General features: G+C 34.0%; 186 protein-coding genes and 1 pseudogene (1 of these 187 only partly in view). 114 read left to right on the top strand and 73 right to left on the bottom strand.

Annotated elements, in window-relative coordinates; genetic code table 11:
* Together FJOH_RS17730 and FJOH_RS17725 are read left to right on the top strand one after the other, a co-directional pair.
* Positions 1 to 509, top strand: partial view of a DUF2157 domain-containing protein gene (locus FJOH_RS17730; RefSeq protein ID WP_012025409.1) — the 3' portion only. 493 nt of this gene lie to the left of the window's left edge; only the last 509 of its 1002 coding nucleotides appear in the window; the start codon falls outside the window, past its left edge; its stop codon occupies positions 507 to 509.
* Positions 506 to 1675 (top strand): hypothetical protein, encoded by a 1170-nt coding sequence (locus FJOH_RS17725; protein ID WP_012025408.1) that lies wholly within the window; start codon positions 506 to 508, stop codon positions 1673 to 1675. The genes FJOH_RS17730 and FJOH_RS17725 overlap by 4 nt, the downstream gene beginning before the upstream one ends.
* A gap of 105 nt (positions 1676 to 1780) precedes the next feature.
* Here FJOH_RS17725 and FJOH_RS17720 read toward each other — a convergent pair whose 3' ends face one another.
* Positions 1781 to 2323 carry an HD domain-containing protein gene (locus tag FJOH_RS17720; protein ID WP_012025407.1) on the bottom strand — a complete coding sequence of 181 codons (543 nt, stop codon included), beginning with the start codon at positions 2321 to 2323 and terminating at the stop codon, positions 1781 to 1783.
* A 19-nt stretch (positions 2324 to 2342) separates the two neighbouring features.
* A complete protein-coding gene (ytxJ, locus tag FJOH_RS17715; RefSeq protein ID WP_012025406.1) occupies positions 2343 to 2732 on the bottom strand; it encodes a bacillithiol system redox-active protein YtxJ in 390 nt (129 codons plus the stop codon).
* A gap of 205 nt (positions 2733 to 2937) precedes the next feature.
* Between ytxJ and clpB the strand changes: the two genes are divergently transcribed.
* The 7 genes from clpB to FJOH_RS17680 all read left to right on the top strand — a co-directional run bounded on the left by clpB (position 2938) and on the right by FJOH_RS17680 (position 10892).
* Positions 2938 to 5541: an ATP-dependent chaperone ClpB gene (gene clpB, locus FJOH_RS17710; RefSeq protein WP_012025405.1), complete on the top strand. Its 2604-nt coding sequence runs from the start codon at positions 2938 to 2940 to the stop codon at positions 5539 to 5541.
* A 164-nt stretch (positions 5542 to 5705) separates the two neighbouring features.
* Positions 5706 to 6197 (top strand): T9SS type A sorting domain-containing protein, encoded by a 492-nt coding sequence (locus FJOH_RS17705; RefSeq protein ID WP_012025404.1) that lies wholly within the window; start codon positions 5706 to 5708, stop codon positions 6195 to 6197.
* Positions 6198 to 6220: 23 nt separating this feature from the next.
* On the top strand, positions 6221 to 7258 hold the full coding sequence (locus FJOH_RS17700; protein WP_012025403.1) for a hypothetical protein: 1038 nt from the start codon (positions 6221 to 6223) through the stop codon (positions 7256 to 7258).
* A 356-nt stretch (positions 7259 to 7614) separates the two neighbouring features.
* Positions 7615 to 8499 carry a DUF808 domain-containing protein gene (locus FJOH_RS17695; RefSeq protein ID WP_012025402.1) on the top strand — a complete coding sequence of 295 codons (885 nt, stop codon included), beginning with the start codon at positions 7615 to 7617 and terminating at the stop codon, positions 8497 to 8499.
* Positions 8500 to 8843: 344 nt separating this feature from the next.
* Positions 8844 to 9254, top strand: coding sequence for a hypothetical protein (locus tag FJOH_RS17690; RefSeq protein WP_012025401.1), 411 nt, complete (start codon positions 8844 to 8846; stop codon positions 9252 to 9254).
* A gap of 169 nt (positions 9255 to 9423) precedes the next feature.
* Positions 9424 to 9840 (top strand): hypothetical protein, encoded by a 417-nt coding sequence (locus FJOH_RS17685; RefSeq protein ID WP_012025400.1) that lies wholly within the window; start codon positions 9424 to 9426, stop codon positions 9838 to 9840.
* Between the two features lie 161 nt (positions 9841 to 10001).
* Complete coding sequence (locus tag FJOH_RS17680) at positions 10002 to 10892, top strand: carbon-nitrogen hydrolase (RefSeq protein ID WP_012025399.1); 891 nt, start codon at positions 10002 to 10004, stop codon at positions 10890 to 10892.
* A gap of 373 nt (positions 10893 to 11265) precedes the next feature.
* Here FJOH_RS17680 and FJOH_RS17675 read toward each other — a convergent pair whose 3' ends face one another.
* Positions 11266 to 12528 carry an OmpA family protein gene (locus FJOH_RS17675; RefSeq protein WP_012025398.1) on the bottom strand — a complete coding sequence of 421 codons (1263 nt, stop codon included), beginning with the start codon at positions 12526 to 12528 and terminating at the stop codon, positions 11266 to 11268.
* Positions 12529 to 12727: 199 nt separating this feature from the next.
* Positions 12728 to 14248 carry a choice-of-anchor I family protein gene (locus FJOH_RS17670; protein ID WP_012025397.1) on the bottom strand — a complete coding sequence of 507 codons (1521 nt, stop codon included), beginning with the start codon at positions 14246 to 14248 and terminating at the stop codon, positions 12728 to 12730.
* A 185-nt stretch (positions 14249 to 14433) separates the two neighbouring features.
* On the opposite strand from FJOH_RS17670, the gene FJOH_RS17665 reads away from it, so the two are divergent.
* Positions 14434 to 15474 carry an agmatine deiminase family protein gene (locus FJOH_RS17665; RefSeq protein ID WP_012025396.1) on the top strand — a complete coding sequence of 347 codons (1041 nt, stop codon included), beginning with the start codon at positions 14434 to 14436 and terminating at the stop codon, positions 15472 to 15474.
* 214 nt (positions 15475 to 15688) lie between these two features.
* Positions 15689 to 16873, top strand: coding sequence for an endonuclease/exonuclease/phosphatase family protein (locus FJOH_RS17660; RefSeq protein WP_012025395.1), 1185 nt, complete (start codon positions 15689 to 15691; stop codon positions 16871 to 16873).
* A gap of 103 nt (positions 16874 to 16976) precedes the next feature.
* Here the strand turns inward: FJOH_RS17660 and fahA are convergent, their stop codons facing one another.
* Positions 16977 to 18260 (bottom strand): fumarylacetoacetase, encoded by a 1284-nt coding sequence (fahA, locus tag FJOH_RS17655; protein WP_012025394.1) that lies wholly within the window; start codon positions 18258 to 18260, stop codon positions 16977 to 16979.
* 109 nt (positions 18261 to 18369) lie between these two features.
* Between fahA and glyA the strand changes: the two genes are divergently transcribed.
* The 6 genes from glyA (at position 18370) to FJOH_RS17625 (ending at position 24285) form a co-directional block, all read left to right on the top strand.
* Positions 18370 to 19644: a serine hydroxymethyltransferase gene (glyA, locus tag FJOH_RS17650; RefSeq protein ID WP_012025393.1), complete on the top strand. Its 1275-nt coding sequence runs from the start codon at positions 18370 to 18372 to the stop codon at positions 19642 to 19644.
* Positions 19645 to 19792: 148 nt separating this feature from the next.
* Entirely contained in the window at positions 19793 to 20386 is a 594-nt protein-coding gene (gene miaE / locus FJOH_RS17645; protein WP_012025392.1) for a tRNA-(ms[2]io[6]A)-hydroxylase, read from the top strand.
* A 223-nt stretch (positions 20387 to 20609) separates the two neighbouring features.
* Positions 20610 to 21650, top strand: a complete 1041-nt coding sequence (locus tag FJOH_RS17640; RefSeq protein WP_012025391.1) for a GMP reductase — start codon at positions 20610 to 20612, stop codon at positions 21648 to 21650.
* A 1-nt stretch (position 21651) separates the two neighbouring features.
* Positions 21652 to 22149: a GNAT family N-acetyltransferase gene (locus tag FJOH_RS17635; RefSeq protein WP_012025390.1), complete on the top strand. Its 498-nt coding sequence runs from the start codon at positions 21652 to 21654 to the stop codon at positions 22147 to 22149.
* A gap of 114 nt (positions 22150 to 22263) precedes the next feature.
* A complete protein-coding gene (locus tag FJOH_RS17630) occupies positions 22264 to 22830 on the top strand; it encodes a TetR/AcrR family transcriptional regulator (RefSeq protein WP_012025389.1) in 567 nt (188 codons plus the stop codon).
* Between the two features lie 39 nt (positions 22831 to 22869).
* On the top strand, positions 22870 to 24285 hold the full coding sequence (locus FJOH_RS17625; protein WP_012025388.1) for an MFS transporter: 1416 nt from the start codon (positions 22870 to 22872) through the stop codon (positions 24283 to 24285).
* A 12-nt stretch (positions 24286 to 24297) separates the two neighbouring features.
* Here FJOH_RS17625 and FJOH_RS17620 read toward each other — a convergent pair whose 3' ends face one another.
* Complete coding sequence (locus tag FJOH_RS17620; RefSeq protein WP_012025387.1) at positions 24298 to 24876, bottom strand: pentapeptide repeat-containing protein; 579 nt, start codon at positions 24874 to 24876, stop codon at positions 24298 to 24300.
* 157 nt (positions 24877 to 25033) lie between these two features.
* Here FJOH_RS17620 and aspA point away from each other — a divergent pair, with 157 nt between their 5' ends.
* From aspA to FJOH_RS17585, 7 genes are all read left to right on the top strand, one after another.
* The gene (gene aspA, locus FJOH_RS17615) at positions 25034 to 26443 is read left to right on the top strand and encodes an aspartate ammonia-lyase (protein ID WP_012025386.1); all 1410 of its coding nucleotides are present in this window, start codon (positions 25034 to 25036) and stop codon (positions 26441 to 26443) included.
* A 150-nt stretch (positions 26444 to 26593) separates the two neighbouring features.
* Positions 26594 to 27868, top strand: coding sequence for a BamA/TamA family outer membrane protein (locus FJOH_RS17610; protein WP_123875773.1), 1275 nt, complete (start codon positions 26594 to 26596; stop codon positions 27866 to 27868).
* A gap of 112 nt (positions 27869 to 27980) precedes the next feature.
* Positions 27981 to 28601, top strand: a complete 621-nt coding sequence (locus FJOH_RS17605) for an outer membrane beta-barrel protein (protein ID WP_012025384.1) — start codon at positions 27981 to 27983, stop codon at positions 28599 to 28601.
* Positions 28602 to 28769: 168 nt separating this feature from the next.
* Positions 28770 to 29444 (top strand): response regulator transcription factor, encoded by a 675-nt coding sequence (locus tag FJOH_RS17600; protein ID WP_012025383.1) that lies wholly within the window; start codon positions 28770 to 28772, stop codon positions 29442 to 29444.
* Between the two features lies 1 nt (position 29445).
* Positions 29446 to 30849 carry a sensor histidine kinase gene (locus FJOH_RS17595; protein ID WP_012025382.1) on the top strand — a complete coding sequence of 468 codons (1404 nt, stop codon included), beginning with the start codon at positions 29446 to 29448 and terminating at the stop codon, positions 30847 to 30849.
* 77 nt (positions 30850 to 30926) lie between these two features.
* Positions 30927 to 31649, top strand: a complete 723-nt coding sequence (locus tag FJOH_RS17590) for an adenine nucleotide alpha hydrolase family protein (RefSeq protein WP_012025381.1) — start codon at positions 30927 to 30929, stop codon at positions 31647 to 31649.
* Between the two features lie 236 nt (positions 31650 to 31885).
* Positions 31886 to 32833, top strand: a complete 948-nt coding sequence (locus FJOH_RS17585) for a bestrophin family protein (protein ID WP_012025380.1) — start codon at positions 31886 to 31888, stop codon at positions 32831 to 32833.
* 83 nt (positions 32834 to 32916) lie between these two features.
* Here FJOH_RS17585 and FJOH_RS17580 read toward each other — a convergent pair whose 3' ends face one another.
* A complete protein-coding gene (locus FJOH_RS17580) occupies positions 32917 to 34338 on the bottom strand; it encodes an aminotransferase-like domain-containing protein (protein ID WP_012025379.1) in 1422 nt (473 codons plus the stop codon).
* Positions 34339 to 34434: 96 nt separating this feature from the next.
* Between FJOH_RS17580 and FJOH_RS17575 the strand changes: the two genes are divergently transcribed.
* Complete coding sequence (locus FJOH_RS17575; RefSeq protein ID WP_012025378.1) at positions 34435 to 35352, top strand: EamA family transporter; 918 nt, start codon at positions 34435 to 34437, stop codon at positions 35350 to 35352.
* A gap of 328 nt (positions 35353 to 35680) precedes the next feature.
* Positions 35681 to 37939, top strand: coding sequence for an acyl-CoA dehydrogenase family protein (locus FJOH_RS17570; protein WP_012025377.1), 2259 nt, complete (start codon positions 35681 to 35683; stop codon positions 37937 to 37939).
* Positions 37940 to 38005: 66 nt separating this feature from the next.
* On the opposite strand, the gene FJOH_RS17565 is transcribed toward FJOH_RS17570, so the two are convergent.
* On the bottom strand, positions 38006 to 38752 hold the full coding sequence (locus FJOH_RS17565; RefSeq protein WP_012025376.1) for an NUDIX hydrolase: 747 nt from the start codon (positions 38750 to 38752) through the stop codon (positions 38006 to 38008).
* Positions 38753 to 39061: 309 nt separating this feature from the next.
* Between FJOH_RS17565 and FJOH_RS17560 the strand changes: the two genes are divergently transcribed.
* Complete coding sequence (locus tag FJOH_RS17560; protein WP_012025375.1) at positions 39062 to 41506, top strand: glycoside hydrolase family 3 C-terminal domain-containing protein; 2445 nt, start codon at positions 39062 to 39064, stop codon at positions 41504 to 41506.
* A 151-nt stretch (positions 41507 to 41657) separates the two neighbouring features.
* On the opposite strand, the gene FJOH_RS17555 is transcribed toward FJOH_RS17560, so the two are convergent.
* Positions 41658 to 42002 carry a 5-carboxymethyl-2-hydroxymuconate Delta-isomerase gene (locus FJOH_RS17555; RefSeq protein ID WP_012025374.1) on the bottom strand — a complete coding sequence of 115 codons (345 nt, stop codon included), beginning with the start codon at positions 42000 to 42002 and terminating at the stop codon, positions 41658 to 41660.
* A 133-nt stretch (positions 42003 to 42135) separates the two neighbouring features.
* Here FJOH_RS17555 and FJOH_RS17550 point away from each other — a divergent pair, with 133 nt between their 5' ends.
* The 4 genes from FJOH_RS17550 (at position 42136) to FJOH_RS17540 (ending at position 47726) form a co-directional block, all read left to right on the top strand.
* Positions 42136 to 43779 (top strand): DUF6377 domain-containing protein, encoded by a 1644-nt coding sequence (locus FJOH_RS17550; protein ID WP_044047827.1) that lies wholly within the window; start codon positions 42136 to 42138, stop codon positions 43777 to 43779.
* Between the two features lie 208 nt (positions 43780 to 43987).
* Positions 43988 to 46204, top strand: coding sequence for a glycoside hydrolase family 3 C-terminal domain-containing protein (locus FJOH_RS17545; protein WP_012025372.1), 2217 nt, complete (start codon positions 43988 to 43990; stop codon positions 46202 to 46204).
* A gap of 188 nt (positions 46205 to 46392) precedes the next feature.
* The gene (locus FJOH_RS26655) at positions 46393 to 46539 is read left to right on the top strand and encodes a DUF1349 domain-containing protein (RefSeq protein ID WP_012025371.1); all 147 of its coding nucleotides are present in this window, start codon (positions 46393 to 46395) and stop codon (positions 46537 to 46539) included.
* A gap of 56 nt (positions 46540 to 46595) precedes the next feature.
* Positions 46596 to 47726, top strand: coding sequence for an acyltransferase family protein (locus FJOH_RS17540; RefSeq protein WP_012025370.1), 1131 nt, complete (start codon positions 46596 to 46598; stop codon positions 47724 to 47726).
* 194 nt (positions 47727 to 47920) lie between these two features.
* On the opposite strand, the gene tyrS is transcribed toward FJOH_RS17540, so the two are convergent.
* The 3 genes from tyrS to FJOH_RS17525 form a co-directional block, all read right to left on the bottom strand.
* Positions 47921 to 49123: a tyrosine--tRNA ligase gene (tyrS, locus tag FJOH_RS17535; protein WP_012025369.1), complete on the bottom strand. Its 1203-nt coding sequence runs from the start codon at positions 49121 to 49123 to the stop codon at positions 47921 to 47923.
* Between the two features lie 378 nt (positions 49124 to 49501).
* A complete protein-coding gene (locus FJOH_RS17530; protein WP_012025368.1) occupies positions 49502 to 50608 on the bottom strand; it encodes an NADH:flavin oxidoreductase in 1107 nt (368 codons plus the stop codon).
* Positions 50609 to 50614: 6 nt separating this feature from the next.
* Positions 50615 to 50917, bottom strand: a complete 303-nt coding sequence (locus FJOH_RS17525) for an ArsR/SmtB family transcription factor (protein WP_012025367.1) — start codon at positions 50915 to 50917, stop codon at positions 50615 to 50617.
* 172 nt (positions 50918 to 51089) lie between these two features.
* Here FJOH_RS17525 and FJOH_RS17520 point away from each other — a divergent pair, with 172 nt between their 5' ends.
* Together FJOH_RS17520 and FJOH_RS17515 are read left to right on the top strand one after the other, a co-directional pair.
* The gene (locus tag FJOH_RS17520) at positions 51090 to 51584 is read left to right on the top strand and encodes a TlpA family protein disulfide reductase (protein WP_012025366.1); all 495 of its coding nucleotides are present in this window, start codon (positions 51090 to 51092) and stop codon (positions 51582 to 51584) included.
* 77 nt (positions 51585 to 51661) lie between these two features.
* Complete coding sequence (locus FJOH_RS17515; protein WP_012025365.1) at positions 51662 to 52066, top strand: lysozyme inhibitor LprI family protein; 405 nt, start codon at positions 51662 to 51664, stop codon at positions 52064 to 52066.
* 164 nt (positions 52067 to 52230) lie between these two features.
* Here FJOH_RS17515 and FJOH_RS17510 read toward each other — a convergent pair whose 3' ends face one another.
* From FJOH_RS17510 to FJOH_RS17500, 3 genes are read right to left on the bottom strand one after another with little or no spacing between them, the layout of a single operon-like run.
* Positions 52231 to 52731 (bottom strand): hypothetical protein, encoded by a 501-nt coding sequence (locus FJOH_RS17510; RefSeq protein ID WP_012025364.1) that lies wholly within the window; start codon positions 52729 to 52731, stop codon positions 52231 to 52233.
* A gap of 58 nt (positions 52732 to 52789) precedes the next feature.
* Positions 52790 to 53656: a chromate resistance protein ChrB domain-containing protein gene (locus FJOH_RS17505; protein WP_012025363.1), complete on the bottom strand. Its 867-nt coding sequence runs from the start codon at positions 53654 to 53656 to the stop codon at positions 52790 to 52792.
* Between the two features lie 19 nt (positions 53657 to 53675).
* Positions 53676 to 54062: a hypothetical protein gene (locus FJOH_RS17500; RefSeq protein WP_012025362.1), complete on the bottom strand. Its 387-nt coding sequence runs from the start codon at positions 54060 to 54062 to the stop codon at positions 53676 to 53678.
* 209 nt (positions 54063 to 54271) lie between these two features.
* Between FJOH_RS17500 and galA the strand changes: the two genes are divergently transcribed.
* A complete protein-coding gene (galA, locus tag FJOH_RS17495) occupies positions 54272 to 57091 on the top strand; it encodes a beta-galactosidase GalA (protein WP_012025361.1) in 2820 nt (939 codons plus the stop codon).
* Between the two features lie 39 nt (positions 57092 to 57130).
* Here galA and FJOH_RS17490 read toward each other — a convergent pair whose 3' ends face one another.
* The 3 genes from FJOH_RS17490 to FJOH_RS17480 form a co-directional block, all read right to left on the bottom strand.
* On the bottom strand, positions 57131 to 58681 hold the full coding sequence (locus FJOH_RS17490) for a DHA2 family efflux MFS transporter permease subunit (protein ID WP_012025360.1): 1551 nt from the start codon (positions 58679 to 58681) through the stop codon (positions 57131 to 57133).
* Positions 58682 to 58746: 65 nt separating this feature from the next.
* Positions 58747 to 59199: a PaaI family thioesterase gene (locus tag FJOH_RS17485; RefSeq protein ID WP_044047824.1), complete on the bottom strand. Its 453-nt coding sequence runs from the start codon at positions 59197 to 59199 to the stop codon at positions 58747 to 58749.
* Between the two features lie 60 nt (positions 59200 to 59259).
* Positions 59260 to 59850 (bottom strand): TetR/AcrR family transcriptional regulator, encoded by a 591-nt coding sequence (locus FJOH_RS17480; RefSeq protein WP_012025358.1) that lies wholly within the window; start codon positions 59848 to 59850, stop codon positions 59260 to 59262.
* A 231-nt stretch (positions 59851 to 60081) separates the two neighbouring features.
* On the opposite strand from FJOH_RS17480, the gene FJOH_RS17475 reads away from it, so the two are divergent.
* The 3 genes from FJOH_RS17475 to FJOH_RS17465 all read left to right on the top strand — a co-directional run bounded on the left by FJOH_RS17475 (position 60082) and on the right by FJOH_RS17465 (position 61997).
* Positions 60082 to 60951 (top strand): helix-turn-helix domain-containing protein, encoded by an 870-nt coding sequence (locus tag FJOH_RS17475; protein WP_012025357.1) that lies wholly within the window; start codon positions 60082 to 60084, stop codon positions 60949 to 60951.
* A 192-nt stretch (positions 60952 to 61143) separates the two neighbouring features.
* Positions 61144 to 61560, top strand: coding sequence for a (R)-mandelonitrile lyase (locus FJOH_RS17470; protein WP_012025356.1), 417 nt, complete (start codon positions 61144 to 61146; stop codon positions 61558 to 61560).
* Positions 61561 to 61589: 29 nt separating this feature from the next.
* Complete coding sequence (locus FJOH_RS17465) at positions 61590 to 61997, top strand: cupin domain-containing protein (protein WP_012025355.1); 408 nt, start codon at positions 61590 to 61592, stop codon at positions 61995 to 61997.
* 245 nt (positions 61998 to 62242) lie between these two features.
* Here the strand turns inward: FJOH_RS17465 and FJOH_RS17460 are convergent, their stop codons facing one another.
* Positions 62243 to 62830: a DUF4142 domain-containing protein gene (locus FJOH_RS17460; protein WP_012025354.1), complete on the bottom strand. Its 588-nt coding sequence runs from the start codon at positions 62828 to 62830 to the stop codon at positions 62243 to 62245.
* Between the two features lie 180 nt (positions 62831 to 63010).
* On the opposite strand from FJOH_RS17460, the gene FJOH_RS17455 reads away from it, so the two are divergent.
* From FJOH_RS17455 to FJOH_RS26305, 5 genes are all read left to right on the top strand, one after another.
* A complete protein-coding gene (locus FJOH_RS17455) occupies positions 63011 to 63454 on the top strand; it encodes a hypothetical protein (protein WP_133085916.1) in 444 nt (147 codons plus the stop codon).
* A gap of 338 nt (positions 63455 to 63792) precedes the next feature.
* Complete coding sequence (locus FJOH_RS17450; protein ID WP_012025352.1) at positions 63793 to 64032, top strand: DUF7218 family protein; 240 nt, start codon at positions 63793 to 63795, stop codon at positions 64030 to 64032.
* Between the two features lie 133 nt (positions 64033 to 64165).
* The gene (locus tag FJOH_RS17445) at positions 64166 to 65248 is read left to right on the top strand and encodes a DNA topoisomerase IB (protein ID WP_012025351.1); all 1083 of its coding nucleotides are present in this window, start codon (positions 64166 to 64168) and stop codon (positions 65246 to 65248) included.
* A gap of 85 nt (positions 65249 to 65333) precedes the next feature.
* Positions 65334 to 65495, top strand: coding sequence for a DUF1328 family protein (locus tag FJOH_RS26650; protein WP_035644678.1), 162 nt, complete (start codon positions 65334 to 65336; stop codon positions 65493 to 65495).
* A gap of 87 nt (positions 65496 to 65582) precedes the next feature.
* Positions 65583 to 66230, top strand: a complete 648-nt coding sequence (locus FJOH_RS26305) for a DUF5661 family protein (protein WP_012025350.1) — start codon at positions 65583 to 65585, stop codon at positions 66228 to 66230.
* A 72-nt stretch (positions 66231 to 66302) separates the two neighbouring features.
* Here FJOH_RS26305 and FJOH_RS26845 read toward each other — a convergent pair whose 3' ends face one another.
* Positions 66303 to 66860, bottom strand: a complete 558-nt coding sequence (locus FJOH_RS26845) for a hypothetical protein (RefSeq protein WP_012025349.1) — start codon at positions 66858 to 66860, stop codon at positions 66303 to 66305.
* A gap of 186 nt (positions 66861 to 67046) precedes the next feature.
* Here FJOH_RS26845 and FJOH_RS17430 point away from each other — a divergent pair, with 186 nt between their 5' ends.
* The 3 genes from FJOH_RS17430 to FJOH_RS17420 all read left to right on the top strand — a co-directional run bounded on the left by FJOH_RS17430 (position 67047) and on the right by FJOH_RS17420 (position 69157).
* Positions 67047 to 67643 (top strand): YciE/YciF ferroxidase family protein, encoded by a 597-nt coding sequence (locus FJOH_RS17430; RefSeq protein ID WP_012025348.1) that lies wholly within the window; start codon positions 67047 to 67049, stop codon positions 67641 to 67643.
* A 75-nt stretch (positions 67644 to 67718) separates the two neighbouring features.
* A complete protein-coding gene (locus tag FJOH_RS17425; protein ID WP_012025347.1) occupies positions 67719 to 68450 on the top strand; it encodes a DNA-formamidopyrimidine glycosylase family protein in 732 nt (243 codons plus the stop codon).
* Positions 68447 to 69157: a DUF72 domain-containing protein gene (locus FJOH_RS17420; RefSeq protein ID WP_012025346.1), complete on the top strand. Its 711-nt coding sequence runs from the start codon at positions 68447 to 68449 to the stop codon at positions 69155 to 69157. Before FJOH_RS17425 ends, FJOH_RS17420 begins: the two co-directional genes overlap by 4 nt.
* Positions 69158 to 69290: 133 nt before the next feature.
* Here the strand turns inward: FJOH_RS17420 and FJOH_RS17415 are convergent, their stop codons facing one another.
* Positions 69291 to 69791: a pyridoxamine 5'-phosphate oxidase family protein gene (locus FJOH_RS17415; RefSeq protein ID WP_012025345.1), complete on the bottom strand. Its 501-nt coding sequence runs from the start codon at positions 69789 to 69791 to the stop codon at positions 69291 to 69293.
* 211 nt (positions 69792 to 70002) lie between these two features.
* Between FJOH_RS17415 and FJOH_RS17410 the strand changes: the two genes are divergently transcribed.
* Positions 70003 to 70431, top strand: coding sequence for a response regulator (locus tag FJOH_RS17410; RefSeq protein ID WP_044047822.1), 429 nt, complete (start codon positions 70003 to 70005; stop codon positions 70429 to 70431).
* Between the two features lie 59 nt (positions 70432 to 70490).
* Here FJOH_RS17410 and FJOH_RS17405 read toward each other — a convergent pair whose 3' ends face one another.
* Positions 70491 to 73697 (bottom strand): PAS domain-containing protein, encoded by a 3207-nt coding sequence (locus tag FJOH_RS17405; protein ID WP_012025343.1) that lies wholly within the window; start codon positions 73695 to 73697, stop codon positions 70491 to 70493.
* Positions 73698 to 73921: 224 nt separating this feature from the next.
* Between FJOH_RS17405 and FJOH_RS17400 the strand changes: the two genes are divergently transcribed.
* Complete coding sequence (locus FJOH_RS17400; protein WP_012025342.1) at positions 73922 to 74260, top strand: hypothetical protein; 339 nt, start codon at positions 73922 to 73924, stop codon at positions 74258 to 74260.
* Positions 74261 to 74575: 315 nt separating this feature from the next.
* Positions 74576 to 75370: a hypothetical protein gene (locus FJOH_RS17395; RefSeq protein WP_012025341.1), complete on the top strand. Its 795-nt coding sequence runs from the start codon at positions 74576 to 74578 to the stop codon at positions 75368 to 75370.
* A 329-nt stretch (positions 75371 to 75699) separates the two neighbouring features.
* Here the strand turns inward: FJOH_RS17395 and FJOH_RS17390 are convergent, their stop codons facing one another.
* Positions 75700 to 75960, bottom strand: coding sequence for a SemiSWEET family sugar transporter (locus tag FJOH_RS17390; protein WP_012025340.1), 261 nt, complete (start codon positions 75958 to 75960; stop codon positions 75700 to 75702).
* Between the two features lie 133 nt (positions 75961 to 76093).
* Positions 76094 to 76942, bottom strand: a complete 849-nt coding sequence (locus FJOH_RS17385) for an SDR family oxidoreductase (protein WP_012025339.1) — start codon at positions 76940 to 76942, stop codon at positions 76094 to 76096.
* A 365-nt stretch (positions 76943 to 77307) separates the two neighbouring features.
* On the opposite strand from FJOH_RS17385, the gene FJOH_RS17380 reads away from it, so the two are divergent.
* From FJOH_RS17380 to FJOH_RS17360, 5 genes are all read left to right on the top strand, one after another.
* Complete coding sequence (locus tag FJOH_RS17380; RefSeq protein ID WP_012025338.1) at positions 77308 to 78525, top strand: hybrid sensor histidine kinase/response regulator; 1218 nt, start codon at positions 77308 to 77310, stop codon at positions 78523 to 78525.
* Positions 78526 to 78540: 15 nt separating this feature from the next.
* Positions 78541 to 82110, top strand: coding sequence for a response regulator (locus tag FJOH_RS17375; protein WP_012025337.1), 3570 nt, complete (start codon positions 78541 to 78543; stop codon positions 82108 to 82110).
* Positions 82111 to 82246: 136 nt separating this feature from the next.
* Positions 82247 to 82612 carry a response regulator gene (locus FJOH_RS17370; protein ID WP_012025336.1) on the top strand — a complete coding sequence of 122 codons (366 nt, stop codon included), beginning with the start codon at positions 82247 to 82249 and terminating at the stop codon, positions 82610 to 82612.
* 6 nt (positions 82613 to 82618) lie between these two features.
* On the top strand, positions 82619 to 83428 hold the full coding sequence (locus FJOH_RS17365; protein ID WP_012025335.1) for a CheR family methyltransferase: 810 nt from the start codon (positions 82619 to 82621) through the stop codon (positions 83426 to 83428).
* Entirely contained in the window at positions 83410 to 83994 is a 585-nt protein-coding gene (locus FJOH_RS17360; protein ID WP_012025334.1) for a chemotaxis protein CheB, read from the top strand. Before FJOH_RS17365 ends, FJOH_RS17360 begins: the two co-directional genes overlap by 19 nt.
* Positions 83995 to 83996: 2 nt before the next feature.
* On the opposite strand, the gene FJOH_RS17355 is transcribed toward FJOH_RS17360, so the two are convergent.
* Together FJOH_RS17355 and FJOH_RS17350 are read right to left on the bottom strand one after the other, a co-directional pair.
* Positions 83997 to 84770 carry a porin family protein gene (locus FJOH_RS17355; protein WP_012025333.1) on the bottom strand — a complete coding sequence of 258 codons (774 nt, stop codon included), beginning with the start codon at positions 84768 to 84770 and terminating at the stop codon, positions 83997 to 83999.
* Positions 84771 to 84779: 9 nt separating this feature from the next.
* Entirely contained in the window at positions 84780 to 85901 is a 1122-nt protein-coding gene (locus tag FJOH_RS17350) for a hypothetical protein (RefSeq protein WP_012025332.1), read from the bottom strand.
* Between the two features lie 259 nt (positions 85902 to 86160).
* On the opposite strand from FJOH_RS17350, the gene FJOH_RS17345 reads away from it, so the two are divergent.
* The 7 genes and pseudogenes from FJOH_RS17345 to FJOH_RS17315 all read left to right on the top strand — a co-directional run bounded on the left by FJOH_RS17345 (position 86161) and on the right by FJOH_RS17315 (position 96552).
* A complete protein-coding gene (locus tag FJOH_RS17345) occupies positions 86161 to 86484 on the top strand; it encodes a DUF6660 family protein (RefSeq protein ID WP_012025331.1) in 324 nt (107 codons plus the stop codon).
* Between the two features lie 109 nt (positions 86485 to 86593).
* Positions 86594 to 90395, top strand: a pseudogene (locus tag FJOH_RS17340) (CusA/CzcA family heavy metal efflux RND transporter); the annotation flags it as partial.
* A 129-nt stretch (positions 90396 to 90524) separates the two neighbouring features.
* Positions 90525 to 91034, top strand: coding sequence for a TolC family protein (locus FJOH_RS27415; protein ID WP_394330588.1), 510 nt, complete (start codon positions 90525 to 90527; stop codon positions 91032 to 91034).
* 2 nt (positions 91035 to 91036) lie between these two features.
* On the top strand, positions 91037 to 92302 hold the full coding sequence (locus tag FJOH_RS17330) for an efflux RND transporter periplasmic adaptor subunit (protein WP_012025330.1): 1266 nt from the start codon (positions 91037 to 91039) through the stop codon (positions 92300 to 92302).
* Positions 92303 to 92542: 240 nt separating this feature from the next.
* Entirely contained in the window at positions 92543 to 94534 is a 1992-nt protein-coding gene (locus FJOH_RS17325; RefSeq protein WP_012025329.1) for a heavy metal translocating P-type ATPase, read from the top strand.
* A 99-nt stretch (positions 94535 to 94633) separates the two neighbouring features.
* Complete coding sequence (locus FJOH_RS17320) at positions 94634 to 95350, top strand: leucine-rich repeat domain-containing protein (RefSeq protein WP_012025328.1); 717 nt, start codon at positions 94634 to 94636, stop codon at positions 95348 to 95350.
* A gap of 125 nt (positions 95351 to 95475) precedes the next feature.
* A complete protein-coding gene (locus tag FJOH_RS17315) occupies positions 95476 to 96552 on the top strand; it encodes a BamA/TamA family outer membrane protein (protein WP_012025327.1) in 1077 nt (358 codons plus the stop codon).
* Between the two features lie 12 nt (positions 96553 to 96564).
* On the opposite strand, the gene FJOH_RS17310 is transcribed toward FJOH_RS17315, so the two are convergent.
* The 14 genes from FJOH_RS17310 to FJOH_RS17245 all read right to left on the bottom strand — a co-directional run bounded on the left by FJOH_RS17310 (position 96565) and on the right by FJOH_RS17245 (position 115548).
* Positions 96565 to 97215: a VOC family protein gene (locus FJOH_RS17310; RefSeq protein ID WP_012025326.1), complete on the bottom strand. Its 651-nt coding sequence runs from the start codon at positions 97213 to 97215 to the stop codon at positions 96565 to 96567.
* A gap of 661 nt (positions 97216 to 97876) precedes the next feature.
* Positions 97877 to 99019: a cytochrome-c peroxidase gene (locus FJOH_RS17305; protein WP_044047814.1), complete on the bottom strand. Its 1143-nt coding sequence runs from the start codon at positions 99017 to 99019 to the stop codon at positions 97877 to 97879.
* Between the two features lie 174 nt (positions 99020 to 99193).
* Entirely contained in the window at positions 99194 to 100672 is a 1479-nt protein-coding gene (locus FJOH_RS17300; protein ID WP_012025324.1) for a hypothetical protein, read from the bottom strand.
* A complete protein-coding gene (locus FJOH_RS17295; protein WP_235023024.1) occupies positions 100659 to 102119 on the bottom strand; it encodes a RagB/SusD family nutrient uptake outer membrane protein in 1461 nt (486 codons plus the stop codon). Before FJOH_RS17295 ends, FJOH_RS17300 begins: the two co-directional genes overlap by 14 nt.
* Positions 102120 to 102123: 4 nt before the next feature.
* A complete protein-coding gene (locus FJOH_RS17290) occupies positions 102124 to 105483 on the bottom strand; it encodes a SusC/RagA family TonB-linked outer membrane protein (RefSeq protein WP_012025322.1) in 3360 nt (1119 codons plus the stop codon).
* Positions 105484 to 105493: 10 nt separating this feature from the next.
* On the bottom strand, positions 105494 to 106597 hold the full coding sequence (locus tag FJOH_RS17285; RefSeq protein WP_012025321.1) for a FecR family protein: 1104 nt from the start codon (positions 106595 to 106597) through the stop codon (positions 105494 to 105496).
* A 67-nt stretch (positions 106598 to 106664) separates the two neighbouring features.
* Entirely contained in the window at positions 106665 to 107264 is a 600-nt protein-coding gene (locus FJOH_RS17280) for an RNA polymerase sigma-70 factor (protein WP_012025320.1), read from the bottom strand.
* 312 nt (positions 107265 to 107576) lie between these two features.
* A complete protein-coding gene (locus FJOH_RS17275) occupies positions 107577 to 108215 on the bottom strand; it encodes a hypothetical protein (RefSeq protein WP_012025319.1) in 639 nt (212 codons plus the stop codon).
* A gap of 165 nt (positions 108216 to 108380) precedes the next feature.
* Positions 108381 to 109730, bottom strand: a complete 1350-nt coding sequence (locus FJOH_RS17270) for a DUF3526 domain-containing protein (protein WP_012025318.1) — start codon at positions 109728 to 109730, stop codon at positions 108381 to 108383.
* A gap of 1 nt (position 109731) precedes the next feature.
* A complete protein-coding gene (locus tag FJOH_RS17265) occupies positions 109732 to 111183 on the bottom strand; it encodes an ABC transporter permease (RefSeq protein WP_012025317.1) in 1452 nt (483 codons plus the stop codon).
* Between the two features lie 192 nt (positions 111184 to 111375).
* The gene (locus tag FJOH_RS17260; protein ID WP_012025316.1) at positions 111376 to 113676 is read right to left on the bottom strand and encodes a TonB-dependent siderophore receptor; all 2301 of its coding nucleotides are present in this window, start codon (positions 113674 to 113676) and stop codon (positions 111376 to 111378) included.
* A gap of 1 nt (position 113677) precedes the next feature.
* The gene (locus FJOH_RS17255; RefSeq protein ID WP_012025315.1) at positions 113678 to 114373 is read right to left on the bottom strand and encodes an ABC transporter ATP-binding protein; all 696 of its coding nucleotides are present in this window, start codon (positions 114371 to 114373) and stop codon (positions 113678 to 113680) included.
* A 235-nt stretch (positions 114374 to 114608) separates the two neighbouring features.
* Positions 114609 to 114962, bottom strand: a complete 354-nt coding sequence (locus FJOH_RS17250) for a hypothetical protein (RefSeq protein ID WP_012025314.1) — start codon at positions 114960 to 114962, stop codon at positions 114609 to 114611.
* A 151-nt stretch (positions 114963 to 115113) separates the two neighbouring features.
* Complete coding sequence (locus FJOH_RS17245; protein WP_012025313.1) at positions 115114 to 115548, bottom strand: DUF1810 domain-containing protein; 435 nt, start codon at positions 115546 to 115548, stop codon at positions 115114 to 115116.
* A gap of 384 nt (positions 115549 to 115932) precedes the next feature.
* Between FJOH_RS17245 and FJOH_RS17240 the strand changes: the two genes are divergently transcribed.
* The gene (locus FJOH_RS17240) at positions 115933 to 116682 is read left to right on the top strand and encodes a 4-hydroxy-tetrahydrodipicolinate reductase (RefSeq protein WP_012025312.1); all 750 of its coding nucleotides are present in this window, start codon (positions 115933 to 115935) and stop codon (positions 116680 to 116682) included.
* 151 nt (positions 116683 to 116833) lie between these two features.
* Here the strand turns inward: FJOH_RS17240 and FJOH_RS17235 are convergent, their stop codons facing one another.
* From FJOH_RS17235 to FJOH_RS17220, 4 genes are all read right to left on the bottom strand, one after another.
* A complete protein-coding gene (locus FJOH_RS17235) occupies positions 116834 to 117580 on the bottom strand; it encodes a succinate dehydrogenase/fumarate reductase iron-sulfur subunit (protein WP_012025311.1) in 747 nt (248 codons plus the stop codon).
* A gap of 101 nt (positions 117581 to 117681) precedes the next feature.
* Positions 117682 to 119592, bottom strand: a complete 1911-nt coding sequence (locus tag FJOH_RS17230; protein WP_012025310.1) for a fumarate reductase/succinate dehydrogenase flavoprotein subunit — start codon at positions 119590 to 119592, stop codon at positions 117682 to 117684.
* 92 nt (positions 119593 to 119684) lie between these two features.
* Positions 119685 to 122603 (bottom strand): PQQ-dependent sugar dehydrogenase, encoded by a 2919-nt coding sequence (locus FJOH_RS17225; protein WP_012025309.1) that lies wholly within the window; start codon positions 122601 to 122603, stop codon positions 119685 to 119687.
* A gap of 178 nt (positions 122604 to 122781) precedes the next feature.
* The gene (locus FJOH_RS17220) at positions 122782 to 123153 is read right to left on the bottom strand and encodes a winged helix-turn-helix transcriptional regulator (RefSeq protein ID WP_012025308.1); all 372 of its coding nucleotides are present in this window, start codon (positions 123151 to 123153) and stop codon (positions 122782 to 122784) included.
* Between the two features lie 107 nt (positions 123154 to 123260).
* Between FJOH_RS17220 and FJOH_RS17215 the strand changes: the two genes are divergently transcribed.
* Positions 123261 to 123872: an FMN-dependent NADH-azoreductase gene (locus FJOH_RS17215; RefSeq protein ID WP_012025307.1), complete on the top strand. Its 612-nt coding sequence runs from the start codon at positions 123261 to 123263 to the stop codon at positions 123870 to 123872.
* 91 nt (positions 123873 to 123963) lie between these two features.
* Here FJOH_RS17215 and FJOH_RS17210 read toward each other — a convergent pair whose 3' ends face one another.
* Positions 123964 to 125244: an acetyl-CoA C-acetyltransferase gene (locus tag FJOH_RS17210; RefSeq protein ID WP_012025306.1), complete on the bottom strand. Its 1281-nt coding sequence runs from the start codon at positions 125242 to 125244 to the stop codon at positions 123964 to 123966.
* A 200-nt stretch (positions 125245 to 125444) separates the two neighbouring features.
* Between FJOH_RS17210 and FJOH_RS17205 the strand changes: the two genes are divergently transcribed.
* Positions 125445 to 127868, top strand: coding sequence for a TonB-dependent receptor (locus FJOH_RS17205; protein WP_012025305.1), 2424 nt, complete (start codon positions 125445 to 125447; stop codon positions 127866 to 127868).
* A 235-nt stretch (positions 127869 to 128103) separates the two neighbouring features.
* On the opposite strand, the gene FJOH_RS17200 is transcribed toward FJOH_RS17205, so the two are convergent.
* The 4 genes from FJOH_RS17200 to FJOH_RS17185 all read right to left on the bottom strand — a co-directional run bounded on the left by FJOH_RS17200 (position 128104) and on the right by FJOH_RS17185 (position 131723).
* Entirely contained in the window at positions 128104 to 129126 is a 1023-nt protein-coding gene (locus tag FJOH_RS17200; protein ID WP_012025304.1) for an LLM class flavin-dependent oxidoreductase, read from the bottom strand.
* A gap of 69 nt (positions 129127 to 129195) precedes the next feature.
* Positions 129196 to 129603 carry a DUF1634 domain-containing protein gene (locus FJOH_RS17195; protein WP_012025303.1) on the bottom strand — a complete coding sequence of 136 codons (408 nt, stop codon included), beginning with the start codon at positions 129601 to 129603 and terminating at the stop codon, positions 129196 to 129198.
* Positions 129590 to 130426, bottom strand: a complete 837-nt coding sequence (locus FJOH_RS17190) for a sulfite exporter TauE/SafE family protein (protein WP_012025302.1) — start codon at positions 130424 to 130426, stop codon at positions 129590 to 129592. The genes FJOH_RS17195 and FJOH_RS17190 overlap by 14 nt, the downstream gene beginning before the upstream one ends.
* A 304-nt stretch (positions 130427 to 130730) precedes the next feature.
* On the bottom strand, positions 130731 to 131723 hold the full coding sequence (locus FJOH_RS17185) for a helix-turn-helix domain-containing protein (RefSeq protein WP_012025301.1): 993 nt from the start codon (positions 131721 to 131723) through the stop codon (positions 130731 to 130733).
* Between the two features lie 136 nt (positions 131724 to 131859).
* On the opposite strand from FJOH_RS17185, the gene FJOH_RS17180 reads away from it, so the two are divergent.
* The 4 genes from FJOH_RS17180 to FJOH_RS17165 all read left to right on the top strand — a co-directional run bounded on the left by FJOH_RS17180 (position 131860) and on the right by FJOH_RS17165 (position 138057).
* Complete coding sequence (locus tag FJOH_RS17180; protein ID WP_012025300.1) at positions 131860 to 134205, top strand: TonB-dependent receptor plug domain-containing protein; 2346 nt, start codon at positions 131860 to 131862, stop codon at positions 134203 to 134205.
* Positions 134206 to 134230: 25 nt separating this feature from the next.
* Entirely contained in the window at positions 134231 to 135496 is a 1266-nt protein-coding gene (locus tag FJOH_RS17175; RefSeq protein WP_012025299.1) for a hypothetical protein, read from the top strand.
* Positions 135497 to 135666: 170 nt separating this feature from the next.
* Positions 135667 to 137583, top strand: coding sequence for a tetratricopeptide repeat protein (locus tag FJOH_RS17170; RefSeq protein WP_012025298.1), 1917 nt, complete (start codon positions 135667 to 135669; stop codon positions 137581 to 137583).
* A gap of 81 nt (positions 137584 to 137664) precedes the next feature.
* A complete protein-coding gene (locus FJOH_RS17165) occupies positions 137665 to 138057 on the top strand; it encodes a hypothetical protein (protein ID WP_012025297.1) in 393 nt (130 codons plus the stop codon).
* Between the two features lie 66 nt (positions 138058 to 138123).
* On the opposite strand, the gene FJOH_RS17160 is transcribed toward FJOH_RS17165, so the two are convergent.
* Both FJOH_RS17160 and FJOH_RS17155 read right to left on the bottom strand, forming a co-directional pair.
* On the bottom strand, positions 138124 to 138558 hold the full coding sequence (locus FJOH_RS17160; RefSeq protein ID WP_012025296.1) for a DoxX family membrane protein: 435 nt from the start codon (positions 138556 to 138558) through the stop codon (positions 138124 to 138126).
* A gap of 146 nt (positions 138559 to 138704) precedes the next feature.
* Positions 138705 to 139265 carry a GNAT family N-acetyltransferase gene (locus tag FJOH_RS17155; protein WP_012025295.1) on the bottom strand — a complete coding sequence of 187 codons (561 nt, stop codon included), beginning with the start codon at positions 139263 to 139265 and terminating at the stop codon, positions 138705 to 138707.
* 300 nt (positions 139266 to 139565) lie between these two features.
* Here FJOH_RS17155 and FJOH_RS17150 point away from each other — a divergent pair, with 300 nt between their 5' ends.
* From FJOH_RS17150 to ku, 6 genes are all read left to right on the top strand, one after another.
* Positions 139566 to 140579 (top strand): zinc-binding alcohol dehydrogenase family protein, encoded by a 1014-nt coding sequence (locus FJOH_RS17150; RefSeq protein WP_012025294.1) that lies wholly within the window; start codon positions 139566 to 139568, stop codon positions 140577 to 140579.
* A 149-nt stretch (positions 140580 to 140728) separates the two neighbouring features.
* Positions 140729 to 141115 carry a DoxX family protein gene (locus tag FJOH_RS17145; RefSeq protein ID WP_012025293.1) on the top strand — a complete coding sequence of 129 codons (387 nt, stop codon included), beginning with the start codon at positions 140729 to 140731 and terminating at the stop codon, positions 141113 to 141115.
* A 170-nt stretch (positions 141116 to 141285) separates the two neighbouring features.
* Positions 141286 to 142512 (top strand): PQQ-dependent sugar dehydrogenase, encoded by a 1227-nt coding sequence (locus FJOH_RS17140; RefSeq protein WP_012025292.1) that lies wholly within the window; start codon positions 141286 to 141288, stop codon positions 142510 to 142512.
* A gap of 159 nt (positions 142513 to 142671) precedes the next feature.
* On the top strand, positions 142672 to 143517 hold the full coding sequence (locus FJOH_RS17135) for a helix-turn-helix domain-containing protein (RefSeq protein WP_012025291.1): 846 nt from the start codon (positions 142672 to 142674) through the stop codon (positions 143515 to 143517).
* Between the two features lie 299 nt (positions 143518 to 143816).
* Complete coding sequence (locus tag FJOH_RS17130) at positions 143817 to 144311, top strand: hypothetical protein (protein ID WP_012025290.1); 495 nt, start codon at positions 143817 to 143819, stop codon at positions 144309 to 144311.
* 115 nt (positions 144312 to 144426) lie between these two features.
* Positions 144427 to 145206 (top strand): non-homologous end joining protein Ku, encoded by a 780-nt coding sequence (gene ku / locus FJOH_RS17125; protein WP_012025289.1) that lies wholly within the window; start codon positions 144427 to 144429, stop codon positions 145204 to 145206.
* Positions 145207 to 145215: 9 nt separating this feature from the next.
* On the opposite strand, the gene ligD is transcribed toward ku, so the two are convergent.
* The 4 genes from ligD to FJOH_RS17105 all read right to left on the bottom strand — a co-directional run bounded on the left by ligD (position 145216) and on the right by FJOH_RS17105 (position 149771).
* Positions 145216 to 147777, bottom strand: coding sequence for a DNA ligase D (gene ligD / locus FJOH_RS17120; protein WP_044047810.1), 2562 nt, complete (start codon positions 147775 to 147777; stop codon positions 145216 to 145218).
* Complete coding sequence (locus FJOH_RS17115; RefSeq protein ID WP_012025287.1) at positions 147764 to 148246, bottom strand: hypothetical protein; 483 nt, start codon at positions 148244 to 148246, stop codon at positions 147764 to 147766. Before FJOH_RS17115 ends, ligD begins: the two co-directional genes overlap by 14 nt.
* A gap of 114 nt (positions 148247 to 148360) precedes the next feature.
* Positions 148361 to 149251 carry a DMT family transporter gene (locus FJOH_RS17110; RefSeq protein ID WP_012025286.1) on the bottom strand — a complete coding sequence of 297 codons (891 nt, stop codon included), beginning with the start codon at positions 149249 to 149251 and terminating at the stop codon, positions 148361 to 148363.
* Positions 149244 to 149771, bottom strand: a complete 528-nt coding sequence (locus FJOH_RS17105) for a GNAT family N-acetyltransferase (RefSeq protein WP_012025285.1) — start codon at positions 149769 to 149771, stop codon at positions 149244 to 149246. Before FJOH_RS17105 ends, FJOH_RS17110 begins: the two co-directional genes overlap by 8 nt.
* 62 nt (positions 149772 to 149833) lie before the next feature.
* Between FJOH_RS17105 and FJOH_RS17100 the strand changes: the two genes are divergently transcribed.
* Entirely contained in the window at positions 149834 to 150697 is an 864-nt protein-coding gene (locus FJOH_RS17100) for a LysR family transcriptional regulator (protein WP_012025284.1), read from the top strand.
* A gap of 8 nt (positions 150698 to 150705) precedes the next feature.
* On the opposite strand, the gene FJOH_RS17095 is transcribed toward FJOH_RS17100, so the two are convergent.
* The 5 genes from FJOH_RS17095 to FJOH_RS17075 all read right to left on the bottom strand — a co-directional run bounded on the left by FJOH_RS17095 (position 150706) and on the right by FJOH_RS17075 (position 156085).
* Entirely contained in the window at positions 150706 to 151152 is a 447-nt protein-coding gene (locus FJOH_RS17095) for a GNAT family N-acetyltransferase (RefSeq protein WP_012025283.1), read from the bottom strand.
* Positions 151153 to 151314: 162 nt separating this feature from the next.
* Complete coding sequence (locus tag FJOH_RS17090) at positions 151315 to 152805, bottom strand: hypothetical protein (protein ID WP_012025282.1); 1491 nt, start codon at positions 152803 to 152805, stop codon at positions 151315 to 151317.
* 53 nt (positions 152806 to 152858) lie between these two features.
* Positions 152859 to 154658 carry a T9SS type A sorting domain-containing protein gene (locus tag FJOH_RS17085; protein WP_012025281.1) on the bottom strand — a complete coding sequence of 600 codons (1800 nt, stop codon included), beginning with the start codon at positions 154656 to 154658 and terminating at the stop codon, positions 152859 to 152861.
* A 464-nt stretch (positions 154659 to 155122) separates the two neighbouring features.
* The gene (locus tag FJOH_RS17080) at positions 155123 to 155449 is read right to left on the bottom strand and encodes a DMT family transporter (RefSeq protein WP_012025280.1); all 327 of its coding nucleotides are present in this window, start codon (positions 155447 to 155449) and stop codon (positions 155123 to 155125) included.
* Between the two features lie 72 nt (positions 155450 to 155521).
* Entirely contained in the window at positions 155522 to 156085 is a 564-nt protein-coding gene (locus FJOH_RS17075) for a Crp/Fnr family transcriptional regulator (protein ID WP_012025279.1), read from the bottom strand.
* 275 nt (positions 156086 to 156360) lie between these two features.
* Here FJOH_RS17075 and FJOH_RS17070 point away from each other — a divergent pair, with 275 nt between their 5' ends.
* A complete protein-coding gene (locus FJOH_RS17070; RefSeq protein WP_012025278.1) occupies positions 156361 to 157419 on the top strand; it encodes an NAD(P)-dependent alcohol dehydrogenase in 1059 nt (352 codons plus the stop codon).
* 102 nt (positions 157420 to 157521) lie between these two features.
* On the opposite strand, the gene FJOH_RS17065 is transcribed toward FJOH_RS17070, so the two are convergent.
* The 7 genes from FJOH_RS17065 to FJOH_RS17030 form a co-directional block, all read right to left on the bottom strand.
* Positions 157522 to 158328: an SDR family NAD(P)-dependent oxidoreductase gene (locus tag FJOH_RS17065; RefSeq protein ID WP_012025277.1), complete on the bottom strand. Its 807-nt coding sequence runs from the start codon at positions 158326 to 158328 to the stop codon at positions 157522 to 157524.
* A gap of 132 nt (positions 158329 to 158460) precedes the next feature.
* Positions 158461 to 159048, bottom strand: a complete 588-nt coding sequence (locus tag FJOH_RS17060; protein WP_012025276.1) for a TetR/AcrR family transcriptional regulator — start codon at positions 159046 to 159048, stop codon at positions 158461 to 158463.
* 142 nt (positions 159049 to 159190) lie between these two features.
* Positions 159191 to 160405 carry a hypothetical protein gene (locus tag FJOH_RS17055; protein ID WP_012025275.1) on the bottom strand — a complete coding sequence of 405 codons (1215 nt, stop codon included), beginning with the start codon at positions 160403 to 160405 and terminating at the stop codon, positions 159191 to 159193.
* A gap of 36 nt (positions 160406 to 160441) precedes the next feature.
* The gene (locus FJOH_RS17050; protein WP_012025274.1) at positions 160442 to 161341 is read right to left on the bottom strand and encodes a DUF4625 domain-containing protein; all 900 of its coding nucleotides are present in this window, start codon (positions 161339 to 161341) and stop codon (positions 160442 to 160444) included.
* Between the two features lie 29 nt (positions 161342 to 161370).
* Complete coding sequence (locus FJOH_RS17045; protein WP_012025273.1) at positions 161371 to 163563, bottom strand: TonB-dependent receptor; 2193 nt, start codon at positions 163561 to 163563, stop codon at positions 161371 to 161373.
* 9 nt (positions 163564 to 163572) lie between these two features.
* Positions 163573 to 164076 (bottom strand): DUF4625 domain-containing protein, encoded by a 504-nt coding sequence (locus FJOH_RS17040; RefSeq protein ID WP_012025272.1) that lies wholly within the window; start codon positions 164074 to 164076, stop codon positions 163573 to 163575.
* 899 nt (positions 164077 to 164975) lie between these two features.
* A complete protein-coding gene (locus FJOH_RS17030) occupies positions 164976 to 165566 on the bottom strand; it encodes a hypothetical protein (protein ID WP_012025270.1) in 591 nt (196 codons plus the stop codon).
* 264 nt (positions 165567 to 165830) lie between these two features.
* On the opposite strand from FJOH_RS17030, the gene FJOH_RS17025 reads away from it, so the two are divergent.
* From FJOH_RS17025 to FJOH_RS17015, 3 genes are read left to right on the top strand one after another with little or no spacing between them, the layout of a single operon-like run.
* On the top strand, positions 165831 to 167312 hold the full coding sequence (locus tag FJOH_RS17025) for a DUF1254 domain-containing protein (protein WP_012025269.1): 1482 nt from the start codon (positions 165831 to 165833) through the stop codon (positions 167310 to 167312).
* A gap of 22 nt (positions 167313 to 167334) precedes the next feature.
* On the top strand, positions 167335 to 169734 hold the full coding sequence (locus tag FJOH_RS17020; RefSeq protein ID WP_012025268.1) for an arylsulfatase: 2400 nt from the start codon (positions 167335 to 167337) through the stop codon (positions 169732 to 169734).
* 39 nt (positions 169735 to 169773) lie between these two features.
* Positions 169774 to 170016 (top strand): hypothetical protein, encoded by a 243-nt coding sequence (locus FJOH_RS17015; RefSeq protein ID WP_052295196.1) that lies wholly within the window; start codon positions 169774 to 169776, stop codon positions 170014 to 170016.
* A gap of 98 nt (positions 170017 to 170114) precedes the next feature.
* Here the strand turns inward: FJOH_RS17015 and FJOH_RS17010 are convergent, their stop codons facing one another.
* Entirely contained in the window at positions 170115 to 172574 is a 2460-nt protein-coding gene (locus FJOH_RS17010; RefSeq protein WP_012025266.1) for an AAA family ATPase, read from the bottom strand.
* A 7-nt stretch (positions 172575 to 172581) separates the two neighbouring features.
* Positions 172582 to 173634, bottom strand: a complete 1053-nt coding sequence (locus FJOH_RS17005; protein WP_012025265.1) for a PKD domain-containing protein — start codon at positions 173632 to 173634, stop codon at positions 172582 to 172584.
* A gap of 346 nt (positions 173635 to 173980) precedes the next feature.
* Here FJOH_RS17005 and FJOH_RS17000 point away from each other — a divergent pair, with 346 nt between their 5' ends.
* From FJOH_RS17000 to FJOH_RS16845, 32 genes are all read left to right on the top strand, one after another.
* On the top strand, positions 173981 to 174622 hold the full coding sequence (locus FJOH_RS17000; RefSeq protein WP_044047808.1) for a C40 family peptidase: 642 nt from the start codon (positions 173981 to 173983) through the stop codon (positions 174620 to 174622).
* On the top strand, positions 174606 to 175550 hold the full coding sequence (locus tag FJOH_RS16995) for a type VI secretion system baseplate subunit TssG (RefSeq protein WP_012025263.1): 945 nt from the start codon (positions 174606 to 174608) through the stop codon (positions 175548 to 175550). Before FJOH_RS17000 ends, FJOH_RS16995 begins: the two co-directional genes overlap by 17 nt.
* A 2-nt stretch (positions 175551 to 175552) precedes the next feature.
* Positions 175553 to 176524, top strand: coding sequence for a TssN family type VI secretion system protein (locus FJOH_RS16990; RefSeq protein ID WP_012025262.1), 972 nt, complete (start codon positions 175553 to 175555; stop codon positions 176522 to 176524).
* Between the two features lie 16 nt (positions 176525 to 176540).
* Positions 176541 to 177614 carry a LysM peptidoglycan-binding domain-containing protein gene (locus FJOH_RS16985; protein ID WP_012025261.1) on the top strand — a complete coding sequence of 358 codons (1074 nt, stop codon included), beginning with the start codon at positions 176541 to 176543 and terminating at the stop codon, positions 177612 to 177614.
* 52 nt (positions 177615 to 177666) lie between these two features.
* Positions 177667 to 178161: a DUF4280 domain-containing protein gene (locus tag FJOH_RS16980; RefSeq protein WP_012025260.1), complete on the top strand. Its 495-nt coding sequence runs from the start codon at positions 177667 to 177669 to the stop codon at positions 178159 to 178161.
* Between the two features lie 11 nt (positions 178162 to 178172).
* The gene (locus FJOH_RS16975; RefSeq protein WP_012025259.1) at positions 178173 to 180905 is read left to right on the top strand and encodes a hypothetical protein; all 2733 of its coding nucleotides are present in this window, start codon (positions 178173 to 178175) and stop codon (positions 180903 to 180905) included.
* Positions 180906 to 180910: 5 nt separating this feature from the next.
* Positions 180911 to 181651 (top strand): hypothetical protein, encoded by a 741-nt coding sequence (locus FJOH_RS16970; RefSeq protein WP_012025258.1) that lies wholly within the window; start codon positions 180911 to 180913, stop codon positions 181649 to 181651.
* Between the two features lie 11 nt (positions 181652 to 181662).
* On the top strand, positions 181663 to 182331 hold the full coding sequence (locus FJOH_RS16965) for a hypothetical protein (protein WP_012025257.1): 669 nt from the start codon (positions 181663 to 181665) through the stop codon (positions 182329 to 182331).
* Positions 182332 to 182452: 121 nt separating this feature from the next.
* Positions 182453 to 183607 (top strand): SH3 domain-containing protein, encoded by a 1155-nt coding sequence (locus tag FJOH_RS16960; protein WP_012025256.1) that lies wholly within the window; start codon positions 182453 to 182455, stop codon positions 183605 to 183607.
* 101 nt (positions 183608 to 183708) lie between these two features.
* Positions 183709 to 184689, top strand: coding sequence for a hypothetical protein (locus FJOH_RS16955; protein WP_012025255.1), 981 nt, complete (start codon positions 183709 to 183711; stop codon positions 184687 to 184689).
* 273 nt (positions 184690 to 184962) lie between these two features.
* Entirely contained in the window at positions 184963 to 186132 is a 1170-nt protein-coding gene (locus FJOH_RS16950) for a hypothetical protein (RefSeq protein WP_012025254.1), read from the top strand.
* Positions 186133 to 186157: 25 nt separating this feature from the next.
* A complete protein-coding gene (tssO, locus tag FJOH_RS16945; protein WP_012025253.1) occupies positions 186158 to 186670 on the top strand; it encodes a type VI secretion system TssO in 513 nt (170 codons plus the stop codon).
* A 54-nt stretch (positions 186671 to 186724) separates the two neighbouring features.
* Entirely contained in the window at positions 186725 to 187174 is a 450-nt protein-coding gene (locus FJOH_RS16940) for a hypothetical protein (protein ID WP_012025252.1), read from the top strand.
* 20 nt (positions 187175 to 187194) lie between these two features.
* Positions 187195 to 188565, top strand: a complete 1371-nt coding sequence (locus tag FJOH_RS16935; protein WP_012025251.1) for a DUF5458 family protein — start codon at positions 187195 to 187197, stop codon at positions 188563 to 188565.
* 100 nt (positions 188566 to 188665) lie between these two features.
* Complete coding sequence (locus FJOH_RS16930) at positions 188666 to 189193, top strand: hypothetical protein (RefSeq protein WP_012025250.1); 528 nt, start codon at positions 188666 to 188668, stop codon at positions 189191 to 189193.
* 58 nt (positions 189194 to 189251) lie between these two features.
* Positions 189252 to 189965: a hypothetical protein gene (locus FJOH_RS16925; RefSeq protein WP_012025249.1), complete on the top strand. Its 714-nt coding sequence runs from the start codon at positions 189252 to 189254 to the stop codon at positions 189963 to 189965.
* Positions 189966 to 189978: 13 nt separating this feature from the next.
* Entirely contained in the window at positions 189979 to 190410 is a 432-nt protein-coding gene (locus FJOH_RS16920; protein WP_012025248.1) for a GPW/gp25 family protein, read from the top strand.
* 181 nt (positions 190411 to 190591) lie between these two features.
* Positions 190592 to 190978 carry a type VI secretion system tube protein TssD gene (gene tssD, locus FJOH_RS16915; protein ID WP_012025247.1) on the top strand — a complete coding sequence of 129 codons (387 nt, stop codon included), beginning with the start codon at positions 190592 to 190594 and terminating at the stop codon, positions 190976 to 190978.
* Between the two features lie 150 nt (positions 190979 to 191128).
* Positions 191129 to 191524 (top strand): type VI secretion system tube protein TssD, encoded by a 396-nt coding sequence (gene tssD / locus FJOH_RS16910; RefSeq protein ID WP_012025246.1) that lies wholly within the window; start codon positions 191129 to 191131, stop codon positions 191522 to 191524.
* A 38-nt stretch (positions 191525 to 191562) separates the two neighbouring features.
* Positions 191563 to 193371, top strand: a complete 1809-nt coding sequence (locus FJOH_RS16905; protein ID WP_012025245.1) for a type VI secretion system Vgr family protein — start codon at positions 191563 to 191565, stop codon at positions 193369 to 193371.
* A gap of 3 nt (positions 193372 to 193374) precedes the next feature.
* Positions 193375 to 195021, top strand: a complete 1647-nt coding sequence (locus tag FJOH_RS16900) for a DUF3289 family protein (protein WP_012025244.1) — start codon at positions 193375 to 193377, stop codon at positions 195019 to 195021.
* 6 nt (positions 195022 to 195027) lie between these two features.
* Positions 195028 to 195525: a hypothetical protein gene (locus FJOH_RS16895; protein WP_012025243.1), complete on the top strand. Its 498-nt coding sequence runs from the start codon at positions 195028 to 195030 to the stop codon at positions 195523 to 195525.
* Positions 195526 to 195618: 93 nt separating this feature from the next.
* Positions 195619 to 197271 (top strand): hypothetical protein, encoded by a 1653-nt coding sequence (locus FJOH_RS16890; RefSeq protein WP_012025242.1) that lies wholly within the window; start codon positions 195619 to 195621, stop codon positions 197269 to 197271.
* Complete coding sequence (locus FJOH_RS16885) at positions 197268 to 197828, top strand: hypothetical protein (protein WP_012025241.1); 561 nt, start codon at positions 197268 to 197270, stop codon at positions 197826 to 197828. The genes FJOH_RS16890 and FJOH_RS16885 overlap by 4 nt, the downstream gene beginning before the upstream one ends.
* Positions 197829 to 197835: 7 nt before the next feature.
* Positions 197836 to 198324, top strand: coding sequence for a hypothetical protein (locus tag FJOH_RS16880; RefSeq protein WP_012025240.1), 489 nt, complete (start codon positions 197836 to 197838; stop codon positions 198322 to 198324).
* Between the two features lie 143 nt (positions 198325 to 198467).
* Positions 198468 to 198821: a carboxypeptidase-like regulatory domain-containing protein gene (locus FJOH_RS16875; protein ID WP_123875728.1), complete on the top strand. Its 354-nt coding sequence runs from the start codon at positions 198468 to 198470 to the stop codon at positions 198819 to 198821.
* The gene (locus FJOH_RS16870) at positions 198818 to 200653 is read left to right on the top strand and encodes a type VI secretion system baseplate subunit TssF (protein ID WP_012025239.1); all 1836 of its coding nucleotides are present in this window, start codon (positions 198818 to 198820) and stop codon (positions 200651 to 200653) included. Before FJOH_RS16875 ends, FJOH_RS16870 begins: the two co-directional genes overlap by 4 nt.
* A 408-nt stretch (positions 200654 to 201061) precedes the next feature.
* On the top strand, positions 201062 to 201619 hold the full coding sequence (locus FJOH_RS16865; protein WP_012025238.1) for an RNA polymerase sigma-70 factor: 558 nt from the start codon (positions 201062 to 201064) through the stop codon (positions 201617 to 201619).
* Positions 201620 to 201733: 114 nt separating this feature from the next.
* Positions 201734 to 202660, top strand: coding sequence for a FecR family protein (locus FJOH_RS16860; protein ID WP_012025237.1), 927 nt, complete (start codon positions 201734 to 201736; stop codon positions 202658 to 202660).
* Between the two features lie 81 nt (positions 202661 to 202741).
* The gene (locus tag FJOH_RS16855) at positions 202742 to 206128 is read left to right on the top strand and encodes a SusC/RagA family TonB-linked outer membrane protein (RefSeq protein ID WP_012025236.1); all 3387 of its coding nucleotides are present in this window, start codon (positions 202742 to 202744) and stop codon (positions 206126 to 206128) included.
* Between the two features lie 19 nt (positions 206129 to 206147).
* Complete coding sequence (locus FJOH_RS16850) at positions 206148 to 207683, top strand: RagB/SusD family nutrient uptake outer membrane protein (RefSeq protein WP_012025235.1); 1536 nt, start codon at positions 206148 to 206150, stop codon at positions 207681 to 207683.
* Positions 207684 to 207874: 191 nt separating this feature from the next.
* Complete coding sequence (locus FJOH_RS16845) at positions 207875 to 209698, top strand: alkaline phosphatase (protein ID WP_012025234.1); 1824 nt, start codon at positions 207875 to 207877, stop codon at positions 209696 to 209698.
* A 29-nt stretch (positions 209699 to 209727) separates the two neighbouring features.
* Here FJOH_RS16845 and FJOH_RS16840 read toward each other — a convergent pair whose 3' ends face one another.
* Positions 209728 to 210279 carry an ATP-binding protein gene (locus tag FJOH_RS16840; RefSeq protein ID WP_012025233.1) on the bottom strand — a complete coding sequence of 184 codons (552 nt, stop codon included), beginning with the start codon at positions 210277 to 210279 and terminating at the stop codon, positions 209728 to 209730.
* Between the two features lie 306 nt (positions 210280 to 210585).
* Between FJOH_RS16840 and FJOH_RS27450 the strand changes: the two genes are divergently transcribed.
* The 3 genes from FJOH_RS27450 (at position 210586) to FJOH_RS16825 (ending at position 227159) form a co-directional block, all read left to right on the top strand.
* A complete protein-coding gene (locus FJOH_RS27450) occupies positions 210586 to 217560 on the top strand; it encodes a leucine-rich repeat domain-containing protein (RefSeq protein ID WP_012025232.1) in 6975 nt (2324 codons plus the stop codon).
* A gap of 34 nt (positions 217561 to 217594) precedes the next feature.
* Positions 217595 to 225853, top strand: a complete 8259-nt coding sequence (locus FJOH_RS16830) for a T9SS type A sorting domain-containing protein (protein WP_123875729.1) — start codon at positions 217595 to 217597, stop codon at positions 225851 to 225853.
* 181 nt (positions 225854 to 226034) lie between these two features.
* Positions 226035 to 227159, top strand: coding sequence for a patatin-like phospholipase family protein (locus tag FJOH_RS16825; RefSeq protein WP_012025230.1), 1125 nt, complete (start codon positions 226035 to 226037; stop codon positions 227157 to 227159).
* A 101-nt stretch (positions 227160 to 227260) separates the two neighbouring features.
* Here the strand turns inward: FJOH_RS16825 and FJOH_RS16820 are convergent, their stop codons facing one another.
* The 3 genes from FJOH_RS16820 to FJOH_RS16810 form a co-directional block, all read right to left on the bottom strand.
* Entirely contained in the window at positions 227261 to 227998 is a 738-nt protein-coding gene (locus FJOH_RS16820) for an alpha/beta hydrolase (RefSeq protein WP_012025229.1), read from the bottom strand.
* Positions 227995 to 228828 carry a 4,5-DOPA-extradiol-dioxygenase gene (gene ygiD, locus FJOH_RS16815; protein WP_044048352.1) on the bottom strand — a complete coding sequence of 278 codons (834 nt, stop codon included), beginning with the start codon at positions 228826 to 228828 and terminating at the stop codon, positions 227995 to 227997. The genes FJOH_RS16820 and ygiD overlap by 4 nt, the downstream gene beginning before the upstream one ends.
* Positions 228829 to 228990: 162 nt before the next feature.
* Positions 228991 to 229821: a helix-turn-helix domain-containing protein gene (locus FJOH_RS16810; protein ID WP_012025227.1), complete on the bottom strand. Its 831-nt coding sequence runs from the start codon at positions 229819 to 229821 to the stop codon at positions 228991 to 228993.
* 223 nt (positions 229822 to 230044) lie between these two features.
* On the opposite strand from FJOH_RS16810, the gene FJOH_RS16805 reads away from it, so the two are divergent.
* Positions 230045 to 230650 (top strand): 5'-methylthioadenosine/S-adenosylhomocysteine nucleosidase family protein, encoded by a 606-nt coding sequence (locus FJOH_RS16805; RefSeq protein WP_012025226.1) that lies wholly within the window; start codon positions 230045 to 230047, stop codon positions 230648 to 230650.
* The last annotated feature ends 36 nt before the right edge of the window (positions 230651 to 230686 follow it).

Below are 230686 nucleotides of genomic sequence, written 5' to 3'. Positions count from 1 at the left end.
GTTTGGCTGCTTATGTTGGTTTTTCGGTAACACCGCAGGATATTTTTAATGGTAATAATGATTTTTATGCCAATGAAAGTTTAAGTTATTCAGCGATAATTCTTGGTATTTTATTAATATTATGGACAGTTTATAGTTTTAAAATTAAATTAAAAACACATTTTGCGTTAATTTATCTAACGTTTGCTTTACATATTATAAGTGTTGTTTCGATAAGTAATATGCTTCGTGAGGAAATAACCTGGCTGCTTTTCTCTTTAATTTTAGCCGGATCATCTTTTTATTTTTATAAAGTAAGTCATGAGCTAAAAGCAATTTCGCTTTATGTTTTCATGATTCTATACGCTTATATTGGTATTAATATTTTATTGTATAAAATTTTGCAGCATGCTGATAATATTCCTGACATATGGGTTTTATTTTTCATGTTATTACCTATGTATTTCATTGGTTCAATAGTATTGTTTATAATGTTGATTAAAAAATTCAATAAAGAAATAGTAAAATGATAAAATACGATAAAAATTTACTGAATAATTTATTTTTGACAGAAGAGGCTGATTCTCTTGAAAATGGAGGGTTTATAAGTAAAGATCAAAAGAAAATTATTAGAAATCAATTACCTTCTTTTAAAATTCAAAACAACATTTTAGTTCGTTTAGGATTTTTTGTGCTGGGATCATTTTTATATTCATCGATTTGTAGTTTAGTAACTGTAATTGGATTGTCTGGTGAAGAATTTTTTTTTAAAATTTGCTGCTTTCTTTTTGCAGGTGTTGGTATTGCCGGCGCAGAACTTATAACGAATCAAAAATTTTATAGACACGGCTTAGACGATGCTTTTATTTTGGGAACACTTTTGAGTATAGGAGGAGGTGTTTTTGTAATTACAGAAGATTTTGAAACAGTTCTAACTCCTGCTATTTTTGTAGCAATTGCTTCTTTTTTAACTTACAAAAGATACCTGCATTTATTATCTATGCTTGTGTTCTGTTTTGCTTGTTCTGCCGTTTTGTTTTTCGGAATGTTTGAAATTGGAAATATTGGAAAAACAATTTTGCCTTTTGTCGCAATGCTGACTTCGGGTGTGTTTTATTTTTTTACTAAAAGAAAAATTAATAATCTCAAAGAAGTTTACTATTATAATGGCTTATTATTAGCTAATAATTTCTGTTTGATTTTATTTTATCTTTCTTGTAATTATTTAGTTGTAAGAGAGCTTTCATCAGAACTTTTAGGAGTTGATGTGCAGCCAGGACATGATATTCCTTTTGCTTATTTCTTTTACGCTTTTACATTTATTGTTCCAATTGTATATTTGGTTCAGGCATTAAGAACGAAAAACAGAATTATGCTCTGGATTAGTTTTGCTGCAATCGCTTTTACTGTTTTTACAATCCGCTTTTATTATTCTGTTTTACCAATTGAAGCTGCATTAACTCTGGGCGGATTAGTAATGTTTGCAATTGCTTTTTTCTCAATCCAAAAATTAAAAAAGAAAGAATCTGGACTAACCTTTAAACCAGATCGAATCAATCATTCAAATGCTATTTTAAATGCTCAAACTTTAATTGTAGCTTCAACTTTAGGTATGAAACCAGGAATTAAAACCGAATCTCCAATGGATTTTGGAGGAGGAGGATTCAGTGGAGGCGGATCTGGAGAAAGCTTTTAATTAATTATTAATTGTGAATGGTTGATTGTGAATTTGAAAATGAAAACTTATAACAAAAAACGCTGAATTTATATTCAGCGTTTTTTGTTTTTTTAATGAAGAATCTTAATCGAGATATGCTTCGTATTCTTCTATTTTAGTTTGGAAACGATTTTCTAAATACGTGTTACCGCCTTTTAATTTTTCCAGAATAATTGCTGCTTCAGCTTTATAATTTCTCCTTTTTAAATTGTCCCAGGTTTTGGGAGGTTTTTGTAAATTGGTAATTCTGTCCGCTAATTTTATGGCCCAGACTTCTTTTCTCAGCTTTAAAATTCGGTCTAAACTATCCAGCATTTTTTCTTCTTTAGGTAAATTGCTGTTTTTTGTAAGAGCAGAAACGCCTTTGGCAATTTCCAATCCAAATTCAATTTCTAATTCCTCAAATGTGGTGTTGGTATCTTCTAAAGTGTCGTGTAATAAAGCAACCTGCACCGCAAAGTTTAAATCAAAATTATCAGTATGATTCGATGCAATCAGGATTTCCATCGCCACATTACTCAAATGAATAACATACGGAAGATTAGAATCAGTAATAGTCTGATTATTTTCTAAATGCTTTATAGTGGCAAAAATTATGGTTTTTTGGTAAGCTGTTTGAACATCCATTCAGTTAATTTTAGAATTATTAAACTTTACTTTTCAAAGCTTCGGCATCAATATCACTGTGCGAAACATTGTAAACAGCTTTTCCGTTTTTAATTAAAATTAACTGAGGTGATTCATGATAAACTCCAAATCTGCTGGCAATTTCATTTGAAATGTCTCTGTGAGCAATTAAATCCAGAAAATAAGCATCAACTACACCTTCCAGATCAAATTCTCTTTCAAATTGTTTTAATGCCATACGGCTGATACTGCATCTTGTACTGTGTTTAAAAATAACAACCGGTTTTTCATTAGAAATGGCTTCTATTTCCATTAACTGAAGAATATCAGTTAATTCTGTCCAGTTTACTTTACTTTTTGATGCTTCTGAGTTCTCTGAACTTCCGAAGATTGAATTTAAAAAACTCATATTTGGCGGTTTTTATGACTTTTTGACATTGAAAAATGATAAAAATCACGTTTTTAATGTCATTTTGTCTTTAGTTTTACTATGGAATATAATTTGTCTATTCGAGTACAAAGTTAGATTATTTGAGTCAAAAATGTATCTCAATAAATTGTAACTTTAATGTAATCGAATATTTCAAACAAAAAATCAATCAAATCGAAAAAATATGAATATAAACAAGTTTACTATTAAATCGCAGGAAGCCATACAGTTGTCTCAGCAATTAGCACAACGAAACGGCCAGCAGCAAATTGAAAATGAACACATTTTCAAAGCTATTTTTGAAGTTGATGAAAACGTTGCGCCATTCATTTTGAAGAAATTAAATGTAAATGTGCCTTTGTTTTTACAAATTTTAGACAGTACAATTCAGAGTTTTCCAAAAGTTTCCGGAGGCGATGTTATGCTTTCGAGAGATGCAAATAAAGCTTTGAACGAAGCAGAAATTATTGCACAAAAAATGAACGACGAATACGTTTCGATCGAGCATTTAATCTTGGCTATTTTTGATTCAAAAAGTAAAGTTTCTCAAATTTTAAAAGATCAGGGAGTTACAGGAAAAGGTCTGAAAGCAGCAATCGAAGAACTTCGTAAAGGAGAGAGAGTAACTTCTGCTTCTGCCGAAGAAACCTATAATTCATTAAATAAATACGCTAAAAATCTAAACGAATTAGCACGTACAGGAAAATTAGATCCGGTTATTGGCCGTGATGAAGAAATTCGTCGTGTATTACAAATTTTAACTCGTCGAACTAAAAACAACCCAATGCTTATTGGTGAACCCGGAGTTGGTAAAACCGCTATTGCCGAAGGTTTAGCACATAGAATTGTAGATGGAGATGTTCCTGAAAACCTGAAAGATAAAATCGTTTTCTCTTTAGATATGGGAGCTTTGATTGCCGGAGCAAAATATAAAGGAGAATTTGAAGAACGTTTAAAATCGGTTGTAAAAGAAGTTACAGCCGCAGAAGGTGATATCGTATTGTTTATTGATGAAATTCACACGCTTGTAGGTGCAGGTGGAGGAGAAGGCGCAATGGATGCGGCTAATATCCTGAAACCAGCTTTGGCGCGTGGAGAATTAAGAGCAATTGGTGCTACAACCTTAGACGAATATCAAAAGTATTTTGAAAAAGATAAAGCGCTTGAAAGACGTTTTCAAAAAGTATTAATCGATGAACCAGATACTGAAAGTGCTATTTCAATTTTACGTGGTATCAAAGAAAAATACGAAACGCATCATAAAGTTCAGATTAAAGACGAAGCAATTATTGCAGCTGTTGAACTTTCGCAAAGATATATTACCAATCGTTTTTTACCAGATAAAGCGATTGACTTAATGGACGAAGCTGCTTCTAAACTTCGTATGGAAATCAATTCAAAACCTGAGGAATTAGACGTTTTGGATCGTAAAATCATGCAGCTTGAAATTGAAATCGAAGCGATTAAACGTGAAAAAGAAGAAAGTAAGCTGAAAATTTTAGGTATGGAATTGGCCAACCTGAAAGAAGAGCGAAACGAGATCTATGCAAAATGGAAACAGGAAAAAGATATCGTTGACGGAATTCAGGCTGTAAAACACGAAATCGAAGACTTTAAATACGAAGCAGAACGCGCAGAACGTGATGGTGATTATGGAAAAGTAGCTGAAATTCGTTATGGTAAAATAAAAGAAGCACAAGAACGTCAGGAAAATTTGCAAAAGCAGTTATTGGAATTTCAATCTGGTAATTCTTTAATAAAAGAAGAAGTTACAAGAGAAGATATTGCAGAAGTTGTAGCAAAATGGACTGGAATTCCAGTAACAAAAATGCTTCAGACAGAGAGAGAAAAACTATTGCATCTTGAAGATGAATTACACAAACGTGTAGTTGGGCAGGAAGAAGCGATTGAAGCCGTGAGTGATGCCGTTCGCAGAAGCCGTGCCGGTTTGCAGGATATGAAAAAACCTGTTGGTTCATTCCTGTTTTTAGGAACAACCGGAGTTGGTAAAACGGAGCTTGCAAAAGCCTTAGCCGAATATCTTTTCGATGACGAAAATGCGATGACTCGTATCGATATGAGTGAATACCAGGAACGTCATAGTGTAAGCCGTTTGGTTGGTGCGCCTCCAGGATATGTAGGTTATGATGAAGGAGGTCAGTTAACAGAAGCTGTTCGTAGAAAACCTTATTCTGTTGTACTTTTAGACGAGATCGAAAAAGCACATCCGGATACTTTCAATATTTTATTGCAGGTTCTGGACGAAGGACGTTTAACAGACAATAAAGGACGTCTTGCCGATTTTAGAAATACGATTATTATTATGACTTCAAATATGGGAAGTAATATTATTCAGGAGAAATTTGAAAACCTAAAAGGAAGCGTTGAGGCAGCAACTGAAGCCGCTAAAAACGAAGTTTTAGGATTATTAAAGCAAACTGTTCGTCCTGAGTTTATCAACCGTATCGATGAGATTGTAATGTTTACACCGCTTACTGTAGAAAATATTTCAAGAATTGTAAGTTTACAGTTAAAGAGTGTTACTAAAATGCTGGCTCTGCAAGGTATTACAATGGATGCGACTCCAGAAGCGATTGCTTATCTGGCAGATAAAGGTTACGACCCTCATTTTGGAGCGAGACCTGTAAAACGTGTAGTTCAAAGAGAAGTCTTAAACCAATTGTCAAAAGAAATTCTGGCAGGGAATATTACAACAGATAGTATTATCTTATTAGATGCTTTTGATGGCAATTTGGTTTTTAGAAACCAGACTGAAGAAGCTAAATAATTAAAGAGATGCACAGAAGGTGCGTCGTCAATGATAAGAAAAACACTAGTAGAAATGCTGGTGTTTTTTGTTTATCAGATTATTATCTTATTTGTAAAATCTTTTTCATGTAAGAATTATTATATATTTGAATAATCAAATTAATCAACAGTTAAATCAATTATATGAAAGAAAACCAACAAACTTTTTTATTGTTTTTAATTACTTGTATTTTCTGCATAACAAATAGTTATTCGCAGGAAAGCTTAGTAGTTACAGGAGGAAATGCTTCTGGTGCTGGCGGTACGGCAAGTTATTCTATTGGACAAATAGCGTATACAGTTTTATCAGGATCGGATCAAAACGCTATTCAGGGTGTTCAACAGCCATATGAAATAACAACCTTAGGCAATAATGAATTTGCCGAAATTAAGCTTACAATGACAGCTTATCCAAATCCGGTTATTGACGAGCTTAGTTTAGTTGTTAATGACGATATACTAGATGATTTATCTTATGGTGTATTTGATATAAATGGAAAAACTGTATCACAGAATCTAAAAGTAACAACTTCAGAAACCAGAGTTTCAATGCAGGGACTAAATCAAGGGGTTTATTTTTTGGTCATAAATAAGAATTCAAAAAATATTAAAACTTTTAAAATAATAAAAAAATAACATTTTAAACCGCAGAAAAATATATGAAAAAAATTACTCTAGCATTATTATTAAGTTCTTTTACAGTTTTATTTGCACAGGCTCCGCAGAAGATGAGTTATCAATCTGTTATTCGTAAAGCAGACGGAACATTGGCAGCGAGTACATTAGTGAATATAAAAACCAGTATTTTATTAGGTTCAGCAACAGGAACGGCTTCTTATGTTGAAACACAAACTACCACCACAAATACTAATGGATTAGCAACAATAGAAATTGGAGGCGGAACACCTGCTTCTGGAACTTTTGCCAATATCAATTGGGGAGCAGGATCACATTTTATTAAAACCGAAATAGATCCAACAGGAGGGAGTAATTTTACTATAAGCGGCACAAGCCAGCTTTTAAGTGTACCTTATGCTTTATATGCAGGCTCTGCTCAAAAACAAGGTAAAACAAGTATTGTATTAACAGGTGATATTACAGATGCACAAGCTGTTACACAATTACAGAATGAGTTAGGACCAAATACAGAAAATATTTATGTTTTAGGGACGACAAACCTTACAAATCTGGATTTAAGTGCTGTAAAGAATGTAGTTAATTTATCTGTAATGGAAAATTTAAAATTAGCTGCAATAAATTTTAATAATCTTAGTGAAATATATAATGAGTTGAAGATAGAAAATAACGATAAATTAGCAGCATTGTTATTTCCTGCTTTAAAGGCGGTACATGGATTCGATACCTATGTTTCTAGAAATTTATCATTAGTGTCAATTTCCTGTCCTGTATTAACAAAATCAAAAAGCATCTATTTTCGAAGAAATCCTCTTTTAAGTTCTATAGATTTGCCTTTATTGGTTAAAGTTCATAATGGTGAAGCAAGTCTTAATTTTGATGAAAATGCACTTCCAAGTTCTCAGGTTAATTTAATTTTAAGCAGATTATTAAATATTTCTCCAGCTTCAGGAACTTATATTCAACTGCAGTATCAAAACCCTCCTGCACCGCCTACAGGACAAGGTCTTATCGATAAAACAACTTTAATAAACAGAGGTAACAGCGTTGCAACAGATTAAAGATTTGTTTTAGAATAAATATATCTAAAACACCAGCAGAAATGCTGGCGTTTTTTTGTTTATAACCGTGAATAATGAAACTTTTTTCAAAAGTCATATAAGTGAAATTTTTTGTTTAATTCTCAAATTTACAGTAACATAAAACAAATTATCATGAACAATATATTTAGAGGATTAATCGCCGGATATGGCGCAAAAAAGTTAGGCGGAGGGTGTTTTGGAACCATATTAGTTTTTATTATTATCTGGCTGTTATTAGGGCAGTGCAGTTAAAAATTAAATCCAATTTTAGTTAAAGAGATTCGCATAAAAAGTAGTAGATTCGCACAACTAAACATTAAACAAAGACAAATATAATGGCATCAGGTTTTTTCGTACTATTAGACGATATAGCAGCAATTATGGACGACGTTGCAGTAATGAGTAAAGTTGCGGCAAAAAAAACAGCAGGAATTTTAGGAGATGATTTGGCGGTAAATGCCGAAAAAGCTTCGGGATTTGCATCTTCAAGAGAACTCCCGGTTTTATGGGCAATCAGTAAAGGATCATTGCTTAATAAAATTATTATTCTGCCAATCGCATTTCTGCTAAGTGCCTTTTTACCAGTTGCAATAATTGTCATTTTAGTTTTAGGAGGATTATTTTTAGCATATGAAGGTGCCGAAAAAATATACGAATTTGTATTTCCTCACAACCATGAAGGATCTGAAGGAATAACCGAAGAAACTTTGACCGAAGAACAAATACTTGAAGCCGAAAAAGGTAAAATAAAATCAGCAATTATAACCGATTTTATATTATCTGTAGAAATCGTAATTATTGCTTTGGGTACGGTTATAGACCAGCCTATTACACAGCAGATTATTGTAACATCAATAATAGCCTTGATCGCTACTATAGGAGTGTATGGTATTGTAGCTCTTATTGTAAGAATGGATGAAGCAGGGTATAAGCTTATTAAGTTTAGTAAAGGAGAAAAAAGTATTTCAAAATTCATTGGAAATATCTTAGTAAAAGCACTTCCGTTGGTTATTAAAGGGTTGACTATAATAGGTACAATTGCATTACTATTAGTTGCTGGCGGTATCTTTGTACACTATATTCCGTATTTTCATCATTTAGCAGAAAAAATTAATATCCCTTCCATAATAAAGGAATTTGTAATTGGGTTAATATTAGGTTTCGTTGTTTTAGGATTTGTAAATTTGTTCAAAAAGATTTTTAAAAAGAAAATAGCATAAAATTCACGTCAAAATATACTTTAAAGAAAACATCAGTTAATAGCTGATGTTTTTTTTTGTTTTTAGGAGCAGATTGAATCATTTTCAAAAGAAGCTTTAGTCCCGCTCTTCGTTATATCTTTCCTGCTAAAGAAGCATGAAAAGGATATCACTTCGATCGGGGCTATTGAGAAAATTTTTATTTTTCATAAGAAATAATGGTATTTTTTAAATATTTTTTTATAAAATAAGCTATTGATTTATAGTTGTTTAATGATTAGTTGAAATTTTTTAACATTTTTTATAAGCAACCTTTGCAACCAAGCGAAGTCTTCATAGTAATTAACAATTAATTATTATTTTATATGAAAAGTTTTAGATTAAAATTATCTTTAGTAGTATTATTTTTATCAATTGGATTTATTTCTTGCAGTAGTGATGATGACAAAGTAGAATCGACAGTAAAAACAAAAACAGCATTTGTAACCGAGATTAAAGGTTCAGCAACTGGAAAAGTAAATGAAGAATTAAGTTATGATATAACTTTTGTTGTAGATAATGCTTGCGGAGAATTTGATAAAATTACAGAAACGACAATTGGCTCAGATAAAGGATTGCAAGTTGTAGCAAAATATCTATCAGATGTTTGCACACAACAAGTGCCAGATCCTAAAAAAACTGTTTATAAATTTAAGTCGAGTGCAAAAGGAACTTTCGAAATTAAATTCAGAAAATCAAAAACAGAATTCCTTACCCAAAAAGTAGTGATTGAATAATACCAAGCTTAGTTTATTTGTTTAGATTGACAGCCATTTTACAGCGATTTTAATCCATGTAAAATGGCTTTGTTTTTAGATTGATATAAATTATTTGCATTATTTGAAGCAACCTTTGTAATTTAGCACCATCTAGATAATATAGATAGAACAAATTAATCAATTTTATATGAGAATTTTTAGAATACAATCAGTTTTAGCAATGCTATTTTTAGCGGTTTCTTTTGTTGCTTGCAGCAGTGATGATAATAACGGAAATGAAACGCCTCAAACTATTTCAAGAGCTGTAAATGTTACTGCTATCTCGGGACCAGCTACAGGTAAGATTGGAGTTGATATTAATTATGATATATCTTTTATAGTAGATAATGCTTGCGGTCAATTTGATCGAATTAGCAATATTTCAATCGGTAAAGAGGAAGGGTTTCAAGTTGAAGCGAAATATCCAATCGGGACTTGCGCTAACGAAACACCAACTGCTTTACATACCGTTTATACCTTTTCACCACAGTCAAAAGGAACTTTTGAGATTAAATTCAAAAAATCGGAGACAGAATTTTTAGTTAAGACATTGGTTATTCAGTAATTTTTTAATAATAATATTATATAAAAAAACTGCAGTAAAAAATAGTAGTAGTAAGGTAAAATAAGAGGGCTTTTTTAAAGCTCTTTTTTTGATCATAGTTGAAACTGTAAACTTTGCCATTCCTTTAAAAAATACTATTTTTGCATTCTAAATTTTATGTCATGTCGAAAAGAAAGTATAAAATATCAGTTATTCAGTTAAACCTGAATGATGTAGCCGAAAACAATCTTAAAAAATGTATCAGCTGGGTAAGAGATGCTGCAAGCCAAGGAGCAGAGGTAATCTTACTTCCTGAATTATATAGCAGTCATTATTTCTGCCAAAGTGAAGATGTGGATAATTTTGCATTAGCAGAACCACTTTACAGTACTTCATTTATTGCTTTCAGCGAGTTGGCAAAAGAATTAGGAGTGGTAATTATTGTTCCTTTCTTCGAAAAAAGAATGGCAGGAATTTATCATAATAGTGCATACATTATCGATACAGATGGTACAGAAGCTGGTCTATACCGTAAAATGCACATTCCGGATGATCCGCATTTCTATGAAAAATTCTATTTTACCCCAGGTGACTTAGGTTTTCAGGCAATCGAAACTAAAAAAGGAACAATTGGAACATTAATATGCTGGGATCAATGGTATCCAGAAGCGGCACGTATTACTGCTTTAAAAGGTGCTGAGGTTTTATTTTATCCAACAGCAATTGGATGGCATCCAAAAGAAAAAGAGCAATATGGAGAAAACCAATACGGAGCATGGATGAATGTAATGAAAGGCCACGCCGTTGCAAATGGTGTTTTTGTTGCAGCAGCAAACAGAATTGGTCTTGAAAAATATATTGAAGGAACAGAAGGAATTCAATTTTGGGGAGCGTCATTTATTGCAGGACCTCAAGGAGAAATTTTAGCTCAGGCTTCTCATGATAAAGAAGAAATCTTGATTGCTGAGGTTGATTTAGATTTACAGGAAAATGTTCGTCAAAATTGGCCATTCTTTAGAGATAGAAGAATTGATGCTTTTGGTGATATTACAAAAAGAGCGATCGATAAATAATTCAGTTTATTTAAAATATAAAAAGGGTAAAATTGATATTTTGCCCTTTTTTTATAAGCTTCGAACAAGCGAATATTTATAACAAGAAATACACATTTGCATAAAGCTCCAGAGGTGCAAAATATTTATAGAATTTCAATAAGACAAATAAAAAAAGCTCCAGCGGAGCGACATATTTTTTACAATCTAATAGATATCACTCCGCTGGAGCTTTATATTGTAAAACATTATTCTTTGCTATAAATATTTTGCTCCTCCGGAGCTTTAATTAGATATTCATTAACTAGAAAGAAATCTATTGTCTGTTATATTATTAAACAAAAAGGCGGTTTCAAAATTATTGAAACCGCCTTTTTAAATATATAGACTAAGATTATTTTACTTGGAAAGTAACTCTTCTCACGATTTGACGTGCTTCTTTAGAGTTTTTGTTAACCGAAGTATCTTCTCCGTTAGCAATTACATTCAATCTTGAAGCATCGATTCCAGCGTTTACAGCTACTTTTTTCACTGCTTCAGCTCTTTTTCTTGATAATTCAGTATTGTAACTTGTTTTTCCAATTTCGTCAGCATAACCAATAATGTCAGCAGATTTTCCTGGATTATTTTTCAAATATTTCACTAAGAAATCAACACCAGATAAAGAAGCATTTGTAGGTTTAGATGAATTGAAATCAAAATAAACATTTACATAACCACCGTTAATTAACTCTTCAACTGTATTGTTTGTAGCAGTTCCGCTGCCTTTCTTTTCGTAAGTTTTATCTAAATAGCTTTCTAGCTCATCCGGCACACCATTTTGATTTGTATCAATAGATTGTCCTTTTGTATTAACAGCAACTCCTGCAATTGTATTAGGCTCTAAATCGTATAAATCAGCAACTCCGTCTTTGTCTGAATCGATAAGACCAGTTTCGATTAAGTCCACTCTTTTTTCCAATTCACCAATTCTGTCTTCTTCGCCAACCCAGTCAGCATGTTTTTCGTTTTTACCTAAGTAAAAAGTTAAACCAACAGAAGCGTTTAATAATACACCATCAAAAGAACCTGTAGTAGTATTACCCATACCGTCAAAATTCCAGTTTTGTCTTCCATTCACAATTCCTGTAAGGTCACCAGTCAAAGCAACTCTGTTACTAAGTTTGATTTGTCCTGTAATACCTGCGATTCCGTGAGCCATATAATCCTGCCCTCCAAATCCAGTTTCAGTACTAATTTGCGAAACCCCAAAACCACCATGTGCCAAAATACCAATTGTATTTGTCCAGGTTTCAAAATTTAAAGCACGTCCTACGTTAACAACCCCCTGAAAACTGGCTCTAACATAGCGGCTTTCAAAATCAGGTGTGTTTTTCTTTTCTTTAAACTGGTCGTAACCTACATCTAATTTTACCCCAAACTTAGGATTAAACATATATCTTACACCTAAATCACCGTGAAAGAAATTTAAAGATTCTGTAGTATAACCTGCAGTCATTGCACGGGTTGGTTTATTAACACCACCATTAAGTTCGATAGACCATTTATTGTATTCTGGTTGGTCAACACTTGGTTTTGCTGATGTGGTAGCCATATTTTGAGCACCTGCTGTAAGTGCTAATAGTAAAAGGGATACTGATGCTAATTTCTTTTTCATGATATCAAAATTTAATTGGGTTTTTATTTAAACTCCAGACAAAATTATGGCTCATGTTTAAGACAATGTTCTATATGCTCTTACATAATTCCCACTAATTAACGTATAATTCTGAAAATCTGTTAATTAAAATTGAATTTTTTATACAAAAAAAGGGTAAAATTTAAGTTTTACCCTTTTTGAATTTGCGAAATAATGGTTATTTCAAATCTGGCTGATATATTTTTACAGATCCGTCGCCTTCACTGCTTACTACTAATAAACTTCTTTTAGTTGGACTTTTTGAAGCCGGAATAAAAAGAATTCCTTCTGGGGCATCGCCTGTTTTTACTGTTTGTAAATATTGTGGAGAAACAGGATTTGTTACATCATAAACCATAAATGCATCAGATCTTTCAAGACCAACAAATAAAATGTTTTGATTTCCCATTTTAGCAACAACTACCGCTTCTGGTTCAGAACCCTTATCATCACTTCTCTTATCATCATAAGTTCCTAATTCGTTTGTTTTTTTATCAACATCGTTCTTACTGTCAAAAACAATTTTTCCTGTGTTTCCATTCCAGATAGAGAATGATCTTGCGCCAAAACTCACCATTTCGTCTAAATCACCATCGCCGTCAATATCTCCCATATCAGCAACAAGATTTAATCTTCCTAAATTCGCATCTAGTTTTAAAGTAGCAGCATCAGGAAAAACAGTTGCATCAAGTGTCATGTTTTTCATTCGCTTCACATCAGTATAAGCTGTATATTCTCTTGCATCACCTTCATTAGCTGTTACAAAATACGGAACATTATTTACAGAGAAATGACTGATAGCATCTGGCATATACAATCCTTTTACTTTCCAAGGATTAAATGCAATTTTATTATCGCTGTCGCTTACATCAATTGCATTTTCAGTAGTATTATAATCTTTTAATCCTAAAGGATAAATAGCAGTAATTGTTTTAGAAGTTAAATCAACTTTTGCAACGCCATTATTTTCCTGTAAAGTTACCCATGCAGTTTTAGAATCGTCAGAAATGGTAATATATTCTGGTTCGATATCTTGAGCAAAACTAGTTTTAGCAAATTTTGAAATTCTAAATCCGTCTTTTGCTAAAGCAGCAGCTTGGTTAGCAAACGAACTGAAATCTAAAGTTGTAACATTGTAAGTGCTAGTTTCAATAATAGAAATTGTTCCGTTTGGATCTTGAGAATAATCAGTATTTGGCTCACCTTCATTAGCGGTCATAATATATTTTCCATCTGGAGAAAAAGTAATCATATCTGGTAATGCACCAACAGTGACCTGTTTAATTAAGCTATAGTCAGATGTATTAAAAACAACCACTTTACCATTTGCCTGTTTATTTGTGATTGATTCTAAAGCAACTGCCAGTTTTCCGTCAAAAACAGAAACGCTATTTGCGGCACCTTCATAAATAGCTAAATCAATTTTTCCTATTCTAATCGGTTTTGCAGGATCTGAAATATCAATAACGTCAATTTGGTTTACACCGCTGTTATTTACTGTAAAAAGTCTTTTTGTTTTTTCGCAGTAAGCAGAAATTTCTGCAGCAGCTTCACCGCCAATTGTAATTGATCCAATTTCTTTAAAAGTTCCTGGATTTTCATTTACAACTGCTTCTGGTTCATTGTTAGAGTTTTCATCGTTATTACAGCTTGTCATAAATACAAGAGCTGCTAACAATTTGATAGTTACATTCTTCATTTTGTTGTGTTTTAGTTTTCGCCAAAAGTAATTCTCGGATTTGGGTGTAATATTAAGGCTGTATTATTTAATCTTTAACTTAAATTTTATAAGATATTATGGGTGAAATGTTATATCTTTTTAAGTAGCTGTTTTATAATCCTATCGAATGATTATCTTTGCACTTTCTAAATTAGAACGTATTTATGTCAACAAATAATAGAAGATTTCCAGCAGAATGGGAAAAACAGCAAGGAATTGTATTGTGTTTTCCGCATAATGGCAATGACTGGCCGGGAAAATACGAAGCTGTTCAATGGGCTTTTGTAGAATTTATTAAAAAAGTAGCCGCTTTTGAAACTGTTTTTTTGGTCGTAGCCGATGAAAAGCTGAAAGAAAAAGTTGCAGATATGCTTGAAAGAGCCCGCGTAAACCTTAAAAACGTTTCGTATATCATTCATAAAACCAACAGAAGCTGGATGCGCGACTCTGGGCCGATTATTGTAAAAAATGGTTCAAAAAGAGAAGCGTTAAATTTTAACTTCAACGGCTGGGCAAAATATAAAAACTATCAATTAGATAAATTTGTTCCGGGTAAAGTGGCTGATTTTATCGATGTGCCTTTAACTCAGGTAATGTATAAAGGTAAACCGGTAATTGTAGAAGGCGGTGCGATTGATGTAAACGGAAAAGGAACTTTACTGACTTCTGAAGAGTGTTTAATGCACCCAACAATTCAGGTACGTAATGCCGGTTTTACAAAAGAAGATTATGAAGCAGTTTTTAAAGAATATCTTGGAGTAACCAATGTAATTTGGTTAGGAGATGGAATTGAAGGTGATGATACGCACGGTCACATCGACGATTTATGCCGATTTGTAAATGAAGATACCATCGTAACGATTGTTGAAACAGATAAAAATGATTCAAATTATAAGCCTTTGCAGGATAATTTGAAACGTTTGCAGAATGCAAAATTAGAAAACGGAAAATCTCCGGTTATTGTAGCATTACCAATGCCAAAACGTGTCGATTTTGAAGATTTACGTTTACCGGCAAGTTATGCTAATTTCTTAATTTTAAATAATTGTGTTTTAGTACCAACATTTAATGACAGCAACGATCGCGCAGCTTTAAATATTTTAGCTGAATGTTTCCCAGATCGTGAAGTAATCGGAATAAGCTGTATTGATTTTATATGGGGATTTGGAACTTTACATTGTTTAAGTCAGCAGATTCCTGCATAAAAATAATAACTGCAAATTAGAAAAAATCACTTTTCTATTTTTTAATCTGTTATAAAATTATCAGATATACAGAGACTTTCTTATATCATTTGAGCTGTCACCAAAAGTGGCAGCTTTTTTTTGTTGTATATTTAACACATAGATTTGTCCTGTGTCCCGGCATCCTTCTTATATTCGTATGTTTAACAATGCAGAAATGCAGATTTAATTTTATATGAAGAAAATATTTTTTATCCTTTCCGTGCTTTCTTCCGGAGTTCTATTTTCGCAGTCTGAGGCACAGGAAAAAACTGAACTTACATTTGCTACCTATAATGTAAGTATGGAATCTGATAATTATTCTCCCAAAGGTGCAATGGGAAAATCGGAGCAAATATTGATTTATCAGCTTAATTCAGGGGTTAATGCTCAAATCAGAAATATTGCCCACATTATTCAGACCGTTAGGCCAGACGTTATTTTGCTAAACGAATTTGATTATATTAAAGACCCTGAACTTGGTGTAAAGGCGTTTATAAAAAATTATTTGAATGTGAGCCAAGGCGGGGCAGTGGCCATTGATTATCCTTACTACTATTATTCGACAGTGAATACTGGCCAGCCAAGTCCTTACGATTTGAACAATGATGGAAAGTTGAATAATTTTGGAAATGATGCATGGGGATTTGGTATGTACCCTGGACAATATGGGATGATGCTTTTGTCTAAATATCCTATTGATGTTAACGCGGTTCGTACTTTTCAACATTTTAAATGGAAAGATATGCCGGGAGCATTGCTTACCAAAAAAGCAGATGGATCAGATTGGTACAGTAAGAAAGCATGGAAAGAATTTCCATTATCTTCAAAATCGCACTGGGATGTTCCTGTAGAGGTTGGTAATAAAACAGTTCACGTTTTAGTTAGTCATCCAACTCCTCCTACTTTTGATGGTGAAGAAGATCGAAATGGAAAAAGAAATCATGATGAGATCCGATTTTGGAGAGATTATATTTCAGACAATTCGGCTTCGTATATTTATGATGATAAAGGGGTAAAAGGAGGTTTGTCTCCTGATTCTCGATTTGTTATAATGGGTGATCAAAACGCTTCACCAGTTGAAGGAAACGCTATTAGAGAAGGTATAAAGTCTTTAATAGACAGTCCGAAAATTAATAGTGACTTTACGCCAGCCAGTAAAGGTGGTGCTGCATATAGTCCAGAAAATCCTTTTGGAGTTAATCATACAGCCTTTTGGAGAATGCGAGCTGATTATGTATTGCCATCCAGACTTGGTTTTAAAGTTGTTAATAGCGGTGTATTTTGGCCTGCAAAAGGTGAACCAATGTCAGAATTAGTTGAAAAACGAGAATCAAGTTCAGATCATCGTTTGGTTTGGGTAAAGATGATCTTAGAATAAATAGCTTTTTTTCAATTTTTTCAAGATTAAATATAAAGCATAAAAAAACCTTGGCTTTCCAAGGTTTTTTTTATTTCTATATATCTTCAGATTGCTCTGCTCTTCATTGTCTTGTAAATGGAGGTAAAAGCTGGCTGGCAACTTCACCAAAACCAATTCTTACTTCGTTGTTTTCACAGAAACCACGAATAATAACAGTGTCATTATCTTCAATAAATTTACGTTCACTTCCGTCATTTAGTTTCAACGGATTTTTTCCTCCCCAAGTTAATTCCAGCATAGAACCAAAACTATCAGGAGTTGGACCAGAAATAGTTCCAGAACCCATCATGTCTCCAGAATTAACACGACATCCATTAGAAGTATGGTGCGTTAATTGCTGTGCCATTGACCAATACATGTATTTAAAGTTGGATTTTGAAATCACAGTTTCTTCCTGATTCTCTGGTTTTAAAGAAACTTCTAAATGAATATCAAAAGCTTTTTTTCCTTTTGTTTGTAAGTAGGGAAGCGGAGACGGATCTTGTTTTGGGCCTTTGGTTCTAAAAGGTTCTAAAGCATCCATAGTTACAATCCACGGAGAAATTGAAGTTGCAAAGTTTTTTGCTAAGAATGGCCCAAGAGGCACATATTCCCATTTTTGCATATCGCGCGCGCTCCAGTCATTTAGTAAAACCATACCAAAAATATAGTCTTCTGCTTCGTAAGTTGAGATGTTTTCTCCCATTACATTCACATCAGTAGTAATGAAAGCCGTTTCTAATTCGAAATCTACTAAACGCGAAGCTCCAAAAACAGGAGTATCATGACCCGCAGGTAATGTTTGTCCCATTGGCCTGTGAACCGGAATTCCAGATGGTACAATTGTAGAACTTCTTCCATGGTACCCAACCGGAATATGAAGCCAGTTTGGCAGTAAAGCATTTTCTGGGTCGCGGAACATTTTACCTACGTTTGTAGCATGTTCTCTGCTTGAATAAAAATCTGTATAATCACCAATTAAAACCGGAAGCTGCATTTCTACATCTTCAATCTTAAATATAACAATATCTCGGTGTTTTGTTGAATCTCTTAGTTGTGGATTAGTCTCGTCGAAAATATCAGCGATACGATTTCGCACCAAACGCCATGTTTTTTTTCCGTCAGAAATAAAATCATTCAGCGTGTCCTGCATAAACATATCATCGGTTAATTCTATTCCTTCAAAATAGTTTAATTGTTGTAAAGCCCCTAAATCTATGGCGTAATCGCCAATTCTAGTTCCCACTGTAACGACATTTTCTTTGGTAAGAAACACGCCGAAAGGAATATTTTGAATAGGGAAGTCACTATTTTCTGGTACTTCTAACCATGATTTTCTATTTGTATCGTTGGCGGTTATTGGCATGTTTGATGTTAATTATTTGTTGAAAAATTATATGTCAAATATATCATAATCTGCCAGTATCACAAACGTTTTTTTGTATTTTTGCAGGAAATTAACGAAAAACGAAAAAATGCAACGCGACGAACAAATTTTTGATCTTATCCAAGAGGAAAAAGATAGACAAATTCACGGATTAGAACTTATCGCTTCAGAAAATTTTGTAAGTGATGAGGTAATGGAAGCAGCTGGGTCTGTTTTAACTAACAAATATGCTGAGGGTTATCCTGGCAAAAGATACTACGGCGGTTGTGAAGTAGTTGACGTTATCGAGCAGATTGCTATCGACAGAGCAAAAGAATTATTTGGAGCTGAATATGCAAACGTACAGCCTCACTCAGGTTCTCAGGCAAACACTGCTGTTTACCACGCTTGTTTAAATCCTGGTGATACTATTTTAGGTTTTGACTTATCTCATGGTGGTCACTTAACGCACGGTTCGCCTGTAAACTTCTCAGGACGTTTATACCGTCCGGTTTTCTACGGTGTAGATGCTGAAACAGGACGTTTAGATTATGATAAAATTCAGGAAATTGCAACTAAAGAACAGCCAAAATTAATCATCGCAGGAGCTTCGGCTTATTCTCGTGATATGGATTTTGCTCGTTTCAGACAAATTGCAGACAGCGTAGGAGCGATCTTATTTGCTGATATTTCTCACCCGGCAGGGCTTATTGCAAAAGGATTATTAAGCGATCCAATTCCACATTGTCATATCGTTTCTACAACGACTCACAAAACATTAAGAGGACCACGTGGAGGTCTAATCTTAATGGGGAAAGATTTCCCAAATCCACAAGGGTTAACAACTCCAAAAGGAGAAATCAGAATGATGTCTTCATTATTAGACTTAGCTGTTTTCCCAGGAAACCAAGGTGGACCTTTAATGCATATTATCGCTGCTAAAGCGGTTGCTTTTGGTGAAGCTCTTAAAGATGAGTTCTTTACTTATGCAATGCAGTTGCAAAAAAATGCAAACGCAATGGCAGATGCTTTCGTAAAAAGAGGATACAACATTATCTCTGGCGGAACTGATAACCACATGATGCTTATCGATTTAAGAAATAAAAATATTTCTGGTAAAGAAGCTGAAAATGCATTAGTAAAAGCAGAAATTACAGTAAACAAAAACATGGTTCCTTTTGATGATAAATCACCATTTATCACTTCTGGAATTCGTGTTGGAACAGCTGCAATCACAACTCGTGGTTTAGTTGAAAAAGATATGGAAACTATCGTAGCACTTATCGATAAAGTATTAACAAATCATACAAATGAAGACGTTATCGAAGAAGTTGCTGAAGAAGTAAACGAATTAATGAGCGAAAGACCAATTTTTGCGTATTAAAAATTAGTCGTAAAGTCTTAAAGTCGAAGGTCAAAAGTCTAAAAATGGAATGTGAATTTCTATGTTTAGTTTTTGATCTTCGATTTTTCTTTTTAGGTTTTCTAATGACTTTATAACTTTTGACTTTCAAACCTTAAGACTTAAAAAAATGGGCGTATTAAGATTACAATTGCCAACAGACCCAAGATGGGTAAATATCGTTGAGAAAAACATCGAAGAGATTCTGACAGATCACGCTTGGTGCGAGCAGAAAGCAGCAACAAACGCAATTACAATTATTACCAATAATTCTGAACATCAGGATTTAGTAAAAGATTTATTGGCTTTAGCCAAAGAAGAAATTGATCATTTTGAACAGGTTCACAACATTATCATCAAAAGAGGATTAAAATTAGGACGTGAGCGTAAAGATGATTACGTAAATGAACTATACCAATACATGAAAAGAAGCGGAGACGGAAGCCGTGTTTCTGGTCTTGTTGAAAGATTATTATTCTCAGCAATGATTGAAGCAAGAAGCTGTGAACGTTTTAAAGTGCTTTCAGAAAATATTAAAGACGAAGAATTAGCTGTTTTCTATAGAGAATTAATGGAAAGTGAAGCAGGACATTATACCACTTTCATCACATACGCACGTAAATACGGAACCGGAATAGACGTTGAAAAACGCTGGAGAGAATGGTTAGCATTCGAAGAATCAATTATTACCAATTACGGAAAAGGAGAAACGATTCACGGGTAGTTTTTTTAGTTTTCAGTCTCAGTTTTCAGTCTCAGTTTTCAGTCTCAGTTTTCAGTCTCAGTTTTCAGTCTCACTTTTCAGTTTTCACGTTTGTCAGGCTGAGCGGAGTCGAAGCCCGCGCAAAGTAAATCAATTGTTCAAAAGTTCAAGTTTTTGTTAATCTAAAATCTAAAGTCTACAATCTAAAATTCCTTACATTTGAGAGTAACCAAAATCTTGAAATATGAGAATAGAAATGGACTTAAAACTGGGGTTTAAAGATGTAATGTTTAGGCCAAAAAGATCAACACTCAAAAGCAGGTCTGAAGTTTCTTTAGAACAAAATTTCAAGTTTTTGCACAGTACTGCAAGTTGGACAGGAATTCCAATTATGGCTGCCAATATGGATACAGTCGGAACCTTTGAAATGGCTCAGGTTTTGGCTAAAGAAAAATTGTTTACCGCTATTCACAAACATTACACTTTAGAACAATGGAACACATTTCTAAAGAACGTAACTCCGGATTTTTACGATTATATTGCCGTAAGTACAGGAACTGGAAAAGAAGATTTCGAAAAGATTGAAAAAATAATTACTGCAAACCCGTTGCTCAAATTTATCTGTATTGATGTTGCAAACGGCTATTCTGAACATTTTGTACAGTTTTTAAAGAAAACCCGAAAACAATATCCTGATAAAATAATCATTGCTGGAAATGTTGTGACAGGCGAAATGACTGAAGAACTATTATTAGCGGGTGCTGATATTGTAAAAGTCGGAATTGGACCAGGTTCTGTTTGTACAACTCGTGTAAAAACAGGTGTTGGTTATCCGCAGTTATCGGCTATTATCGAATGTGCGGATGCAGCGCACGGTTTAGGCGGCCATATTATCAGCGATGGCGGCTGCACAACACCGGGCGATGTTGCTAAAGCTTTTGGAGCAGGAGCCGATTTTGTAATGTTGGGAGGAATGCTCGCAGGACATACAGAAAGCGGTGGTGAACTAATAGAAGTAAAAGGCGAAAAATTCAAACAATTTTACGGAATGAGTTCAAAAACAGCAATGGATAAACATTCTGGCGGTGTTGCAGAATACAGGGCAAGTGAAGGAAAAACTGTGCAGGTTACGTTTAAAGGAGATGTGATTCATACTGTTTTAGATATATTAGGCGGAATAAGAAGTACTTGCACTTATGTTGGAGCTTCAAGATTAAAAGAATTGACTAAACGAACGACTTTCATCCGCGTAAGCGAACAGGAAAATCAAGTTTTTAAAAAATAATATGATTAAAATTACCGAAGCATTTGTAGAAGATATTGCTAAAATTCAAGAAATTGCACATATAACCTGGCCAATAACCTATGGCGAAATTTTGACCGCAGAACAATTAGATTATATGTTAGATCTAATTTATTCTGATGAAGCGCTTTCAAAACAAATTCAAAATAAAGAACAGTTGTTTTATTTGATTTCTGATTCTAATTCTGTAATTGGTTTTATCGGAATTGAACACAATTATAAAAAGGAAGCCATTACCAAAATTCATAAAATCTATCTTCTGCCGGAAACACAAGGAAAAGGTTACGGAAAAATAGTGTTTGAAGAAATTGCAAAAATGGCTTTAGAAAATAATTCAAACGAACTTTTATTAAACGTAAATCGTTTCAATACAGCTTTAAATTTCTATAAAAAACTAGGTTTCGAAATTAAAGAAACCGTTGATATAGAAATTGGAAACGGATATTTGATGGAAGATTATGTAATGGGGAAAAGTTTGTAACCGTTTCTTTATAAGATATATTACAAGTTTTAATTATCAATATTTTGATATTTTTTTATTTCAAAATAAATAGATAACTCTATCTATTTTTGTTTATCTTTGACAAAAAATAAAATGAAACAGAAAAGCAGTGTAAAAGAAAGAATACTCGATACAGCATCTCGTTTGTTTTATCATCAGGGATTCAATAGCACAGGAATTAATCAGATTATTGCAGAGGCAGATATTGCGATTGGTTCACTTTACAAGCACTATGAGTCAAAAAGTGATTTGTTGTACCATTACCTTGAACAGCAGGAAACAGAATATTTTGCCAATCTCAATGACTATTTAAAAGACGAGAAACAGCCGTTAAAAAAGCTTCTTAAATTAATAGATTATCGTATTAAACTTCAGGAAGAATCAAATTTTTCAGGATGCCATTTTATAAAAATAAATGCTGAAATAGGCAGAGAAGATAAAAAAATAGAACAGTTTGTTCTGGCGCATAAAGAGCGCCAGCGTGAGTACATTAATGTGTTAATTGATGAAATTAGTACAGAAAAAACACTTTTGATAGAAAAAAATGCACTGCAAAACAGTATTTTTTTGATGATAGAAGGAGCTGTAGTTTCGGCAGGTATAAATGGAAATACGAATGATTTAAAAGCCGTAAAAAAAAGTATAAATCAGTTTTTCTGATTTTTTTTAACCAAAAATAGATAGACTGTTCTATATATTATGAAAAATAAAAAATACATTTCGCTCCTTATATTGCTGCTGGCACATTTGCTCACTATTTTGGATATCTTTATTGTAAATGTTGCTATTCCATCAATTCAGCGCGGGCTTGGTTCAAGTAATGGAAAAATTCAGTTAGTTGTAGCCATGTACATGGTTGGATTTGCTTCTTTCCTTATAATTGGAGGTAAGACTGGAGATTATTTCGGCAGAAAGAAAATTTTTGTTTTAGGAATGCTCTTATTTATGATTAGCTCTGCGGGCTGTGGTTTTGCAGATTCGACTGACCATCTTATTATTTTGAGGTTTTTTCAGGGAATAAGTGCAGGATTGATGTCTCCTCAGGTTTTGTCTTATATACAAGTTCTTTTTACAGATTACAAAGAGCGCACCTACGCAATGAGCTGGTATGGAATTGCGATTGGTATTGGCACTATGCTGGGACAGTTTCTGGGTGGTTTTTTGGTAGAACTCAAACCATATTTAATTGATCAATCCTGGCGGTATATATTTCTTATTAATATTCCTATTTGTGCTTCGGGGATTTTTCTTGCCATTCGTTATCTTAATCCGTCCAGAGATTATTCTTCCCTGCAAATGGATTATTGGAGTGCTTTTATATTATGTATTGGACTCGCATTATTGGTCTTTTCCATGGCAGTTGGTTTAGAACAAAGCGGTTTGGTTAAAATTACCCTGCCAGTATCAATCGTATTTATTTGTGTTTTTATATTCAGGCAGATAAAAAGGAAATCAAATAAAAAAGAACCTTTATTAAACCTTGAACTTTTTAAGAACAGGAATTTCAATATGGCGGTTTCAGCATCAGCACTTTTTATGTTAATGCTTGATGCTTACTTTTTTGTGCTTGCTGTTTTTTTACAAGAAGGAATTCAGCTTTCTCCCATGCAGGCAGGATATTTTATTGTATTTCAAGGAAGCGGGTTTATTCTGGCATCATTTTTATCAGCCAGATTAGTACCGCGGTTTGGTAAAACTGTATTGATTTTTGGTGTACTGCTTCTTATTTCAGCCATCATTTTACAGCTTGTTCTTTTTTATTATCCAATAGTTGATTTTAGAGGATATGTAATAATGTTTCTGCATGGTGTTGGTGTAGCGCTGGTTTTACCTTCATTTGCTAATATAGCTTTAAAAAATCTGCCTCAAAATATGATTGGAAACGCATCAGGTGTTTATTCTACGGTACAGCAATTATTTGGTGCATTGGGCATTGCATTGACAGGAAGCGTATTCTACTATTTAGTAAAAGGAAATACAGATTTCAAGCATTTTTATAACGCTTTTTTCTATGGTACATTTATTCATTTGTTTTGCTTAATAAGCGTACTGCTGATTTTATTTTTGCTGCCAAAGTCAGTTCTTCCAAAAAAAGAAAAGAATAGTGAAAAATAATTACGGTAATGATTAACTGACGATTACATCGTGTTTAAATAGCAGTCCTTTAACCTCATTCAAAGAAAAAACAGCCTTTTTTAATTTCGTTTTAGAAGGATCAATAGTATAATTATAACTCGTTTTAAAATCGGCTTTGTTGGCGATGGCTTTATCAAATTCTGATCGGTATAAATCACAATTATAGAAAACGGCATTCGTAAGATCTGCCGCCATAAAATCAACGGCAATCAAACTGCAGTTCGTAAAACAAGTTCCTTTTAATTTTAAAGTATAAAACTTCGAAAAGTCTAAAATACAGTCATTAAATTCAATTTCAAATATCAATTTGTCGCACATTGCAAAATTCACTTCTTTAATTTCACATCGGTTAAATCTCGCAGTCCTAAAAGCTGTATAATTAATTTTTGCTTCATTAAAAATACAGTCATTAAAAACACAATCGATAAAAGTAACGGCTAAAAAAGTGCAGGCAGAAAAATTACAATTATTAAAAACACAGCATTCAAAATCTTTAAAATTAAGATCATCTTTGTCGTAAATAATCGTAGTGTATTCTTTATCAATAAAATATTCGCTTTCTTTTTTCAACTCTTTTCGATAATTATTTGAAGGTGAAAAGGTAATAATTTACCACAAAATATTCTTCTTAAAATGCAAATCATTTTCATTTCATTCACATTTTTAATCCACAAAATGCTGTAGCTTTACACTTATTTTTTAAGTTAAAACAGATCAATTTTATTATATGGAACCAACAAGAAAGGAACATGATTTTTTAGGAGAATTAGAAATTCCAAATCATTTATACTACGGAATCCAAACTTTTAGAGCGGTAGAAAATTTTAATATTACAGGAATTCCTATTTCAAAAGAGCCTTTATTTATCAAAGCTTTAGGATATGTAAAAAAAGCGGCAGCTTTAGCAAATAAAGACTGCGGCGCAATCGATTCGAAACTTGCAGAAGCCATTTGTTATGGAAGCGACCAGGTAATTTCGGGTAAATTTGATAAGGAATTTGTCAGTGATTTAATTCAGGGCGGAGCAGGAACTTCTGTAAACATGAATGCTAATGAAGTAATTGCCAATATCGGACTGGAATATTTAGGTCATAAAAAAGGCGAATATAATTTTCTGCATCCCAATAATCATGTAAACTGTTCGCAGTCTACAAATGATGCTTATCCATCGGCATTTAGAATTGCTTTATATCTTAAAATGGAAAGCTTCATTAAAACTTTAGCTGGTTTAGAAGTTGCTTTCGCTAAAAAAGGAGAGGAGTTTAAAGAAGTCCTGAAAATGGGAAGAACGCAGCTTCAGGACGCGGTGCCAATGACTTTAGGGCAAGAATTTAAAGCCTATGCGACAACAATTGGCGAAGATATTCAGCGTTTAAAAAATGCTCAGGAATTATTGTTGGAAATCAATATGGGAGCAACAGCCATTGGAACAAAAGTAAATGCTCCGGAAGGTTATCCGGAAATTTGTGTTTCTTATTTAGCCAAAGAAGTTGGAATTCCGTTAACACTATCACCAGATTTAATTGAAGCAACAGTTGATACAGGCGCTTATGTGCAGATTATGGGAACTTTAAAACGTTCTGCGGTTAAAATATCTAAAATCTGCAACGATTTACGATTACTAAGTTCAGGCCCAAGAACAGGTTTTAATGAAATCAATCTTCCGGCACGCCAGCCGGGATCGTCTATTATGCCTGGAAAAGTAAATCCGGTAATTCCAGAAGTAGTAAACCAGACTTGTTTTTATGTAATAGGTCAGGATTTAACAGTTACAATGGCAGCAGAAGCAGGACAATTGCAATTGAATGTAATGGAACCTGTAATTGCTTTTGCAATGTTTACTTCGCTGGATTATCTTTCAAATGCTATTCAGACTTTAATCGATAAATGTATTAACGGAATCACCGCAAATGTAGATCACTGCTACAATATGGTTATGAACAGTATTGGAATTGTAACACAGTTAAACCCAATTATTGGTTATGAAGAAAGCGCCAGTATCGCAGGTGAAGCTTTAAAAACAAACAAAAGTGTTCATCAAATAGCTGTTGTAGAAAGAAAACTTATTACACAGGAAAAATGGGATGAAATTTATTCTTTAGAAAATTTAATTCATCCAAAATTTATAACAAAATAATATTGTTATAAAAAATATAATAACAAGCCGTCGGTAAATCGACGGCTTTTTTTGTTTTATAGGTAAAAGTTATTGTGTAAAGTCTTGAAAATGAATTATATTAACAAGAGGTTTGAATTTGTCTTAATAAAAATTAAAATTTTTTGGAGAATGAAATTCTTAAAGAATATAAATTTTCAGCATAAATTTAAAACAGCAGTTCTGCTATCGATTACACCTTTATTTTTAACTGCACAAATTAAAACAAACCCGGAAGAAAGAGAAATATGTCCGCCCAAAACGATCTTTGAAGTCTTTAAAAAGAAAGATTCAGTTTTAGAAATCAAACCAGCAAAAAACAACTTTTTTCTCGTAATTCCTGCAATAGGATCACAGCCCGCAACCGGATTCTTTTTTGGTGCCGTAGCACAATATACATTTAAAGGAAAACAAGAATCAGATAAATATTCTGTAGCTAATCTTGGAATTATTTATACCTTAAAAAAGCAGTGGATGATTAATGTAAAAAATAATATCCTGCTTAAAAACAACCGAATATTTTTAAGCGGAGATTATAGACTTTATATTTTTTCACAACCCAATTATGGTTTAGGAACCGATATAATTCCGCCTCGTCGGGATCGTGATCCAGGTTTTAGTATTGATTCTCTGGCTCAGGCAATGGATTATAATTATTTCAAGTTTCACCAAACCGTTTCTTTTGAAGTTAGGAAGAATTTTTATGTTGGCGGCGGTATCAATATCGATTGGTATACAGATATAAAAGATAAAGAATTAGATATTGAAAACGGAAATTTAACCTATCATTACAATTACAGCCAAAAACACGGTTTTGATAATTTAGAATATTTTCTAACAGGTGTAAGTTTTAATCTCGTTTACGATTCTAGGGACAATCAGGTAAATTCTTCACGAGGCTGGTTTGCCAATATTAATTATAGATTTAATCCTGTATTGTTCGATAATCAAAAATACAGCAATATTTTATATGCAGAATATCGAAATTTTATTCCGGTTTCGCCAAAAAACGATCGATATATTCTCGGTATTTGGGCTTATGGCCAGTTTGTAACCAGAGGTGAAGTTCCGTATTTAAATTTGCCTGCCATTGGCTGGGATCAGCGGAGCAGGAGCGGTGAAGGTTACACGCAGGGATTATTTAGAGGAAACGGTCTCGTTTATCTTTCAACAGAATTTAGATTTCCTCTTATATGCAATCAAATGCTGAGCGGTACAGTTTTTACCAATTTTGTAACAGCCAGCAATGCAGATAATAATATCGGACTTTTTCATTCTATTCAGCCCGCAGCAGGTGTTGGACTGAGGTTGTTAATAGATAAAAAAACACGAACAAATCTTGTAGCTGATTACGCCTGGGGAAATAATTCTAAAGGATTTTATCTCAATGCAGGAGAAGTTTTTTAATTGTTTTGTTTGTTAACTATTTGATTTTGTGAAAATTATGATTGTAAAATGTTAAAAATTTAGAAGAAAAACCTTAAATTTGATAACCATTTAACTTTCAAACACAAAATTTATGAAAAAGTACAGTTTATTATTAGCTGTGTTTCTATCGGCGATAGGAATGCAGGCTCAGGATGCAAGGTCATTTTCTCTTAATTTGTATGGTGGTTATAACTTTTCAGATAAGTTGGATTATGACGGTTACTCAGCAACAATTGAAGACGGTTTTCAGTATGGAGCGGGATTTGAGTATTTCTTTACAACAAACAATTCAGTTGAGTTAAAGTATTTAAGGTCAGATGTGAAAATACCTTTTTATGGTCCGGCAGGAAATCAGATTAATGCAGGAAACGATAAAGGTGCCTTCAATTTTATTTTAGCAGATTTTACCCATTATTTTGATACAGGATCAAATTTGCTGCCTTATCTGGGTGCTGGTGCCGGTGTAGGTATTGTTGAAACACCTCAGGGCGGAAGCGGTACTTATTTTGCCTGGGATGTAAAGGGCGGAGTAAAAATAAAAACAGCTTCATCAGTTTCTGTAAATCTTAATGCCTACTTACAATCTATGTCGGCAGCGGTTGGAGAAAGCTATTATTGGACCTATTGGTATGGACCAGTCGCGGTCGATGATTATATTTCGACTTTTCAGTTTGGATTAGGTGCCGTTGTGAGTTTTAATTTTAAAAATTAACTCAAATTTTAAAAATTTCTTTTTCAAAATATAAAAAAGCATTCATCAAAAGTGAGTGCTTTTTTTATGCTTGTAAAAGTCATTGTTCATAATTAAATCATAATTTATAACTATTATGAATAATATTTTTGAACTCAATCCTTATTTTTGTTGTATATACAAGTTAATATGAAGTTACTAATAGTCGAAGACGAACCAAATCTTTTATCGATTTTACGTAAAGGTTTTGCCGAAAATAACAACGAAGTAAGTGTGGCTCTTGATGGTAAAACTGCCCTTGAGATGATTGACAATTATAACTTTGATGTTGTCGTTTTAGATGTTATGCTGCCGGATATTAACGGAATAGAGATTTGCAGAAGACTTCGCGCCAGTAAAAACTTTGTGCCTATTTTACTTTTAACGGCTTTAGGAACTTCAGAAAATATTGTAACAGGACTTAATTCCGGTGCCGATGATTATTTGGTAAAGCCTTTTAAATTTGGAGAACTTGATGCCCGCGTAAACGCCCTGCACAGAAGAGCACATCAGGAAACCGATAAAATTGACGTGATTACTATTGGCGATTTAGAAATAAACGGACGTGCTAAAACCGTTAAAAGAGATGGAGAATCTATTATTTTAACAGCAAAAGAGTTTAAACTCCTGTATTATTTAGGTAAAAATGCCGGAAGAATTGTTTCTCGCGATCAGATTTTAGATAATGTCTGGGACATTAATTTTGACATGAATACCAATGTTGTTGATGTTTATATTACCTATTTAAGAAAAAAAGTAGACAAGCCTTTTAAAACTAAACTAATTCATACCATGAAAGGTTTAGGTTACGTTATAAAGCCATAAAATGGATATTAGAAAAAAAATTACTTTTACTTATGTAGCACTTTCTACCTTTAGTACCTTGCTATTGAGTATTATAGTATTCGTTTTATTTAGAGAAAATAACCGTTATCATTTCTTGAAAAGACTGGAAGACCGCGCAAAAATTGTGGCTTCTATCCATTTTCAGCATGATCCCGAAAAAATCAAATATTACAGCAACTTAAAGAAAAACGGGCTTGAGGAACTTATTGAAGAAGAAGAATATGTTCTTAAAATAAACAGTGCCAATAGTTTCGATTATAATACTAAACTAAATCTTCCAAATAAGTTTTATTCTAATATCCTTGCAACCGGAGAAGATTATTTTGAAGTCAACAGCAAATATTATCTTGGACAGGTTTTTACAGAAAGAGACCAAAAATATATTGTAATTGTTGGCGCGCGCGACCGCAGAGGAAAAACTACAACCGTTTATATTGTCAAAATATTGCTTTTTGGCGGTATTGGTTTTATACTTCTGGCTTTCTTTTTAGGTCGTTTTCTGGCTAAAAGGGTTATAAATCCTGTAGCTAGAATAACAAAAGAAGTAAACAGAATCAGTGCTTCAAATCTTCATAACCGATTGCCGGCCGTTAAAAACTCTGATGAAATTTCAGATTTAACAGAAACCTTCAACGATATGCTTGACAGGCTTGAAACATCATTTGAAATTCAGGCCAATTTTATCAATAATGCTTCACACGAATTAAAAACGCCAATTACTACGATTATTGCCGAGGCAGAAATTATGCTTCTAAAAGAACGTGAAGTAGCAGAATATATAGAATCATTACAAAACATATACGGACAGGCTTCAAGATTAGGAAACCTCACTGAAAGTTTATTAAAATTGACTCAAACGGGGTACGATGGAAATAAACAGGTTTTGGACATTGCCAGAATCGATGAATTACTATTGGATGTAAAATCTGATTTAGATAAAATTTTCCCGGATAACCGTGTGAGTATTAAAATGAATTTTGCACCAAAAGATTCTAATTTACTTTTAATTCCCTGCAATAAACCGCTTTTAGAACTGGCGATTAATAATATTATAACCAACGGCGTTAAATATTCAGACAATAATGAAGTATTTGTAACGCTTTCGGCAAACCTGGATGCGATTAAAATTTCGATTAATGATATCGGGATCGGAATTCCGCCAGAAGATATTCCGCATTTGTATGAACCTTTCTTTAGAGGGAAAATTGCGGCAAAATATATAGGTTATGGTTTAGGTCTTCCATTGGCTTCAAAAATCATTCGCATGCACGACGGAGAAATACAAGTACAATCAGAACAAAATAAAGGTACGATTGTAACCATCATCTTTAAAAAAACAAATCCGAAAAAGAACAACATTAAAAATTCTAATGTTGAATCTTAGAAAAATCTAATTTAAGATTAAGACCCTTCTAATTTTCAGGCAGTTATTTTGTATGTATAAACTAAAAGATTATACATATGAAAAATTTCCTAATACCTACTACTTTAAAAGATGATACAATTTCTGCTGTAAAATCAGCAATTAGTCAGGCAAAAGAATCAGGCTGTGAAATTGTTCTAATGATGGTTTCTGAAACTCCGGATGCCTTTTCATCATCTAATTTTTTAAGAGAAATGAGAACCGGACTTACCAAAAGTCAGGAAGAAGTTCTGGAAACCTGCAGATATATGATTGATCATACTAAAAACTGCAAAATAAAAATCCATAATCAATACGGACTTTCGTCTCCCATTTTTAGAGGAATCATCGAGCATTTTGCTGTAAAATTGGTTATTCTGACCCATTCTTATAAACAGGAAACAAAGCGCATTCACCAATATTTAGTGCAATTAGCCGCAAATCAAAAATGCCCGATTCTGCATTTAGGAAACGAACAGTTCAAACAAGACTTCACAAAAGCACTTTATATCGAAAACAGCAGTGCTAATATTCATGTAAAAGATGTTCAGCAGTATTTAAATCAAAATTTCTCGTATGAAATTGTAAGCCAGACTTCCAAAATCGATGATAATTACGAAGAAGTTGCGCCTTATTTAACTGAAGCCATTTCGAAATACGAAATAGATTTACTGGTAGAAACCCGTAAAGGAGAAAAAATCAAATTTAAAAAAGTAAAAAAACACGACATTAATGAAAAACTGGGACTTCCCGTGCTTTCATTATATGAGGAGCTGGCTTAGTTTTTTTCATAATCATTTAATTGTATTAATATAAATCTAACGTGCCGCTAGGCACCCCAATATTGGTAGAAAAATAATTGATAATAAATTCAAAACGTGCCGTAGGTACGCAGGAAATAATAACATAGCGTACCTACGGCACGCCAATGAAATTTGAACTCATTTATTGTCTACCAACGTTATGTGCCTAACGGCACATGCAAACCGTAATATTAATTTAATTTAAAACCGAAAATATGTTATTAAGAAAAAGAATACCAATGAAGTACGTTCTCGGGAAAATTAAAGTAGAAATTGCTCTGGTACTGGCTTATACCGTACTATTTGAAATATTTCACCATTATTTTGTTACACTTCCCGTAGATATTCCAATTGCGATTCCAACCATGATTGGAACCATTATATCTCTATTATTAGCTTTTAAATCCAATCAGGCGTATGACCGCTGGTGGGAAGCCCGAATTGTGTGGGGAGCCGTTGTAAACGATTCGAGAACCTTAATCCGTCAGGTGCTGACGTTTTATAAAGACCCTGATTTTTCTGTTGAAGCAAGCGAATTCAAAGAAAACTTTGCTAAAAGACAAATCGCCTGGTGTTATAGTTTAGGAGAATCGCTTCGAAACCGAGACGCTATAAAACCGTTAAAAGGTTTAATGAGCGATGAAGAAATAAAATACATCAAGAACCATCAAAACGTTCCAAATGCTATTTTAATGCTTCATGCGCGCGATCTTAGAAATGCTAAAATCGAGAAGAAAATCAATATGTACCAGCAGGTTGAAATTGATAATACGCTATCGAGATTATGTGACGAAATGGGAAAATGCGAGAGAATTAAAAACACCATTTTTCCAACCACATACAGCATGTACATTAGGCTGACCTTGTGTTTGTTTATTTTATTACTGCCGTTTGGACTGACTAGTGTATTAAGCTGGTTTGCAATTCCGTTAATTACAGCAATTGGTGCGGCTTTCTTTTTGATCGAAAGAATGGCAATTCATTTACAGGATCCGTTCGAGAACAGACCAACAGATACGCCTGTAACGGCAATTGCCAATACAATTGAAAAAAATATCAAGCAAATGCTGAATGAATATCAAAGTGAATTTGATATCCTGAAAGAATTTGATCTAAACGACGAACCTAAGAAAGTCGAAAAAGACGCTTATTTCGTTTTATAACTTTTTAATTTTGGTCTCTTTAATTAATTGTTGGCCGGATGGTGAGTAGTTGCACTGTCCGGTTTTTTTATAAAACGTATTTTCTAAATACTTTTTGCCAGTCTTCCTAAAGTTCGAATAGACTCACGCAGTTCATTCGTCCACGGAAGTCCAAAACTCAAACGCATACAATTTGAGAATTGATCCTGAAAAGAAAAAATTCTTCCCGGTGCAATGCTTATATTATGTTTTAATGCCAAATGATAAAAAGCAGAAGTGTCGATTTTTTTATCCAGTTCAACCCAAAGGAAAAATCCGCCTTGAGGCTGGCTTACTTTTGTACCAGCCGGAAATGATTCTAAAACTGTATTGATGTAATTATTGCAGTTTCGGTTCAGGATTTGGCGAATTTTGCGAAGATGATTTTCATAACGTCCGTTTTTTAAAAAATCGCCTACCACTTCATGCGTAATAGTAGGAGAGGAGATCGTATGATATAATTTTGCTCTCAGAATTTCTTTTTTAAATTTTCCCGGAGAAACCCATCCAACACGATAACCCGGTGCCAGAGTTTTAGAAACCGAACTGCAGCAAAGTACAATACCACTTTCGTCATAGGTTTTACAGTTAGTCGGTCGGCTTGAGCCAAAATATAAATCGCCGTGAATATCATCTTCAATTAACGGAACATTATAGAAATCCATCAAGCGGACAATCTCTTTTTTGTGTTCATTCGGCATCATACTTCCAGACGGATTGCTGAAATTGCTCATCAAAACACAAGCTTTAACTTTGTTTGCCGAAAGTGTTTTTTTAACAGCTTCAAGTTCAATTCCCGTTGTCATATTAGTAGGAAGTTCCATTACATACAAACCTAAAGATCTGGCTAATTGCAGAATTCCAAAATATACCGGACTTTCGGTAATAATTGTGTCTCCCGGTTTTGTCAAAGCCAATAAACAATCTGAAATAGCCGAAATACAGCCTGGAGTTGTAATAATATCTTCTTCAGTCAAGGAACCTCCCCATGTAAAAGACCAGCGCGCAATCTCTTTTCTTAAATTACTGTTTCCCTGAATTTCCTCATAACTCGTGCCGCTGTTTGGTAATTGGCGCATTGCCTGAACCATTCCTTTATTCAGCTTTGCTATTGGTAACAGTTCATTTGAAGGAAAGCCAAGCGAAAGCATCGTTAAGTCTTTTTTGCGCATATCGCCGTAAACCAAATCTACTAAATCTTCGCGTTCAATATTTTCGACGCTTAAAATTGGTGTGCTGGCAGAAGGTTCTGAAATGATTCGTGCCGAAATATTACTCACATAATAACCAGACTGCGGGCGCGATTCAATCAGCGAACGGCTTTCGACTTCATAATAAGCCTTGCTTACTGTACTCATACTATAACCCGTTTCTGCACAGACTTCTCTTATCGACGGCAGTTTATCGCCAACATTTAAAAGACCTGATTTTATTTGTTTTTCAATCACGTCTGCAAACTGTAGATATAAGTAATTTGAGTTTCCCATAAAATTAAACTGTTATGGTGCAATTTACAAAAACTGTATCTGTATTGCTACTTTATTTTTTAGAAATTTGTCTCTTCAAAAAAACAAAAAACTGTCGTGAAAACCACTAAATATTACATCGCTGCAATTACTGCCTATACCACTTGGGGATTTTTTAGTTTGGTTTTAAGACCAATACACGAATATCCTGCGCTGGATATTTTGTTTTATCGCGTTTTCAGCTGTAGTATTTTAATGCTTTTAATTACCTTTTTGTTTAAAAGAAAGGCATTTCAGGAAACCATTGCAATTTTCAAATCCTTATCTGATTCTGAAAAGAAAAAAGCAGTTTTATTAAACATTGGAGGGAGTTTCTTTTTAATGGCGAACTGGTTCACCTTTATTTATGTAATGAATCATGTGAGTGTAAAAGCTACTTCTCTGGCTTATTTAGTGTGTCCAATTTTAACCACACTGCTGGCATTTTTTATCCTAAAAGAAAAACTGGCAAAAACACAATGGCTGGCTGTTGGTTTAAGCATTTTAGGATGTTTGTTATTGTCGTATGCCGATATTATGGATATGTTTTTCAGCATTATTATCGGTTTAACTTATGCATGTTATCTGGTAAGCCAGCGTGTTAACAAAGGTTTTGACAGATTCATTGTGCTGACATTTCATATTACTTTGGCAGCTATTTTATTATTCCCTTTTTATCCGGAATACAGCGGGCCGATTCCAACTGAATTTAAATTTTATTTCTGTATAGAAACCATCGCCATTGCATTTACAATTATTCCATTGTTCCTAAACTTGTACGCCCTTTCAGGAATCAACTCATCAACCGTTGGAATGTTGTTAAATGTAAATCCGATGATTGCTTTTTTATTAGCAAATTTTGTCTATCACGAAAAAATCAGTGCTTTGCAAATCAGTGCTTACGGCATTATTTTTATTGCAGTGTTAGTTTTTAATTCACATCATATTTTTGCTATAAAACAGAAATATATCCTGTCGTCTAAAGATTCTCACTAAGTTAATCTTGTATTTTTTATTGGTTTAAGGTATAAAATTACGAGAATCTTAACAGGAATATTAAACAGGAATGAGTATTTTTCATTCCTGTTTTTTTATGCAGTAAAATGAAATACAGACCGCAGATTGTACAGATTAAACGGATTATTTTCTTTATGTAGAAAGTCAGCCACGAATTACACAAATTTTCACGAATTCAAATTGATTTAAGAATCAGTATAAATGAAAATAAATTCGTGAAAATTTGTGTAATTCGTGGCTGTAAAAAAAACTTTTAATCTGTATAATCTGTGGCAAAAAATAAAAATAAAAACCGAATCTCTATTATATGAAACCAGCTAAACTTCAAGCCTTTACTCCGTTGTTTTATTTAGTGTGGTCTGACGATCTTTTGACTCAAAAAGAATTTTCGACACTAAAAGAATTTATAAACTCCTTAAATGTTTTATCACAAGAAGAAAAAGAGTATTTACTATCTAAAGTAGATATTTCAAATCCGCCTTCACGAAACGAACTCACACAATGGAAATTAGACATTGAAAAAAGTATTCAGGATAAATCTTCAATCAAATCAATTTTTGATATTGCAGAAGCACTTTCGGGAAGCGATTTAGATTTAACACCAATTGAATCAGATTTTATAAAACTTGAAAATGATCTTGGAATTTTAGGCGAAGAAGCGCTTCAGAACTTTAAAACAAAAGCCGATTCTTTTACCGCAAATTCACATACTACGAGCAATTTTGATATTCAGAAAATAACAGAATTTCTGGATGGGAAAGAAGCACCAATTATAAAAAAGGTAAAATCGGTTATTTCCCGACCAGAGTTTGCATATGAAACGTCTACAGATATTAATGTTTTCCGCCAGACGGTTTACAATTGGTGTAAAATCCTGGCCGATGAAAATCTGGGAAATATGGCGTATCCAAAAGAATACGGCGGCGGAGGCAATGTAGAAGATTATTTTGCAATTATGGAAACGCTAAGTTATCACGATTTAAGTTTAGTGATAAAATTTGGTGTTCAGTTTGGACTTTGGGGCATGAGCGTTCAGTCTCTTGGAACCGAAAAACATTATGCTAAATATTTAAAAGATATAGGTTCGTTAAAACTTCCGGGTTGTTTTGCAATGACCGAAACACATCACGGATCGAACGTAAAAGGTCTGGAAACTACTGCAACTTATAATCATAGCGATCAGACTTTTACCATTCATACACCAAACAAAAATGCTCAAAAAGAATACATCGGGAACGCCGCAGTTCACGGGCAGATGGCAACGGTTTTCGCTAAATTAGTTATCGACGATCATGATTATGGCGTAAATGCTTTTGTAGTGCCATTGCGTGATACAGACGGTAATACGGTAAAAGGAGTAACAATTGGTGACTGCGGTCATAAAATGGGATTAAATGGAGTAGACAATGGAACTATCAGCTTTGATAATGTTGTGATTCCAAAAGAAAATATGCTGGATCGTTTTGCTTCTGTAAACGATAAAGGAGAATTTGAAAGTCCAATTCCGAGTGATAACCGAAGATTTTTCACCATGTTAGGAACTTTGGTAGGAGGAAGAATCGGGATTCCGCGTTCAGCTTTGGCAGCAGCCAAATCCGGATTAACTATTGCCATTCGTTACAGTGACCAGCGCCGACAATTTGGTCCTGAAGGCGGATCTGAAGTTCCGATTTTAAATTACAGAATGCACCAGCGCAGATTATTACCGCATTTGGCAAAAACGTATGCTGTTCATTTTGCGCTTCAATACCTTACCAAAAGATTTTTGAATAAGAAAGAAGAGGAAATGCAGGAAATAGAAGCACTTGCTGCAGGAATGAAATCGTATTCAACCTGGAGTACAAGAGATATTTTGCAGGAATGCCGTGAAGCTTGCGGCGGAAAAGGTTATTTATCTGAAAACCGAATCGATGCACTTAAAAACGATACTGAAATTTACACCACTTTTGAAGGCGATAATACAGTTTTAATGCAGTTAGTAGCCAAAAACCGTCTATCTGAATTCAGAAAGTCTTTTGGCGAAATGGGATCTTTGGGAATCATTAATTATGTATATGAAAATGCCAAAACGGCCATTACAGAAAAAAATCCAATCGCAACCCGAAGAACAGATGACGAACATTTACTTGATAAGGAGTTTCATCTGCAGGCTTTTGTACATAGAGAAAAAACAATTCTGGCTTCGGCAGCAAGACGTATCAAGAAATTAGTCGACGGCGGATTAGAAGCCTACGATGCTTTTAATGTTGTACAGCATCAAATGATCGATGTGGCTCAGGCTTATCTCGAACGTATTGTTTTAGAACAGTTTCAGGAAGCCGTTAAAACAATCGAAGACGAAAATTCAAAACAAATATTGACAAAATTATATCAGTTATATGCGCTTTCGCAGATAGAAAAAAACAAAGCCTGGTATTTGGAAGACGGCTATATGGAAGCTGTAAAAACCAAGGCAGTTCGTAAAATTGTAAATCAGCTTTGCTGGGATATTCGTCCGGATGCCGTAGCGTTGGTAAATGCCTTTGATATTCCGGAAAGCTGTTTAGCAGCGCCAATTGCAGTTTAGATTTTAATCTGTGCTAAAGAAATCTTAAATAGCCCGTGGTTTCACCACGGGCTATTTTTGAAAAAATTACCAGTTTCCTTTCAAACCTTCTTTTAGAGCTTCATTATATTTCGTTAAATCAAAGCTGTATAAATCCGGGGCTTTGTGCGCACCGCCTTTACGCGATTCGTCTAGTTTAATAAGAATATCATAACGAAGAATTTTTCGATAAAAATTACCGCGATTCAGTTTTTTGCCCAAGATAGCTTCATACAATTTTTGAAGTTCCGGCATTGTGAATTTTTCCGGCAGTAAATTATAACCAATAGGATGATTATTGAGCTGTTCTCTAAGAGTAAGCAGTGCTTTATCAAAAATAGCTCTGTGATCCATCATAAATTCTGGCAGAGTCTCAATCAATTTCCATTCGACTGCATTTGAGTATTGGTCAATTCTTAATTTTACCTGCGAATGTTCTGCAAGGGCATAATAACCAATAGAAACAAAACGCTGTTTGTTCCAAATGCTGTCATCATAAGCCTCAAAAGCACTTTCAGATCTTTTTAAATTTCCAAAAGTGTAAAACTGCTGTAAATAGATATTTTCGGTTCCGGTTCTGTCTTTTAAAATTCGCATTGCGGCATCATCTACATTTTCATCTTTTTGTACATAACCGCCTGGAAGTCCCCATAAATTCTGATCCTTCATATTTACGGTAAGAACATGAAGTGCATTTTCGTAAAAACTAAAAATAACACAGTCAATAGAAAGTGACGGAATATATTTTTCCCAAGCTTCGGCAGACTGTTGTTCAAGTAATTTCTTTAGTTCCATTTATTTCTATTTGTTTTCAAATTTAATCTATTTAAGAATTTTAAAGCACTGCGAATCTCCAAAACTTTATTTTTTGCCAATAAAACCAGCATTTTTAAAGGTTTTTTGCTTCTGGGTATTTTTTAATGTATTTCATGTTACGCTGTGAATACAATAGTTTTTATGGTTTTTAATTGTGATAAATTAAAATTTAACCTGTTTTATTTGTTGAAACGAAAAAAAGTAATTAATATTGCTTCATAATGAAGCAATGAAAAAAGCTGCATATTAAAACTTTACTATTTTCTAAACCACATTTTAGTTTCCCTTATGAAAAAAACAATTATAAAAACAGCACGAGTATCACTTTTGACTGCTTTAGTGATTTCGAATTTATCATGGAACAGTGTTTCTGATGATGAAAATAATCCGCCTTTTCTAACAGTAAAAGGATTTACTTTTAGAGATTTAAATAAAAATGGAAAACTGGATATTTATGAAGATACCAGACTTTCGATTCACGAACGTGCTGTCGATTTGGTCAAAAAAATGACTGAGGAAGAAAAAGCTAATTTTTTAATGGGAACGGGAATGCCGGGTTTTGACGGAATAAAACCGGTAGTAGGAGCAATTGAAGGACGTGTTCCAGGGGCTGCAGGAGGAACTTACGAAATTAAACGTTTAGGAATTCCGGCCATTATTGTGGCTGACGGACCTGCGGGACTTAGAATAAAACCTATTCGTGAGAATGATAAAAATACGTATTACTGTACCGCTTTTCCTGTTGGAACTGCTTTAGCTTCAACATGGAACGAATCATTGATTGAAAAAGTAGGCAAAGCAATGGGAAATGAAGTAAAAGAATATGGAGTTGATGTATTGCTGGCGCCGGCTTTAAACATTCACAGAAATCCTTTGTGCGGCAGAAATTTTGAGTATTATTCTGAAGATCCGCTGGTTTCTGGCAAAATTGCTTCGGCGATGGTAAAAGGGATTCAGTTAAATGGAGTAGGAACTTCAATTAAACATTTTGCAGCTAATAATCAGGAAACCAACCGCCTTTCAATCAATGAACACATCAGCGAAAGAGCTATGCGTGAAATTTATTTAAAAGGTTTTGAGATTACTGTAAAAGAATCAAATCCATGGACGGTTATGTCTTCGTATAATTTGATTAACGGAACCTATACTTCGGCAAGAAAAGACCTTCTAACAGATATTCTTCGTAATGAATGGGGGTTTAAAGGGATCGTTATGACAGACTGGTTTGGAGGTTTTGCCGGAGCACAATCTATTATGGCAGGTTCAAGCAATGTTACAGAACAGCTGAGTGCCGGAAACGATTTATTAATGCCGGGAATCGAAGCACAAAAGAAAGCTATTATTGAAAACATCAATAATAAGAAATTATCTAAAGAAGTTGTAGACAAAAATGTAGAAAGAATTCTGGAATTGGTTTTAAGATCGCCAATTATGGAAAACTACAAATACTCAAACAAACCCAATTTAAAAGAAAACGCACAAATTACCAGACAGGCAGCATCTGAAGGAATGATTTTGCTGAAAAATGATAAAAATGTGCTTCCGTTTACGAACAAAAAAGGAAAAGCAGCCGTTTTTGGAGTTACATCATATGATTTTATTTCGGGAGGAACCGGAAGCGGCGACGTAAACGAAGCTTATACAATTTCTTTATTGGATGGTTTAAAAAATGCAGGTTACTCAATTGATGAAGAATTAAAAACAACTTACACACCATTTGTTGCAAAGGTAAAAGAGGCAGAAATGGAAAGCCGTAAAAAAGAAGGTTTTCTGGCTTTACCAAAAAGACTTCCTGAATTAAAATTGGAAAAACAAGAAATTGCAAAACACGCCGCATCATCAGAATTGGCAATTATAACTATTGGTAGAAATTCTGGAGAAGGAGGCGACCGCAAGGTTGATAACGATTTTAATCTTGCTCAGGATGAGGTAGAATTAATCAATAATGTTTCTGAAGCTTTTCATTCAAAAGGAAAAAAAGTAGTTGTAATTTTAAATATAGGCGGTGTTATAGAAACTGCAAGCTGGAAAGATAAAGCTGATGCCATTTTACTTTCATGGCAGCCAGGGCAGGAAGGAGGAAATTCAGTAGCTGATGTTTTTTCAGGAAAAGTAAATCCGTCTGGAAAATTAACTATGACTTTTCCAATGAAATATGAAGACACACCATCGGCAAAAAACTGGTTAGGAACTCCTGCAGACAATCCGGCAAATGTAACGTACGAAGAAGGTGTATATGTTGGATATCGTTATTACAATACCTTTAATGTAAAACCATCTTATGAATTTGGTTTTGGAAATTCATATACAACATTCAATTATTCTGATGTAAAATTAAGTTCACCAGTTTTTAATAATGCAATGACAGTTTCAGTTACAGTTAAAAATACCGGAAAAACTGCTGGGAAAGAAGTAGTGCAAGTATACTTGTCTGCACCTTCAAAATCTATCGATAAACCCAAAGAAGAATTAAAAGCTTTTGCAAAAACAAAGGAATTAAAACCAGGCGAAAGTGAAACTTTACAACTGGTATTGTCACCAAAAGATCTGGCTTCTTTTTTAGAAAATAAAAATGCATGGATTGCAGAAGCAGGAACTTATAAAGTTTTGGTTGGTGCTTCATCTTTAGACATTAAAAAAACGGCAGAATTTACAGTATCAAATGAAATTGTAGTCGAAAAAGTAAAAAAAGCTTTTGAACTCGACACTCCATTTAAAGAGTTAAAACAATAATAAATTAAGTAATTGGTTTTTGTAGCAAATTAATGTTTTAACTAAAAATTCCACTTGATATTCGAACAGAATAATTAAGTGGAATTGTCTTTTTTATATCATTTGTAATATGAAATAAGTTTGCTTATATCTTTTTTGAAAATAATCGGCTTTAAATCATTGTTTTATTGAAATAATTTAATTTTTCAAAATCCTGAATGTTGATGGAAATTACAGGAACCTGTGGAAGTAAAGAGTTCAGTTTTGTTACAATTACTTTAGATAAATTCCCTTTTTGATCGTCGTTTCGGCCTTCCATTATATAACTAAAAACGTGTATAAAATCATCCAGAGTATTTCCGTTGTTGTAATAGCTAAAAGGATTGATGCGTACTTTAATTTCAGATGCCGTAAATAATCCAGTTGATAAAGCTGCATCAAAAACTTCCTGCATTATATCATCTGCAGATTTTAACCGAATTACATTTTCTGAACAATCTATTATAAAGTGCGGCATAATTTTAAGTTTTAGGTTAAATTTTTATTGTAACAAAATTATGAAAAACGATACTTGTAATACGTGGTAGAAAAGATATTTTTCTATTTTACACTTTAGTATATTTGTGCGTTTCATTTATCTCTTTATTAGTTTGAAAAATCTATTCCTGTCATCTTTTATAGTTCTTATCTGCTTTCCGGTTTTTGCATTGGATAGTACTGATACTATTTTAACTAAGCTCAATTTTGCTTTAAAAAATAAAGAGCATTATGTAAGGCTGAAAGAAGAACGAATTTTGAATTTCAAAAAAATAAAATCTGATAATTTAACTCAGGAACAAGAATACAATTACAACAAAACGTTATATACAGAATATCAAAAATTCAATTCAGATTCGGCAATATTGTATGTAAAAAAGAATTTGAAGATTGCTGTACAGCTTCAAAATAAAGAACTGGAAGATCTGGCTAATCTGCAATTAGTTACCTTATATTCATCTTCAGGAAAATACCGCGAATCTGAAGCCATTTTGAAAAGCATCAACAAAAAAACACTTTCGGCACATTTACTGCCTACCTATTATATTTCTTATCGCGAGTTTTTTGAACATTATGCGGCAAACAGCTACAATGAGGAATACCGTCTGCAGATTATAAAATACAGAGATTCGCTGCTTAAAGTTTTAGATCCTAAAACATTAGATTATAAAATCAACAGAATCCAGCAGAACATTTTTCTTAGAAAATTTGGTAATACACAAAAGCAATTACTGGCATTATTAAAAAATACGCCAGAAGAGAATCCGCAGTATGCTATGATTACCTATTTGCTTGGTAAAATTAATGAAGCAAAAAACAATCTGGAACTTAGAAAGAAATATTATGCACTTTCAGCTGCATCAGATTTAAAAAATGCGAATAAAGATAATGCTTCGCTGCAGGAACTGGCTTTGGTTTTTTATGAAATTGGCGATGTAGATATGGCTTACAAGCTTACACAATCAGCCATTGAAGATGCCTTATATTGTAATGTACAATTCCGTACACTTTTAATGTCAGAAGTATATTCGATTATCAATACTGTTTATTTAGAGAAAGAAGCCAAGCGAAAAACTGAATTACAGTTATACTTAATCTGCATCAGCTTATTATCTGTCTTTTTAGTTGCCGCAGTAATTTATGTTTACAAACAAATGAAAAAGGTTTCTAAAATTCGTGCTGAATTGTATGAAACGACTCAAAAACTGGCCAAATTAAATAAAGAAATAACCGAGACAAACGAACAGCTGCAAGAAACCAATTCGCAGTTATCAGAATCTAATCATGTTAAAGAAGAATATATTGCGCATTTTTTCAGCCTTTGTTCTACTTATATAAACAAACTTGAGAATTACCGTATCATTTTAAATAAAAAAGCAACGGCTAAACAGTTTGATGAAATTTACAAAATGCTAAAATCGACTACTTTAGTTGATAACGAACTCGAAGAGCTTTACAAGAATTTTGATATTATATTTCTAAATCTATATCCAACGTTTGTAAAAGACTTTAATACACTTTTAATTCCCGAAGAACAGATTGTTTTAAAACAAGGAGAACTGCTGAACACGGAGCTTAGAATTTTCGCTTTAATCCGACTTGGAATTACAGACAGTGTTAAGATAGCAGCATTTCTTCGTTATTCTTTAAGCACAATTTACAATTACAGAACACGAGGCAGGAATAAAGCCGCAGTTTCGAGAAATGATTTCGAAGAAATGGTCATGAAAATTGGCTCAATGGCATTGAAATCCTAAAAAAACATTTTAAAAGCACTACTTTTTTTAGTGCTTTTTTTTATTTATTTAATTGTTAATCAATTGTTTAATTTTTTTAATCACTACTTTTTTGCGTTTAAAAATGTAACATGTACGATAACGTTTTAGTTTTACAATATTATTAAAAGGTACAACTGACCACTAGTATCTTTTTAGAAATTGAATGCTTAAATAAATTATAATAGTTATGTTTAAAAACGTTAAAACAATCGTTGTTTTAGTTTTATTGAGTTCATTCGGATTGAATGCACAAAATAAAGTTCCGGTTTATCTTGATGATAAGAAGCCAATTGATGAGCGTGTAGAAGATGCGCTTAAAAGAATGACAACCGAAGAGAAAATTGCCATGATCCATGCGCAGTCTAAATTTAGTTCACCTGGAGTGAAACGTCTTGGAATTCCTGAAAACTGGATGACCGACGGACCTCACGGAATTCGTACTGAAGTAAAATGGGATGAATGGGATCAGGCTGGATGGACAAATGACTCTTGTATCGCATTTCCGGCTTTAACAGCTCTTTCTTCAACATGGAACAAAGAACTATCTTCTTTATACGGAAAATCAATTGGAGAAGAAGCACGTTATCGTAACAAAAATGTACTATTAGGACCAGGAGTAAACATTTACAGAAGTCCATTAAACGGCCGTAATTTCGAATACATGGGAGAAGATCCGTTTTTGGCTGCAAAAATGGTTGTACCTTATATTAAAGGAGTACAGGCAAACGGTGTTGCTGCTTGTGTAAAACACTTTGCATTAAACAATCAGGAAACAAACCGTAATTCTGTAAACGTAATCGTTGACGATCGTGCATTATACGAAATTTATCTTCCGGCTTTTAAAGCTGCAGTTCAGGAAGGCGATGTTTGGTCGATTATGGGATCTTACAACAAATACAAAGGACAGCAATGCTGCCACAACGAATATTTGTTAAACGATATTCTTCGAGATGAATGGGGCTTTAAAGGTGTTGTAGTTTCAGACTGGGGAGGAGTAAATGATACCAAACAAGCTATTCACAATGGTCTTGATATGGAATTTGGTTCTTGGACGAATGGTCTTTCATGGGGAACAAGTAATGCTTATGATAACTATTACTTAGCAAAACCGTATTCGGAAATGATTAAAAAAGGTGAAGTAGGCACAAAAGAGTTAGACGAAAAAGTACGTCGTATTTTACGTTTATCTTTCTTGACTACGATGGATAGAAATCGTCCGTTTGGATCTTTTGGAACACAAGAACACGCTGATGCAGGCCGTAAAATTGCCGAAGAAGGAATTGTATTATTACAAAACAACAATAACATTCTGCCAATTAACCTTTCTAAAACTAAGAAAATTGCAGTAATTGGAGAAAATGCTATTAAAATGATGACAGTAGGAGGAGGAAGTTCTTCTCTTAAAGCTAGATACGAAATTACACCTCTTGAAGGTTTAAAGAAAAGAATTGGCAACCAGGCAGAAATCGTGTATGCACGAGGTTATGTGGGAGATCCAACAAGTAACTACAACGGAGTTGTTGCAAAAGTAAGCTTAGAAGAAAAACGTCCACAGGCTGAATTAACTGCCGAAGCTTTAAAAGCTGCTAAAGATGCAGATATCGTTCTTTTTATTGGAGGTTTGAACAAAAGTCCAAATCAGGATGACGAAGGACACGATCGTAAACAATTAGAATTGCCTTATGGTCAGGATAAATTAATCAGCGAATTAGCAAAAGTAAATAAAAACATTGTTTTTGTAAATATTTCAGGAAATGCAGTTGCAATGCCGTGGGTAAAAGAAGTTCCTGGAATTGTTCAGGGATGGTTTTTAGGAACTGAGGCTGGAAACGCTTTAGCAAATGTTTTAGTTGGAGACGTAAACCCTTCTGGAAAACTTTCTTTTACTTTCCCTGTAAAATTAGCTGATAACGGAGCTCATGCTTTAGGAGAATTTCCAGGCGGCGATGAGGTAAAATACAACGAAGGAATTTTTGTTGGATACCGCTGGGTTGATAAAAATAAAGTTAAACCATTGTTTCCTTTCGGACACGGATTAAGCTACACAACTTTTGCTTACGGAAAAGTAACAGCTGATAAAAAACAACTTTCAAGCAGTGATAAAATTACATTTTCTGTGAATGTGAAAAATACAGGAAGCAGAGAAGGATCTGAAGTTGTTCAGCTTTATATCAGCGATTTAAAATCTTCATTACCACGTCCGGTAAAAGAATTAAAAGGATTTGAAAAAGTTTCGCTAAAAGCGGGAGAAGAAAAAACAGTTACGTTTACTATCGATAAAACGGCTTTAAGTTTCTTTGATGATAAAAAACACGACTGGGTTGCAGAACCGGGAGCTTTTGAAGCAATTGTTGGAGCATCTTCAACAGATATAAAATCGAAAGTGGGCTTCTCACTTCAATAATTTCATTATTTCTAAATTGGTTGGTTAGTAAAAGCTGCAAGTGTAAAAATTTGCAGCTTTGCTTTTGATTTAATTTTACCATTAAGATGATTAAGAGAGCTTTATTTTCTAAATTGTTTTGAAGCTAAAACAAGATTTATTAAGTTCAGCTTAATTTTCTTAATATCTTTTATGACAAAAAATATATCATGACTAGAAATGCACCTTTACAAGATAATACACCTGTACAGGGTGGGTTAATGGCAGCATCGCCAGACGGAAAAGGTTTCGAAGCTAGATTCGAAAATTTCACTGTAAAAACATCTTCCGGACCAGCGAAGATCAGAATGGCTTAAAATCACCAGTAAAAACAATTATAACTAACTATTAACCATTAATAATTAACCATTTTATGAGTTCAGTTTCAGTTGACATTCAACCAAAAAATCACTATGAAATTTTAGATGGACTTCGAGGAGTTGCCGCTGTATTGGTTGTAATTTTCCACATTTTCGAAGCTTTTAATGAAGGAAGCCGTTTTAAACAAATTATGAATCACGGTTATCTTGCCGTAGACTTCTTTTTTCTTCTCTCCGGATTTGTTGTAGCATACGCCTATGATGACCGCTGGAGTAAGTTAACCCAATGGGAGTTTTACAAACGACGCTTAATCCGCTTACAGCCCATGGTAATTATGGGAATGATAATTGGAGCCATTTTTTATTATTTTCAAGAATCAAGTGTTTTTCCGCAAATAGCAACAATGCCCGTTTGGAAGTTATTATTAACAATGGTAATTGGTTTTACACTGCTTCCAATTCCGCCGTCAATGGAAATTAGAGGCTGGGGAGAAATGCATCCTTTAAATGGTCCGGCATGGTCACTTTTTTTTGAATATATTGCTAACATCTTGTACGCCCTAATTTTTCGCAAATTTTCAAATAAAGTACTATCAGTATTCGTATTGATATTTGCCGGACTTTTAATAAACTATACTGTATTTGGGCCAAAAGGAGATGTAATTGGCGGATGGTCGTTAAATCTGGAACAAATGAATGTGGGTTTCACTCGTTTATTATATCCATTTTTTGCTGGGGTTCTGCTTTCTCGTTTAGGAAAACTAATTCATATTAAAGGTGCTTTCTGGATTTGCAGTATTATGATTGTAGTTATATTCTGGATGCCAAGATTTGGTGATGAAAATACTTTATGGATGAACGGTTTATATGAATCTTTTAGTATTATTTTTTTATTCCCGTTAATTGTTGCCATTGGTGCAGGAGGCGAAATTAAAAATCCAATTTCACTTAAAATATGTAAAGCCTTAGGAGATATTTCATATCCTATTTACATAATACATTATCCATTAATTTATTGGTATATGGGCTGGGTTATTGAAAATAAAGTTCCATTAAAAGACGGTTATCTATTAGGAATCGGTGTTTTATTTGCCAGCATAACTATTGCCTATCTATGTTTAAAATTATATGATGAACCGGTTCGTAACTGGCTTCAGAATAAATTTCAAAAAAGAAGGAGTTAAGTTTAGGTTCAAAGGTTCAAAGGGAAAAACTTTGTCCCTCTGAACCTCACTAAAAATATTGAATTTCTTAATTTTGTTAGTTATGAAATTTCAAAAAAGGGATAGACTTAATTGTTTATCCCTTTTGTTTTTCGAAAAAAGACAATCAAAGAAACCTTTGTCTCTATGTCACTCTGTTTCTCTAAACCTAAAATCTAAACCAATTCATAGAAATTTCGTTTTCCAATTTTAATTTTGGTTTCCTTTTTCAACTCAATCAATTCGTACGGATTTGTAATTTTTAAATTATTTACTTGAACAGCACCGCTTTCGATCAGTCTTCTGTTTGCTGATTTTGTAATGTCATTTTTTATAAAAGCACAAAGATCAATTAAAGCCATTTGATCAGATTTATTTTCTAAAGAAGAAATCAAAACAGGAACAAACGATTTTTCCTCAAAGTTTTTGTTCTGAAACTGATTTACGAAAAAATCTTCTGCTTTATCTGCTTTTTTCTCATCATGGTATTGATTGATGATATTTTTTGCAATTATTTTTTTGATGTTCATTGGGTTTTCTTCTTTCAACCGATTTTTGATTTCCTGTTTTTCTTTTGTAGAAAAATCAGTTGTGAGTTCTAAGAATTCCAAAATAAGATCATCAGGAATTGACATTGTTTTGCCAAACATTTCATTAGGTTCATCTGTTAAACCAATGATATTATTGAGCGATTTGCTCATTTTTTCCTTTCCGTCCAATCCTCTTAATAAAGGCATGCACATTACAATTTGCGGAGATTTTTTAAAAGTTTCCTGCAATTGTCTTCCCATAGTGCAATTAAAAAGCTGGTCTGTACCGCCCATTTCAATATCGGCATTAATTTTAACCGAATCAAAACCCTGCAAAATTGGGTACACTAATTCATGCATGGCAATAGGTGTATTTTCAGTAAAACGTTTATTAAAATCATTTCGCTGCATGAGCTGCGCAACCGTTACGTTTGACATGATCTGAATTACTTCAGAAAAAGAAAGTGAATCCAGCCAGTCAGAATTAAAAACAATCTGCGCTTTCTCTACATCAATGATTTTTGATAATTGAGCAATATAAGTTTCGGCATTGTGCTGTACTTCTTGGACATTTAGAGGTTTTCTGCTTTTGTTTTTTCCGGTTGGATCGCCAATTCTGGCTGTAAAACTTCCCACCAAAATCACAATTTGGTGTCCTAAATCCTGAAATTGCTTTAATTTTTTTAATACAACGGCATGTCCTAAATGCAAATCAGGAGCAGTAGGATCAAAACCCAGTTTAATAATCAGTTTTCTGTTTTCTTTTTCAGCCTGATTTAATTTTTCTTCCAGACCATTTTCCGGTAAGAAGATTGCGGTGTTTTCTTTAAGTTTTTGAATTGTTTCCATTTTTTTGAAAATAAAAAAGCCCGGACAAAATGCCCGGGCTTTAAGGTTTATATAATTTATAATACTAATTTACAGTCGTGAATACGTTGAATTATATGCATAGCCTATCCGAGCAGATATTATTGCATAATAATAAGTGCTGAAAAAAGGAAGGCGTAATATGCTGTTCAAAAATTTCATGACTGCAAAGATAAATTTTTTAATTATAAATTTTAAAATTATTCTAAAAACCAATTCTCCTAAAGTTTTAAAAAAAACTTTGTTCCCCAAAATTTTTCTAAAAATATTGAATTTCAGTTTTGTTAGTTTTTGTATATTTAGTTCAAAAAGAAAGCCTTTGTTCCTTTGAACCTTTGTAACTCTTAACCTTTAAAAAACTTATTCTAAAACTAAAGCTCCTAAAGCTTCTTTACTGAAACCTTTTAACTGATCTGTTTTTCCTGCTTTAATTTTAGCAACCCAGTTAGGATCAGATAAAAGAGGTCTTCCTACGGCAACTAAATCAAAATCGCCTCTGTCGAAACGTCTGTTTAATTCATCTAAAGAAGTCGGCTCAGAACTTTCTCCGGCAAAAGCACCAAAGAAATCACCAGATAGACCAACAGAACCTACTGTAATAGTTGGCGCTCCGGTTACTTTTTTAGCCCATCCCGCAAAGTTTAAATCAGATCCTTCAAATTCAGGTTCCCAGAAACGACGCTGCGAAGCGTGAATAATATCAACTCCGGCATCAACAAGAGGAGTAAGCCAAGCTTCTAATTCCTGCGGATTTTTAGCCAGTTTATAATTGTAATCAGAAGGTTTAAATTGAGAAAAACGCATGATTACAGCAAAATCATTTCCTACTTGTTTTCTGATTTCTTTTATAACCTCAATAGCAAAACGATTACGTTCCGGCAGTGTTTTTCCGCCATAAATGTCTTCACGTAAATTCGTTTCGGCTCTAAAAAACTGATCAATTAAATAACCGTGCGCACCGTGAATTTCGATAGTATCAAAACCAAGTCTTTTAGCATCGGCAGCAGCTTTACCAAAAGCAAGAATCGTGTCTTCAATATCTTTTTCAGACATTGCAATTCCGTTTCTAAAATCAGGACGGTTTAATCCAGACGGACCTTCAAATGGAACAGGAGGAACCCAGCCGGAATGATGGTTGTCCATAATTCCCATATGCCAGATCTGCGGGCCCATTTTTCCGCCGGCGGCATGAACTTCGTCAATAACTTTTTTCCAGCCGTTTAAAGCTAGATCGCCATAAAAATGAGGAACATTTGCATCATTAGATGATGATTTTCTGTCGATAACAGTTCCTTCAGATAATATTAAACCAACTTCACCTTCAGCTCTTTTTTGGTAGTAAGCTGCTACATCATCAGTTGGAACTCCGTTTGGAGAAAATGAGCGCGTCATAGGCGCCATTACGATTCGGTTTTTTAAGTTTAACGTTTTTAGGTTAAACGGAGAAAACAGGTTGTTTGTGCTCATAGTAATTTACAAATTAGATTGAATTAATTTACTGAGTGCTTCAAAGGCACCTTCGTTACGTTTATAATAAGTCCATTGTCCAACACGTTTGGCTTCGATAAAACCGGCGCGTTGTAAAATAGACAAGTATTCAGATACTGTAGATTGTGTCAAACCTGCCTTAGCTTGAATTTGACCCACACATACTCCGTGTTCAAATCCGCCGTGTTCGAGCTGGCCGGGAAAGTTTATTTCGGGTTCCTTCAGCCATTCCAGCATTTGAAGTCTGGACTTGTTAGAGAGTGCCTTAAAAATTTCTATATTTTCCATGATGCAAATATATCGACTTTTCCCGATATATCAATTAAGCAAAATGTTTTTAGCATAATTTTATGACAGAGGAGAGAATCATGGAGCAAAAAGATGGAATATTTAATGAAGAAATTTATATTTGTGAACGTTATAATTTAATAATCCCCAAATAAATTAAACTTAATAAATTATGAAAAAAACATTACTTGTTTTAGGATTTTTATGTTGTGTAATTACCAGTTCAAAAGCGCAGGTAGTAGGTACTGACATTGGTGATATTGCGCCAGAAATTGATCTCCCTGATACAAAAGGAAACAACGAGGTGCTTTCGTCTTTAAGAGGTTCTTTGACTTTGATCGATTTTTGGGCTTCATGGTGCGGACCATGTATTAAAGAACAGCCTTTACTGCAAAAATTATATGCAGCTTATCCTGATAAATTTTCTATTTACAGCGTTTCTATGGATACTAAAAAGCCTTTGTGGTTAGCTGCAATTGCCAAAGGAAAATTACCGTGGATACAAGTAAGTGATTTAAAATACTGGAAGTCTCCGGTTGTAGGTGATTATATGCTTCAATCTGTTCCGTTGAATTTTTTAGTAGACAAAAACGGAATTATTATAGCTAAAAATATTCACGGAAAAGAGTTAGAAGATAAGGTTAATAGTCTGCTTGCAATACAATAAATTTATTTCAGATTTTTCTTAATTTTAATTTCGGGTGAAAAGAAAACTTTGTAAATTTCACATTTAAAAATTAAATCATGATGCAAAAATCAATCTTATTAGTGTTTGTTTTGGCTTCAATGTACTGTAATTCACAAACACTTGAAACGGTTTATAAAATGAAATCCGATTATCAAAAATGTTTGAATAAAGGTCAAAATATGCGTAACTGCGCCCTAGAGTATTACAATCAGTCAGATAGTCTGCTAAATGTGTCTTATAAAAATCTTAAGTCTAAGATAAGTTCAAAAGAACAATCTAAATTAAAGAAAGAACAATTAGAATGGCTCAAAAAACGAGATCAATTCTTTCAGAAAGTATATTCAGATACAAAAAAGGAAGGAAATTTTATTGAAGGAACACAAGACTTTGAAATGATCATTTATGATGAACAGGCAAAATTTGTGTTTGGAAGAGTAAAAGAACTTATAAATAAAGGGTAATTTTTGTTTCAGGTTTCAGGTATATCTTTGTAAAAGTTCAAACTTTGAAAAAGATTGATAGTTACAGAAAACTTGAAACCTGAAACAAAAAAATCTAATATATTAACAGCTTCCTCCCCAAAAGCTATCATATAGGTTTCTTCTAAAGTTTGAAAACATGATATTTAAAAAGCAATTCCGAATTGAAAACCAACTGTAAAAGAGGCAGGATGATCGTTGCCAAAACGAATAGGAAAAGGAATAGCGGCGAAGTAACTGCAATTATCGCTTTTTAGAATCGTTTTATTGATAACGGGAGTTATGCCGTATCTGCCGCTGCTTTCAAAAGCGGCTCTTCCTGCAAAAGTGTAACCGTTTCCAAGAGCAACTAAAACGCCGGGATGGAACAATAAATTAGTTACTTTATCACTGTTACCCTGAACTCTTATGTTAGGTACAACTTCAAAAGAAAAACCTATTTTCTGATTTTTCCAAATATTAATCCCCGTTGGAAAACCTACAGCATAATAATCCCTGAAATTTACGCTTGTTTGTTCACTATTAAAAGTGGCTATGGGATGAAGAATTCCAAAATATCCCGTGATTTTTGGATAAGTGGTTTGAGAAAACAAGTTGAAACTCAAACAAAATAAAGTGATTGCAAAAATGTGTCTGAATGAAATCATGATAGTCTGGTTAATTAAAAAACAAAACTATCAACAATGTCAATTTAGAAATAGAATGCTATTTACCTTTTGTATCTGAATTACTTTTCAGCGCATTTTTTCTATATGAAGAAGGGTTTTTTCCTGTTTGAAGCTTAAATATTCTGGTAAAATGACTTTGATCTGAAAAGCCTGTCATGTACGCAATTTCGGTTAAGGTATAATTTGAATTTTGAATTAGATTGATTGCTTTTTCAATTCGCAGTTTTCGCACATATTCGCCAAAATTTAAATCTTCAAAATATTTAGAAAACTCTCTTGATAAATAAGAAGGGTTTAACTCTAAATCACTTGAAATTTTCTTTAAATCAAAAGTAAACTGTGCATCAATTTGATCCTGAATTATGTTTTTTAATTCTTTAACCCATAAAGGTGTTTTTTGAGTTGTTTTCTTTTCGATTAAAAACTTCTTATATACTTCATGAAGTAAATTTTCGAACGGGCTGTTTTGCAGATGATTTTGCTTATACAAATGTTTTGCCCAGCTGTACAAAGCATCATAAAGTTTTAGTCCGGTTTCTAATAATTCGGTATCGTTTGTAATATTATACGAAAGTCCGGCAGAAATTGCCCAGAGCCCGGCAGCTTCTTTGGCAAGATCGTGGCGGTCCGTATCGGCGCCGCGAACAATTTTTGCCATAATTAAAACCGCCGGATCGGCAATTTGATATTTTTTTATAATGTAGTCAAAAGTACATTCTTCATTATAATGTGTAAATTCTACTTCCGGAATATCAAACGGAATTGCATCTAACTTTTTTGCTTTCTCTAGAACTTCATTAAAAGGAACGTAAATAAATTCTGCATCAGCGTCGACAAAGTTTTTGATAAGCCACGGACAGGCTATTCGATCAATTTTAGGTCTTTCGCGTGTGATCCATTTCATTTTTTATGAAAACTTAGAATTAATTGTTTTCTGCAGATGTAATTTTCTTTACGCCGCCAAAATTCGTTTTCATTATTTCTCTAATCTGAAACTGGGTTTTATTTCGGGTAACACTTTTCCATTCGTCAAAATCGTAGATGTGAATTTTATCAGCATACGGATTTGTTACAAAGAAAAGTCTTGATATAGAGAATTTATAATATTTTAATTCATGCGAAATGTGGCGGTCGGGTACGACAATAAGAATCGTATCCCAATCCAGAAAATTCTGGGGAACGTCCTCTCTTTCTGTTAATCCAAGAGATTCAAAAAAGGCCATTATCTTTTGATCATTATTCTTATCGATCTTTTCATCGATACGTTTAATGGTGCTAAGAAGCTTTTTTTCATCTTTAATAACACTCATATAATCTCTGTTTTTTAAATTTTTATATAAAATTACATCAAATCAAAATTATTTTGAAAAGTATAGCCAATAGAATGATTCTAAATTTTTTGAAGTCCGTTTTTAGAAGGGGTATAGGAAGTTATTGTGCAGTTTTTGATAAAATACTATTAAAACAAACCAGTTTAATACTCTATTTTTATCGTTCTAACTTACCTAACCCTGTTTTTATGAAAATTTTTTACGTAAAAAGAATTTTTCTGTGTATCCTATTTTTGGTTTCCGTTCTGGCTTTGGCCCAAAACAAATCAGAAAGGGAATTGATATTGATTGATAACGACTGGCGTTTTTCATTTGGTCATTTATATGATACAGAAAAAGATTTTAAACATGCAGAAGGCTATTTTTCATATTTAACCAAAACCGGATTTGGCGACGGCCCGGCGGCAAAAGATTTTGATGACCGCGCGTGGCGAAAATTAGATCTGCCTCACGATTGGGCTGTTGAACAAGAGTTTAGTGAAAGCGGCAGTTTCAGCCACGGATTTAAAACGTCTGGAAAAGGTTTTCCGGAGAAAAGCATTGGTTGGTACCGAAAAAAAATCACTATTCCTGAAACCGATAAGGGCAAAATTATTTCAATAAAATTTGATGGTGTTTTTAGAAATTCGAAAGTTTTTTTTAACGGCTATTATCTGGGAACAGAACAAAGCGGATACAATGGTTTTGAATATGATGTATCAGCTTATGTAAATTATGGAGGCGAAAATACGATTGTAGTTCGTGCCGATGCTTCGATGGAAGAAGGCTGGTTTTATGAAGGAGCCGGAATTTACAGACATGTTTATCTGCAGAAAACAAACCCAATTCATGTTGCCGCAAACGGAACTTATATAACCTCAGAAATTACAAATACTACTGCCGAAATAACTGCCGAAGTTTCTATTGAAAACAAAGGAAATTATAAAGGTTCTGTTGAAATTATTCAGACTGTTTTTGATGCTTCAAACCAACAGATTGCAGGTGTATCTGAAAATGTAAATGCTCCGGAATTTTATAAAACAGACAAGTATACTTCAAAATTACAAGTAAATAACCCGCTTTTGTGGGATATTGATTCTCCAAATCTGTATCGTTTAGTAACTCAGATTAAGCAAAACGAAAAAATAATCGACAATTATGAAACGTCTTTTGGAATCAGAACCATTAAGTTTGATTCGGAAAAAGGATTTTTTTTAAACGGAAAACCTGTAAAATTAAAAGGAACCAACAATCATCAGGATCATGCGGGAATTGGAACAGCGCTTCCAGATGAAATTCAGTATTACCGAATTAAAAAGTTAAAAGAAATGGGTTCGAATGCGTATCGCTGTTCGCATCATCCGCCAACACCAGAACTGCTGAAAGCTTGTGATGAACTTGGAATGCTGGTAATTAATGAAACACGTTTAATGGGAATTAACGACTATCATTTGAATGATTTAAAACGAATGATGGAGCGCGACCGAAACCATCCGAGTATTTTTTGCTGGTCGGTTGGAAATGAAGAATGGAATATTGAAGGCAATATTGTGGGCGAACGCGTGACGAATGTAATGCAGGATTTTGCAAAAAGCATCGATCCGACAAGACCTGTAACTGTTGGAATCAGCAGCGGATTTAAAAGCGGCATTTCGTCTGTAGTAGAAATCATGGGGTATAATTATCTTGGTAACGGCGATATTGATGCGCATAGAAATCAGTTTAAAAACCAACCCGGAATGGGAACTGAAGAAGGTTCGACTTTTGCAACACGCGGTATTTATTTTACAGATGATGCCAAACATTACCAAAGTGCTTATGATCGCAAACCGCGTCCCACTTTTTACAGTATTGAAGAAGGCTGGAAGTTTTATGCCGAAAGACCGTATCTGGCCGGAATGTTTATTTGGACAGGTTTTGATTATCGCGGAGAACCAACTCCGTATGGCTGGCCTTCGGTAACTTCATATTTCGGAATGATGGATGTATGCGGTTTCCCAAAAGACAATGTGTTTTATTTAAAATCGTGGTGGGGAACGCAGCCAGTTCTGCATATTATGCCGCACTGGAACTGGAGCGGCATGGAAGGAAAAGAAATGGATGTATGGGTGCATTCGAATTGCGATGAAGTACAACTTTTTCTAAATAAGAAAAGTCTCGGCAAGAAGAAAATGGAGCTAAACAGCCATTTAGAATGGAAAGTAAAATATATGCCCGGAACTCTGGAAGCCATTGGATACAAAAACGGCAAAAAAGTATTAACAGAAATCCAGAAAACGACCGAAAAGGCTCAAAACATAAAACTATCTATAGATAAAGAAAACATTCCAAATTCTAAAGTTTTGGTTGTAACGGCAGAAGTTACCGATAAAAACGGATTGCATATTCCAACTTCAAATGAGGAAATTACCTTTTCTATAAAAGGAGGAAAGATTTTAGGAGTAGGAAACGGCGACCCGGCTTCTTTAGAAAAAGACCAGTTTATCGATGCTGTTTCGTTAGTTCAAATAACGAATTTTCAGGAGCAAAAAGGATTGACGGCTGATTTGCCTCAGGAATTTCAAAATTATCCTGAAAATGATTGGAAAACAGCCTTTAGAGACCGTGATTATAAAAATCAGGCACCGTCTTATGTTTATAAAGGAGAATTTGACTTAAAAAATAATTCAGCTTTAAATAAGGTGAGCTTCTTTTATAAAAAAATAGGAGTGGAGGCAGTAGTTTTCATCAACGGAAATAAAATAAATCCAAGTTCAGAAGATTCTCAAAAATATATTTTAGACTCCAGTATTTTAAAAGAAGGAAAAAACACGATTCATATTGCAGCAACGCCTTTGCAAAAAATAAAAGACTGGGACGTGCTGAATATAGATCCCGGAATTATACAAGTTATAACACCCGCAGAATCCTGGAAAAGAAAACTTTTTAATGGTTATGCGCAAATCATAATTCAAAAAGAAGAAAGTGCAGATGAAGTTGTTTTATCGGCTTTCGCCAAAGGATTAAAAACAGGAATTTTGAAGAAATAGATAAAGCCCTGCAGATTTTTAAAATCTGCAGGAAAAAAATTAATGATCGGAAATTACCATGTTGGTTTTTGGCTTTTTCGATTTGTTCATTACAAATAAAAGAAGGGGCAGCGTTACAACAAAAAACAAACCAACAAGAAAAAAAGCGTCTCTGTAACTTAACAGCGAAGATTGTTTCATTACGATATTTTCCATCAGCTTTAAGGCTTTTGCTCTGGCTTCATTATAAGTAAAACCTCTATATTGAAAGTACTTTATGTAAGCATTTATGCGATCCATAGCGAGAGTATTACTTGGTGTCACCTCTGAAATCAATTCATTTCGATGTGCGGCAAATCGATGAGCCACATAAGTATTGATGATCGATACACCAAATGAACCGCCCAATTGTCTCATCATATTATTAAGCGCAGCACCTTGCCCAACATCTTTATCATCTAATGAAGAAACAGCCAGCATAGTAAGCGGTACGGTAAGCAGCGCCATTCCTAAAGCACGAAAAACAAGAGATGTAGCGACTTCGGCAGCGCTTGTGTTTAAAGTCATACCAGACATTCGCCAATTGAAATAGATAAATAACAGAAATCCAGCAGCAATAATAATAACCGGAGAAACGCCTTTTTGTAATAATGTACCGCAGATTTTTAAAGCCAGTAAAGCAAATAATGCACCCGGAAGCAAAAGTAATCCTGTTTGATACGGTGAAAAACTCAATAAACGCTGTGCCACAACCGGACTTATATAAATGGAAATAAACATTCCAAAACCGGTTACAAAAGTCAAAATTGCTGCAATGCTTAACGATTTGCTTTTAATCACCCGAAGGTTTACGACTGGTTTTTCTATTGTTAATTCCCAATAAATAAAGGCGAGTAAAGTTGTTACTGCAATAATCGTTAGTACAACAATATATTTGGTTTCGAACCAGTCTTCGACTTCGCCTCTTTCTAATACCGTTTGTAAAGCGCCCACTCCTATAGCGAGAAGCGCAATTCCGGTCCAGTCGACTTTGGTAATTTCTGGCTTTACAGTGGGTTCGCGTAAAAGGAAATAACAAGAAATCGTAACCAAAATTCCAATAGGAATATTAATTAAAAAAATCCACGGCCAGTCATAATTTTCAGTAATATAGCCGCCAAGTGTCGGCCCAATTGTAGGGCCGATAAAAATTCCGGCTCCAAACAAAGCTCCGGCTGTTGATTGTTTGTCTTTTGGAAAAAGTTCAAATACAACAACCTGTGAGATAGATAATAAAGCACCGCCGCCAATTCCCTGAAAAAATCTAAAAAAGACCAGCATCCAGATGTTAGACGAGTGGCCGCACATAAAAGAGCAGAATGTAAATAAAACAACAGAACCAATATAATAATTGCGTCTGCCCAGATTGGCGCTTAAAAAGCTCGTTATGGGAATAATAATAACATTTGCAATGGCATAAGCAGTAATTACCCACGAAGTATCTTCGAGAGTTGCACCCAGATTACCGCTCATGTGCGAAAGCGCCACATTTACGATAGAAATATCAATTAGTTCCATAATGGCAGCAAGAATGACTGTAATAATGAGCAGGTTACGGTTTAAAGGTGTCATAGAAATATTTTATACCAATTGGTATATTTTTGTTCAAAAAAAGAGGATGAGAAATCAGGTGCTTTTTAAGACAGCACCTTTTTTACCACATTTGTTTTAAATAAATTAGAAGTTGCTCTGGCAATTAATCGCGTTTCGTTGGCATTCCAAATTTCGCATTGTGCATTCACCATTTGTCTTCCTTTTTTAATGATTAATGTTTTCGCAAGAATAGTATCGCCAACATGTGCGGGAGCAAAATAATCAACAACAAGATTTATGGTGGTGTAAAAGGTCTCTTCATTTAGAGAAAACATCGTAGCGCCAATACAATCATCAGCAATTGCAGCAGTAACACCTCCATGCAGACTTTGAATTGGATTTGACATTTCTTCCCTAATCACATATTTAAAAGTTACGGTTCCTTCTTCGGCGGCTATTACAATAGGTCTCATCCAAAGCATAAAAGGGGAAGGAGAAGCAGTAAATTCTCGATTTATGTGATCCTGTAATACTTGTAATCTTGATTTTGTTTCCATTTAGTTTTAATATTAGATTTTATGATTATACCAATTGGTATATTTTTAAGTAAAAAAAAATTATACTAAGTCTTCGATGATTTTTGTGACAGAAAGCATAATATCGGCCAGAGTTGACAGGTTTCCGGTAATTTTAGCAATCATAACAGTTCCTTCAATCATAGCAATAATAGTTAAAGCCGTTTTTTCGGGATCGATAGAATGGGCTTTAAATTCTCCCAAAAGGATTCCTTGTTCAATAAAATAAACCAATTGCTCTTTCCAAGATAAAATAACTCGTTCTACTTTTTTCTTTAGAACTGGGTGTGTGTCATCAGCTTCTGTAGCGGTATTAATAATTGGGCATCCGCCTTGTGTAACTCTTAAATCATAGTAATCAGAATAAAGACGAGGATAAACCAATAGTTTGCCCTTAAAGGTTTTTTCTTTTTCAATTTCTCTTGCAAAAATATCATGCAGTTTTTTGACATTAAAACGAAAAGCCGCCAATGCTACTTCATCTTTATTGGCAAAATTACCGTAAATGCTTCCTTTGGTTAATCCGGTAGCCTCAGTAATATCGCTCATAGATGTACCGCTGTAGCCTTTCATATTAAAGATAGGAGCGGTTTTCTCGATTATAAATTGCTTGGTTCTTTGGGCTTTACTCATGATATATCAAAATAACGAAGCAAATATATACCGATTGGTATAATTAAAAAAAACTTTTAACGTATTTTTTTCTAACACTAGAATATTAACCGCAAAGAGTGCAGGAAAATAATACTTTGCGTCTTCACGCCTTTGCGAGATTATTTCGCCCAGCAAAAATAAATTTAGCCAAACCTTAGTGCGTTTTGTAATTGAAATAAAAATATTGTTTGATTTTCATAACTTTGCAGAATGAATAACCAAACAGAAACTCAGAGTTGCGATTTTTCTTCAGATTTAAAAATGAAGGGATTTAAAGTATATCCTATAAATGGGGATTTTAGTAAAGTTCCCGTTTACAGCCGAAGAGACTTTTATAAAATCTGCATCAACACCAGTAAAAGTATCATACAATATGCCGACCGTGGAATAGAAACCGACGGGACGATTCTTTTTTTTGGTAATCCTATAATTCCTTATTCATGGGAAACTGTTTCAGAGAATTACGAAGGTTATGCATGTGTTTTTACGGAAGAATTTTTGAAAGCAAAAGACCGATCAGAAACGCTTCACGAATCGCCTTTGTTTAAAATAGGAGGAACGCCAATTTTTTCTTTAAATGCTGAACAAAAGCTGTTTGTAGATTCTTTGTTTCAAAAAATGATCAAAGAATATGAAACCGATTATGTTTTTAAAGACGATTTAATGCGCAGTTATGTCAACCTGATTATTCATGAATCAATGAAAATGCAGCCTTCTGAAAATTTCTTTAAACATAAAAATGCTTCTTCAAGAATTACTTCTTTGTTTTTGGAATTATTAGAAAGACAATTTCCTATAGAAACCAAAAACGAACCTTTGGCTTTAAAAACGCCTCAGGATTATGCGCAAAGTCTTGCTGTGCATGTAAATCATTTAAATCGTTCAGTAAAAGAAGTTACGGGAAAACCAACAACGGCGCATATTACAGAGCGAATTATAAACGAAGCAAAAGCATTGTTGCAGCATACAGACTGGAGTATTTCGGATATAGGATATTCGCTTGGGTTTGAATATCCAAGTTATTTTAATAATTACTTTAAAAGACTTACCGGAACTGTTCCAAAATCGCTTCGAATGTAAAATTGTTTCAAATTCATAATTTTTTGTTTGAATATTGTTATTTCATGAAAGCATTCGCGTAGTACTTTTGCCTTGAAATTCAGTATTAATCATTTATCAGTTTTTAACAGACTAAATAAATACTTCATAAAGCGCATTCTAGCTTTCCTAAATTTAGTTTTCTGATTCTGATAAATTTCAAACAATAAATTTATGGAAGCATTAGACAATCTATATAATGGTGTCATTTTCCCTAAAGGAGATTTAGCACCTTCAGAATATTTTACAGGAAAAGCATGGGTTAAAATGTTAGTTCCCAATGATGAGGTTCTTAATACCGCTGTTGGAAACGTTGTTTTTGAGCCTGGAGCAAGAAACAACTGGCATACACATCCCGGCGGACAAATTTTAATCGTTACTCACGGAACAGGATATTATCAGGAAGCGGGAAAACCAATTCAGTTATTGCAGGCTGGAGATGTTGTAAACATTCAGCCCGAAATAAAACACTGGCACGGCGCATCGCCAGAAAGTGAATTTACACATATCGCCATCAGTACAAATACACAAACGGGAATTGTAGACTGGCTTGAGCCGGTAACTGATGAAGAATACAATAGTTTTAAATAAAATCAATCTCAAAAAATAAATTAAAAATTATGTCTAAGAATTATTCAGCCGTTATCGAAGAAGGAAAAGTCCCGAATACATATATGACGGGTGACGTTTCCTATAAAAAACAAAGCAGTGACATTCATCCGGAAAACACTGTAATTAAGGAAGTGACTTTTGAGCCTTGCTCAAGAAGTAATTGGCATAGTAACGCGAGTCTGCACATGCTGATTGCAAAAGAAGGAACGGGGTATTATCAGGAAAGAGGAAGCGCAGTCAGAATGCTTAAAAAAGATGAGGTAGTTACCATTTTGCCGGGAGTAGAACATTGGTACGGAGCAACTCCATTTGAAAAATTCTCTTATGTTGCCATTATCACAGAGATTGATAAAGGCCACGGAGTCTGGTTAGAAAAAGTAACCGATGGAGAATATTTTCTATTAAGCAGTCATTAATTTTAGAAGTTTAGAGAAACAAAGTGACAAAGTAGCAAAGGTTTAAAGAGACAAAGATTTAAAGCTTTTTTCTTTGTCTCTTTGAACCTTTGTTACTCACACAAAAAAAACAAAACCCCTTAAGCAATTCAACTCTTAAGGGGTTTTTTAGCAAAGTTTGAGTTCTAGACGATCCAATAATAGGATCATAGAATCTCAGAATCTTAGCGTCTTAAAAAAATAAATAATAACCAATTAAATTTATTTTACTTTTTGTCAAGGTTTTGTTTCAGCAATTTAGCATGTTCTAAATGTGAAGTTAAACCCGCAATATTGTTTGTTGCCCACAATTTTACATCTTCGTCATGAGCGTCTTTAGCCGCTTTTTGAAGTTTGTCAATTGCTTTTTGGTGGCCGTCGATCATCATATCGGCGAATTTTTTATCAAAATCCAAACCTGATTTCTCGTTTAGTTTTTTATATTCTTCCTGACCTTCTTCAGTTAGTGAAGTTGGCAGAGTAAAGTTTTTTGCTTTTGCTAAGGCACTTACTTCAGATGCCGATTTTGTATGCTCGTCAACCAGCATTTTTCCGAATTTTTTCACTTCTGCATTTGTTCCTTTTTGCTGCGCCAGTTTACCAATTTCGATTTCAGCTAAATTAATTTCGGCCTGATCTACTAAAAATTCAGAATCATCTTCTTTGCTGTCAATAGAGTCAAATTTGGCTTCATTAGCATCTTCTGCAACTTCTTTTGGGTCTTCTTGTTTCGTTTCGTTTTTGCAAGACTGCAAGAATATAATAATAAGTCCCGCTCCTAAAATTGCTTTACTGGCTAATAGTATCTTTTTCATGATTTAAATAGTTTAAATGTTATGATGTAAAATTATTCAGAACTTACAGGAATACCTTACAGGATTTTTAGAGATTGTTATATGATTTGGATGCAAAGAAATATTCGATCATGTTAACCTTATAAATATTATATATTTGTTTTTTTAAAGAGAAGAAATAATAATAATTTAAGACTTAGAATGTATATCGACTCAGAGTTTAGAAAAATATTAGGTATAAGAATAATAATGGGTTTGTTTTTATTTGTAATTACGCTGTCATATATTGTGTATAATGGTTTTTCAACTTCCGAAATAAATCCATTAACTGTAATGGCATATATGGTTTTGTTTTTTTTAGTTTATTGTTTTCCGGATTTGTTCAAGATTTTTAAACTGACTATTACAGAAGAAGGAATAGAAAAAACAATGGTAATTACAGGTGCAAAACAGTTTATCCCTTTTGATAATATACAATATATTAAAAAAGGGAAAGTTAAACTTAGAAACAAAACAGGAGATATATCAGATGGTTATTATTTTACTACATTAATATTAGAAAATAAAAAGAGTCTGGTAATTTCTCCAGATCATTTTGAAAATTATAAAATTTTGATAACTAATATTGAGGATAATTTTAAATAGCTGTCAGTGGCAGAATAAAAACAATTAAAAAAACAAAAATCCCATTCGTTTTGCGAATGGGATTTTTGTTTTTTTTAATGTGGTAATTGTCAATAATCTTTACAGAGCTGTCTGCGAAGATTTACTTTGTCTGTTTGCTATCGCTCGATTCTCCTTCGTCGAAATGACAAGATGGCGCATATTCAATAATTTAAAGTCTACAATCTAAAATCTGTAATCTAAGCTGTACAATCTTAATTATGAAAGTTATAAGCAAAATTGTATAACGGAAAAATCCTTCTTTTTAAGGAATTTTGAAATACCATACAAGATAAATCAATAACTAAAATTTTTAAGTCATGCCAGATCCAAGAATTAAAAACGAAGCCCAATACGAAGCTCTTGTTAAAAAAGGGTACAGTAAAGAAAAATCGGCACGTATTGCTAATACGCCGGATGCAGGAGAAAAAGGCGGTAAAGCTAAGCCTTATGAAGAATGGACAAAAGAAGAACTTTACGAGCAAGCCAAAAAAGTGGGGATTTCTGGACGTTCATATATGAACAAAAAAAGCCTGATAAAATCTTTAAGAACGAATTAAAATAAAATGCTTTTTGATAGTTATTGGGATTCGCAGATTCTCACAGATTGTGTGGGAAGAATAATGAGACAAGAAAAATCTTTTGAATCTGTGAATCCCAATAACAATTAGCAGCAAAAAAATAAAAACGACCATGAATACTGCCAGAACTCAAAAACTAATGAGCCAGCTTATTAAAACACCTCATTTGGTGCTGGAAAAGCTAGAATTAGTTTACGTAAACAATCAAAATTTGCCTATTGAAAGATGTCAGGGAGAAGATGGTTTTATTTATAAAAAAAACGGACGCTGTATTAAGCAGAAAAGCGAAATAAAGCGTTTTAACAGTTTGGTTTTACCGCCGGCCTGGGTAAATGTAAAAATCACCGATTTATCAAACGGGCATTTGCAAGCTGTAGGTTTAGATGTTAAAAACAGAAAACAGTACAGATATCATCCAAAATGGAACTTAATCCGTAATCAAACCAAGTTTTACAAAATCGCAGAATTCGGACAAAAGCTTCCCTCTATACGAAAACAAGTAGATATTGATTTAGAACAAAAAGAATGGTCGAAAGAAAAAGTAATTGCACTCGTGATCAGGTTAATGGAAGAAACCCACATCCGAATTGGAAATGAAAAGTACGCCAAAGACAATAAATCATACGGGCTTTCGACTTTGCGAAAAAGACACATCAATATCAATAAAAATTCCCTTCGTTTTGAATTCATCGGCAAAAAAGGAAAACAGCACACCATTACCACAAGAAACAAACAGTTGATTAAACTGGTAAGCCGATGCGAAGAAATTCCGGGCTGGGAAGTTTTTAAATATTACGATAAAAACGGCGAAAGAAGAGTTTTAGACAGTCACATGGTAAATGAATATCTGCACGCTATTTCGGGCGAATATTTTAGTGCCAAAGACTTTAGAACCTGGGCAGCCTCAATTATATTCTTTGAAAATTTGATGGAACTCGGTATTGCATCAGACGAAAAAGAAATCAAAAAAAATATTATTACAGCTTATGATGCCACTGCTGAGGCATTGGGAAACACCAGAAATGTCTGCAAAAATTATTACGTTCATCCGCTGCTGGTTTCGACATATGAAGATGGTTCGATTGAGCCGTATTTTGATAAAGTTAAAAAGAGCCGAAGCAATAAAAAATACTTCTCAAGAAGTGAAAGCGTATTTGCAGAATTAATTGAAAATTATCAGGTCAGTTTGTTGTAGTTTGAAAAAATAGAGTTAATGCATCTTCTTAAAAAGCATGAATTTGAGTAACAAACAAAATCGTTATTAACTAAAATCTATTATTATGTTACGTTGGACAGTCATATTTATTATTCTGGCAATTATTGCAGGAATATTTGGTTTTGGTGGTATTGCCGCCGGAGCCGCTAGTATAGCAAAAATTTTATTTTTCATATTCTTAGTGTTATTTATTATCTCGCTAATAAGCGGACGAAGAAGTGTGTAACACAAAGAATTCAGTAAAATAAGAACGAAATTAAAACGGCACATATATCTCGGTAAATGTGTCGTTTATCTTTTAAAATATAAAATTATGGGAACTAAAAGCGGTGCTTACCAAGATGTTTATATCAAAAGAGAAGATGAAATGGTAAGCTTGAAAAATGATGTAACAGATTTTTGCGAAAAATACATCAAACCTGTTCATCCTGAAAATTGGGACTGGTCGATACGAGATTTCGAAAATCCTGAAAACGACCCTACAACTGCCGAAGCCAGAGCTGTGGCAAATGTGGTTTACAAAGATTTGCTCGACAGCAAACATACACAAATCGATCTTTCGACGATGAATAATGTTGACGCCATAAAATCCTATTTGAATCCACAAAGCAAATATGCCGATTTTAATATGGAAGAATTTGCTTTTGCTTTAAAAGTAGAACTCGAACACGGCAAAATAAAAGACGTAAACGTAACCAACAACCATCCGTTTTTAACAGCAATGATTGCATTAGCACACATGACGGAAAGTTTGACCTATTACAAACGCCTGAAAGTAATGGAAGCCGAAGGTGAGATTTACGAGATCATGCGAAAAATAGAAAATTCAAAAACCGGAAAAGAGGAGTGGTACAAAGAATTGAGCAAAGCCGAAAAGGAATTAAGTGAAGCCAGAATTGGTTTAGTGGAACGTTTACAAAAAATGGATGATATTCCGGTGTTAGAAAAAATTGGCGATTAGGATTTTAAATCGCATAAAAAAGCCGTTAAGTTTCAATTCTTAACGGCTTTTTTATTTCAGTTTCCTGAAAAATTACAATCTTCTTTTGTCTTCTTCTGTGTAATCATCGTCTTCCTGAACATCATCTTCAACATAATCATTGTTTTCGTCTTCTTCGTCCTCTTCATCGTCAATGTCATCAAGATCATCTTCAGTTTCGTTAAAATCGTTTTCAAAAGTATCAGCCGGATTATCAAATTCGTCATTTTCTACTTCTTCATCAAGATCTTCTTCGATGTATTCTTCTTCATCTTCATCTTCATCTTCTTCATCAAGGTCATTTTCATCTTCTAAAACAACTTCATAGATAGTATCATTATTATCTTCAAGATCTCTGTCTTTATGGAAGTCATCATCTAAATCATCCAAATCGTCGTCGTAGAGCTCCGATCTCTCATCGGGATTAGGTTTGTTAGGGTTGTGCCCATTTCGTACCGTAAAACCACGCTCTGCATCTTCTGCGGGATTGTTTTGAGTTTCGCGAGTATTTAAATCGTAAAGTTCCTCATTCATTACCGTATTTCTTTCTTCGGTATTTGGACTTCCCGGATCTCTGGGAAAAGTGCTGTTTGTTTTATCTGTAGTATTCATGATGTTTTATTTTAAATAGTTATAGATACAAATCTAATTCTGAATGTTAAAGATTTTCTTATAGAATTGTCTGATGTAATTGTATAATTAACAGATGTTTAGAATGAAATTTAATTTGTAAATAGTATAACCCTGCAGATAATAACGGCACTAATTTTACAATATTAATTATTAAAAAATTATACCATGAAAACTACACAAAACAAGAAGGAAACCAAGTCAAAAAATACAACGACAAAGGAAACTGTAAAAAAAGGGGTTACAAAACCAAAATCTAACGCAGCCGCGGGCTTGTCAGAATTATTTGAAGACGGGCTAAAAGATATTTACTGGGCAGAGAAAGCGCTCACAAAAGCATTACCGGCAATGGCAAAAAATGCAACATCGCCAGAATTGATCGATGCAATCAATAATCACTTAACCGAAACTGAGGAACAAATAACTCGTTTAGAAAAAGTTTTTGATTTAATTGGAAAAAAAGCAACGGCTAAAAAATGCGATGCAATGGAAGGTTTAATCGAAGAAGGAAAAGGAATTCTGGAAGAAACAGAAATAGGAGTAGTTCGTGATGCCGGAATTATTGCGGCAAGCCAAAAAATAGAACACTACGAAATCGCAACGTATGGAACTTTAAGACAGTTTGCTGAAACACTTGGTTATACTGAAGCTGTTACTTTACTGGAACAAACACTGGATGAAGAAAAAGGAGCCGATAAATTATTGACAGAAGTTGCTGTAAACGCTGTAAATCTTGAAGCTGCAGAAGTAGAAATGGAAGAATAACAACCTTCTTACCACATCAAAAGTGCAGTTTAAAAGACTGCACTTTTTTTTCATTAAAAATTTAAAACGAAAGTTATGCCCGAAGGTCCGTCTATATTGATTTTAAAAGAAGAAGTACAGCAGTTTGCAGGTAAAAGGATAATTGAAGTTTCTGGAAACGCCAGTATTGATCTGGAACGTTTACAAGATAAAACGATCTTATCTTTTAAAACCTGGGGAAAGCATTTTTTAATTTGTTTCGATGATTTTACAATAAGAATTCATTTAATGATGTTTGGAACGTACAGAATCAACGAAAAAAAAGAAACTGCACCAAGGCTGCATTTGGGATTTTCTAACGGAGAAATCAACTTTTATACCTGTTCCATAAAAGTTTTAGAAGGTGCTGTAGATCAATATTACGATTGGAGCGAAGATGTTTTAAATGAAAACTGGAATCCCAAAAAAGCGAAAATAAGCCTTGATAAAATTCCAAATGAAAAAATATGCGATGCGATTTTAGATCAAAATATATTTTCGGGAGTAGGGAATATTATTAAAAACGAAGTTTTATACCGATGTTTTGTTCACCCGGAATCTTTGGTTGGAAAAATACCGCCAGAGAAGATCGACGAACTTATAGCCGAATGTTCGATTTACAGTTTTGAATTTTTGTATTGGAAAAAGAAATTTGAACTCAAAAAACACTGGCTTGCATATTCTCAAAAAGAATGTAAAAGATGCAGTTTACCGATGATAAAAAAACCGACAGGGAAGAAAAAACGCCGTAGTTTTTTCTGTACCAACTGCCAACAACTTCACTCATGAAAAATAAAATATTAATAGGATGTTCAAGCTATAATAATCGGTATTGGAAGGGAATTTTCTACCCTGACAATATGACAGCTAGTGGTATGTTTGAGTTTTATTACCAGCACTTTAACACGTATGAGTTCAATGGAAGCTTTTATAGGTTTCCAACGCTTAAAGTTTTTACAAACTGGTATAATAAATCGCCGGAAGAGTTCCTTTTTTCGGTAAAAGCGCCCAAAGAAATCACACATATTAAACAATTTTCAGACTGTGAAAATCTGATTTCAGAATTTTATAATGTCTGTAAAATGGGTTTAAAAGAAAAGCTCGCTTGTGTATTATTTCAGTTTCCGCCAAGCTATTATTTTACTTTGGAAAGATTACATCATATTATTAAAAATTTAGATTTAAAATTTCAAAATGTAATCGAATTTCGACATGAATCCTGGTGGAATGACACCGTTTGGGATGCTTTTTTAGAAAATAATATTACGTTTTGCAGTGTAAGCCACCCGCAGTTACCACAGACAATTTTTAAAAATTTTCCGCTGGTTTATATTCGTTTACACGGAACTCCAAAAATGTTTTACTCCAGCTATCCACTTCAAGAATTACTTCATATAAGAGATGAAACTCATTTAAAATCAGGATTTATATATTTTAATAATACTGCAAGTGAAGCAGGGATTTTAAATGCTTTAGAATTGAAAAATTTAATTTGAAGATAGATATTTAGCGGCAAAGTTTTTTAACCGCAAAGAGCGCAAAGGTTTACGTAAGGTTCGCAAAGATTAATTCTCTTTGTGACCTTTTATGTAAACCTTTGTGCTCTTTGCGGTTAAAGAATAAAAAAAACTACAGTTTCAAAGTTCCTTCAATCCCGTCATCCATTGTTTTACCAGTTACAAGGGCAGTGGCCATTTTTGCTATGGCAACCATTTTACCGTGTTTGTTGTTCCAGTAATAACCGTCTTCGGGTGTAACTGTGATAACACTTAAATTTGGATCGTCTTCTCCGCCTGGCATCCAGACTTTTACAATAGGATCGTATAATTCTTTGATGGTTTCTCTGTCGTACGAAATCGTTGCGGTTCCGTGCAGTGTAAGGAATTTATCGTGTGGTTCAGAAAAAAATATCTCAACCTGCGGATTTAAAGTAATCTCTGCATTCTGGCTGCTGTTGCGATCAGATAAAAACCAAAGACGTCCTAAATCATCAATTTTTTGAACCGACATTGGTCTTGATTGCAGTCTGTCGCTGTTGTAAGTACAAAACATGCAGGTTTTTATGTTTTCTGCCAAATCTTTGATTTTATTGACAGCAAATTCTTCAGTAAGGTCTTTATGATCTCCCATGGCTTTATTGTTTTAAAGTTTTTATAATTTTAATTGTGTTTATGGAAACACATAAAACAAAGTTGAGATTTTTATAACCGACTCAATTATAGAATTATATTTTAAAATTATCATATTTCAACAAGGTGTTTTTATGAGAATTTTTATACAAATTATTGATTTTTGTATAATTTACCCTATCTTTGGAGAAATAGACCTATCCCCAATATATATGAAAAACTTTACAATTTTTTATACTGATGATGATGAAGATGATTTAAACATCTTTACAGATGCTGTAGAGTCATTATCCAAAGATATTAACCTTAAGACTTACTCAGGCGGGGAAAAGCTTTTAGATGCCATTTATCATCCGCCTCCTGTGCCAAGTGTTATCTTTTTAGATTTAAATATGCCCGGAAAAAATGGTTTTGATGTTTTAAACGAGCTCAAAGGATCTGATAAAAGCGATATTCCGGTTATTATTTTTTCGACATCAAATGAGCCCGGAATCATTGATAAATGCCTCAAATTAGGAGCGAATTATTTTATTACAAAGCCCGTTTTGATGAAAGACATTGTAAAATCAATAGAACATTCTCTCAACATCAACTGGAAAGAATTTGTTCCGGACAGCAAGAATTTTGTATATAAATCGTAGTTACATTTTGATGTAGAAGAAACACCAAACTTATTTACTAAAATGAGTTTGGTGTTTTTTTATAGTTCCGGCAGAAAGATCTTAAAGGTTGCTCCCTGGCCTTTTTCACTGCGTGCTTTTATAACTCCTTTGTGGTTTTCGACAATCTTTTTTACAATTGCCAGTCCAATTCCGGTTCCAGAGAACTCACTTTCAGTATTTAATCTTTGAAAAACCTCAAAAATACGCTCTTTGTATTCGTCGTCAAAGCCAATTCCGTTGTCTGAAATCCTCAAACAAAAGTAAATATTGTTGGGATAATCCACTTTAAAATCCAGTTTGTGACCCACAACACGTCTTGCTTTAATCTGTATTTGAGGCGGTATTCCCTTGCGCGAAAATTTCAATGCATTTCCTATCAAATTATGCAGTAATTGCCTAAGCTGAAACGGCATAACAGTTCCTTCTCCAAGCGGATGAAGATCAATAACAGCTTTCTTTTCTTCAATGCGTTCAGAAAAATCCATTAAGACTTCTTCTACAATTTCGTCCAGATTCGTTTTTACAAAAATCCTTTCGGCAGAATTGGTTCTGGAATAAGTGAGAAGATCCTGAATAAGCGTCTGCATTCTCTTTGCCGAAACTTCAATGCGCTCTAAATAAGTTTTGGCTTTCGCCGAAATATTCTGGTCGTCTAGCTCAGCCAGACGGCTTGCAAAAGTCTGGATTTTTCGAAGCGGTTCCTGTAAATCATGACTCGAAATATAAGCAAAAGACTGAAGTTCAATATTCATATTTATCAAATCCCTGTTCTTAAGTTCCAGTTCCTGAGTACGATCATGAACTTGTTTAGCGAGCATATCTGTAAAATCTCTTTGGTTCTGAATATCAGTACTTGTACCTACCCACATTTGAATCTTTCCTTCAGCATTTCTTTGTGGAATGGCACGGCTCAATTGCCATCGGTATTCGCCATCATGACGGCGGAATCGGTTTTCGAATAAATACTCTTCTCCAGTTTTTACAGATTCCATCCATCGGTTTACATTTCCCTCGCGGTCTTCAGGATGAATAAACTGAAGCCAGCCGTTTTTTTCTACATCTTCTTTAGAAATTCCCGTAAAATCATACAGCGACTGATTGAAATAATCTATATTTCCCATAGCGTCGCTTGTCCATACAAACTGAGGCATTGAATCTGCAAGAACCCTGAATTTTTCCTCACTTTTCATTAAAATCTCATGTCTGTTTTTTTCGTCTGTTACGTCCATAACAGTTCCCAGCATTTTGACAGGATTTTGTAATTCATCAAAAAATATTTTACCATGTACGCGTATCCAGCAGGTGGTATTGTCTGGTTTAAGAACGCGGGCTTCATATTTGTAAATATTAGTTTTTAAAGCCTTTTGATAGGCTTTTTCTAATATAGGCAGATCTGCAATATAAAATCGGTCGAGAATCTGCTGACGTGAAATTTTTATATTCTTTTTTAAACCAAAAAGCTCCGGCAGGTTATCAGAATAAATTAATTGCTGGGTATTAACATTTAAATCCCATGTTACAATTTCGGCAATTTCTGATGCTAATCGGGCCCTTTCCTCGGCATCTTCAACTTTTTTTCGGGCTTCGACTTTTTCTGTAACATCATTTACAGTAATCATAATCGACGATATTTCGCCGTTTTTTTCAAAAAGAGGGGTATATTGATAATCGAGATAATACTTTTTTAATTTACCCTTTATATTCACGTATGCAATAGCTTCGCTTTCCCGAATTGTTTTACCTTCGTATAGTACTTCATCTAGTAATTCGGGAAACTTTTGATTTAATAGCTCCGGAAACACCTCCAGAGCGGGTTTGCCAATAACTTCGCTGGGCTTCTTCTGCCAAATCTCATCAAGCATTGCCGTATTGGCAAGTTCGATGATATAATCGTGGCCTTTAAAAATAGTCATGGCAATTGGCGACTGCATAACCAGATTTCGGAATGCTTTTTCGCTTTCACTCAAAAAATACTTTGCCTTAACAGAATCAGTCACTTCGTAACCCACTACAATTACGCCGGTCACTTCGTTGTTTTCTTCTCGCAAAGGATGAAAAACCAGATTGAAATAACAGTCTTCCTGCTTTCCATAACGGTTTAAAGTAACCAATAACTCATTTGTAAAATACGGGATTCCGTCTTCGTAAACCTGAGAGAGCAGGGGATGAACCGTTTCCTGAGCTTCGGGCACAGAGTCAAAAATTGATTTATGAAGCGTTTGTTCTTCGGTCTTATCAACTATTTGCAAGTATGTTTCATTAACCATTTCCACTACCAGATCAGCTCCTTTTAGAATGGCAATTCCAAGCGGCACCTGTTTTACGATGTTCTTAAAACGTTTTTCGCTTTCTTCAATCGTATTTCGTGCCATTACTTGCAGCGTAACGTCGTTTGCGCTGGCTACAATTCCATAAATAGTGCCGTCGGGTTCTTTCAGCGCTTCATAAACGACATTGATAAAAGTATCGACAACTTTGCCGTTTCGGGTTAGTTTTACCGGAAGTTCATTGGCTGTAAATCTTTCTCCTGTAAGGTAAACCTGCATTAGAATATCTTCTAAACCTCGGCCTGCAGCTTCAGGAAGCGATTTAAAAATAGGTTTGTTTAGGACTTCATGTTCTTCTCGTTCCCATATTTCGAGCATGGGTTCGTTTGCTATTTCTACAATAAAACTGCTTCCTTTAAAAATACACATCGCATTTGGCGCCTGCATAAGATTTTCTCTGTAGCGTTTATTGCTTTCTTCAAGGTTTTTGCGAATGTTTACTTTATCGGTAGTTTCGTTGCAAATCACGAGAACTCCGGCAATATTTCCACCTTCACTTTTTACGGGACTATAACTAAAAGTCCAGTAAACATCTTCCATTTTTCCGTTTCTGTAAATAGGCAGATACAGATCTTCATGCCAGGTAGCTTCGCCTTCGGTTAAAACCTGATTAATCAGCGGACCTATAAAATGCCATATTTCAGGCCAGTATTCGGCGCCTTTTTGTCCCAGTATATGCGGATGTTTCCCATCGTTGCCCAGACTTGGGCGGTAAGCATCATTATAAAAGCAAATATGTTCTGGTCCCCAAAATAAAAACATCGGGAACTTTGAGTTTAACAGAATTCCTAAAGTAGTACAAAGACTCTGCGGCCAGGTTTCTATGGCACCAACAGAAGTATTACTCCAGTCTTTGGCACGAGTTAACGCACCCATTTCGCCTCCTTTTGCAAGGAAATCGTAATTTTTATTAGTCATTAAAAATTTGTTTTTGTTCTAATTGAAACAATGAAATTTATGTAATAAATATAGTACTTTTTACTATATATCATAATGAAATTTAAAATTAATAAAAATTAATTTCGATACTCTTTTGCTTTTTTGAATGAGGCAACATTAAAATCTATTGAGTTAATTTTCATTGGTTTTATTGAAGAACTTTGAATTAAATAAGATTATTACTAATCTGAAATCTGAAAACCATGAAACGAGAGCAAAAACACGAAACCGACTATATACAGAAATATCAAGATGAGGGCTATACTAAAAATTATTTATTTGAAAATGGATGCCTGATTGATTCTGAAACAAAATATGCTTACCAGCCCGACGAAATTTACATTGTAGCCCACCACCGTTATGAAGGAATGAGCGACCCGGATGATATGTCCATCTTATATGTTATTGAAACTAAAGACCAGCAGCGAGGAACCCATTTATTAGGATACGGCCCAACCGCTGATTTAGAAGAAGCTGAATTTTTTAAAGATATCCCAAAAAAGAACTATTCGAAAAATTCGGATATCAATGAACTTACATAAAATAAAATAGATAAGTATTTTTATTTTGCTGAGGAGCAGTTGTTCCAGATTTATCTGGGGCAGCTGTTTTTTCATTTTATGGTCTAAGTTGCTGAGCTGCTAAGGCACTAAGTTTTTTGGTTTTTTAATCTTAATTCTGAGTTTTTTAGAATCTCAGAAACTCTGTGTAAAAATTATGAAATTTCTGATTGAAATTGTATAAGGATTTGACTTACAATTAACACGAAATTTGACTTATACAAAATGAGATATGAAAATACGAATTGTTTTTATACAGATAAGTATTGAAACGATTCTCTAAAGCAAAATAAAAAAATGAGAAAACTTTACTTAAATACTGGAGAATTTGATACCGTTTTTAACGATTTGAAGGACAGTTTCTGCGGAAAACTTACTGCAAAAAACAATGAATATAATTTAGAAATTAATTCAAAATGGACTAAAGGTTCTATAAAAGGAACTCGTTTTGATGATAAAGTATTGTTTATGCACTTTGATCTTGAATTTCATCAGGAAGTAAGTTTAAGTATTGAATCTATGAAAACAGCGCCGGTCTTTTTTGTTTACTGCGAAAATGGAACTGTAAGCCACAGTTTTGGAGCAAATGGTGAAAAGAAAGTATTGAGTAAAAACCAATCAGCTGTTTTAAGTAATTCTTCTGTAATAAACAGTGTATTGTATTTTGAAAGTTACAAACGCATTCAGTTTACATTGTTAGGCATGCCAACGCTTACTAACAGAGATTCTGATCTTGTTTCTCAGGTAAAACAGCGTTTTACCAACGATTCTGGAAATTATATTTATGTGGGAAAAGAGAATCCAAAAATCTCAGATAAAATTCAGGAATACAAGACTGTTCTGCAAAAAGGTATTGTGGGAACGCTTCTTAAAAAAAGCATTTTAAAAAATATTATAGAAATGGAAGTAGAGCAGCACAGTTTCAATTATTTAAAAACATTTGATCCTGTTGTAAATATTGCAAAAAGACAGATTAACGAAATCAAACGAATTTCGACCATGAATTTCTCTGAAATGGTTGCCGCTGCAAAACTTTTTAGAACAAAATATCATTTTTCATTTAAGCCATACAACCAAAAATTAGCTAGCTAAGAAGCATTATATATATTAACTACTATTACGAAAAAAACAGCTTTCCTAAAGAGCTGTTTTTTTATTTAAGATGCTTTTCTAAGGTTCTGAGATGCTAAGGTTCTAAGGTACTAAGATTTTTGGCTCTCTGATTTTACAGGTTAAACGGGTTTTTCACTGGTTTTTTATTTCTTGAAAAACCGCAGACTAAAATTATATTATTCAAATCTTAAAATAAGTTTTAAAGGAGCAAAACTTTGCGTGTCTGCGTCTTTGCGAGATTAAAAACATCCCGAAAAAAACTCAGTATCTTAGAACCTTAGCATCTTAGAACCTTTTTTAAAAAAAAGCTACTCTTTCTTATAAGTAATAATAAAATAAATCATAATAAGGTTAAGACATAAGGAAACACTGTTGGTAATTATTATGGGAAGATCCTCTTTGAGAATTCCGTAAATAATCCAGACAATGATACCGAAAGTCAGAATGCTGAAAGTTTTAAGGGAAATATCCTTGACTTTTTTAGTTTTCCAGACTTTAACAATTTGCGGAACCGTGGATAATGTAATGCAAGCTCCCGCAAATAGTCCTATGATGTCTATAAAATTCATTTTTTTGAGGTTCTAAGGTTATTAAGGTTCTAAGATGCTGATATTCTAGACCTTTGAGTTTTTTCTGCGGTTATTCGTTCATAAAACATTGTGTAAACCTGTTCAATCTGCTAAATCTGCGGGCAAAAAAAATCTAGCCCCCAACTAATTCACCACCGTTAATGTGAATAAACTGTCCGGTAATATAACTGCTGTCTTCGCAGGCCAGAAAAACATAAGCGGGCCCAACTTCAGACGGCTGTCCGGCTCTTTCCATCGGATTGTCTTTTCCAAAATCAGAAACCTTGTCGAAAGTTGCCACGATTAACGGTGTCCATATTGGCCCAGGTGCAACACCATTTACTCTGATTTTTCTTTTTGCAAGCATAGACGAAAGTGATCTTGTAAAACTAACAATTGCACCTTTTGTACTGGCATAATCTGCTAAGTGTTCACTGCCGCGATAAGCCGTAACAGAACTGGTATTGATAATTGTATCGCCTTCTTTTAAATGCGGAAGTGCGGCTTTGGTAATATAGAAATAGGGATAAATATTGGTTTCGAAAGTTTTATGCAGTTGTGCAGCGGTAATTTTTTCTAATTCATTCTGCGGAAATTGTATGGCTGCATTATTCACCAGAACATTTATGGTTTTAAAAGTCGAAACACATTTTTTGACTGCCTCTTTACAGAATTTTTCATCTTTAAGATCACCGCTTATAAGCAGGCATTGCTGTCCTTCTTTTTCAATCATTTCTTTGGTCAGCTTTGCGTCTTTATCTTCTTTTAAATACACAATTGCAATGTTAGCGCCTTCACGGGCAAAATGCACGGCCGCACTTCGGCCAATACCACTGTCTCCGCCAGTAATAAAAGCAGTTTTACCCAAAAGCTTGCCGCTTCCGGTATAATTTTCTCTAATAATTTCTGGTTCCGGATTCATTTTATGTTCGTTTCCCGGAAGTTCTTGTTTCTGTTCCGGGAATGTCTTAGGTTTTTTCATGGCATTGTAATTTTAAGATATTCTTCTAACTTAAAATTAGTGTGTCTTGTATGAAAATACAGACTGTAAGAAATATAATTTTGTCTCAAAAAGATGAAAATTGAATAAAAAAGAAGGAAAAGGATTATTTTTTAGTAATCGCAGTTAATTTTTTGGATTTGTATGAATGCCTGAATCACTGATTAAGTTGAAGTTAATTTATGACATGGGAATTATGTAACGAATTTGATTTTGAATAAAAGTGCATTGTTCTTTAAATTTATACATTTGAAAGTTTTGACTGCTTTTTGAATAGGATCAGATGTTCAAAATAATAAGTAGTAAATAATTTTTTAATTCATAAACGCTTTATCCCCCATAACGGCATGGTATTAATTGTAGATGATATCAAGGCAAATATTATTGCCTTAAAGAAAACATTAGAATTGCACGACATTGACGTAGATACTGCCGAATCTGGAGAAGAAGCGCTGAAAAAAATATTAAAAACAAACTACTGTCTTATTATTATGGACGTACAAATGCCGGGACTTGACGGCTTTGAAGTAGTTAAAATTCTCTCAGGTAATAAACGAACAAAAGATATTCCTGTAATTTTTCTTTCAGCTTTAAATATTGAAAAGAAATACATTTTTAAAGGATATGAAACCGGAGCCGTAGAATATATTACAAAACCGGTTGATACTGATTTGCTGATGCTTAAAGTAAAGACTTTCCTTAAAATTTACGAACAGCAGAACGAACTAAAACTTACCAAAGAACTTCTTTCTAAAGAAATCAAAATTAGAAAAGAAGCACAAGACAATCTCGAAATCAAAATCGCCGAAAGAACCAAAGAACTGGTTTTAAAAAACGAAGAATTAGAGATGAAAAACCACGAATTGCAGCAGTTTGCCTGGGTGGTGTCGCACGACTTAAACGAACCTATACGGAAAATCCAGATTTTTATTAAAATAATTAAAGAACTCTATCTCAAAGAAGATGATAAGGGTATTGATTATGTCAACCGAACAATAAAATCAGCAGAGAGAATGCAGACTTTAATTACAGATCTTCTGGCTTATTCTCGTTTATCTGCACAGGTTAAACCTGAAGTTACAGATTTAAATATCGTTTTGCAGGAAGTCCTTTCTGATTTTGATTATTTAATTGAAAGAAAAAATGCAACTGTAAAAACAACCGAACTTCCAACCATAGATAGTATTCCAAGCCAGCTAAGACAGGTGTTTCAGAATCTTATAGGAAATGCACTCAAATTCTCCGGAGCAAATGAACCTCCATTCATCGAAATAACTTCAGAATTAATTGTCGACAAATCGTTTGACAGCCCGACTTCTCCGGAAGGTAAATACTGCAGGATTATTGTAAAAGACAACGGAATTGGCTTTGATGAAATTTATCTCGACAGGATTTTTATCATTTTTCAAAGCTTAAACGACCGTCAGACTTATGAAGGAACCGGAATTGGTCTTGCAATTGCAAAAAAAATCATCGAAAAACACAACGGATTAATAACCGCAAGGAGTGAAGTAGGCAAAGGCGCGAGCTTTATAATTATTCTTCCTTTAAAATACGAAAAATAAAATAATCTAGAATATATGAATGGTAACTTTAAAAGAAATCTGCTTATAAGTTCATTGGTTTCGCTGTTTGTACTTACTATTAGCTCTGTAGCTTCATTTATTAGCATTAAAAGCCTATTAAACAGCAATTTTTGGGTCAATCATACTCAGGACGTAATTTATAACTTAAACGAAGGATCGTCTATTATCACAGAGGCACAAACCAGTATGAGAGGATATCTTCTTACGGGTGATGAACAGTTTGTAGATCGTTTTAACGATTCTGAAGCCAAATCAAATGCTTATTTTGAAAAGCTGGATGAACTTACATCTGATAATATCTCGCAGCAAAAACTGTTAGAACAACTGCGTTCTAAACGTTCAGGTTTCTTTAAATACCTAAACAATCAGATTGTTAAAAAGCGTTTAAGCAAAGAAACATTAATCTTTGACTTAAACGAAGGACGAAACATGATGAATGAAATCAAGGCGATTATTAAGAAAGTTGAAAATACAGAACAAAGACTTTTAGAAGAACGCAATGCCAATTCTGAGCGTTATGGAACGTATAGTTTGATTTTAATAGTAGTGGCTTTTTTCATCGCTTTTATTATTTCGATAGTATTCTTATTTCGTATTTTAAAAGATTACAACGAACGTTCGTTACTGCAGAGAGAACTGGAGAAAAAAGACATAGAAACTGCTCAGAGGATTGAAGCAATCAGTACAATCGCCAGTAATATTTCAAAAGGAAATTATGACATTCGTGTAGACGATACAAAAGCCGATGCACTTGGAAGTGTAGGAGAGTCGTTAAATTATATGGGAGTTTCTCTTAAAAACTCTTTCGATTTATTGTCTCAAAAAGAATGGCTTCAAACCGGAGTAGCAGAATTAAACAATGTAATGCTGGGAGAAAAAACGCTGCAAAAACTTTCTAAAGATGTTATTGAGTTTTTATGCCAGTATACCAACAGCAGTGCAGGTGTTTTGTATGTTTTAGAAGATAACGAATTGATATCTTCAGGAGGTTACAGCTATATACCGAGTAAAAATCGTGAAAGAATCCAGAAAGGCGAAGGCTTAATTGGTCAGGCTATTACTTCAGGAAAAATTCTGGAATTAAAAACCTTATCGCCCGATGATATTCAGATTAATTATGCTTTGGGACAAATTAAACCAACGCATGTTGTGGCACTTCCTTTAATAGATAACAAAATTGAAGGTGCAGTTGAACTGGCCAGTATTTATGGTTTTTCAGAACTTCATTTAGAGTTTTTAAAATCAGTTGGAAACAATATTGGAATTGCAATTCGTTCTACTCAAAACAGAAAACGAGTTCTTGAATTGTTAGAAGAAACCAAATCACAGTCAGAAGAACTTCAGGTACAGCACAGCGAACTGGAAGCAATTAATGCAGAATTAGAGGCGCAGACCGAAAAACTTCAGGCTTCTGAAGAAGAATTGCGTGTACAGCAGGAAGAACTGGAGCAGACTAATGAAGAGCTTTCGGAAAGAAGTGTTTTACTGGAAGAAAAAAACAATGAAATCCAAAAGAAATCAGAAGCTTTGGAATTAACAACTCGTTACAAATCAGAGTTTTTGGCCAATATGTCGCATGAATTAAGAACACCTCTGAACTCGATTTTACTTCTAAGCCGATTATTATCTGAAAATAATAATCAAAGCATGAACAATGAAGAAATCGAATTTGCTAAAGTAATTCAAAGTTCAGGAAACAGTTTATTAGGTTTAATTGATGAAATTCTGGATTTATCTAAAATCGAGGCTGGAAAAATGGAGCTTGAATTCCTTGATGTTACGACCAAAGAAATCACAGATACGCTTTGGAACTTATTTAATTTTGTAGCCAAAGAAAAAGGAATTGAGTTTGAAATTATTTCTAAAGATGCACCGCTTGTTATTAAAACAGATAAAATGCGTTTAGAACAAATTCTAAAAAACTTGATTTCAAACGCCATCAAATTTACCGAAAAAGGAAAAGTAAGCTTAGAAATAAAAATAGATACAGACGACGATAAAATTATTTGTTTTATTGTAAAAGACACCGGAATTGGAATTCCGCTAGAAAAACAGCCATTGGTTTTTGAAGCATTTCAACAGGCAGACGGTTCTACAAAACGCAAATACGGCGGTACTGGTCTAGGATTGTCAATAAGCAGGGAGCTGGCCAAACTGCTTAGAGGAGAAATTGTTTTACATAGTAAAGTAAACGAAGGAAGCTCGTTTACATTATGTCTGCCTGTTTATGGTTCGGCAATTCATAAAGTAAATGTAGAAAAAATACCGCCGACAGATTTTACAGAAATCGATTCAGAAACAGAGCCAGTCGTATCAAAAAAATACATAAGCCCTGTGATTCCTGATGAAATTGACGATGACAGAGAGTATATAAAACAAGGCGACAAAGTAATTTTGATTATTGAAGACGATATTAATTTTGCAAAATCACTATTGGCATTTACACGTCAAAAAGGATATAAAGGAATTGTAGCCGTACGTGGTGATTATGCCTTAAACTTTACTTTATTGTATAAACCGGTTGGAGTTTTACTTGATATTGAACTTCCGGTAAAAAGCGGCTGGGAGGTTCTGGAAGAACTTAAAAATCATGCAGAAACCAAACATATTCCGGTTCACATTATGTCATCACATAAACTAAAACAGGAAAGTTTATTAAAAGGAGCAGTAGATTTCTTAGACAAACCGGTAGCGTTCGATAAAATTCCAGATGTGTTTTTACGTATAGAACATATTATTAATAAAGAAGCCCAAAAGGTTTTAATTATCGAAGACAATCCAAAACATGCCAAAGCACTTGCTTATTTCTTAGAGACCTATAACATTAATTCAGAAATAAAAAGCGAAGTTGCCGATGGAATTCAGGCCTTAGGCAAAACCGAAGTAGACTGCGTGATTCTGGATATGGGAATTCCGGATAAACAAGCATATCAAATTCTGGACGGCGTGAAGAAAAATCCGGGCTTAGAGAAACTTCCCGTAATTGTATTTACAGGAAAAAGTCTGTCATTAAAAGAAGAAGTAAAAATTAAAAAATATGCTGATTCTATTATTGTAAAAACAGCACATTCTTATCAAAGAATGCTCGATGAAGTTTCATTGTTCCTGCATTTGGTAGAAGATAAAAAAGAAGGAGGAGACAAAAAAGACGGACATAAAAAGCTAAATTTACTTAACAATATCCTGCACGATAAAAAAGTACTGATTGTAGACGACGATGTTCGTAATATTTATTCGCTTACAAAAGCATTAGAAGTTTTCAAAATGACCATTATTACGGCATTTGACGGAAATGATGCAATAAAGGTTTTAAGCGAAAACCCAGATACCGATGTTGTTTTATTAGATATGATGATGCCGCACATGGACGGTTATGAAACAGCCGAAAAAATACGCGCTAATCCTAAGTTCTTAAATCTTCCGGTAATTGCCGTTACAGCAAAAGCAATGACAGGAGACAGAGAAAAATGTATAAAAGCAGGAGCTTCAGATTATATTACAAAACCGGTAGACGTAGATCAGCTATTATCATTATTGAGAGTTTGGCTGTATGATAGGGTTTAAAAGAAAAAAGTTTAGCCGCAGATTACCAGATTATAAGGATTCTGAAATTCGGCTATAGTAAAGAAAAGATAAATGCTGCAGATTTTAATAGATTAAAAATCCCTTTAATCTGCGGCACAAAAAATATAAAACAAATATGAGTAAAAAACGACTTTTAATTGTAGATGACGATTCCAGAAATATATTCGCATTAACGCATACTTTGCGCGTCAAATCATACGATTGTTTGTCTTGCACAAGTGCCGAAGAAGCTTTAAAACTGCTGAAATCTGATGAAGAGATCGACGCTGTTTTACTGGATATGATGATGCCCGAAATGGACGGTTACGATGCAATTCCGTTAATAAAAGCAATTCCGTCCAGAAAATCGGTATTTGTTATTGCAGTTACTGCCCAGGCTATGACAGGCGATAAAGAAAAGTGTTTAGAGGCTGGAGCCGATGATTACATCTCTAAACCAGTTGATGTTGATAAGTTACTGCTTATACTAAGCAAAATTTGATGAATTATGATTGAGGATATTGAGCTTGAAACACTTATCAATGAGGTTTATGAATATTATGGTTTTGATTTTAGCAGTTATTCGAGAGCATCGCTAAAAAGACGTGTCTACAGAGTATATCAGCTGGATGGATTTAATCATTTTCATGAATTTTTATCAAAAGTCCGTACAGACCCTGAGTATTATAAAAGAATGGTCGACGAAATAACGGTTAATGTTACCGAGATGTTTCGCGATCCGGCATTTTACAGCATACTCAGAAAAGAAATTTTACCGCTTTTAGGGACAAAACCATTTATCAGATTATGGCATGCCGGCTGTTCAACCGGAGAAGAAGTGTATTCTATGGCCATAATGCTCAAAGAAGCAGGTTTGCTGCATAAATCCTTAATTTATGCAACAGATATTAATGCAACCGTTTTAGATACAGCAAAAAAAGGAATTTTTCCGCTCAGAATGATGAAAGAGTATTCGCAGAACTATCGCGATGCAGGCGGGCAGGAAGATTTTTCGAGTTATTATACTGCCAATTACGGCATAGCCAAATTTAACGAAGAACTGTCGCAAAAAATGGTGTATTCACAGCACAATTTAGTTTCAGACACATCATTTAATGAGTTTGATATGATCTTGTGCCGAAATGTTTTAATTTATTTTGATAATGACCTTCAAAAAAGAGTCATTAATTTATTTGATGAAAGTTTAGCTGTTTTAGGGTTTCTGGCCTTAGGCACAAAAGAAACCATAAAATATTCTATTTCTCCAGGCAAATACAAACAGTTTGAAAAAGAGAAAATATGGAGGAAAATAAAATAATATCTAACTGCCGATTAACTATAATAGGAGGATCAGCAGGGAGCTTAAACGCCTTAATGCAGATTTTACCAGAATTAAAAAGATTGCATAATTTTGCCGTTGTCATAGTATTACACCGCAAAAGCACCGATGACCAGACTTTAGAAGAACTCATTACTTTAAAATCGAGCGTTCCGGTAAAAGCTGTTGAAGACAAAACCAATCTTAAACCAGGTTTTGTCTATGTAGCCCCATCCAACTATCATTTATTATTTGAAAAAGATGATACAATGTCTCTTGATATTTCAGAGAAAATAAATTACAGTCGTCCCAGTATAGATGTTTCTTTCGAGTCGGCAGCAGAAATATACGGAAATTCTCTGGTTGGAATTCTATTATCAGGATCAAACACAGACGGAACAGACGGTTTAAAAGCCATTCAGGCAGGAGGTGGTAAAATTGTAGTGCAGAATCCGCTTTCGGCAGATATGCCTTTCATGCCTAATAATGCTATTTTATTTACAAAGCCAGATTATGTTTTAAACAACAAGGAAATATTAGAACTGCTCAATTCAATCAATACCTAAAGTTATTTTTCAGGTTTCGGCCTTTCATCTTCAGGAGGAATAACTTTATATAATTCTGCATCTTGTTCAGCACGTCTCTGCGCTGCTTTTCCTTTTCCAATTGGTATTCCTGCAGTTAAGTACAAAGACCTGTTGTAAACATTTGGTCCGTCGCCTTTCATAACCGGAACCAATCCATAATAATATTGAATGGTAATATTTAATCCGTTGCCTACATTCATGTGATATCCCGTTCCAAAGGCAATTCCGGCATCAATAACCCTGATTTCATCTCTAATTTTTTTCTTGTAAACAACATCATTCTTATTAACTTCATTTTTAAACTCATCAAAAGCCGAAGCCAAAAGTCCCAGCTGAGGTCCTGTTTTAAGATAAATTCTATTTTTAAACTGATATTTAATTAAAATAGGCACATTAAAATATCGAATTTCTCTATTAACAGTTCCACCGGCAAAGGTGTTATCTAAGTTTACATCATCTAAAGAATAAACCGGAATATGGCGTGCACCCATTGGCGATTTTACGATTACCCCCGTATTTATCATCCAAGCCGGATTTTGCTTGGAACGAATGTCAAAATAAAAACCAAGATTAAAACCCGGATTCATACCAGAACTTTCCAAATCAGAAATATCAGAAAGATTGAGACCGCCCTCCAGACCAAATTCCAGAAATGGAGAATTCAGTTTATCACCAAAAATCAAAGAAATCAAAACCTGAGATTTTGCCTGATGTATCGAAAATACCGCGATAAGTAATATTAGACTTTTTTTCATAAACAGGATTTATAATCCAAAACGATATTGTATTCCTCCTAAAGCTTGTGTTCGAGTTCCTAGAAAACCAGCCTCGACCCTAAACATGATATGTTTATTGAGTTGGTATTGAGTACCTACAATAAAATTCCACATATCTTTTGGTCTTTTTTGAAGCGAATATTGAATCGATGACGAATCAGCAGTGCTCAAAGCCCCATCTAAAGTGGATAGAAAATTTCCGGCACTTTCCAGCGCACGATTTGCCGTATTATGTTTAGCCGCGTTAGCAGGATTTTTTTGTTCAGCAGGTGTTAGTCCGCTCCACCAGGTGTCGACTTTTTGCTGATTTTCAGAAACCTTATCTAATCCGTTGTCGACTTTTGCCTGCGCTGTAGATAAATCAATTATATCAGATAAATTAATATTTCCATTTGTATTTCCGGAAATATGAACCCTGAAACCGCCCACCCAAACCGCTATATTTTGGTCTGCTTTAGGAAGTTTAAATGTCTTTCCTAAACGAGGGCCAAATACATACGAAAAAGCAGGTTTATCTAAAGCACTTACATCTGTCCAGGCCATATTCATATCAAGTGCGAGCCACCCGCCGCCAATTCCTATGGTAGGTGTCATCCCAAAACCAAATGTCGTAGCGCTGAAACTTGCTTTTGTACTAAAATTGGCAATTTCAGTCCAATTATTATCAGCATCAGGAATATAAATTCCCGCATTGATTTTTGTTGAAGGATTTGATTTTCCAAAAATACCATAGATGTTTAAAAAAGGGAGCAGCCAAATATCCGGACGAATAGTTAGTGCTCCCGCTTCGACAGAAGATTTATCAAAGCGTACAATTTCGTCTAAATTATACATTGGGCCATTATTAAAACCCACTTGAAGATTACTGATGATAATTTCAGAATCCTGCCAGAAATAATTTAGGGAAAGCCCGGCAGAATATGGAAGTTTGTACCCTTTCTGGGCTACTTTTTCTCCCCAGATAGGAAGTGCATAAGGATAATCGGCAACTTTAAGACTGTCTTTTAACTCTTGGTTTTTTTGTCCTACGATTTTTTCAGTATAAACCTGACCGAAAAAAGAAATACTAGATAATAAAAAAAGGGCTGATATTAGTTTTTTGCATTTCATTGATTAGAGTATTAATTGATTAAAATAAAACTGCTTGAAATAAATATGGACTAATGTATTCTGAAAGGAATTTCGGCTTATCTTTTTGTCTTACTGGAGTATAAAATGATTGTATTAAGAGGGAATTATATGTTAATTAGTGTTAAAGTTAACTAAAAATTCCTTTGTTGAGAATTATTTTTTTAATAAAAATGATTTAGAATCAGTGTTTTACATATTTTTTTGAAAGCAAAAGAAATAATGTATTATTTTTACAGTCATGAAATGGATCACTATTTTATTGTCAATTTATTTGATGGCACTTTCAAATATGCCCTGCGCAGATATGGAAGTAAATAGTGCTATGCATAAAACGGCGCAGTTTGCTTCAGAAGACAATCATTCGCATGATAAAGACAATGATTTGTGTTCTCCGTTTTGTGCCTGTAACTGTTGCGGCGCACAGGTTTTAAGTTACCATTCTGCTGTAAGTTTTGAGTTTCCTAAAACTTACAATCAAATTTCAATAGTTTTACCAAGTTACAGTTCTGTTTTTATTTCCAATTTCTACGGAAGTATTTGGCAGCCCCCTCAAATAGCATAATGATTATGCCTGTCCGGTAAAGATCGGAAACGGGCGAGAGAGTTGTGGACTTTCCACACGTTTACAGACAATTTAATTTGTCTAATTTCTCACGTCATTATATATTCAAATGTTAGATAAAATCATTCAGTTTAGTATACGAAACAAATTCGTAATACTATTATTTACCCTTGTGCTTATTGCCTGGGGAAGCTATTCGCTTAAAAATTTACCGCTCGATGCCCTGCCGGATGTAACCAACAATCAGGTTCAGATTATTACCACAGCGCCAACACTGGCAAGTCAGGAAGTAGAGCAATTAATTACGTATCCATTAGAAAGAGCTGTAAAGACAGTTCCAGATGTAATAGAACTCCGCAGTATTTCCCGTTTCGGATTATCGGTTGTAACCGTTGTTTTTGAAGACGATGTCGATATTTACTGGGCCCGCGAACAAATATTCCAACGCTTAAAACAAGCTGAAGAAAACATTCCGGATTATGTAAACTCTCCAGAATTAGCACCAATTTCTACAGGATTGGGAGAAATTTACCAATACGATGTTTATGCCAAAAAAGGGTATGAAAACAAATACAGTGCTGTAGAGCTAAGAACGATTCAGGATTGGATTATTATTCCGCAATTACAGGGAATTAAAGGAGTTGCAGATGTAAGTACATGGGGCGGAAAACTCAAACAATTTGAAATCGCCGTAAACCCAAATATGCTGAATAGTCTGGGAGTTACTATTACCGAAATTTTTGATGCTTTAGAAAAAAACAATCAAAATACCGGAGGCGCTTATATCGAAAAAGATCAATATACCTATTTTATTCGAGGTGTCGGGATGGCAAAAGGTGTAAAAGACCTTGAAAATGTAGTAGTAAAAAACCGAAATGGTTCTCCGGTTTTGGTACGCAATGTAGCGCAGGTACGCGAAGGTGTGGCATTGCGTTATGGAGCATCAACCAAAGACGGAAAAGGAGAAATTGTGTCTGGTATGGTTTTAATGCTGAAAGGAGAAAACTCCAGCGCCGTTGTAAATCGTGTTCACGAAAAAATGGCACAAATAAACAAAAGCCTTCCCGAAGGAGTTGTTGCCGAAGCCTTTATTGATAGAGGAAAACTGGTTGATAATTCTATTAAAACCGTTGCCAAGAATTTATTAGAAGGGGCTTTAATCGTTATTTTCGTTCTGATTTTGTTTTTAGGAAACCTTCGTGCGGGATTAATTGTTGCTTCTGTAATTCCATTGGCAATGCTGTTTGCCGTTATTTTAATGAATGCCTTTGGCGTAAGCGGCAACCTAATGAGTCTTGGTGCGATAGATTTCGGAATTATAGTCGACGGAGCAGTAATTATTGTCGAAGCGACGATGCATCATCTGCAGAAATTCAAAAACAAAAAAGAATTAACGCAGGAAGAAATGGACGAAGAAGTTTACAATTCGGCTTCAAAAATAAGGAACAGTGCCGCTTTTGGAGAAATTATCATTCTTATTGTTTATCTGCCAATTCTGGCTTTAATTGGAACCGAAGGAAAGATGTTCAAGCCAATGGCTATGACAGTTGGTTTTGCCATTATTGGAGCATTTATTCTTTCGCTTACTTATATCCCAATGATGAGTGCTTTGTTTCTTTCTAAAAAGACAGAACACAAAGAAAACTTCAGTGACCGTATGATTGCATGGTTAGAAAGCCGTTATATGCCTTTGTTGAAAAAAGCTTTAGCGTTTAAAAAAGTTGTGCTTTCTGTTGCCATTGGGTTATTTGCTTTAGCTCTTATTGTTTTCCAAAATATGGGAGGCGAATTTATTCCGACAATCGAAGAAGGCGATTTGGCTATCAATGCTACCATTATGACGGGAAGTTCGCTTACGCAGATGGTAGAAACGACGACTAAATACGAACAGATTCTGAAAGCCAAATTCCCTGAAATTAAAACGATTGTCACCAAAATAGGAAGCGGTGAAATCCCAACTGATCCAATGCCAATTGAAAGCGGGGATTTAATTATTGTTCTAAAAGACAAAAAAGAATGGAAAGGCAAATACCATAATTGGGAAGAACTGGCAAATGCCATGAAAGAAGAAATGGAAGTAATTCCAGGAGCCAATATCGAAATCTCTCAGCCAATTCAGATGCGTTTTAATGAGTTAATGACAGGAAGCCGCTCTGATATTGCGATCAAGATTTTTGGTGATGATTTGGAAATTCTGGATGCTAAAGCGACTGAATTGATTTCGAAAATAAAAGGAATCGACGGAATTGGTGATTTAAAAGCCGATAAAGTAACGGGACTGCCGCAAATTACCATTAAATACGATTATGATAAAATTGCACTTTATGGTCTGAATATTTCTGATATCAACCAAATCATTCGTTCCTCTTTTGCCGGAGAAAGTGCCGGAAAGATTTATGACGAAAGTAAAAGATTTGATGTTGTGGTAAGAATGGACGAAAACAATCGTGCCGATATTACTGATGTGAGCAATTTGTTTATTCCGCTTCCAAGCGGACAGCAGGTTCCGCTTTCTCAGGTAGCTTCTGTTGAATACGAACAAGGACCTGTACAGGTTATCCGCGAAGACGGAAAACGAAGAATTACGGTTGGATTAAACGTGCGTGGGAGAGATATTAAAAGTGTTGTCGAAGAAATTCAGGCAAAACTGGATAAAAGCTTTAAACTTCCAGCAGGTTATTATGTGACGTACGGCGGACAATTTGAAAATTTGATTGAAGCCTCAAAAAGGCTTTCTGTAGCCTTGCCAATTGCTTTGGGACTTATTTTGGTTCTGCTGTATTTTACTTTCAAAAGTGTCAAACAAGCACTGCTGATTTTTAGTGCGATTCCGTTATCCGCCATTGGAGGTGTTTTTGCGCTATCCTTGCGAGGAATGCCGTTTAGTATTTCGGCAGGAATTGGTTTTATTGCCTTATTCGGAATTGCGGTTTTAAATGGAATTGTACTGATTTCGTATTTCAATCAATTAAAAACGGAAGGTATTTTAGATCCGTTTCAGAGAATCCTTATCGGAACCAAAACACGTCTGCGTCCTGTTTTAATGACCGCAGCCGTAGCTTCGTTAGGATTTCTGCCAATGGCATTATCTACAAGCGGCGGGGCAGAAGTACAAAAACCACTGGCAACCGTAGTAATCGGCGGATTAATCTCGGCAACACTATTAACCTTAATCGTTTTACCGACTTTGTATTTATTGTTGGAGCGTGGGTTTAACCGCAAAGAACGCAAAGATTTACGCGAAGAACGCTAAGAAAAATTTAAAGAAAATGAAAAATTTATTATACAGTTTAAGAAAGATAACCTTTGCGAACTCTGCGCATCCTTTGCGAACTTTGCGGTTAAATGAGTTGCTATTGGCAAATAAGGTTTTGTGGTTAAGTGCATTTCTATTAGCAAGTACAGCAACATTTGCACAGCAATCCATAAGTCTAGAAAAAGCAATAGAGCTAGCCAAATCAAACAACATCGATTTAAAAATTGCTGATAAAGAAATCGAACGACAAAACATTTTAAAGAAAACTGCTTTTCAGCCGGATCCATTGCAGGTGCAGTATCAGGGCGGACAGTTTAACAGCGTTGATTTTGATCATAATGTTTCGGTACAGCAGTTTTTTCCACTGGGAAATGTCACAAAAGCCAATAGGCAATTACAGGAAGAACTCGCTAAACTCGCCGAAAAACGAAAAGCATTATCGTCTTATGAATTGGAAAAAGCCGTGACTTTGGCTTATTATCAATATTTGTATGGAGTTTCAATTCAAAAATTAAACTCAGAACTAAATGAGATTTATACCAAATTTCTAAAGAACGCCGAACTTCGATTTAAAACCGGTGAAAGCGGAAATATTGAAGTGATAAGTGCAAAAGCTAAAGTAAAGGAAATTGAAACGCAGAAAGAACAACTAAATTACGATTTGGCGATTTACCAAAAACAGCTTCAGTTTTTTATTCAGACCGATGAAAACATCGTTCCAGATGAAACGACTTCACTGCAATATCCTTTTATAGAAAATAAGGATTCGAAAGCAGAAAGCTTAATGACCGATTTTTATCAGCAGCAAATTTCGGTTTACCAAAAAGAAGCCGGAACATTTAAAGCGAATCGTACACCAAAATTAGGTTTAGGTTATTTTGCACAAACTATTAATACCGAATCGCTGTTTCAGGGATTTACAGCAGGATTACAGATTCCATTATTTGGAGGCGTAAATACAGCAAAGGCGAAAGCGGCGGAAATCAGCATTTCGCAGTCACAACTCGCATTAGATAAAAATAAAATTATTCTGAATCTGCAAAAAGAGGAATTGCTAAACAACTTTCAAAAACAGCAGAAAAACCTAAATTATTATAAAAATGAAGGTTTACAATATGCCAATCAGATTATCGAAACGGCTCAAAAGAGTTATGCCAACGGCGATATGAGTTATTGGTCGTACATAAGCTTTTTAAATCAGGCCATTGATATAAAAAAACAATTTGCAGAAGCAACACACAGTTATAATCAAAGTGCTGTTGAACTTCAATTTCCAACTATCAAAAATAATTAATCATGAAAAATATATCTAGTTATTTAACCGCAAAGAGCGTAAAGATTTTATCGCAAAGCTTATTTTCTCTGCGTGCCTTGCTCCCGATGGCTATCGGGATTGCGATCTTTGCGGTTAACTTAATAAGCTGTAACCAAAAGAAAGCAGAAGAACCCCAGAAAGAAGAAAAAGAAACTACAGAAGTGGCTTTAAGCGAATCTCAATACAAAACTGTAGGAATTGAAACGGGCATTGTAGAAGACCGCAATCTTAATAAAGTGATCAAAGCAAATGGTTACACGACAGTTCCTCCGCAAAATTCAGCTGAGGTTTCGACTCTAATTGGCGGAACAGTGAAAGACATTTATGTATTGGAAGGAACATTCGTTAACAAAGGGAAAGTTTTGGCAACGATTCAAAATCTTGAAGTTATTGGCATGCAGGAAGATTACCAGTCGGCGGCTGCCAATGTAGAATATCTGCAATTAGAATACAACCGCCAGAAAACGCTGAGCGATGAAAATGTAAATCCAAGAAAGACTTTTCAGGAAGTAAAAGCCAAATTAGCAGCAGAAAGAGCCCGTGCGCAGGCAGCAAAAAACAAATTAGATGCTTTGCACGTCAACACAAAAGGAACAACATCGGTTGTGCCTATTGTTTCGCCTATTAGTGGTTTTGTCGGGAAAATCAATATTGCCAAAGGTGCTTTTGCAAACACAGGAGTTTCGCTTTTTGAAGTAACAGATAACAGCCAGATGCATTTAGATTTAAATGTGTACGAGAAAGATTTAGGTTCGATTTCTATTGGTCAGGTGATCGATTTTGTATTAACGAATCAGTCGAACAAATCGATTAAAGGAAAGATTTTCGGAATCAATAAATCATTTTCTAACGAAAGTAAAACCGTTGCTGTTCATGCGAAAATCGATCCTGCCGATGCCAAAGGCCTGATTCCTGGAATGTATGTTTCGGCAAATATTAATATTACAAACGCAACAGTCCCGGCATTGCCAAAAGACGCCGTTGTTCGAAACGCTGATAAATATTTTGTTTTTGTACAAGAAGAAAGCCATACAGAAGAAAAGCACGAGCATAAAGAAGGAGAAAAAGAAGAAGCTCACGAAAAAGAAATTCATTTTAAAGCCATTGAAGTCGTTCCTGGAACTACAGATTTAGGTTTTACAGAAGTTAAGTTCGTTGATAAGATTGACTCTCAGGCAAAAATTGTTACAAAAGGTGCTTTTTACCTGCTTTCGGCAATGAAAGGCGGAGGAGAGCACGAACATTGATTTTTTTAAGGTGCTGAGATTTTAAGATGCTGAGGTGCTGAGTTTTTTTAGAAATGACAAATAGAATATTTAATTTTCATTCTCAAAAAAACTTAGCAGCTTAGTGCCTTCGCGGTAAAATAAGCGAGATTAAAAACAAACTTTGCTTATAACATTTGCTGTAAATTGATTAAATTTAGAGCATTATTAAAATAAGTTTTCAGAATCTGAAACTTTAAACTTTAAAGATGAAACTTTCTCATGATACATCAAGATAAAGAAATAAAAAATACAAAAACAAAAGCCAAACCTTCCTGCTGCTGTTCGCATGACGAACCTGTACATTCAGATAATGACGGACATGATCACGATCATGAACATGGTGCAGAGGGAAGCTTGTTTAAAATGTTCCTGCCTTCTATTATATCTTTCATTTTATTACTAATCGGAATTGGTTTAGACAATTATTTTCCGCAGGATTGGTTTACGGGATACGTTAGAATCGGCTGGTATGCTATTGCGTATATTCCGGTTGGGCTTCCGGTTTTGAAAGAAGCTTACGAAAGCATTGTAAAAGGCGATGTTTTCTCAGAGTTTTTCCTAATGTGTATTGCCACAATAGGAGCATTTGCAATTGGCGAATATCCCGAAGGTGTTGCGGTTATGCTGTTTTATACTATAGGCGAAACCTTTCAGGGAATGGCGGTTAGCAAAGCAAAATCGAATATTAAAAGTTTACTGGACCAGCGTCCGGATGAGGTTAATATTGTAGAAAACAATATTGTTACAAAAGTTAAGGCAAAAGACGTTCAGATTGGAGCCGTTATTCAGCTTAAAGCAGGAGAAAAACTAGGTTTAGACGGCGAATTACTTTCAGATTCCGCTTCGTTTAATACAGCTGCTTTAACTGGAGAAAGCAAACCCGATACCAAAAAGAAAGGAGATACGGTTCTGGCCGGAATGATAAACGGAAATACAATTGCACAGGTAAAAGTAACAACCGCTTACAACGACAGTAAGCTGTCTAAAATTTTGGAGCTGGTACAAAATGCAACCACTAAAAAAGCACCTGCAGAGCTGTTTATCCGCAAATTTGCTAAAATCTATACACCAATTGTAGTATATCTTGCTATTGGAATTTGTTTACTGCCAATGCTTTTTGTTGATAATTATGTTTTTAGCAACTGGTTGTACAGAGCTTTGGTTTTCTTGGTAATTTCTTGTCCGTGTGCTTTGGTTATTAGTATTCCGCTGGGGTATTTTGGCGGAATAGGTGCTGCAAGTAAAAACGGAATTTTATTTAAAGGAAGTAATTTTCTGGACAGTATTTCGACCATTCAGAATGTGGTTATGGACAAAACCGGAACAATGACCGAAGGTGTTTTTAAAGTGCAGGAAGTCATTATAAAACCTGATTTTGATAAAGAGGAAATTCTGAAATTTGTTAATGCATTAGAAGGAAAAAGCACGCATCCCGTAGCAACGGCAATTCATAATCATGTTGGAATAATTGATTCATCAATTGAACTGAATAATGTAGAAGAAATTTCAGGACACGGTTTAAAAGCTGAAATAAACGGAAAAGAGCTTCATGTTGGAAACTTCAAACTTCTTGATAAATTTAATATTTCGTATGATGTTGATCCGTCTTCTGTAGTTTATACCACAATTGCCATAGCTTACGACAGAAAGTTTGCCGGCTATTTAACCATTGCCGATGAAATTAAAGCAGATGCACAAGAAACGGTTTCTAAACTAAAATCTTTAGGTGTTAAAGTTACGATGCTGAGCGGCGACAAAACCAATGTGGTTCAGTTTGTAGCCGATAAACTTAAAATTTCAAATGCTTTTGGAGATTTACTTCCAGAAGATAAAGTCAATAAAGTAAACGAAATTAAAGCCAAAAACGAAACAGTAGCTTTTGTGGGTGATGGTGTTAATGATGCCCCGGTAATTGCTTTAAGTACCGTAGGAATTGCAATGGGAGGTTTAGGAAGCGACGCTGCCATAGAAACCGCCGATGTTGTAATTCAGGACGATAAACCAAGTAAAATTGCAATGGCAATAGACATTGGAAAACAAACCAAAAAAATTGTCTGGCAGAATATTACTCTGGCTTTTGTTGTAAAAGCTTTTGTTTTAATCCTTGGCGCGGGCGGACTTGCCACAATGTGGGAAGCTGTTTTTGCCGATGTTGGTGTGGCGCTGTTAGCAATTTTAAATGCGGTTAGAATTCAAAGAATGAAGTTTTAATTTGATGAGTTTTGTCTTATTTTAATATAATTATAACTAATACTGGGCATTCTTCTTGTTTAATATAGAGTTATTTGTAGTAACATATTTTAATCAGTTATGAATTGGGATAATTATTTATTAGAAGAAAAAGCACCTTATGGAGAATATGCGCATCTAGGTGTGCTTGACGGATCAGTTTTTGGAATTTATGATCTATCAAAAGTTCCAAATGATACAATAGTTTTAGGGTTGTCAACACCGCTTAAAAAATTCAAAATTAACTACACAAACTTTTCTGCTTTAATTGGAAATGATAAAATAGAAGCTATTACTCTTGACTATCTTGATCAAGAACGCATTTCAGTTTTTTCAACACTCCCAAATTTAAAATATCTACAAATAAGTATTAATAAACAAGATGAAATTCCAGACTTATCTTCTCTTGAATCAATTGAAGTTTTGATACTTGCCAATATCAAAAAAATCCAAAATATAGACTTTTTAAAAAATATGAAGAATCTAAAAACACTTTATATTTATGAAATAAATAATCTATACGACTTAACTCCAATTTCAACTATAATAAGTTTAGAAGAACTTGTAATTGACCATGGAAAAATGAGTGGTACAGGAAAAAGTATTAAAAGTATTAGTCCATTAAAATCATTAACAAATTTAAAATACCTAAGATTAGCTGTCAAAATAGAAGATCAAAGTAGTGATTTAACTGTTTTATATGGATTAAAAAAATTACAAGAAGTTATGTTACTTCCTCGATATTTAAAAAATGATAGCTGGGAACTTTTAAAAGAGCAATTACCGTTAATAAAGTAGTTTCTAAATGAGTTACGTAAAGTATTAAAAAATGGTTTCATCTTATAATATGCAACCTGAGAGACGATGAATTAAAGTGTTGTTTTTGAGTGAAGTAGTAGTTTTGTTATTCAAAAAACAAGACTATGAAGAAAATGCTTTTATTTTCACTAATGCTTTTTTTATGGTATTCATGGGGATGGACTCAGGAAAAGCAGACTGACAGCACCAAATCATCTGTTGAAAAGACTAAAAACATTGATTTTAATGTAATGCCTTATCTTAATTACAATAGAACACTTGATTTTATGTTTGGAGCTATTCCGATGATGATGTACAAGTTTGATAAAACAGATACAATTTCACCTAAATCCTTATCTGGTTTGTCTGCTGTTTATACCACTAATAAATCCTATTTTATAGCCTCCTTTAATAAGCTGTATTTTAAAGAAGATCTTTGGCGGGCGCAGGTTTTTTTCGCAGTAGGTAATCAAAATGCCCAGTTTTATGTAGATGATATAGATGTTCCGGATTTTTACGACTACGGATCAAAAAAAACAATACTGGCTTTTACTTTACAGCATAAAATAATAAAGTCTTTCTATGCCGGCATTGGTTATTCGTACGCACATTACAGCACAAATTATGAAGATAATGTCAAACCGTCTTCTGTTACACATACAAACGGTCTGCAGTTAATAATGATGTACGATACAAGAGATGCCGTTTATTATCCCACAAAAGGTGATAAAATTAAACTGCGCTGGCTTACTTATCCGGAATGGTTTGGAAATACTGCCAGTGCAAACAAGATACTTTCAGAATATAATACCTATTTTCCTATGCGAAGCGGAAAAGATGTTCTGGCAGCTCGTTTTTCGGGTAAGTTTGGATTAGGAAATATTGTTTTCGAACAGCAGGTTACTATTGGCGGTAATGATATTAGAGGCTATTCTGAAGGCAAATATAGAGGAGACGGACTTATGGACCTGCAAGGTGAATACCGTTATAATTTTAATAAAAGAATGGGATTAGTCGGCTTTGCCGGAATAGCTACTATTTATGGCTCCGAGAATAAAGATTTTGATTGGAAATTATACCCTGGAGCCGGAGTTGGATATCGTTACAGAGCATTTAAAAATGAAAAATTTAATATAGGTCTGGACGGTGCTGTTGGAAAAGGAGACTGGGGAATTTATTTTCGCATAGGTGAAGCTTTTTAAGATTAATAGCTATTAAAATTTTAATTCAATTATATTTTCATTATTCTCTAACGTAATTATCGTAGGATTACTTTCTGAAGGAATTTGTGTTGGATACCAATTTCTAGTAGGCTGCACAAGTATCAATAAACCTTCGTGATCACCAATGGCTGAGAATTTTTCAGTATTGGTATTTTGAGAAAAGAAATGCAATCCATGTTCTTCGATTAATTGATTTCCCAGTTCCAGAGGATTTTCAGTAACAATTCCTATTTCGCTTATACTTAAAATAGATTCCGGTTTAAATTCTCCCAACTGTTCATTTTCGAGATCATGTCTGGCAATAAATTCCAGCAGATTGCCATTGTGGTCGTAAAAATAAAGAGAATGTGCGTTCCAGTTTTCAAAATGAGTAACTACACTTTTATCTTCCAGAACAATTAAATCGACTTTGTCTTTAGACCACTGAATGGCTTCTTCAAGCTGATTTTCGGGAATATTAAAAGCAAAATGGTAAATGGAATTAAACTGTGGATCTTCGACAAATTTTAGAATTGAACTTCCTGCCTGAAAAGTAATCCATTTTGTATCTTCTTCCAGAATAAAAAGACCTAATACATTTTGATAAAATGCTTTCGTTTTTTGTATATCGTTTGTTTTGATTTGAATCTGATCTATTTTCATAATGGTATTTTTTATTAAAAGAAAAAGCTTCTTTTGAGTGATAAACAAATTTAGAAAATGCCTGTGATATCAACGATACGACGCTATTTTATACATCAATGAAAGGATAGTAAATAAGTATTGGCTGAAGTTAAATTGCATCTTTTTAAATGTTTTAATAAAGTTACAAAAAACACAAACAGTCATTGTTGCAAGATTATCTAAAAAACTTTCATTTTAAAATTTTTGAATTTGTAATCGTTGAGTTTAAAAAAATCGCTTTTTCAAAAGCATAGCTCTATTTTTGTAAGCTTCGGAGAAGCGAAATATTTATAGCAAAGAATAAACGTTTACAATATAAAGCTCCAGAGGTGCGACATATATTTAGGTTGCAAAAAAAATATGTCGCACCTCCGGAGCTTTTTTTATTCGTCTTATTGTAATTCTATAAATATTTCACCCCGCTGGGTTTTACATATGAATTCAATTTTATTACTCGATTATATTTCACGATTTAAGAAAAGTTGAGAAAGAAGAAAAGTACTCAAGATTTAATAGCTGAAATGGATAATATTTATTTAGTTTTTACAATAAATATTTCTAAAATAAAAAAGCCCATTTCGTAAAGAAATGGGCTTTGAAAATTTGCAAATTTTAGGCAAATGCAAATCCATCAACTAACTTATTTGGGCATTTCTGGAACCATAATTCTTCTTGTCGGAGTGCTTAAAGTTTCGATAAAAGCTAATAGATCGCTGATTTCTTCTTTGCTCAAATCTAACTTTCTAAGCATTGGATCTGATTTTGGAATTAAAGAATCTCGGGCTGTTCCTAGATATTTTTTTTGAACAGGAGACGGATTTCCGAGATTGTACAATTCGACAACATCCAATAAAGTTGGAAAATGTCCGTGATGCATCCATGGTTTTGTATTTACGACTTCACGGAGTGTTGGCGTTCTAAATTTGCCGATATCTTTTACATCTTTCGTCACATTATAGCGTCCGAAATCTTCATTTTTTGTACCAAATAAAGTCTGTCCGTCATTATGAAACTCATTATCGCTGAAATAAGGCGTATTATGGCAGTTGATGCATTGCGCTTTGGTTCTGAACAAATGCATTCCTTTTACCTGCTGATCAGTATAAATATCTGATTTTCCGCTTACAAACTGGTCAAATTTACTTTTCGGACTATTAATAGATCTTTCGAAAGTAGCAATCGCATATTGAATTCTCTCTAAAGTTACTTTTTTATCTCCAAAAGCTGCTGTAAAAAGAGAATTGTAACCTTTAATTTTGGCAATTTTATCAACGGCAATCGTCAGTTTTTCGTTCATTTCTAAAGGATCAGAAACAGGAAATTGCGCTTGATCTTCTAAGCTCGAAGCTCGTCCGTCCCAAAATAGAGAGGTTGCGTATGCCGAATTTAAAATCGTCATAGAATTGCGTTTTCCAGTTTGGCGATCATGACCAAAAGAGCGTGTTAGATTATCTGTCCAGCCCAATTCTGGATTGTGGCAAGAAGCACACGCAATTTGTCCGCTTCGCGACAATCTCGGATCAAAAAACAAAATCTTGCCCAAACTTTCTTTTTCCTTCGAATACGGATTATATGCAGGATAAGGAACAGCAGGCAAAACGCCAATATCCTGAAATTTCGATTTATCTACACTTTCGTGTAATTCTGCAGCGGGCCATTTTGAAGGATCTCCGCCGGAATAAATTTTTCGTAATTCCTGTATGTCGATATAATCGGGCTGTTCAACGCTTTTATAAGCCGTCAAACTCACGAGGAATAGGAGAGGGAAGATTAGTTTTTTCAATTCTTTTGTTTTTTTGTTTTTTGTTTTTTTGTTTTTTGTTTTTTTTGATTGGTTTTTAAGTCTCAGTCTCAGATTATCTTAGACTTCAAAAGCTTTGTCAAAGTTTTAAACTTTGACAAAGCTTGAATAAAGATTCCAGACTGTTAACTGCGACTGTTAACTGCGACTAAATACTTAAAGCGTAACCTCCTTAGGACACGGAATACTCAAAGCAGCAGGTTTTGGATATGTTCTGTTGTTGAACATTCTGTATTGTGTCGAAACTGTTCCTCCAAAAAGTTCGTCATTTGTTAGTTTCAATTCAAATGAAATTTCATATAAACCATTGCTGATTTCTTTGTAAGTTCCTTCGCCGGAAATAGCAATGATATGTGACTTTGATGGAACTGAAGCCGTTGCGGCAGATCCAATGGTAATGTCCTGCGGAATTACGAGAACCGTTCCTTCAGTTTTGCTGTTTCCATTTGCAGGGAAAAACTCCAATGCCGAAGTAATGTTGAACCCTGGAGAAATGGACGCTGAGTTGCTTTCGTTAGAGAACCATCTCTTTAAACCAAAAGAGTTTACAGTGTTGGTTCCGCTGGCAACGTTAAAGCCAATTTTAAAAGCATCGTGGTAAATGTCATCATTTGGGTTTGTAGTTCCTCTATCACTGTATAATATGGCATTAGGATCGTCTTTAGTAACAATAACCGGGAAAGTTAGAGCATTGAAAGTCTGCCACGAACAAGCACCATTATTGTTAAACCAATGTTCACCATATGTTAGATAAAAGGCATTTGTTGGATCTGTAAATTTCGAAGCTGGATATGCCTGAATATCTCTTGGTATTTTTATTGGTTTTGTAATAGTTAAGCTGATATTTCCTGTAGCCGTATAATTTGGAATATTGATTAACGTTAATTTAGACTCGTATTGAGCATCATCGTTTTGAAGATCTTCTAAAAGAGTTAAATGATAGTTTACAGAAGTTCTGTTATCACCATAATCGTCATGTGTTAAAGAATATTCGAATCCGTTTTGGAACTTAAAAATAGAAGCATTTTCAATTTCTTCCGGGAAAAAACCATTAGGATAGTATACTTTAAAATCAATTGTTTCACCTATTTCGCCTTTTACATTGTACTTTGTTACAGGAAAAGTATAATTAGTAGCGATAGTTCCTAAATTGATATTGAAAGTATCGTTTGGATATGCAGAATTTAGATTTCCAATATGAATATCAGGATCGGAAACGGTTTCCAATTTTAGCTTAATATTTTGACTTGCAGCCCATCTTTTATCAAATGACACATAAATAGTATCAGTTAATTTACTGCCTTGAAAAGTAAGCTGATTTACAGGATTTACGCTGAAACTGTCGCTGGCACCATTTGTTTCGGCACTAAAATTGGCTGTAACAGTTCCCTTTAAGGCACGTGTTGTTAAAGCTACAGGAACTTTTAATGTTCTTATCGCTTTGTTGTCATAAGTTGACTGAGGAACTAGATTTCCGTTTACAGCCGGGTATTCTAAAGGTGTGTTATCACTTTTTACTAAAAAATTAAATCTTAAAAAAGGATCAATATCTGAACCTAATTTATAATCATCTTTTGAACATGAAATATATAACAGAGCTGTAAATAATATACTGAATATCTTAATACGAGTCATTTTGCTGCAAGTTTGGGTTAAGATTAGTGTTGTATGTTGGTATTGGCAGGACGTATTTTAAAGACGGATAAGTCAAACTGCAAACTGTGGCGATACAGCCGTCATTTCTTGAAACATCTTTATGATTTCTGGCAATATCAAAGAATAAGAAACCTTCAAAACATAATTCTTTTCTTCTTTCTAAAAAGATGTTTTCTTTTAAATTAGCTGTATTGGTTAATAATGATGCATTGGCGCGGGCGCGGATGATATTAATGTCTGCGATTGCCAAATCGGCTCTATTGGTTTCAAATGCAGCTTCGGCACGAATCAAGTACATTTCACTGAGTCTAAAAGCGACATAACCGGCATTATTCTGAAATTTTTTGGTAAAGTTGTAATCTCGGTAAGTCTGCACGCCACCTATAATTGTATAAAGTGATTTTGTTAAGAACAATTCTTTTCTTAAATCACTGCTTTCATATAGATTAATTAAATCATTTGAAACTGTATATTTTTGAAAGTTTATGTCTGAAGTATAGCCAAAAGTCTGAGCCATTGATGATGAAACATTTCCTTCTGTGTCTTTCGGAATAGAAAATTCAAGGAGGATTTCTGATACTGGAAGATCTGGTTTTTCCCATTCAGAAACTAAAGTTTCTTTGTTCATTAGTGCAGCACCTGAATTGGTAATTACATCATTTGCCATTTCATAAGCATTTATCCAGTCTCCTTTTTGAAGATAAACCCTTGCTAATAGTGCTTTTGTATTTTTTCTGTTAAAGAAAGAATAAGCGGGACCAGGAAGTAATGAATTGTCTGAGTAATTTTCAACAGCCGTTTTTAAATCATTAATAATTAAGTTATAAGTTTCTGCCAGGGTTTTTCTGGCCGGATATTGTATTCCTGATTTAATAGATTCTGTGTTATAAATTATTCCTAAATGCGATGCATCAGCCGTATATTTATAATCCTGACAGTAAACAAGAGATAAAAGAAAATGGGCATAAGCTCTTATGGTTAAAGCTTCTGCTTTTATCTGATTTTTTTCTGCATCAGTTGCATCTTTTAGGGCAGGCGTATATTCTAAAATTAGATTCGCCTGATTTATGATGTCATAATTAGTATCATAAAATGTTTTAAAATTACTGGACAGCGCTACATCGTCAAAAGAATAAAGCTGCTCAACATTTGCCGATGGCGAAATCTGGCCTTTTAGACCACCTGTTGCTGTTGGACCAAATTTTAAATTGCCTCCCTGTAAATCAGCATAAACAGCATAGCGTTCTGGTCTTACATTAGCTTCTACTTCAGTATAAAGTCCGGTAAGTGCCTGCAAAACCCCTGTTTTGTTTTGTAAAAGTTCGTCTACAGATGTTTGGGTTCCGGGTTCTTGCTCTAAAAAGTCACTACAGCTTTGTAATGAAAGTATTAGAAAAAATAGGGATAGGTATTTTGAATATTTCATTTTCTTAAAATTTAGCATTAACTCCCAGCGAGATTGTTCTTGCCTGCGGATAGATATAACTATACTCTCGTATTCCATTCATTCCTTTAGGACTTTTGTCTTTGTACCAATATGCCACATTTGTAGCATCTGCAAAAACAGAAACAGCATCCAGAAAAGTATTCTTTTTAAGAGGTACATTATAACTTAAATTAATATTACTGATTCTGATATAGGTAGCATCGTAAATATATTTGCTTAAGTTTGAGATTATTGGTGAAAGTGTAACGGCAGATTGTGAAACATTGTCGCCTGGATTTCTCCAATAATCGTAAGCATTTACAGAAAGATTTCGATTTGATGTTACATTATATTGATCGATAAGAACACTTGGTGCCATAAAGCTTCCGCCAATTTGATAATCTCCTCTAATAGATAAAGTAAGATTATTGTAGAAAGTAAAATTATTATAGAAACCTCCGTAAGCATCAGCCTGTTTGTCTCCAATAGGTTCCCAGTCTGCCACTGTAAATAACTCGTTGTACGTTTTAGCATCGTAAATCTGTCCATTTTTTTGTATAAGATCTCTTCCTGTTGCTGGATCTACACCAGCCCATTTAATGCCCCATAATGTTGTTGTACTGTAACCTACTTTTTGTGCCAATGCAATATTTGCTTCAGCATAATCACTACCTAAACCTTTTAAATAAGTTACTTTATTATTTATTGTGGCAATATTAAATGCCGTAGTCCATTTAAAAGCATCGCTTTTTATCCATTTTATTCTTGTAGTAAGTTCAAAACCTTTGTTGTACATGCTTGCTGCATTTAATTGTACAGAACTATACCCTGTTTCTGTAGGAATGTCTCTTGAAGCAATTAAATTACTTTTATCATCGTAGTAATATTCTAATGTCAATTCGACTCTCTTGAAAACATTAAAATCAAATCCTGCATTGAATTTTGTATTTTTTTCCCAGCTTAATCTGCCATTTGGCGCGGCTCCTGTAGTCGCTCCAATAGAACCATTATACCCGTTTTGGCTTATATTATAAATTCCTTTTGATCTGTAAGAACCAATTTTAGAATTTCCGGTTGATCCGTAACTTGCTTTCAGTTTCAAGAAATCAATCCAGGAATTTGTGCTTAAAAAGTTTTCATTACTAATAATCCATCCAGCACCTAAACCGCCATTATGAGCCACATCAGTATCATCTCCAAAAACAGAACTCTGATCACGACGGTAATTTGCTAATAAGAAATAACGTTTTTTGTAGTTGTAATTTATTTGAGAGAATAAAGAAACTCTTGAATTGTAGCTTATTTCATTTCTGTAACTCTGACCGTTTTTAGATTCATCTTCCGGTGTATCCGGATTGTCATCTCTTATGGCGTCTGTGACATTATTGATATGATTAGGTTCTAAAAATCCTACACCAGATTTATAATTAAAATCTGTTTTATCCTCTGCTAATTCAAAACCAACAACTCCATCAATTTCATTGCTTTCATTTAATTGTTTGTTGAATAAAGCTTGTCCCTGCCAGTTCCATTTAGTAGAATTTCTCTGGTTTATAAGACGTCGTCCCCAGGCCGGATATGTAATTCCGTCTAAAACAAAGGTACCATTGTACTGGCCGCTTTCATTTGCTGCAGAAAAATAACGATCCTGCTCTTTATCAGTATAATCCATACCAAATAGAGTAGAAAATTTGATATTTTTATTAAGTTTATAAGATAAATTCAAACTTCCTAAAAGACCAAAAGTCTGCGCTTCGTTTTTATTTTGCTCAATCGCTGCCAAAGGATTTCCTCTTGCAGAACCGCTTGCGCCCAAATCGGCATAAGAACCATCTGCATTGTAAACAGCAAGTGTTGGAAGATAAGCGAAACTATAAAAAATATTAGGCGCATCTTTTTGCACATAACTAGGATTAAGCATTAAATTAATATCCCATTTACCTGAGTTGTAACCTAAATTAATTCCGGCGTTTAATTGTTTTGTTTCGTTTCCTACCTGCGGTTCATCGATTTTTGTATAACTAACATTCGTGCGATATGAAAATTTAGAAGTAGATCCCGAAACATTAAAATTGTATTTATTATATACACCAGATCTGTTTAATATATTAAACCAATCCGTGTTTATTCCGTTATAAGAAACCGGAACATAACCCGCCGTGGTGTTTTTCATGAACTCATTTCGCAGTTCTGTATATTGTTCGCCGTTTAAATATTTAATTTGATTAACGGCAGAAGAAACTCCTAACTGATTAGAAAACCCAAATTGTGTTTTCCCTTTTTTTCCTTTTTTGGTTGTAATTAAAATTACACCATTTGCTCCATCGGCACCATAAATACCAACCGCCGCTGCATCTTTTAAAACAGAAATAGTTTCAATGTTTTCTGGGGCAATTTTCATTAACGGATTGGCCAGATTTTCGGCATAATCACCGTTTCCGTTAAAATTGGCACTGTCAATAGCATATTCTTCGCTCATTACAACACCATCAACAATAATAAGAGGCTGCGATGAAGTTCCAGTAATAGCACCACTTAAAGAAGATAAAGTACCTTGTCCGCGAATATTGATTTTAACCGGACCGCCAACACCCGAAGTATTTTCAACCATAACACCGGCAATCTGTCCTGTAATCATTTTATCAAAACTTTCAGAAGCCTGTTCAACCGCAATATCTTTTGCTTGCAAAGTCGAAATACTCCCTACAATTTCTTCTTTTAGTTTTGTAGTTCCATAAGAAGAAGTAATCACAACCGGATTCAGTTCGTCTGTAGTTTCCTGAAGAAAAAATACGAAATCCTTTTTGTTGTCTGCTTTTTGAGACTGAGGTTCCATTCCAAGAAATCCAACTTCAAGAACAAGATTTGGGATATTGTTTCCTTTTAACTGATAAACAAACTTTCCGTTAAAATCAGTAACAGCGCCCATTCCGGTTCCTTTTATGCGGATAGTTGCGCCCGGTAGAGGCTGTTTGTCTTTAGCATTATAAACCGTTCCGGTAATAAATCTTTCTGTTTCCTGAACATCAGAATTAGACAAGTCAGGAGCAGAGCTGGTTAATAAAACCTGCTTTTTCTGAATGTAAAATGAAATGTTTTTATCTTTTAAAAGCTGTTTTAAAGCCGTTTCAAGGGAGGCATTATTTACATCTAAATCCGCCAGCTGATCGGCATCGATTTTACGGGCGTTATAAATTATTCTAAAATCAGTTTGTTCCTCAATAGATTTGATAATTAGACTTATAGGTTTGTTTTTTACATGTAATGTTATGAGTTTATTCTGAGAAAATCCTTTAAATCCAGATATGAGAATAGCTAAGAAAAACAGAATTTTTCTTAAAACGGGTTGTATCGCAAATGTCATGTTTATTTATTTATCGAGGATTGGTGATCGTAATTGTTTTATGTTCAATTGAATAGTTAAAAGGAGTGTCGCGTTTTAGCAGGTCTAAAATGTTTTCGACACTAGATTCGCTTATATTTATTGTACCAGTAAAATTCTGTCTGGCCAAATCAGAATTTTGATTGATAATTTCAACGTCGTAGGTACGCTGAATAATTTTAGCGATTGTAGAAAATGGGGTGTCTTTAAATGCCAGTTCTCCTTTAGTCCAAGCCGAGTAAAGAGAAACATCAACATTTTTGAGGGTAATTTTTTTAGCGTTATTCTGCCATGTTGCCATTTGGTTTGGTTCAAGCAAAATAACATTCGAAGGATTGGCAGTTTCAGACATTTGAATGCTTCCTTCTATCAAAGTACTGTTAACAGTAGGATTTTCAGGATAAGCGCTCACATTAAACTTTGTCCCAAGAACCTTAATATCAACCTGATTGGCGTTTACAATAAACGGATGCTCTTTATCTTTGGCCACTTCAAAAAAAGCTTCTCCGGTTAAATACACATTTCGGTTTCCGTTATTGCTAAATTGTTCCGGATAACGTAAAGAACTTCCGGCGTTTAAACTCACGATAGTACCATCCGAAAGTCTAAGTTTGAAACGTTTTCCATACGGAATAGTAAGCGTATTGTAAACTACTTTATCAGCAGCAGTTTTACCAAAATAAATGATTTCATCAGGAAATTTTTTGGCCACTAAATCTCCTTTGTCATTTACCAAAGTGGTTTGATTTTTTCCAGAAAAATATTCTAAACGGCCGTCGCCCATTTCCAGAACAATTTCTTTTGATGTTTTAGAGGTATCGGTAAATAATAAAATAGTTTTTCCTAATCCAATCAAAACTAAAAATACTGCAGCATAACTTAAGTACTGCTTCAGCCTGTTTTTTGGTTTCATTTGAATTAATGGAACAGAATCACTTAAAATATCTTCAGATAAGCCGGAAAGAACCCACGCTTTCTTTGCCGTTACAAATTGTTTTTTATTATCTTCCGATGCTTCAATCCATTCAAAAAGTGCCTGAACTTCTTGTTCTGAAGCTTCGTTAGAAAGATATTTTTGTATTATTTCCGATGTCATATTTGAGTATTAAAACGTCTCACTATAGTTAGTACACTTCAGAAATAAAAAACCCTACCTTTTATTCTTAATTATTATAAATAAGGATAAAGATTAGGAACAAATAATCCGATAATTTGGTCTTTAAAATCTTCAAAGCCTTTGTCATATGGGCTTCTACGGCTTTTAAGGTAACTTCCATTTCTTCGGCGATTTCTGCATTTTTTTTATTTTCGAAGCGTTTTTTTATAAAAACTTCCCTGGTTTTGGGCGGCAAATCGTTGATAGATTCCTGAATAATGCGTTCTAATTCGGTTAATTCTAAAGTATCGAATTGAAGCGAATTTAAAACCTCAATATCCAGTTCTCTTTCTTTGTGGTTAAGTAAGTCGTTTTTAAATTTATCCTTCACCTTATTATGGCGGATTAAATTCAAACATTTAGATTTGGCATAAGTAAACAAAAAGGCCTGAATTCCGTTTATAGATTCTACACTTTCTCTATTCTGCCATAGGTGTAGTAAAGCTTCCTGAGCCAGATTCTCGGCTTCTTCCTGGTCATAAATAAACTGAACGCTGAAAGACTGAATTCTTCTAAAGTATTTATCATAGAAAAACTTGAAAGCAGTTTCGTCTCCTTCCTTAAAGGATTTGAAGAGATTTAATTCGAAACTGGTATTGTTGTTCATTAATAAAAATTTATTTTGGAAAAGCAATATTAAGTAAATTTTAAAAAGTACTTATATTTGCCCGGAAAGCGGCAAATATAAAAGTTTATTTATATTAATTCTAAATAAAATTCAAATAAACTACTTTCCTGAAAAAATTATTCAGAATAGGTTTAGTATTGCAGTTTTTGTAACCGCAAAGCACGCAAGGTTTTAGTATTTACTTACGTAATATAAACGCCAAGTTCGCAAAGCTTTACCTAAAAACTTTGCGAACTTTGTGTTCCCGATGGCTATCGGGATTGTATTCTTTTCGTTTAAATAATTTTGCGGTTAATTAAGTATCAAATCTATATTTTGAGACAACCTCTCGGCTAATTCAGGTGTAGTGTTGTTGTTTAAAACCCATGGAACCAGTTTTCCCTTGTTTATAATTTCATCTTTAGAATAAACTAAACTGAAATATTCCTGTAATTCGTTGTAATCAACTGGTATTGGAAGATTTTTTTTATTCTCAGGGATTTCTTCAAAATAATATCTGGACTGCAGTAATGAAGGATATTTTTCTAATAAAAAATTATTCAAAGTATAAGAAGGACCGGCTTTATACAAATCCTCTTTTAGAATTCCTGTAATTTTTATATTTCCTATGTTTTGTTTTAAATCTTTATAAGCTTCTTTGGTAGTCGAAAAATCAGATTGGAGCAGCTTATTTTTTTGCGATAACTGTCTAACAACCGAAAGTTTCACATAATCGCCGTTTATTTCAATTACCTTAAAAATAAAGTATTTGTGTTCCATGCTTTGACTCCCGTTAGAGCCGCTTTGTTTACTAAAGATAAAACTTCCTAGTTGCAGTTTATGCTCAGGGCTGTTAATTGCTTTTTTCCATTGATAAGAATCATAAACTAATTTTTTGAAAGCATATAAAATGAATACAAAGACAACGCCGGCTATAAATATTTTTTTCATTAAATGGAAATTTCATTAAAAGTACTACTTTTTAACCGCAAGCAAAGTTTTTTCACTTAGTATCCTTATAAAAAACGCAAAGCTCGCAAAGCTTTATTTAAAACTTTGCGAACTTTGCGTAAACCTTCGCGCTCTTTGCGGTAAAATAACTTCGAGGTTAAAAAATCAAATAATAACTTTACGATTAAAATTTCGCCATCCAAAACCAATCAGCAATAAATTGAAAAGTAATAAAGGCAGAAATGCTTTCATAAAACTCGTTTCAGAATTATCAGTAAAAGTTTCTACTTTAAAATCTTCCCATTTTTGTTCGTTGACCGGAGCATTATCAAATATCTTCGGATAAAAATGCAGACGTAGTTTTTCATGAAATTTCGTTGTTTCTTTTAAAAACAAAAGTTGGTTTCGCAAATCAGATTTTGCAATTTCATTTAACTGAATTTGTGTGTGAAGCGTTGGAATAAACTGCGCAATCAGTTCACTGGCGCGGTTTCGCTGCTGTAGTTTCGTTTCTAATTCTTTTGACTGTACAGCCGATTCGTCGTCGCCCATTTGCTGCATAGCATAATACCAAAGCCAGCTGAATTCTTTATCAGGCAAAGGATAATTTTTAAACTGCGGATAATGGTTGTAGAATTTATCCAGCGTTTCCTGTTTATCCATATCCCATTTTTCGTGATAGGCATTTCTCTGCGTAAGCGTTAATTCTAAAGCTTCGGGAACTTTATATCTATTTATGATATACGTATTGATTCCTGCCGGAAGAATAATGATTAAAAACAGCCAGATTGTCAATAAAATTACAGCATTGAAATTGGAGTTTTTTTGAAGAGAAACAATGAAAAAACAAACCGCAAACCAAAATAAAATATACAAAACCGAAAGTCCGTAAAACACCAGAAACGATTTATCGACCGGAATCTGCAAAAACAAAACAGCCGCTAAAAGAATCAAAGTTAAAAGAGTTGTTAGACTTAAAATTCTGATATAGAACAGCTTTAAGATATACAAAAACGTATTCGGACTTTGTGTTGCTACAATTTTCCAGGTTCCTGATTCTTTTTCTTCTGAAATAATATTATACGAAAAAGCAATAATCAAAAGCGGAAATAAATACAAAAGCACAAAACTAAAATCGATGTTTCCAGACAAAAGATTGCTCGGATTGTTGAGTTCTGAATCGTATTTCTGGCCTTCCAAACCTCGAATCGTAACATTTTGAATGGACGGATTTACATCGCGCTGCCCAATTGCCAAACTGTTAATGGGCAATGTATTATTAACCAATGAAAATTTAATGTAGTAGAGGAGAAGTCCAATTTCGTCTTTATGAAAAGCAGCATTTCTCGCAATATGTTCTTTTTGATAAACAGCTGCTTCGGTAATACTATTTTGTTGTTTTTCCTGAAACTGACGGCCAATTAAAAGACTTATAAAACCAATGATTAATAAAAAAAGTAAGCCAATTTTGGTACCTTTTGAACGTATGAAATTTTTAAATAAGAGTACTAACATATTAAATGGCTTTTAGGTTTTTAGCAGCAATTCTGATTAAAACAAACAACAGAATTACCCATAAAAGAATAGAAATAACAGAAACGATTTCGGTTTTTAAAACCTCCCAGACGCCTTTTGGTTCATAATGAAATTCTTCAAGATCGGCCCAATGTTCTCTGCCAATTGTAAGCGGTTTATCGTTGGGTCCGGGTTTTTTATTGCTGATGTATTTCACCTGCAAAGCATTCATTTTCTGTGCCATTCCGTAGCGGTATTTCTCAGCTTGTTTCTGGAAATCGATGTACGAATCATAATCAGTATTCGATAATCCCATCGATAAATTTTTCATCGCGATGTACGGATTAAAGAAAGAAACGGCTTTAGAAAAACTGTTTTGTCTGGCATAAATTTTCAAAAGTTCTTCTAAATGTTTGTTGTAAATATTCGAGCTGATTTTTTCGCCTTCGGTCATAATAAATCCTGAATAATTGAAAGGAAGTTTCTGCACCGAATCGACTTTATAAGCCCGAAGTAAAGAGTCTTTTATGGCTTTATAATGCACATCATTTGGGTTATGACTGTCGCCTTGTTTCAGGATATCTTTTTCGATATCGCTGTTAAACTGAATTTTAGAAGGTGCTTCATACAAATAAGCTCCAATGGCCTGTGTTGTTCTTGGCAGAATGATGGTAAAAATCAGCCAGATTCCAATTAACGAAACCAATGCTTTTTTTGAGGTTTTGCTTGACGCCGAAATCAAAACAGCAGCGACACAAAAGAACATCAGATAAATAAAATGAAACCCAATAAACAAGAGCATTTTTATTGTCTCATCTGCCGAAATTGAAAAGTTTTGAAGTGTTAACCAGATTAAAACCAAAACGATAATAGTGGGAATAAAAAGCAGCATAACAACGCTGGCAATTCCAAGGACTTTACCAAACAAAAGCTGTTTCCAGCTGATTCCCTGACTCAAAAGGATTTTTAAAGTTCCGTTTTCTCTTTCGTATGCCACAGAATTGAAACCGACAAAAAAGATTAATAAAGGCAGTAAGACCTGTAAAACCATAGCAATGCTGATTTCACCAAAACGAAGCATGCTGTTTGAAAATCCGGCTTCAGAGAAGTTGGCAGTATTTTGCTTGTGCGCTTCAAGAAAAATGGCATTTCCAAAAAACGGTTCCATTCCAAATTCAAAAACGCTCAGGGAAGTACTTTTTCTAAAAGCAAAATTCCCGTAATGCGCCATTCTATGCGGATTTTTATCCGGGTTTTTCAACCAGTCTTCGCGGGATTCATGTTGATATTTTTCGCTGGTTTCGTTTTGGCTTTTGTAATTGTCCCAGCCCGAAAACGCAGCGAATAAAAGCAAGGCGCCAATAAAAAATGTAATAATATAAATTGCCTGATTTTTAAAAACAGAATTTTTAAAATGTCTGGCTATAAGGAGTTCTGTATGTAATAATTTCATATTTATTTAAAATTTATCAGTTGCGTGTAATGGTTTAAACACATAGAAACATAGATTTTTTTCTATAGAAGGTAATTGAAAGAAACTAGTTTCTAACACATAGCTATTTGAATTTATGCGAGTGAAACGCCTTTTTTAAAATCAATCTACAGCTATGTTTCTATGTGTTTAAATATTTTTCACTTCAACGAATTAAAATTTATAAGTTACCGTAAGCGTAACGTTTCGCGGACTTCCCGGAAATAAACGCAGATAATTCTGAGCGCCCAGCCAATACGTTTTGTTTAATAAATTTCCCGCATTTACAGCAATCTGCACATTGCTTTTATTTGGTTTGTAAAACAAAGCAGCATCAAAAATGGTAAAATCTGGAAGTGTAAAATCTCTTGTAAACCAAGGTACTTTAGTGCTTTGATACTGCATTCCAATTCCAATTCCAAAATCTTGTAAATCAGAATCGGATGCAAAATTGTAACGCGTCCATAAATTGGCACTGTTTTTTGGCGTGTTTTGCTTTCTGGCACCAATTAGGGCGGGATTATTATCTTTTGTAATTTCGGCATCAATATAACTGTACGAGGCATTAATCTGCCAGTCTGGTGTGATATAACCTGCTAAATCACATTCAAAACCACGGCTTCGTTCACCGCCTCTCGTTACCAGTAAATCAGGATTTACGGGATCATTAGCATTCATTAAAATGTTGCGCTGTCTGATTTCGTAAATTGCCGCATTAAAACTCATCGAGTTGTTTAAAAAAGTAGTTTTGATTCCTACTTCTTTTAAATCACTTTCCAGCGGGTCAAATAAACTGCCGCCCGGTAAACTTGCTGTTTGAGGCATTAAAGTAACGGTATTCGATTGAGGCTGATAACCTTCTAGATACGTTGTGTACACATTTATGGCACTGTTTACGGCATACGTAATTCCAATTCTTGGCAGTAAAGCCGATTTTTTGACTTTCAGTTCGTTGTTGGTTTCATAGTTCGTAATATCTTCAAACCATTCGTTTCGAAGTCCCAATAAAAAAGTAAACTTTTCCCATTGAATCTGATCCTGAATATAAATGGCATTTGTAGTAGTTAATGCTGATGGAAGCGCTGTTCTCACATTCAGTGTATAATCTTCAGGACTGGTCAGTCTGTAAATTGGATTATTCAAATTAAAATAATCAACATTTGGTTTTGGCATTACAACGCCGTCAACGGTTACGGTTTGATAATTTGATGCATTTGCTAAAACAAAACTGCTCGCAACAGTTCCGTCTTTCAACAGATAACCTCGCGCCGCGTTTTGTCCGCCGCCTTTATTTTTGTTCCAGCTGCTTAAATCATAACCTGTCAGTAATTTATGATGGAGTTTTCCGGTTTTTAAATCGAAGTTTAAATATGCACTCAAATTGTCGATATCCCAGTTTTGCTGACGCTGTACAAACTGCATCATAGCCAGACTCGTAACCGGCTGATTGTTCATGTCAACCGCAAAAGCATTTGTAGTTCGGTGTTCCTGAAGATCTTCTGTCCAGGTTTGTTTCATATACGACGCATTAAAACCAATTTTAGAATTGAATTTATGCGCAAAATTGGTCATCAGGATCATTTCCTTCGATTTAAAAAAATCACTTGGAGCGCCCAGATTTAAACTTATTGGTGTTTTATTTAAACTTGTTTTTCCGGCGACAGCACCAAAAATAGGCTGTCCGCGATCCAGAATTCCCGTCATGTCACTTAAAATTAACTCGGTGTTAATGGCCGTTTTTTCATTTGGGATATAACTGAAAGAAGGCGAGATCAAAAACGATTTATTATTAACTAAATCCCGAAATGATTTTGCCTGCTGATAGGCACCGTTTACACGATATAAAAGTGTTTTTGATTCGTTTAAAGGTCCGGTAAAATCAAGTGTTCCGCGCAAAGTGCTGAAACTCCCCACGCTCATGCTGATTTCTTTTCGGTCTATTGCCAAAGGTTTTTTGGTCACCATATTGATACTTCCGCCCGGATCAACAGAAGAAAATGTGGCACTCGAGGGACCTTTTATCACTTCAACACGTTCAATATTACTAGTTAAAGGCTGTAAAAAATAATACTGGCGTGTTCGCATTCCGTTAATTATCTGGCCTTCTTCATTCTGGCTGATACCGCGAATTGTATATTGATTATAATAACTAGCCGGAATTACACCGCTCGACATTTTTACTGCATCGGCCAGATAAAAAGCACCTTTGTCAGCAATTAATTCTTTGGTAATTGTAGAAATAGACTGCGGAATATCTTTGTTTAAAGCGGCAATTTTAGTTGCTGCAAACGAATAATCGCTGTTGTATTTCTTGGTCGAACGGCCTACAATTTCAACGGTCTGCAATTCATTTCGTTTGGTTTGCATTTCCAGAGAATCTTTTGCAATACTGTCTTTAACTTTGTTATTGTTATTTTGTGCCTGGATGAAATGTGTACCGCTTATTAAAAGTAAAAAAGAGAATATATTTTTCATCTTAAACAGTTTGTAAATACAAATCTTCCAGTTCATTTGCTGATATTTTATCAGCTTCAATAACGGTAACTAAATTTCCCTGTTTCATAATTCCGATGTGCGAAGCGACTTCTCTCGCTCTGAAAATATCGTGGGTTGCCATTAAAATAGCCGTTCCGTCTGCCGAAAGTTCTTTTAAAATCTGCGAAAATTCGTTAGATGCTTTTGGGTCTAAGCCACTTGTAGGTTCGTCCAGTAAAAGCACTTTTGCTCTCTTAGCGATGGCAATTGCAATTCCCACTTTTTGACGCATTCCTTTAGAATAACCTCCTAAATTTTGATCGTGAGCACCTGCCTGAAGCCCCGCTTTAGTTAAAAAATAAGTCAATTCTCCTGTAGAATATTTAAATCCTGCCAACGACGAAAAGAATTTAAGATTTTCTAAACCTGTAAGATTTGGGTATAACATTACCGTTTCAGGAATATAAGCGACGTGTTTTTTGGTTTCCTGATTATTCTCTGTAACTGAAATGTTATTGATTTCTAATTCTCCCGAAGTAGGTTCTATAAAACCTAAAAACAAATTAATGGTAGTCGTTTTTCCGGCACCGTTCTGCCCTAAGAGAGCAAAAATTTCACCTTCTTTTATTGTTAAGTTTAAGGCATTCAAAGCCGTATGATCGCCATATTTCTTGGTCAGGTTTGTTGCTGTAAGCATAAATTTATTTGTTGAGAAAAATTAATTTTAAATAATAGATATAGAAATTTTCAGGCTTTTAAGAGTTGTTAAAAGCTTGAATATTAGTTTTTTGAGGATTACAACAATTTAAAAAGAGATTTACTTGATTAGGCTAAAAAATCCAGATCAAATGAATTATAAAATAGATTTTTCTTTACCTATTTGAATAAATGAGGTAAAAGCTATTTTAATTTGAGAAAATAAACTGTGGTAATTAAATGAATGCAGGAGGTGCACGCAGTGCAAAGAGACTGCCTTTGAAAAAAGCTGAAATTCCCTCAAAATAAAAGAATTTATAAGAAGCAGCTTCGACTAATGTTTTGTGAAATGAAAAGCTCTGGAATGAGTTTGGAACAAACGTACTAAAAGCAAAATGACAAATATGACAGTTTGCATCAACCGAATGGCTGTGTGTTAATTCCTTTTGTCCTGCGGTGTATTTATGATCACAATGCTGTTCTGAAGAAAGCCTTAAGATATGTTCATAAGAGTGAACTGTCTGAAACAGCATGGCGAACAATACTGCAAAAGACATCAAAAAATTCACTGCTATAACCTTTTTCTTCATTCTGTGGCATTTCTGTTCCGATATTTAAATGTTTAATTATCAAATAAATAATCGCAACAGTGTTGCAAATATAGATATCTTATTTAAAAATGCAGCTAAACTGATCTTATTTTTAGAAGATCTGGAGTATTTGCAAAATGATTCTTACTTCCTATAAATTACTGTAAAGTAATTGAAGTGTATGAAAGTCAGATGATCCGTCGAAGTATTTATGCAAAACTTCCTGAAAAACCGGTTCTGTATTTTGAATACTGGCAAACAAAGTCATACACGACTGTAGTTTTGCAACATCCGGAGTTCCAAATATATCAGTTACAGTCTCATCTTCTTTCTTAATTAATTCTGCCGTAATTTCAACAAGATGTTTTCCTAAAATGGGATGTTCTAAGAAAGCAATAGCTTCATCAGCACTTTTAATTTCGTAAAACTTAGAAGTATCGCTGGAACCCATTCCTTTTATTTGAGGAAAAATAAACCACATCCACGGAGATTCCTTTTTACCTTTTTTTATTTCATCAAGAGCCGTTAAATACAGCTTGTTTTGAGCATCTAAAAATCGTACTAATTCTTTCGTATTGTAAGCCATTCTTTACTGATATTGATTCGGGGGTATCAGGCCATAAAACTACTGAAAATAAGTTTAGTTGTATATTACTAAATCTTTTTTTTACTGCTATTTTTTTAAAATATTACGAAGGAGTTTTGGTGTAGAAATTTGGCTGCAAAATCCTTTTTGATGAGAATTTAAAATAATTATGTAAGAAATTCTAATTAGCAAAATAATTCTTGTTAACTGCATCTTGAATTGTTATAAAAGTCAATTTTAGTTAGTAAAACTGTTACAATTTTCCTATTTTTATCAAACTAGGATATTTTAGGGTTTTTTTTTCGAGCAATTTCCTGATTGTTCTGCCTTCTAAAAGTATCAATTTCTGCTAACGAGTTTCATACTCAATTTAAAAAATATTATATGAAAATAGGATTAATCGGATTTGGAAAGACTGGAAAATCAGTAGCGTCAATATTACTGGAAAACAAAAAATTCTCTCTGGAGTGGGTTTTAAGACAAAGTAAAGTTTTAGAACACAGATCAGTTCCGGAATTTTTTGGAGTCGAGTCAGAAGAACCCGGATTAATTTATTCAAGTGCCACTACAAGTATAGAGGAATTACTGGAAAAACATCCGGTTGATGTTATTATTGATTTTTCATCAAATGAAGGAATTTACACTTATGGAGAATCGGCGGCATTAAACAACGTTAAAATTATTTCTGCAATTTCACATTATGAAGAAAATGAATTAAAACTACTCAAAAAATTATCGAATAAAACAACCGTTTTCTGGTCGCCAAATATCACATTAGGAGTCAATTATTTATTGTTTGCGGCCAAGTTTTTAAAGAAAATTGCCCCTTGGGTTGATATTGAAGTAAATGAAGAACATTTTAAGAAAAAACAAGGCACATCGGGGACCGCTTTAAAAATAGCCGAAGCGCTTGATGTTGAAAAAGAAAACATCAATTCGGTAAGAGCGGGAGGAATAGTTGGAAAACATGAAGTTATCTTCGGATTTCCGTATCAAACGGTTCGTTTAATTCATGAATCGATTTCAAGAGAAGCCTTTGGAAACGGAGTCGTTTTTGTAGCTGAGAATTTAAAAGACAAGAAAAAAGGACTTTACAATTTTGAAGATATTTTGACGCCTTATTTTGCGATTTAAGATTTTTTAATGAATTGTTTTTGTCCTTCTAAACGAAATCAAAATATATTTTTATCTCGCAAAGACGCAGATTCGCAAAGATCTTCTTTTTTAAGTTTTAAAACTTTGCGGCTCTGCGTCTTTGCGAGAAATTCATTTTTTAACTTCATAATTACTTTCTAAAAGTCAAAGCTTTCATGTATTCTAAATTCATTTTAGCAATTGAAAGCACCGAAATTCCCTGCGGGCATTCGATTTCGCAGGCTCTTGTATCAGAACAATTCCCAAAACCTTCTGCATCCATTTGTTTTACCATCGTAATAGCTCTTTTTGAAGCTTCGACTTTTCCCTGAGGAAGCAAAGCCAAATGCGTTATTTTAGCCCCGACAAATAAAGCTGCACTTGCATTTTTGCAAGAAGCTACACACGCACCGCATCCAATGCAGGCGGCGGCATCAAAAGAAGCTTCAGCAGTTTCAAAAGATATTGGAATACTGTTGGCTTCTGGCGCCTGTCCGGTTGAAGCGCCAATAAAACCGCCGGAACGGATAATGGCATCAAAAGCGCTTCGATCGATTTTTAAATCTCGTAAAACCGGAAATGCTTTTGCTCTAAAAGGTTCAATATAAATCGTTTCGCCGTCTTTAAAACTTCTCATGTGAAGCTGGCAGGTTGTAGTGTTTTTTAAAGGTCCGTGGGCTCTTCCGTTAATCATAACGCCGCATTGACCGCAGATTCCTTCACGGCAGTCGTGATCGAATTCAATTACACGTTCTTTTTTCTGAATTAAAGATTCGTTTAAAAGATCCAGCATTTCGAGAAAAGACATGTGTTCTGAAACACCGTCTAATTCATAATCTACCATTTCTCCTTTAGAAGAAGTATCAAACTGACGCCATATTTTTAGAAAGAGTTTCATAGCTAATTATTAATTATAAATTGTTAATTATGAATTACTGGTGGGTTTTAAATTGAACTTGTGGATTGTTAATTAATAATTTACAATTCACCATTCACCATTTATTTATAGCTTCTAACAGTAAGTTCAACAGCTTCAAACACAAGAGGTTCTTTATGTAATTTTTGAGGCTTATCTTTTCCCTGCCATTCCCAGGCCGAAACGTAGCAGAACTCAGCGTCATTCCGAACCGCTTCACCATCGGCGGTTTGGTATTCTTCTCTAAAATGCGCACCGCAGGATTCTTCTCTCTGCAGGGCATCGTAGCACATTAATTCGGCTAATTCGAGATAATCGGCTATTCGTCCTGCTTTTTCTAATTCGCTGTTTAAAGTATCATCTCCGGTAATTAAAAGCTCATTCTCAAAAGAAGTTTTTAAGATTTTAATCCCTTCAATTGCTTCTTCGAGGCTTTTTCGGCTTCTGGATAAACCGCATTTTTCATACAAAAGCCTGCCGATAGTTTTATGAAAATAATCAGCACTAAGTGTTCCTTTGCTGTTTAGAAATTTATCCAATTGTTTTCTGACAGCGTTTTCCGCTTCATCAAAAGCGGGATGTGTAATAGCAGCTTTAGGAGTATTTAATTCTCCGGCTAAATAATTTGGAATGGTATAAGGAGCAATAAAATAACCGTCTACACAGGCTTGAAGTAATGAATTGGCACCAAGCCGATTGGCACCATGATCTGAAAAATTAGCTTCTCCAAGAGCAAATAAACCTGGAATTGTGGTCATTAATTCATAATCAACCCAAAGTCCGCCCATAGTAAAATGAGCCGAAGGAGAAATGAGCATGGGTTCTTTGTAAGCGTTGATTCCGGTAATCTTTTCGTACATCGCAAAAAGATTACCGTATTTGGCTTCTATTTTATCTTTTCCCTGCGCTTTTATAGCATCGGAGAAATCCAGATAAATAGCATTTTTCATTGGGCCGACACCATGTCCGGCATCGATTCTTTCTTTTGCGGCACGCGATGAAATATCTCTGGGAGCAAGATTGCCAAAAGAAGGATAACGTCGTTCCAGATAATAATCGCGTTCTTCTTCGGGAATTGAATTTGGAAGCCGGTCATCTGCAGCTGTTTTGGGAACCCAGATACGTCCGTCATTACGAAGCGATTCTGACATTAAAGTAAGTTTCGATTGATTGGTTCCGTGCTGGGGCAGTGAAGTAGGGTGAAACTGAATCCAGCTTACACCAGCCATGTAGGCACCTTTTTTATGAGCTCTCCAAATAGCAGAACTGTTACAGCCCATTGCTAATGTAGAGAGATAATATACTTTTCCGTAGCCTCCGGATGCTAAGACAACAGCATCTGCAGCGTGGCGTTCGAGTTCTCCGGTTTCAAGATTTCGCGCAATAATTCCTTTTGCTTTTCCGTCAATTACAACTAAATCAAGCATTTCATGACGGGTATGCAGGCTTACTTTTTCTAATGAAACCTGTCTCATCAAAGCCTGATAAGCACCTAATAAAAGCTGTTGTCCAGTCTGTCCGCGTGCATAAAAAGTTCTGGAAACCTGAACACCGCCAAAGGAACGATTGTTTAAATATCCGGCATATTCTCTGGCAAAGGGAACGCCTTGTGCCACAGCATGATCTATTAAGGCAGCAGAACATTCGGCTAAGCGGTACACATTAGCTTCGCGGGACCTGAAATCGCCGCCTTTTATGGTATCATAAAACATTCTGAAAACACTGTCACCATCGTTTTTGTAATTTTTGGCAGCATTAACACCGCCTTGAGCGGCAACAGAATGGGCTCTTCTGGCTGAATCCTGAAAATAGAATGATTTTATATTGTAACCCTGTTCGGCCAAAGAGGCTGCGCAGGAAGCTCCCGCAAGTCCGGTGCCAACAACAATTATGTTTAATTTTTTTCGGTTGGCCGGATTTACGAGTTTAGCTTTTGCTTTATAAGTATTCCATTTTTCGGCAAGCGGGCCTTCGGGTATTTTTGACTCCATCATTTTTCAGCGGTTTAAAATGAATTCATGCAAAATTTTAAAAGTAACAGTACTTTAGAACCCTAAATTTAATATAAAAATCTTATAAAATGAAATTATTGTTTGCTGATTATTATTGCTTTAGCTGATGCATTTGTTTTTAAGAAATAAATTCCGGATGCCTGTTCAGAAATTGAGATTTCGTTTCCTCTGCCTTCTTTAATTTTACTTCCAGAAACAGAAAACACGGTCCACTCTAATTCTTTTGACAAATGAAATAATCCTTTTGACGGATTTGGATAAACAATAATCCTGTTTGATTCTTCATTTGGATTTTCGACACCCAAATTACAATTATGCACCTCAAAAGGAGAATTGTTTTTTGTATTGCTTCCAATAGAATTGCTGACTGTTAATGAAACTGTTTTTGTTCCTTCGGTGCCGTAAATCACCGTATGCGGTCCAATTCCGGCTGCGGTTGCCGGCTGAGCGCCTTCGCCAAAATTCCAAAGATAATTGTCTACCGTTCCTACTGAAACTGATGTAAAAGTTACAGGCGTATTTATACAGCCCATTTGAGGCGTTACTTCATAGTCGGCGATAGGAGTGGTTGTACTTCCTGATAATACAAACTCCATTTTATTTACATTCGTGTCGTTTTCATCAAAATATAAAGTAATAACGTGATTGCCCTGCGTTAATGGAATATTTGGAATTGCAACAGTCTGCCAGTTCTGGAAACCTCCAGTATTTGGAATATTCACGACTCCGGTAACATTTACACCATCAACTTCAAGATGTAATTTTCGGGTATTATATGGCGTGGCAACTCTTAGGTTTATAGTATAATTTCCGGTTGTATTTACTTTTGCAGTATATTTCAGCCATTCATCTTTTGCAACATAGGCAAGATTAAAACCGCCTTCGTTGCAGACTTCAGTTCCTACTCCGTCACCCGGTCTGTAAGCTGTATCTCCGCCGCCGTTTTTATCCAGAAAAGCACCTGGGCCTACATCATAATTTTCAGCTTCAATAATACCCGGAATTTGGGCAATTAATCCTTGATAAGGTGCATTTTGAAGAACTGTTTCAGTATAAAATGCTGTGTATGTTATTGTTCCTGTGGCAGGAGCTTTAAATGTTTGATTGGCATTTCCTCCCTGGCTCCAATGGTCAAAATCATAGCGGATATTTCCAATATATTGTGGTGTAGGTGCATTTAAAGTTTGTAAAGCAGCATTTGCCACAACTTGTTTTGTTGAAGGCGAGGTTACTGGTTTTTGGTTGAATTCTAAATTAAGCGGAACTGGCGAACTTGCCGCTGTAACATTAACTAAATTGGGTTTAATGTCTACAAAAGCAGTTCCTGTTAAACCATTACTATCGGTTACTTTTACGGTAAATCGATACCATACATTTGGCGTTTTTTCTCCTTGATTTGAAGCTGTAAAATTTCCTGATTTTACGCCTTGCGGACTCGCGCCCGGATGTGAGTGTCCGGCTCCGGGAATGTCTTCGTGAAAAAGATCAATATTCCATGAAAATGCACTTGCTGGTAAAGTTCCGTCTTCAACATCTGATGCCGTGGCTTCAAAAGCAACAACATCATCGGCATTCCATTTTAATGCTGGTAAAGGAGAAATAATAGATACAGTTGGCGCATTACTAAATGGCGTAACAGTTAAAACGGCGGGATTACTGGTTGTATTTCCGGCAGTATTTGTGACAATAACTCTGTAATTTCCGGCATTTGCATTTGTAACACTCGGAATTGTATAGGTTGCTGCAGTTGCTCCGTTTATATTAGCATTGTTAAACTGCCATTGATAAGTTAATCCTGTACCACTTGCCGAAACTGAAAAAGTTACAGGATTGGTTTCCATTATAGATTGAGAAACAGGATGATTAACAATTGTAGGAGCCGCTGTTTCAATATAATCAAGTTTAATTAACGAGCCGTTATTTCCATAAGCACAGTAATAAATATAGCCATCGTTGCCTAACATCATTCCGAGTGCCTGCTGCTGCGGTGCGGTAAAGAACACTGTAGAAACCGGATCGGCAATATTAGGATCAAATGATCGTATTTCTGTTCGAACATAATCCTTAATTATAAATTTCCCCTGAAGATTAGGATAACGAGAGATTGCCGGATTATAAAGTACGCCGTTTGTTAAAGCATTTCCAATACTTCCTGTTGCGTAGGTAAAAATTGGATTGGTAAAAAGATTGATTTCAGTTTGTTTTCCATCGCCTCCCTGCGGATGTCCCCATGCATAATTGCGAATAGAAGGATTGCTTATTTCGTTTACTTCTTCCCATGAAGTTCCAACATCTAAAACAAACAATTTATTGGCTGTTTCATTAGCAACCAATCGCCATGGATTTCTAAAACCATAAACCCAGATGCTTTGTCTTTGTACAGAACCGCTTCCGTAAAATGGATTTCCCGGCGCCGGCTGTCCGTCTTCAGTTAAACGAAGAATTTTACCTTTGTAGGTATCTAAATCCTGCGAATTTGAAGCCTGCTGACTGTCTCCAACGGTTACATAAAGATAGCCGTTGAAAAATTTTAAATCGCCTCCATTGTGAAATCCGCCGCCAATAGGCTCTAAAAGTAAAATTTCCTGTCTGCTGACAACCTGATTATTAGTGTCGATTTTGATTCTTTCAATTCTATGTCTTACCACACCATCGTTAATGGCATAGAAAACATAAATATAACCGTTTGCGGCAAAGTTGGGGTGAAGTGTGAGCCCAAGTAAACCTTGTTCAGCATCTGTTAATGTAGTTACTGTAAAAACTGTCGATACCGTATTGTTTTGAAAAACTTTGACAATTCCGGCTCTTTCTGCAATAAAAATTCTTCCGTCTGGAGCTTGTTCCAATGCAAGTCCTTCTTTTATGACAGCAGTGGGAGCAAGGTTTTGGGTGATGTATTGAGAATAAGATTGAGTTGAAATTAATAAAGCAGAAATCAGTAAGAAATAACTAAAAAAGTGCTTCTTAATGTTAAAATGTAAACTTTTTTTCATAATTATTCAGAAATTTTAGTGATTTGGGTAATCAAATTTAGTCTATTTCTGTATAATTATTTGTTTTACTAAAATTTCTTTACGATATCGATTGAGGACTTCAAAAGGTGCAGATTTACTACGAAACAGAGGTATAAAGTTTTTCGATACAGATTAATTTCTTCTGTAATTCAATAGTTTACTTGCCTATAATTTCTTTTCGGTGCAAAGTTCCCCATTCGTTTAATGCACTTATAACATTATACAAAGTATGACTGTGTTCTGTTCTGGCGTACTCAACAGTTGGCGGAAAGGTGTCATAAACTGTTCTGGTAACCAGTTTGTTTATTTCCAGATCTTTCAGTTCTTTAGAAAGCATTTTATCAGTAATTCCGTTTATGTCTTTAGAAATTTCCTTGAAACGTTTCGGTCTGTTTGATAAGGCAATTAAAATTGGGAGTTTCCATCTGCCGCTTAAAACTTCCAGAGCATCTCTTACGGGTAATAATGCAGCAAGACATTCTTCCGGCTGACAGTCCATTTCTTTTGTTAGTTCACCTTTTGTTTTCATACTAATTATGTTACTATCCTCAATGAAAGCGCTATCCTTGAGGATAGTACTATAAAAGAGATAGCAAATGTAGATAAGTTTGTATCGTAAAACAAATTATATAAATTATGAGCCAAAAAATTCTACGCATAATTACCAGTACCAATGGTGATACTTCATTTAGTAATCAGCTGTCGAATGCTGTTATTGAAAAATTAACTGCAGGAAATCCTGAAACTGAAGTAAAAACTCTTGACCTTACTAAAACACCTTTACCATATTTGACTAATTCGCATATAAGTGCTGTATATGCTCCTGAGGAAACTCATACTCCGGAACAGAAAGAAGCATTAAAATATTCAAATGAAGCAATAAAAACTTTATTAGAATCGGATGTAATTGTAATTGGTGTGCCTTTGTACAATTTTGGTATTCCGGCTGTTTTAAAAGGCTGGATTGATCAGATTGCGAGAGCAGGAAAAACTTTTAGTTACAGTGCCGAAGGACCAAAAGGATTGGTAACTGATAAAAAAGTGTATTTATCAATTGCATCTGGTGCTATTTTTTCTGAAGGACCATACAAAAGCTACGATTTTTCAGAATCGTATCTTCGAGCGGTATTTGGTTTTTTAGGAATGACGGATGTTACTACTTTTCGTGTAGAAGGAACTGCAATTCCTGATTTTGCCGAAAATGCTTTACCAAAAGCCTTATCTTCTGTAGAAGAATTTGCTTTTTAAGATAAACTATAATTACGACGGTTGAACATTCTCGTATGTAGTAAACCCGGCAGGTTTTTAAAATCTGCCGGGTTTTTAATATCAAAAATAATTACTTTTCGATTATCATCGTAACACCTTGTCCGCCAGCAGCACAAATCGAAACAAATCCTCGACCTGAACCTTTTTCGTTTAGTAATTTTGCCATTACGCCAATTATTCTGCCTCCAGTTGCTGCAAAAGGGTGTGCGGCTGCAAGACTGCTTCCTTTTACATTTAATTTTTCGCGGTCTATTGCACCAAGTGTTTTCTTTAAGCCTAACTCTGCACTTAATTCCGGGCTTTCCCAAATTTTTAAAGTTGCCAATACTTGTGCAGCAAAAGCTTCATGAATTTCATAATAATCAAAATCCTGCAAATTTAATTCAGCTTTTTCAAGCATTCGGCTTGCTGCAAATAAAGGTGCCAGCAAAAGATTTTGTTGATTTTTTACATATTCTATCGCTGCAGCTTCAGCAAAAGTAATATATGCCAAAATAGGAAGTCCGCGTTCTTTTGCCCATTCTTCACTCGCTAAAAGTATACAGGAAGCACCATCAGTAAGGGGAGTAGAATTTCCGGCAGTTAAAGTTCCGTTTACTTTATCGAATGCCGGTTTTAGTTTTGCCAGTTTTTCAATCGAGCTGTCTTTTCTCAGATTATTATCTTTTTCCAGTCCGTTAAAGGGCGTAATCATATCATTAAAAAAGCCTTCATCATACGCTTTTGCCATATTCAAATGACTTTTAAGTGCAAAATTATCCTGATCTTCTCTTGAAATTTTATAATATTTTGCCGTAATCTCAGTATGTCCGCCCATTGAAAGTCCCGTTTGCTGTTCTTCATTTTTAGGAACTAAAGGCGAAAGGTCTTTCGGGCTTAATTTTAAAAATGCTTTGATTTTTCCGCCCAGCGATTTTGCCTGACGGGCTTCTAACAAAACTTTCCTTAGTTTTTCACTTACAGCCATTGGTATATCGCTGATGGAATCTACACCGCCGGCAATTCCAGATTCAATTTGTCCCAAAGCAATTTTATTAGCAATATAAACTGCACTTTCAATTCCGGTATCGCAGGCCTGTTGTAAATCGCAGGCAGGAGTGGCGGGATCTAGAGCGGTTTTCATTACACACTCTCTGATTAAATTATTATCGTAAGTATGTTTGATTACAGCGCCTCCGGCAACTTCACCTAATAATTGGCCCTGCAGATTATACTTATCGACAAGTCCGTTTAGGGCGGCAGTCATCATTTCCTGATTTCCAACAGATGCATAAGCAGTATTTGCTCTTGCAAAAGGAATTCGGTTGTAACCTACAATAGCGACTTTTCTAACAGTTTTGCTGGTATTCATAAGATTTTGTTTTGACGGATTTGTTTTTGCAGGATTAAAGATAAGCAGACTTAATTAAAAATTAGCAATAAAATTCGGGTTTAGAATTATTTCACTAAAAAGCAGTTTTTAATTATATTTATTTAGAATGAATTAAAATAATTTGGAAAACAAAATATTTGAATCTACTTTTGCCCAACAAAACTTAAAATTTTACTAAAATGAGCATGTCTATTATTAAGAAAATCTGCTTTTTTATAGTTCTTTTAACATCATTTACTATGATGAGCCAGGAATTAGGAAAAGTGAGCGGAAAAGTTGCTTTAAGCGGAAATGAACCCTTAGAAGGTATTTCGGTAGTTCTTAAAGGAACCAAACATTCGTCTGTTACCAATGCAAACGGTCAATATGAAATTAGAAATGTAAAACCAGGTTCTTACACAATTAGTGTTCGTTCAGTAGGTATTCGTCCGCTTGAAGATGCAATTGTTGTTACAGCAAAACAAACTACAGTAAAAAACTTTTCACTTTCTGAAACTCAGGAAGATCTTGATGAAGTAGTAATTACAAAAAATAAGTACAAACAAGATAAGCCGTCGTTGTCATTGCGTCTTCAGACTCCTGTTCTTGAAATTCCTCAAAATATTCAAATTGTAAGTGCACAAACACTAAAAGACCAGCAGATTACAAGTATGAGTGACGGTGTTATTCGTAACGTAAGTGGTGCTGTACGTTTAGAACACTGGGGAGATTTGTATACCAATATTACGATGCGTGGTACTCAGATTCAGGCTTTCCGTAACGGATTTAATGTGGTATCTTCTTTCTGGGGACCTTTAACAGAGGATATGAGTTTTGTAGATCATATCGAGTTTGTAAAAGGACCTGCAGGATTCATGCTTTCGAGCGGTGATCCAAGCGGACTTTATAATGTAGTAACTAAAAAGCCTACCGGAATTTCAAAAGGTGAGGTTACGGCAACTGTAGGAAGCTATGATTTTTACAGAGTGAGCCTTGATCTTGACGGAAAACTGGATAAAGCCGGAAAACTGCTTTACAGATTTAATGGGGCAGCTCAAAAGAAAAGATCTCATCGTCCGTTTGAACACAATGACCGTTATGTAATTGCTCCTGTAATTTCATATCAAATTGATGATAAAACAAAAATTACAGCTGAATATAATTTTCAATATGCTAACATGACTGAGGTTGGTTCTTATTATGTTTTTGGACCTCAAGCCGGCGGTTATGCAGCTTTACCGCGTAATTTTACAATGACTCAGCCAGGATTACCTGATACTAATATTCAGGATCACAGTGGTTATTTGCAATTTGAACATAAATTTGATGATAACTGGAAACTAACAGCTCAGACTTCATATTTTAAATATATCCAGCAGGGATATAGTTCATGGCCTGGTGTTGTAGGTCCCGGACCAGCCGACAGAGATTTTGACGGTACACCAGAAGGTAATCTTGCTTATGGTGAAATTATTAGAAACGTGGGTATCTGGGATGCTGAAAGTAATATGTATTTAGGACAGATTTTCGTTAACGGAAAATTTAAAACAGGTGCTGTCTCTCACAAAATATTGGGAGGAATTGATTTAGGAAATAAAGATTATATGGCAGACTGGGGACAATCTCATGATCTTGATACTGTAGATAATCCTTTTAATGTATATAATCCAAATTATGGAACTCCATCAAATGGTTTTCCGGCTTTTGATCATGAAACGCCGCTCAGCCAGAGAGCAGGAGGAATTATGAGTTCAGAATATGCTGCAGGTTATATTCAGGATGAACTGGGTTTCTTTGAAAACAGATTAAGATTGACTCTTGCTGCAAGATATACATGGTTAAGCCAATCGAGCTGGGGAGATACACAGGAAGATACCCATATTACACCTCGTGCCGGACTTAGTTTTTCTATAGATTCAAATACAAGTGTTTACGGATTATACGATCAGGCATTTATTCCTCAATCGGGAATTACTCAAAATGGAGATCCTATAAAACCGCTTACAGGAAATAATCTGGAGTTTGGTATTAAAAGAGACTGGTTTGACGGATCATGGAATACTACACTTTCGGCTTATAGAATTACCAAGAAAAATGAGCTTACATCTGATCCAAAAAATGGACCTAATGATATTTATAAAGTTATTTTGGGAGAAAAAAGAGCTGAAGGTATTGAATTTGATGTTAGAGGAAAAATCATTGACGGCTTAAATGTAATTGCTAATTATGCTTTTACAGAATCTATTGTGACCTCTTCTAATGTTCCAACTATTGCTGCAGGTTCTACAGTTCCCGGATATGCAAAACATACAGCAAATGCATGGTTAAATTATACAATACAAAGCGGTAAATTAAAAGGTTTTGGAGCTTCTATTGGAGGAACTGGTCTGGTAGGCCGTCAGACTGATACTTGGAGTGTAGGTCTTGAAAGACTTCCAAACTATTTTAAATTAGATGGAGGTTTGTCTTATGAAACAGGGAAAATTAAAGTTACGGCAAACGTATTTAATATTTTAGATAAGTATTTATACAGCGGTTCTTACTATGAGTGGCTGCAGGCTTATTACTGGCAGACAGAAGCGCCAAGAAACTTTAGAGTTGGCGTGACATACAAATTGTTTTAATTTTAAGACAATCATATAAAAAAAGCATCCGCTGATAACGGATGCTTTTTTTATATAGGTTCAAAGGTTCATAGAGACAAAGGCTCAAAGTTTTTTAATTGATACATTTTTTATTGCCCGCGGATTTTACGGATGAAACGGGTTTACACTGTTTTATTAAAAAATCCGTTTAATTCGTTTAATCTGTGTAATCTGTGGCCCAACATGGGCTATGGCCCCCAAAAAAACACATCGATTATCCTTTTCTAATTAAAGGAATCAGTTTTGTTCCTATAAGTTCTATGGCGTTCATTAACTGCGAATGTGTTAATCCGGCGTTATCCATTTGAAAAGTAAATCTTTCTACACCGCCAAGTGCTTCGCTGTGACGTAAAATTTTCTCTGCAGCTCTTTCCGGGCTTCCAACAATTAAAACACCCAGATCATCAATTAATCCATCAAATTTACCTTTTGTTACTGGAGGCCAGCCTCTTTCATATCCTAATTTTGTCCACAATTCGGCATAACCCGGATAGTATTCTTCGACTGCTTTTTCGGTTGTATTCGACACATATCCAGGAGAGTGAAGACCAACTTTTAATTCATGCGGTTTAAAACCTGCTGCTTCACCAGCCTCACGATATAAATCAATTAAAGGTCTAAAACGATGTGTTTGTCCGCCTATTACTGCGACCATTAAAGGTAAACCCAGACTTCCGGCTCTGATAAAAGATTCAGGAGTACCGCCAACACCAAGCCAGACAGGCATTTTTTCTTGTAAAGCTCTCGGATAAACGGGCTGATTGTTTAATGCCGGACGAAATTTTCCGTACCAGTTTATAAATTCGTTGTCCCTAACCTGAAGCAGTAATTCCAGTTTTTCCTTAAAAAGCGCGTCATAATCCTTAAGATCAAATCCGAAAAGGGGATAGGCTTCAATAGCAGATCCTCGACCCACAACAATTTCAGCTCTTCCTTTAGAAATTAAATCTAATGTTGCAAAACTTTGATAAACACGTACAGGATCAGCAGCGCTTAAAACCGTTACCGCACTTGCCAGACGTATATTTTTAGTTCTCGCTGCAGCAGCACTTAAAATAACCGCTGTAGCTGAGTCCAGAAATTCTTTTTTATGATGTTCTCCAATTCCAAAAACATCCAGACCGCACTGATCAGCAAATTCAATTCTCTGTAAAAGCTGTTCCATGGCGTCAACACTGCTTAGCGTGTTGTTGTCTCCATACATTGCCGAAGCAAAGCTGTCTATTCCTATTTCCATACTATTTTTTGCTTTAGGTAAGCTATAAGCTTTAAGCTGTTTTTTATGCCTTAAAGCTTACGGCTATTTTTAATGTGAAAAACCAAATGAAATACTTGTAATAATAATCAGGATTACAATTAATGTAATTACAACATACAGATAATCTTTTTCAAGCATAAATGAAAACAATGAAAGTAAAACCCTAAATACAGGTGTTAAAAACAATAATATGATTCCAAAGAAAATTAAAAATTCACCTCGACCATCAATTGCACCATTGACAACTGTTGAAATTACTTCAAAAATATTTCGATCATTTTCCTTAAAAACCGAATAATCTTCGATTTCGCTTCCGTGGTGCATTAAATATACGATTCCGCCAATGAAAGCAACTGATAATGAAATCCAGACGCCATAACGCAATAAGTTTCCAATAATAGTTTGAAAATCTTTTTCTCCAAATTTTTCGTGCTGCATAACTTTAGATTTTTCCATTAATTCCGTTGTAGATCATATTAACTGCCAGTACGAAAATCAGGCATGCAAAAAATATTCTTAATTTTTTTGGGTTGGTTTTCACCAAAACTTTAGCTCCGGCCATAGCGCCAAATAGTACGCCAATAACCACAGGCATACAAATTCCAGGTTCAATATATCCTTTTTGGATATAAATTACAGAACTTGCCATTGCTGTAACGCCCATCATAAAGTTACTTGTAGTAGTAGAAACCTTAAACGGAATTCTCATAATATTATCCATGGCAATTACTTTAAAAGCGCCAGAACCAATTCCTAATAAACCCGACATCATTCCGGCAATTCCCATCATACTGAAACCGCCAATTACGTTTTTGGTTCCGTAACTTACAACTTCGCCTTCGTGTGTTGGATAAGTTCCGTTTAATTTTAGCTTTTTTGCCAGCGGACTCGATTCTAAAACAATATGTTCTTCTTTCTTTCGAAGTGAATTAATAGCAGAAAAAATTAGTGTAAGTCCAAATAAAACGGCGATGAATGAAGTAGGAGCGATCGTAGAAAGCAATGCGCCGCAAACGGCTCCAATTGTGGTGGCGATTTCAAGAAAAATACCGAGACGCATATTGGTAATCCCTTCCTTTACATAAGCCGCCGCCGATCCTGAAGAAGTAGCAATTACCGAAACTAAAGCGGCACCAATTGCATAATGAATATCAACACCAAGAATAATTGTTAAAAGCGGGATAATAATGATACCGCCGCCTAAGCCTGATAATGATCCAATAAAACCGGCTAAACAAGCCCCAAGAAGCATAATCAGGGTAAAAGTAAGTACTGTCATTTAAAATATGTTTTTTGTATTTGCTAATTTACGAATACATATCTGTTCAGGAAGTTTTTTAGAACTTAAATATACCTTAAAAATTTTTAGTATTGGGTTTTTTAACCGCAAAGTACGCTAAGAATTTGCCAATAGAATTTCACAAAATCGCAAAGTACGCAAAGCTTTATTGATATACAGCTTTGCGTACTTTGCGGTCTTTAGGTAAAATAAGATAAAAATCTTAGCGTGCTTTGCGGTTAAATTTCAATATCTAGCAAAACACTATAAACTGCAACTGAATACTGCGACTGTAAACGGAATACTAAACCTTAAGCCTCAATTTAGTAGGCGGATAGCCGAAAATTCTTTTAAAAGCAATACTAAAATTAGAAACATTTTGATAACCGGAAAGGTGGCTTATTTCCTGAATTGATAGTGAAGTGTCTGATAAATAATGTCTGGCTTTATTCATTCTGATTTCCTGCAGATAGCCAAAAACGGTATCGCCAAAAACAGTTTTAAAACCTTCTTTCAGCTTGGTTTGGTTCACGCCCACTTTTCTTGCCAGTTCTACAATTGTAAACGGATTATCAATATTTTCACGGATTAACTGCGCTGCAAACTTTATTTTTTCCACATCATCGCCGGCTAAGTTTCGGGATTGTTTTTCGATATCTAAATTATGATGACTTAAAGCAATAAGTTCATAGACTTTAGATTCCATGTAGATTTTTCGAGTCAGGCCTCGATAAAAACAGTTTTTAATATCTTCTATAACGCTGAATATTTTAGCACTTATTTTTATTTCATTTTTAGCTAAAGCATTACTGCTGTTTTTCTGAATATTATTGAGAAAACTGTCCATTACTTTAGACTCTCCCTCATATTTAGTAAGCACATTTAAAGGAAGATGAATATCAAACGTATTGTAAATAATATCTTTTTTGAAGTCGATTTTTGCATGGTTGTCTTCGGCTGAAAGAAAAGTAATATTGCCGGACATTGGTGAAGCATAACCTTTAGAAGAACCCGGATTTATATATCCAATTTTTTGATTGGTAAGGTTAAAGTGCATTTCTAACAGCGGAGAATCTCCATGACCAGAAATAGCAACATCGTCATACAATTGATAATTTCCCTGCAGAATAGATAATTCATCTGTAATAGTATGTTCATGAAATAAAATATCGCCTTTTGGTGTGGCAAATTTTATATCTTTTTCATCCTGAATTTCTATCCTGGACAGTTCCAGATCTGGCTTTTCATCCACTTCCAGAAAATCCGCAAAGTCATTAGAATCAATTTTAAATGCCATTCCTTATACTTCTAAATTCATAATTAAAACTTCCACTTTCATAAATGCATCCATCGGTAATCAAATACTTTTGCACTGCAAATATAATTTATAATAAGTTTAAATAAAAACAGCTTTGACATTTAAATTAAACCTTATGTTTATGTTTCTGGTTGGCTTGTTCTCTGCAAATGCCTGCCCGGTATATATTCATATTGAAGATAATCTCGGAAATCCAGCCTCAGGCTTCACCATTTTGGTTAATAATAAACCAATGGGAACCAGTAATAATTCAGGTATTCTGGAACTTTCACTTACTGATGGAAATTATACAATTGAAATTGTAAAAAATGATCTTATAAAATCCAGACAAACCGTTTCTGTTGCCTGCGGTCAGGATAATCATTTTACATTTCGTTTAGATTCATCCAACAGTGAATCGGCAAATTTAAAAGAAGTTACCGTTCAAAACAAAAGCGTAAAAAAACAGATTGAAGAATCTCCTTTTTCAGTTCAGGTTATCGATTTTAAAAAGCAGTATGACAAAGCGGGCGATGTCGGTGATTTTTTAAACAGAGCTTCTGGAGTAAAAATAAGAACTAATGGAAATATTGGCTCTCAGGTGCAGGTCAATCTTGGCGGACTTCAGGGCAAAGCGGTTCGTATTTTTAAAGACGGAATCCCAATTGAGTTGTTCGGACATGGTTTCAGCCTTGGAACAATTCCTGTAAATATGCTTGACCGTGTTGAAATTTACAAAGGTGTTATGCCGGTTTATCTGGCTTCTGATGCATTGGGCGGAGGCGTTAATCTTGTTACCAGAACTTCTAATAAAGATTTTGCCGAAGTATCGTATGAAGTCGCTTCTTTTAATACACATCGCGCTACAGCCAATCTTTATCTTCAAAATAAAAAGAATTTTTACGGAGGTTTTAACGGTTCTTTTAATTATTCTGATAATAATTACAAAGTACGTGTTCCAATTGAAAATGTCGAGAGAGATGTAAAACGTTTCCACGACATGACGAGATCTAATTACGGAGAAGCATTTATTGGATTAAAAGAAAAATCATGGGCAGATGATATTCGTTTGACCTTAATTTATTCTGATTTCTACAAACAGATTCAAAATGATGCTGGAATGGTAAGTGTTTACGGAAAGGCATTTTCAAAAGAACAAAATTATACGGGAATGATTAATTATCGTAAGAAGTTTTTTAACGATAAACTAAAGGTTTCTTTTTTAACCAATTACAGTCATTTTAATACCAAGTTTATTGATACAACAAGATTGCGTTACAATTGGCTTGGCGAAACTTACAATTTAAAATTTCAGCCGGGAGAGATAAGAACTGGAAATGACCAGCGAATGAAATTCAATTTTGTTTCATCGAGATTGAATATGGAATATGAACTTTCTGATCGTAACTTTTTAGAATTTAGTGAATTATATTATTCTCAAAGAAGAAAAGGGAGCGATCCTCTAGGTGCCGTTTCTATAGTTACCGGTATTGATGTTTTAACGGTTCCGGCAACGTATCGAAAAGATAATATGGCATTTGCGTGGCGTTCCTTATTTCTGGATAAAAAGCTCGAAAGCATTGTGGCAGCAAAATACTACCATTATAATGCAGAAGGCTACACAACTGACAAATTTGGTTTTGCGTGGCAATCCTCAAAAGAAGACAGCCAGTTTGGATATTTGGGAGGGTTGAAATGGGAGCAAAATAATTATCTATTGAAATTTTCTTATGAATATGCCACACGTCTTCCAGATGAATACGAGATTTTTGGAGATGCCAGACTGGTTAAAGAAAACTTAGATCTTAATCCTGAAAAAAGCCATAATCTAAATTTAAGCGGTCAGTATTCGATACTCAAAGAAAACAGCAGTTTAACCTTTTCGGCTAATTTATTCTACAGAAAAGTACAGGATATTATCTTTTTACAGCTTGATATTCCGTTTAACCGATACATCAATTATGAGAATTCTACAGTAAAAGGTTTTGAGTTTGAAACTAATTATGCTCCAGTAAAATGGCTGAACATAGGGTTTAATATGACCTATCAGGACCTTCGAAGAATTGAGAGTGAGTCTAGATATGCATACTTAAATGATTCGAGAGTTCCTAATATTCCGTTTTTGTTTGGAAACTTTTGGGCAAATACTTTTTTCAAAAATGTTTTCAAAAATGAGGACAGTCTAAATTTTACCTGGAATGCCAATTATACCCATAGATTTTTCTTAGTAGAAATACCAAAAAGTCAGGAACCCTCTTTATTTGGTCCGGTAAAAGATTTTCAAACTTCATTAATTATTCCTGATGACGGCAGAATAGGACAGTTTTCTAATGATGTTGGAGTTTATTATCATTTTGCCGATAAAAAAACAACGGTTTCAGCAGAATGCAGGAATGTTGGAGATGTACGACTGTATGACAACTTTAATGTACAGAGACCCGGAAGATCATTCCACCTTAAGTTAGTTTATAATTTTTTTTAAATAAAACCAATAAATCAGATCAACTATGAAAAGAAGCAACTCACTTCGTTCAGTACTGGCAGTAATCGCTGCTTGTATGCTTTTATTTTCTTGCAGCAGCAATGATGATAACAACACTCCGGACAACGGAAATAACGACGATACTTTACCAAAAAACGAAACTTGGATTATATACAATGGTTCTGCTAACTGGAGCGGTGGTGTTTATGCATTAAAAGATAACAAATCAAGAGAAATCAACCTTTCTGGATTGCCATTTTTGCAGGTAACTTCTTCTTTAGGAGGAAGAACATTTGAAAAAAGTCTTTTTAAAGTAAATGATGTTTCAAATGCAAAACAAGGAATTAACAAAATGGGTCTTGATGCATCTGGTAAAGTGGTAGATCAGGGATTTTTACCATCTCTTTCTAATGCTTACGAAACTAATTTTTTAATTGCCAGCGCAACAGAAGGATACTACTGGGATAGAGTAAGAGGAGGTTTAAAACTTCAGACTTTCAACCCAGCTACAATGGAGAGAACAGGAGAAATTGATTTTACTTCACTTTCAGAAGGACAGCCATTAGAGTCAATTGGGCAGTTGATAATTGCAAAAAGAGAAAATAAACTATACTTAGATTTATTATTGGGAGACAAAGCTTCAGGAAACTGGCAGGTAACTCCAGTAGTAAAAGAAGTTGCTATTGCAGTGTATGATTTAACTGCTAAGAAAATCGAAAACGTTACAAAAATGGGTAATACAACAAATTTAGGTGTATTTATTGACCACGTTTTATGGAGTTTAGACGAAGTTACAGGAGATTTATATTTTGCTTCTGTTGGAGACATGAAAACGCAGCCAAGCGACTATTCTTCAAAAATTCTTAGAATTAAAAAAGGAGAAGTTAATTTTGATACTACGTTTGCAATTGACATGAAATCATACCAATTTCCTGCTGAATTCAACAGACTTTTTGCTTACAACAACAAAATTTATACTACAATTCCATCAAGAGCTGTTTCTTACTATGGAGGCGGACAGCACGGAGTTAGATACAGAGACGATGTTTGGTTCTGGAATGAAATCGATGTTACGACTAAAAAAGCAACTCGTTTAAATATCCCGCCGGATAATTTCTATACAACTCAAAATCCATTTTTCCATAACGGAGAAATCTATTTCTTATCAAACAGCACTACAGATGGTTTTTCAGGAGTTAATCAGTATAACCCTGTAACAAAAGAAATTAAAGAAACTTTCCGTTTAAAAGAAAGCGGAAGAATCCAAGGATTTAACATCATCAAAGACTAATTTTAAGTTTTGTCTTAGATATTTAGCCCTAAATACTATTTTTTTTAACAGAAGTAATTTTTAAAATTACTTCTGTTTTTTTTTGAATATTACTTTTTAAAAATCACTATTTATGATGACTTATGTGGTTTAGCGAACCTTTACATTTGCTTTTTTAACTCAAGAATATCATGAAAACTTACCGTTCGTATAAAAAAGTTGATCCCGTTTATTTTAGCGGCGAAATTTTCTTTCCAGTCGGATTATTGTGTGCGGCCACACTTATAAGTTATGTACTGCTTTATTTTATCGGACTGGGATTTGCAGTGTTTTTTAATGCAGCACTTGCCTGGTGCGGTTATTTTTACTTTTATTATTATGGAAGATCCCGCGCCGGAATTACTTTAGAATTCCTGACAGGAGTTTTTCTTCTCACAGCATTTTTACTCTTTGCAGATTATGGTGTTTATGCTTTGGTGCAGTATCAAAAAACAGCACTATTTAACGGTTTGTATTTTTCAATCTGGTTAACCATTCTGCTGGGAACGCCAATAGTTTATTATACTTATTATTTCGGGTCGCATTATTATGCAAAAGTTCGTTTGGCTAATACTTATTTAAAAGCCTCATTTAGTGTTTATCACGACAGAGAACATCTTATGTATATTGATTCGATTGCCTTTATAAATTCGGGTAAACATTTAATTTCTGATATAGAAGTAGAAAATAATATTCCATTTTATTCAGATCAAGAATTAGCAGAAATGGAAATATCTTCTAAATATTATCATTTGCAGCAATCTGCTTTTTCAGGTTTAATTCATATTCCTTTTGATACAGATCGTTTTGAAATTTCATGGTATTCTATAATCGAAGATCAATATTATAAAATCAATATTCCTTTCCCTTTTAATAAATTAAAACTCGAAGAAGAGAAATATCCTTTGAATGAATCCAAAAACATTAGAGGACAAAAAATAAAACGCACTTATCTTCATATTTATCTAAACGGAGGTTTTAAATTATATAATGATGACAAGGTTTTGCTTGACTTTTCGACTAATAAACCAACCGAAATAAGTGAAGAAGAAAAGAATGAAAAAATTATAACACATCAGCTTAGTCATAAATATTATAATAACAAAGAGCATTTTTCTCAGTTAATTGAAAGCATCAGAAAATCAAATAATATTCAGGAACGTTTCGAACTGAAAGATAAATCAGTAATTTGGAATTTAGAGTTTTCAGGTTTAGATGAAAATCATTATTTGGAAATTACCGACATAAATTTTAGAAATTACAAGATAGAAAAAGCTGCAGCAGAAATTTCACCGCGTTATCTGCCTAAAAAAATCACATTTGTTTATAGAGGTTCCTATTTATTTCCGTGGCTGAAACTGCACATAAATACACAAAAACTAAATCAGTTTATTGAACAGGTTTTACCTGATGATTTTGAAAACAGGGTTTTGTTTTCTCTTGATTTTAAAGACAGTAATCCAAAAGATCTTGTTTTTACAATTTCTTCCAATGCAAAAAAAGTTCTTTTTAAGGATTGGGAAATTGAAATTGATGAATACCGCAAAAAGGAAATGGACGAAGAACTGCTTGAAAAAAGAATGGACAATACAAAACGTACACTTTTAAAAGAAGGCTGGGATTTTGTTTTTGCGAAAAATTATAAAGCCGCCCAAAAGAATTGCGAAGCTTTACAAGTTATAGATCCTCAATATGCATCGGCTTATTTTCTGGAAGCACGAATACTTTGGTATACAAAAGGTTTTGAAACTTGTTACAGTAAAAGAGATTACTTTATTGCAAAAACGGAACATGAACCACCGGTTAATGCTCTTATTTACAATAATTACGGTTGTATTTTAGATCGGGAACTGCGTTATGAAGAATCACTTCCTTATTTTGAAAAAGCAATCGAAATAAATCCTAAAGAACCCATTTTTGTCTGCAATCTGGGAGAAATGTATTATAAACTAAAAGATCCGGCAAAAGCTTTAAAAGAAGCTAGAAAAGCTAAAATGATGGGCTATGAATCTGATATGTTATCTGAAATTTTAATGAACAAGGGAATAATTGATTTGATAAATCATTAAAGTAAAAATCACTATTTATAGTGATGCAGGAAATAAATCCGGAAGATACATTTGCCAGCGTAATTAATAACTAAAATCAATATGGGATTAGCAGAAAAACGTTTAGCAGAATCAATTAAAGTAGAAAAACTTCCGGCTTTTGAAGCAAAATTAAAAGAAAGAGCCGGTTATGATATTAAAGTAGATATTGACTGGAATACTTTTACAGCTTATGACGAATATCCATTATCAAGACTGGAATATGTTTTTGATGATGTAGAATCATTTGTAAAAAAGATTTGTATTGATGATATGGGAAAAGAAGCACTTCAGGATAAAATAAGTACAATTCATTTAACCAATTCTGAAAATAATGACGATGTTAAGGTGGAACTAAAAGAGGACACATTGTTTTTAACCGTCCAATTAGTTCAGTCCTCTTTTAGTTACCAAACAGACTCACAAATTGCAAGTTATGTAGAATCCCTATTGTAGGAATTAATGGTGTTTTAAATATTTTGTTGGGGCAGAAAGGGATAGAGTAATCTATCCCTTTTGTGTTTATATTCTGTTATCTACTGCAAAAACAGTTTTTCCAATTGTAGAAAGCAGTAATGCCGCAGCGGCACTCGTTAAAACCGAATAATCAAAAGGGGCTTTTACCGAAACTGAAATTGCCATAGCCAATGCGAAAAGCAGCATCAAAAAAGCAGTTCCTAAAGCGGCGATTCTGGTTTTGAATCCAAAAAGTAATAAAAGCGATAATAAAACTTCGAAGAAAGTAGCAATAGATCCTAGTATTTCTGCCACAGATTTAGTTGCAAAAGGATTGAGGGTTTGTGTATAAACAACAAAATTTTCCCAATTTCCCCAAGCAACACCGTTTGAACCCGGCGCTCCCCAAATTCCAAATCGATCAGCCACCGCTGAAAGCATTGTAATTGCTAAAACTATTCTTAAAATTAAACCTGCTTCTAATATGGTTATGTTTTTCATTCTGATTATTAGTTTTTATTTCAATATGTCATTAAAAGGCTTTTTCAAAATTTAGAAAAAAAGCCTCATTGTTTTTTATAACGACAGAATTATCGTCAAATTGTTTAAAATAAACGATAAAATGCACAAAACAAGGAATAGAGTTTTTATTTATGACTTATTTGAAGATGTTCTAGCTTTTTGCCAACCAGAGTTTTTTCGCCCACTATTTCAAATCCCAGCTTTAAATAAAGACTTTTTGCCAAAGGATTATCTTCTTCAACAAGAAGTCCTAAAGTCTGCTGGTTTTTATGTACAAATTCATCAATTAAAAAACGAAGTATTTTAGAACCAATTCCTTTTCCCTGATGATTTGGATTGACACCTAATGAATCTATATAAAACTCTCCGGCGCGGGTTTCAAATTCGGGATTAAATTCAGGATTATAATTCTTTCGTACATAATCGACAATAGGAGCGCGTAATGCTTCTATATCAGATCCATTATAAATATTTACTGCACCAATAATTTCATTATTTTCTTCAGCAACAAAACAATTTTGATAAGAATATTGATTGTTTTCTCTTGAAGCGAAATACTCCAGAAAGTCTTTCGCAGCGGCGTAATCTTTTTTAGCAATAAACTTGTAAATTATGTCTTCCATTGCTAATAATAATATAGGAGCAATATATTTAGAATCGGATATTTCGGCTTTTCTGATATTCATTTTTAAAAGATTTTTGTTTAGCAAATTTAATGCTTTATAAACACATAGAACCCTGGTTTTTCTTTGCCACGATATCCATAAGTTGTTTAGCTATGTTTCTATGTGTTTAATTTTTTTCAGTAAACATCAGCTCAATCTGCCCAATCTGCGTGAGAAATAAACGCAGCATCTTAAGAACTTAGAATTTTAGGCCTTTAAAAAAATGCTGAATTTGTACAAATATTGCATAAAATTATACCAATTATAAGAATCAAACCGCTTGTATCTTTGTTAGTATATTTAAACCAAAATTTAGAAACAATGAAAGCAATAGGATTCAAAACCTCATTATCAATAGAAGAAAAAGACAGTTTTATTGAATTTGAAACTGTAAAACCAACGCCTGGTCCGCACGATTTATTAGTAAAAATTGATGCGATTTCAGTAAATCCGGTCGATTTTAAAATTCGTCAGAGCGCCGCAAAAGACACCGTATTAGAAACCCCAAAAATTATTGGCTGGGATGCAGTTGGAATTGTGCAGGCCGTTGGCGAAAAAGTAACTTTATTTGATGTTGGCGACTTAGTATATTATGCCGGAGATATCACCAAACAAGGAAGCAACGCCGAATACCAAATTATTGACGAAAGAATTGTTGGAAATAAACCAACATCCTTAACTGATGCCGAAGCAGCTGCTATTCCGTTAACAGGATTAACAGCTTGGGAAATTCTGTTTGACAGAATCCGAATTAATCCTGAAAAAGACAAAGGAAAATCAATTCTTATTATTGGAGGTGCCGGTGGTGTGGGCTCTATCGCTATTCAGCTGGCTAAGAAAATTGCAGGATTAACAGTTATTGCCACCGCTTCACGTCCGGAAACCATTGACCGGTGTAAAAAACAGGGAGCTGATTTTGTTGTCGATCATAAAAACTTAATTGAATCGGTTAGAGAAGCTGGTTTTCAAAACGTAGATTTCATTTTAGACTTTGTTGATACCAATGCGTATTGGGACATTATGGCCGAATTAATAAAACCTCAGGGACATATTGCTTCAATTACCGGAAGTGCTGAACCCGTTGTTTTGAATAAATTGAAAGGTAAAAGTGTTTCATTTTCATGGGAATTGATGTACACACGTTCAATGTTTCAAACAGAAGACATGATCGATCAGCATCATATTTTAAACAAAATAGCCGATCTATTAGATGAAGGTGTTTTAAAAACGACTTTAAAAGAAACATATAAAGGACTTACTGCTGAAAATTTAATAAAAGCACATCAGCTTTTAGAGTCCGGAAAAACAATTGGAAAAATTGCAATAAAATTTTAAAAACAGCATTCTGGACGGTGTATGATATATAAGGTTAGTTATTTAGAATTAATTTAAATAACGTATTTTTTATCTTAACAATTTTTGTATTTTAGCGGCCTTACAAGCCAAATTTGTATTTAATTTTTAAAAACCAAAACAAAATTGTTATGATTTCAAAAAACACAGACCTTGGATTATTACTAATCAGAATCAGCGTTGGAGGTTTAATGCTATTTCACGGAATTTCTAAAGTTCTTCATGGAATTTCTTTCCTTGTAGACAATATGGGAGCATTTGGATATTCTGTTTATGTTGGAGAAGTTTTAGCTCCAATTGCTATTTTATTAGGTTTCCGTACCAGAATTGCTGCAGTTCTTCTTGCTGTAACTTGTGTCGTTGCCATTGCCGTAGCACATGCTCAGGATATTTTCTCAATCAGCGAACACGGAGGTTATGCAAACGAATTGTTGATGCTTTACCTTTTAGGTTCAGTTGGATTGTTTTTTACAGGAGCAGGAAAATATGCTGTTTCTAAAACCAATAAATGGGATTAATATCTTTTTAATACTATATACTAAAAGAGGCCGTTTTTATTTAAAACGGTCTTTTTTTATGTTTACTGATAAGAATTCTGTAAGTCTTTCCTTAAATTATATAAAATAAGCCGTTTTTAATTTTAGACATTTGACGCTTATAACCCAAATTAATTTAATAAATAACTACTATGAAAAATTTAAAGTACATTTTTATTCTTTCGAGTGCATTATTTGCCTTTAGCTGCAACAACGATGATACTCCTGCAAACGGAGGCGGAACAGTAACAGATCCTGTAGAAACTAATCCTGCAAATACTCAATATAAACCTGCATTTAACGGACAAACCAGAATTGCTGGTATGACGACTGATACAGAATTTAAAGCTGATATTATTACAAGTGCACTAACAAGTCCGTGGGGCGTTAAAGCGCTTCCTGACGGTCGTCTTTTGGTGACTCAAAAAACAACAGGAACTTTACGTATTGTAACAACTGCCGGAGTGGTAAGTGAACCAATTACGGGTCTTCCGGCTGTAAATCCTGCTAATCAGGGAGGTTTGTTAGGTTTATGTCTTGATCCGGATTTTGCATCGAACAGAATGATTTACTGGGTATTTTCTGAAGCTGTAACAGGTGGAAATATTTCATCTGTAGCCAAAGGAAAACTGGCTGCTAACGAAAAAACAATCGAAAATGCAACGGTTATTTACCGCTCAAGCCCTGCAAATCCTAGTGATCTTCATTATGGCGGACGTATTCTTTTTGACCAGACAGGAAATCTTATTGTTAGTACTGGAGAACGTTCGGTTTTACAAACCCGACCTTTGGCGCAGTCGCTTACAGCAAGTTTAGGTAAAGTTTTAAGAATTACAAAAGACGGACAGCCGGCTTCTGGAAATCCAACTTTTAGCGGTGCCGGAGCTTTACCTGAGCTGTACACATACGGACATAGAAATCCGCAGGGATTAGCAATTCACCCGGTTACAAAAGAGATCTGGCAAAGTGAACACGGACCAAGAGGAGGTGATGAGTTGAACCGTTTAAAAGCAGGTTCTAATTACGGATGGCCGACTATTACTTATGGAATTGAATACAGCGGTGATCCAATTGGTGACGCTATCCAGCAGAAAGAAGGAATGGAACAGCCGGTTTATTACTGGGATCCGGTTATTTCTCCAAGCGGTATGACTTTTTACACAGGAAATCGTGTGCCGGAATGGGAAAACAACCTTTTCATTGGTTCTTTAAGTGGTCAGCATATTGCAAGATTGGTAATTAAAGACAATAAAGTTGTGGGAGAAGAAAGACTTCTGGCAGGCGAAGGCCAGCGTTTTAGAGATATAACGCAAGGAGGCGATGGAGCTTTATATGCCGTAACAGATCAGGGAAGACTTTATAAAATAGATAAGAAATAAATTGTTGATGGTTAATTGTTGATGGTTAATTGTTGATGGTTGATTGTTAATGGTTAATTATCTTATAAATTTAGAAATGGCGCTTTTTGCGCCATTTTTGTTTCTTTTCATATCGCTTTCATTCGTTATCTTTGAGTATCATTATTACAAAAGACAACTTTGAAAAATAAAATTCAAACGTATTCCTTAACAAAGCATAAAAGCCTTTTTTCGAGTACTGATAAAGAGGATTATTTCTACACTCAAACCACAGAACATCCCTACATAAGTGAACCGTATCGTGCAGAAAGCTATGCAATTGAATTTTTAAGAAAGGGTTCAATTATAGTGCAGACACATTTGGATAAAAAAATAATCCATGCGCCTGCTGTCATTGCTTTGGGCCCAACAGTAACGAGAAGTTTTACCAAAAACAGCGATGAAATTTTAATTGATATTATATTCTTTAAACCGCAGTTTTTTCTGGAAACCCAGACAAATGTTTTCTTTTTATCGCAATATGAATTTTTCGAAAATAATAATGTTCTAGAACTGAAAGGAAGTTTAAAAATTAAATTTGAGCGCATTTTCAATTTGATTAAAGAACTTTTAGAAGGCGATTCTAAGCATCAATCGGCGACGTTAATAAGTTATCTGTATATTTTGATATACGAGCTCGATTCGGTTCAGGAAGCCGTTTCTGCTGGAGGAACTCAAAATCCAATATTCGAAAATTTTAAAAAACTTCTTTTTAAAGATTTCCTAAAACAAAGGTCAGTCGAGTATTATGCCGATTCCTTAAACGTAACCCGAAAACACCTGTCAGAAGTAATTAAAAAGAACAGCGGCAAAACCGCAAGCGACTGGATTAATGAAGTCGTAATTCTGGAAGCTAAAGTTTTATTGCAGAATAAAAGCTTAACCATCAATCAAATCAGCGACGAATTGAACTTTCAAAATCAATCCGCTTTTGGAAGGTTTTTTAAAAATCATACTGGTATTTCACCTTTAGAATATCGGAAGTAGTTTTTTTTGTTTTCAGTCGCAGTCCCGGTTTTTAGTTTTTTTTGAATCTCGCAAAGTCGCAGAGTCGCAAAGTTTTTTTCTTAATTTAAAACTTATTAAAGTTTGGTAAGACTATAGTTTTTGCGACTCTGCGACTTTGCGAGATTAAATCAAAAAGTATAAAAACTCAGTACCTTAGATCCTCAGCCCCTTAGAACCTTAAAAAAAAAAGCCTTTTTGCACAAAAGAACCGTCATATTGCTCTTTTCTTAAAACCAGAATCCCTGCAAATTTGCTTCTTCATCAATACTAAAAAAGATATGAGTAAAACGGCACGATTTGTAGTTATAATTAATGATAATGTGTTTTGGATGGAGAACCAGGCACTTCAGTTTTATGAGCGTTTATTTGAACAGAAAGATGCAGCGGTACAAACTGCAGAAGAAAGATTTTCTCAAAAAGAACTGTTTCGAATACAGAATGATTTTTCAATTGAAATTCTGATGGTTTATGAAGGCGAAAATCCGCAGTCATTTTTAAAGCTGGATTCGTCCAGACTTTCCAATGAAAATCTCGAAGCAGAAAAAGCAATTTGTTTAAAAGACATTATTTATTTTAATGAAGAAGATTTAGCAGTGCTTTTTAAACGTGCCGAAGAAATTGCATCGCAGCGAAAACACGATTTAATTTGGGTAAAAGCTTTTGCTGTTGACGAAGTTTTAATTAAAACACTAAAAGCTTTAGACTATAAGGAATTTGAGTTTCAGGAAAACACTATAGAAAAACAAATTTATTTCAAGAAAAAACTACACTGATGTTAGGTTTAGAGTGTTGATTTTGAGTTTGTATTTTATAAAACATTCCTATGATAGTATAAAGCAATATTGATTGATGTGATTTACTTTTAAGTGAAATTTAAAGGAAAAAATTATGAGATCGATATGGACAGGTTCAGTGAGTTTTGGGTTAATTAATATTCCAATAAAAATGTTTTCGGCAGTTCAGGAAAGCAGTCTTGATATGGATATGCTGGATAAAAAAGACAATGCAAACATTAAGTTTAAACGTGTCAATGAAAATACAGGCAAAGAAGTCGATTTTGCCAATATTGTAAAAGGGTACATGCTGAATGATAAATATGTAATCCTAGACGATTCTGATTTTGAAGCGGCAGATGCCATTAAAACCAAGACAATTGATATTGAAAGTTTTGTTTTAGAAAAAGAAATTGAAAGTATTTATTACGAACAGCCGTATTATCTAGAACCAGACAAAGGCGCAATGAATGCCTACGGACTGCTTCGTGATGCACTGCAAGCTTCCGGAAAAGTAGGAGTTACGCGTTTTGTTTTGCGAAACAAAGAAAGCCTTGCCATTTTAAAACCGTACAAAAATGTGATTGTATTAAACCGAATTCGATTTGAACAGGAAATACGAAGCACCGATGAATTAAACCTGCCTCCGATTTCTAAAAAAGCAACAAAAGAAATGGATATGGCCGAAAAACTAATCGACCAGCTTACTGAAAAGTTTGATATTACAGGTTTTAAAGACGAATATACAACCAAACTTTTGGATATTATTAAAAAGAAAGCCAAAGGGAAAGTTCAAAAAACGGCTCCTAAAATGAAAGTGGTTCATAAACAAGGCGACGATTTAATGTCAATGTTAAAAGCCAGTTTAGAGACTAAGAAGAAAAAATCTTCTTAGTCTTAGATTTTAATTTTCCAGTTGTTTTTCCTCTAATTTCTTGATAATCTTTTTGATATTGGCACCTTTTGACAAAACAGGTTTCCATAAATCACCCTTTTTCTCAAAACGCTGCAATACATTTTTTATCGTAAACTGCGACGGATGAAGTTTTTCATTTACTTCATTCCATTCTAACGGAGTCGAAACTGTTGCGCCTGGTTGCGGGCGGACAGAGTAGGGCGCGGCCAAAGTTTGTCCTCTTCGGTTTTGAAGAAAATCGATATACAATTTATTTTTTCTTTTCTTGATGCTTCGTTCAATTGAAGTAGTTTTAGGCAGTCTTGTATGTACTTCTTTTGCAATTAATTCGGCCAGGATTTTAATAGAATCATAGTCGTATTGTGCGCCAAGCGGTATATAAATATGCAGTCCTGAAGCTCCGGAAGTTTTGCACAAACACTCGGTTTGCAATTCATCCATAACTTCTTTAACTACTAATGCTGTTTCGATTACAGATTTAAAATCATCTTCTTTCGCAGGATCTAAATCGATTACCAGCCAATCCGGATTCGAAATGTTTTTTATAGTGGAATTCCACGGATTGATTTCAATACAGCCCAAATTTGCCATATAAAGCAGCGTTTCTTTATCATTACAAATAAGATAATTAACATCGGCATCGTTTGATTCTGAAAAGATTTTTTTGGTTTTCAGCCATTTTGGAGTTTTGTCGGCATCAATATCTTTTTGGTAAAAACCAGGCGAATCAATTCCGTTAGGAAAACGGTTCATCGATTCTGGACGGTCTTTTAAATAGGGCAGCATTAACGGTGCGGCTTCATTATAATATTGAATAATATCGCCTTTTGTAATTCCGTCCTGCGGGAAATAAATTTTATTTTGATTGGTTAAATGGAGTATCGTTTTTCCAATTTTTAAATCGTAATCATTTTCAGTTGTATGTTCTTTTAAATTTTCCATTTTTTCCTGATTGTGATTTATAGTTTTAGTGTTGTCATTTCCATTAAAAACAACCTCTTGGGCTTTTTTGTCAATTCGTAATCCCAGATAAACCGGATGTCTTAAATTGTTATCCTGCGTCCATTCAGAGTATTTTACCTGACAGACTAATTTGGGCTTTACCCATTGAATAGTATCCCGTAAAGGAACTTTTTCCTGCAATGGTGATTGATCTGTAAAAAGAGGTTTTAATTTAGTATAAAGTTCTTTTAAAACAGCTTCGGTAAATCCAGTGCCGCATTTCCCTATATATTGCAGATTTTTACCGTTGTATTGACCCAGCAAAATTGCGCCAAAATATTTTCGGGAATTTTTGGGTTCTGTAATCCCGATAATAATGGCTTCTTCTTCGTTAGAAATCTTTATTTTCAGCCAGTTATTGCTTCTTCCGCCAGCGGTATAAGAACTGTCTGCTTTTTTGGCAATTATTCCTTCGCTGTTATTTTTTCGCGCTTTTTCAAATTGCTCAATTCCATTTGCAATTGTATGTTCAGAATAGAAAATATTCGAAAAAGAATATTTATTAAATAAAATTTTAAGAAGTTCTTTTCGATCGAGGAGAGACAATTCTGTCACCTCATTTCCGTCTAAATTGAGTAAATCAAAAACATAATATTTTAAATTTCCAATTCCGGTTTTTAAATAGTTTTGAAGCAGTTGAAAATCGGCTCGTCCAGATTTATTTTCCACTACAATTTCGCCATCGAGAACTACGGTATGATCTATTTTTTTTAATTCGTCTGCAATGGGTTTAAAATTGATATCAAAAGAAATTTTATTTCTGCTGAATAATGCTGTTTTATCAGAGTTAACAACAGCAATCGTACGGTAACCGTCGTATTTATTTTCAAAAATCCATTCCTCGTCATCAAAAGGTTTTTCTGTAGTATTGGCAAGCATCGGTTTGATGAATTCGGCTTTTATAGTTTTTGCTTTAGGCTTTTTTTTTATGGCTTTTAGTTTGGTTTCTTTTTCTTCAGATTTGGCGGTCATCTTATCTGATTTTTTCTCCAGTTCTTCCAGACTTCTTTTAGAAATAACCGATTTGTCTTTTTCTAATATATCTGATTCTGAAGCATATTTATCCTGTTTTTTGATTAAAAGCCAGGCATTTTCCTGTTTTCCATGAAGTTTTACCAATGAAAATTCGCCTTTAAGTTTTTTTCCTTTTAAGACAAAACTCAGACGGCCTTTTTTAAGATCGGCTAAAAGCTGTTTTTCATCAGAAGCTGTTTTTTCGTCAGAAGTATACGTACCGTTATCCCATACAATTACATTTCCGGCGCCATAGTTTCCGGCCGGAATTGTTCCTTCAAAATCTTTATAACTGTAAGGATGATCTTCGACCATCATAGCAAGACGTTTTACTTCGGGATCCATTGAAGGACCTTTTGGAACTGCCCAGCTTTTGAGAACGCCGTTCATTTCCAGTCTAAAATCATAATGCAAATGCGATGCAGCATGTTTTTGAACGACAAAAATCAATTCATTGGCCGATTTTTCAACCTTGCCTTTTGGCTCGCGTGTTTGCTTAAAATCTCTCTTTTCGTTGTATTTAGACAGTGACATAGGCATTTGTTAATATTAAAATTGTCATTGTAATAGAGTAGAGAACTGTTGCGACAATAGCAAAAATTATATGAGCAAAGAACAGCTGAATATAATAACCTTTAAAGTCAATTGGGGGTTGATGATGGGTTATTTTAAACATAAATACCCAGCTGATAATACCAATCACACCGCTTATTACTCCTAGTAGGAGAGCACTTAACGGAGAAATTGGTAATATGTCCTTTACCCAAATAATGTGATACCCAAGAACAAACAAAAAACCGATTATATAATGCAGTAACCAGCCCCAAGTTTTTTTTGATTGTTCTGTAAGATTCAGTTTTAATTTCTCTAAAACAAAAGCAAGTAATACAGGTTCTTTATACAATTCCCTAAAGTTTTTTGACATAGCGTAACTAAACCAAGTCATGGCTGAAGTTGCGGCAATAGAAACCAGCAGTAATTGTATAATGATATATATAACCATACAAGCTTTTCTGAAATTAAATTGAATCGTATATCAAAGTTATTTCAGAAAAGCTTATTGTGCTTATACTATTAAAAGTTGTAATTATATAATTATCAGTATGTAAGAATTGGATTAAGAGGTTTTTTTAATTCCTAATCTGTAATTGGAGTTTTTAAGGTTTACTTCGGAAATAAGAGTCGCAGCAAAAATAAGACTGCCTCCCAAAAGCAATCGAAGCGAAAGATTTTCGCCAAGAATAAAGAATGCGGCTATGGCACCAAAAATAGGTTCAAATAAATAAATTACCGCAACTCTTTCTGCCGATAAATAGCGTTGTGATATATTTGAAATGGTGTACATGTATGCTGTAGAAAATAATGCACAATAAACGACTCCAAGCCAAAATGTATTTCTTTCTGGAAACCAATCTGCGTTTTGATCTGTAAGTGCCAAAATGAAAGTGAATAAAGCACAAAATGCAAACATGGGTACAATTGACGTTAAAAGGTTTTTTGCAGCTGAATGTTTTTCTACAGAAATTAAATAAACTGCAAAAGCAAAGGCTCCGGCAATTGTATATAGATCTCCCAGGTTTATGGTGAATTTGTCTTTTACAGCGATAATAAATAATCCCGATAATGCTGTTAAAGCAGCTATCCAGATTTTTAAAGGCGGACTGGTTTTGTAAATGCTAAGTTTTATCAACGGAATTATAATAACACATAATCCGGCTATAAAAGAACATTGAGAAGCATCGGTATATTTTAAACCAACTGTCTGCAAATGAATTCCTAAAAACATAGGAACGGCCAAAACTGCACCGGTTTTAATAGATTCTAAATTGGTATTTCTAACATATTTCCAGAAAATCACAGTTAGAACCATTACAGCCATTAAAAAGCGATAAAATAAAAAAGTGGATGGCGAAAAATTTCCAATTGCTAATTTGGTAACAGAATAGGATATGCCCCAAAAGGCAGTGCCAATGATAAGTAAAACCAGTAAAATCTGCCTTTTATTCATTGATTAAAATTTTCTTCATCATTAAATCGGTTTGTTCGTCATCGCCCAGTCTGAAAATATGGGTGTCAAATTGTACAAAACCATTTTTGGTATAAAAACTTACTGCCCTGAAATTTTTTTCCCAGACACCAAGCCATATATAATGTGCCTTTATTTCCTCGGCTTTTTTTAAAGCCTGATTGTAAAGTTCCTGAGCGATTTTTTTACCGTGAAATTCCTTTAAAACATAAATTCGTTCTATTTCGAGCACATTTTTTTCTTTCAATTCGGTTTGAGCTTCTCCAGTATTTAATTTCAAATAGCCAATTACTTCTCCGTCTAATTCTGCTAAATAAAAGTGTGAATCTTTATTGTTGAGTTCAGAAGCGATTTTTTCCAGATTAAAACTTTCATCCAGATATTTAATCATATTTTCTTCTGAATTTACATCCGAAAATGTTTCAGAAAAAGTTATTCTTCCAATGTTTTGAAGTTTTTCAGCATCACTAATCAGCGCTTTGCGGACTTTTATTGTGTTCATTTTTTTTATTATTAATGCATTAAAATCTGTTTTTTGTTTTTATAAATGCGTAAATTGCATCAATGGATTTACAGCAGATTAAATATTTTCTGGCTCTGGCCCGCGAACTTCATTTCTGGAATACTGCCGGAAAAATGAATATTACACAATCGGCTTTAAGCCGTCAGATTCAGTCTCTTGAAAACCAGCTTGGTGTTCAGCTTTTTGAACGTAATAAACGAAATGTCAAGCTTACGTCAGCCGGCAGATTTCTTCAGGAAAAATGGGAAGTAGAACTCAGTAAACTGGAGTATATACATCAATCGGCGCGTCAGATTCATTTAGGCGAAAGCGGTACACTTACCATTTCTCATCCGGATTCTATTTCGGCTTCAATTATGCCGGATATTTTATCGCGTATTTCTGATGCATTTCCCAAATTAAAAATCAAACTGGTTCAGGTTTTGTATGAAAACCAGCAGGAATTTCTCCGCAATTATAAAATCGATCTGGCGATTACAAGAGATATTAATCACGCCAGAGATATAAAATCAGAAAAAATCTACACTGATAATCTAGCAATTGTAGTTCCAGAAAATCATCCTTATCAAAAGCCCGAAGATCTTACGAAAGAATCATTGGCAAATCAAAAATTTATACTGCCTACTACAGATGAAGGAAGCAGTTACAGCGATTTAATACAACGATTGTTTAACTCTTTTGAAAATGCACCCGAAGTTTATCTTCATTCTGAATTTGGTTCGGCTATAATTGCTTTGGTTCGAAAAGGACTTGGTATAGCGATATTACCGGATTCGTATGTTTTTCATGAAATTTCAGGAATCAGATTTATCAAACTTCCTTTAGAAACTGATCTTTATATCAATTGGAGAGCCGAAGATCATAATCCGGTTTTGGCCAATGTTTTAAAACTGGTTGTTCTTTAAACTTGTATTTAAGCTCTCAGCATTTCAATATGCGGAATTCCGTCTTCATCATATTGTTCTCCCTGCTCAACAAATCCTAATGACTGGTAAAATTTTGATAAATGATACTGTGCACCAATTCTAATAGGACCATTTCCAAATTTTTGCTGACAGCCTTCTATTGCAGCTTCCATTAATTTTACTCCCAATCCTAATCCGCGGTGAGAGCTGGCAATAACAACTCTGCCTATAGAAATTTCCTCAAAAGATAAACCAGCTGGAACCAGCCGTGTGCTTCCGGCAAATTCGTTATTTACATAATACAGCAAATGAAAACTTTTCTGGTCTTTATTATCCAAGTCAAGGTAAGCACAATTTTGTTCTACAACGAAAATCTCGCTTCTTAAACGAAGCAGATTGTACAATTCGTTATTGGTTAATTCATCAAAAGATTTAATACAATAATTTAAGGTCATATTCTAAGTTTACATTTTTGACAAAGATAAGACAGAGAGTAATGATATAAAATGCTTATTTTTTATCAAGTAATGCATGAAATGCATTAATCGAAAATAAAAAAACACTTCAAAAAACTTAATGCTTTTTGAAGTGTTTTTTATTTTGTAAAAGAAGATGAATTATTTAATTGTAATGGCCATATTAGGAACTACAATATCTCCAGTTGTGCCAGAAAATCTTTGGGCAAAAACTTCAATGTAATCATTGTTTACTAACTCGGTTGTAGCATTTAATGGTAAAACGACAATATCATTTAAAGCCTGGCCTCTTCCATAAATTTTATACTGGCTTATAACTGTTCCATTTTTGGCTATATAAATTATATGAGTAGCTAACCCTGGTACCTGAAAAGAAATTGATCCTGTAATTTGAAAAATCCTTTTCTTTTTCCCTACATATCGAAGTCTGTTTGCCGCATCGGTTGAAAACCTAAATAAATTAGAATAAGTTGTAGAAGGTGTTCCGGTTGCTCCAATTTTCACAATATTACTTGGATTCGAAGAATTAAAACTCACTGCAAGACCAGTTCCAACAGCATAATCCATTGAAAAATCTCCAACTGCATTTGCATCAGTTTCAGTTGGAATTCCGGCAGATCGCACATTCCAGCTGTTATTAAAATTATATCCGGTAAAAGATCCTGTTGTATATCCCTTAACATAACCAGCTGTGTTTGATCCTGTAAAAACTACCGATTCTAATACAGCATCACCAGTTATAGTAAGTCCTGATGTAGAAACATCAAACCCTATAGCAGTTCCATCTACCTGACTAAAACCTCCTTGTTTTTCAATAAGTGTAAAAGTTCCTGTAAACTTTTCATAAGTTCCATTATTGTTGTTTAGCCAACCTGTGTTACTAAGCAGTAATTGTGAAATATTATTATAGGTTACACCATTTGTATTTCCGGTATACTGAACAATACTAAGAAAGACCAATCCAAAACCCGATATAGTCCCTACGTTTGCAGAATTTGCAACAACAGAATCTCTAAAAATCAAATTTTCTGTTGCTGAAGCATTCAGGTTAAAAACACTTCCCGTAGCCGCACGTAATGTAACACTTTTAATACCGCCGCCTGTTGCACCTTCAAAAAGGTTTCCTGTAGGTCGAAACAAAACATCTTCATTTGGGTCAAGGCCTTGTATATAGGCATTATTTAAATCAATAGGGAAATTAAAAGAAACTGTTCCGTTAATTTCATAAAGAGTGTTGGTGTTTAAAAGATATTTTGATCCTCCGCCAGCTGCAAGTTCTGCAGCTAAAACTACGGCAAGATTGTCGGTGCTTCTAATACGCTTAAAATTTAGTCTTGGATTAACGCCACTAGTAATACTAATCCATGTAGATGTTGCTCCAGAGTAGAAATGAAAAGCTTTTAGATCTGTATCATAAACTAATAAACCATCTGCAGGTGATGCGACAGCATTTCTTTGAGCAGTAGTCATTCGGGGTGTAAGCATTCCCTGAGTAGTCGATGTAATGTCTAGAACAGAACTTGCATTAGGTGTTACAGTTCCAATTCCGATTTGAGAATGTCCTGAAAATGAAATCAAAAGAAATAAAAAAAACAGGCATTTAAAGTAATTTTGTGGGCTGTATTTTATCATAATTTTTGGTATTAGTTTATTTGAGTCGTTATAGTCTTTAGAGATGATTTAAATTAATTTCGGGAATTTGAAATAATTACTTTTTGGGATATTTTTTCGTTATCGTCTGTTAGAAATACAGCAATGTAAACTCCATGGCTTAAGCCAGATGTAGAGAAACTATAGTTTTGTTCTGTTCCTAAATTGTTTTTGAATAAAACTTTTTTGCCAGATATATCATAAAGACTGAAAGATTTAAAATTTCTCGTGTCTGGATTAGAAGCTTTTAAAAGCTGATTGTAATTATCCTGAGCTATAAAAAAGCTGGATTTATTATTGTCATCAATGCCGAGTGTTTCATTTTTAAAAGCAATCTTAAATCGGTCATTATAAACCCCAGATGCAAGAGTGACTTCATAAGAACTGTTTTTTATATCATGATAGGAAGAATCCAAAGCATCATACAAATAAATATTTTGGGAAGGATCAAAATTTGTAATTATAGGCACAGAAAATTTGAAAGTACTGCTGGCCGTTGCCTTTACATGAAGCGGAATTTTTTTTGATACATCAAAATTAACACCTTGAATTACATACCCGGCATCTTCAAGCCAAAACAAAACATCGTTGGGTAAATCATCATCCATACTAAGAGCATCCATTCCTGCATCGATATTATCTGTTGCTTCTGGAAGAAATGCAAGGGCAATTTGTCTTGTAAACTGATTGTTTATTATGGTATTTATTTTGAAGTGCGGAACATCTGTAATTTCATCTTCCTCATCGGTTTTTTTATTTTCATTAAGTGTTTTTACTTTAGAAGGTTTTTCAAATTGTGAGGAACCTGCAGCTTCTTTTACAAAAATGCGGTGAGAGTTTCTAAAAGTAACTGTTCCGCTCGTGTTTCCATAAATAATGAAACCTTGACCTATAGGCGAATATCTGCGTTCGATTACAATTCCCGATGGAGATCCCACTGTATTTACTGTACCATCTCCATTATAACTATTGAAAGTAGCAGCGGTATATACACCATTTGTATTTACACTCATAGGGGCATAAGCGCCATAACCAGCACGATAAGCAGCTAAATAATGAGAATTTGTGGTTTTATCCTGTTCCCAAAAATAGGCAATTCTGGTACATGCACTATTTGACGGATCTAACAAAAATGCATTAAGATGCAGAGCAGAAGGATAAGGATTACCTGTAAGAGTGGAGGCTCCTGCAGCTCCAACAGAAACAGAAATATTACCATCATTTGGTTTTCCCCTAAAATCATATCGCTGCGAACTGCCGGGATTATTTACGATACTTGTTCCTTCCGGATCTGCCGTATCTGTGCCGCTTGTTCCTTTCATCGTAAACCCTTCGCCTGGCGCAATAGTAGAAGCACTTCCTACTTGAACCCACTGCCAATAACTGTCTGCGTTGGCTAATTTATAAATCCAGCGGGAAGCTATGGCTAACGGATTTGCTGTTCCATCAAGGCTTGAGAGAGGAAGAATTGTGGCAGGAGTAGAAGCAGTTACAGTCGAAGGTCGGTTAAGCAGGGCAATTCCAAAATTAGTATTTCCTGCTCCTGCAGATGGCGTACCGACTGGAGAACACCAATAATTGTACTCGAAATTATCAGATGTTCCTTCCTGATAAACTGAAATTGTTCCTGTTCCTGAATTTGTTGAAGTACCGCTCGTACCTTGAAGCAGCTGCGAATTATTCCGTAAATATACATTAGAGTTTGCAGCTAAGTTTATACCTTGATTAACAAACAATACTTGATTTTTTACATAAAGAGGTGTAGTGGCTCCTACATATATTTGAGAAAAAACATTAATCGAAACCAAAAGAAATAAGGTAGTAATTTTTTTCATTAATTTTTTTATTAAAAATTAGAGAGTAGGTGTAATAAAAATCTTTGATTTGAATAAATACAAATCACTCAAAAAAAAGCCTCAGAAAAATGCTTTTTAATGTTGTTGTTATATTCTGGTAAAGTCAGGAGGTTTGTTTAGAGAGAGGTTTGAGAAATAATTTAGAACAAAAAATAAACATGGGCGGGTAAATATCTTCATATCATTCTTAATTTACGGTTTGAGGCGAAATCCTTAAAAAAAAAGATCTTAAAAGAGATGTGTAAAAGTTTATTCTTACTACAGTTTATTTGAATTTAATACTCGTGAGAAAAACCTTAGCTTCAAATTTAATTTGATTAAAGATTTATTTTTTACAGAATTATAAGTTAATATTTATATAATTCCCATGTTTGTAATTAGTTATGACATAAAAAAAATCCATTTCTTATGAAATGGATTTTTATTAAAATGCAAATGTTCTATTAATGAGAAACCGCTTTAAGCCCTACGATAGAACTTACTAAGGTTACAAGAAAAAACAATCTCCAGAAAGTTGCCGGTTCTTTAAAAACAAATATTCCCATTAACACAGTTCCAACCGCACCAATTCCTGTCCATACGGCGTATGCAGTTCCCATTGGGAGCGTTTCGGTAGCTTTTATCAGCAGCAGCATACTTATTGTTAAAGAGGCAAAGAAACCAATATACCAATAATACATTTCCATTCCTGCGGTTTCTTTTGCTTTTCCAAGGCAAGTTGCAAAGGCTACTTCAAAAAGGCCTGCAATAATTAAAATAATCCAGTTCATATAGTTAAAATTTATGATGCAAAGTTCCTTCTCTCAATTCAGAAAAAATTTAACAAATGATAAAAAAGTATTTTATTTTAATTCAGCCCGTATTCTGCTTAAGCTTACTTGTGTAATACCCAGATAAGAAGCAATATGTCCTAACTGAATTCTTTTAATAAGTTCAGGATTGTTTTTTAAAAGATCTATATAACGTTCAGAAGCATTTTTAAAAAGCTTGGATATCAATCTTTCTTCGGTTTTTATAAGTTCTTTTTCGGCAAATTTTCTGCCCCAGTTGGCAATGTGAATGTCAGAATTAAACAATCGTTCTAAATCGGCTGTTTTTAATTCATACAATTCGCATTCTTCCAGAAGTTCTATGTTTTCATAACCATTTTGGTTTTCGACATAACTTTTCATCGAGATAATAGTTTCTCCTTCTTTACCAAACCAAAAAGTAACATCATTATTATCGTCATCAATATATGCCCTTACAATTCCTTTTTTAATAAAATAAATGCTGGATTCTACTTTGCCTGCTTTTAGTATTATATTTCCTTTTGGACGTGTTATTAAATTGATTGTCAGTAATAAATCTTTTTTTGATTGTTCTGGTAACTGATATATATGGTCGAGAATTAGAGAAATATCCATTTTAGGGTATGATTCGGTTTTTAAAACAATAAAGTTCTTATTATTCAGGATAAAGTTATTAAATTTGATAGAAGACAAAAGATAAAATCGTATTAAATAACTCTATTGCAAGGTTCTTTCTTTCACCCTGAACCTTTATTTTAATTTTAATTTCTGTCTTTATGCCCCGTTGATTATGTTTTGAAATTGTTTGAATTTCATAAGTAAATGTTTCTTTTCTGTTATTTTAAGGAAGAAAGCTGTTTTAATTTTACAACTTAATAATCTAAAAAAATATGAATACAAGTAACACAAAAGCATTTGGTACAAAAGCAGCAGACGCATTGCTGGAAGAAATGACAATTGCACGCAGAGAGGTTTTGGCAAAAGATGTTGAGATCGAAATTTTATACTGCGGTGTATGCCATTCTGATTTACATACAGCCAGAAATGACTGGGGAGGAAGCCAATATCCGGCAGTTCCGGGGCATGAAATTGTAGGAAGGGTAACGAAAGTAGGAAACGAAGTTACGAAACTTAAAGTCGGCGATTTAGCAGGAGTGGGCTGTATGGTTGATTCTTGTCATACCTGCGAAAGCTGTAAACAAGATTTGGAACAATATTGTTTAAACGGATTTACAGGAACTTACAATGGTAAGGATAAAAATATTGGCGGACACACTTTTGGCGGTTATTCTGAGAAAGTGGTAGTTGATGAGCATTTTGTTTTAAAAGTGCCTTCAAATTTAAATTTAGCTGCTGTTGCACCTTTACTTTGTGCAGGAATTACAACCTGGTCACCTTTGAGACACTGGAAAGTTGGGAAAGGAAGTAAAGTTGCTGTTGTCGGCTTAGGCGGACTTGGACACATGGCAATTAAACTGGCAAAAGGTTTAGGTGCCGAAGTAACTTTGTTTTCAAGAACTCCGGATAAAATACAAGATGCAATCGATTTGGGCGCTGATTCTGTAATTATTTCTACAGATGACCAGCAAATGAAATCAGTACACGGAAAATATGATCTTATTATTGATACAGTTCCTTATGTACATGATGTTAATCCTTATGTTTCTACTTTAAACATCAACGGAACTCTTGTATTAGTTGGTTACTTAGGAGGTTTAGAACCAATTTTAAATTCAGTGCCAATGATTATGGGAAGAAAATCTGTTGCGGGTTCTGTAATTGGAGGTATTGCAGAAACACAAGAAATGCTTGATTTTTGCGGTGAACATAATATCGTTTCAGAAATTGAAATTATTAAAATGCAGGAAATCAACGAAGCGTATGAAAGAATGCTGAAAAGCGATGTAAGATATCGTTTTGTAATTGATATGGATTCTCTTAAATCTTAAATAAAGATTAAAAAGGCAAAAAAGGCTTTCTGAAAATTATTTTCAGAAAGCCTTTTTTATTTAGATGAATGAACCTTTCGGGATGAAATATTTATAGATTAATTATCCGTGAGCTTCTACCGAAACATCATTCCATTCTTCCCATACTATTAATTTTTGTTCATAGTTCTGTTTTACAAATGGCAGAGCTACTCTTCCTAAAAATAAACGTAATGGAGGATTTTCACTTTCAACTAGTTTTACAATCGCCGGAGCTGTTGCTTCTACAATTCCGAAATCATTTTCTGATTCTGAAAAGGCTTTTTTAAGACCATCATAAACCGGGTTGCTTTCGCTGCTTATTCCGGTATGCCAGATATTCGATGCATACCCGTTTGGTTCTACCAAAGTAACATTGATTCCAAATTGTTTTACTTCTGCAGCCAGAGTTTCGCTTAAACCTTCAATAGCAAATTTTGAAGCGTTGTAAAGTCCCATGGTTGGTAAAGCCGCTAAACCTAAAATTGAAGAAACCTGAATAATGTGTCCGCTTTTTTGATTTCTCATAATAGGTAAAACAGCTTGAGTAAGCCATAAAGTCCCAAAGAAATTAGTTTCAAACTGCGCTCTGGCTTCATTTGGAGTTGCTTCTTCAATTGCTCCGGTTAAGGCATAACCGGCATTGTTGATTAAAATATCAATACTTCCAAAATGGTTTTGTACTTTTTCAACAACTGATAATGATTCTTCGCGATTGTCTACATCTAGTTTTAAAGTTAAAACCGATTGACCGTATTTTTCTTTTAAATCATTTAAGGTATCTACGTTACGGGCTGTCGCTGCAACGTTATATCCTTTTGTTAAAAATGTTTCTGCCCAGGTTTTTCCAAAACCTTTTGATGCTCCTGTAATTAAAATTGTTTTTGACATGATGTTTCTATTGTTGTTAATTAATGTTTATTGTTGGTTGTTGGTTGTTGGTTGTTGGTTGTTTGCCATTGCGATTGTTATTTTTATTGTAATTTAAAAATGACCTATCGGTCATTTTTTTGATAAAAAAAATTAGATAGTGTTTTGTTCAATTAAATTTTTAAGCGTTTTGGCTACGATTTCCATTTTATCATTACTGCCAGAAACTCTGGCCATTAAATGACCGCCTTCTAGCATTGCAAACATTGCAGTGGCAAATTCTGACGGGTTAAAATCTTTTTTAAATTCTTTATTGGCAATTCCTTTTTCTATAATGCCGGATAATAATTGTTGTCCTTGTTTAATAGCGCTGTTAACTTTTTCTTTTACAATTGGGTTCGTGTCATCAGCCTCAGTTCCGAAATTCAATAAAGGACAGCCGCCAATAACGGGCGGGTGAGTAGGATTGCTGAAAAAATCAATATAAGCAAATAAAGCTTCTTTAGATGTTGAGCTTCCACTTAAGGCATTTTGAAGTTTAGAGCTTAATATTTTCATATTATGATCGACAGCAGCGCAGGCCAATACTTCTTTATTTTCAAAATGAACATACATGCTTCCTTTAGACAATTTGGTTGCCTCCATAATATCGCTCATAGAAGTAGCTGCAATTCCTTTTGTGTTAAAAATAGGAGCCGCTTTTTCTATAATAAACTGTCTGGTTTCTTCACCTTTTGCCATGATAGCTGAATTTTACACTGCAAATATATGACCGATTGGTCATAAAAACAAATATTTTTAAACTTTTTTATTTTTAGGATATTTTAAACCCCAAAAAAAGCGTGCCGTTAAGCACGCTTTTCCAATAGCTTAAGCCTTATTTTTAATGGCTTTCACTATTTTCAAACCCCAGAATTGTAATCATATAAGGTGTGTTCGAAACTTTGATTTTATTTACAATTGACATTTTTTCAAAACTCAATTGTAACAATTCTCCTGTTGATGGAGAAGTAATGTAAGCAAAGTGCTCAGTTAACTGTATTTGCGGTTTTAATGCTGCATCGTTTGCAGTTTCACCAATAATTTTAGCTTCTTTTTCAACCTGCAGACTGTTTAGGTTAAATAACTTAAATTCACCTGAATGCAGTAAAACACCTAATTTTTTATGGTTGTAACTTACTTTGCACTGCATAATAGTTGTGTTTTGGATAATAGGTTTTATAGTTCCATTTACAACATCAATTAAATATGCACCTTTTGCGGCAGTAAAACCAACAAATTTTCCGTTGTAATCTGTTTCTAAAATAGTTCCAAACCAAGCTGTTCCAAAATCTTCTGGAAAAGCAATCAGTTTTTGTTTTCCGTTATTTTCTACAACTAAAACACCGCTTGCAGAACCAAAAACGGCATAAGTTCCGTCAGAAGCATTTCCATGAATTCCCTTTGTAGCAAGAGTCGGTTCAAATAAAGTTTTACCTGTATTATCAATAATTTTTACTTTTTCAGGAAGAGTCCCTGTAACCGAATTATCTTTTACTGTAATAGCATACGTTCCGTTTCCAAAAGCGGCCATAGCACCATGATGTGCCAAAAGTCCGGCGTTGATGGTTTTGAACTGCGCCCCAGCAGTATTTACATCCTTTTCTTTTGCAACAGATAAAGTTCCGTCACCATCATTAAAAGTCAGGATTTCTCCAATTTTACTTTTAAAATGCGTTGGAAGAGCCGATTGTCCAGTTAAAGCACCAAATTGCGGTTGTCCGTCAACATCAACATGATCGCCGTGGCTTTCAAATCCGCTGTCAAAAGTTTCTACCGTATTATCCAGTCTGTGAACAATTCCTGCATATCGTCCGGATTCGGTTGTATAAAGTGAAGATTTTGCGAATTTAGCATTAAAGAAAGAAGATGTGGCATCAACCGGATTTACAAGCGTAAGCTGTGTAGTTTTTTCATCAGAAAGTAAAATTCTCAGATATTTAAATTCCGTTAATGCTTCATCCGGAGTTTCAGGAGTGGTATCGTCATCATTGCTGCAGGAAACGGCAAAAAGCGATAAAGCAAATAAGAAAATCAGTTTGAAATAAGTTTTAGTCATCGTTAAAATGTATTTAGGGTTAATATTTACTTGATTTTAAAAGTTTATTGTAATAGGCATCGATTTATAGACGCTCATGTTGTAAGAAGTATTTTTGTACAGTACAACCCAGTTATATTGACCAGATTCCCAAGCCTTTTCAGCAGTTATAGCATTTCCTTCATTGTCTTTATCAGCGCCAAGAACAATACTCTCACCGCCATAGACATCATTTATTTTTTGAAGCGTTGTAATTTTTGATGCAGGTCCAAGATCTTTATACTCTACTTTTGAAATAATGATTACTTTTTTTAGATCCAGATTGTCAATGCTTTCAGGGTGATAATTAAGGCTTTTTTTAATCAAAACAGAATACAGTATTCCGTTGCCCATAATCTGGCTTATTTGTGCATGAGCCGTTAGTTTATCATTCTTCTTATAGATTAACTGAGGTTCAACCCAGGTTTCCATATAATAAATCAGATCGTCATTTCGCGAAAGCATGTCCCGCCCAATAACCGGATCAACGGGCATATTGGCAGGATCTGTAATAGTAATGGTCTCTTTAATTTCGAGCACCGTTCCGTTTTCGTCGGTTACAATAAATAAAAAATCAAATTTACCTTCGGCAGCATCGGCGGGAATGGTAAAGTGTTTATGAACATTGGTGTTTTTTGTTCCAATGTATTCCGGCCAGGCAAATTCGAGTTTCCAGTCTTTAGAATACGTTTCGCCGGTTTTAGGAAGTATTTTTAATTGTACATTGGCAATTTTGTTTCCGGCAGTGACATCGGCATTAAAATGAAAATCACGCCCAATTAAAGCTTGTTTATTATCTGCCGTTCCAATTTCAATATTTTTGGCAGTTGGTTTTAAGACTTCATTATCATCACTGCTGCAGGCAGTAAAGACAGAAGTTGTCAATAGGAATAAAAAAAAGGATTGTACTTTTTTCATGGTTTTGAGATATTAAAAATTTGTTGTTTTTATTGATGAATTAAAAAAGGAACTTTTACAGAAAGAATAATATTTCTGCCCATTTCCGGAAGTTCTATAAGTCTGTAAAAGCTTGTATGATTCAGGTATCTTGTATTAAATAAATTCTGGACCTGAAGCGAGACAGCAAAATCCTGCTTTTCGGCTTGTAATTTTGTTCCTAATGCGAGATTGAAAACATGACTGCTTTCTGTTTTTTTTTCGGGCGGTACAATCTGATTTTGCTGAGCCGTAAAACGATAATCGAGCGAAAAATAAGTTTCTCTTAAATTCTTGATTTCGGGATTATAACTGAGTCCAAATAAAACCGAAGCAGGAGGAGAGAACGGAAGCGTATATCCTTTTTTACTGCCCGATAATTGTTCAGAATAAAGATATTCTGCCAAAATCTCACCGCTTAGATTTTTTAGAAACTGATAATGTATCTGTAACTCGCTTCCGTAACGCATAACTTTACTCTGCTGATATTCAAAAACCTGATTTCCTGCTCCATAATAAATATCATGTTGTGAGGTTGGGTTTAGGTAAATGAAATTTGGGAAATAATTAAAAAACGGACTCAGCTGCACAGACCATTTGCTTTCCTGCCAGTCGATACCAAGATCCAATTGATACGAACGCTCGGCATCAAGATTTGGATTTCCTTTTTCAAATCGGAAATAATGATAATTGACACCATTTGAAGCTAATTCTTTCGCAATTGGCATTCTAAAACTCGTTCCTGCATTGGCTTTAAACGAGAACTTGCCCGGATTGTAATTTATCCCTGCTGACCATGTAAAACTTTTAAATGTTTTGTTTAAATCTTCAGATCGTTTTAAATATTCCTGAGTTGTCTGTCCGTTTTGTGTCACATCACTTTTAAACCAGTCTGTATGTTGTTTCATTTCGATTTGGCCATAATCCATTCTCACGGCTCCGTGCAGTATCCATAAATCATTCAGCTGTATTTTATCATAGGCATACAATCCTGTATTCAGCTGATTAAAAGCGGGAATTAGAAAACTCCAGCCGTTAATTTCATTTTGCTGTTTTTCTCCGTTTAAGCCAACTGTAAATTGATGTCTGTCAACAGAAAACCCATCTTTTACAGAAACCGAAAAAACATCTTTGTCGTATTGTCTTTCCAAATCCTGCGGTGCATACATATCTGCAGGATAAATTGGCGGCATATAACCATGATTTACATAATGACTCCATTCTCTGCGGAAATTCTTCTGAAAACCCAATTGTGTCTGCAGCTGATGATTTCCTATTTCAAATGAAGTTGTATTACTGATTTTAGTATGATTAACTTCCTGAAAAGGCATTAAAATATCACGACTCGATTTATCATGAAGTTCAAGATTTACATTACGAGGTTCAAGTCCGTGTGCATTCGCAAAAAAGCCGCTTTTGGTATGTATATTACTGAAATACAAAACCGATTTGAACTTTTCGCCCACAAATCCTGTACTGGCATGCAAATCCAGTTCACGTCCAGCAGTATTACGCAAATGATTTTTGTATAAGGGCACTGTATAATTGTAAACCTGAACCTTATCAGCTGGAACCCTGTAATCGCCATAATCCTGTGATGTAATTCTGGTATCGAAAAACCAGTTTTCATTTCGTCCAAACAAATTCAGTGAACTTCCAATTTGTTCATTATTATTTTTGGCTGTAAAATCTACATTACCGCCCAAAGTATTTTTTTTAGGAAAGGGCACAGGTTTGATATTAACTGCACCGCCAATAGCATCAGAACCATAAATAAATGACAAAGGACCTTTTATAATTTCCACCCGATTAACAGCATATTGATCGATTTCAAGCCCGTGATCTGCGCCCCATTGCTGGCCTTCGTGTTTAATACCGTTTTCGACTACAATAACCTGATTAAAACTCAGTCCGCGAATCAATGGTTTTGAACCTCCTGAACCTATCGAAATGGTTTTAACTCCCGGAATTCGCTGTAAGGACTGCATCAGGCTTCCGCCGAGATTCCGCTGAATAAAATTGCTGTTTACCGTTTCGGTATTTAATGATGCTTCTTTCTTGGCGCGTTTTTCTGACTGGTCTTTAATCACTACTTCTTCAAGTTCTTTTATTTCCGAATTGGTGTTCTGAGAGTGGACTTGTGTCAAAAAAGCAAAGCAGAATAACACAAAAATCAATATGCTGTTTGATTTATTTTCAATCATTAAGCGGTTTTATAAAATTTTAATACTTAAGCCTTTAATAGTCTGCCAGCCTTCTTTATCAGTCAAACGAATCATAAAATGATAATCTCCCGGATCAATATCTTCCGGAATAGTGATTTCCTGAACTGCTTCATATTTTTTTAAACCTTCGGGAATGGTAACCGAATTAATGTAAAGCAATGGTTTTACAGGTTTTTTTACCGGATCTGTTTCGCAGTCTGATACTTCGGTACTGTGCGTATGATGATCGAAATTGTGATGAATATCAACACTGTACGACCCTAATGCGGCATTGTCGCTGAATGCGGCACGAAAAGTAATTTTCTGTCCTCGATTCATTTGACTGCATTGCACAGGAAATGCGTTTGAAGCCGAAATATCAATTACAGGATATTCTGTATCAACAGAATCATTGTCACTGCTGCAGGCTGTAAATACCAGAAAGCCGAGAACTAAAGCGGCAATTTTTTTTGCAGTTGTTATTCTGCTCCATTTAATTTGGACTTTTTTCATATAAATTATTTTGGGATTACTGGGCGATAACAGCTTTTGTCCGGATTTTAGAATTGGACATAGTAATTCCTTCTCAGATGCAGAAGCGCTGAGAGAAATCCAAATACAAAATTGAATTGTATCAGGTTACAAAAGCATGTTTTTTGAAGTGAGAAAAAGTCATTGCATCAGTCAAAAAAAGATGAAATTCTATTTAAGAATGCCAGTTTTTTACTGAATAAGTTTTGGAATGTTACTGATTCTGCTCAGATTTTCTGAAAAGATTAAACTATTACAGACAATCAAAATTGTGCCTGTTAGTTTAACACAAGCCAATAGATTCCTGGTAATTTAGAGTTTAAATACTAAGCAAAACATAATTCTTCCTTTTAGGAATGACTATTTCTGCTTAAATTCTGGGAGGAGCCCGAAGTGAAAACAAAGCACCTTTAAAAAAACTAGAATAAGATTTAGAATAGAAAACAACAAAAGAATTTATACTGCTGTTTTTGTAAAAGGTAAAGGGGGCAAAACTAAAAGTGGTAACAGGGCTGAATTTAAAATGACAGATTGCACATTCTTCTGAATGCTTTTTAATTTTAAATTCAGTTTTTGCTGTATGATGCAGCTCTGTTTTTTTAGAATTTGAATTGTGATTGTGGATGTGTTCATAAGAATGTATAACCGGAAATAGTATCGCAAACAATACTATCAGCGGGAAGAGAAGATTAATACATTTTAATTTCTTTTTCATTCAAATGAATCTGCAGCTAATTAATGCCACAGAGTTACAAATATAAAATTCTTATTTGTAAATGCAACAATGTTTCAGTAAAACTTTTTCAGAAAAATAAAAGCCTTAAAAAATCCAAACTCTTGTTAGATCTTTTAAGGCTTTACAGTAATTAAAATTTAGTTTTTTATTCTTTGTATAATATGATAACAGCTTTATAGCCGGTACCCACATTCCATTGGCTCGATTCTATAACTGCTCCTTTATCATCAAAAACCTGAAATTCGGCAGTATTTGGCGAAGCAGAACCTTCATTTAGTGCTTCAAAATCAATTTTATTAATTCCTTTCACCAGATTTATTTTAAAACCTTTAAATTCTCCGTCTAATAAAACTTCAGGTTCAATTACCTTATCATTTAAATACACTCTGATTTTATCGCCGTCAACAAAAGCGGCATCCCGATAACGAACAGTAGAAACGGCTCCCTTTGTGATAAAACCTCCTAAATATTCATTTCTTCTGTAAAAGATACCTTCAACATTAGCTTCTTTTTTATATAAAGCATTATTCTTAAAAAGTTCTTCGGGATTTATTTGTAAAACAATTGGATCTTTTGCCAGTGCAGGCGGTTCTGCAGATGGATTAGTTTCTGGCGGAACCACTTCCTTAGTTTCTGATTTTTTTTGCTGTACCGGCTGGTATTTTCCTTTAAGCTCATCTTGTGAATATACTTGCAGGGAAGCGGTAATTATAATTAAAAACAATATTCTTTTCATACTTTATTTTTTATTTATCATATAAATGTGCTGTTAATTAAGCACATCAACTCTTGGTAATAAAAACAGCTAAATAGGGCATTTATTGCCTTTGAGAATAATTATTTTGCGTTACTACAAGATACGAAAGAAAGTAAAATGAACATAAAACTTTGTTTCAAATTATAATATGAAACCTAATTGAGGCTCTAAAAGTAATTTAAAACTGATAGGTGGTGATAACTTTGATAATGTTTTGAAGTTTAACCATTTAAATAAATTTACATGAAAAAATTATCAGTTTATATTTGTTTGATTTTTTTGGCTTTGATCAGCTGTAAAAAAGAAACAGAAGTTACAAAAAGTACCGACAGTTCTGTAGATTTAACTTCGGATTATGAATTTACAGGCGGTTATCCAACCGAAGCGACTATTAAAAAAGCTTACGATGATGCCGATTTAACTCGAGCAATACAGGCTTATAAATTTTTCTATCCAACGGTTTCCGGTGAAGGTCTGGTAAAAGGGAATGACAGCATTAAAATTATTCCTAACAAATCATTTGGAACTTTAGACACCAAACCAGGACAAATTGGTTTTACTCTTAATTCAGATACGCCTTACGGACCAATTCCTATTGATTTATCAGACGGTCCAATGGTTATAGATATCCCAAAAGGACCTCTTATTGTTGTAGCAATGGATGTCAATCAACGCTGGGTAGCCGATATGGGAATTCCGGGACCTGATGCTGGCAATGGAGGAAAACATCTGCTATTGCCTCCTGATTATAAGGGTGTCGTTCCTGCTTCGGGATATCATGTCTGGAAATCTTCATCAAATAATTTAACTGTAGGCATACGCTCGCTTCCTGTTGGCGGTGATGTAAATGCGGCTATAACACGTATTAAAACGGTTAAAGTATATCCGTTAAATAAACCGGCAAACTGGAAAGAGCCAGACTGGCTTGATCTTACTAATAAACCTCAAAACACAACACCATTAGGATGGGAAAATAACATAAAATACTGGGAAAATTTAAATGATGTTATTCAGCGTGAACCAGTTTTTGAAGGATATAGAAACTATTATGGAGAATTGGCGGTATTAGGAATTAAAAAAGGAAAATCATTCAGTCCTGATGCACGTATGAAAGCAATACTCGAAAAAGCCGCTAAAATTGCTAATGCACAAATGCGTGTACAATCTTTTGCTGATCGTCGTGAAGACCGTGTAGTTTGGAAAGACCGCCAATGGGAATGGGTGGCACTTCGATTTGAAGACGGCGATTTTAATACTCCTGATTATGTAGATCTTGATGGCAGGGAAACCTGGTTTTATCAGGCAATTGGTGCTTCGCCGTCAATGTTTAGAAGAAAAGAAGGCGGAGGATCTTTATACTGGCTTGGACTTAAGGATAATACAGGGAAATATGTAGACGGAAGTAAAACATATAAATTAACAATACCAACACCTGTACCTGCTAAATTATTTTGGTCGGTTACCATTTATGATGCTAAAACGAGAAGTCAGGTTATAACAGATCAAAATAAAGCCGCGCTTCGTTCTTTATTTGAACTAAAAAATAAAATAGGCGGTAAAACGGTTGACTTATATTTTGGACCAAAAGCTCCGGCCGGAAAAGAAGGTCAATGGATTAAAACAATTCCAAATGTGGGCTGGTTTGCTTATTTCCGAATTTACGGACCAGAAAAAGACGCATTTAACGGAAGCTGGAAACCAGGTGACTTTGAAGAAGTAAAGTAACACTTTAAACCATCATACTATCATGAAACAACTATTTAAACTTTTGATATTTTTGTTCTGTTCCTTTTTAATGGCACAGAATCCTCCTAAAAAACAGGAAGAAAAGAAATTTGGCGGTGATATTAAACTCGATATTCGGGATTCAAAAGGCGACTGGCCGGCATTTCTGGAGACAAAAGCTCCAAAAGATGCCCCAAACGTACTTATTATTTTATATGATGATACCGGTTTTGCTGCATGGTCACCTTATGGGGGGCGTATCAATATGCCCACTATGGATGAACTGGCAAAAAACGGATTAACGTATACGCAATGGCATACTACATCGGTATGTTCGCCTACACGTTCTACACTTTTAACAGGGCGTAATCATCATCAAAACGGATTTGGTTCTATATCAGAATCTGCGGTTGGATTTCCGGGCTACAGCGGGCATATCCCAAAAGAAAATGCTACACTTGCTACTGTATTGCGAGAAGCCGGATGGTCGACTTTTTGGATTGGTAAAAACCATAATGTTCCTGTAGATGCACTTGATATGGCTTCTTCTAAAGAACGCTGGCCTCTTGGACTTGGATTTGATCGTTTTTACGGATTTATTGGAGGAGAAACTAACCAGTGGTACCCAAGTCTTATAGAAGACAATCATTTTATAGAACAGCCTTCTCAACCAGAAAATGGTTATCATTTAAGCAAAGATTTGGCAGATAAAGCAATTGCGTATATTCAGGATTCAAAACAATCAAAACCAGATAAGCCTTGGTTTATGTGGTACAATCCGGGAGCAAATCATGCACCGCATCATGCACCAGCCGATTATATTGCGAAATACAAAGGAAAATTTGACGATGGTTATGAAGCTTACAGAGACTGGGTTTTAAAACGTATGATCGATAAAGGAATTCTGCCAAAAGGAACAAAAATGACACCTTTAAATCCTATGCCGAAAGGTAAATTTGCTGAAAGCGATATGGTAAAACCATGGAATAGTCTGACTGCCGATGAAAAAAAATTGTTCAGCCGTATGGCCGAAGTGTATGCGGCTTATTCAGAATTTACAGATGCTGAAGTAGGGCGTGTAATTAAATATCTAAAAGATTCAGGTCAGTTTGATAATACTTTGATTATGTATTGTGCTGATAATGGTGCTTCTGCAGAAGGTTCGCCAAATGGTTCGGTAAACGAGAATAATTTCTTTAATGCCTATCCGGATGACATGAGTGTTAATTTAAGCATGATTGATAAACTAGGTTCAGAAGATACTTACAATCATTATCCAACAGGATGGGCAGCTGCTTTTTCGACACCATTTAAAATGTTTAAAAGATATTCTGGCTACAGCGGAGGGACTGCTGATCCTCTTGTAATCTGCTGGCCAAAAGGAATTAAAGCCAAAGGTGAATTAAGAAGTCAGTATTACCACTGTACCGATATTGTACCTACAATATTAGAAGCCTGCGGTTTGACGATGCCGGATGTAGTAGATGGTGTCAAGCAGACACCCCTTGCAGGTGTTTCTATGATAAGCAGTTTTAATAATGCAAAAGCGCCAACTGCTAAAAAAGTACAATATTATGAAATGGTAGGCACAAGAGGAATCTGGAAAGACGGCTGGAAAGCTACAGCTGTTCATGGGGCTTTACCCGTAAATATTGGAAATTTTGATAAAGATCAATGGGAGTTGTATAATGTAGATGCTGATCGTTCAGAGTCTACAGATCTTGCAGTAAAATATCCTGATAAAGTAAAAGAACTGCAACAAATTTGGATGGACGAAGCAAAAAAATACCATGTACTGCCGCTTAATGATCTTTCTATTCCTGAATTTCACAAATTAGAATATCATAAAGAAGTTCCGGCTGATGGTCGATTTATTTATTATCCGGGAACCACAGAAGTTCCTGAAGCTTCTGCCGCACCAACTCTTGGACGTTCATTTAAAATTCTGGCCGAAGTAGATTTTACTAAAGATTCAAAAGGAGTTATTGTATCTCAGGGATCACGTTTTGGCGGTTATAGTTTGTTTGCAAAAGACGGAAAACTGACTTATGTCTATAATTTCCTCGGTCTTGCGCCAGAACAGGTTTTAAGCACTTCAATTCCTTCTAGTGGGAAACATATTGTAGGTGTTGAATTTATAAAAGAAAAAATGAGTGACAAAAACGAGACTTTAGGAAAGATGAGGTTGTATTTAGACAATAAAGTAGTTGACGAAAAACCTTTTCGAACTCAGGCAGGACATTATTCACTTTCAGGAGAAGGTTTATGTGTAGGCCGTGACAGCGGTGATCCGGTAAGTAAACAATATAAAGCCAAATTCGATTTTACTGGCGGTAAAATTGCAAAAGTAGTTTATGATGTTAGTAATGATGCTTATCAGAATGTTGAGAACGAATTTAAAGTAAAAATGGCAAAAGAGTAAAATGTGATTTCATTAGAGAAATATTTAAACTTCAAGACTATGTCCTTACCTGACGAACTATATAATGTCAAATTTGCAGAATATTTTGAATCAATGAGAAAGATGTATTTGCTTGATTCCAGATTTAAAACGATGTGTGATGATTATTGCGAAAGTATTGTAAATGCTGAAATTTATAAGAAGAAATTTGAAAAAAACTTTCGTCAAAAACTGGAATGCGAGAACCTTGCAAAAGAATTAGAAGAAGAAATATTATTTTATATTGTTAGGAATAGTTCATAAAAAGGAAATTTTATAAAATACTTACAACCCTAAAAAACGTCGCAAGACGTTTTTTAGGGTTTATAAACTAACTAAACTGGATTAATTGTTTTTACGATTTAATTTACAGCGGTAAATTCTTCTTTTACCCATTTTACTTCATTGTTTTCTATGGTAACAGAAATTGTATCGCCGTCTTTTACTTCTCCTGAAATTATTTTTTTTGCCAAAGGTCTTCTTAAATGACTTCTGATAATACTTTTGATTGGTCTTGCACCATATTTAGCATTATATCCGTTTTCAGCAAGATAAAGTTTAGCCTCCATGGGAATTTCAACTTTAATATTGATGTTTTTTAATAAATCCATGAACTCTTTTTTGAGATGGATTTCGAATATTTTCAATGCATTTTCTTTACTGATAGGGGCAAAAGGTACTATTTCAGTTAAACGTCCTAAAAATTCAGGTCTGAAATAATTCCCCATAATTTCCATTAAAGAACCAGATGTTGGAATTTCGCCGTTATTAAAAGTATTTACAATATGATCTGCCCCAATATTTGAGGTAAAAAGTATAATAGCATTCGAAAAATCACCTTCTTTTCCTAAACGATCATGTAGTTTTCCTTCGTCCATAATTTGAAGGAATACGTCAAAAACAGAAGGATGTGCTTTTTCAATTTCGTCAAATAAAACAATAGAATAAGGTTTTTGTCTGATTTTGTTCACCAGCAGACCGCCTTCTTCATAACCTACATAACCAGGAGGCGCACCGTAAAGAAGCGCTGCTGAATGCTCTTCTTTAAACTCAGACATATCAAATCTAATGATGGCATTTTCATCCTGAAACAGAAACTCGGCTAAACTTTTGGCTAATTCTGTTTTTCCCGTTCCTGTTGGTCCAAGAAAAAAGAAAGATGCTATAGGCTGTCCGGCTTTGCTTAATCCGGATCTTGCCTCTAAAATAGAGCCTGCAACCGTTGCTATACAATGATCCTGTCCAATAACTCTTCGGTTTAGAACTTCCTCAATATTGTTTAGTTTCTGTTTTTCTTCTTCCTTAAGTTTTCCTGCCGGAATTCCGGTTTTTTTAGCAATAATCAAAGACAAATCAAAAGCTTCAATATGAGAGCGTTTATCAAGTGCCTTTTCTTCAAGCGTTTTAATCAGGTTTTCAATATAATTTAAGATCGATTCTGATGTTTCAAAATTTCTTTTTTCATTTTGTTCATCAACATCCATCAAAAATGTTGTTTTGTTTATTAAATCAACCAGAAACCAATTGTATTCTTTTATCAATTGATCTTCAGATAAATTGCTGGTATTTTCTTTTAAAAGATTTAATCTGTTGATAATAGATTGTTTTTCATTAAGAAAAGTTTCTCCTGAAGTTTTTAAAACCGACATCGTATGATCGATCAGATTAATTGCAGATTCAGGAAGGCTTTTTTCTTTTAAATACCTTCTGGATAAGCGGATAGATTCTGAAATGGTTTCATCGTCTATTTGTATTTTATGATGTTCCTGATAGGTTTTGATAGATTCGCGAATCATTCTGAACAAAGTCTCATCATCAGATTCTTCTAATTTAACGATCTCAAACATTCCGGAAAGTCCTTGTTCTTTCTCAATTCTTTTTGAAAATTCATCGATTGTTGAGGTCGCGATAATATTTAATCCTTTTGCCAGTTCGCCTTTAAGAACATTTGAAACGCCGGAATCTCCTCCGTTTTTATCGAGTAAAATATGAATTTCTTCAATAATTAAAATAGCTCTGGGGTATTGTTTTAATTCCTGAATGCAGTTTTTTAAACGGTCTTCAATTTCGCCTTTGTATGAAGCTCCGGCAATAAGAGAAGATAAGTCGAGTTCAAAAAGCTGTACTTTGTTTAAAGCATCCGGAACCTGATTTGTTATTACATTTTGAACAAGAGTATCAATTAAAATCGATTTTCCAATGCCTCGGTCGCCTATAAGCAGAACATTAGGTTTAGAGAATCGGCAGAGAATTTCTTTTATGGCATTCAATTCGGCTTCACGCCCAATTGCAGGAATTCTTTTTTTATTTTTCTCCAGATTTTTATGGATACAGTATTTGCTTAAAAAACCTTTTTTTACTTCTTGTTTTGCACCACTCTCAGTTTGCGGAATAACTATCTGATCTTCTAATAATTCATTTCTTGAGATAGGATAAGACTTCATTTGATCGAAATTGAAACCTACACCCGGAGAACTTAAAGCAATTATCACGGCATAAAGACTAATTTCATCTTCATTAAGTGCTATACGTACTGATTCGGCCTCTTTTATAATCTCATCAATTAAATCACTTGGCTCAGCATCAAGAACATGAGTAGTTTTTGGTTCTTCTTCAATTCGTACTTCTGCCCATTCATCAAGATAATAAACATCTTTGCCCATAGCTTCAAGACGTTTTAAGAGTGATAAATCCCTGTTTAAAACTGCTTTTAACAAATGTGACGCCGAGTAATATTTATTTAAATTGGTTTTAGCGATTTTCTTCGCAATTTCTAATGCGCTTAATAATTCTGCACTGAAAACGTTTTTTTCTTCTTCCATACCAAATTTAATCTTTAGACCATACCAGATATTTTTTTACTTTATAGCTGATATTTAATCCTTTAATGCAGTTAGTTTGTTTGTCCTTGTTTAAGCGTATTGACTCAATTTTTATTTTTTTTCCTTTTACAGAAGCACATAATTGTGCAAAAGTTAAGAGATCTTTATCATTTTTTACAACCGGAATATCCAGATCATCACATAAAAACTCAGCAAAATCATCTTTAACTTTACTGCCTTCGGCTACTTTTTTAAACAAAATTTCAAACTGGTCTTCAGACATTTTAGGTGCTTTTTTAGTCGTGGCAACAGTGTCTTTTACAGTTTTTGCTTTTGGAGCAACCGGAACATATTGCAGCATTTCTTCAAGCGGATCTTTTTTAACAGGTCCTCTTGGCAAAGCAAAAGCTTCGGCTTTTTTCTCAAATTCATAAGAGCTTACATCCAGCGGATTCGTCTTTTTTATAACTCGTGGATGCACATAAATTATCTTTTTTGCCACACGGCTGAAATCTCCGTTTATGACTAAAGTAATCGTTTTTTCGCCCGGCGTGATAAAGCTGTAAACAGGATTAGAAGAGGTTTCATCAATGCCTTTATTTTCACCAAATGCCCATTCCCAGGTTCTGGCATCATCAGAAATTGATTTAAAATAAGCGGGCTGTCCAACAGTAATAGTTTTGGGTACAATAATTTTTGGAGTGCCTATTTTATCTGCAGCAAATTTATCCTTTATCGTGATCTCTTTTGTATGGGTGCAATTACCGTTTATTGTTAAAGAAACATAGTATTTTCCCGGATTTTTATAGATGTGAAAAGTGTGTTTTCTGACATCTTTTTCTGATCCGTCTCCAAAGTCCCAAATCCATGATTTTGCGTTTGGAGTTTTGTCGTAAAACTCAATCGATTCTTCGGATTGAGAATGGTCTGCAAAAATATAAAATTTAGCATCATCACAGTCGACATGATTAAAAAGCTGCACTATAAATGCAATGATTCCAGCTAATAAGAGAATTGCGAAAAAAAACACAACCCTGATATCAATATTTTTTTGATTCATTTTTAGACTTTGGATATTTTACTATTAGTAAGATAATTTTAACAAAAAACGGAAGCAAATGTAGTTTTAATTATTTTAAAAAACTTAATATTTATCATATAAATTTTACAAAAAATATTTGTATTCTTACAAAATATTTTGTTAGGTTTGTAACCACCTCGTTCCAAAAAGTAAATAAATTCATAATAAACGAGTTATGTTCAAAAATGAGAATTTTCTCAGGGTTAAAAATGGAAAGCTAACTCAAAAGTTTGTTTTTTATTGTTGCTAAAATTTAAAAAATTACCCATTTGGGTGTGAAATAATATTTTAATTATCTAAAAAAAGAGTACTAAATAATATTTTTATGAGGCAGATTGTTATAATGATTCTTATGATGCATTTATTTACAGAATGCTATGCTCAAAAATATATTTCGCAGATTCCGTTTAAATATGATTATTCTTTAGAGCTGTTAAAGAAACAGTCTCAAATGAAAGAAACAGGTTTAAAAAACAAAACCGTTGTTAATGACAATTCAGAGAATTTGAGTGACGAAGTTCTCGCTCTAAAAGAAAAATACTCTATTATTCTGGCTGTAATGCCAAATAAAATTACCAACTACAAATTATACTCTTACATAGATCCTTGGCTGAATACGCCATATAAGGAGAAAAGCTTTTCTAAAAAAGGAATTGACTGTTCTTATTTTCTTCAGTCTCTGTACAGTGATGTTTATAAAGTTACGCTTCCTAAAGACCCGGCTGGAATGTGGAAATCAAAATCTATTCAAATTTTTACCGGTCGCAGTTTCCTTGCAGAAGGCGATCTGGTTTTCTTTAGATACGACAAAGATCATCCCATATCAGATGTTGGTTTGTACCTGCATAATGACCGAATTCTGGCTTGTACAGACAAAGGTCTGGCAATATATAATTTTAATGATGAATATTTTCAGTTACGATACATAGGCGCAGGACGAATTAACGAAGATGGAAAGAAAAAGTAAAAAAAGCCTTGAAGATCTTGCGTACGAAATTGAAAATATTTCGTATGATATTAGAGCGGAAGTGATTGCTAATGAGCTTCTTGAAAACAAAGCTGTGGTTCAGGATGAAATTACGATTTCGAATCACGGACAGTTTTCACGTGCCTACAGAAGCGATATTCTGGGAGCGGCAATTCAGGATGATAATTACGACAAACAAGAATATCTAAATATACGCTTATCTCGAGACAGTATGTATGACGCACTTCCGGAAGGTTTTGTGCATAGTCTGACCGAAAATAACTCTGATAAATCTGTAAAACAGATGATAAGGGAGCATAAACACCAGAAAAAGCAAGAGGCTGAAGCACGTGTTTTTTTTACTCCTTTTGAAAACGAAATTTTTCATTATCGGACTAAAATTGAAAGTGTTGAAAGGAATTTTTTGTATAAGCTGAACGGGAGTAAACCGTTAGATTTTTTCTATGATTTTTGGGGTTTATCACACATTTATCCAGAGATTTTAGTTTCAAAATTTATTCAGTTACTGCCGTATGCCTACAAGATAGTTGGAGATATTGATCTTGCCTGTAATTGTTTATCAAGCATTATAGAAGAAAAAGTAACCTATACAACAACAAGTTCTAAAGAATACAGCGAAGAAGCTGAGCAGATAAAGCTGGGTGAAAACAGGTTAGGAGTCGATTTTATTACCGGAAAAGATTATATGGATTATTCTATGAATTTAAGGATAGAAATAGGTCCTATAATGAACAAACCTTATCAGCATTACCTTAAAAACGGCGATATAAAAATATTTATAGATTGTTTTTGCGAACATTTTTTTCCAATGGAAGTAGAAGTAAAAACAGTGTTATTGATTAATGAAGAAACAGAAGAGTTTAATTTTAGTAAAGAACCTGTGTTAGGGTATACAACACGAATTTAGTAATGGTAAAAAAGCATTTATTAGCCCTTATTGATATTAGGCTTATTGTATTTTTAGTAGTAATTATAGCGGTAAGTTTTATACTTACCATGGTATTCAGCGATAAAATAAAAGAATTTGCGGTACAGTATAAAAGAAAGTTTTACATCTATGTTTTTTCATTTGTATTGATTTATGCCCTGGTTGGTTTTTTGGGCTATAATAAATTATTTACAGAGTTGTCAGACGAGTTTCGATTTTATCAAATTGCATCACTGCTATTCGGAATCCTTAATGTTTACTTGTATAGATGGTATTTTAATGAGTTTAATTTAAAAGGCGTTGTAGGTATCGAATTATTGTTTTCACTTTTAATAACACTTTATTCAAGTGTATTATTTGTGATTATTTATACTGCCTTAAACGGGATTGCACTGACGTTTTTAATGTGTTCTCATTTCTTGGTATTTATAGTACCGACAGGCGTTTATGCAGTTTTTAACTATATGATGCAGATACCTCCGAAAGAATATGTTACATGGAAAATTCCGGAAAGAAAAAATCCCTTTCCTGAGATTGAAAACGTTGAAATGAAAGATTTATTGTTGATTACCCTATTAATTCAGAAAAAAGAAACCGATACAAAATATACTTCTTTAAGATCCAAAGGTCCAGTAAGAATTGATTTTGGTGCACTGTTTTATCATACGGTTTCAGGATATAATGAACATAATGCCGATAGTAAAATTGATTTAAAAGAAAACGGCGAAAATTGCAGCTGGGTATTCTTTTTACAGCCAAAATGGTATCAAACGGCAAAATATGTAGATGCAAAATATACTTTGAGCATGAATGGTATTACTGAAAACTCAGTTATCATTTGTAAAAGACAAAAGATTAAAAAAGTTAATCAAACAAAAAAAGCAGAAGGAAAAGGAGAAGATTTTATGTTTGAACCAAAGGTTGAAAAGAAGGAAAAAGAGGCTGCAGTTTAATATTTTTTGAAATGTTATGTACTATATAGATAAACCTGAAAAGTCATCATACGACAAGTTTCGTATTTATAAAATCAAGAAAGGAGATACGCTCGAAAGTGTTGCCCGTGATCTTGGCATCGATGCTCAGGAACTTAGAAGGTATCATAATATGTACTGTGAAATTCCGGATTTAATAGAAGCTGATTTTAAGAGTTACTTAGAGTATTTGATTTTAGCACCCGAAAAATCTATTGAAGCTAAAAAGGAACAAACAGAAAAAAAATATCAGAAAGTTAGTTTAGCTAGTAATTATACACTGCCATTTGTTGCGGACAAAATTAATAATGATTACCAGGTTAACTATACAACTGTTTTTGGAGATGATGTAGATACAATAGAAATGAAAGTAAGTGTAAAATGGCTTGCTACTGATAGAAATAATTATCATTTATTTGAAATAAATAAAGGATCTATTTATGTCAACAATACCATACCAGATACAGTTATGGATGAACTGGCAGCTAAAACTGCTTCTGTTTTATATCCATTAAAGATTGTGGTAGATGAATCTGGAAAGTGGGTTGATATTTACAATTATGATGAAATAGAAAATCGATGGAAGGACACAAAAGAAGAAGTGCTGGATTATTTTGAAGGTGAGGTTGCAGAAAATTATATTGAATATACAGAATATGCTTTAGAAAATTCTGAAAGATTATTTGAGTCTCTTTCTTCAGATTATTTTTTAAGAGCTTTTTTTAACGGCATTTACGTTAGTTATACATCAAATTATTCGTTTCAAAACGAAGTCTTTTTTCCATTAGAGAAAGATGAAGAATCGAAGTTTGCGGTACAGCAGAAGATAGATTCGATTTTAGATGAATCAAATTTGGTAAAAGTAGAACAAAAAGGAGATTATGTAGATTCTGGAGGAGAAGCCAGTTTTGGATTTGACCCGTGGAAAGGAAAATTCAACGCTTCGTATTTTCTTGATGAACATAGTTATTGTATCGAAAAGATAAATTTAGAATGCAGTATCGAGTATGATGAACCAATAAAAGTTATCGTACAAATAGAATCTTTAAAGAATGAAGTAACTCAAAATTAAAGAGTTAAAAACAGAGTAGTTAGCGAATGTAATATTCATAAATGGTAAGGCAATGAGTGAGAAACATATAGTAGTTCAGGGAGCTTCACTTAAATGTAAATTTAGCGTAGAACCAAAAACAGATATATTAAAAGTAAAATCGCAGGATAAACATTATGCTAATGATAAAGATGCAGAGAAAAAACTCATTGCTACTGACAAAGAAATTGGGCAGACATTAGAGAAAAATACCTTCGGGAAATGCAAAATGCAGCCAAATGGAAGCGGAGATTATCTGCCATGTCAGGCCACAATTACTAAGTGGAGTGCTTTTTATGAAAAAGTAACCTTAAGTAATCAGGGAAAAATTCTGCTTGAAGACAGTAAAGGAACCTGTCCTATTGGAGGACCAGATTGTATAGAAGTAGACAAACACGGTCAAAAAGCAGAAGCGAGCAAACAAAATGCAAAAAAGGCGAAGCCACAAGTAAATAACCAGTTAAATCCGCTGGTTAATACATCAAAATTTCAAGAGAGTTTAGAAGAGAGTGATTCTATTTGTAAATAAAATAAAATAGTATGTCAGATTTTAAAATAATTGGAAATCCGGATCCTGTTGTAGGTAAGGAAGAATTCTACTCAGTAAATACTTTTTTACCGAGTATTCTGCCTTTTCAAAATTCAGCTTCTAGTAATAGTTTTGAACAGCCAGTAAAATGGGAAATATATATTCTCGAAAATGGAAGATGGCGCAAGACTAAAGAAAATGATAAAACAGGAAAAAGAATCTCTTACACCTTTCTTCAAAAAAGTTTAGAAAGAAAAGGAATCCGCATTCTGGCAAGAAGAGGAGAAGATGTGGCACGTCTGAATGTAACGACACATCCCGCCGAAAAACCAAAAATTGAAAGCATAGAACTGCTTGATAAAAACGGACAAAAACCAGGAAAACCACTTTCATACGGACAGACTTTAAAAGCAAGGGTTCACTGTCTTCATATGGAAAAACACAAAGTATCTGTTACCTTATGGGAAGATGATGCTATTGGTGCCGGACATAACAAAGCAAATGAAAATAATCTAATACAAACTCTTTCAGGAGTTGTTGCAAACGGTAAAGCAGATGTTGACTTTTTGCTGAGACCAAGTTTTGCTAAAATTGCAAAACAAAATGGGCCGGAAGAAGGTAAAATTCACGAATACTATGTTACTGTTGATTTTAACAAAGATAAAATTGCAAGTAACAACGTAAACGTAAATGATCTTGAAGCTCCTGTAGCGCCTTTTAAAGGTAAAGTTCCGGTACAGCAGCAAGCACCTGCTAAACCCAAAGCTTCTCTACCACAGCCGACACAGCCAAAAACTAAAGCACCAGCCACGGGATCTTCATCAGCGCCAAAAGTTAAAGCAGAAATTACCAGAGTACATATTACAAACTCTGCTAAACAGCCTATAAAAGGAACTCACAAGGAAAAAGAAATTATCGTTTGGGTTGACTCACAAGGTTTGATTGGAAAAGAGATCCGTTTTAAATTATATGATGAAGATTATTTAAGTAATGATTTATTAGTTGATCAAAAATTTAAGATTACTGGCGATATATTTCCAATTACTGTACAACTAGACAGGATATTAAGAAGCAAAGGAGGGATTTCTGGAGAAGGTGCAGAGCAGGAATTGTTTGCTGATGTTGAAGTTATACAAACTAGTATACATAGCAAAAGTGAAGTAGTTGATGTAGATGCTAAAGTTTTTAAACCAGATCCTGTTGATTCAACTAATAAGGTTGCGAAGATTGGAGAAGGGGATAAGAGCAGTATTAAAGGTAAAGGAGAGTGTTATTGCGGTAAAGATTTTGAAGAAAAAGATGTTAAAAAGTTAGTAAAACTTTTAAAAGGATCAGAAATTATCTGGGAAGGAGCTTATTTAGGAAAAAAACATATAGATTGTAATATTAGCGATAAAACGTTTGTTACTCTGACAAAGTCATTAAATAGTGCTTTTAAAAAATATAGCATATACTCCTGTATTCAGAAAATACATTTTCTTGCTCAAGTTTGTGAAGAAACAGGAACTTTTGCTTTGTCTGAAGAAACAGAAGGTCAGCATGACTCTAGTAAAAGCATATACAAAGGTCGAGGAATATTACAACTTACAGGAGTTAAAAAAAAGGGAGAAAAATTATATAATGGAGAAGGACCTTATAAGGATTATGCTGATTATATAGGAGATCCAGATATTGTTAAGAAACCAGAAGTTGTAGCTAATAATGTGAATTATTGTATTGATAGTGGTGCATGGATATGGAGTGTAAATAAGAGAATGCCCTCAGATAGAAATTCAGAAGCAGTGAAAAGATGGGCAAGAGAAACAGCAGGAAAATCACTCAATGAGTTAGCGGTTTTTGGTGATAAATATTTAGAATTGATTTCTGTTTTACTTAATGGAAGAAATAAAGATAAAGGAAATATGCCTAATGGATGGGAAAATAGAAAGAGTATGTATACTAAACTAAAAACAGTCTTCTTTCAATATCATCTTTATCATAAAGATGACTCTAAACCAGTATTGCCACAGGGTATTATTACATATAACATATATTCTGACGGAAGGATAGAAAGAAATACTCCAAAACAAATCGAGTCTGGTTTTGAAAAGAAATATAAGTATGTTTATCATGATAAAAAGAATAAAGAACATGAAATATGTATTGTTGATTTTGTAACTGCTCAAAATTGGGTTGTTGGTTCAAAAGAAGATGGAGGTAAAGGCTGGGAGAAAAGAACTGCAGGAGGAAAAACGCGTTACTATCAAAAAGGTAATGGACAGGTTGAGCTAGTAAAAGTAAACCTGCCAATATATCATAGTGAAGGTGATGTATTAATTGATGTTGGTGATAACACAGATAGGGAATATTTAAATCCACGTGCTTTTGCATCCATGCTGGGAGCTTTAGCTGAATGTGGTTATTCGGATTTTAATTTTAATGGCTCTACTTCCCTAGATGGAACAGGAGCACCAAGTGTAACCCATGTAAATGGAGTCTCTTTTGACTTTAGATATTTAAGAAAAGATAAGACGGGTAATAACCTATATATTAATACAGATCCTAATTCTTTGGATGTAGAGAGACAAGAAAAATTTATCGATGCTCTTATAAAATTTGGTTACTCTCAGTTCTATAGTTTTAACATTAAAATTAAAAATCAAAATTTTATACTTAAAAATTCAACTCATTTAGCTGATCATCACCACCATTTGCACATTCGAAGAGAGGGATATAAACCAAATTTTAAAGAAACAAAAGAATAGTTATTATGAAAAAAATTTATATAGTTCTGGGATGTTTGATTTTATTTTCTGCATGTACAAAGCATAAAGAAGAAAAGAAAACAACCATAATTAAAAATGAAAATATTGTTGCGAAAAATATAGTAAACGATGAACCCGTTGGGTTAAATGATGATTGTTCGTCAGATCCAATAGAAACACTTATTACTGAATATAATGGTATTAGTTTTTATACTGATAATACTTTGAGAGGAACAGGTGTAGTTCAGTTATTAGTAGATAAGAATGTTAATATTCTTAATGAAGATAAAAGTATATTTGGAAGTATATTATTAAGTAATAATGAGTTGGAACCTTATGAAATAAAACTTACTAAAAAAGTTATTGCACGAGAAGTAATTCCAGATATTGAGCATAGAATCTTTAGCTTCGACGCAGAACAACCTGAAAACGATAAGGACTTTTTAATTATCTATATAAATGGCGAAAGAAAATTGATGGAGAAGAAAAATAATAAATATAAGTACAGCTCATGGGAAGAGTATATAAAAGCTGGATTTATTCATCTTACTCCCAAAATAGATAATTGTACAAAAGATGAACAGATGTATTATTATAAAGTTTTGAAAATTAAGAACGATTCGATGCAGATTAAATCTGTATCCAAAACTAGTTGTGATTATGTAGAGGAATATAAAGATGTCACAAAATGGATTAAATGGAAAAACGATTCTTGCAAGTTTGTCATGTTTGATTTTTGTTATTAAAATTTATTGATATGAAAAATTTAATTGTTTTTTTTATAATTATTATTTTTTTCTCTTCCTGCAAAAAAGAAATTAAAAACACTGTTTCTGTAGGAGATAGAAATACGCAAACTGAAACTTTGAATTCTGCTTCAAACAATAACTTACAAGGTTTTTATAAATCAGATAAGGAAGTTTTTTTAGGGGATTCTGTTTTAGCAATAAAAAACTATTTTGAAAATTTAAATAATAATACAGGATATGTAATACTAAAAAAACAAAATGAATTATATCTAAAGAATTATTCAAATTTTTTAAATAATGATATTCCTCAAATTAGTTCTAGCACAAATATCAAACTTAAGTTTGAGAAACAATTATTTAAAAGTAAAAATGAATATAGAATTGTGCTTTATACATTTTTAAATGATAAAAAAATTGATTCTGTTGAGTTTTATAGAAATGTAACAGCTTTAGAGTACGAGCCAAGTAGTTACACAAATTTGTCTTATTTGAATTTAAAGAATGGCAAAATTTGGCAGATTAAATATTTTTCAAGTCCAGTTGATAAGTCCATAGGTTATATATTTTACGGAAGAAAGGAGATACTTCAAAGTGGAAAAGTAGAAACGGATTCATTGTACTATCTCGATGAATCTCTAGATGTCGAAATGGAGAAAAATAAATTGTATTATAATTAGAAATGATTCTTAATAAATAAAAAAGATAATTGTAATTAAAGCTCCTTGACATATTGAAAAGAAAAGCCCCAGCTAGCAGGAGTTTTACGCTTTTGTTAGCTGAGGGAATTAATAAAAAAAGATGAAAAATATAATTTCTTTAATAATTCTGTTGCTAGTTTCTTGTACTGGAAAAACAGACAGCAAAAAAAATAATTTAGGGAATTCTAATGATTCAAAAGATGCCCCTTATAATTTAACGGATTTAGGAGATGGTAAAAAGTTTAATTATGATACTTTGTCTGTAGATTATATTAACAGGTTAAAAACAAGCCTCATAAACAATAATTTTAAATTTCCAGATGAACAAACATTTAAAAAAAGAACTCTAGAGGTTTTTAAAATAAATTTGTATGATTATAAAAACAATATTATTGTTTTGAGACCAGCAATGTTTACTGAAATAGCAATCAAAGAAAGTAAATTTATCTTAATTGAAGATGAAGAAACTGATGGTATTAAAAATGCAGTTAATGAAAACCTTGAACTTTATTATAATTCTTATGTATTCTATGAGGATAAAATCGCATTTAATTGGTTGAAATCTCGTTATAAACAGCAGTTAATAGATTTAGTTGTACAATATGGTTATGATTCTGATAAAGAGTTAGTGAGATTTGTATTTAAAAATTTCGATTTTGATGATAGCGTTTCATTCCATGATTTAATTTTTACATACGATGTAAAATCTAAAAAGTATATTTTAAGAGAAAGTATTCTAAATGATATTGAAAGTATTATCTATAAAGGAACAGTTGAAGGCTATACAGAGGCAAAAGAAGGTAATGGTTATAACAGTTTTTCTGATATAATTGAAAAAATAAGAAGTAATTCAAACAACTATTTAGATGCAGAAAAATACATTGCTTTCTTATATGAAAAAGATTTAAGAGTTGGTGTAGTAGGTCATATAGAATCTAATTTAAGTAAGAATACAAAGTATAAAACTTTTTTAAAGGAAAATAATTACTTTAATCTTAAGAGACTTCAAGATTATGTAGAAAATGTTTATGGAGGAGATTCAGATTCCGATGAAGTAAGTAAGATTTTTAAAATCTCCGACCCAGATGGATTTACGAATCTTAGAAAAGAGAAAAATTCTTCATCAGAAATTTTACAAAAAATAAATAATAATGCAGAAGTTGAAGTATTAGATGATTCAGGTAATTGGTGGCTGATCAAAACAAGTTCTGGAAATAAAGGATATGTTTATAAAACTAAGATTAAAGTTGAATAATATAAAAAAGCATATTTGCTCCTTGACATATTGAAAAGAAAAGCCCCAGTTAGCAGGAGTTTTATGCTTTTGTTAGCTGAGGAATAATAAAATAGAATAATATGAGAAAAAAAGTTTTGAGTCTACTACTATTAAGTTTATTGTTATCATGTAAATCTCAGGATAGTAAAGAAGATTTTAAAGGTACATGGATAGAGGTACAAAAAAGAGGTAATGAATTTTTGATTATTGATTGTGGATATAAAGGTGAAGACATAAAAATTATTAATGATTCAATTTTTGAGAATGGTATAATGGAAAGTACTAAAGCAAAGATTGATCATATAAAAGAAGATGAAACAGGAGTATCATTGTTTACAGACAAAACGGAAAAATCATACTATAAATTTTTATTTGTAAATAAAGAAAAAGGTCTTGCCAAATGGGAGATTAAAAATAATGATCTGCCAATTGTTATTAAATATTTTATAAATGAGGTTAATGCTGATAAAATAAAAAAAATAAAAGGCACAAATGATGATTGTATAACCAATGATGATTTTGAGGATGACTCAAGTATTAATCAAACGAAAGATTTTATAGAAAATTATAAAGCTAAATACAAATCAAAAAAATATAATCTAAGAATAGAAAAAGATTGTGATCTGAATATGGATGGTCAAATGGATAAGATTATAATTTTTGAACCTTCTGAAATAGCTGACAATAAACTAACAAAAGAATCGCCCGTTTGTGTTTTTATCAAGAAAGGAGAGAATTATGATGTTTATGAAAATAAAAATATTATTTACACTTCTTTTTTAAATTCAATGGCAGAAGGTCTTCAAAATTTAGTAGTTAAAGACAATTATTTCACATTCGAAGAAAATAATCAAGCAGGAGAGGTTAGAGGTAATGACTATATAACATTTAAGTATGACTTAAAATCGAAAGAAATTGTATTGCATAAATATAGTATTGAATTAATTAGTGTTGATGGAGAAAATGATAAAACCTTCACTTATGATAATACTGTATTTAAGAAAATACTTTTCAAAGATTTTGATATAGATGCTGTAAAAGAAAAAATAGAACTCAAATGAAAGTTTCTTTAAATATTTCATGATTGATAGTAACGGAATAATAAGTTAAAAAGAAAAAAATAATAAGATATTTCGAAAAAATATCTTTTAAAAATATAATTGAAAATTAGATAGGCGAGTTTAAAATCCGGCTCAGTGCGCGAAATTGTTACTATTTAACCCGAAAAAGCTTGTTATAATTGATGAAATCAAAAGAATAGCACATAAAAAAAACTAACCACACTAAAAGAGATAAACAAAACACTCTCAGTTCAAAATAAAAAATATAGAATTATGATAGAAAAATTAAATCATTTTCCCGTAAACTGGATTGATGGGATGAAGATAAATAAGAGTCATTTTTTATCTATTCAGGACAACGTTTCTGAGTTGGTAAATGATGCAATTGGTATTCATACCACGCCTATAAGTTATGGTCTGCTGGATTCTGGAAACCAAAATAAAGAGGCCACAAAAATCACCTTAGGAATTGATAATCACAAACTGCTTCGTGTTCGTGTAGAAGAATGCCACGCCATAACACCAAACGGATCCAGAATTGAAATCAGTAAAAGTAATACTGATACATTAGACCTTCAGGTTCCGTATCCTGAAGATACTTATGAAATAAAAGACGGCGAACAATTGGTTTTATTGGCCTGTATATCGGTTAATTCAAAAAAGAGAATCCCTTTTGGCGAGCCAGATCCAGATGAAGTACCGCCAAGATATCCGTACACACAGCCAGAATACAAACTTCATTTAATTAAAGCCGAAGAATTCCGTTCAGGAATTGGATATGGAGGTTTCTATCTTGCTATTGGTAAAGTTCTTATTGGAGATACAACAGTTTTAGATGAAGATTATATTCCGCCTTCTGTAACAGTGGCTTGTCATCCAAAATTAGTAGATATACAAGCACAAATTGCACGTTCTTTTGGTCAAATTGAAATTTACTCAGTTCAGATTTCTCAAAAAATAAACAGAGGACAACAGGCAGGAGTTTTGCCTCAAACAGTAATGCAGCTGGCAGATAATACAGGATATTATTTAGGAAGCTGTTTAACGCAATTCCGCTGGTTTTCAATGCACCAGCATCCAGCTTCAATGTTAAGTACGGTTGTAGCATTTGCCAGAGTGATGAAGAATTTTATCGATTCAAAATCGGGAGCTGGAAAAGAAGAGCTGCTAAATTATTTTGCCGAATGGTGTGATATTTCACAAGGAGATCTTGAAATAATGTTTACCACTCTTATAAATGCCGGTTACGATCACGTGCATATTGATAAAACTGCTACGCTTGTAATAAATGCTTTAACGAGAATAGAGAAACTATTCGAAACACTGAATAAACTGGATTACATCGGTAAGAAAAAAGAAAACATCGAATTGTTTGTTGCCGAAACAGAGAAAAAAGACATCGTTCATAATCCAAAACGTCACGGTTTCTTTATAAAAGATTAAAAAAATAAAATAGTAATATAAAATTATGGAAGTATTAAATAAACAAGAACGCCAGAAAGCATTTATCGCTTTTTTAATTGCCTTTACCCTGACATTCTGTGTTATGCTGATTGCAGTTTCGTTCAACTTTTATATGCCCGTGGCAGAAAATAAAATGTTGAAAGCAGAAAATGAAATGATGAAAAGAGAATACGATTATCAAACTAATTTTTCGGTAAAAATTGACAGTATCAGAATGACAATAGACTCAATCAATTCGCCAAAAGTTGATAATGATTTTCAGCAGCGTCTGGCAAATGTTATGATTGCGAATATTTATCAAAAAGTGCCAAAAGACACAACTGAAAACAAAAAATTATATAACAATGTTATTCTGGCCTACAAGAATATTATTGATTATAAAAAACAAATTAGAAGCCTTACACACAATTCGCACTTAATAGACAGTTTGAACCAGTCGGCTAAAACATACAAAGAAGAATTAGAAAAAGTAAGCAGAGATCTGGATGTATGCCGTCAGATTTATCAAAATCAATAATTAGAAATTTAGAGTAAAGAAATCAATAAACTAATCATTTAAAAATTTGAAATTATGTTGTCAAACTATGGAATTGGAGGTAATGAAGTAAAAATTGATGCAGATGAAGCGATCACTGCAATCCCTCAGAACAGAACACTTGTTGCTCAAAAATTAACAGTAGATGCTCCTGTAAAACCAGAATTGGTAGAAGGAATTACAAGTATCGAAAAAGCATTTGAACATTTTAAACCAGAAGTAAAAGTAAATTTTGAAACTGCTGATGGTGCAACTAAAGTTGAGCCTTTAAACTTTAAAAACTTAGGTGATTTTGGTATAAAAGGAATTACAACACAAAGCAGTTTTTTATCTGATCTTGAAACAGAAAAAGATCAATATCAAAAAATTATCCGTCAGTTAAAATCAAATAAGATTTTAAAAGCGGCTTTAGAAGACGGAGAAGCAAAACAGGCTTTGTTAGAAAGTCTTGGAGCACTGATCAACGAGTTAAAAGAAAACAAATAAGAAATTAAAATATTTTAGATATGTCAAGCAAAGAAGCATATAAAGGTGATCTTGATACAGCAGTATTAGAACCAAAAGCAGTAAAAGGAATTTCAATTGAAAAAAATGTTGAAAAACTGGCTAAATACGGCGGTTTTGATTTATTAGAAATGGCAATTGAAGGAGTTCAAAACCTTAACCCGGATAGAAAAGCAAGAAGAAAAATCTTTTTAGGTGAAGTAAACAAAGCAAAAGAAAGAGAAACTCTTTTAAAGACTTTAGAACTTTGGTCTTCAGTTTTAAGCAATAATGAAGCTTTGACTGATATGGTGGCACAAAGTGAAGATAAATGCAAAGAATCTGAAGCTTTGCTTCAAAAAAACCTTGCTAAAGCTGTTGAAGATACAAGAGAAATTGAAGCTGCTTACAGAACACTGGCTTTATTCTTTAAAAACACAGAATCTGACAAAGTAAAAAATGTTACAATTGTAAACGCAGAATTAGATCAGTTAAAAGACCTTGATAACACTCGTTTTATTGATGCAATTCACTCAGAATTAGTTGATAATTACGATCGTTTAGATCTTAAAAATAACTACGGTATTTTGGTAATTCCAGGATATTTAGGATCTAACAAAGTGATTGAAAAATGGGCAAAAATTGCGCATGAAAACAAAGTAATGTTAGTTACAGATTTCGAACATCTTGATGAACCGGATGATGTAATGGAAATGTTTGATGCTGCTTCATTGACTGGAGGAGATGTTTATCGTTCTAACGTAATCATGACTTGCAACTGGCTTGTTGGCCGCGGCAGATTTGATCAAATTGGAGAAAACGAAGATTTACACGTTGCGCCTTCGGCTGCATTAGCAGGAAAAATATACAAAACATTAATGTCTCAGGTTACTGCAGGTAAGAAATTTGGAGGAATTAATGAAGTTGACGGAGTGAAATTTGATCTTAAGAAAAGCGAAATCGCTAATCTTGAAAACTTAGGATTAGTTCCGATGGTAAATGAATACGGAAAAGTAATGGCTTTTTCTGCTAAAACATTATTCAGCGGAGATAATTTAGGATTGCAAACGTACTCTGTAGTTCGTGTTTTTGATTATGTGACTAAAGTATTAATGGATTTCCTTAATCGTCGTGCTTTCGAAAACTTTACTGCTAAAACACGTAAAGAGATTATGAATCAGATCGTTGCTTTCCTTGACGGAATCACTGGTCCGGATAAATTAATTGAGAATTTTGAAATCCGCAGATTTGAACAAGATCCAATTCAAAAAGACAGAATTTATATGGATATCCATATGAAACCTTATTTCCCTGCTAAAAACTTCCTTATTAAAATGGATGGTCACAAAGGTGACGACGGAACAGAATGGGATACAGATTACGAACAAAAATAATTGTACAGTAAATTCAAAAAAAAGGAAACACGCTATATGTGTTTCCTTTTTTAAACAAAACATTGATCTTTTGAATGATCAAACCAAATAATTCAAATTCATGAACGTACTTAAAATTTTACTTTTAGTCGGTTTGTTTTCAATTTCAAATTCGATTAAAGCACAAAAAGTAAATCAAATTGATACTTTAAGCTGCCCTATAACGCAAAACGATTTATTGCTTTCAGGAAAGTTATTTGCAAGTGCGGCACCAATTTTACTTCGTGTTTATAATGAAGATTATGAATATGCTGTTTTTCAGTTAGGAAAAAGAAGAGGCAGTATTTATTTATATTTTAAAATTTTCACAGATAATGTCTGTGTAAAACAAGAACAGCCGTTGGAACTCTATTTTAAAAATGGAGAAATGTATATCCTTAAAAATACTTTTAAGGTAAATTGTGATGGAATCGCAGCCCTTGAACTTACGCGAAGAGACATAAAAAAATTAATGTCAAATAATATCAATACCATAAAATTTTTCACATTAAAGAAGGACTATGAATTTAGCCCGACAGAAGTTGATAATCAAAATATAAAGTTTTATCTGCACTGTTTAAAACTCTATAAAGTGAGGAAAAAAAGATAATTTTTTAGTCGAAAGAAACTCAAACAACACTCAAGTATAATATCAAAAAAATCAAAATATGCCATTTCCGGAATTAAACCTTTCATTAGGACTTACAGATAACGACGGTTCTGTTTTTTATGCAGGAAGCGGAGAAGGAAAAGTGATTGTAAGAACAGATTCTGCGCTAAAAAAACACAGTATTAATATCATTATCTCAGAACAGCAGATTGGATCTGTGTATTTGAAAACTCATTTTGAAGGTGCCGAAATTCCTGCTGAAATTGAAGTGCCGACTTATCAAATGATTGTTACAGATGATAAAACAAACGAAAAAGAAATTTATAAAGTCACCCGTGATACTTTTTTCTATAAACAGCAGACAAAGAAAAAAGGATTGTGGCGTTTTTTTGGACTGAAATTTTTAGCACCTAAAAACTTTCTTTTTGAAAACATTCCTTTCGAACCTTTAAAAGAAGAAATGGAAACCTATGACATTTCCAGATATAGGAAATTAAATAAAGATGAACTCACTTACAGCTTTCAAAAAGACGAACAAAACATTCAAATTTTTGCTGGTGATATAAATACGCTGAAAGTAGAAAAAGGAATCAGCTATTTTGTAATTGTAGATGAAAAAAAGGGACAGCGTTTCATAGGCGACATATTATACAGAGAGAAATTTCTAAAACTTACGCCTTCGGTAAAACTGCATATCATTAAGCGCAAACAGGTTTCAAAAGAAATGGAAACCGATAAAAAGGGACGTACAGACAGATTGATTTATATTTAATAAATACCAAAATATGAAAGGAGCATTTTACAAACTGCCTATAGACTTTAACAGCGTCATGCAAAAAAAGGAGCTGGAAAAAACATCAATAGAACACTCTATCGCACAGCAGATTATTTTATTGGCTACAACCACATTTGGAGAATGTAAGTTTGATGAAACGTTTGGCTCAAAAATCTGGGAGATTGATTTTGATTTGCTGATGAATGAAAATACCCTCAAAGAAATCATTTCAAAAACAATGAAACAATCGCTTCTTTTTCATGAAAAAAGAATAAAAGTAAATGAACTGAAGGTAGAATTATCTGAAACAATGTATCTGGTTGATGATGTGAGCAGAGCTAAAAAGAAAGTTGATATTATAATTGAAGCCACTATTAAAAGTACAAACAGAGATTTTGATTTTAGAGGCTATTTTTTCGTTGGGCCTTTATCATATAAATAGATTTTTAGTAATATTTTTATATCATTTTATTTGAAAATCACAGTTTTTAATTTGTTAAATACTTGATAATTTGATTCTTATATATTGTAAATAAAATTTTATTAAATAAATTATTATAATAAGATTTTATTTATATATTTACAGCATAAATAAATAAATTAATAATTAAAAATTTTTCATTATGTCGTTTTTAACATCATTAACAGTAGCAGGAAAAGATTACAAAGTATTAAACGTAAGTTATGATTTAGCTCAAGAAACAGATGCTTCTGGGCGTCCATCTACGGTAACACGCGGAGGAAGAATCATGATCGAAGTTGAATCAACTGGAAGTACTGAATTATTTGAATGGATGACTAACAATTTCGAAAGAAAAGACGGGTCAGTAAAATTCATCAAACGTGATTCAAATGCTACTTTAAAAGAGCTAAAGTTTACAGAGGCTTACATGGTTAAGTACAAAGAAAACTTTGATCATAACAGTGAAAATCCATTAACTGAAACTTTTATGATTTCTGCTCGTAAAATTTCGATGGGTGGAGGAGAATTTGATAATGCTTGGGTATAATCCTTTGGACTTTATCAATCTTAATTAAACAAAAGGGAGTCCGATAACTGGACTTCCTTTTTTGTTTTCTATTTTGAAATATCCGGTCTTCAATTCGTAAAGCACTGGATTTTCGCACTTCCTAAATTAATCATCTAAACAAATCTACAAATGAGTTTTTTATCTAAATTACATATAGACGGAGAAGAATATAATGTTCTTGAATTTAATATTGGTTTTAAACAAGAAATTGATACAACAAGTAAACCTACCGGTAATGCAAAAGGCGGGGTTATAAGAATGATTATTGAAGCAAGTCAGAATAGCCATTTTTTATCATGGATGTTAAATGGTGATTTAACCAAAGACGGAAAAATTGTTTTTTACAGAAGAGATGCTTTAAGTAAAATGAAAGAACTTACGTTTACTAAGGCATTTTGTGTCGGTTATGATGAACAGTTTACAAGCACTACCGAAATACCAATGAGAATTACTATGGAGCTAGTAGCAAAAGAATTGACTTTTGGCGACGCTAAATTCTCAAACAATTGGATTGCTTTAGATTAATTGTTTAAAAGCTAATTAAAAACCCCAAGGACATCATTATGGCACATTTTTCAGAACAAGTACATATAACTATAGGAAGTTTTACCCAAAACGTTGTTTATTATGATTTAAAGCTATCTCAAAAAATGGCCGATCATCATCATTTTTCTTTTGTTTGGCAATATACAGGTAAAGCCGTAATTAACCCGGCAGATCAGGCTAAGGCTCTTAGAAGCTATCTTGGAGACGAAGTAATTTTTACTTTTAAAAGTCTTACTGGGATCAGATTAATGAGCAAAGGTATAATTACTGAACTTTCATCGATTGATGTTGATGGAAGTCCGGCAGGATTACACGTTTCTGGTGTAAGTCACAGTATTGTTATTGATGATATGAAAAAATCAAGAACATTTAAAGACCGCAGTATGGATGATATCGTATTGGGGATTTTTGCTGAAGGACCGGGAGAATTTTATCAAAGAGATTCTATTAAATCGACTTATCTTAAAGAATTTAAAAATCTTTTACAATATAACGAAACTAGTTTTGAATTTTTAAAAAGAATAGCAGCACGTTATGGACAATGGTTTTATTTTGACGGAATGCGTATGCAGTTCGGACAGACAAAAAGCAGCCAGACCAAGCTTATAAATGGAGCTTCATTACACAGCTTTAAGATACAAGCTAATATGGCTTCACATAAAATTTCGCTGAACGGTTATGATTATAAAAATGTAGCAACTTTTCGTGAGTCAGCACCTAAGACTTCATCTGGAAGTAAAGACAGCTTTGCCGCTATTGTAGGTTATAATCAAGGAACTGTAGCAAATTCTGATTTAAATAATGGGGCTTATACCGCAAATGCCACAAACAAAGACGAACTTGATGAAATGATAAAACTGCAGACTGCGGGCAGTGATGCCAACAGTGTTTATTACAGCGGTATTTCTTATTTTCCAATTGGTCTTGGACAGGTATTTACAATAGTAAACCAAACAGTAGCACATGAATTAATTGCTATTGAAGTTGTACATCATTCTCAGGTGCATGGAAATTATTCTTGTGAGTTTAAAGCAATTCCTGCAGATGTGTCAGCACCACACTATACAAATGTATTTGTTTATGGCAAAGCCGAAACACAGCCTGCACAAGTAAAAGATAATAATGATCCTGAAGGATTAGGACGTGTAAGAGTAGAATTTTATGGTGCAAGCGGTACAGCAGTTACAGATTGGATAAGAATGGTGCAGCCTTATTCTGGTTCAGGAAAAGGATTTTATTTTGTTCCTGAAATCGGAGAAGAAGTTTTAATTGGTTTTGAAGGCAATAACGTCCAGAATCCTTATGTAATTGGTGCGCAGTATAACGGACAAGATTCAAGTGGTTATGCAGATGCACAGAATAACATTAAAGCGATTCATACGAGAAGCGGTCATGTAATAAAATTCACAGAAGATGAGAGCATCTTAATTGCTGATAAGAACGGTAATGAGATACTATTGGATACTGTTGGAGGTAACATAACTATTACAGCAAACAACACCATTGATCTAAACGCACAAAACATCAATCTTAATGCTTCTCAAAATATTACTGCTAATGCAGGAATGAATATTACAGAAAGTGCCGGAGCCGACAAAATGAGTATTGTAGGTATGATGCTTAATACTACTGTAGGAGGTGATCATATGCTTAATGTTACAGGAAACTTCATGGAAAACATTGAAGGAAATCTTGAATCTCATACGGCTAAAGAAAGACAGGAAGTTGGAGTTAAAGGAATTGATACAAGCAGTGAAGGAGGGATAAATAAACACTCTAAAAAAGAAATGCAAATTAACAGCGCCGAAAAATCTAAATCTTACTAATGTATGAGCAGGGTTAGATTAGTTGGAGGTACTATAACAAAAACTACAGGCGGCGATCACAATATATATTCTGATGGTAATATTGTGTATAATTCTGGTAAAGTTGTTACCGAAACAAGTGATGCAGGGATTACTTACGGAGAACCTAAAAGTTCTCCACCTGTTTCAAAATTACATTTCGTTGACGGCTGGTGGGCTTTGGATAGAGAAGGACAGAAAAAAATAAAAAGAGCAGTACCAGGTATGACAGTTTTTTTTCATTTAAAAACTAAAGAAATCCCTAATGGTAATGCAGTATTTTTATCCTTGTTTGATGAAGACAATCATGAAAAAGAAGAAGGTCCAAATAAAGATGGCAGGAAAGATAAAGATGATGCGATTAAATTAATTAATACAAAATCAAAAAAACAAGTTCTTGTTGCCAAAGTAACAGATAATAAAATAGTACAAGAAATAAACTTAACAGGTTTAGGATCATTAATTGCTGAAGAACAGGATAAATGTTTAGAACTTTATTTTCGCTGCAGTTATAAAAGTGAAAATGTTCAATATCCAGCAGACAGGAAAAATTATCTGGAAGTAGGTTCCATAGTCATTGACCGCTACAAAATGCCTGGATTAAACAGTGATGGCTCAAAGATTGCTGACGATATGACCTACGGAAAAGGTGTAAAGCATATTGGAGAAGTATATTCTAAGGATGTCCTTGAAAAATTTAAAAAAGAGTATGAAGAGGGAGGTTTTGATAATCAAAAGCATGCCTCTTTTTCACATCAGGACAATGTCGAAAATAAAGCCAAATACAGCAAAGAGGAATGCTATAAGACTAGTTACAAAGTTAACATTCCAATTATAAAGAAATTAATTCCGGAAATTTCAACAGGTTTAGATGTACGATTATTTGATAAACTTTCTACAGAGAGTTTGTTTTGGGATTTTGAGCAGACAGCAACTTTATATTTTGCTTCTGGCGAGTTACAAGGAAATATTGAGCGTATGATTGCTAAATTCAAAAAAAATGAAGGTGGTGTTTATGAAGATAGAATATTAACTAAATATGTAAGTGATAATCCGAATACAAAAAAATATTGTATGAATGTTGAGGATTATATTGCAGAACAGTTAAAGCAAAATGTGGCAGATTTGAAAAAAGCAGAAGATGCTAAACCTTATTTCGGAAGTCCTGAAACCATAACGAGAAATCGAAAAACGAAGAATAAAGAGTATTTTACTAAACCAATGTATTCTTATGACAATTTAAGTAATGTAACAGGTGGTTTAACTATTGCTTTAAATGATATTTGGGCTGCAGAAGTACTTTTACAAGAATTAAAATTTGATAAAGACAACTATACAGGAAAATATCAAGTAACTCTATGGGATCATTTTGGACTTGATTTACCCGATATGGAAAAAGTTTTTAATATTATACCAAGTGTTGGAGAAACTTTTGTAACATGGTTTGTTTTACAGCATTTAAGAGGATACAAGCCTTTTATCACTAAAATGACTTTCGAAAGAACATTTTCAGGTAATATTAAAGAAGGTAAAAAAGAAAGAACAGACAAAAGAAAATCTGAAGAACGTGCAAAAGCACAAAAATGGGCAGAGGAAGAACGAGCAAAAATGATGAGGGGGCCAAAATTTTAAAAAAGAATGAAAAAACTATTTTTTTTAATAATCATAACAGCATTTTTATCTTCTTGCCATGAGAAGAAAGTTACGTTTGTAAATTTAGAAAAACACAGCGGAGAAGGTTTTTTTGACAGAGGAGATCGCGAAGGAGAAAAATTTATTTATAAAAGCATTTTAGTAGAGAATGCTCCTCATGGAGATAAAGAAATACTAGATATGCTTATTAAATATAAAAATCAAAATTTGAAAGATGCTGCTATAAACAAAGATGCTTATTCATTTACTGTTTTTCTTTACGAGAAAAATAATTCTACATCCTATTTCATTGAAAATGCAGATGATCCAGGTGGACTAACAAGTCAGGTTTTACAAGATTACTATTCAAAAAATGGTATTGGAGAAATTACGATTGATAAATGCGGAAATGACAAAGATTGGACAGCCAAAATTTCGTATTTTGATATGCAAAGAAATTTAAAAGATACTATTTTATACAATTGTAAGAATGATAAAAAGTAAAATCGTCCATGAGTTTTAATCACTTTTAAAATAATTAAATCTCCCCAAAGTAAATATTAAATTAATTGAATTAAAATTACAGACAGATCCATTATGAGCAGAATAAGATTAGTTAGAGGTACTATAACAAAAACTACCGGAGGTGATCACAATATTTATTCTGAAGGTAATATTGTATATAATTCTGGTCAGGCTGTAACCGAGACGAGTGACACAGGAATTAAGTACGGAGATCCGAAAGATATCCCTCAAAGAAAAAATGATGATTTTGATATTACATTTGAATTAGATAAAAAAACAAAGTCAGTTGTTCCTTTGGGTATTTTAGATTTTAAGAATAATGCAGAAAATCCTTATTTCTGCTTTAAATTTGGTTTAAAGAAGACATCAATTGATTCTTTAAATTTTCAAATAATAGGTGAAAATGATGAAATTATTTATCAAATGACCTACTTACAAACGATTATAGTAAAAGCTTCTGAACTTCCTAAAATCTTTTCAAATATACCCAAATCAACACAAGAACCAATTTTATCTAAAATTTGGGATTTTCAAAAAATTTATAATGAATTTGCATCTTCACCAGGTGATTACACTAAAGAAGGTGAATATGTTATTCATTGGGATGGTTTTGATAATAATGATGTTTATGACAGCACCAAATTCAATAATAAGAAGTTAAAGGCTAGAATTACGGCTACCAAAGGTGATAAGCAAAAAAGTTTGACAATAGATTTTTCTACTAATTATACTCAAGTACAATGGACTGACGTAAAAATTGATAGAAGCAAGAAACGAATTGATATAACCTTAAGAGTAGATTTAAGGGATGGTGGTACAAAAGGTTTGAATTGTTATACTTATAATTTACCTGAGGAGTCAAGTTATGAAACGTTTACCCCGACTACAGGAACTGATCCTCTTAAAGGGTATAAAACAACTATTTGCGATTGGGATAAAATACCGGCTTCGGAATTAAATCCTGCACAACCGGTTTTAAAGACTAGAACAAAATCTTTTGAAGAATTAAAAAAACTTGCTTTTGAAGGTCTGGAAAGATATTGGGGAAGAAATAAAAATAATATTGTTGGTAATAATGTAAATATTATTGATTCTTATGAAGTATTTATAAAACCAATTGATACTACTAAAAATGCTCTAAATTCTCTACCGTTGGTGTATAATACTAATGGAGGATGGATGCGGTCAGGTAATCCTGGAGCAAGCTATGATGATGGTAATTTAGATGATGATTTGTTAAATGCTCTTCCAGATTTAGGTGTAATACAAAGATTATCTTATAATGCAGGATATATTAAACATGATTGGAAAAATGATGCTCACAACGGATGGCGCTATCATATTGAAAAAGATTCAAATACGTATTATGATGAAGTTTCAAATTTTAAAGAAACAGCTGCTCATGAATTAGGACATGAATTTTTACAAGCCTATGCAGGAACAGCATTCTCATGGCAGCACAAAGGAAGTTCATATTATTTACCTCAAGATACTAAGCCTATAAAGGGAGATGAAACCTTTTGGGGTAAAATGACTCATATGGATGAAATGCCTGAAACTTCAGGAGAATATTATCCTAAGAATGGTGAAATAGACCTAATGAAATATTATAATACTACTGATAAAGCAGGGAAATTTGTTGCAGGGGCTGATTTAAAAAGAACAATTGCTGCAGAAAAGGACGTATTAGGTCTGATATGGTTAACAAAACTTAAAATACAATGATTTATACTTTATTGATTATTCTGTTGTTAGAAATTATTTTCATTTATTTAAAAAAATGGCAGACTAAAAGAAAGATTTTAATAGCAATTTGTACAGTAATCATTACAGTGATTATATATGTTGTTTTATTAGCAGTACTTTGGAATTCATCGACGGATAAAAGAGAAGATATTCAGCAGGTGAATGAATATCAAGTGCAAAACTTTAAAACAATTTTGTTCAATAATCAGTTTAATAAAAAAGTGTATGTAATTATCAATTTTGAATACACTAAAGATGAGATAAAAAAAAATAATTTAAAAATTGTTGATTTTTATAATAAAACAGATTCTATACTATTAAAACCAAACGAAAAGAATAGCATTTTCCTGCCAGTTTACAATAATACATTTGTTCGATTTCCAATAAATTTTAAAGTTACAATCAAAGATTCCGTATCTAAAGTAATTAAAAGTTATGATGAAGAATTATTTTATAAAGAATCAAAATCAGAGCCAAAAATTGAAAAAGTACAAGAAAAATACAAATCTGACGAATGGGAATTAATAATTAAATAGTTGCTGATTGAAACAAATATTATCAATTTTATTAGGAGTAATTCTTATTGTTCTTGGATTTCGTTATATCTTTTATAATATAAAAGATTATAATCATAATGAGAGTTGTAATTCATCTGAATTTATTGCAGATGGCGGAAGAATTTATATTTCTTTTTATAGAAATATAAGTAAAACGAAAATGGTAAAAAACTTTCAAATAATCTTAATTGGAAAAGATGGAAAAGCTAAGAAAGTAGAATATCAAAGAATTAAAGATTCAGACACTAAATATTATATCGAATCTAAAATTTTAAAGTCGGATACTCTCATAATTGAAACAGAAGGAGATAAGAAATACAAATTTTTTGATTTTAAAAATACTGCATCAAAAATTAACGCAGGAAAGAATAGAGGCGAATATTATTGTAATCTTTATTATAAGAGTATTCCTTCTAACAAAGATTTTGAAGATAGTTCTGAGAATTTCGATACTATAAATGTTTTTCTGGAGTAGCTTTTATACGAAATTTTTAAAAGCGGACAGTGAAGGTTATAAAGAATTATTTTATAAAGAATCAAAATCAGAACCAAAAATTGGAAAAGTACAAGAAAAATACAAAGCTGACGAATGGGAATTAATAATTAAATAGTTGCTGATTGAAACAGAATCAAAAATATATACTACTGCCAGTTTTAATGATGCTGATAAATTGCACCAAATTACAAAAATGTTATAGTGGATACGTGTATGATGAAACTTCAAGAAAACCAATAAACCGAGTATTTGTTAAGGAAAATTTCAGTCAGAATTTCAAATCTACATTTAGTAATGAAAATGGATATTTTAAGATTGAAAATAATTCAGAGTCTATAGGAGACTTAATTTTTATTTGTGATGGTTATAAAACAGATACTATTGTTACAGTTCGCTCACAACATGGCGAAAATTTAAAGTATAGATTTATTAGAAAAGAATCTGACACATTGTATATGCAAAGAATAAAAAAATGAGACAAGATCGAATAAAAGACAGAGTGCTAAAAAGAGCGGCTAGATCATGGGGCTTTTCTGATGTTGAGATGGAAACATCATTTGATCCTGTTGTATCAATGATGCTTAATGCATTGTCTTACGAATTAGAAAAAGTAGCCCACGAACTCGAAGACTCTAAAACAAGAGTTGTAGAAAGAGTTCTGGAAATTATGTTTCCTGAAGTTACAGCAGGAGTAAAACCTGCACGAGCCATTTTACATGCTTTACCAATAGAGAATGGTATGAAAGTTTCATTGCAGAACCAAATGTCGGCAAGTCGAAGAATTCATAATATTTACAATCCTTTAGCACCAATTACTAAAGAGATCGCTTTATCGCCAACGTTAGAAGTAAAGCTGTCTTCGGCAGAAATAAAATATGTAGCTTATGAACGCAATTTGTTCGAAATTTCGAATCTTTTTTATAAAGATGCCATACGAGATTACAAACATTCACTGCCTTCAGGTGTTGTGTTCTTAGGAATTGAATTAACGAATCCGAAAGTTGAAGAGATAGAAGATTTAATGTTGTATATCGACATTAAAAATACACATCAGAAAGAGATGTTTCATTACTATTTAAAGCAAATGAAATGCTTTCAGGATGATGTGCAGATTACAGTAGAAGAAGGCTATAATGTTCCTGTAAACAATATAGACATTGAGAATATTATCAACCGTAATTACACACATTTGAGTGAAATTATGCAGGAGGTAAATGAATTTTATTTTGATAATTTCTATACCCTGAAAGGTTCTTTAAAGCACAAAGCAATTAATGAATACAGTGAAGAATATAAATATTTTGAAGCTGTAACCAGCGGAAATGACAATCCTATTATTTGGGTAAAAATGATTTTCCCGGAATCGCTGATTCCTCAAATATTAGATAACGTTTCTTTTACAGCAAATTGCTTTCCGGTAATCAACAAAAAGAAACACATTATAAATAAAACGCTTGGTAACTTCTTATCCTATATTGCATTAGAAACAGATAACAATATTTATCTCGATGTTGACACTGTTATCGATGGATTCAATAATCATTATGAGATAAAAGAATTTAAAGATGGTGTAATTGAAGAAGGAAATGCTGTATTACGAACAGGCGGAGTTTCCAGATTCGATTCAAGAAGCGCATCAGAATTGCTTCAAAATGTATTAGACTTACTAAAAGACGAAAGTTCTTCTTTTGCTGGTTTAGGTAAAGATTTTATGAACAGCTCTTTAGTCGAAATCAATCAGCTCTTAGCTTCTGTAGAACAGCAGGCAAGAGAAAGCAGCTTTTCTAAAAATAATGATCCTTATTTAATGATTAAGCCAAAGTTTGATGAATCTATAGGAAAATCATTTTCTATACATTACTGGTCAACATGTGCCGAAGAAGGAAACGATATAAAAGCAGGAACAGTTTTAGAGGCCAAAGATGACATGCTTTTTGTAAGCAAAGAGTCGGTGCTGATTACAAATACTGTTGGCGGTATGAACAAACAGAATAACAAAGACCGTATTTTAGCGTACAGAAATGCTTTGCTGACACGCGGCCGAATTGTAACATTTGCTGATATAAAAGCTTTTGGATTTAATCATTTCAAAAGTTGTATAACAGACATTAGAATAGAAAAAGGCACGCGAAAAGAAATATCTGTAAAAGCTGGTTTCAGTCGTACAGTAGATATTCATCTGCAGGTAAACCCTGTTGAAAAAGATTATTTATCAGAAACAGAATGGGATTATTTATGCGATAGTTTTATGAAACAGCTCAAAAACAGATCCTCAAATGTGTTTCCTTATCGAATATTTGTAAATTAAAAAAAACGCTTCTCAATCGAGAAGCGTTTTTTTTTGTTATTTTCTTTAATATACTCTCTCAATATTTTTTTCATCGAAAGAAATGCCGTCACAATTTTATTTAAACAAGAATTATCTTCATAATAAAAAATCCCTATTTCCTTGTTGTCAATAAAAAATCAAGGCACTGTTATTTGGCGCTTTAATTATTATGATATGTTAATATAATGTTTCATTTAAGAGGTGTTTTATTAATGTAAACGTAACCTTGCTGACCTACCCTCATTTCTAATTTTGGAGACATATTATTAAACAAACTACTGTTGTATATGTCATTCTTTAAAATTAAAAAACACCGTAAGAAAACTCTCCGCACAAGTTTTTCAGCCCCTATTTTTTTGCCCATCAATAATTCAAAAGTGAAGTATTATGTATAAAGGATATACAGACGAACAACTTGTCGAATTATTAAAAAAAGGTAAAGACAAAGCATTTGATGAATTGTACTTTCGATATAGAGATTTACTGGTTCGGTTTGTTTATGCAAGAATGAAATCGGTTCCAATATCAGAAGAAATTGTTCAGGAAGTTTTTACCACAATTTGGGAACGACGTACGACAATTCTAATTCAAAAAAGTTTTATGGCATACATTTATACTTCAGTACGTTACAAAACTTTAGATTATATAAAATCGCATTCTGTTACAGATCAGTACATACAGGAAGTTCTGGACAGAAATACCGTTACTCAAACTTATACTAATACTACAGAAGACTCTATTTACTATGAAGAGCTTCAGGATGCGGTTGACAAAGCTGCAGACTTACTTCCCAAAAAAGCAAAAGAGGTTTTTATTCTAAGCCGCATCAAACATTATTCTAATAAAGAAATTGCCGAAGAACTAAACGTCTCCATCGAAACAGTAAAGTATCATATAACCTATGCATTGAAATTTATGCGGACTTATTTAGGTGAATTTAATTGATACAAATTCTCGGACTCTAATCCAGTCAATTTTTCTTAACACAAGCGTAACCTGATGCGCCTACCCAAAATTTCAATTTCCAAGACATACTATTAAAGACATAAAGAAATTATAATGCCTGACAAATTACAAGAAGAAATAAAACATTTTTTAGACGGGAAGTATTCTCCAAAAGGACAAGAAATGTGGAATAAATGGTACGATCGTACTAATGAATTTCCGGAGAATATAGAAATGATACAATCAGATCGTTCGAAACTAAAAAAAGAATTAAAACAAATCAAGAAAACCAATATTAGAGTTTTTAATCTTGATTATAAAAACTGGACCGTTGCGGCCTCTTTAATTGCTTTAATAGGGTTGTCAATGTTTTTTTACCAATCAACATTAGCAGCTGTAGAAACTAAACATTATGCAACAAAACCAGGCGAACGCGCAAAAGTAACTTTAAGCGATGGAACGCAGATATGGTTAAATGCAGGAAGCTTTTTAAAATATCCAAAAGAATTTAAAGGCAATACCAGAGAAGTGTATTTAACCGGAGAAGCTTTTTTTGATGTAGCCAAAGACAAAAAACATCCTTTTATAATTCATACTGATAAAATGGATACCAAAGTTCTGGGAACAAGTTTTAATGTTCAGGCTTATCCTGATCAAACCACGCAGGAAGTTTCGGTTTTAACCGGAAGAGTAAATGTAAAATCGACGGTAACAGAGGAAAATGTATATGTAACTCCGGGACAAAAAGTGGTTTTTAAATCAAAAAACAACAAACTGCAGGCATTTAAAGATATTCCGGTAAACACCATTTCATTATGGCGTAAAAACATTATGGTTTTTGAAGAAACACCTTTACCAGAGGTAATTGCAACTATAAACCGGAATTATAATGTGGCAATCGAAATTAAAAACAAGAACCTAAACGCACTCAAAATAAATGCCTATTTCAAAGAACTCTCTGCAGATCAGGTAGTGGCTTTGGTATGCAATATTGTAAATGCTGAATACAAAGTAGAAGGCGGTGTGTATAAAATACAATAGGTTTTTGTGAAAAGTAAAAAGTGAGAAATAAAAGTGAGAAAATCTGAAATCTAAAAGTCTAAAATCTAAAATTAAAAAACTATGAATGAAAAACAAAAGCGGTACGTCGTAAAGTTTCAAAGCATTAAAAAAGCTATGTTGGCAAAAGTAATCTTATTTATTGCTTTGTTTTTTACCGGATTAATAAACGCCGAAAACATTGATTTCGATAAAAAAGTAACTTTAAAAGTAGAAAATGAAAGTTTAAAGAATGTTTTTCAAAAAATTGAAAATCAGGCTAATGTACATTTTATGTACGAATCCAATCAAGTTAATACCAACCAAAAAATCAGTTTAAAACTTACTAATGTTTCGCTTGAGCAGGCATTAGACAAAATATGCGGCAATTTTTCGCTTAAATATGAAATTGTAAGCAACAATATCGTTATCAAAAAAACACAAAAAGTAGTTTCTGCAGATGATCAAAACAAAATTATAGTTTCTGGAACCGTTTACGGCGGAGACGATAATATGCCTTTACCAGGTGTTGGAATTAAAGATAAAGGTTCTAATGCAGCGGGAACAACAGATTTCGACGGAACTTTTAAATTGGAAATCAACGCATCTGAAGCTAATTTAGTTTTCTCGTATGTAGGATATGTTACGCAGGAAGTAAAAGTAAGCCAGACAAGCACTATTACAGTAAAATTACCAGCCGATATGAAACAGCTTCAGGAAGTTGTAGTAATGGGGTATGGAAGTGTAAAAAAGAACGAAGTTCTGGGAGCTGTAGGTTCTGTTTCCATGAAAGAAACTTCTAGCAGAACTTACAATAGTGCAGCCGAATTATTGCAGGGAACTGTTGCGGGTGTTACGGTTATTAATGACGGTGGTGACCCAACTGCATCGCCAACAATTAATATTCGTGGTATTGGATCTTTAAATGCTGAAACTCCGCTAATCGTTTTAGACGGAATTATTTACAGCGGTTCATTAAATACTATTAACCCAAATGATATTGCTTCGATAAGTGTTTTAAAAGATGCGGCATCGGCGGCGATTTACGGAGCAAGAGCTTCTGGAGGGGTAATTTTAATTACTTCGAAAAAAGGAATCTCAGACAAAATTAATGTTGATGTCAATTTTCAGGGAGGTTTTCAAAATGTAGCAAAAAAACTGGAGGTTTTAAATGCAGCAGAATATGCTGATGCAATGAATACAGCTCGTGATAACGCAGGATTACCAAGAATTCCGGCTTTTGATCCCGCATTTGAACCAACTGCAAGAACTACAAAAACAAACTGGATGGATGAAATTTTCCGTACAGGACAAATAAACGATTTATCGATTTCTGTAAACGGAAGAACTGAAAAATCTAATTTCTTTCTTTCTGGAAGTTATAGAAAAAATGAAGGGATTTTGCTAAATACTTATGGAGAGCGTTATACAGTTAGAGCGAATTCATCTTTTAAACTGGCACCTAATTTTACAATTGGTGAGAATCTTTCGTACTCATTAACAGACGGACAGACAGCTAATACTTCAAGTTCGTATACAGGAGCAATTCAAGCGGCAATTTTATATCCGCCAAACGCAACTATTTACAGAGAAGACGGTTCAGGACAATTTGGAGGAGTTCCTGAAAAATATATTGGTTCTTATGGAGACGTTATCAATCCGGTAGCGTATTTGAAAAGATTAGACAATAAAAATCCAATTTCTACCATTTTGATTAATCCTTATGCTGAATGGGAAATTGTTCCGGGCTTAAAAGTAAAATCTAACTGGGGATATACCAGAATTCAGGATAATGCAACAGATTTTACGGTAAAAGTTACAGAGCCGGGAAAAATATTTGATTTCAATAGATTGACATTGAAAAACTTAACCGTTACGGATTTATTAAGCGAACAGACTATTTCTTATGAAAAATCATTTGGAAAACATAATCTTAAAGCTTTAGCGGGATATACATACCAGGAAACTAAAAAAGATTTTTATACTGTTGAAGGAACTGGTTTTGATAACGAAGATCCATCACAGCGTTATTTATTGAATGCAAAATTAATTCAGCAGACAGCAGCCGGAAGATCAGATGAAATTATTTCTTCTTATGTAGGAAGAATTAATTACGATTTCAATCAAAAATATTTAATCTCAGGAATTGTTCGTCGTGACGGAACTTCAAAATTATTAGAAAATAACCGTTGGAAAGTATATCCGTCAGTTTCGGCAGGATGGTTAATTTCTGAAGAAGAATTCATGAAAGGTCTAAACCCAATTGTAAGCAATTTAAAATTACGTGCAAGCTGGGGACAAATAGGAAACTTAGGAAACCTTGGACCCTATCAGTTTAGTGTTCCTTTGGTGCAGACTCAGGCTTTAATTGGAGCAGTGCCATCAATTAATTATGGTTATGCTGAAAGCGAATTATCAAACCCGAATTTAAAATGGGAAAGTTCTGAACAGACCAATATCGGTTTAGACTTCACAATGCTGAATAATACTTTGGTAGGATCTGTTGATGCTTATGTGAAGAAAAACAAAGACATGTTGGTTCGTGACCAATTACCGGGAGTTTCAGGAACACCGCAAGGAAGAATTGTTAACTCTGGAGATGTTGAAAACAGAGGAATTGAGGTTAGTTTAACGTACCAGAAAACCCGCGGAGAATTTAAATATGATGTTACTGCAAATGCCGGATTCTTAAGCAACAAAATTGTTTCTATTAAAGACGATTTAAATTCATTAGAGCCTCTGGGTTTAAGCAGAGTTCGTAGTTTACCATTAGCTAATATCTATCAGGTTGGAAGCCCGGTTGGTGCTTTCTACGGATATGAAACTGACGGTTTATTCCAAAGTAATGAAGAAGCAAAAGCGTATGTAAACAAAGATGGTGTGGCATATCAGCCAAACGCAGTAGCGGGAGATATCAAATTTAAAGATGAAAACGGCGACGGTGTAATCAACAACAGCGACAGAAAAGTATTAGGAAGTCCGTTTCCAAAAACAACTTACAGCTTAAATGCTAATTTCAGATACAAAGGTTTCGATATGAATATCTTTTTCAGCGGAGCAGCAGGAAACAGTGTTTTCAATGCTGTAAAACATACAGGTTTAAACGCTTCTTTCCCAGGGTACAACTTATTAGCTGATTCTAAAGATGCGTGGTCGCCAACAAACAGAGATACAAATGTTCCGGTTCTTTCATCAACAGATAACAATAACAACTTCGGGCGTATTTCAGATTTGTATATTGAAGATGCATCTTTCTTAAGATTAAAAAATCTTTCTCTTGGGTACACAATTAAAGAAAGCTGGTTAAACGGAAAAGCAAAATTGAGATTCTTTATTTCTGGACAAAACCTATTTACAATTACTAAATATTCTGGAATGGATCCTGAAGTAGGACTTAAAAACTTTGGAATGGATTTAGGCAGATATCCGCTTTCACGTATTTATATGACAGGTGTTAACGCAACTTTTTAAAAAATAAAAACAACACACAATGAAAAAAATAAGTCTTTTATTATTGAGTTTTACGCTTTTAGTCGGCACAACGGCTTGCGAAAGCGAACTTGATGTTGTACCGCAGGGAGCACCTTCGAGCGGGAATTTCTGGAAAACTCCGGCAGACGCAAAGGCTGGTGTAAATTCAATTTACGCTTTGTATTCTGATGATAATATGTACGGCCGCGGTTTCTTTTGGCTGAACAATGCCAGCGATGACATCGGAACAAAACCAAGACAAAACGCAGAACGTATTAAAAACTTTATTGTTGATGGTGCAGAATCAGATACCAAAGATATCTGGAGAATTCACTACGAAATCATGAAACGATGCAACGACGTAATTCGTAACATTCCAAATATTCCTTTAGATGAAAAAACTAAAAACGGAATGTTGGGCGAAGCTTATTTCAATCATGCAGTAATGCATTTAGAATTGGCTTACCATTATGGAGACGATCGCGCGGGAATTCCAATTCAGGACAGAGAAAACCCAACAAACGTTTACGTGCCGCGTGCTAAAAACGTTGCAGAAAACTACGCATATATCGCTGCCGATTTAATTAAAGCAGCTGATTTACTGCCTTATTTTAATGAACTTTCGGCAGATAATTACGGGCGCGCTCATAAAACTGCCGCATGGGCTTATTTAGTTCGTACGTATTTGTATGCAAAAGACTGGGACAATGCTATAAAATATGCCAATATGATTGTAGCAAGCGGTAAACACAAACTGCTTGATAATTATGAAGATGTATTTAAAATTAAAAACAACTGGTCTACAGAATATATCTGGTCTGTAACATCAAGTGCCGAAAATACCTCTTTGGGTTCTATTTTTCCGGGAGTTTGTTTAGAAGATAAAGGCTGGGGAGTTTACAATGGCTGGGGAAATTTTTATCCAACAAAAGAATTGTTTGATACCTATGATCCAACTGATAAAAGAAGAAGCGCTACAATACTTCAAAAAGGCGATAAGTTTGTTTATTTTGGAGAAGAAGTAACTTTTAACGAAGGTGCTCATATTGTAAGCTCAAGTAACAGAACAGGTTATCAGTTTAAAAAATACATGGAGCCGTTTAGTTATCCAAAAACGACTTCAGGAGGAATTGATATTCGTTATGTAAATGCCAACGGAGATAAACCTTCAACAGCTTTAAACGTACCGCTTTTACGTTATGCCGATGTAATTTTAATGCTGGCTGAGGCAAAATTAATGAAAGGACAAAATGCCGATACTGAAATCAATATGATTCGTCACCGTGCTGGTCTTGGAGATCTTTCTGGAGCAACCATGACCGATTTAAAAAGAGAAAGAAGATGTGAGCTGGCAGGTGAGTGGACTGATCGTCATTTTGATTTAGTGAGATGGGGAGATGCTAAAGAAACTTACGCAAAACCATTGCACCATTATGACGGAAGTGTAATTTATCCGGCACGTAATTTCAACCCTGCAATTCACCATGTTTGGCCAATACCGCCAGATGAAATTGCAGTAAGCAAAGGCGCTTTGACTCAAAACCAAGGCTGGTAATTAAGCAAAAGTAGTTTAGTTTGTTGTTTATTTTTTTTTACGCTGCAGACTTGTTGTGGAGTCTGCAGGCAGTAAAAAAATATTACAGCATTTAATATCATAAAAACCAGTCTTTTTAAAGGACTGGTTTATGTTTTCGAATTAATTTCTAAAAGTTACCTACGGCTTTAGAAAAATAAAACCCATTTTCGATGAAAAAAATAATCACCCTTTTTTGCCTCCAGCTTTTTGTATTCGTGCAGGCGCAGGAATACACATCATCAAACATTCATTCTCATAACGATTATGCCAGTGCGCTTCCGTTTTACGGAGCTTATTCTAACGAAGCAGGCGTTATTGAGGCCGATGTATTTTTAGTAAACAATGAATTGTTTGTTGCCCATACATCAAAAGAAATTGCACAGCATAATACATTAAAAAGTATGTATTTGGAACCGCTTTCTGCTAAATTAAAGAATCTGGGCTCAAAAGCATATCCAGGCAATAAGCCTTTAATTTTAATGATCGACATTAAATCTGATGCCGATTCGACTTTAAAAGTAATTGCACAGCAGTTAAAAACTTATCCTGATATTACAGTAAATAAAAACATAAAAGTGGTTATTTCAGGAAACAGACCAAACCCTGCACAATGGAAAGACTATCCGGAGTTTATTTATTTTGACGGAAGACTGAATGAAAACTATACTGCAGATCAATTAGCAAGAGTTGAAATGATCAGTGAAGATTTGCATGAATTAACCGTTTGGAACGGAAAAGGAGTTCTAACACAAGCCGATTTAGAAAAAATCCAGTCAACGATTAGAAAAGTTCACAATCAGAATAAAAAAATACGTTTTTGGGCTACTCAGGATAATGTAAATACCTGGATGACTTTAATGAACCTGAAAGTTGATTTTATAGGAACAGATAATGTGGCAGAATTAACGCATTTTATCAACAATATCAAATCAACATTTTATCAAAATACAGAGTTTCATGAGGCGTATGTTCCTAAAAATGCATCGGCTTTCGCCAAAAAGAAACCAAAAAATGTTATTCTTTTAATTGGAGACGGAATGGGGTTAACGCAGATTTACTCTGGTTACACAGCGAATAAAGGACAGTTAAGCCTTTTTAATATTCCTACGCAGGGATTTTCGATAACCAAAGCATCAGACAGTTATATTACAGATTCTGCTGCAGGCGCAACGGCAATGGCAACAGGACATAAAACCAACAACAGATTTATAAGCGTTGACGAAAGCGGCAAAACATTAGAATTAATTACACAGCAATTAGCTAAGAAAAATTACAAAACCGCTATTATTTCGGCAGGAAATATTACAGATGCTACTCCGGCCGCTTTTTATGCACATCAGCCGGAAAGAAGTTACAGTGAACCAATTGCTTTTGATTTCCTGAGTAATCCATCGGATATATTAATTGGAGGCGGAACAAAAGAGTTTAAGGCCAGAAAAGACGGAAAAGATTTGTCTAAAACCCTGACCGAAAAAGGATATACTTTCTCTGATAAATTCAGTTCTTTGGATACAATCAAAAACAGCAGATTTGTGGTTTTAGAAGATGCAGCAGTAGTTTCTATGAAAAACGGAAGAGGTGATTTTTTAACCAAATCATTTGCCAAGACAGTCAATACTTTTTCTAAAACAAAGAATCCGTTTTTCATTATGGCCGAAGGTGCTCAAATCGATTACGGCGGACACAGCAATAATGTAGAATATGTGGTTCGCGAAATGCTTGATTTTGACAAACTAGTAGGGCAGGCGATGGAATTTGTAGACCATAATCCAGAAACACTTTTAATTGTAACAGCAGATCACGAAACAGGCGGATTATCTTTAATTGACGGAAGTATCGAAAAAGGTTATGTTCACGGAAGTTTTAGTACAAACGATCATACAGCAGTTCCGGTTCCGGTTTTTGCTTACGGAGCAGGTGCTCAAAACTTTTCAGGAGTGTATCAAAACACAGCGATTTATACGAAGATTTTAGAATCGCTTTCAATAAAATAATTCAATATTTTTCAAATAAAAAGCCCTTGTTAATGCAGGGGCTTTTTGTTTATATTTTCGATAATAAGATCAATTCGCTGTTGAAGTGTTAAATCGCCTGAAATCTTTAAAACAGGGAAATCAATAGAATTTAACCAGTTTTCGTGAGCTTGAAAATTTCTGCTGGCAATTCCGGTGTTGTTATCATAATCTGCAGCCCATTCCATAAAGTCTTCAAACTGTTTTATGCGGTCAGGATTGGTATAAATTACATTTCCATATCGTTCAAATTCTCTTTTTTTCAGTCTTTCCATTCTAATTTGCGGCGGAATCCATAAATATACAACCAAATCAAAATCAGGAAAAACATTTTCTCCCCATTGAAAAATAGAACCGCCCAAAATCCAATTCTCAGAATTTTCAAGATCCGATTTTATTTTAGAATTTCTTTCTTCAGGATTTCTCCTTAAAGTAAATGGAACATCTGATTTTTCCCAGAAATAGTCATCACTGTCAAAATATCTATAAGCAAGTTTTTCTGCTAATGCATTTCCTGTTGTGGTAACACCGCTTCCTGATGCACCAAAAATATGAATCTTCATTTTTTATAAATATTTAGCGGGTCAATATTACAAAACTTTTCAAAGCAGTTTAGTCAAAAAAATCATGTTTTGTATTAAAAAAATACCTTCAAAAATCGGTTGTAAATTAGCTTCTTCATTATACTATTTAGTATGATTAAAAATTACCTGAATACAGGTAATTTTTTGTGTTAATTAATTGATAATTAAATATTTAAGTTTTGTTGTTTTTGATTTAACAAAACAAAAGAAATGTTTTTCCTACTTTTATGTCGATTTTTTAACAAAAGGTATCTTCTTAAAATACTGGCACTTAAACATTAATCTATGAAGAGAAAACTACTTATTGGATTGCTATTTCTGTTTAGCAGTCTATCTTTATTATCGGCCAAAAACAATTTAAATATTCCCATTCCGGATTCAGAATATCAGGCTTTGGTAGATTTTTATAAAGCTACCGGAGAAGCCAGCTGGACGAACAAATGGAATACGAGAGAAAATAATCTGCATGAAGTAGCCTGGTATGGCGTTACGGTAGAAAACGGACACGTTACTGCTATCGATCTTAACAATACCAGTAACATTTCTGGTTCTATTCCAGCTTCATTTGGTAATCTGAAATATCTTAAATCGCTTTCTCTGTATGGAGGCGGTTATGCAAAAGATTTCAGCACGACAGATTTAAATGTTTTTTCAGAATTAGAAGCATTAGAAACGCTGGATTTAAGATACACCAAGTTAAAAGGCGTAATTCCAACATCGTGGTCAAAATTAAAAAAGCTTCAAACCCTTTATTTAAGTAATAATAACATTACTGGATTATCAGCAGGGTTTGGGCAGATGGAAAGTCTTGTAACTGTTGATCTTTCTCAAAACCAGATTACAACTTTAATTAAAGAATTAGAGAACTTAACGGCTCTTAGAAACTTAAATGTAACTTATAATAAAATTGCCACAGTTACAGCTTTACTGCCTAATATAGTAAGTCTTAGTATACAGTATCAGACACTTGGTCTTGAAAATATAACCTACAGAGGAACCGACTTAAAAATAGGCAATCTGCCTGGTGTAGTTTCGTACAGCAGAACAAAAAATGATTTTACCGCCAGACCAAAATTTGCTCTTTATGTGAGAGGATATGAAATTGCCAATAATATTGCAATGTCTGCCGACGGAAGTATCACAATTTCGGCATCTTATCTTTCTTCTTTAAAAAACGGTGATGAGGTTTACCTCTATCAGCAATACGATTATGACACAGGAGCTGTATCGAATTACAGCCGAATTTATTTTACAAATGTACAGGTTAACCAGCCGGCGGTTTCATCAATAGAATATCAGGCATTAGTTGATTTTTACAATGCCATGGGCGGCAGTAACTGGAATTACAAATGGGATATTAACGAAAACAATTTGAATCAGGGTGCATGGACAGGTTTAAGTATCGAAAACGGACATGTTACAGGTTTAGATTTAGGAAATACAAGCAGTGTTTCGGGGTCAATTCCGGCTTCATTTGGAAATTTAAAGTATTTAAAGAATCTTTCGCTTTATGGTGGAAATTATTCAAAAAACCTAAGCACAACAGATTTAGGCGTTTTATCTGAATTGCAATCGCTTGAAACATTAAATTTAGAATATTGCAGAATTTCGAGTGCAATTCCGTCTTCATGGAGTAAATTAAAAAAACTAAAAACCATCATTATATCTGGTAACACTATTGCAGGACTGCCTGAAGAATTGGGCGAAATAGAAAGCTTAGTTACATTAGAGGCAAACAACAACCAGATAAAATCGATTCCTGCTTCAGTAGGAAATCTCGCGAATCTGGTTACCTTGAATTTATCCTACAACCAGATTACGACATTAGTAAAAGAACTGGAAAATGTAAATACATTAAGAACATTAAACATTAACAGCAACAGTATATCGGTTGTTTCTGCGTTGTTAAGCAGTACGGTTAATTTAAATCTTACTTCTCAAAACATAAATGTTGAAGGCATTATTTACACAGGTTCTGATTTAAAAATAGAAACACTGCCAAATACAACGTATTACAACAGAACCAAAAATGATTTTTCTTCCAGAAGAAACTACTATGTATACGTGGGAGGAAATCAGGTAGGAAATCTTATCACGGCAGCGGCAGACGGCAGTGTTATAATTCCGGCATCTTATTTATCTTCAATAAGAACAGGAGATCAGTTTTATTTGTATCAAAATTACGATTATAACGAAGGAGGTACTGCCCATTATTCAAGAATCAATTTTGTAAATGTAAAAGTAGAGCAGCCACAAATCCCGGATGCAGAATATCAGGCTTTGGTTGATATTTACAATGCCATGGGAGGTGCAAACTGGAACAACAAATGGGATGTTTCATCAAATAATCTGCATGAAGGAGCTTGGTATGGCGTGAGCATTGAAAACGGACATATTACAGGATTAAGTTTTAATAATACCTGGAACGTTTCAGGAACAGTTCCGGCTTCTATAGGAAATCTTAAATATTTAAAAAATCTTTCATTTTATGCAGGAAGCTACAGCAAAAATTTAAGCACAACCGATTTAAACGTTTTTTCTGAATTAGAATCTTTAGAAACTTTAGATCTTCAATACAGCAAAGTAAAAGGCGATATTCCGGCTTCATGGAATAAACTGAAAAAACTAAAAACAGCCTATTTAGGTTATAATACTTTAACTGCTTTACCAGAAAATATTGATGCTATGGAAAGTCTTGTAACTCTTGGAGTACAAGGCAACCAGTTAAAAAGCATTCCGGTTTCTATAGGTAATCTGACTAAACTTGTAACTTTAGAATTATCAGATAACCAGATAGAAGTTCTTATAAAAGAATTGGAAAACATTAGCACGCTTAGAACTTTAAATCTTCAAAGTAATAATATAAAAGATGTCAAAGCATTGCTAAACAGTAATGTAAGTCTAAATCTTCATTATCAAAATATAAATGTAGAAGGACTAATTTATACCGGCGTAGATTTAAAAGTCGAAACACTGCCTAATCCTGTTTATTACAACAGAACAAACAACGATTTTACAGCCAGAAGAACCTTTTCGGTATATGTAGGAGGAAATCAGGTGGGCAGTACAATTACTGCAGACGAAGACGGAAGCATTGTAATTCCGGCATCTTATTTATCGTCTATTAAAACCGGCGATTTGTTTTATTTGTATCAGCCTTATGATTATTATAACGGAAGTGTTACTAATTATTCAAGAATCAACTTTGTAAATGTAAAAGTAGACCAGCCAAAAATTCCGGATGAAGAATATCAGGCATTAGTTGATTTTTATACTGTTATGAATGGTACAAACTGGACAAATAAATGGAATGTTGCCGAAAACAATCTTCATGAAGGTGCATGGTATGGCGTAAGTATTGAAAACGGACATATCTCAGGACTTAACCTTAACAATAACAGTTCAGTAAGAGGAGCGATTCCGGCTTCGATTAAAGATTTAAAATATCTTAAAACTTTATCTCTTTACGGCGGAAGTTACAGCAAAGATTTTAATACCACAGACTTGGCAGTTTTATCTGAACTTGAAAACCTGGAATATTTAGATTTAAGATATACCAAAATTAAAGGTGATATTCCTGCTTCATGGAACAAATTAAAAAAGGTAAATACACTTTATCTGGGCTACAACGCACTTACGGCTTTGCCGGAAGATTTTGGAGGAATGGAAAGTCTGGTAACAGTCGATTTGGCTTCAAACGAAATAAAAGTAATTCCGGCTTCGACAGGAAATCTGGCTTCTTTAAAAACTTTAGATTTATCGTATAATAAAATTGAAGTGCTTATTAAAGATTTGGAAAAAAACACAGCTTTAACGAGTCTGAATTTATCGAATAATAAAGTTGGCGTAATTCAGGGAATGTTGACAAACCGCGTAAGCTTGAATTTAAATTATCAGACTTTAAGCGTTGAGAACTTTTTATATGAAGGAACCGATGTTAAAGTGAGCAATCTTCCAAGCACTATTCTTTACAATAAATCAAGCAACGATTTTTCTGCTCAAAGACCCTTTAGATTGTATGTAAAAGGTGAGCAGATAGGAAGTAATATTACAGTTGCCAGCGATGGAACAATTACAATTCCGGCAGATTATCTGGCAACTTTAAAAACCGGAGATGAATTGTATTTATATCAGCCTTATGAAGGATCTGAAGCTTCTCCAAACTACTCTAGTGTCTATTTTACCAACGTAAAAGTAGATCAGCCAAAAATTCCAGATGCAGAATATCAGGCTTTGGTAGATTTCTATAATGCCATGAATGGGGCAAACTGGAACAATAAATGGGTAACGGCAGAAAACAATCTGCATGAAGGAGCGTGGTATGGCGTAAGTATTCAAAACGGACATATTACAGGATTAAACCTAAACAATAATTCGAATGTTTCCGGAGCAATTCCGGCATCGTTTGCCAATTTAAAATATTTAAAAAACCTTTCTTTATTTGGAGGAAATTATACAAAAAATCTAAGCACAACTGATTTAGGAATTATTTCAGGCCTTGAATCTTTAGAGATTTTAGATCTTAGATATACAAGGTTAAAAGGTGTTATTCCATCGTCATGGAGCAAACTGCAGTCATTAAAAACGTTGTATTTAAGTAATAATAACATTGAAGATGCAGATGAAGCCCTGGCACATTTACCTCTTTTAAAAACAGTAGATTTTAGTTATCAAACCATTACAATTCCAACTATCGAGGTAGGAGCAAACGAACTGGTTATAAACCTGCCGGTTTTATCAACTTTTTTGTTTAATACTAATGGCGGTGTTATTAATAATAAAAACTATTTTACACTTTACATTAATGGTGTTAATAAAGCCTCAAATTATTCTAACAGCGAAGGAAAATTAATCTTCAAAGACATAGCTTTATTTGGAATTAAACTAACTGACAAAATCAGCATTCAGCAGAATGATGGTACAGCACAGCAAACTACTATTAATTATACTCAGGTAGTTTTTGGAAAACCATTAACAGATGAAGAATTTGAGATTTTGAAAAAAATCTACGCGAGTACAAACGGAACACAGTGGACTCAGAAATGGGATATTTCGCAAAATAAACTTCATGAAATAAGCTGGTACGGAGTTGGAACAAAAGACGGACACGTTGTTTCGTTGAGTTTATCTGCCAATAATCTATCAGGATCGCTTCCTGCTGAGTTGTCTGATTTAACGCATTTAGAGACTTTAAACCTGCAGTCGAATGCCATTGAAGGGGCTCTGCCGTCTGATTTAGGAAGGCTGACCAGTTTAAAAACACTTAATTTACAATCGAACAAATTTACAGGAACACTGCCGGTTTTATCGGGAATTTCAGGATTGAAAAAACTTTCAATTGCAGGAAATACTTTCAAAGGAACAATTCCGGGGCATTTCAATGATTTCGAAAATATCGAACAAATTGATCTTTCAAACAATGGTTTTGATGCTTTAGAAAGACCATTTACTTACGATCTGGCTAAAGTTTACATTAATTTAAGAGGACAGGTTATTGCCAAAGATGAATATCTTTATTTAAAAGGCGACGAAATAGTTGTAGATCTTCCAGCAATTACAACTTATAATGAAACCACTCAGGATTATTCAGGACAATACCAGTTTGAACTGCAGGCTAATAATTTCAAAATTTCTGAAGCCACAGTTTCAGGTAATACCATAACATTCCCAAATATTTCTGTGGCGGGTATACCTGCGGGTGCAAAAATTGCAATTTGGCAGAAAAACGGAACTTCGCAGGGAACTTATGTTCAATTTAAAGGAATTGCCGATGGTTCTGAAACGCCTTTAATTGCCGAAGAATATGATGCTTTAGTGGCATTTTTCCAAAGCGCAGGCGGAACAGGATGGAAAGAAGTCTGGGATACATCATCAAACAATCTTCATGAAAAGAAATGGAAAGGTGTAACGACAAACGACGGACACGTAATATCTATTAATCTTCCTGATAACAACTTAACCGGAAATATCAGCCCGGAAATTGGAAAATTCAGCGAACTGCAAAACCTAAATCTGGCTAAAAATAAACTAACAGGAACAATCCCTGAAAGTGTATCAAAAATAACCAAGCTAAAAACAGTTGACCTTTCAGAAAACGAACTGACGGGAATTGATGCTGCGTTTTTACCAGCAGTGAATTTTAAAATTGACCGTCAGAAAATTAATTTGGGAGAACTGCCTTTAACATTAAATGCTGTTTTAAAAGATCAAAAAATCAACCGTTACGATCATACCAATTCGATTTTTAATGCCACTCAGTCGTATAACATGACTTTGAAGGATTATTTCCAAATGGTTACAGTTCCTGAAGACGGCATTAAACTGACCAATATTTTAAGCGAATGGAATGTGCCAAACAACCAGACTTTAGAATTAAGACAAATCGCCGGATCTGCCAGAAACAGTGTACTAACGTATACCATAACGTACAGAGAAGGAGATTCTAATTTAGACGGAATTGTAAATATTCTGGATATTCAATCGACTTTGAATTATACATTAAGCCAAAAACCAAAATTCTTTAATTATGGTGCGGCAGATATCAATAAGGATAAAAACCTAAACGTACTGGATATTATTTCATTGATTAATAAAATCCAGTCCGGAACACTTGAAAATCCTGCAAGCGCAAAACGTATGGCTTTTACGGACAATGAAGATGTTGTTTTAAGTATTGAAGATAATACGCTTTTTATCGACAATCAGTCGGTTTCGACAGCAGCATTTGATATTCGTTTAAAAGGCGGCAGCAAAGCACAGACAGAAGAGCTTCTTTCTGGTTTGGGTTATACGGTTTCAGTCGCAGAACGTCAGGGCGAAATTAGCATTGTAGGTTTCTCTATGGATAAATCACTTTCACGAAAACAAGCTATTGCAAAAGTATCAGCTCAAACAGAAATTTTATCTGCCGTGATTTCAAATACAGAGGCAAACGCATTGACCTATAAAATTTCTAAAAATTTGGGTGTTGACGATAGTAATAAAGACAATGCAATTGCGCTTTCAAATTATCCAAATCCATTTACGGATCAAACTGTAATTCAATATCATTTACCTGAAAATGAAGACAAAGCGACACTAAAAGTTTTTGATACAACCGGAAGAACTGTTTACATACAGTCTGATCTTGATGCATCACAAGGAAATCATGAATTTACTTTTCAGCGAAGAGATCTTGCATCGGGAATCTATTTCTATACCATCGAAATACAAAATGGAGCAAAACCTGCCATTTTTAAAGGAAAAATGTTAATACAATAAACTCACCAAAATGATATCTAACGAATTGAAAACAATGAAAATAAAACCTTTTTTGGTCTTTATCTTGCTATTTTTAGGAACATTCATGCAGGCGCAGAATAGTTTAAAAGTATTAAATGTATCTGCCGGGCCTGGCGAAAAATCAGCTGTTGTAATTGATTTGGCTAATGCCGATGAAGTAGTAGGAGCTGAGTTTACGCTGACTGTTCCGCAGGGATTAATTGTAAGCGAAAAAGACACTAAAATTATCGAAAGCCGTAAAGGCGATCATGCCATTTATGTCAATATCGAAAAGAATAATCCGCGAAATTATCACTTTATAGTTTTGTCGCTTACAAGCACATCTTTTAAAGGAAACAGCGGTGCTTTATTAGAAATTCCAATCGAAATCCCGTTAAATTATACATCGGGACAAACACACAATTTAGATTTATCTGGTGTTGTTTTAAGTTCTAAAAATGCAGTTGACATTGGTTCAAATCACGTAAACGGAAAACTGACAATCGCAAATGCACAATATCCGGATTTAACGATTTCCGGAATCACTACAGCCGAATCTAACATTACTCCTGATGGGAAAATTAATGTTTCATGGAAAGTTGACAATATTGGAGATCGTATTGCTTCTGGCGGATGGATCGAGCAGGTAAGTATTGTTTCTGATCAAACCGGATTAGAATACAATCTGGGAACGGTATCTTATAATGAAGATTTAGATAAACAAAAATCAATAAGCCGAAATGCAGTATTTAACCTTCCGAAAGTTTTAGGGATTGAAGGAAACGTTAAAGTTAAAATTAATATTATAGCAAATACCGCAGTAAAAGAACCAGAGTCTTTAAAAGCAAATAATAAAGTTACTGCGGCAAGTTCAATTTTACTTGAAAAGCGTTTGTTTTTAACTTTAGATAAAAAAACTATTGATGAAAATTCAAATGAAGTTATCAGAGCAACGCTGACGCAAAGCGGTGACAGAAGCAGTGATAAAACCTATACTTTAGCAGCTTCTCTGACTTCACAGCTTCAGTTTGATGCATCGGTAAAAATAGTAAAAGACCAGTCGTCGGTTGTTTTTTATATTAAACCAATTGACAATTCAGATAACGACGGAAACAGAACGGTATCTTTAACTATTTCAGGAAATGAGTATCCTGCCGTTTCAGATGCTATTGAAATTATTGATAACGAATTTTCAACGATTACTTTAACTCCGTCTAAAATTACAGCAACAGACGGCGAAACAATTACGGTTACTTTAGAAACCGGTTTTGCTAAAACAAAAGATGTAAAATTTACCATAACAGCAGATCAAAGCTCTCGCTGGACCGTTCCGGCAGAAGTTACGCTTCCTGTAGGAAGCAAAACAACTTCGTTTACGATAACAGTAAAAAACAATAAAGTTCCTGAACAAACGGTAACTGGAAAACTAATTTTGAGGGCAGAAGGATTTCAGGCAGGAAATACAGAAGTTATTTTAAAAAGCTCAAATGTTCCGGCTTTTGAATTGGAAATTGCACCGCAGACCATTTCAAAGAGCGATGGCGTTTATGCAACTTATGCCACATTAAAACGAATTAATAAATCAGAAATCAGCACTGCAGTACGCTTAAAAGCAAGTATTGCCAATGCATTGATTCTTCCGGATGTTATTGATTTTCCAGCCAATGTAAATTCAAAAAGGTTTAATATTGGAGCTGTAAACAATGGCATTGTAGACGGAACAAAAGTGGTTAATGTAACCGCAGAGGTTTATTCTTCAGCTTGTAACTGCAGCTTTCCGGCAGGAGAAGGAAGCAGTGCCGGTAAAGACATTACGATTCTGGACAGCAACGGACCAGCCTTAATTGTAAAAGCCAATCCGGCAACAGTAAAAGCCGGAGTACAAAAAGCAGCAAAAATTACGATTTCAAGAAATACGGTTGATACTTCTAAAGCCATTTTAGTAAAGTTATCATCTGATTCTCCTACAATCGTTTCAATTCCGGCAGAAATTTCAATTCCGGTAGGACAAGAAAGTGTTGAGGTAGAAATTAATACGATTATTGATCCATTGAAAACGGGAGACCAAACCGCGCGTATTCAGGCCGAAGCCGAAACTTTCAGTTCAGGATTTGCCTGGATTCTGGTTACAGATCAAAACAAACCAGATGCTGTTGTCAATTCGGTTAAAACAGTTGCTCAAGCCAATGGAGAAGATACAATTGAAATAACAACTTCGATTACCAATCAAGGGTTTGCAGTTTTAACTAAAGGTTCTAAAATAGAATATTTTCTATCTAAAGATAAATTAACTAAAAATGCAATTCTTGTATTTACATCGCAGATTGATACTGATATAGAAGCAGGAAAAAAACTGGATCTTGTAAAATCGATCAAATTACCACAGCAGGCAGGTGACTATTATTTGGTAGCGGCTGTAAATTCAGATCAAAAATTAAATGAGTTATCATATACCAATAACGAAGCATATTCTGCAATAAAATTATTCTCCAGTTACAGTGCCACAAGTACGGTTTCTAAGCCAATCTACAAATCAGGAGAATTGGTTGCCATTACAGGATCGGCTAAAATGGCAAACAACAGTCCGGCAGTAAATAAGGAAGTAGAAATTATCGTTGCATCTGGAAGCTTTACACGTTCATTTAAAGTTAAAACCAATGCATCAGGAAATTTTGCTTACGATTTTGAACCTCTGCAGGCAGAAAGCGGTCATTATACCGTAAGCGCAGGATATCCGGGAACTCAAAATGCAGTTCAGGCAGAATTTGATATTGTTGGTTTTGAATGGATGAACAAACCTTCAGATTATTTGAAATGGGAAGTAGTAACCAAAGTTCCGTACAAAGGAGAATTTGTATTAAAAAACAACAGTAAAACTCCTTTAACCAATATTAAAATAGAATTACCGGCAGATGCAGGATTTACAGTTCAAACAGATGCTTTAACATTAGCATCAGGACAAGAAGCCGTTTTAAGCTATACAATATTGGCAGAAACAGCATCGGCTGAACAAAAATATTATGAAATCAATTTTAATGTAACTTCAAATGAAGGTGCTAAACTTCCGGTTTTAGCGTATTATCATGCAAAAGCACAGACACCAAAATTATTGGCAAATCCGGTAAGCATCAATACCACGATGATAAAAGGAAGCTCTCGTCTTTATGAAGTAACAGTTTCAAATACAGGAGCGATAGACGCAGAAAAAGTAAAAGTTGATGTTCCAAATCTGGAATGGATGAAATTAAAAAGTGCGGCTGTTATTGACAAAATTGCGCCAAACGAGTCTGTAAAAATCATTCTGGAATTAGCACCAACAGACAAACAGCAGTTAAACGTTCCGTTAAGCGGTAACTTAGCTTTAAATCCTTTAAATGGAGGAGGAGTAAGCATACCTTTTAAAATTGAAACCGTTTCAGAAGCAACAGGTTCTTTATTGATCGATGTTGTTGATGAGTACACGTATAATACAGAAAAAGCGCCTCACGTAAAAGGAGCAAAAGTAGTCGTTCGTCATCCGTTTTCTGGTGCAGTTGTAGCAGAAGGATTTAGTGATGATAATGGTATTTTTACCACACCTCAAATTCCGGAAGGATATTATACAGTAACCGTAACGGCAGATAAACACGCTTCTTACCAAAATAACTTATTGGTAGATCCGGGTAAAGTAACGAATCAAAGAGTATTTATTTCGTATCAGGCCGTAAGTTACGAATGGGTTGTAAAACCTACAGAAATTGCAGATGAATACCAGTCTGATTTAGTTGTTAAATTCGAAACAAACGTACCAAAACCGGTAATTGTTATCGATATCGACAATCCTGTTTTAGATTTAAATACAGGAGAAAGCAGAATGAGTTATGCAACTGTAACTAATCACGGTTTAATTGCCCTTTCAAACGTAACTTTTAATGTAGACAGTCAGGGAGATTACAAGTTCAAACTGATGATTGATAAAGTTGATGTATTAAATGCTAAATCGACTATCATTGTACCAATATTGATTACAAGACCGGCATCAACTGGAAAAAGTGCTGCTGCAGGACAAAACTGTAATTATAATTTAATAACAAAAGGAACGTATGTCTGCGAAACAGAACAAAATCTGGCGGCATTTCAGCCTTATTATGTAATAACTTGTACAACACCAACTACACCAGTTGTTGGAGGTGTGCCTAATTTTAATGGAGGAGGTTTTGGACCATTAATTCCTATAGGTACAGCTATTGGAAATATTATTACTGAACTGCCTACTATTTGTACAAATCCTTGTATAACTTCGACTATTAGTGCTGCAATGGGTTGTACGCCATTTGTTCCTTTAACACTTGCGTCATGCCTACTTTCTCTTGCGACTGTTGATAATGATGTAATAAATATAACTTTAGCATTAGGAAGCTGCATTCCAGGTAATGTAGGATGTTATTTTGGACTTGCGTCAATGGCTAAAACTTGTATAGAGCAATTTATGAGTGGTAAAAGCACTCAAAACAGTTTCTTGCAATCTAAATATGAAGACTTTCAGGCAATGGCAGATGCTGAAACAGCCTTAACTAATAGGATAAAAGCATATTTAGGCAATGACAGATTATTAGAAAGCCCTAACTTTCAAAATTTCATGAAAGAAACAGCTTCAAATCTGGATGCTGGAAAACCATTTTCTGCATCAGATATTGCGCTAATTAAAACGAATCTTTCAGGTACAGATATTACAAGTCAGGAAATTGACAGCTTCTGTAATAGATGGAACACTACTTTAGAAGCATGGGGTAAAAATATAAAAGCTCCTAATGCAGAATATCCAAATATTATTAATAAAAATGATATTGAGAACTATGACAGAACCAGAAAAGCATTAGTTGAGCTGACTGCAAAAAGAGGTTTCGTTTCTGCAGCAGAATTGTATCAGAACGATCTGAAAGAAATGGAAGAATATGGTAAAGAATTAGCTTCTAAATCATCTGTTTGTGCCAGCGTTACGGTGAAATTTTCTCAAAAAATCACGATGACAAGAGAAGCATTCGAAGGAACTCTTACATTAAATAACGGCAGTGACGCCAATACAATTAAAGATCTAAACTTAGATTTATTAATTAGAGATGAGGCCGGAAACGATATGACACATTTGTTCCAGATCAATAGAGATGCTTTCCTTAGCGGAACAGGACTTGTAGGACCAAACAGCAGTCAATCTGGAACTGTAATTTTTATACCAACAAAAGAAGCTGCTCCAACTGTAGCTAAATCATATTCTTTTGGAGGAACATTATCATATTTAGATCCAAATACAAGCGAAAGAGTAACGGTGCAATTATATCCTGTGACTCTTGAAGTAAATCCAAGTCCAGATTTGGTAATGCATTATTTTATGCAGCGTGATATTTTAGGAGATGATCCGCTGACAGATAAAATCGAGCCGATTGTTCCGGCAGAAATGGCTTTATTAATTAAAAATGAAGGTTACGGAGTTGCTAAAAATGTTCAGGTAGAATCGGTTCAGCCGGAAATTATCGAAAACAAAAAAGGCCTGTTAATCGATTTTGAAATTATAGGAAGCAACTTTAACAACGAACCAAAACAATTAGGTTTATTAAATGTTGATTTCGGAAATATTGAACCACAAAAATCTGCACTTGGGCAATGGTGGTTTACCAGTACTTTATTAGGACATTTTGTAGAATACGATCTTAAAATAAAACATCTAAGCAGTTACGGAAACAAAAACCTAAGCCTGATTAAAGCTTCGTATGTTCATGAATTAATTAAGAGCGTAAAAGCGTATGGTGCAGGTCAGGATAACATCAACGATTTCCTTGTAAATGATATTGTAGATGCTAATGATACTCCAGATGCTATTTATTATTCAAACGGAGAAAGCGATGAAGTTTATAAAGTGGCCGCAGGAACAGTTTCAAATACTATTTCGCCAAGTCTGCTTACGACAACTTTAACCATGAATTCATCTAAAACAGGATGGAATTATGGAAATACAGCTGATCCTGGATCAGACAAATACAAACTGGAAAGAGTAGTGAGAATAAGCGACAATCTGGAACTGCCAATAGAAAACTTCTGGCAGACACACGTTACGCTAAAAGACGGATTAGAACCTAAGTATGAAAACAAACTTCATTTCCTTGATAAAATTTCGGGATTAGAAAGATATACTTTATACTACACCGTTATCAATACCAATGTACCAAAAGTAGTTTCTTTTGAAAGTCTGCCGTCAACTACTACAAAACCAGTAGAATCTGTTCAGGTAAACTTTAACAAAGCAATTAATCCGGCTACATTTACAGCACAGAATGTTACTTTAATTCATCAGGGAACCAAAGTTCCGTTTAACGATAGTTTTATTGGTAAAGTAAACGATTCTACTTATGTTTTAAATATAAAAACACTGTCTCTTGCTTCCGGGTATTATGAATTAACAGTTCAATGTGCCGGAATTAAAGATTTAGAAGATAATGAAGGAGTAGAAGGTAAAAGTGTTTCATGGATTCAGATAATCGGTGAATTGGGAATTGTTCAGTTTAAAACAGATCAAATCGAAGCGCAGGCGGTAAATAGTGTTGAAATTCAGTTTAATAAATTCGTAAAACCGGTTCAGTTTACAAAAGACAAACTGACGTTAAACGGAAAAGCGCTTGACAACGTTTCAATTGTGACCGAAGATAATTTGAAATACACCATTGTAGGACTGAACGAGTACAACAAAGAAAACGGTCAGTATGAATTAGCGGTTGATTTGCCATCAATAAAAGCAGAAGACAATACTTTTGGTTTAGTGGTTCAAACACAAAAATGGAAAGTAGATATAAGTATTCCTGAAATTGATGCCTTTACGCCGAAATATCAGGGAGCAGTTCACAGCCAGAATGTAACCGATGTTGTAATAACTCTGAATAAACCAATAAGTAGTTTTGATAAAAACTGGGTTACGCTTTACAAAGGAAGTGTAAACTTAAATGCAAATCTAAATGTCACGAAACAAGACGATTTACATTATTTAATTTCAGGTTTAGGAGATTATACACAAGCAGAAGGCGGTTATAAAATTGTAGTAGACCAAACAAGCTTTAAAGATCTTTCAGGCAACTTTGGAACAGGAAATTCGAGTACTATGTGGGAAGTGAAGTTTGGAAAACCTTCGGCACCATCAAACCTTCGTATTACGCCGGATAGAGGAACATCTGCCACAGATAATATTACTTCTGGTAATGATTTGTCGATTGCTTTAACCACAAACGGAAATAAACAAACCGTAGAATTATATGCTGTAACGCCAACCGGAAAAACTCTGGTTAGCAAACAAAATCAGGAAACGGCAAAAGAAGTTTTAATTCCGATAAAAGGATATATTGGTAAAAATACTTTTGAAGCAATAGTATATGATGAGTTTGGAAATGCAAGTGATGCCAGCAGAGTAGAAGTATATATTGATATTGTAGATCTTAATTGTACAGTAACTCCGTTAAGTTCGGCAAACAGCGATTGTTCTGAAAAAGATATTATAAAAGTTGAATTTGCTGATGAAATTATAGCTTCGGCATTAACGAAAAATGATATTATTGTGAAGTCGGGCGGCATCTCAGTTTCTAACGAAAATATCACTTTAACAAAAGTTTCAGATAAAGAATTTGAAATTGGAAACATCGAAAAATTTGCTGGAGATCATTCATTTGGAATTGATTTAACAAAACTGAACAAGAAATCAAGCGGTTTACAAGGAAAAGGAATTGTTTCTGCCAATGTTGAGGTTGGATTAAATAATACAGCAGATATTACAGGTGATATTTTGATTACCAATGATAATACAACAGTAACTTATACCGCAACGCAGTCAATGCAGGCGTATACATGGAATGTTACTGGCGGAGAAATTATCGATCAAAGCAACAACACTGTAATAATTAAATGGACAGAAAAAGGAACTCAGACCTTGTCTCTGAATTATCTGACTCAGGCTTCATGCAGTAAAACAACTTCGTTAGAAGTAAAAGTCGATACGACGTTATCTGTTGATAATCCGGTTTCGGGTAAAAACGGTTTCTTTATTTCTCCAGTTCCAAATGACGGAAACTTTACTTTACATTTAAATGGTGACGAAGGAACATTTGACTTAGTTATTTTTGATGCTAATGGAAAAGCGGTTTACAAACAGCCTAAATTGGAAATCAACAGTAATTTTAGCAAAGAAATTAAAACACATTTAAGAGCTTCTGGAGTTTATTTCTTAATACTGCAAAATGCAGATAAGAGTTACAAAGCCAAGTTTTTAATTAAATAAATTTTTAAAAAGAGATGTCTTAATTGGCATCTCTTTTTTTTTCGCTTATTACTCATACTTGACAACAAGGGTTTTATACCCAAAAATAACCGTTAGATGACAATTTAATTCTTCGCAGCACTCAGGTTCTATAAATTTATTGTGCAAAAAGACCTAATACAAACTACTAAATCAAAGAGTTATGAGTAAAATTATTATTTTAACAGTTGACGGAGGCGGTATAAAAGGAATTATACCTTCTTATTTTCTTTCGCAGATAGAAGCAGCGCTGAATAAATCATGTTATGAAATGTTTGATATAATAGGAGGTACATCGACAGGAGGTATTATTGCCACTGCTTTATCTTCTCCGGTAAATAACAAATTACCATTAACAGCAAGTGAAATCTACGAAATTTACACAAACGACGGCTCTCAGATTTTTGTTTCTCAACCGTCAATTGTACCAGATTATTATTCTTTGTATTATGCCAATGATGGAAACGGAAATGGAGTAGAACCCTTTTTACAGCAGAAATACGGAAACTATACTTTGAATGATGCCAAACAAAACATGGCAGCTTTAGAAAATGCAAGAACAAAACATGTTTTTACAACTAGTTATACTATTAACAGCAGCGGTAACAGTATTCAAAATCCAACTCTGGGACAAGATTACGGTCCTTATTTGTTCAATTGGTATGATGCGGCAAATCCAGGAGATGATTATCAGGTATGGGAAGCAGCAAGAGCAACAAGTGCAGCACCAACTTATTTTCCAGTTGGGAAATTAGGCGGAGGAAGCGCTCCAAATTCTAATGCCAGCGAAAGATGGGCTCTTGATGGCGGTGTAATGTCAAATAATCCTGCAGTTTGGGCAGTGAGCGAAGCTTTTAGAACAAAATTAGCTTCTTCATTAGATGATATAATTCTAATATCTTTAGGAACAGGTTCTTACCCAAGCGGAGCCGGATTGGTTACAAATCATCAGGGACTTCCTGATCCTGATTACGGAAATTGGGGTTTTACACCATGGCTTGCGAGCGATTTAGATGATTTATCGGGAACAGAAAACGGACGTGGTGCTATTGTCAATATCATTACAGAATCGGTTCAATTGGTTTCGAGCCAGCAATTATCCGGATTTCAAAAAGGCGGACTTACGTATTTTAGATTAGAACCTTCTATTACAAGAGAGCAATCCAAAATGGACAATATAGCGCAGTCAAATGTGGATTCGCTGATTGATACAGCAGCAAATTTTTTAAGCGGAGAAGGAAGCGATATTTTTCTCGATATTGTAAACGTATTAAAACAGAATACTTAAAATTAGAATAAACCAACATCCAAAAAAAAGAGTCTTGCAAAATTACTTTGAAAGACTCTTTTTTAATTTTTAGAATAGAACTTTAAATTGTTTCGATATGTTTAATTTAAATTGATTTTTAACCAAAGATTTACATCATCAAACATTTGTTTATTGACCGTATGACCTTCTTCATAAGAATGAAATTCAGGATTTAGGTTTTTTGTTTTCAAAAATTCAGAAGCGTCTAAAGCATATTGATAATTTAAAACAGCATCTTGTTTTCCGTGTGAAATGAAGATTTTAAGTTTTTCAAGACGTTTGTCATCTGCAATAAAGGGTTTGATTTCTGGCAGAAGTCTGCCGCTCATAACTGCAATTCCTTTTATTTTTTCTGGAGCTGTAAGCGAAACGCTGTAACTCATAATACCGCCCTGACTAAATCCCATTAAATAAACCTGATTAGAATCAAAACTGATTTCTGTTTTTAAATCGTCAATAAAATCAATAATCATTTTTCGTGCGTTTTCAGCCTGTTCTGCATTTATTTGAGGTTTTCCGGTTGAAAAATCTACCTGAAACCACGCAAAGCTGTTTGGACCAAAAGTGAGCGGACCTCTTGCTGAAACCACAACAAAATTATCTGGTAATTCTGGAGCAAATGAAAACAGATTTTGTTCATTACCGCCTACGCCGTGCAGTAAAATAAGCAGAGGCGGATTAGTTGTTTGAACTTTGGGCTGTCTTACTACATAATGCAGTTTAGTATTTTTAGTATTCGAATTCATAATGGTAAAACTGAAAATTGAAATTAGAAAAAGGATTCCAAAAGAAATCCAAACCGACTTTTTTATGCTCATGCCTTATCTATTTTGACAGACATCATGTTGAGCGATCCCGCTACAATAGCATCATTAAAAATGGTCGCTTTTTCATCTTTTTCCCTAAGAGATAAAATGTACAATAACGGCATATAATGCTCAGGCGTAGGCACCGCAAGCTGGAATTCTTTTCCTTGTTTATCAAAATTCACTAAAGATTGATGATCTTCTTCAATAATCATTTTTTTCATTTTTTCATTGGCAATATGAGCCCACTCAAAAGCATATCCGGGAAGCATCATTTTGTCCCACGCTGCCAATCGAAGATTATGAACTGAGTTGCCGCTTCCCACAATAAGAACACCTTTGCGTCTTAGTGCAGCAAGTTCTTTTCCTAATTCGTAGTGATAAGAAGCGGGTTTAGTATAATCGATACTCATTTGTATAACTGGAATATCGGCATCTGGATAAAGGAATTTAACAACCGTCCAGCAGCCGTGATCCAGACCCCAGTCATGACTCAGTCCAACAGAAGTTGAAGTGATAATTTTTTGAGTTTCCAGAGCCAGTTCCGGGCTTCCAGGTGCCGGATACTGCACATCAAATAAAGCCTGAGGGAAACCTCCAAAATCATGAATCGTTTCTGGTTTTTCCATCGCCGTTACAAAAGTTCCTTTTGTTTCCCAATGTGCAGAAATACAAAGAATCGCTTTTGGTTTAGGTAATGTTTTAGAAACGTTTTGAAAACCCTGTGTAAAGTTGTTATCGGCCAGAGCATTCATCGGATTACCGTGCCCAAGAAAAAGAACCGGCATTCTTTCAGTTGCTGCAAAAGAATCAGAAACAGTTTTAAGAGAACTGAGTTTCATAGCTGCAGCTCCAATTGGTAAAATTGCCATAGTTTTTAAAAAATCTTTTCTGTCCATTTTATATCGTTATTAGTCGTGTAAAAAGTATCATTTTAAAGAGATACAAAGTTCTGTTTAATAACAGTGGCAGCGGTAACGATTTTCGGAAGAATGGTTGTGTTTTTAAGAAAGCAGTTTTTGCATTTCGTCTCTAAACTCAGTTGGAGTCATGCCTGCTTTGCGTTTAAAGGCGTGTGTAAAATATGTCTTTTCGTTGAATCCGAGTTCGTAACCTATTTCAGCGACATTTTTATCAGTAGTCATTAATAGGTTTTTAGCTTCGGTAAGTTTTCTGGTTTCTATGATTTCTGAAACACTCTGCTGTAAGATATTCTGGCAGATGAGGTTTAAGTTTCTTGAAGTCATAAAAAGTTTTTCAGCATAAAAATTTACATCTTTAGATTCCTTATAATGTTCTTCTAACAATCTCAAGAAGTTTTTAAAAGTCGAACTCTGAATTTTCTTAGACTCGTCATTATCCAGATTCAATTTACGTCGTTCCGATTCGATAATAGTAAACAAAGTACTTAATAATTGTTTAATTACAGAGAGATCCGGAGATTCCTGTACATATTCATCATAAGTCATTTTACACAGCACATCCAGTTTTTCAAAACACTGATTACTCTGTAAACTAATATTTGCTTTATCATGAAAAGAAGCATACAGGCTAAAAGTAGTTTCGGCAATAAATTCACTTTTAAATCGTAAAACCCACATATCACATTCGCCGTTTTTTATAAGCGGTTTTACACGATGAATTTTGCCCTGTGTTACAAAACTTATAAAAGGTGCGTCTATTAATTTGGAACTAAAATCTATAAAATGTTCCAGCTGGCCTTTACTGCCAATAATCAGTTCTTCAAAATTATGTGCATGCGGTTCGTTTACAGACTGCATTATTTTTTCAGACTCTGCGGCTGTAACACGGAACATTTTGAAGATTTCTGTCATGAGGATTAAATTTTGATGGTTAAAGATAATCCATAACTTTGATTTTTGAATACAAAAAATTTTGAAGTTGATATGCAGTAGTAATAAAGAAAGGAAAAACTATTTTTAGTATTCACAAAAGATAAAATATTATCATTTTCATTTAAATGTAATAACAAAGTTTATAAATAGTTCAGAACAAAATCCCCGATATTTGCATCATAAAAAAACACTTCTAATTTTTATGATAAAAATCAACGAAAAACATACATACCCATTCAAAGAAGTTCTTTTCACTTTTGCATTAGCTTCTGAAGCGGCAGAAGTTTTTAAAGACCATACAGCGCTTATAACCGGAATTGGAAAAGTCAATGCTGCTTACGAATTAACGAAAGCCATACAAGTACATAAACCTTCATTAATTGTAAATCTTGGTTCGGCGGGAAGTACACGTTTTAAGAAAGGTGATGTGGTTTGCTGTACCAAATTTGTTCAGAGAGACATGGACGTGCGCGGATTGGGTTTTGAATTATATGAAACGCCGTTATCTGGTTTACCGCCTGTTTTAGAATACGGTTTAGAAATGGAGGATCTTCCAATAGGAATCTGCGGTACGGGAGACAGTTTTGAAATGAAACATTCTGAAACCATTTATGATGTTGTAGATATGGAATCATATGCATTGGCTATGATTGCCATGAAAGAGAATATTCCGTTTTTATGTTTAAAATACATATCTGATGGTGCCGATGATAATGCCGCCGAAGACTGGACTGTTCAGGTTCACAAAGTGGCTGTTGCGTATGGCAGTATTTTGAAATTGAATGTAAACGAGTTAACTTCAAAATAACTCTTAAAAATAAAAAAATCCCATCCGTTAAAACGG

It is taken from the genome of Flavobacterium johnsoniae UW101 (genome assembly GCF_000016645.1).
GTDB lineage: Bacteria > Bacteroidota > Bacteroidia > Flavobacteriales > Flavobacteriaceae > Flavobacterium > Flavobacterium johnsoniae.
This window is presented reverse-complemented; position numbering and strand designations above follow the sequence as displayed.

What these genes read in the sequence shown, in the direction of transcription:
- FJOH_RS17725 (WP_012025408.1), top strand. Translation starts at nt 506, where the DNA reads ATGATAAAATACGATAAAAATTTACTGAATAATTTATTTTTGACAGAA.
- FJOH_RS17720 (WP_012025407.1), bottom strand. Translation starts at nt 2,323, where the DNA reads ATGGATGTTCAAACAGCTTACCAAAAAACCATAATTTTTGCCACTATA.
- ytxJ (WP_012025406.1), bottom strand. Translation starts at nt 2,732, where the DNA reads ATGAGTTTTTTAAATTCAATCTTCGGAAGTTCAGAGAACTCAGAAGCA.
- clpB (WP_012025405.1), top strand. Translation starts at nt 2,938, where the DNA reads ATGAATATAAACAAGTTTACTATTAAATCGCAGGAAGCCATACAGTTG.
- FJOH_RS17705 (WP_012025404.1), top strand. Translation starts at nt 5,706, where the DNA reads ATGAAAGAAAACCAACAAACTTTTTTATTGTTTTTAATTACTTGTATT.
- FJOH_RS17700 (WP_012025403.1), top strand. Translation starts at nt 6,221, where the DNA reads ATGAAAAAAATTACTCTAGCATTATTATTAAGTTCTTTTACAGTTTTA.
- FJOH_RS17695 (WP_012025402.1), top strand. Translation starts at nt 7,615, where the DNA reads ATGGCATCAGGTTTTTTCGTACTATTAGACGATATAGCAGCAATTATG.
- FJOH_RS17690 (WP_012025401.1), top strand. Translation starts at nt 8,844, where the DNA reads ATGAAAAGTTTTAGATTAAAATTATCTTTAGTAGTATTATTTTTATCA.
- FJOH_RS17685 (WP_012025400.1), top strand. Translation starts at nt 9,424, where the DNA reads ATGAGAATTTTTAGAATACAATCAGTTTTAGCAATGCTATTTTTAGCG.
- FJOH_RS17680 (WP_012025399.1), top strand. Translation starts at nt 10,002, where the DNA reads ATGTCGAAAAGAAAGTATAAAATATCAGTTATTCAGTTAAACCTGAAT.
- FJOH_RS17675 (WP_012025398.1), bottom strand. Translation starts at nt 12,528, where the DNA reads ATGAAAAAGAAATTAGCATCAGTATCCCTTTTACTATTAGCACTTACA.
- FJOH_RS17670 (WP_012025397.1), bottom strand. Translation starts at nt 14,248, where the DNA reads ATGAAGAATGTAACTATCAAATTGTTAGCAGCTCTTGTATTTATGACA.
- FJOH_RS17665 (WP_012025396.1), top strand. Translation starts at nt 14,434, where the DNA reads ATGTCAACAAATAATAGAAGATTTCCAGCAGAATGGGAAAAACAGCAA.
- FJOH_RS17660 (WP_012025395.1), top strand. Translation starts at nt 15,689, where the DNA reads ATGAAGAAAATATTTTTTATCCTTTCCGTGCTTTCTTCCGGAGTTCTA.
- fahA (WP_012025394.1), bottom strand. Translation starts at nt 18,260, where the DNA reads ATGCCAATAACCGCCAACGATACAAATAGAAAATCATGGTTAGAAGTA.
- glyA (WP_012025393.1), top strand. Translation starts at nt 18,370, where the DNA reads ATGCAACGCGACGAACAAATTTTTGATCTTATCCAAGAGGAAAAAGAT.
- miaE (WP_012025392.1), top strand. Translation starts at nt 19,793, where the DNA reads ATGGGCGTATTAAGATTACAATTGCCAACAGACCCAAGATGGGTAAAT.
- FJOH_RS17640 (WP_012025391.1), top strand. Translation starts at nt 20,610, where the DNA reads ATGAGAATAGAAATGGACTTAAAACTGGGGTTTAAAGATGTAATGTTT.
- FJOH_RS17635 (WP_012025390.1), top strand. Translation starts at nt 21,652, where the DNA reads ATGATTAAAATTACCGAAGCATTTGTAGAAGATATTGCTAAAATTCAA.
- FJOH_RS17630 (WP_012025389.1), top strand. Translation starts at nt 22,264, where the DNA reads ATGAAACAGAAAAGCAGTGTAAAAGAAAGAATACTCGATACAGCATCT.
- FJOH_RS17625 (WP_012025388.1), top strand. Translation starts at nt 22,870, where the DNA reads ATGAAAAATAAAAAATACATTTCGCTCCTTATATTGCTGCTGGCACAT.
- aspA (WP_012025386.1), top strand. Translation starts at nt 25,034, where the DNA reads ATGGAACCAACAAGAAAGGAACATGATTTTTTAGGAGAATTAGAAATT.
- FJOH_RS17610 (WP_123875773.1), top strand. Translation starts at nt 26,594, where the DNA reads ATGAAATTCTTAAAGAATATAAATTTTCAGCATAAATTTAAAACAGCA.
- FJOH_RS17605 (WP_012025384.1), top strand. Translation starts at nt 27,981, where the DNA reads ATGAAAAAGTACAGTTTATTATTAGCTGTGTTTCTATCGGCGATAGGA.
- FJOH_RS17600 (WP_012025383.1), top strand. Translation starts at nt 28,770, where the DNA reads ATGAAGTTACTAATAGTCGAAGACGAACCAAATCTTTTATCGATTTTA.
- FJOH_RS17595 (WP_012025382.1), top strand. Translation starts at nt 29,446, where the DNA reads ATGGATATTAGAAAAAAAATTACTTTTACTTATGTAGCACTTTCTACC.
- FJOH_RS17590 (WP_012025381.1), top strand. Translation starts at nt 30,927, where the DNA reads ATGAAAAATTTCCTAATACCTACTACTTTAAAAGATGATACAATTTCT.
- FJOH_RS17585 (WP_012025380.1), top strand. Translation starts at nt 31,886, where the DNA reads ATGTTATTAAGAAAAAGAATACCAATGAAGTACGTTCTCGGGAAAATT.
- FJOH_RS17580 (WP_012025379.1), bottom strand. Translation starts at nt 34,338, where the DNA reads ATGGGAAACTCAAATTACTTATATCTACAGTTTGCAGACGTGATTGAA.
- FJOH_RS17570 (WP_012025377.1), top strand. Translation starts at nt 35,681, where the DNA reads ATGAAACCAGCTAAACTTCAAGCCTTTACTCCGTTGTTTTATTTAGTG.
- FJOH_RS17565 (WP_012025376.1), bottom strand. Translation starts at nt 38,752, where the DNA reads ATGGAACTAAAGAAATTACTTGAACAACAGTCTGCCGAAGCTTGGGAA.
- FJOH_RS17560 (WP_012025375.1), top strand. Translation starts at nt 39,062, where the DNA reads ATGAAAAAAACAATTATAAAAACAGCACGAGTATCACTTTTGACTGCT.
- FJOH_RS17555 (WP_012025374.1), bottom strand. Translation starts at nt 42,002, where the DNA reads ATGCCGCACTTTATAATAGATTGTTCAGAAAATGTAATTCGGTTAAAA.
- FJOH_RS17545 (WP_012025372.1), top strand. Translation starts at nt 43,988, where the DNA reads ATGTTTAAAAACGTTAAAACAATCGTTGTTTTAGTTTTATTGAGTTCA.
- FJOH_RS26655 (WP_012025371.1), top strand. Translation starts at nt 46,393, where the DNA reads ATGACTAGAAATGCACCTTTACAAGATAATACACCTGTACAGGGTGGG.
- FJOH_RS17540 (WP_012025370.1), top strand. Translation starts at nt 46,596, where the DNA reads ATGAGTTCAGTTTCAGTTGACATTCAACCAAAAAATCACTATGAAATT.
- tyrS (WP_012025369.1), bottom strand. Translation starts at nt 49,123, where the DNA reads ATGGAAACAATTCAAAAACTTAAAGAAAACACCGCAATCTTCTTACCG.
- FJOH_RS17530 (WP_012025368.1), bottom strand. Translation starts at nt 50,608, where the DNA reads ATGAGCACAAACAACCTGTTTTCTCCGTTTAACCTAAAAACGTTAAAC.
- FJOH_RS17525 (WP_012025367.1), bottom strand. Translation starts at nt 50,917, where the DNA reads ATGGAAAATATAGAAATTTTTAAGGCACTCTCTAACAAGTCCAGACTT.
- FJOH_RS17520 (WP_012025366.1), top strand. Translation starts at nt 51,090, where the DNA reads ATGAAAAAAACATTACTTGTTTTAGGATTTTTATGTTGTGTAATTACC.
- FJOH_RS17515 (WP_012025365.1), top strand. Translation starts at nt 51,662, where the DNA reads ATGATGCAAAAATCAATCTTATTAGTGTTTGTTTTGGCTTCAATGTAC.
- FJOH_RS17510 (WP_012025364.1), bottom strand. Translation starts at nt 52,731, where the DNA reads ATGATTTCATTCAGACACATTTTTGCAATCACTTTATTTTGTTTGAGT.
- FJOH_RS17505 (WP_012025363.1), bottom strand. Translation starts at nt 53,656, where the DNA reads ATGAAATGGATCACACGCGAAAGACCTAAAATTGATCGAATAGCCTGT.
- FJOH_RS17500 (WP_012025362.1), bottom strand. Translation starts at nt 54,062, where the DNA reads ATGAGTGTTATTAAAGATGAAAAAAAGCTTCTTAGCACCATTAAACGT.
- galA (WP_012025361.1), top strand. Translation starts at nt 54,272, where the DNA reads ATGAAAATTTTTTACGTAAAAAGAATTTTTCTGTGTATCCTATTTTTG.
- FJOH_RS17490 (WP_012025360.1), bottom strand. Translation starts at nt 58,681, where the DNA reads ATGACACCTTTAAACCGTAACCTGCTCATTATTACAGTCATTCTTGCT.
- FJOH_RS17485 (WP_044047824.1), bottom strand. Translation starts at nt 59,199, where the DNA reads ATGGAAACAAAATCAAGATTACAAGTATTACAGGATCACATAAATCGA.
- FJOH_RS17480 (WP_012025358.1), bottom strand. Translation starts at nt 59,850, where the DNA reads ATGAGTAAAGCCCAAAGAACCAAGCAATTTATAATCGAGAAAACCGCT.
- FJOH_RS17475 (WP_012025357.1), top strand. Translation starts at nt 60,082, where the DNA reads ATGAATAACCAAACAGAAACTCAGAGTTGCGATTTTTCTTCAGATTTA.
- FJOH_RS17470 (WP_012025356.1), top strand. Translation starts at nt 61,144, where the DNA reads ATGGAAGCATTAGACAATCTATATAATGGTGTCATTTTCCCTAAAGGA.
- FJOH_RS17465 (WP_012025355.1), top strand. Translation starts at nt 61,590, where the DNA reads ATGTCTAAGAATTATTCAGCCGTTATCGAAGAAGGAAAAGTCCCGAAT.
- FJOH_RS17460 (WP_012025354.1), bottom strand. Translation starts at nt 62,830, where the DNA reads ATGAAAAAGATACTATTAGCCAGTAAAGCAATTTTAGGAGCGGGACTT.
- FJOH_RS17455 (WP_133085916.1), top strand. Translation starts at nt 63,011, where the DNA reads ATGTATATCGACTCAGAGTTTAGAAAAATATTAGGTATAAGAATAATA.
- FJOH_RS17450 (WP_012025352.1), top strand. Translation starts at nt 63,793, where the DNA reads ATGCCAGATCCAAGAATTAAAAACGAAGCCCAATACGAAGCTCTTGTT.
- FJOH_RS17445 (WP_012025351.1), top strand. Translation starts at nt 64,166, where the DNA reads ATGAATACTGCCAGAACTCAAAAACTAATGAGCCAGCTTATTAAAACA.
- FJOH_RS26650 (WP_035644678.1), top strand. Translation starts at nt 65,334, where the DNA reads ATGTTACGTTGGACAGTCATATTTATTATTCTGGCAATTATTGCAGGA.
- FJOH_RS26305 (WP_012025350.1), top strand. Translation starts at nt 65,583, where the DNA reads ATGGGAACTAAAAGCGGTGCTTACCAAGATGTTTATATCAAAAGAGAA.
- FJOH_RS26845 (WP_012025349.1), bottom strand. Translation starts at nt 66,860, where the DNA reads ATGAATACTACAGATAAAACAAACAGCACTTTTCCCAGAGATCCGGGA.
- FJOH_RS17430 (WP_012025348.1), top strand. Translation starts at nt 67,047, where the DNA reads ATGAAAACTACACAAAACAAGAAGGAAACCAAGTCAAAAAATACAACG.
- FJOH_RS17425 (WP_012025347.1), top strand. Translation starts at nt 67,719, where the DNA reads ATGCCCGAAGGTCCGTCTATATTGATTTTAAAAGAAGAAGTACAGCAG.
- FJOH_RS17420 (WP_012025346.1), top strand. Translation starts at nt 68,447, where the DNA reads ATGAAAAATAAAATATTAATAGGATGTTCAAGCTATAATAATCGGTAT.
- FJOH_RS17415 (WP_012025345.1), bottom strand. Translation starts at nt 69,791, where the DNA reads ATGGGAGATCATAAAGACCTTACTGAAGAATTTGCTGTCAATAAAATC.
- FJOH_RS17410 (WP_044047822.1), top strand. Translation starts at nt 70,003, where the DNA reads ATGAAAAACTTTACAATTTTTTATACTGATGATGATGAAGATGATTTA.
- FJOH_RS17405 (WP_012025343.1), bottom strand. Translation starts at nt 73,697, where the DNA reads ATGACTAATAAAAATTACGATTTCCTTGCAAAAGGAGGCGAAATGGGT.
- FJOH_RS17400 (WP_012025342.1), top strand. Translation starts at nt 73,922, where the DNA reads ATGAAACGAGAGCAAAAACACGAAACCGACTATATACAGAAATATCAA.
- FJOH_RS17395 (WP_012025341.1), top strand. Translation starts at nt 74,576, where the DNA reads ATGAGAAAACTTTACTTAAATACTGGAGAATTTGATACCGTTTTTAAC.
- FJOH_RS17390 (WP_012025340.1), bottom strand. Translation starts at nt 75,960, where the DNA reads ATGAATTTTATAGACATCATAGGACTATTTGCGGGAGCTTGCATTACA.
- FJOH_RS17385 (WP_012025339.1), bottom strand. Translation starts at nt 76,942, where the DNA reads ATGAAAAAACCTAAGACATTCCCGGAACAGAAACAAGAACTTCCGGGA.
- FJOH_RS17380 (WP_012025338.1), top strand. Translation starts at nt 77,308, where the DNA reads ATGGTATTAATTGTAGATGATATCAAGGCAAATATTATTGCCTTAAAG.
- FJOH_RS17375 (WP_012025337.1), top strand. Translation starts at nt 78,541, where the DNA reads ATGAATGGTAACTTTAAAAGAAATCTGCTTATAAGTTCATTGGTTTCG.
- FJOH_RS17370 (WP_012025336.1), top strand. Translation starts at nt 82,247, where the DNA reads ATGAGTAAAAAACGACTTTTAATTGTAGATGACGATTCCAGAAATATA.
- FJOH_RS17365 (WP_012025335.1), top strand. Translation starts at nt 82,619, where the DNA reads ATGATTGAGGATATTGAGCTTGAAACACTTATCAATGAGGTTTATGAA.
- FJOH_RS17360 (WP_012025334.1), top strand. Translation starts at nt 83,410, where the DNA reads ATGGAGGAAAATAAAATAATATCTAACTGCCGATTAACTATAATAGGA.
- FJOH_RS17355 (WP_012025333.1), bottom strand. Translation starts at nt 84,770, where the DNA reads ATGAAAAAAAGTCTAATATTACTTATCGCGGTATTTTCGATACATCAG.
- FJOH_RS17350 (WP_012025332.1), bottom strand. Translation starts at nt 85,901, where the DNA reads ATGAAATGCAAAAAACTAATATCAGCCCTTTTTTTATTATCTAGTATT.
- FJOH_RS17345 (WP_012025331.1), top strand. Translation starts at nt 86,161, where the DNA reads ATGAAATGGATCACTATTTTATTGTCAATTTATTTGATGGCACTTTCA.
- FJOH_RS27415 (WP_394330588.1), top strand. Translation starts at nt 90,525, where the DNA reads ATGACCGATTTTTATCAGCAGCAAATTTCGGTTTACCAAAAAGAAGCC.
- FJOH_RS17330 (WP_012025330.1), top strand. Translation starts at nt 91,037, where the DNA reads ATGAAAAATATATCTAGTTATTTAACCGCAAAGAGCGTAAAGATTTTA.
- FJOH_RS17325 (WP_012025329.1), top strand. Translation starts at nt 92,543, where the DNA reads ATGATACATCAAGATAAAGAAATAAAAAATACAAAAACAAAAGCCAAA.
- FJOH_RS17320 (WP_012025328.1), top strand. Translation starts at nt 94,634, where the DNA reads ATGAATTGGGATAATTATTTATTAGAAGAAAAAGCACCTTATGGAGAA.
- FJOH_RS17315 (WP_012025327.1), top strand. Translation starts at nt 95,476, where the DNA reads ATGAAGAAAATGCTTTTATTTTCACTAATGCTTTTTTTATGGTATTCA.
- FJOH_RS17310 (WP_012025326.1), bottom strand. Translation starts at nt 97,215, where the DNA reads ATGAAAATAGATCAGATTCAAATCAAAACAAACGATATACAAAAAACG.
- FJOH_RS17300 (WP_012025324.1), bottom strand. Translation starts at nt 100,672, where the DNA reads ATGACTCGTATTAAGATATTCAGTATATTATTTACAGCTCTGTTATAT.
- FJOH_RS17295 (WP_235023024.1), bottom strand. Translation starts at nt 102,119, where the DNA reads ATGAAATATTCAAAATACCTATCCCTATTTTTTCTAATACTTTCATTA.
- FJOH_RS17290 (WP_012025322.1), bottom strand. Translation starts at nt 105,483, where the DNA reads ATGACATTTGCGATACAACCCGTTTTAAGAAAAATTCTGTTTTTCTTA.
- FJOH_RS17285 (WP_012025321.1), bottom strand. Translation starts at nt 106,597, where the DNA reads ATGACATCGGAAATAATACAAAAATATCTTTCTAACGAAGCTTCAGAA.
- FJOH_RS17280 (WP_012025320.1), bottom strand. Translation starts at nt 107,264, where the DNA reads ATGAACAACAATACCAGTTTCGAATTAAATCTCTTCAAATCCTTTAAG.
- FJOH_RS17275 (WP_012025319.1), bottom strand. Translation starts at nt 108,215, where the DNA reads ATGAAAAAAATATTTATAGCCGGCGTTGTCTTTGTATTCATTTTATAT.
- FJOH_RS17270 (WP_012025318.1), bottom strand. Translation starts at nt 109,730, where the DNA reads ATGTTAGTACTCTTATTTAAAAATTTCATACGTTCAAAAGGTACCAAA.
- FJOH_RS17265 (WP_012025317.1), bottom strand. Translation starts at nt 111,183, where the DNA reads ATGAAATTATTACATACAGAACTCCTTATAGCCAGACATTTTAAAAAT.
- FJOH_RS17260 (WP_012025316.1), bottom strand. Translation starts at nt 113,676, where the DNA reads ATGAAAAATATATTCTCTTTTTTACTTTTAATAAGCGGTACACATTTC.
- FJOH_RS17255 (WP_012025315.1), bottom strand. Translation starts at nt 114,373, where the DNA reads ATGCTTACAGCAACAAACCTGACCAAGAAATATGGCGATCATACGGCT.
- FJOH_RS17250 (WP_012025314.1), bottom strand. Translation starts at nt 114,962, where the DNA reads ATGAAGAAAAAGGTTATAGCAGTGAATTTTTTGATGTCTTTTGCAGTA.
- FJOH_RS17245 (WP_012025313.1), bottom strand. Translation starts at nt 115,548, where the DNA reads ATGGCTTACAATACGAAAGAATTAGTACGATTTTTAGATGCTCAAAAC.
- FJOH_RS17240 (WP_012025312.1), top strand. Translation starts at nt 115,933, where the DNA reads ATGAAAATAGGATTAATCGGATTTGGAAAGACTGGAAAATCAGTAGCG.
- FJOH_RS17235 (WP_012025311.1), bottom strand. Translation starts at nt 117,580, where the DNA reads ATGAAACTCTTTCTAAAAATATGGCGTCAGTTTGATACTTCTTCTAAA.
- FJOH_RS17230 (WP_012025310.1), bottom strand. Translation starts at nt 119,592, where the DNA reads ATGATGGAGTCAAAAATACCCGAAGGCCCGCTTGCCGAAAAATGGAAT.
- FJOH_RS17225 (WP_012025309.1), bottom strand. Translation starts at nt 122,603, where the DNA reads ATGAAAAAAAGTTTACATTTTAACATTAAGAAGCACTTTTTTAGTTAT.
- FJOH_RS17220 (WP_012025308.1), bottom strand. Translation starts at nt 123,153, where the DNA reads ATGAAAACAAAAGGTGAACTAACAAAAGAAATGGACTGTCAGCCGGAA.
- FJOH_RS17215 (WP_012025307.1), top strand. Translation starts at nt 123,261, where the DNA reads ATGAGCCAAAAAATTCTACGCATAATTACCAGTACCAATGGTGATACT.
- FJOH_RS17210 (WP_012025306.1), bottom strand. Translation starts at nt 125,244, where the DNA reads ATGAATACCAGCAAAACTGTTAGAAAAGTCGCTATTGTAGGTTACAAC.
- FJOH_RS17205 (WP_012025305.1), top strand. Translation starts at nt 125,445, where the DNA reads ATGAGCATGTCTATTATTAAGAAAATCTGCTTTTTTATAGTTCTTTTA.
- FJOH_RS17200 (WP_012025304.1), bottom strand. Translation starts at nt 129,126, where the DNA reads ATGGAAATAGGAATAGACAGCTTTGCTTCGGCAATGTATGGAGACAAC.
- FJOH_RS17195 (WP_012025303.1), bottom strand. Translation starts at nt 129,603, where the DNA reads ATGGAAAAATCTAAAGTTATGCAGCACGAAAAATTTGGAGAAAAAGAT.
- FJOH_RS17190 (WP_012025302.1), bottom strand. Translation starts at nt 130,426, where the DNA reads ATGACAGTACTTACTTTTACCCTGATTATGCTTCTTGGGGCTTGTTTA.
- FJOH_RS17185 (WP_012025301.1), bottom strand. Translation starts at nt 131,723, where the DNA reads ATGGCATTTAAAATTGATTCTAATGACTTTGCGGATTTTCTGGAAGTG.
- FJOH_RS17180 (WP_012025300.1), top strand. Translation starts at nt 131,860, where the DNA reads ATGTTTATGTTTCTGGTTGGCTTGTTCTCTGCAAATGCCTGCCCGGTA.
- FJOH_RS17175 (WP_012025299.1), top strand. Translation starts at nt 134,231, where the DNA reads ATGAAAAGAAGCAACTCACTTCGTTCAGTACTGGCAGTAATCGCTGCT.
- FJOH_RS17170 (WP_012025298.1), top strand. Translation starts at nt 135,667, where the DNA reads ATGAAAACTTACCGTTCGTATAAAAAAGTTGATCCCGTTTATTTTAGC.
- FJOH_RS17165 (WP_012025297.1), top strand. Translation starts at nt 137,665, where the DNA reads ATGGGATTAGCAGAAAAACGTTTAGCAGAATCAATTAAAGTAGAAAAA.
- FJOH_RS17160 (WP_012025296.1), bottom strand. Translation starts at nt 138,558, where the DNA reads ATGAAAAACATAACCATATTAGAAGCAGGTTTAATTTTAAGAATAGTT.
- FJOH_RS17155 (WP_012025295.1), bottom strand. Translation starts at nt 139,265, where the DNA reads ATGAATATCAGAAAAGCCGAAATATCCGATTCTAAATATATTGCTCCT.
- FJOH_RS17150 (WP_012025294.1), top strand. Translation starts at nt 139,566, where the DNA reads ATGAAAGCAATAGGATTCAAAACCTCATTATCAATAGAAGAAAAAGAC.
- FJOH_RS17145 (WP_012025293.1), top strand. Translation starts at nt 140,729, where the DNA reads ATGATTTCAAAAAACACAGACCTTGGATTATTACTAATCAGAATCAGC.
- FJOH_RS17140 (WP_012025292.1), top strand. Translation starts at nt 141,286, where the DNA reads ATGAAAAATTTAAAGTACATTTTTATTCTTTCGAGTGCATTATTTGCC.
- FJOH_RS17130 (WP_012025290.1), top strand. Translation starts at nt 143,817, where the DNA reads ATGAGTAAAACGGCACGATTTGTAGTTATAATTAATGATAATGTGTTT.
- ku (WP_012025289.1), top strand. Translation starts at nt 144,427, where the DNA reads ATGAGATCGATATGGACAGGTTCAGTGAGTTTTGGGTTAATTAATATT.
- ligD (WP_044047810.1), bottom strand. Translation starts at nt 147,777, where the DNA reads ATGTCACTGTCTAAATACAACGAAAAGAGAGATTTTAAGCAAACACGC.
- FJOH_RS17115 (WP_012025287.1), bottom strand. Translation starts at nt 148,246, where the DNA reads ATGGTTATATATATCATTATACAATTACTGCTGGTTTCTATTGCCGCA.
- FJOH_RS17110 (WP_012025286.1), bottom strand. Translation starts at nt 149,251, where the DNA reads ATGAATAAAAGGCAGATTTTACTGGTTTTACTTATCATTGGCACTGCC.
- FJOH_RS17105 (WP_012025285.1), bottom strand. Translation starts at nt 149,771, where the DNA reads ATGAACACAATAAAAGTCCGCAAAGCGCTGATTAGTGATGCTGAAAAA.
- FJOH_RS17100 (WP_012025284.1), top strand. Translation starts at nt 149,834, where the DNA reads ATGGATTTACAGCAGATTAAATATTTTCTGGCTCTGGCCCGCGAACTT.
- FJOH_RS17095 (WP_012025283.1), bottom strand. Translation starts at nt 151,152, where the DNA reads ATGACCTTAAATTATTGTATTAAATCTTTTGATGAATTAACCAATAAC.
- FJOH_RS17090 (WP_012025282.1), bottom strand. Translation starts at nt 152,805, where the DNA reads ATGATAAAATACAGCCCACAAAATTACTTTAAATGCCTGTTTTTTTTA.
- FJOH_RS17085 (WP_012025281.1), bottom strand. Translation starts at nt 154,658, where the DNA reads ATGAAAAAAATTACTACCTTATTTCTTTTGGTTTCGATTAATGTTTTT.
- FJOH_RS17080 (WP_012025280.1), bottom strand. Translation starts at nt 155,449, where the DNA reads ATGAACTGGATTATTTTAATTATTGCAGGCCTTTTTGAAGTAGCCTTT.
- FJOH_RS17075 (WP_012025279.1), bottom strand. Translation starts at nt 156,085, where the DNA reads ATGGATATTTCTCTAATTCTCGACCATATATATCAGTTACCAGAACAA.
- FJOH_RS17070 (WP_012025278.1), top strand. Translation starts at nt 156,361, where the DNA reads ATGAATACAAGTAACACAAAAGCATTTGGTACAAAAGCAGCAGACGCA.
- FJOH_RS17065 (WP_012025277.1), bottom strand. Translation starts at nt 158,328, where the DNA reads ATGTCAAAAACAATTTTAATTACAGGAGCATCAAAAGGTTTTGGAAAA.
- FJOH_RS17060 (WP_012025276.1), bottom strand. Translation starts at nt 159,048, where the DNA reads ATGGCAAAAGGTGAAGAAACCAGACAGTTTATTATAGAAAAAGCGGCT.
- FJOH_RS17055 (WP_012025275.1), bottom strand. Translation starts at nt 160,405, where the DNA reads ATGACTAAAACTTATTTCAAACTGATTTTCTTATTTGCTTTATCGCTT.
- FJOH_RS17050 (WP_012025274.1), bottom strand. Translation starts at nt 161,341, where the DNA reads ATGAAAAAAGTACAATCCTTTTTTTTATTCCTATTGACAACTTCTGTC.
- FJOH_RS17045 (WP_012025273.1), bottom strand. Translation starts at nt 163,563, where the DNA reads ATGATTGAAAATAAATCAAACAGCATATTGATTTTTGTGTTATTCTGC.
- FJOH_RS17040 (WP_012025272.1), bottom strand. Translation starts at nt 164,076, where the DNA reads ATGAAAAAAGTCCAAATTAAATGGAGCAGAATAACAACTGCAAAAAAA.
- FJOH_RS17030 (WP_012025270.1), bottom strand. Translation starts at nt 165,566, where the DNA reads ATGAAAAGAATATTGTTTTTAATTATAATTACCGCTTCCCTGCAAGTA.
- FJOH_RS17025 (WP_012025269.1), top strand. Translation starts at nt 165,831, where the DNA reads ATGAAAAAATTATCAGTTTATATTTGTTTGATTTTTTTGGCTTTGATC.
- FJOH_RS17020 (WP_012025268.1), top strand. Translation starts at nt 167,335, where the DNA reads ATGAAACAACTATTTAAACTTTTGATATTTTTGTTCTGTTCCTTTTTA.
- FJOH_RS17015 (WP_052295196.1), top strand. Translation starts at nt 169,774, where the DNA reads ATGTCCTTACCTGACGAACTATATAATGTCAAATTTGCAGAATATTTT.
- FJOH_RS17010 (WP_012025266.1), bottom strand. Translation starts at nt 172,574, where the DNA reads ATGGAAGAAGAAAAAAACGTTTTCAGTGCAGAATTATTAAGCGCATTA.
- FJOH_RS17005 (WP_012025265.1), bottom strand. Translation starts at nt 173,634, where the DNA reads ATGAATCAAAAAAATATTGATATCAGGGTTGTGTTTTTTTTCGCAATT.
- FJOH_RS17000 (WP_044047808.1), top strand. Translation starts at nt 173,981, where the DNA reads ATGAGGCAGATTGTTATAATGATTCTTATGATGCATTTATTTACAGAA.
- FJOH_RS16995 (WP_012025263.1), top strand. Translation starts at nt 174,606, where the DNA reads ATGGAAAGAAAAAGTAAAAAAAGCCTTGAAGATCTTGCGTACGAAATT.
- FJOH_RS16990 (WP_012025262.1), top strand. Translation starts at nt 175,553, where the DNA reads ATGGTAAAAAAGCATTTATTAGCCCTTATTGATATTAGGCTTATTGTA.
- FJOH_RS16985 (WP_012025261.1), top strand. Translation starts at nt 176,541, where the DNA reads ATGTACTATATAGATAAACCTGAAAAGTCATCATACGACAAGTTTCGT.
- FJOH_RS16980 (WP_012025260.1), top strand. Translation starts at nt 177,667, where the DNA reads ATGAGTGAGAAACATATAGTAGTTCAGGGAGCTTCACTTAAATGTAAA.
- FJOH_RS16975 (WP_012025259.1), top strand. Translation starts at nt 178,173, where the DNA reads ATGTCAGATTTTAAAATAATTGGAAATCCGGATCCTGTTGTAGGTAAG.
- FJOH_RS16970 (WP_012025258.1), top strand. Translation starts at nt 180,911, where the DNA reads ATGAAAAAAATTTATATAGTTCTGGGATGTTTGATTTTATTTTCTGCA.
- FJOH_RS16965 (WP_012025257.1), top strand. Translation starts at nt 181,663, where the DNA reads ATGAAAAATTTAATTGTTTTTTTTATAATTATTATTTTTTTCTCTTCC.
- FJOH_RS16960 (WP_012025256.1), top strand. Translation starts at nt 182,453, where the DNA reads ATGAAAAATATAATTTCTTTAATAATTCTGTTGCTAGTTTCTTGTACT.
- FJOH_RS16955 (WP_012025255.1), top strand. Translation starts at nt 183,709, where the DNA reads ATGAGAAAAAAAGTTTTGAGTCTACTACTATTAAGTTTATTGTTATCA.
- FJOH_RS16950 (WP_012025254.1), top strand. Translation starts at nt 184,963, where the DNA reads ATGATAGAAAAATTAAATCATTTTCCCGTAAACTGGATTGATGGGATG.
- tssO (WP_012025253.1), top strand. Translation starts at nt 186,158, where the DNA reads ATGGAAGTATTAAATAAACAAGAACGCCAGAAAGCATTTATCGCTTTT.
- FJOH_RS16940 (WP_012025252.1), top strand. Translation starts at nt 186,725, where the DNA reads ATGTTGTCAAACTATGGAATTGGAGGTAATGAAGTAAAAATTGATGCA.
- FJOH_RS16935 (WP_012025251.1), top strand. Translation starts at nt 187,195, where the DNA reads ATGTCAAGCAAAGAAGCATATAAAGGTGATCTTGATACAGCAGTATTA.
- FJOH_RS16930 (WP_012025250.1), top strand. Translation starts at nt 188,666, where the DNA reads ATGAACGTACTTAAAATTTTACTTTTAGTCGGTTTGTTTTCAATTTCA.
- FJOH_RS16925 (WP_012025249.1), top strand. Translation starts at nt 189,252, where the DNA reads ATGCCATTTCCGGAATTAAACCTTTCATTAGGACTTACAGATAACGAC.
- FJOH_RS16920 (WP_012025248.1), top strand. Translation starts at nt 189,979, where the DNA reads ATGAAAGGAGCATTTTACAAACTGCCTATAGACTTTAACAGCGTCATG.
- tssD (WP_012025247.1), top strand. Translation starts at nt 190,592, where the DNA reads ATGTCGTTTTTAACATCATTAACAGTAGCAGGAAAAGATTACAAAGTA.
- tssD (WP_012025246.1), top strand. Translation starts at nt 191,129, where the DNA reads ATGAGTTTTTTATCTAAATTACATATAGACGGAGAAGAATATAATGTT.
- FJOH_RS16905 (WP_012025245.1), top strand. Translation starts at nt 191,563, where the DNA reads ATGGCACATTTTTCAGAACAAGTACATATAACTATAGGAAGTTTTACC.
- FJOH_RS16900 (WP_012025244.1), top strand. Translation starts at nt 193,375, where the DNA reads ATGAGCAGGGTTAGATTAGTTGGAGGTACTATAACAAAAACTACAGGC.
- FJOH_RS16895 (WP_012025243.1), top strand. Translation starts at nt 195,028, where the DNA reads ATGAAAAAACTATTTTTTTTAATAATCATAACAGCATTTTTATCTTCT.
- FJOH_RS16890 (WP_012025242.1), top strand. Translation starts at nt 195,619, where the DNA reads ATGAGCAGAATAAGATTAGTTAGAGGTACTATAACAAAAACTACCGGA.
- FJOH_RS16885 (WP_012025241.1), top strand. Translation starts at nt 197,268, where the DNA reads ATGATTTATACTTTATTGATTATTCTGTTGTTAGAAATTATTTTCATT.
- FJOH_RS16870 (WP_012025239.1), top strand. Translation starts at nt 198,818, where the DNA reads ATGAGACAAGATCGAATAAAAGACAGAGTGCTAAAAAGAGCGGCTAGA.
- FJOH_RS16865 (WP_012025238.1), top strand. Translation starts at nt 201,062, where the DNA reads ATGTATAAAGGATATACAGACGAACAACTTGTCGAATTATTAAAAAAA.
- FJOH_RS16860 (WP_012025237.1), top strand. Translation starts at nt 201,734, where the DNA reads ATGCCTGACAAATTACAAGAAGAAATAAAACATTTTTTAGACGGGAAG.
- FJOH_RS16855 (WP_012025236.1), top strand. Translation starts at nt 202,742, where the DNA reads ATGAATGAAAAACAAAAGCGGTACGTCGTAAAGTTTCAAAGCATTAAA.
- FJOH_RS16850 (WP_012025235.1), top strand. Translation starts at nt 206,148, where the DNA reads ATGAAAAAAATAAGTCTTTTATTATTGAGTTTTACGCTTTTAGTCGGC.
- FJOH_RS16845 (WP_012025234.1), top strand. Translation starts at nt 207,875, where the DNA reads ATGAAAAAAATAATCACCCTTTTTTGCCTCCAGCTTTTTGTATTCGTG.
- FJOH_RS16840 (WP_012025233.1), bottom strand. Translation starts at nt 210,279, where the DNA reads ATGAAGATTCATATTTTTGGTGCATCAGGAAGCGGTGTTACCACAACA.
- FJOH_RS27450 (WP_012025232.1), top strand. Translation starts at nt 210,586, where the DNA reads ATGAAGAGAAAACTACTTATTGGATTGCTATTTCTGTTTAGCAGTCTA.
- FJOH_RS16830 (WP_123875729.1), top strand. Translation starts at nt 217,595, where the DNA reads ATGAAAATAAAACCTTTTTTGGTCTTTATCTTGCTATTTTTAGGAACA.
- FJOH_RS16825 (WP_012025230.1), top strand. Translation starts at nt 226,035, where the DNA reads ATGAGTAAAATTATTATTTTAACAGTTGACGGAGGCGGTATAAAAGGA.
- FJOH_RS16820 (WP_012025229.1), bottom strand. Translation starts at nt 227,998, where the DNA reads ATGAGCATAAAAAAGTCGGTTTGGATTTCTTTTGGAATCCTTTTTCTA.
- ygiD (WP_044048352.1), bottom strand. Translation starts at nt 228,828, where the DNA reads ATGAAACTCAGTTCTCTTAAAACTGTTTCTGATTCTTTTGCAGCAACT.
- FJOH_RS16810 (WP_012025227.1), bottom strand. Translation starts at nt 229,821, where the DNA reads ATGACAGAAATCTTCAAAATGTTCCGTGTTACAGCCGCAGAGTCTGAA.
- FJOH_RS16805 (WP_012025226.1), top strand. Translation starts at nt 230,045, where the DNA reads ATGATAAAAATCAACGAAAAACATACATACCCATTCAAAGAAGTTCTT.